Annotated in this window: 210 protein-coding genes, 4 pseudogenes and 1 riboswitch (1 of these 215 only partly in view); of the genes and pseudogenes, 109 read left to right on the forward strand and 105 right to left on the reverse strand. The window is 68.8% G+C overall.

Annotated elements, in window-relative coordinates; all coding sequences use genetic code 11:
- Window positions 1-344, reverse strand: partial view of a TetR/AcrR family transcriptional regulator gene (locus J4H86_RS08630; protein ID WP_236542981.1) — the 5' portion only. It extends 259 nt beyond the left edge of the window; only the first 344 of its 603 coding nucleotides appear in the window; it begins with the start codon at window positions 342-344; the stop codon falls past the left edge of the window.
- A gap of 52 nt (window positions 345-396) precedes the next feature.
- On the opposite strand from J4H86_RS08630, the gene J4H86_RS08635 reads away from it, so the two are divergent.
- Both J4H86_RS08635 and J4H86_RS08640 read left to right on the forward strand, forming a co-directional pair.
- Window positions 397-891, forward strand: coding sequence for an HXXEE domain-containing protein (locus J4H86_RS08635; RefSeq protein WP_236542982.1), 495 nt, complete (start codon window positions 397-399; stop codon window positions 889-891).
- Window positions 892-1,071: 180 nt separating this feature from the next.
- The gene (locus tag J4H86_RS08640) at window positions 1,072-1,881 is read left to right on the forward strand and encodes an MBL fold metallo-hydrolase (RefSeq protein WP_236542983.1); all 810 of its coding nucleotides are present in this window, start codon (window positions 1,072-1,074) and stop codon (window positions 1,879-1,881) included.
- Between the two features lie 58 nt (window positions 1,882-1,939).
- Here J4H86_RS08640 and J4H86_RS08645 read toward each other — a convergent pair whose 3' ends face one another.
- The 3 genes from J4H86_RS08645 to J4H86_RS08655 all read right to left on the reverse strand — a co-directional run bounded on the left by J4H86_RS08645 (window position 1,940) and on the right by J4H86_RS08655 (window position 5,408).
- Window positions 1,940-3,604: a SulP family inorganic anion transporter gene (locus J4H86_RS08645; RefSeq protein ID WP_236542984.1), complete on the reverse strand. Its 1,665-nt coding sequence runs from the start codon at window positions 3,602-3,604 to the stop codon at window positions 1,940-1,942.
- Complete coding sequence (locus J4H86_RS08650) at window positions 3,604-3,963, reverse strand: ArsR/SmtB family transcription factor (RefSeq protein ID WP_236542985.1); 360 nt, start codon at window positions 3,961-3,963, stop codon at window positions 3,604-3,606. The genes J4H86_RS08645 and J4H86_RS08650 overlap by 1 nt, the downstream gene beginning before the upstream one ends.
- A 200-nt stretch (window positions 3,964-4,163) precedes the next feature.
- Window positions 4,164-5,408 (reverse strand): MFS transporter, encoded by a 1,245-nt coding sequence (locus tag J4H86_RS08655; protein ID WP_236542986.1) that lies wholly within the window; start codon window positions 5,406-5,408, stop codon window positions 4,164-4,166.
- Window positions 5,409-5,510: 102 nt separating this feature from the next.
- Here J4H86_RS08655 and J4H86_RS08660 point away from each other — a divergent pair, with 102 nt between their 5' ends.
- The 15 genes from J4H86_RS08660 (at window position 5,511) to J4H86_RS08735 (ending at window position 19,720) form a co-directional block, all read left to right on the forward strand.
- Window positions 5,511-6,110 carry a TetR/AcrR family transcriptional regulator gene (locus J4H86_RS08660; protein ID WP_236542987.1) on the forward strand — a complete coding sequence of 200 codons (600 nt, stop codon included), beginning with the start codon at window positions 5,511-5,513 and terminating at the stop codon, window positions 6,108-6,110.
- Window positions 6,111-7,055: 945 nt separating this feature from the next.
- Window positions 7,056-8,222 carry a hypothetical protein gene (locus J4H86_RS08665; protein WP_236542988.1) on the forward strand — a complete coding sequence of 389 codons (1,167 nt, stop codon included), beginning with the start codon at window positions 7,056-7,058 and terminating at the stop codon, window positions 8,220-8,222.
- Window positions 8,219-9,061, forward strand: a complete 843-nt coding sequence (cpaB, locus tag J4H86_RS08670; protein ID WP_236542989.1) for a Flp pilus assembly protein CpaB — start codon at window positions 8,219-8,221, stop codon at window positions 9,059-9,061. Before J4H86_RS08665 ends, cpaB begins: the two co-directional genes overlap by 4 nt.
- The gene (locus tag J4H86_RS08675; protein WP_236542990.1) at window positions 9,058-9,240 is read left to right on the forward strand and encodes a hypothetical protein; all 183 of its coding nucleotides are present in this window, start codon (window positions 9,058-9,060) and stop codon (window positions 9,238-9,240) included. The genes cpaB and J4H86_RS08675 overlap by 4 nt, the downstream gene beginning before the upstream one ends.
- Entirely contained in the window at window positions 9,237-10,889 is a 1,653-nt protein-coding gene (locus J4H86_RS08680; protein ID WP_236542991.1) for an AAA family ATPase, read from the forward strand. Before J4H86_RS08675 ends, J4H86_RS08680 begins: the two co-directional genes overlap by 4 nt.
- Window positions 10,886-11,491 (forward strand): hypothetical protein, encoded by a 606-nt coding sequence (locus J4H86_RS08685; protein WP_236542992.1) that lies wholly within the window; start codon window positions 10,886-10,888, stop codon window positions 11,489-11,491. Before J4H86_RS08680 ends, J4H86_RS08685 begins: the two co-directional genes overlap by 4 nt.
- Before the next feature lie 13 nt (window positions 11,492-11,504).
- Window positions 11,505-12,836 (forward strand): CpaF family protein, encoded by a 1,332-nt coding sequence (locus tag J4H86_RS08690; protein ID WP_236542993.1) that lies wholly within the window; start codon window positions 11,505-11,507, stop codon window positions 12,834-12,836.
- A 2-nt stretch (window positions 12,837-12,838) separates the two neighbouring features.
- Window positions 12,839-13,786, forward strand: a complete 948-nt coding sequence (locus tag J4H86_RS08695) for a type II secretion system F family protein (RefSeq protein ID WP_236543956.1) — start codon at window positions 12,839-12,841, stop codon at window positions 13,784-13,786.
- 8 nt (window positions 13,787-13,794) lie between these two features.
- A complete protein-coding gene (locus J4H86_RS08700; protein WP_394356465.1) occupies window positions 13,795-14,697 on the forward strand; it encodes a type II secretion system F family protein in 903 nt (300 codons plus the stop codon).
- Window positions 14,698-14,820: 123 nt separating this feature from the next.
- Window positions 14,821-15,978, forward strand: coding sequence for a sensor histidine kinase (locus J4H86_RS08705; protein WP_236542994.1), 1,158 nt, complete (start codon window positions 14,821-14,823; stop codon window positions 15,976-15,978).
- Between the two features lie 74 nt (window positions 15,979-16,052).
- Window positions 16,053-16,688: a response regulator gene (locus J4H86_RS08710; RefSeq protein WP_236542995.1), complete on the forward strand. Its 636-nt coding sequence runs from the start codon at window positions 16,053-16,055 to the stop codon at window positions 16,686-16,688.
- A gap of 144 nt (window positions 16,689-16,832) precedes the next feature.
- A complete protein-coding gene (locus J4H86_RS08715) occupies window positions 16,833-17,084 on the forward strand; it encodes a hypothetical protein (protein WP_236542996.1) in 252 nt (83 codons plus the stop codon).
- Between the two features lie 32 nt (window positions 17,085-17,116).
- The gene (locus J4H86_RS27600; RefSeq protein WP_394356466.1) at window positions 17,117-18,106 is read left to right on the forward strand and encodes an aggregation-promoting factor C-terminal-like domain-containing protein; all 990 of its coding nucleotides are present in this window, start codon (window positions 17,117-17,119) and stop codon (window positions 18,104-18,106) included.
- A 46-nt stretch (window positions 18,107-18,152) separates the two neighbouring features.
- Window positions 18,153-19,178, forward strand: coding sequence for an OmpA family protein (locus tag J4H86_RS08730; protein WP_236542997.1), 1,026 nt, complete (start codon window positions 18,153-18,155; stop codon window positions 19,176-19,178).
- Window positions 19,179-19,186: 8 nt separating this feature from the next.
- A complete protein-coding gene (locus J4H86_RS08735) occupies window positions 19,187-19,720 on the forward strand; it encodes a hypothetical protein (protein ID WP_236542998.1) in 534 nt (177 codons plus the stop codon).
- On the opposite strand, the gene J4H86_RS08740 is transcribed toward J4H86_RS08735, so the two are convergent.
- Complete coding sequence (locus J4H86_RS08740) at window positions 19,717-20,103, reverse strand: hypothetical protein (RefSeq protein ID WP_236542999.1); 387 nt, start codon at window positions 20,101-20,103, stop codon at window positions 19,717-19,719. The genes J4H86_RS08735 and J4H86_RS08740 overlap by 4 nt on opposite strands.
- 186 nt (window positions 20,104-20,289) lie before the next feature.
- Between J4H86_RS08740 and J4H86_RS08745 the strand changes: the two genes are divergently transcribed.
- Both J4H86_RS08745 and J4H86_RS08750 read left to right on the forward strand, forming a co-directional pair.
- On the forward strand, window positions 20,290-20,544 hold the full coding sequence (locus J4H86_RS08745; protein WP_330932533.1) for a winged helix-turn-helix domain-containing protein: 255 nt from the start codon (window positions 20,290-20,292) through the stop codon (window positions 20,542-20,544).
- A 63-nt stretch (window positions 20,545-20,607) separates the two neighbouring features.
- On the forward strand, window positions 20,608-21,216 hold the full coding sequence (locus tag J4H86_RS08750) for a methyltransferase family protein (protein ID WP_236543001.1): 609 nt from the start codon (window positions 20,608-20,610) through the stop codon (window positions 21,214-21,216).
- Window positions 21,217-21,227: 11 nt separating this feature from the next.
- Here the strand turns inward: J4H86_RS08750 and J4H86_RS08755 are convergent, their stop codons facing one another.
- The 5 genes from J4H86_RS08755 to J4H86_RS08775 all read right to left on the reverse strand — a co-directional run bounded on the left by J4H86_RS08755 (window position 21,228) and on the right by J4H86_RS08775 (window position 25,221).
- The gene (locus tag J4H86_RS08755; protein WP_236543002.1) at window positions 21,228-21,995 is read right to left on the reverse strand and encodes an SDR family oxidoreductase; all 768 of its coding nucleotides are present in this window, start codon (window positions 21,993-21,995) and stop codon (window positions 21,228-21,230) included.
- A complete protein-coding gene (locus J4H86_RS08760) occupies window positions 21,995-22,699 on the reverse strand; it encodes a VC0807 family protein (protein ID WP_236543003.1) in 705 nt (234 codons plus the stop codon). The genes J4H86_RS08755 and J4H86_RS08760 overlap by 1 nt, the downstream gene beginning before the upstream one ends.
- Window positions 22,700-22,832: 133 nt before the next feature.
- On the reverse strand, window positions 22,833-23,456 hold the full coding sequence (locus tag J4H86_RS08765) for a TetR/AcrR family transcriptional regulator (protein ID WP_236543004.1): 624 nt from the start codon (window positions 23,454-23,456) through the stop codon (window positions 22,833-22,835).
- A gap of 122 nt (window positions 23,457-23,578) precedes the next feature.
- Window positions 23,579-24,001, reverse strand: coding sequence for a ferredoxin (locus J4H86_RS27405; protein ID WP_330932506.1), 423 nt, complete (start codon window positions 23,999-24,001; stop codon window positions 23,579-23,581).
- 5 nt (window positions 24,002-24,006) lie between these two features.
- Window positions 24,007-25,221, reverse strand: a complete 1,215-nt coding sequence (locus tag J4H86_RS08775) for a cytochrome P450 (RefSeq protein WP_236543005.1) — start codon at window positions 25,219-25,221, stop codon at window positions 24,007-24,009.
- 99 nt (window positions 25,222-25,320) lie between these two features.
- On the opposite strand from J4H86_RS08775, the gene J4H86_RS08780 reads away from it, so the two are divergent.
- A complete protein-coding gene (locus J4H86_RS08780) occupies window positions 25,321-25,980 on the forward strand; it encodes a TetR/AcrR family transcriptional regulator (protein WP_236543006.1) in 660 nt (219 codons plus the stop codon).
- A gap of 132 nt (window positions 25,981-26,112) precedes the next feature.
- Here J4H86_RS08780 and J4H86_RS08785 read toward each other — a convergent pair whose 3' ends face one another.
- On the reverse strand, window positions 26,113-26,829 hold the full coding sequence (locus J4H86_RS08785) for a hypothetical protein (protein WP_236543007.1): 717 nt from the start codon (window positions 26,827-26,829) through the stop codon (window positions 26,113-26,115).
- A gap of 127 nt (window positions 26,830-26,956) precedes the next feature.
- Window positions 26,957-27,232 carry a GntR family transcriptional regulator gene (locus J4H86_RS08790; protein WP_236543008.1) on the reverse strand — a complete coding sequence of 92 codons (276 nt, stop codon included), beginning with the start codon at window positions 27,230-27,232 and terminating at the stop codon, window positions 26,957-26,959.
- Between the two features lie 520 nt (window positions 27,233-27,752).
- On the opposite strand from J4H86_RS08790, the gene J4H86_RS08795 reads away from it, so the two are divergent.
- Window positions 27,753-28,454, forward strand: coding sequence for a hypothetical protein (locus J4H86_RS08795; RefSeq protein ID WP_236543009.1), 702 nt, complete (start codon window positions 27,753-27,755; stop codon window positions 28,452-28,454).
- Between the two features lie 51 nt (window positions 28,455-28,505).
- Here the strand turns inward: J4H86_RS08795 and J4H86_RS08800 are convergent, their stop codons facing one another.
- From J4H86_RS08800 to J4H86_RS08820, 5 genes are all read right to left on the reverse strand, one after another.
- Complete coding sequence (locus J4H86_RS08800) at window positions 28,506-29,648, reverse strand: PrsW family intramembrane metalloprotease (protein ID WP_236543010.1); 1,143 nt, start codon at window positions 29,646-29,648, stop codon at window positions 28,506-28,508.
- Window positions 29,645-30,199: a hypothetical protein gene (locus J4H86_RS08805; RefSeq protein WP_236543011.1), complete on the reverse strand. Its 555-nt coding sequence runs from the start codon at window positions 30,197-30,199 to the stop codon at window positions 29,645-29,647. The genes J4H86_RS08800 and J4H86_RS08805 overlap by 4 nt, the downstream gene beginning before the upstream one ends.
- Before the next feature lie 317 nt (window positions 30,200-30,516).
- On the reverse strand, window positions 30,517-31,155 hold the full coding sequence (locus tag J4H86_RS08810) for a GOLPH3/VPS74 family protein (protein ID WP_236543012.1): 639 nt from the start codon (window positions 31,153-31,155) through the stop codon (window positions 30,517-30,519).
- A gap of 109 nt (window positions 31,156-31,264) precedes the next feature.
- Entirely contained in the window at window positions 31,265-31,981 is a 717-nt protein-coding gene (locus J4H86_RS08815) for an ABC transporter permease (RefSeq protein WP_236543013.1), read from the reverse strand.
- Window positions 31,982-32,018: 37 nt separating this feature from the next.
- Window positions 32,019-32,903 carry an ABC transporter ATP-binding protein gene (locus tag J4H86_RS08820; protein ID WP_236543014.1) on the reverse strand — a complete coding sequence of 295 codons (885 nt, stop codon included), beginning with the start codon at window positions 32,901-32,903 and terminating at the stop codon, window positions 32,019-32,021.
- A gap of 197 nt (window positions 32,904-33,100) precedes the next feature.
- Between J4H86_RS08820 and J4H86_RS08825 the strand changes: the two genes are divergently transcribed.
- The 3 genes from J4H86_RS08825 to J4H86_RS08835 all read left to right on the forward strand — a co-directional run bounded on the left by J4H86_RS08825 (window position 33,101) and on the right by J4H86_RS08835 (window position 35,425).
- A complete protein-coding gene (locus J4H86_RS08825; RefSeq protein WP_236543015.1) occupies window positions 33,101-34,258 on the forward strand; it encodes a sensor histidine kinase in 1,158 nt (385 codons plus the stop codon).
- Window positions 34,255-34,857: a response regulator transcription factor gene (locus tag J4H86_RS08830; protein ID WP_236543016.1), complete on the forward strand. Its 603-nt coding sequence runs from the start codon at window positions 34,255-34,257 to the stop codon at window positions 34,855-34,857. Before J4H86_RS08825 ends, J4H86_RS08830 begins: the two co-directional genes overlap by 4 nt.
- Window positions 34,858-34,924: 67 nt before the next feature.
- Window positions 34,925-35,425, forward strand: a complete 501-nt coding sequence (locus J4H86_RS08835; RefSeq protein ID WP_236543017.1) for a DUF1990 family protein — start codon at window positions 34,925-34,927, stop codon at window positions 35,423-35,425.
- A gap of 127 nt (window positions 35,426-35,552) precedes the next feature.
- On the opposite strand, the gene J4H86_RS08840 is transcribed toward J4H86_RS08835, so the two are convergent.
- Window positions 35,553-37,085, reverse strand: a complete 1,533-nt coding sequence (locus J4H86_RS08840) for an MFS transporter (RefSeq protein ID WP_236543018.1) — start codon at window positions 37,083-37,085, stop codon at window positions 35,553-35,555.
- 64 nt (window positions 37,086-37,149) lie between these two features.
- Window positions 37,150-37,704 (reverse strand): NAD(P)H-dependent oxidoreductase, encoded by a 555-nt coding sequence (locus tag J4H86_RS08845; RefSeq protein WP_236543019.1) that lies wholly within the window; start codon window positions 37,702-37,704, stop codon window positions 37,150-37,152.
- Window positions 37,705-37,856: 152 nt separating this feature from the next.
- Here J4H86_RS08845 and J4H86_RS08850 point away from each other — a divergent pair, with 152 nt between their 5' ends.
- Complete coding sequence (locus J4H86_RS08850; RefSeq protein ID WP_236543020.1) at window positions 37,857-41,132, forward strand: BTAD domain-containing putative transcriptional regulator; 3,276 nt, start codon at window positions 37,857-37,859, stop codon at window positions 41,130-41,132.
- 84 nt (window positions 41,133-41,216) lie between these two features.
- On the opposite strand, the gene J4H86_RS08855 is transcribed toward J4H86_RS08850, so the two are convergent.
- Entirely contained in the window at window positions 41,217-41,966 is a 750-nt protein-coding gene (locus J4H86_RS08855) for an IclR family transcriptional regulator (protein ID WP_236543021.1), read from the reverse strand.
- 123 nt (window positions 41,967-42,089) lie between these two features.
- Here J4H86_RS08855 and J4H86_RS08860 point away from each other — a divergent pair, with 123 nt between their 5' ends.
- The 4 genes from J4H86_RS08860 (at window position 42,090) to J4H86_RS08875 (ending at window position 46,108) form a co-directional block, all read left to right on the forward strand.
- The gene (locus J4H86_RS08860; RefSeq protein ID WP_236543022.1) at window positions 42,090-43,022 is read left to right on the forward strand and encodes a dihydrodipicolinate synthase family protein; all 933 of its coding nucleotides are present in this window, start codon (window positions 42,090-42,092) and stop codon (window positions 43,020-43,022) included.
- A gap of 103 nt (window positions 43,023-43,125) precedes the next feature.
- Window positions 43,126-44,172, forward strand: a complete 1,047-nt coding sequence (dctP, locus tag J4H86_RS08865) for a TRAP transporter substrate-binding protein DctP (RefSeq protein WP_236543023.1) — start codon at window positions 43,126-43,128, stop codon at window positions 44,170-44,172.
- A gap of 48 nt (window positions 44,173-44,220) precedes the next feature.
- Window positions 44,221-44,826 (forward strand): TRAP transporter small permease, encoded by a 606-nt coding sequence (locus J4H86_RS08870; protein ID WP_236543024.1) that lies wholly within the window; start codon window positions 44,221-44,223, stop codon window positions 44,824-44,826.
- Window positions 44,827-44,836: 10 nt separating this feature from the next.
- Window positions 44,837-46,108: a TRAP transporter large permease gene (locus J4H86_RS08875; RefSeq protein WP_236543025.1), complete on the forward strand. Its 1,272-nt coding sequence runs from the start codon at window positions 44,837-44,839 to the stop codon at window positions 46,106-46,108.
- A 9-nt stretch (window positions 46,109-46,117) separates the two neighbouring features.
- Here the strand turns inward: J4H86_RS08875 and J4H86_RS08880 are convergent, their stop codons facing one another.
- On the reverse strand, window positions 46,118-46,621 hold the full coding sequence (locus J4H86_RS08880; protein ID WP_236543026.1) for a hypothetical protein: 504 nt from the start codon (window positions 46,619-46,621) through the stop codon (window positions 46,118-46,120).
- 197 nt (window positions 46,622-46,818) lie between these two features.
- Between J4H86_RS08880 and J4H86_RS08885 the strand changes: the two genes are divergently transcribed.
- Genes J4H86_RS08885 through J4H86_RS08900 form a run of 4 tightly spaced genes read left to right on the forward strand, consistent with a single transcriptional unit; the run spans window position 46,819 to window position 49,682 of the window.
- Window positions 46,819-47,322 (forward strand): GbsR/MarR family transcriptional regulator, encoded by a 504-nt coding sequence (locus J4H86_RS08885; protein ID WP_236543027.1) that lies wholly within the window; start codon window positions 46,819-46,821, stop codon window positions 47,320-47,322.
- Complete coding sequence (locus J4H86_RS08890; RefSeq protein WP_236543028.1) at window positions 47,297-48,211, forward strand: ABC transporter ATP-binding protein; 915 nt, start codon at window positions 47,297-47,299, stop codon at window positions 48,209-48,211. The genes J4H86_RS08885 and J4H86_RS08890 overlap by 26 nt, the downstream gene beginning before the upstream one ends.
- On the forward strand, window positions 48,208-48,918 hold the full coding sequence (locus tag J4H86_RS08895) for a fluoroquinolone export ABC transporter permease subunit (protein ID WP_236543029.1): 711 nt from the start codon (window positions 48,208-48,210) through the stop codon (window positions 48,916-48,918). The genes J4H86_RS08890 and J4H86_RS08895 overlap by 4 nt, the downstream gene beginning before the upstream one ends.
- Window positions 48,918-49,682: an ABC transporter permease gene (locus tag J4H86_RS08900; protein WP_236543030.1), complete on the forward strand. Its 765-nt coding sequence runs from the start codon at window positions 48,918-48,920 to the stop codon at window positions 49,680-49,682. The genes J4H86_RS08895 and J4H86_RS08900 overlap by 1 nt, the downstream gene beginning before the upstream one ends.
- Window positions 49,683-49,707: 25 nt before the next feature.
- On the opposite strand, the gene J4H86_RS08905 is transcribed toward J4H86_RS08900, so the two are convergent.
- Both J4H86_RS08905 and J4H86_RS08910 read right to left on the reverse strand, forming a co-directional pair.
- On the reverse strand, window positions 49,708-50,118 hold the full coding sequence (locus tag J4H86_RS08905; protein ID WP_236543031.1) for a VOC family protein: 411 nt from the start codon (window positions 50,116-50,118) through the stop codon (window positions 49,708-49,710).
- Between the two features lie 19 nt (window positions 50,119-50,137).
- Window positions 50,138-50,995, reverse strand: coding sequence for a phosphotransferase (locus tag J4H86_RS08910; protein WP_236543032.1), 858 nt, complete (start codon window positions 50,993-50,995; stop codon window positions 50,138-50,140).
- 147 nt (window positions 50,996-51,142) lie between these two features.
- On the opposite strand from J4H86_RS08910, the gene J4H86_RS08915 reads away from it, so the two are divergent.
- Together J4H86_RS08915 and J4H86_RS08920 are read left to right on the forward strand one after the other, a co-directional pair.
- A complete protein-coding gene (locus tag J4H86_RS08915) occupies window positions 51,143-51,670 on the forward strand; it encodes a hypothetical protein (protein WP_236543033.1) in 528 nt (175 codons plus the stop codon).
- A gap of 81 nt (window positions 51,671-51,751) precedes the next feature.
- A complete protein-coding gene (locus J4H86_RS08920) occupies window positions 51,752-52,510 on the forward strand; it encodes a hypothetical protein (protein ID WP_236543034.1) in 759 nt (252 codons plus the stop codon).
- Between the two features lie 178 nt (window positions 52,511-52,688).
- Here J4H86_RS08920 and J4H86_RS08925 read toward each other — a convergent pair whose 3' ends face one another.
- From J4H86_RS08925 to aztA, 4 genes are all read right to left on the reverse strand, one after another.
- Window positions 52,689-53,129 (reverse strand): YciI family protein, encoded by a 441-nt coding sequence (locus J4H86_RS08925; protein WP_236543958.1) that lies wholly within the window; start codon window positions 53,127-53,129, stop codon window positions 52,689-52,691.
- 156 nt (window positions 53,130-53,285) lie between these two features.
- Window positions 53,286-53,699 carry a RidA family protein gene (locus J4H86_RS08930; RefSeq protein ID WP_236543035.1) on the reverse strand — a complete coding sequence of 138 codons (414 nt, stop codon included), beginning with the start codon at window positions 53,697-53,699 and terminating at the stop codon, window positions 53,286-53,288.
- A 97-nt stretch (window positions 53,700-53,796) separates the two neighbouring features.
- Entirely contained in the window at window positions 53,797-54,267 is a 471-nt protein-coding gene (locus J4H86_RS08935) for an RrF2 family transcriptional regulator (RefSeq protein WP_236543036.1), read from the reverse strand.
- A gap of 116 nt (window positions 54,268-54,383) precedes the next feature.
- Entirely contained in the window at window positions 54,384-55,037 is a 654-nt protein-coding gene (gene aztA, locus J4H86_RS08940) for a zinc ABC transporter ATP-binding protein AztA (protein ID WP_236543037.1), read from the reverse strand.
- A 48-nt stretch (window positions 55,038-55,085) separates the two neighbouring features.
- Here aztA and aztB point away from each other — a divergent pair, with 48 nt between their 5' ends.
- The 5 genes from aztB to aztD all read left to right on the forward strand — a co-directional run bounded on the left by aztB (window position 55,086) and on the right by aztD (window position 59,364).
- Entirely contained in the window at window positions 55,086-55,964 is an 879-nt protein-coding gene (gene aztB, locus J4H86_RS08945; RefSeq protein ID WP_236543038.1) for a zinc ABC transporter permease AztB, read from the forward strand.
- Window positions 55,961-56,932 carry a hypothetical protein gene (locus tag J4H86_RS08950; RefSeq protein WP_236543039.1) on the forward strand — a complete coding sequence of 324 codons (972 nt, stop codon included), beginning with the start codon at window positions 55,961-55,963 and terminating at the stop codon, window positions 56,930-56,932. The genes aztB and J4H86_RS08950 overlap by 4 nt, the downstream gene beginning before the upstream one ends.
- Window positions 56,933-56,979: 47 nt before the next feature.
- The gene (locus tag J4H86_RS08955) at window positions 56,980-57,177 is read left to right on the forward strand and encodes a hypothetical protein (protein ID WP_236543040.1); all 198 of its coding nucleotides are present in this window, start codon (window positions 56,980-56,982) and stop codon (window positions 57,175-57,177) included.
- A 5-nt stretch (window positions 57,178-57,182) separates the two neighbouring features.
- The gene (gene aztC / locus J4H86_RS08960; RefSeq protein WP_236543041.1) at window positions 57,183-58,112 is read left to right on the forward strand and encodes a zinc ABC transporter substrate-binding protein AztC; all 930 of its coding nucleotides are present in this window, start codon (window positions 57,183-57,185) and stop codon (window positions 58,110-58,112) included.
- Window positions 58,113-58,182: 70 nt separating this feature from the next.
- Window positions 58,183-59,364 carry a zinc metallochaperone AztD gene (gene aztD, locus J4H86_RS08965; RefSeq protein WP_394356507.1) on the forward strand — a complete coding sequence of 394 codons (1,182 nt, stop codon included), beginning with the start codon at window positions 58,183-58,185 and terminating at the stop codon, window positions 59,362-59,364.
- 86 nt (window positions 59,365-59,450) lie between these two features.
- On the opposite strand, the gene J4H86_RS08970 is transcribed toward aztD, so the two are convergent.
- Window positions 59,451-59,819 (reverse strand): hypothetical protein, encoded by a 369-nt coding sequence (locus J4H86_RS08970; protein ID WP_236543043.1) that lies wholly within the window; start codon window positions 59,817-59,819, stop codon window positions 59,451-59,453.
- A gap of 287 nt (window positions 59,820-60,106) precedes the next feature.
- Between J4H86_RS08970 and J4H86_RS08975 the strand changes: the two genes are divergently transcribed.
- The 3 genes from J4H86_RS08975 to J4H86_RS08985 are packed head-to-tail and all read left to right on the forward strand — an operon-like array spanning window position 60,107 to window position 61,496.
- Complete coding sequence (locus J4H86_RS08975; RefSeq protein WP_236543044.1) at window positions 60,107-60,856, forward strand: IclR family transcriptional regulator; 750 nt, start codon at window positions 60,107-60,109, stop codon at window positions 60,854-60,856.
- 18 nt (window positions 60,857-60,874) lie between these two features.
- Window positions 60,875-61,333: an HD domain-containing protein gene (locus tag J4H86_RS08980; protein ID WP_236543045.1), complete on the forward strand. Its 459-nt coding sequence runs from the start codon at window positions 60,875-60,877 to the stop codon at window positions 61,331-61,333.
- Between the two features lie 25 nt (window positions 61,334-61,358).
- Window positions 61,359-61,496: a hypothetical protein gene (locus J4H86_RS08985; RefSeq protein ID WP_236543046.1), complete on the forward strand. Its 138-nt coding sequence runs from the start codon at window positions 61,359-61,361 to the stop codon at window positions 61,494-61,496.
- A gap of 71 nt (window positions 61,497-61,567) precedes the next feature.
- Here the strand turns inward: J4H86_RS08985 and J4H86_RS08990 are convergent, their stop codons facing one another.
- Window positions 61,568-62,218, reverse strand: coding sequence for a TetR/AcrR family transcriptional regulator (locus tag J4H86_RS08990; protein ID WP_236543047.1), 651 nt, complete (start codon window positions 62,216-62,218; stop codon window positions 61,568-61,570).
- Window positions 62,219-62,289: 71 nt separating this feature from the next.
- On the opposite strand from J4H86_RS08990, the gene J4H86_RS08995 reads away from it, so the two are divergent.
- Together J4H86_RS08995 and J4H86_RS09000 are read left to right on the forward strand one after the other, a co-directional pair.
- Window positions 62,290-63,132, forward strand: coding sequence for a class I SAM-dependent methyltransferase (locus J4H86_RS08995; RefSeq protein WP_236543048.1), 843 nt, complete (start codon window positions 62,290-62,292; stop codon window positions 63,130-63,132).
- A 25-nt stretch (window positions 63,133-63,157) separates the two neighbouring features.
- Window positions 63,158-63,994 (forward strand): class I SAM-dependent methyltransferase, encoded by an 837-nt coding sequence (locus J4H86_RS09000; protein ID WP_394356467.1) that lies wholly within the window; start codon window positions 63,158-63,160, stop codon window positions 63,992-63,994.
- Window positions 63,995-64,105: 111 nt separating this feature from the next.
- Here J4H86_RS09000 and J4H86_RS09005 read toward each other — a convergent pair whose 3' ends face one another.
- The gene (locus J4H86_RS09005; RefSeq protein WP_236543050.1) at window positions 64,106-65,470 is read right to left on the reverse strand and encodes an MFS transporter; all 1,365 of its coding nucleotides are present in this window, start codon (window positions 65,468-65,470) and stop codon (window positions 64,106-64,108) included.
- A gap of 94 nt (window positions 65,471-65,564) precedes the next feature.
- Window positions 65,565-66,539 (reverse strand): aminopeptidase, encoded by a 975-nt coding sequence (locus tag J4H86_RS09010; protein WP_236543051.1) that lies wholly within the window; start codon window positions 66,537-66,539, stop codon window positions 65,565-65,567.
- Between the two features lie 150 nt (window positions 66,540-66,689).
- Between J4H86_RS09010 and J4H86_RS09015 the strand changes: the two genes are divergently transcribed.
- The gene (locus tag J4H86_RS09015) at window positions 66,690-67,427 is read left to right on the forward strand and encodes a FadR/GntR family transcriptional regulator (protein ID WP_236543052.1); all 738 of its coding nucleotides are present in this window, start codon (window positions 66,690-66,692) and stop codon (window positions 67,425-67,427) included.
- Window positions 67,428-67,500: 73 nt separating this feature from the next.
- Here the strand turns inward: J4H86_RS09015 and J4H86_RS09020 are convergent, their stop codons facing one another.
- Window positions 67,501-68,814, reverse strand: coding sequence for an aspartate aminotransferase family protein (locus J4H86_RS09020; RefSeq protein ID WP_236543053.1), 1,314 nt, complete (start codon window positions 68,812-68,814; stop codon window positions 67,501-67,503).
- Between the two features lie 23 nt (window positions 68,815-68,837).
- Window positions 68,838-69,827 carry an aminopeptidase gene (locus tag J4H86_RS09025; protein ID WP_236543054.1) on the reverse strand — a complete coding sequence of 330 codons (990 nt, stop codon included), beginning with the start codon at window positions 69,825-69,827 and terminating at the stop codon, window positions 68,838-68,840.
- Between the two features lie 144 nt (window positions 69,828-69,971).
- Between J4H86_RS09025 and J4H86_RS09030 the strand changes: the two genes are divergently transcribed.
- Window positions 69,972-71,159: a CaiB/BaiF CoA transferase family protein gene (locus tag J4H86_RS09030; protein WP_236543055.1), complete on the forward strand. Its 1,188-nt coding sequence runs from the start codon at window positions 69,972-69,974 to the stop codon at window positions 71,157-71,159.
- Window positions 71,156-71,923, forward strand: a complete 768-nt coding sequence (locus J4H86_RS09035) for an enoyl-CoA hydratase/isomerase family protein (protein WP_236543056.1) — start codon at window positions 71,156-71,158, stop codon at window positions 71,921-71,923. Before J4H86_RS09030 ends, J4H86_RS09035 begins: the two co-directional genes overlap by 4 nt.
- Before the next feature lie 78 nt (window positions 71,924-72,001).
- Here J4H86_RS09035 and J4H86_RS09040 read toward each other — a convergent pair whose 3' ends face one another.
- The 3 genes and pseudogenes from J4H86_RS09040 to J4H86_RS09045 form a co-directional block, all read right to left on the reverse strand.
- Window positions 72,002-72,625: an alpha/beta hydrolase family protein gene (locus tag J4H86_RS09040; RefSeq protein ID WP_236543057.1), complete on the reverse strand. Its 624-nt coding sequence runs from the start codon at window positions 72,623-72,625 to the stop codon at window positions 72,002-72,004.
- 67 nt (window positions 72,626-72,692) lie between these two features.
- Window positions 72,693-72,899: pseudogene (locus J4H86_RS27605) on the reverse strand (hypothetical protein); the annotation flags it as partial.
- A gap of 156 nt (window positions 72,900-73,055) precedes the next feature.
- Window positions 73,056-73,913: an alpha/beta hydrolase family protein gene (locus J4H86_RS09045; protein ID WP_236543058.1), complete on the reverse strand. Its 858-nt coding sequence runs from the start codon at window positions 73,911-73,913 to the stop codon at window positions 73,056-73,058.
- Between the two features lie 114 nt (window positions 73,914-74,027).
- On the opposite strand from J4H86_RS09045, the gene J4H86_RS09050 reads away from it, so the two are divergent.
- Window positions 74,028-74,993: an aldo/keto reductase gene (locus J4H86_RS09050; RefSeq protein ID WP_236543059.1), complete on the forward strand. Its 966-nt coding sequence runs from the start codon at window positions 74,028-74,030 to the stop codon at window positions 74,991-74,993.
- A gap of 86 nt (window positions 74,994-75,079) precedes the next feature.
- Here J4H86_RS09050 and J4H86_RS09055 read toward each other — a convergent pair whose 3' ends face one another.
- Window positions 75,080-75,496: a VOC family protein gene (locus tag J4H86_RS09055; protein ID WP_236543060.1), complete on the reverse strand. Its 417-nt coding sequence runs from the start codon at window positions 75,494-75,496 to the stop codon at window positions 75,080-75,082.
- 252 nt (window positions 75,497-75,748) lie between these two features.
- Here J4H86_RS09055 and J4H86_RS09060 point away from each other — a divergent pair, with 252 nt between their 5' ends.
- On the forward strand, window positions 75,749-77,410 hold the full coding sequence (locus tag J4H86_RS09060; RefSeq protein ID WP_236543061.1) for a translation initiation factor IF-2: 1,662 nt from the start codon (window positions 75,749-75,751) through the stop codon (window positions 77,408-77,410).
- Between the two features lie 977 nt (window positions 77,411-78,387).
- On the opposite strand, the gene J4H86_RS09065 is transcribed toward J4H86_RS09060, so the two are convergent.
- From J4H86_RS09065 to J4H86_RS09095, 7 genes are all read right to left on the reverse strand, one after another.
- Window positions 78,388-80,538, reverse strand: a complete 2,151-nt coding sequence (locus tag J4H86_RS09065) for a tetratricopeptide repeat protein (protein WP_236543062.1) — start codon at window positions 80,536-80,538, stop codon at window positions 78,388-78,390.
- A 39-nt stretch (window positions 80,539-80,577) separates the two neighbouring features.
- Window positions 80,578-81,381 carry a hypothetical protein gene (locus J4H86_RS09070; protein WP_236543063.1) on the reverse strand — a complete coding sequence of 268 codons (804 nt, stop codon included), beginning with the start codon at window positions 81,379-81,381 and terminating at the stop codon, window positions 80,578-80,580.
- A gap of 242 nt (window positions 81,382-81,623) precedes the next feature.
- Window positions 81,624-82,076 (reverse strand): ATP-binding protein, encoded by a 453-nt coding sequence (locus J4H86_RS09075; RefSeq protein WP_236543064.1) that lies wholly within the window; start codon window positions 82,074-82,076, stop codon window positions 81,624-81,626.
- Between the two features lie 73 nt (window positions 82,077-82,149).
- On the reverse strand, window positions 82,150-82,923 hold the full coding sequence (locus J4H86_RS09080) for a sugar isomerase domain-containing protein (protein ID WP_236543065.1): 774 nt from the start codon (window positions 82,921-82,923) through the stop codon (window positions 82,150-82,152).
- 4 nt (window positions 82,924-82,927) lie between these two features.
- Complete coding sequence (locus J4H86_RS09085; RefSeq protein WP_236543066.1) at window positions 82,928-84,430, reverse strand: PTS ascorbate transporter subunit IIC; 1,503 nt, start codon at window positions 84,428-84,430, stop codon at window positions 82,928-82,930.
- Between the two features lie 6 nt (window positions 84,431-84,436).
- Window positions 84,437-84,715, reverse strand: coding sequence for a PTS sugar transporter subunit IIB (locus J4H86_RS09090; RefSeq protein ID WP_236543067.1), 279 nt, complete (start codon window positions 84,713-84,715; stop codon window positions 84,437-84,439).
- A 31-nt stretch (window positions 84,716-84,746) separates the two neighbouring features.
- The gene (locus tag J4H86_RS09095) at window positions 84,747-85,226 is read right to left on the reverse strand and encodes a PTS sugar transporter subunit IIA (RefSeq protein ID WP_236543068.1); all 480 of its coding nucleotides are present in this window, start codon (window positions 85,224-85,226) and stop codon (window positions 84,747-84,749) included.
- Window positions 85,227-85,335: 109 nt separating this feature from the next.
- Between J4H86_RS09095 and J4H86_RS09100 the strand changes: the two genes are divergently transcribed.
- A complete protein-coding gene (locus J4H86_RS09100; protein WP_236543069.1) occupies window positions 85,336-85,629 on the forward strand; it encodes an HPr family phosphocarrier protein in 294 nt (97 codons plus the stop codon).
- Window positions 85,630-85,684: 55 nt separating this feature from the next.
- Here the strand turns inward: J4H86_RS09100 and J4H86_RS09105 are convergent, their stop codons facing one another.
- Window positions 85,685-86,476, reverse strand: a complete 792-nt coding sequence (locus tag J4H86_RS09105; RefSeq protein ID WP_236543070.1) for a DeoR/GlpR family DNA-binding transcription regulator — start codon at window positions 86,474-86,476, stop codon at window positions 85,685-85,687.
- A 163-nt stretch (window positions 86,477-86,639) separates the two neighbouring features.
- On the opposite strand from J4H86_RS09105, the gene J4H86_RS09110 reads away from it, so the two are divergent.
- The 4 genes from J4H86_RS09110 (at window position 86,640) to ptsP (ending at window position 91,788) form a co-directional block, all read left to right on the forward strand.
- Window positions 86,640-87,527, forward strand: coding sequence for an SIS domain-containing protein (locus tag J4H86_RS09110; RefSeq protein WP_236543071.1), 888 nt, complete (start codon window positions 86,640-86,642; stop codon window positions 87,525-87,527).
- A 21-nt stretch (window positions 87,528-87,548) separates the two neighbouring features.
- Window positions 87,549-88,526, forward strand: coding sequence for a 1-phosphofructokinase family hexose kinase (locus J4H86_RS09115; protein ID WP_236543072.1), 978 nt, complete (start codon window positions 87,549-87,551; stop codon window positions 88,524-88,526).
- Window positions 88,504-89,358: a class II fructose-bisphosphate aldolase gene (locus J4H86_RS09120; protein WP_236543073.1), complete on the forward strand. Its 855-nt coding sequence runs from the start codon at window positions 88,504-88,506 to the stop codon at window positions 89,356-89,358. Before J4H86_RS09115 ends, J4H86_RS09120 begins: the two co-directional genes overlap by 23 nt.
- Window positions 89,359-90,108: 750 nt before the next feature.
- Window positions 90,109-91,788 (forward strand): phosphoenolpyruvate--protein phosphotransferase, encoded by a 1,680-nt coding sequence (ptsP, locus tag J4H86_RS09125; protein WP_236543074.1) that lies wholly within the window; start codon window positions 90,109-90,111, stop codon window positions 91,786-91,788.
- Window positions 91,789-92,157: 369 nt separating this feature from the next.
- On the opposite strand, the gene J4H86_RS09130 is transcribed toward ptsP, so the two are convergent.
- On the reverse strand, window positions 92,158-93,342 hold the full coding sequence (locus J4H86_RS09130; RefSeq protein WP_236543075.1) for an FAD-dependent monooxygenase: 1,185 nt from the start codon (window positions 93,340-93,342) through the stop codon (window positions 92,158-92,160).
- A gap of 186 nt (window positions 93,343-93,528) precedes the next feature.
- Here J4H86_RS09130 and J4H86_RS09135 point away from each other — a divergent pair, with 186 nt between their 5' ends.
- Together J4H86_RS09135 and J4H86_RS09140 are read left to right on the forward strand one after the other, a co-directional pair.
- Window positions 93,529-94,155 carry a TetR/AcrR family transcriptional regulator gene (locus tag J4H86_RS09135; RefSeq protein ID WP_236543076.1) on the forward strand — a complete coding sequence of 209 codons (627 nt, stop codon included), beginning with the start codon at window positions 93,529-93,531 and terminating at the stop codon, window positions 94,153-94,155.
- 104 nt (window positions 94,156-94,259) lie between these two features.
- Complete coding sequence (locus tag J4H86_RS09140; protein ID WP_236543077.1) at window positions 94,260-95,381, forward strand: acetamidase/formamidase family protein; 1,122 nt, start codon at window positions 94,260-94,262, stop codon at window positions 95,379-95,381.
- Window positions 95,382-95,473: 92 nt separating this feature from the next.
- On the opposite strand, the gene J4H86_RS09145 is transcribed toward J4H86_RS09140, so the two are convergent.
- The 7 genes from J4H86_RS09145 to J4H86_RS09175 form a co-directional block, all read right to left on the reverse strand.
- On the reverse strand, window positions 95,474-96,967 hold the full coding sequence (locus J4H86_RS09145) for an FGGY-family carbohydrate kinase (RefSeq protein ID WP_236543078.1): 1,494 nt from the start codon (window positions 96,965-96,967) through the stop codon (window positions 95,474-95,476).
- Between the two features lie 157 nt (window positions 96,968-97,124).
- Window positions 97,125-98,021 (reverse strand): NAD(P)-dependent oxidoreductase, encoded by an 897-nt coding sequence (locus tag J4H86_RS09150; RefSeq protein WP_236543079.1) that lies wholly within the window; start codon window positions 98,019-98,021, stop codon window positions 97,125-97,127.
- 137 nt (window positions 98,022-98,158) lie between these two features.
- Entirely contained in the window at window positions 98,159-99,295 is a 1,137-nt protein-coding gene (locus tag J4H86_RS09155) for an ABC transporter permease (protein WP_236543080.1), read from the reverse strand.
- Complete coding sequence (locus J4H86_RS09160; protein WP_236543081.1) at window positions 99,295-100,290, reverse strand: ABC transporter permease; 996 nt, start codon at window positions 100,288-100,290, stop codon at window positions 99,295-99,297. Before J4H86_RS09160 ends, J4H86_RS09155 begins: the two co-directional genes overlap by 1 nt.
- On the reverse strand, window positions 100,287-101,783 hold the full coding sequence (locus J4H86_RS09165; RefSeq protein ID WP_236543082.1) for a sugar ABC transporter ATP-binding protein: 1,497 nt from the start codon (window positions 101,781-101,783) through the stop codon (window positions 100,287-100,289). The genes J4H86_RS09160 and J4H86_RS09165 overlap by 4 nt, the downstream gene beginning before the upstream one ends.
- Window positions 101,773-102,813, reverse strand: coding sequence for an autoinducer 2 ABC transporter substrate-binding protein (locus tag J4H86_RS09170; RefSeq protein WP_236543083.1), 1,041 nt, complete (start codon window positions 102,811-102,813; stop codon window positions 101,773-101,775). Before J4H86_RS09170 ends, J4H86_RS09165 begins: the two co-directional genes overlap by 11 nt.
- 119 nt (window positions 102,814-102,932) lie before the next feature.
- Window positions 102,933-104,645 (reverse strand): dihydroxyacetone kinase family protein, encoded by a 1,713-nt coding sequence (locus J4H86_RS09175; protein WP_236543084.1) that lies wholly within the window; start codon window positions 104,643-104,645, stop codon window positions 102,933-102,935.
- Window positions 104,646-105,098: 453 nt separating this feature from the next.
- Between J4H86_RS09175 and J4H86_RS09180 the strand changes: the two genes are divergently transcribed.
- Both J4H86_RS09180 and J4H86_RS09185 read left to right on the forward strand, forming a co-directional pair.
- On the forward strand, window positions 105,099-105,317 hold the full coding sequence (locus J4H86_RS09180; protein ID WP_236543085.1) for a helix-turn-helix domain-containing protein: 219 nt from the start codon (window positions 105,099-105,101) through the stop codon (window positions 105,315-105,317).
- Between the two features lie 14 nt (window positions 105,318-105,331).
- Entirely contained in the window at window positions 105,332-105,862 is a 531-nt protein-coding gene (locus J4H86_RS09185; protein ID WP_236543086.1) for a Clp protease N-terminal domain-containing protein, read from the forward strand.
- Between the two features lie 85 nt (window positions 105,863-105,947).
- Here J4H86_RS09185 and J4H86_RS09190 read toward each other — a convergent pair whose 3' ends face one another.
- Window positions 105,948-107,993: an NHL repeat-containing protein gene (locus tag J4H86_RS09190; RefSeq protein ID WP_236543087.1), complete on the reverse strand. Its 2,046-nt coding sequence runs from the start codon at window positions 107,991-107,993 to the stop codon at window positions 105,948-105,950.
- A gap of 192 nt (window positions 107,994-108,185) precedes the next feature.
- On the reverse strand, window positions 108,186-108,596 hold the full coding sequence (locus J4H86_RS09195) for a DoxX family protein (protein ID WP_236543088.1): 411 nt from the start codon (window positions 108,594-108,596) through the stop codon (window positions 108,186-108,188).
- 629 nt (window positions 108,597-109,225) lie between these two features.
- Here J4H86_RS09195 and J4H86_RS09200 point away from each other — a divergent pair.
- The 5 genes and pseudogenes from J4H86_RS09200 to J4H86_RS27610 all read left to right on the forward strand — a co-directional run bounded on the left by J4H86_RS09200 (window position 109,226) and on the right by J4H86_RS27610 (window position 114,798).
- Window positions 109,226-110,062 carry a hypothetical protein gene (locus J4H86_RS09200; protein WP_236543089.1) on the forward strand — a complete coding sequence of 279 codons (837 nt, stop codon included), beginning with the start codon at window positions 109,226-109,228 and terminating at the stop codon, window positions 110,060-110,062.
- Window positions 110,063-110,450: 388 nt separating this feature from the next.
- Entirely contained in the window at window positions 110,451-112,052 is a 1,602-nt protein-coding gene (locus J4H86_RS09205; protein WP_236543090.1) for a DUF4303 domain-containing protein, read from the forward strand.
- 39 nt (window positions 112,053-112,091) lie between these two features.
- Complete coding sequence (locus J4H86_RS09210) at window positions 112,092-112,466, forward strand: hypothetical protein (protein WP_236543091.1); 375 nt, start codon at window positions 112,092-112,094, stop codon at window positions 112,464-112,466.
- Window positions 112,467-112,591: 125 nt separating this feature from the next.
- Window positions 112,592-113,425, forward strand: coding sequence for a M55 family metallopeptidase (locus J4H86_RS09215; RefSeq protein WP_236543092.1), 834 nt, complete (start codon window positions 112,592-112,594; stop codon window positions 113,423-113,425).
- A pseudogene (locus tag J4H86_RS27610) lies at window positions 113,418-114,798 on the forward strand (M20/M25/M40 family metallo-hydrolase). Before J4H86_RS09215 ends, J4H86_RS27610 begins: the two are co-directional and overlap by 8 nt.
- 94 nt (window positions 114,799-114,892) lie before the next feature.
- Here J4H86_RS27610 and J4H86_RS09225 read toward each other — a convergent pair.
- The 6 genes from J4H86_RS09225 to J4H86_RS09250 form a co-directional block, all read right to left on the reverse strand.
- The gene (locus J4H86_RS09225; protein WP_236543959.1) at window positions 114,893-115,351 is read right to left on the reverse strand and encodes a flavodoxin family protein; all 459 of its coding nucleotides are present in this window, start codon (window positions 115,349-115,351) and stop codon (window positions 114,893-114,895) included.
- Window positions 115,352-115,505: 154 nt separating this feature from the next.
- A complete protein-coding gene (locus J4H86_RS09230) occupies window positions 115,506-116,528 on the reverse strand; it encodes an ABC transporter ATP-binding protein (RefSeq protein WP_236543093.1) in 1,023 nt (340 codons plus the stop codon).
- Window positions 116,521-117,606, reverse strand: a complete 1,086-nt coding sequence (locus J4H86_RS09235) for an ABC transporter ATP-binding protein (protein WP_236543094.1) — start codon at window positions 117,604-117,606, stop codon at window positions 116,521-116,523. Before J4H86_RS09235 ends, J4H86_RS09230 begins: the two co-directional genes overlap by 8 nt.
- Window positions 117,603-118,523: an ABC transporter permease gene (locus J4H86_RS09240; protein WP_236543095.1), complete on the reverse strand. Its 921-nt coding sequence runs from the start codon at window positions 118,521-118,523 to the stop codon at window positions 117,603-117,605. The genes J4H86_RS09235 and J4H86_RS09240 overlap by 4 nt, the downstream gene beginning before the upstream one ends.
- On the reverse strand, window positions 118,520-119,572 hold the full coding sequence (locus J4H86_RS09245; RefSeq protein ID WP_236543096.1) for an ABC transporter permease: 1,053 nt from the start codon (window positions 119,570-119,572) through the stop codon (window positions 118,520-118,522). The genes J4H86_RS09240 and J4H86_RS09245 overlap by 4 nt, the downstream gene beginning before the upstream one ends.
- Window positions 119,569-121,437, reverse strand: coding sequence for an ABC transporter substrate-binding protein (locus J4H86_RS09250; protein WP_236543097.1), 1,869 nt, complete (start codon window positions 121,435-121,437; stop codon window positions 119,569-119,571). The genes J4H86_RS09245 and J4H86_RS09250 overlap by 4 nt, the downstream gene beginning before the upstream one ends.
- Before the next feature lie 517 nt (window positions 121,438-121,954).
- Here J4H86_RS09250 and J4H86_RS09255 point away from each other — a divergent pair.
- Together J4H86_RS09255 and J4H86_RS09260 are read left to right on the forward strand one after the other, a co-directional pair.
- Window positions 121,955-124,126, forward strand: coding sequence for a fibronectin type III domain-containing protein (locus tag J4H86_RS09255; RefSeq protein WP_236543098.1), 2,172 nt, complete (start codon window positions 121,955-121,957; stop codon window positions 124,124-124,126).
- Between the two features lie 118 nt (window positions 124,127-124,244).
- Window positions 124,245-124,652 carry a spore-associated protein gene (locus tag J4H86_RS09260; protein ID WP_236543099.1) on the forward strand — a complete coding sequence of 136 codons (408 nt, stop codon included), beginning with the start codon at window positions 124,245-124,247 and terminating at the stop codon, window positions 124,650-124,652.
- A 260-nt stretch (window positions 124,653-124,912) separates the two neighbouring features.
- On the opposite strand, the gene eccCa is transcribed toward J4H86_RS09260, so the two are convergent.
- On the reverse strand, window positions 124,913-128,797 hold the full coding sequence (gene eccCa / locus J4H86_RS09265) for a type VII secretion protein EccCa (protein WP_236543960.1): 3,885 nt from the start codon (window positions 128,795-128,797) through the stop codon (window positions 124,913-124,915).
- A 295-nt stretch (window positions 128,798-129,092) separates the two neighbouring features.
- On the opposite strand from eccCa, the gene J4H86_RS09270 reads away from it, so the two are divergent.
- Window positions 129,093-130,445, forward strand: coding sequence for an EsaB/YukD family protein (locus J4H86_RS09270; RefSeq protein WP_236543100.1), 1,353 nt, complete (start codon window positions 129,093-129,095; stop codon window positions 130,443-130,445).
- A 98-nt stretch (window positions 130,446-130,543) separates the two neighbouring features.
- On the opposite strand, the gene J4H86_RS09275 is transcribed toward J4H86_RS09270, so the two are convergent.
- The 7 genes from J4H86_RS09275 to J4H86_RS09305 all read right to left on the reverse strand — a co-directional run bounded on the left by J4H86_RS09275 (window position 130,544) and on the right by J4H86_RS09305 (window position 143,511).
- Entirely contained in the window at window positions 130,544-133,057 is a 2,514-nt protein-coding gene (locus J4H86_RS09275) for a TPR repeat region-containing protein (protein WP_236543101.1), read from the reverse strand.
- Window positions 133,054-133,464: a hypothetical protein gene (locus tag J4H86_RS09280; protein WP_236543102.1), complete on the reverse strand. Its 411-nt coding sequence runs from the start codon at window positions 133,462-133,464 to the stop codon at window positions 133,054-133,056. Before J4H86_RS09280 ends, J4H86_RS09275 begins: the two co-directional genes overlap by 4 nt.
- 104 nt (window positions 133,465-133,568) lie before the next feature.
- Window positions 133,569-135,629 (reverse strand): TPR repeat region-containing protein, encoded by a 2,061-nt coding sequence (locus J4H86_RS09285; protein ID WP_236543103.1) that lies wholly within the window; start codon window positions 135,627-135,629, stop codon window positions 133,569-133,571.
- Between the two features lie 533 nt (window positions 135,630-136,162).
- Window positions 136,163-138,820: a TPR repeat region-containing protein gene (locus J4H86_RS09290; protein ID WP_236543104.1), complete on the reverse strand. Its 2,658-nt coding sequence runs from the start codon at window positions 138,818-138,820 to the stop codon at window positions 136,163-136,165.
- A 153-nt stretch (window positions 138,821-138,973) separates the two neighbouring features.
- A complete protein-coding gene (locus J4H86_RS09295) occupies window positions 138,974-139,342 on the reverse strand; it encodes a hypothetical protein (RefSeq protein WP_236543105.1) in 369 nt (122 codons plus the stop codon).
- Between the two features lie 1,001 nt (window positions 139,343-140,343).
- The gene (locus J4H86_RS09300) at window positions 140,344-142,839 is read right to left on the reverse strand and encodes a TPR repeat region-containing protein (RefSeq protein WP_236543106.1); all 2,496 of its coding nucleotides are present in this window, start codon (window positions 142,837-142,839) and stop codon (window positions 140,344-140,346) included.
- Between the two features lie 309 nt (window positions 142,840-143,148).
- Window positions 143,149-143,511 (reverse strand): hypothetical protein, encoded by a 363-nt coding sequence (locus J4H86_RS09305; RefSeq protein ID WP_236543107.1) that lies wholly within the window; start codon window positions 143,509-143,511, stop codon window positions 143,149-143,151.
- Between the two features lie 317 nt (window positions 143,512-143,828).
- On the opposite strand from J4H86_RS09305, the gene J4H86_RS09310 reads away from it, so the two are divergent.
- From J4H86_RS09310 to J4H86_RS09350, 9 genes are all read left to right on the forward strand, one after another.
- Entirely contained in the window at window positions 143,829-144,173 is a 345-nt protein-coding gene (locus J4H86_RS09310; protein WP_236543108.1) for a hypothetical protein, read from the forward strand.
- A gap of 12 nt (window positions 144,174-144,185) precedes the next feature.
- A complete protein-coding gene (locus J4H86_RS09315) occupies window positions 144,186-144,485 on the forward strand; it encodes a WXG100 family type VII secretion target (RefSeq protein ID WP_236543109.1) in 300 nt (99 codons plus the stop codon).
- Window positions 144,486-144,494: 9 nt separating this feature from the next.
- Window positions 144,495-144,902 carry a hypothetical protein gene (locus J4H86_RS09320; protein WP_236543110.1) on the forward strand — a complete coding sequence of 136 codons (408 nt, stop codon included), beginning with the start codon at window positions 144,495-144,497 and terminating at the stop codon, window positions 144,900-144,902.
- A gap of 46 nt (window positions 144,903-144,948) precedes the next feature.
- Complete coding sequence (locus tag J4H86_RS09325; protein WP_236543111.1) at window positions 144,949-145,977, forward strand: AAA family ATPase; 1,029 nt, start codon at window positions 144,949-144,951, stop codon at window positions 145,975-145,977.
- Window positions 145,977-147,104: a DUF58 domain-containing protein gene (locus tag J4H86_RS09330; RefSeq protein ID WP_236543112.1), complete on the forward strand. Its 1,128-nt coding sequence runs from the start codon at window positions 145,977-145,979 to the stop codon at window positions 147,102-147,104. Before J4H86_RS09325 ends, J4H86_RS09330 begins: the two co-directional genes overlap by 1 nt.
- On the forward strand, window positions 147,092-149,404 hold the full coding sequence (locus J4H86_RS09335; protein ID WP_236543113.1) for a DUF3488 and transglutaminase-like domain-containing protein: 2,313 nt from the start codon (window positions 147,092-147,094) through the stop codon (window positions 149,402-149,404). The genes J4H86_RS09330 and J4H86_RS09335 overlap by 13 nt, the downstream gene beginning before the upstream one ends.
- Window positions 149,401-153,813, forward strand: coding sequence for a protein kinase domain-containing protein (locus J4H86_RS09340; protein ID WP_236543114.1), 4,413 nt, complete (start codon window positions 149,401-149,403; stop codon window positions 153,811-153,813). Before J4H86_RS09335 ends, J4H86_RS09340 begins: the two co-directional genes overlap by 4 nt.
- A 311-nt stretch (window positions 153,814-154,124) precedes the next feature.
- The gene (locus J4H86_RS09345) at window positions 154,125-154,778 is read left to right on the forward strand and encodes a PadR family transcriptional regulator (RefSeq protein WP_236543115.1); all 654 of its coding nucleotides are present in this window, start codon (window positions 154,125-154,127) and stop codon (window positions 154,776-154,778) included.
- A gap of 172 nt (window positions 154,779-154,950) precedes the next feature.
- Window positions 154,951-155,607 (forward strand): DUF998 domain-containing protein, encoded by a 657-nt coding sequence (locus tag J4H86_RS09350; protein WP_236543116.1) that lies wholly within the window; start codon window positions 154,951-154,953, stop codon window positions 155,605-155,607.
- A gap of 59 nt (window positions 155,608-155,666) precedes the next feature.
- Here J4H86_RS09350 and J4H86_RS09355 read toward each other — a convergent pair whose 3' ends face one another.
- On the reverse strand, window positions 155,667-156,494 hold the full coding sequence (locus tag J4H86_RS09355) for an NAD-dependent protein deacetylase (protein ID WP_236543961.1): 828 nt from the start codon (window positions 156,492-156,494) through the stop codon (window positions 155,667-155,669).
- 328 nt (window positions 156,495-156,822) lie between these two features.
- Window positions 156,823-156,888: riboswitch (guanidine-III (ykkC-III) riboswitch) on the forward strand.
- Window positions 156,889-156,908: 20 nt separating this feature from the next.
- Here J4H86_RS09355 and J4H86_RS09360 point away from each other — a divergent pair.
- Window positions 156,909-157,223: a DMT family transporter gene (locus J4H86_RS09360; protein ID WP_236543117.1), complete on the forward strand. Its 315-nt coding sequence runs from the start codon at window positions 156,909-156,911 to the stop codon at window positions 157,221-157,223.
- 19 nt (window positions 157,224-157,242) lie between these two features.
- On the opposite strand, the gene J4H86_RS09365 is transcribed toward J4H86_RS09360, so the two are convergent.
- The 3 genes from J4H86_RS09365 to J4H86_RS09375 form a co-directional block, all read right to left on the reverse strand.
- Window positions 157,243-157,827 carry a DUF4352 domain-containing protein gene (locus J4H86_RS09365; RefSeq protein WP_236543118.1) on the reverse strand — a complete coding sequence of 195 codons (585 nt, stop codon included), beginning with the start codon at window positions 157,825-157,827 and terminating at the stop codon, window positions 157,243-157,245.
- A 256-nt stretch (window positions 157,828-158,083) separates the two neighbouring features.
- A complete protein-coding gene (locus J4H86_RS09370) occupies window positions 158,084-158,407 on the reverse strand; it encodes a hypothetical protein (RefSeq protein WP_236543119.1) in 324 nt (107 codons plus the stop codon).
- Window positions 158,404-158,829 carry an ATP-binding protein gene (locus tag J4H86_RS09375; RefSeq protein ID WP_236543120.1) on the reverse strand — a complete coding sequence of 142 codons (426 nt, stop codon included), beginning with the start codon at window positions 158,827-158,829 and terminating at the stop codon, window positions 158,404-158,406. Before J4H86_RS09375 ends, J4H86_RS09370 begins: the two co-directional genes overlap by 4 nt.
- Before the next feature lie 421 nt (window positions 158,830-159,250).
- Here J4H86_RS09375 and J4H86_RS09380 point away from each other — a divergent pair, with 421 nt between their 5' ends.
- Window positions 159,251-160,075: a helix-turn-helix domain-containing protein gene (locus J4H86_RS09380; protein ID WP_236543121.1), complete on the forward strand. Its 825-nt coding sequence runs from the start codon at window positions 159,251-159,253 to the stop codon at window positions 160,073-160,075.
- Window positions 160,062-160,250 carry a DUF397 domain-containing protein gene (locus J4H86_RS09385; RefSeq protein WP_236543122.1) on the forward strand — a complete coding sequence of 63 codons (189 nt, stop codon included), beginning with the start codon at window positions 160,062-160,064 and terminating at the stop codon, window positions 160,248-160,250. Before J4H86_RS09380 ends, J4H86_RS09385 begins: the two co-directional genes overlap by 14 nt.
- Before the next feature lie 130 nt (window positions 160,251-160,380).
- Here J4H86_RS09385 and mftF read toward each other — a convergent pair whose 3' ends face one another.
- The 6 genes from mftF to mftA form a co-directional block, all read right to left on the reverse strand.
- On the reverse strand, window positions 160,381-161,835 hold the full coding sequence (gene mftF, locus J4H86_RS09390) for a mycofactocin biosynthesis glycosyltransferase MftF (RefSeq protein WP_236543123.1): 1,455 nt from the start codon (window positions 161,833-161,835) through the stop codon (window positions 160,381-160,383).
- A gap of 524 nt (window positions 161,836-162,359) precedes the next feature.
- Window positions 162,360-163,037: a mycofactocin biosynthesis peptidyl-dipeptidase MftE gene (gene mftE / locus J4H86_RS09395; protein WP_236543124.1), complete on the reverse strand. Its 678-nt coding sequence runs from the start codon at window positions 163,035-163,037 to the stop codon at window positions 162,360-162,362.
- The gene (mftD, locus tag J4H86_RS09400; RefSeq protein WP_236543125.1) at window positions 163,034-164,242 is read right to left on the reverse strand and encodes a pre-mycofactocin synthase MftD; all 1,209 of its coding nucleotides are present in this window, start codon (window positions 164,240-164,242) and stop codon (window positions 163,034-163,036) included. Before mftD ends, mftE begins: the two co-directional genes overlap by 4 nt.
- A 118-nt stretch (window positions 164,243-164,360) precedes the next feature.
- Window positions 164,361-165,617, reverse strand: a complete 1,257-nt coding sequence (mftC, locus tag J4H86_RS09405; protein ID WP_236543126.1) for a mycofactocin radical SAM maturase — start codon at window positions 165,615-165,617, stop codon at window positions 164,361-164,363.
- Window positions 165,614-165,907 carry a mycofactocin biosynthesis chaperone MftB gene (gene mftB / locus J4H86_RS09410; RefSeq protein ID WP_236543127.1) on the reverse strand — a complete coding sequence of 98 codons (294 nt, stop codon included), beginning with the start codon at window positions 165,905-165,907 and terminating at the stop codon, window positions 165,614-165,616. The genes mftC and mftB overlap by 4 nt, the downstream gene beginning before the upstream one ends.
- A gap of 9 nt (window positions 165,908-165,916) precedes the next feature.
- A complete protein-coding gene (mftA, locus tag J4H86_RS09415; protein WP_236543128.1) occupies window positions 165,917-166,033 on the reverse strand; it encodes a mycofactocin precursor MftA in 117 nt (38 codons plus the stop codon).
- Window positions 166,034-166,139: 106 nt separating this feature from the next.
- Here mftA and mftR point away from each other — a divergent pair, with 106 nt between their 5' ends.
- The 6 genes from mftR (at window position 166,140) to J4H86_RS09445 (ending at window position 172,523) form a co-directional block, all read left to right on the forward strand.
- Window positions 166,140-166,748: a mycofactocin system transcriptional regulator gene (mftR, locus tag J4H86_RS09420; RefSeq protein ID WP_236543129.1), complete on the forward strand. Its 609-nt coding sequence runs from the start codon at window positions 166,140-166,142 to the stop codon at window positions 166,746-166,748.
- Window positions 166,745-168,406: a GMC family oxidoreductase gene (locus J4H86_RS09425; protein WP_236543130.1), complete on the forward strand. Its 1,662-nt coding sequence runs from the start codon at window positions 166,745-166,747 to the stop codon at window positions 168,404-168,406. Before mftR ends, J4H86_RS09425 begins: the two co-directional genes overlap by 4 nt.
- 538 nt (window positions 168,407-168,944) lie before the next feature.
- Entirely contained in the window at window positions 168,945-169,745 is an 801-nt protein-coding gene (locus J4H86_RS09430) for an ABC transporter ATP-binding protein (RefSeq protein ID WP_236543131.1), read from the forward strand.
- Window positions 169,742-170,599, forward strand: coding sequence for an ABC transporter permease (locus J4H86_RS09435; protein WP_236543132.1), 858 nt, complete (start codon window positions 169,742-169,744; stop codon window positions 170,597-170,599). The genes J4H86_RS09430 and J4H86_RS09435 overlap by 4 nt, the downstream gene beginning before the upstream one ends.
- Window positions 170,596-171,402: an ABC transporter permease gene (locus J4H86_RS09440; RefSeq protein WP_236543133.1), complete on the forward strand. Its 807-nt coding sequence runs from the start codon at window positions 170,596-170,598 to the stop codon at window positions 171,400-171,402. Before J4H86_RS09435 ends, J4H86_RS09440 begins: the two co-directional genes overlap by 4 nt.
- A gap of 50 nt (window positions 171,403-171,452) precedes the next feature.
- Complete coding sequence (locus J4H86_RS09445; protein ID WP_236543134.1) at window positions 171,453-172,523, forward strand: ABC transporter substrate-binding protein; 1,071 nt, start codon at window positions 171,453-171,455, stop codon at window positions 172,521-172,523.
- A gap of 60 nt (window positions 172,524-172,583) precedes the next feature.
- On the opposite strand, the gene J4H86_RS09450 is transcribed toward J4H86_RS09445, so the two are convergent.
- Window positions 172,584-173,468: an SAM-dependent methyltransferase gene (locus tag J4H86_RS09450; RefSeq protein WP_236543135.1), complete on the reverse strand. Its 885-nt coding sequence runs from the start codon at window positions 173,466-173,468 to the stop codon at window positions 172,584-172,586.
- 174 nt (window positions 173,469-173,642) lie between these two features.
- Window positions 173,643-174,866, reverse strand: coding sequence for an amino acid deaminase/aldolase (locus J4H86_RS09455; RefSeq protein WP_236543136.1), 1,224 nt, complete (start codon window positions 174,864-174,866; stop codon window positions 173,643-173,645).
- A 107-nt stretch (window positions 174,867-174,973) separates the two neighbouring features.
- On the opposite strand from J4H86_RS09455, the gene J4H86_RS09460 reads away from it, so the two are divergent.
- On the forward strand, window positions 174,974-176,278 hold the full coding sequence (locus tag J4H86_RS09460; RefSeq protein ID WP_236543137.1) for a D-arabinono-1,4-lactone oxidase: 1,305 nt from the start codon (window positions 174,974-174,976) through the stop codon (window positions 176,276-176,278).
- A gap of 94 nt (window positions 176,279-176,372) precedes the next feature.
- On the opposite strand, the gene J4H86_RS09465 is transcribed toward J4H86_RS09460, so the two are convergent.
- From J4H86_RS09465 to dctP (J4H86_RS09475), 3 genes are all read right to left on the reverse strand, one after another.
- On the reverse strand, window positions 176,373-177,794 hold the full coding sequence (locus J4H86_RS09465; protein ID WP_236543138.1) for a TRAP transporter large permease: 1,422 nt from the start codon (window positions 177,792-177,794) through the stop codon (window positions 176,373-176,375).
- A complete protein-coding gene (locus tag J4H86_RS09470) occupies window positions 177,791-178,339 on the reverse strand; it encodes a TRAP transporter small permease subunit (protein WP_236543139.1) in 549 nt (182 codons plus the stop codon). Before J4H86_RS09470 ends, J4H86_RS09465 begins: the two co-directional genes overlap by 4 nt.
- Before the next feature lie 72 nt (window positions 178,340-178,411).
- Window positions 178,412-179,464 carry a TRAP transporter substrate-binding protein DctP gene (dctP, locus tag J4H86_RS09475; RefSeq protein WP_236543140.1) on the reverse strand — a complete coding sequence of 351 codons (1,053 nt, stop codon included), beginning with the start codon at window positions 179,462-179,464 and terminating at the stop codon, window positions 178,412-178,414.
- Between the two features lie 344 nt (window positions 179,465-179,808).
- On the opposite strand from dctP (J4H86_RS09475), the gene J4H86_RS09480 reads away from it, so the two are divergent.
- Window positions 179,809-180,450 carry a class II aldolase/adducin family protein gene (locus J4H86_RS09480; protein WP_236543962.1) on the forward strand — a complete coding sequence of 214 codons (642 nt, stop codon included), beginning with the start codon at window positions 179,809-179,811 and terminating at the stop codon, window positions 180,448-180,450.
- 177 nt (window positions 180,451-180,627) lie between these two features.
- Entirely contained in the window at window positions 180,628-180,975 is a 348-nt protein-coding gene (locus J4H86_RS09485; RefSeq protein WP_236543141.1) for a hypothetical protein, read from the forward strand.
- Window positions 180,976-181,082: 107 nt separating this feature from the next.
- Here the strand turns inward: J4H86_RS09485 and J4H86_RS09490 are convergent, their stop codons facing one another.
- From J4H86_RS09490 to J4H86_RS09510, 5 genes are all read right to left on the reverse strand, one after another.
- Complete coding sequence (locus J4H86_RS09490) at window positions 181,083-181,976, reverse strand: aldehyde dehydrogenase family protein (RefSeq protein WP_236543142.1); 894 nt, start codon at window positions 181,974-181,976, stop codon at window positions 181,083-181,085.
- Complete coding sequence (locus J4H86_RS09495) at window positions 181,969-183,405, reverse strand: aldehyde dehydrogenase family protein (RefSeq protein ID WP_236543143.1); 1,437 nt, start codon at window positions 183,403-183,405, stop codon at window positions 181,969-181,971. Before J4H86_RS09495 ends, J4H86_RS09490 begins: the two co-directional genes overlap by 8 nt.
- Window positions 183,406-183,422: 17 nt before the next feature.
- Window positions 183,423-184,373: a deoxyribose-phosphate aldolase gene (deoC, locus tag J4H86_RS09500; RefSeq protein ID WP_236543144.1), complete on the reverse strand. Its 951-nt coding sequence runs from the start codon at window positions 184,371-184,373 to the stop codon at window positions 183,423-183,425.
- 126 nt (window positions 184,374-184,499) lie between these two features.
- The gene (locus J4H86_RS09505) at window positions 184,500-185,072 is read right to left on the reverse strand and encodes a GNAT family N-acetyltransferase (protein ID WP_236543145.1); all 573 of its coding nucleotides are present in this window, start codon (window positions 185,070-185,072) and stop codon (window positions 184,500-184,502) included.
- Between the two features lie 133 nt (window positions 185,073-185,205).
- Window positions 185,206-185,940, reverse strand: a complete 735-nt coding sequence (locus J4H86_RS09510) for a hypothetical protein (RefSeq protein WP_236543146.1) — start codon at window positions 185,938-185,940, stop codon at window positions 185,206-185,208.
- Between the two features lie 384 nt (window positions 185,941-186,324).
- Here J4H86_RS09510 and J4H86_RS09515 point away from each other — a divergent pair, with 384 nt between their 5' ends.
- Window positions 186,325-186,477, forward strand: a complete 153-nt coding sequence (locus J4H86_RS09515; RefSeq protein WP_236543147.1) for a hypothetical protein — start codon at window positions 186,325-186,327, stop codon at window positions 186,475-186,477.
- Between the two features lie 281 nt (window positions 186,478-186,758).
- Here the strand turns inward: J4H86_RS09515 and J4H86_RS09520 are convergent, their stop codons facing one another.
- Together J4H86_RS09520 and J4H86_RS09525 are read right to left on the reverse strand one after the other, a co-directional pair.
- Window positions 186,759-187,340, reverse strand: a complete 582-nt coding sequence (locus J4H86_RS09520; RefSeq protein ID WP_236543148.1) for a TIGR03086 family metal-binding protein — start codon at window positions 187,338-187,340, stop codon at window positions 186,759-186,761.
- A 73-nt stretch (window positions 187,341-187,413) separates the two neighbouring features.
- A complete protein-coding gene (locus J4H86_RS09525; protein WP_236543149.1) occupies window positions 187,414-188,160 on the reverse strand; it encodes an SAM-dependent methyltransferase in 747 nt (248 codons plus the stop codon).
- Window positions 188,161-188,396: 236 nt separating this feature from the next.
- On the opposite strand from J4H86_RS09525, the gene J4H86_RS09530 reads away from it, so the two are divergent.
- Window positions 188,397-189,083: a class I SAM-dependent methyltransferase gene (locus J4H86_RS09530; protein ID WP_236543150.1), complete on the forward strand. Its 687-nt coding sequence runs from the start codon at window positions 188,397-188,399 to the stop codon at window positions 189,081-189,083.
- Window positions 189,084-189,210: 127 nt separating this feature from the next.
- Window positions 189,211-189,419 (forward strand): annotated as a pseudogene (locus J4H86_RS27725) (IS982 family transposase); the annotation flags it as partial.
- A gap of 250 nt (window positions 189,420-189,669) precedes the next feature.
- Here J4H86_RS27725 and J4H86_RS09535 read toward each other — a convergent pair.
- Both J4H86_RS09535 and J4H86_RS09540 read right to left on the reverse strand, forming a co-directional pair.
- Entirely contained in the window at window positions 189,670-191,265 is a 1,596-nt protein-coding gene (locus tag J4H86_RS09535; protein WP_236543151.1) for a serine/threonine-protein kinase, read from the reverse strand.
- Window positions 191,255-193,153, reverse strand: a complete 1,899-nt coding sequence (locus J4H86_RS09540) for an N-6 DNA methylase (protein WP_236543152.1) — start codon at window positions 193,151-193,153, stop codon at window positions 191,255-191,257. The genes J4H86_RS09535 and J4H86_RS09540 overlap by 11 nt, the downstream gene beginning before the upstream one ends.
- 201 nt (window positions 193,154-193,354) lie before the next feature.
- Between J4H86_RS09540 and J4H86_RS09545 the strand changes: the two genes are divergently transcribed.
- The 6 genes from J4H86_RS09545 to J4H86_RS09570 all read left to right on the forward strand — a co-directional run bounded on the left by J4H86_RS09545 (window position 193,355) and on the right by J4H86_RS09570 (window position 199,651).
- Window positions 193,355-193,807: a hypothetical protein gene (locus tag J4H86_RS09545; RefSeq protein WP_236543153.1), complete on the forward strand. Its 453-nt coding sequence runs from the start codon at window positions 193,355-193,357 to the stop codon at window positions 193,805-193,807.
- A 260-nt stretch (window positions 193,808-194,067) separates the two neighbouring features.
- The gene (locus J4H86_RS09550) at window positions 194,068-195,699 is read left to right on the forward strand and encodes an ABC transporter substrate-binding protein (protein ID WP_236543154.1); all 1,632 of its coding nucleotides are present in this window, start codon (window positions 194,068-194,070) and stop codon (window positions 195,697-195,699) included.
- Between the two features lie 67 nt (window positions 195,700-195,766).
- The gene (locus J4H86_RS09555) at window positions 195,767-196,693 is read left to right on the forward strand and encodes an ABC transporter permease (protein WP_236543155.1); all 927 of its coding nucleotides are present in this window, start codon (window positions 195,767-195,769) and stop codon (window positions 196,691-196,693) included.
- Window positions 196,686-197,591: an ABC transporter permease gene (locus tag J4H86_RS09560; RefSeq protein ID WP_236543156.1), complete on the forward strand. Its 906-nt coding sequence runs from the start codon at window positions 196,686-196,688 to the stop codon at window positions 197,589-197,591. Before J4H86_RS09555 ends, J4H86_RS09560 begins: the two co-directional genes overlap by 8 nt.
- A 13-nt stretch (window positions 197,592-197,604) precedes the next feature.
- Entirely contained in the window at window positions 197,605-198,627 is a 1,023-nt protein-coding gene (locus tag J4H86_RS09565) for an ABC transporter ATP-binding protein (protein WP_236543157.1), read from the forward strand.
- Complete coding sequence (locus tag J4H86_RS09570; protein WP_236543158.1) at window positions 198,611-199,651, forward strand: ABC transporter ATP-binding protein; 1,041 nt, start codon at window positions 198,611-198,613, stop codon at window positions 199,649-199,651. Before J4H86_RS09565 ends, J4H86_RS09570 begins: the two co-directional genes overlap by 17 nt.
- 47 nt (window positions 199,652-199,698) lie before the next feature.
- Here J4H86_RS09570 and J4H86_RS09575 read toward each other — a convergent pair whose 3' ends face one another.
- Window positions 199,699-200,295 (reverse strand): class I SAM-dependent methyltransferase, encoded by a 597-nt coding sequence (locus J4H86_RS09575; protein WP_236543159.1) that lies wholly within the window; start codon window positions 200,293-200,295, stop codon window positions 199,699-199,701.
- Between the two features lie 62 nt (window positions 200,296-200,357).
- On the opposite strand from J4H86_RS09575, the gene J4H86_RS09580 reads away from it, so the two are divergent.
- Window positions 200,358-200,819: a MerR family transcriptional regulator gene (locus J4H86_RS09580; protein WP_236543160.1), complete on the forward strand. Its 462-nt coding sequence runs from the start codon at window positions 200,358-200,360 to the stop codon at window positions 200,817-200,819.
- 206 nt (window positions 200,820-201,025) lie between these two features.
- Complete coding sequence (locus J4H86_RS09585) at window positions 201,026-201,880, forward strand: ComEA family DNA-binding protein (RefSeq protein WP_236543161.1); 855 nt, start codon at window positions 201,026-201,028, stop codon at window positions 201,878-201,880.
- A gap of 72 nt (window positions 201,881-201,952) precedes the next feature.
- On the opposite strand, the gene J4H86_RS09590 is transcribed toward J4H86_RS09585, so the two are convergent.
- Window positions 201,953-202,660: an MgtC/SapB family protein gene (locus tag J4H86_RS09590; RefSeq protein ID WP_236543162.1), complete on the reverse strand. Its 708-nt coding sequence runs from the start codon at window positions 202,658-202,660 to the stop codon at window positions 201,953-201,955.
- A 614-nt stretch (window positions 202,661-203,274) separates the two neighbouring features.
- On the opposite strand from J4H86_RS09590, the gene J4H86_RS09595 reads away from it, so the two are divergent.
- From J4H86_RS09595 to J4H86_RS09610, 4 genes are all read left to right on the forward strand, one after another.
- Window positions 203,275-205,236, forward strand: coding sequence for a heavy metal translocating P-type ATPase (locus J4H86_RS09595; RefSeq protein WP_330932509.1), 1,962 nt, complete (start codon window positions 203,275-203,277; stop codon window positions 205,234-205,236).
- Between the two features lie 68 nt (window positions 205,237-205,304).
- Window positions 205,305-205,670: a DUF4333 domain-containing protein gene (locus tag J4H86_RS09600; protein WP_236543163.1), complete on the forward strand. Its 366-nt coding sequence runs from the start codon at window positions 205,305-205,307 to the stop codon at window positions 205,668-205,670.
- A gap of 481 nt (window positions 205,671-206,151) precedes the next feature.
- Window positions 206,152-208,365, forward strand: a complete 2,214-nt coding sequence (locus J4H86_RS09605) for a tripartite tricarboxylate transporter permease (RefSeq protein ID WP_236543164.1) — start codon at window positions 206,152-206,154, stop codon at window positions 208,363-208,365.
- Between the two features lie 391 nt (window positions 208,366-208,756).
- On the forward strand, window positions 208,757-208,993 hold the full coding sequence (locus tag J4H86_RS09610) for a DUF397 domain-containing protein (RefSeq protein WP_236543165.1): 237 nt from the start codon (window positions 208,757-208,759) through the stop codon (window positions 208,991-208,993).
- 301 nt (window positions 208,994-209,294) lie between these two features.
- On the opposite strand, the gene J4H86_RS09615 is transcribed toward J4H86_RS09610, so the two are convergent.
- The 10 genes and pseudogenes from J4H86_RS09615 to J4H86_RS09655 form a co-directional block, all read right to left on the reverse strand.
- Window positions 209,295-210,161, reverse strand: a complete 867-nt coding sequence (locus tag J4H86_RS09615; protein ID WP_236543166.1) for a helix-turn-helix domain-containing protein — start codon at window positions 210,159-210,161, stop codon at window positions 209,295-209,297.
- A 231-nt stretch (window positions 210,162-210,392) separates the two neighbouring features.
- Complete coding sequence (locus tag J4H86_RS27615) at window positions 210,393-210,935, reverse strand: ATP-binding protein (RefSeq protein ID WP_394356468.1); 543 nt, start codon at window positions 210,933-210,935, stop codon at window positions 210,393-210,395.
- Between the two features lie 124 nt (window positions 210,936-211,059).
- Window positions 211,060-211,917, reverse strand: coding sequence for a glycerophosphodiester phosphodiesterase (locus tag J4H86_RS09620; RefSeq protein ID WP_236543167.1), 858 nt, complete (start codon window positions 211,915-211,917; stop codon window positions 211,060-211,062).
- A 550-nt stretch (window positions 211,918-212,467) separates the two neighbouring features.
- Window positions 212,468-213,202, reverse strand: a pseudogene (locus J4H86_RS09625) (threonine aldolase family protein); the annotation flags it as partial.
- 41 nt (window positions 213,203-213,243) lie between these two features.
- Entirely contained in the window at window positions 213,244-214,194 is a 951-nt protein-coding gene (locus J4H86_RS09630; RefSeq protein WP_236543168.1) for a serine hydrolase, read from the reverse strand.
- Entirely contained in the window at window positions 214,148-215,107 is a 960-nt protein-coding gene (locus J4H86_RS27420; protein ID WP_330932510.1) for an energy-coupling factor transporter transmembrane component T family protein, read from the reverse strand. Before J4H86_RS27420 ends, J4H86_RS09630 begins: the two co-directional genes overlap by 47 nt.
- Entirely contained in the window at window positions 215,104-215,787 is a 684-nt protein-coding gene (locus J4H86_RS09640) for an energy-coupling factor ABC transporter ATP-binding protein (RefSeq protein ID WP_236543963.1), read from the reverse strand. Before J4H86_RS09640 ends, J4H86_RS27420 begins: the two co-directional genes overlap by 4 nt.
- Before the next feature lie 17 nt (window positions 215,788-215,804).
- Window positions 215,805-216,326, reverse strand: a complete 522-nt coding sequence (locus tag J4H86_RS09645; RefSeq protein WP_236543964.1) for a biotin transporter BioY — start codon at window positions 216,324-216,326, stop codon at window positions 215,805-215,807.
- Window positions 216,327-217,542: 1,216 nt separating this feature from the next.
- Window positions 217,543-221,520: an ATP-dependent RNA helicase HrpA gene (gene hrpA, locus J4H86_RS09650; protein WP_236543169.1), complete on the reverse strand. Its 3,978-nt coding sequence runs from the start codon at window positions 221,518-221,520 to the stop codon at window positions 217,543-217,545.
- 106 nt (window positions 221,521-221,626) lie between these two features.
- Window positions 221,627-222,679 carry a LacI family DNA-binding transcriptional regulator gene (locus J4H86_RS09655; RefSeq protein WP_236543170.1) on the reverse strand — a complete coding sequence of 351 codons (1,053 nt, stop codon included), beginning with the start codon at window positions 222,677-222,679 and terminating at the stop codon, window positions 221,627-221,629.
- Window positions 222,680-223,112: 433 nt separating this feature from the next.
- Between J4H86_RS09655 and J4H86_RS09660 the strand changes: the two genes are divergently transcribed.
- The 6 genes from J4H86_RS09660 (at window position 223,113) to rhaI (ending at window position 229,455) form a co-directional block, all read left to right on the forward strand.
- On the forward strand, window positions 223,113-224,630 hold the full coding sequence (locus tag J4H86_RS09660) for a sugar ABC transporter ATP-binding protein (RefSeq protein WP_236543171.1): 1,518 nt from the start codon (window positions 223,113-223,115) through the stop codon (window positions 224,628-224,630).
- Window positions 224,627-225,688, forward strand: coding sequence for an ABC transporter permease (locus tag J4H86_RS09665; RefSeq protein ID WP_394356469.1), 1,062 nt, complete (start codon window positions 224,627-224,629; stop codon window positions 225,686-225,688). Before J4H86_RS09660 ends, J4H86_RS09665 begins: the two co-directional genes overlap by 4 nt.
- A complete protein-coding gene (locus J4H86_RS09670; RefSeq protein ID WP_236543172.1) occupies window positions 225,681-226,760 on the forward strand; it encodes an ABC transporter permease in 1,080 nt (359 codons plus the stop codon). The genes J4H86_RS09665 and J4H86_RS09670 overlap by 8 nt, the downstream gene beginning before the upstream one ends.
- A 2-nt stretch (window positions 226,761-226,762) precedes the next feature.
- Complete coding sequence (gene rhaS / locus J4H86_RS09675) at window positions 226,763-227,827, forward strand: rhamnose ABC transporter substrate-binding protein (RefSeq protein WP_236543173.1); 1,065 nt, start codon at window positions 226,763-226,765, stop codon at window positions 227,825-227,827.
- Window positions 227,828-227,883: 56 nt separating this feature from the next.
- Window positions 227,884-228,201, forward strand: coding sequence for an L-rhamnose mutarotase (locus tag J4H86_RS09680; protein ID WP_236543174.1), 318 nt, complete (start codon window positions 227,884-227,886; stop codon window positions 228,199-228,201).
- 87 nt (window positions 228,202-228,288) lie between these two features.
- Window positions 228,289-229,455, forward strand: a complete 1,167-nt coding sequence (gene rhaI, locus J4H86_RS09685; RefSeq protein WP_236543175.1) for an L-rhamnose isomerase — start codon at window positions 228,289-228,291, stop codon at window positions 229,453-229,455.
- The last annotated feature ends 39 nt before the right edge of the window (window positions 229,456-229,494 follow it).

The raw sequence follows: 229,494 nt of genomic DNA on the forward strand, positions 1-229,494 counted from the left end.
TTGGCCGCGCTCGCGGCGAGGACCGCGACCGTGGCCCCGCCCATGGCCGAGGTTCCGAGGTCGTCGATGGTGCGGCGAACCGTGCGGGTGATCTCGGTCAGCGTGGCGCCGTCCGTGTCCGGGACGATGATGGGCACCGAGGCGTCGAGCGCGTCCACCACGAGGGCCTCCTTGCTGGCGGCACGCCGATACACCGTGGGTCTGCTCACGCCGGCCCGGCCTGCCACACCCTCGATGGTGAGCCCCGCGAACCCGACCTCCACGAGGATCTCCAGAGTCGCGGCGACGATCGCGTCGTTGGTGCGTTCGAGCCGGGGTCTTCCACGCGGCCGTTCACCTGTCATCGCTTGACCTCCCGCTCCCCCAAAGGACCGACTTCGCGCCTATTATGTTTACATGACGACACGTAAATCAAATCTGCCGTGGACCGTGACCTGGGGCCTGTTGGCGGCGTGGGTGGTGCACGACGTGGAGGAACTCGCCACGATGGCGCGGTTCACCCAGCGGGACGACGTCCCTCTCCCCGAACTCGACCAGGCGCACGTAAACACGGCCATTGGCCTGATGGCAGGGGTGGTCACCGCGGCGTCGGCGGCCGGAGCCCGGACCGGCGGAAGATCGCCGTTCTTCCAGACCGTGCTCGTGGGTTTCGGCCTGCACTCCCTGACGCACGTCGCCCAAGCGGTGGCGCTGCGACGCTACACCCCGGGGCTGGTGACCGCTCCCCTCGTGGTCGCCCCCTACTCCTACTGGGCGTGGCGCCAGCTACGGAAACGGAACCTTCCCACCCGAACGAGCGCGGCGTCGTTCGCCTGGTTCCCCGTGGTGGCCGGCGGCGTCCACCTCGCCGCGGCCGCGATCACCAAGGCACGCGAGCGCCGGGACACGTGACCGCCTCACGGTTGGGTGACCCCGGCCGACACCCGCCCGGTTGGTTCGGGCGGGGCCGGGCGCGGCACGGCGGATCGGGGAACAAAACAGTGGACCGTCCACCGGGACACGGTGGATGCTGGCGAGACCCGTGTCGCCGGTTCCCGCCAGGATGGACCGGCCGGACGAGAGGAACACGGCATGGTGATCTGTCAGACCTGCGGCGTCGAGCACTCCACCCCTGTCGAGGTGTGCGCGATCTGCGCGGACGAACGGCAGTGGGTACCCGCGACCGGACAGCACTGGGCCACCCTGGAGACGCTCACGACGGCGGGGCACCGCGTCGAGGTGGCGGAGCTGGAGCCGAACCTGTTCGGCGTCACGGTCGCTCCGAAGATCGGCATCGGCCAACAGGGCCTGCTGGTCCGCACCCCCGACGGCAACCTGCTGTGGGACGTCGTGGGATACGTGGACGACCACGCGGTGGCACAGATCCGAGAACTCGGCGGGATCAGCGCGATCGCGGCGAGCCACCCACACATGTTCGGCACCCAGGTCGAGTGGAGCCGGGCGTTCGGTGGGGTACCGGTCTACGTCGCCGCAGCCGACATGGGGTGGGTGGCCCGCCCGGACCCCGTGATCCGGCCCTGGTCCGGGGCGTTCGAGGTGTTGCCTGGCGTCACGATGGTGCAGGTAGGAGGACACTTCCCTGGCAGCGGCGTGGTGCACTGGAGTGAGGGTGCCGACGGCGCGGGAGTGCTGCTGGCCTCGGACTCGATCCAGGCCAACCCGGACCGCTCCTCAGTGACGTTCATGCGCAGCTATCCCAACCGGATCCCGCTGTCCCCCGGTGTGGTGGATCGGATCCTGCGCACCATCGACGCCTACGCCTACGGTCGGCTCTACGACAACCTCGCCAAGACGATCGACGGCGACGCCAAGACCATCGTTGACCAATCAGGCCAGCGCTACATCAGGTGGACGCGCGGCGACTTCGACCACCTGACCTGAACCAACTCGGGGGCTCGGCCCCGGTCCCTCCGCGATCCCCGCTTCCGTGCGCTCCGAGTCACACCCCGACCGTCGCCGCCGCGTCCCGTTCGCGCGCCGTGTGCGAACGGGCGTGGGCGACCGCGGCCGGGAGGTCGGTGAACAGGTGGTTCTGGTGACGCAGGGCGTCCAGGGTTCCCACCCGGTGAAGCAACGCGGCGTGGCCGTCCCGCACTCCCTTGATCAGGACGGTCACACCGCGGGCCTCACAGCGTTGGACGATCTCGGCCAGGGCGCGTGCTCCGGTCGCGTCGAGAAGTTGGACCCGCGACATCCGCAGGATCACCACCGAGACACTGTCCACGTCGGTGACCACTTCCTGGATCCGGTCCGCCGGCGCGAAGAACAACGGGCCGTCCAGACGCAGCAACGCGATGCGGTCGTCGTCGGGTCGCGGCGCGCCCGGGAGTTCCTCGCGTTCGACCGTGCTCGACCGGGCCAGCCCGCGCAGCGCGAACACGCCGGCGACGAGCAGCCCGATCATCACGGCGATGATGAGGTCCACCGAGACGGTGATGATGGCGGTGACGACGAAGGCGGTCGCGTCGGCACGAGTGGAGCGCAGGATGGACCACGCCGTACGGAGATCGATCATGCGGATCGCGGTCACCATCAACACGCCGGAGAGGGCGGCGAGGGGGATATGGCCGACCGGGCCGGCGACGGCCATCACGATGACGAGAAGGATCACCGCGTGGCTCGCGGCGGCCAACCGTGTCCGGGCCCCCGACCGCACGCCCACCGCCGTGCGGGCGATCGCACCGGTCGCGGGCATTCCGCCGAACAGGCCCGCGGCGACGGACGCCATTCCCTGGCCCACGAGCTCCCGGTCAGGGTCGTAACGGCCGGTGTCAGCCATGGACGCGGCCACCCGTGCCGAGAGCAGTGACTCGATACCGGCGAGGGCCGCGACGGTGACCGCGGGCAAGAGCAGGCTGATCAGCACGGCCTGGTCGAAGAGCGGGAGATGGGGCGCGGGCAGTTCGCCGGGGAGCTCCCCGATCACGGCGAGCGGGGTGGGGAGAACAAGGGCCAGCCCACTGACGATGGCGATCCCGAGCAGGGAGCCGGGGATGGCACGGTGGAGCCGGGGCAGCAGCACCATGCAGGCCGCGACGATGACGACGGCTCCCAGGGCCCACACCAGGTAGCGGCGGTCCGCGTCGGCGAGTGACCGCGCGGCCGTGACGACGACGTTGGTGTGGCCGGCGCCGTTATCCTCCGCTCCGCTCAGGGCGGGCACCTGCTGCAGGAAGATGATCACGCCGATCCCGAGGGTGAAGCCCTCGATCACCGGCCACGGAATGAACGAAACCGAGCGTCCCAGCCGGAGCACCCCGGCCAGGAGCACGATCGCGCCCGCGAGGACGGACACGAGGGCGACCGCCGCGACGCCGTGGGTGGCCACGATCGGGGCCAACACCACGACCATTGCGCCGGTGGGGCCCGAGACCTGCACGTTGGAGCCACCGAACACGGCAGCGACGACACCGGCGACGATCGCCGTGATCAGGCCGGCCTCGGCGCCCGCGCCGGAGGAGATACCGAAGCCGAGCGCCAGTGGGAGCGCGACGATGGCGACGGTCAGGCCGGCGAGCAGGTCGGACCGCCAGGTGCGGCGCAATCCGTGGTAGTCGCGGCGCCGCGGGAGGAGATGGAGGAGCTGCGAGGGGATCCGCTTCATCAGTCGGCGAGCTCCGGCAGGCCGGACACGTCGGAGAGACGTTCGCCGTCGCTGGCCACCATGCGCACCAGCAGGTGGCGCGCCGCTACCAGGAAGTCGGCGACCTCCGGCCAGGCGAGCCGGTAGTAGACGTGACTTCCCCGGCGTTCGGAGACCACCAGGCGGTGACGCCGTAGCACGGAGAGGTGCTGCGACAGGTGGGACGCCTCGAGCCCGGTGTCGGCCAGTAGCTCGGACACGGTGTGATCCTCACCGTCGGCGAGGATCTCCAGCACCCGCACCCGGAACGGGTGGGACAGACCCTTGAACAGTCCCGCTTTCACCTCGTACAGCGGGCGCTCGCTGTGACTGAATGGCATGATGAAATCATCATATCGCCGAGGCCTCGGTGCCTCCTCCCCTGGGTTCACCACCAGCCGTCCCACGCCACAGCCCCTGACCTCCGAATCACCGACTACATCGAGACCCGCGTTTCCCTACCTCCACGAGACATGAGCTTCGACACCACACCCCCTGGCCGTTGGGGCGAACCCGTAGGCGGAGAACACTTGGGGCGACTTCACCGTGAGGTGGACGGCATCCTCATCGGCGTCTCCCCCGGCGGCCGCTCCCGTAGGGATGCCCCGGTGGTCAGGGCCATGGTCAAGAGGACCGCACCGGCGCCCACCGCGACCCAGAAACCGAAGCTGGCACCGTGAAGGTCGACGAGAGGACCGGCGATGGCCGGCCCGAGAGCGACCCCCAATCCGAGTCCGGCGGTGGACCAGGTGAGGGCTTCCGTGAGGGAACGTGAGGGCACGTTCTTCTCGATGAGTTGGGCGGCCATGATCATCGTCGGCGCGAAGAACAGTCCGGCTACAAAGACCGTGGCGGACAACACGGCGATGTCACCGACAATGAGCAGCGGAATCGTCGCCAACGCCGTTGCGGACATGCCCACGCGCAGCAGCCCACCGATGGGGCGGGTCAGCGTCCGGCTGCCGAAGACGAAGCCCGAGAGGCAGGAGCCCACTGCGTAGACGGAGAGGACAACACTGGCGAGCGCGACGTTGCCCTGATGCTCAGCGAAGGCAACCGAGACGACGTCGACCGTTCCGATGATGACTCCCAACGCGACCATGACTACGACGACGGTGCGCACGGTTCGGTCCGTCAAAGTACTGAGCACGCCGGTCGCACGCCGCGTGAGGAGTGACTCCGACTTCGACACGGCGACAGGAGGCTCCGTTCCGCGTTGTGTCACCAGCCACAGGGCACCAAGAAGTAGGAGGAGCCCCGCCAGGATCGGCCCAGCCTGGGGGAAGAGCATCACGCTGAGGCCGATCGAGACTGGCGGCCCCACGATGAAGCACACCTCGTCCACGACGGTCTCCCAGGAGTACGCCGTGTGAACGTCGTCGGACTCCTTGAGGAGATAGCTCCACCGCGACCGCACCAGCGCCGGCGCACTGGGGGTGACTCCCGCCAACGCGGCGAACGCCAAAAGCAGACTCTCGTGGCCGCCCAGCGCGGAGGATGTTAACAGCGCTAGCAGTCCCAGCGAGCTGACCACGGCGACCGGCAGGACGACGCGACGCTGACCATAGCGGTCGACCAACCGGGCTACCTGCGGCGTCACTAACGCAGTGACGAGCGCGTAGACCCCGGCGACCGTTCCAGCGAGGGCATAGCTCCCGTGTGTCGTCGCGATCATCGTGATCACGCCGACTCCCACCATCGAAAGGGGCATCCGCGCCAACACTCCGGCCGTTGTCATCGGCACTGTTCCCCGACGCGCGAAGAGTCGCGCGTACCGCCCCATCATGCTGTCTCCTCTGCTTGATTCATTGACATACGCGACGTATGTCAATGGGACGGTAATTCGCATACGCCGCGTATGTCAATTAGGTTTGGTGTGGGAGGTGTCATGCGACGACGCACACGGACACAGATGCTGGACGAGACACACACCCGACTGGTCGAGGCCGGTCGACGCTTCTTCGGCAGCGCTGGGTACGCCGCGACTTCCATGGATGACCTCACGGCATCCGTGGATCTGACACGGGGCGCCCTCTACCACCACTTCGGAGGCAAGAGCGGGCTTCTCTCCGCCGTCGTCACATCCGTGGACACCGAGATCGACGCCCGACTGGCGGCGATCTCGGCTGCCGAACCCGACCCCCTCACCGCCCTACGACTGCGCTGTGAGGCCTACATTCGCCTCACCCAGACGCCCGACGTCCAGCAGATCCTCTTCAACGACGCTCCCGCCGTGCTGCCCGCCGCCGTCCAAACCTCCACAGCGGCATGCGTTCATTCGATCGCCGTGTTCACCGAACAAGCCCAGGCCGCGGGCCTGGTGAACTCCGAGCCCTCAGCCCTGGCACTCGCCGTTCTCATCAACGGAGCGGCCGTGGACGCCTCTCGCTGGGTGGCCGACGCGGAGGAAGCCGACCGCACCACGCGTGAACACGACGCGATCAACGGCATACGGCTACTGATCGAATCACTGCGTCTGCCCCAGTGAGCCGACGCCGCAGCGAGCCGGACGAGGCGACCCCCGTCCCCACAGCGGTCGGCCCGTGTCAACGGGTCACGATTTTTTCGGGACTCACGAATTGCGCTCGGTGTGATACGTACCGAGCAATTCCGGCGACCGGGAGAAATGCTTTCAGCGGCCCCAGACAATACATCGACCGAACAGAATTCTCATCGTATTCAGACTCGAAGAATCCACGAATCACCCTGCCCACGCATTCCACGCTCCAGCCCTCGACGGGATAGATCACCCCCCTGTCGCCTCCGTGAACCCAATGAGCAACCATCGCTTTGACCTGGAACGAAGCGACCTCACCCCGGCGGCCACAGCGCCCACGACACCCTGGCGTGGATGTCGCGCCAACTCCCGGCCAGCAGGAAACCATCGCGGGAAATGAGCACCGCACACCGAGGAGGCCAGCGCTCACCAGCTTCATTGCTCCATGCTCGGATATCGCACCTGACACCACACCGCTCCCCTCAGAGTCCGGAGCAGGCGATATCGCGGGCCAGTCTCCGATTCGCCATCAGCCGCGATTGGTCACGCGGCTCAGAGTGTCCACGACAACACGCGCGGCGACTAGGCGCGCACTGGCTCAACTTCCTCGAGGGCCGCGACGAAGTTCTCCAGGCGACAGCGGGAGCCAGCCACTGCGTTGACCCGCCACCTGACGGCTAACCACCGAAGATCAAAACCCAGAAAACGGACATTAACACCATCAGCAACACCCGCCACTCACATCAAGATCAACTTTCTCGAACCGGAAAACGATCATTGTTGACCGATGGCTGTTTTTCCCCAGGCCCCGGGCACACCCTTACACCACTATGCCGGATTCGCTACGATGCGCCGTAGGCCCAATTACTGACCAGTCACTCAGCAATAACCGAAACAGATCAACCGCCTCACTCTGCCCCCAGGAGACCAAGCGCAGTGACCGCCGCCCGACCACGGTCCCAGTGCGCGGTCGCTCTGCTTGCCGACATACCTGGCACAGGACATCTCGGCGACGCACAGGCGCACCGCTTCACGTTGGCGGGTTCCGACCTCGCCATGCGATGCGCGGAATTCATCGATTTCGCCCGGTCCTCGGTCGAGGCCGGCCACAAGGTCCTCGCGCTCTATCCCGAGTGGCGGGCGACGACCGCGCTGCGCGCGGTCCGGTTCGCCCGTGGCGCGTTGGGATCGGACCACATCGCGGCCATCGGGCTCAACGCCTCCCCCCTCACCCTGTCCCTGCTCGCCGACCAGCTCGCCTATCTGGCCCCCTACCTGCCCGCCGGCATGATCGCCTCGGTCACACGGGAGCTGCCCAGGCACCTCGTCAGCGGTGGGTGGCTGCGGTCGGTCACCAAGCTCGCCACCTTGCCCACCTCGTTCGGGCAGCACCTCGGGTCCTACTCCCCCGGAGCGGCCTTCCTGGCGGTGTGCGCTCCGGAACCGCGCGTGGTACGGGTACGTAACGAGGACGCCACCGCGGGGATCCCGTTCCGCCCGGTGGAGCCCGTGCAGGTCCTGCTGTCCTCGCCGTCGAACGTGGACACCACGGCGTTCGACGACCGGATCCGACCGGCGCTGCGCCCCATCTCGGTGCGGACCCTGCCCGAGCAGCCCTTGGGCGCGGACTTCTTCGGCACCGCCAAGTACCTGGAGTTCGTGGCGCTCAGCGCCCATCCGTCAGCGCTCACCCAGGCCGTGCACAACGTGCGGGCGACGTTGTGCCGCTGGTGCAGGGAGCCCACGAGCGCACAGAGCTGTCCCTTCTGTGGCTCCGCCACCCCGCAACCGGCGCCTCGTCCGGCCACGTCCGGACCGCGCCGGACCGCGGTCCCCGCGGAGTCCGGCGTTCTTCCGCCAGCTCCAGCTCCCACCACCGCGGGCGTCGCGGCACACCCCGCACGGCGCCCCGAGCGCTCGGACCGCGTGGAGCGCTCCACCGACCCCGGGGGCCTGCCCCTCATGGCGCCGAGCGGCCAGTTCCGCTCCGAGCCGATGCGGCCCGCGGAGATCGCCGTCCGTGGCGCGCCACCCCCCACCGAGCCCACTGACGATCCCCTACCCGACCCCACGCCCCTACCGCCGGAGACCGGATCGCGATGAACCCACGCCAACGACGCGGTGTCGTACTGATGATCCTCGCGGCCATTTGCGCCGTCGCCGTGGCATCCCTGGTGGTCAGCTACACCAACAACCTGCGCCAGGAACTGGGCGGAACCGTGCCGGTGCTGCGGATGACCGCGGACGTGCCGCCGTTCGAGGAGATCACCGAGGAGATGATCGAGGTCGACGAGGTCCCGGCCGCGGGCTTCGGTGACCATGACGTCTTCCTGTCCTCCCCGGAGGACCTCGCGCCGCAGGCCGGGCAGCTCCCGGTCTCCACGGTCTTCCTCAACGAGGGGACCATGCTGCAGGAGAACATGCTGGACTTCGCGCCCGACCTCGGTGAGGGGGAGCGCGAGATCGCCATCATGGTGAACGCCGAGACCGGGGTCGCCGGCAAGATCGACCGCGGCGCGGTCGTGGACGTGTACGGACTGCAGCAGGGCTCGGAGGACGGTCCGCCGTGCGCGGTGCGCATCCTCACCCAACAGACCGTCCTGGAGATCGGCGAGCTCGTCAGTGAGACCGACGCCGACACCGGTCTCGCCCAGGGCGTCGTCCCGGTCACGTTCAAGCTGACCCCCCAGGACACCCTGCGGCTCACCTACGCCGAGGGCTTCATGGGCACACTGCGTCTGGGCCTGGTGAGTCCGCAGGGCAGCGGCGACCCCGGTGAGGACCGCTACTGCGCCGACACCGACGAGCAGGACTTCGACGCAGCCGGGGACCACGGACCGGGCACGGACCCGCTGCCCGAACTCGACGAGGACGAGCTGCCGGACGACGCGACCCCCACCGACGAGGAGACCGCGACGGACGAGGAGGACGAGGACGCATGAGTCCCTCCGCGCTGATCGCCGGCCGCGCCCTCGAGGTTGAGTCCTCCCCACAGCCCCGCCGCGACGCCGCCCCCATGCCCCATACCGCCCGCGCCACGAAGGCACCGGTCCCGTTCGACCCCGGCGAGGCCCCACCCACCCCCACCCCCGCCGACACCAACGAGGACGAGGACGCATGAGCTTTCGTGCGCTGGTCGCGACCCCCAACGCCGAGCTGGAGTCGTCGCTGCTGCTTCGCTTCGACGAGGTCTCGGAGTGCGAGGTCGTCAGCACCCTGCGCTCGTCCCGTGAGGTGTCCGACGCCGTAGCCGAACTCCCGGTCCTCGACGTCGTGCTCATTCACGCCGACCTCGGACCGCTGCCGGTGTTCGACCTCATCCGCGACCTCTCGGTCCACTACCCGCAGTTGGCGATCATCCTCATCGCCCCAGAGGTGCTGCCCGAGACCTACACCAGCGCGATGGAGGCCGGGGCGCGGGGCGTGCTCGCCGCCGACGCCACCCTGGAGGAACTACGGACCCGCGTCACGACCGCGGCCGAGTGGTCACGCAGCCTTCGCAGCCGGATCGAGTCGAGTTCGGCGGAGGAGTCCCCCACCAGCGGGCGCCGTGGCGCGATCCTCACCCTGAGCGGGGCCAAGGGCGGAGTCGGAGTAACGACGACCGCGGTGCACCTGGCGCTCAACGCAGCCCAGGCCGGCGGCACCGTCTGCCTCGTCGACCTGGACCTACAGACGGGCGACCTGCCGGCGTTCCTCGACCTCAAGCACCGGCGCGGGATCGTCGACCTGGTCGAGGCCGGCGACACCATCAGCGCCGCGATGCTCGCCGACACCCTGTACGTGCACCCCGCCGGACCCCACATCCTCCTGGCCCCCCCGGAGGGCGAGCGAGGCGAGGAGGTGGGGGAACGCGCCACCCGGCAGATCCTGGCGAGCCTGCGCTCCCGCTACGACCTCACCATCGTCGACTGCGGCGCACAGTCCACCGACGCCTCGACCGCGGCGGTGGAGCTGGCGGACCGGTCCGTCGTCATCCTCACGCCGGACCTACCCGCCCTGCGCGGCGCCCAACGCCTCACCACCCTGTGGGAACGGCTGCACGTGCGGCAGAAGAAGGACGTGTCCGCGCTCATGGTGCGCCAACACCGCCGCAACGAGATCCAACCCGACCTCGCCCGCAAACTCCTGGGCACCACCCTGCTGCGCACCGCCGTACCCGCCAACTTCCGCGCCTACGAGGAGGCCGCCAACACCGGCGACCCGAGCCGAATGACCGACGACTCCCAACGCAAGGCACACGCGCGTGTCCTGGGCGAGTTGGGGCTGGTCGGTGCCAGTGGCGCAGCCACTCAGAACGGGCAGCGGCCGACCCAGGTCGGCACCACGAACCACTTCGGCAGGGAGGCCGAGTCCTTCCTCAGCGGTGGCAACCGGCGGATCGACGACCGGGGCGGCACCCTGCTGGAGCTCGCCTCCCTCACCCCGCTGCTGCTCCTGATGCTCCTGCTGGTGTGGCAGGTGCTGCTGATCGGACTCACGGGAATGTACGCGGGGCACGCCGCCAACGAGGGCGCCCGCCAGGCCGCGCTCACCCCCGACGACCACGAACGCATCGTGGAGGAGGCGACCAAGCGGGTCATGTCGCCGTGGGACCAGGAGGACACCTTCACGGTCGAGGTCGAGGACCGGACCGACGGCCAGTACGTGGCGGTGAGCATCGCGATGCCGGTCGTGCTGCCAGGTACGACCGGGCCCTGGGACGTCACGGGTGAATCGCGCGTGGTGCCCCAGGGCGCGGGCGGTGACACCGCCGAGGGGGCACGATGAACCCACTCCACGCCATTCGCACCCACAGGAAGAGTGCCGCGTCCCCCCATCGCGGCCGGCCCCGTGTACCGGTACACGGGACGGGCGGCGTACCGGTATGTCGCGATCAGCATCCCGACGCCGACCGCACCACCAGGTCCGACCACACCCTGGAGCCCCACCAAGGGGGCGACACGATCCCACGCCACACCACCAACCACCACCAGCGGAGCCCCGCGCCCCAGCGACGGCTCCGGCTCAGGGCACGGCGCCACGCGCGTGACGACCGTGGATCGCAGTTCCTGGAGTTCGCCGCTTATCTGCCGATCCTGCTGCTGGTGGTGGTCGTCGCGCTCGAGACATTCCTGACGTTCGTGGCCATGGAGCGGATGCACAGCGCCGCGGGGCTGGGCGCTCGGCTCGCCAGCACGGACGGCGTGGAGACCGCGCGGGCCGCCGCGGAGAGGTCACTGCCCGAGTGGGTCGCCCCGGAGGAGGTCACGGTCGCGGTCGACGGGGAAGGCGGCTACTACGGCGAGGTCACCGCGAATGTCCCGTTCCTGTTCCCCGCCGCCGGCCTCGACTTCCCCGTCAGCCGACGCGTCGACATGCCCGCGACCTGAACTGGGGGGACCGATGAGTCTGAAGGACCGGCTGGCGATGGACGGCGACGCGCCGGATCCGCGCCACGACCGTGGCAGCGTGGAGCACTGGCGCCAGCGGCTGTTGGACGAGATCAACCTGGACGACCTCACCACCCTCACCATGCCGCAGCGACGGATCCGGCTGGAGAAGGTCGTCGGCCACATCCTGTCCCGCGAGGGCCCGGTGCTCTCGGACCGGGAGCGCGGCAACCTGATCCGTCGCGTGGTGGACGAAGCTCTGGGCCTGGGCGTACTGGAGCCCCTGCTCGCCGACGAGAGCATCACCGAGATCATGGTGAACGGCCCGGACAACATCTACGTCGAGCGCCGCGGGCAGGTGCAGCGGATGGAGGCCAAGTTCGCCTCCGAGCACCAGCTCTACCAAACCATCGACCGGATCGTGGCCCAGGTGAACCGCCGGGTGGACGAGTCCAGCCCGATGGTGGACGCCCGGCTGCCCAGCGGGGAACGCGTGAACGTCATCATCCCGCCGCTGTCACTGTCCGGTCCGATCCTCACCATCCGCCGCTTCCCCCGGCCCTACCGCATCGACGAACTCGTCGAGATGGGCTCGCTGGACTCCGAGACCGGCCTGTTGCTGGCGGCGATGGTACGCGCTCGCCTCAACATCGTGATCTCGGGCGGGACCGGCACCGGAAAGACCACCTTCCTCAACGCCCTGTCAGGCTTCCTCCCGGGGACGGACCGGATCGTCACCATCGAGGACTCCGCCGAACTGTCGCTGCTGCAGGAGCACGTGGTGCGGCTGGAGTCGCGGCCCGCCAACATCGAGGGGCGCGGGAAGATCGCCATCCGCGACCTCGTCCGTAACGCCCTGCGTATGCGGCCCGACCGGATCATCGTCGGTGAGGTCCGCGGCGAGGAAACCCTGGACATGTTGCAGGCCATGAACACCGGCCACGACGGTTCGCTGGTGACGGTGCACTCCAACTCCGCCGACGACGCGATCCACCGGTTGCAGACCCTCGCCACCTTCGGCACCACCCAGATGCCGTTCGAGGCAGTGCGAGACCAGATCAACAACGCGGTGGACGTCATCGTCCACCTCAACCGGTGGCCGGACGGGTCACGCCGGGTCGAGGCGGTCGCCGCGGTGGCGTCCCGCCGCCACGAGGAGTTCCTCCTCCAGCCACTGATGACCTTCCGCGCCCACCGGATGGCGGGCGACCGGCGGGTGACCGGCCAAGCCCAGTACCTCCCCCTTCCCGATCACCTCTCCGAGCGCATGCTGCACTTCGGGGAACAGGTCCCCAACGTGTTCCACACCGGAGGAACCACCCAACCAGGGGAGGTGCCACGGTGACCCTGTCCGATCTTTTCACCGTCACCGGCCCCTATCTCATCGCCGCCACCGTGGTGGTGGGTGTGGCCCTCGCGCTGTGGGCGGGACGGGAGTTCTACGCCGCGGCCCGACAGCGGCGCGTCATCGCGGCCCGCAGCGCCCTCGCCGAGGTCGAGCGCCGCGCCACGACCCCGTTGGCCCGTTTCGACAGCCTGGTGCGCAGCACGGAGGCCGGGCGATGGCTGGAGCGCCGGATCCAACGCTCCGGCGTCGACCTGCGGGCGGGCACGGCGGTCGCCGGGATCGTCGGCGGTTCGGTGCTGGCCGTGGTGGTGGTGTGGCAGGTCCTGGCACCGGTGCTGGGGATCCTGGCGATCGCCGCCGTCTCGGGCACGTTCTTCGCCTACCTGCGCCAGCAGGAGAGCCGCCGGCGGGAGGAGTTCACCGCGCAACTGCCGGACCTGGCACGGGTCCTGTCCAACGCCACCTCCGCCGGACTCGCTCTGCCCACCGCGATCGACATGGCTTCAGAGGAGCTCGCGGATCCGGCCGGCGCCGAGCTACGCCACATGGCCAACTCGCTGAAGCTGGGAATGCCCTTCGAGAAGGCGTTGGAGGACCTGCGCACACGCATGCCCTCCCGCGAGATCGGGGTACTGGCCAGCACCTTGTTCGTCGCGTCCCGCTCCGGTGGGTCCCTGGTCACCGCGCTGCGCAACATCTCCGAGACGTTGGAGAACCGCAAGGAGACCCGTCGTGAGGTCCGCACCATCCTGGGCGAGACCACGGTGACCTCCTGGGCGTTGGTCGTGTTCTTCGTGGCCGCGCTGTTCGGGGTGAACCTCGTGTTCCCCGGCGTGTTGGAGACCATGACCACCCAGATGCCGGGCCAGCTCCTCCTGGGAGGCTCCATGGCGCTCACCGTGGTCGGTATCGCCCTCATCCGCTCCGTGACACGGATCAAGTTCTAGGGGGCGCCGTGGACCTGGGATTCCTGATGGCGCTGGGGCTGGGCCTCGGCTCCGCGACGTCGGTGCTCCTCGCGGTGTACGGCTTCTACCTGGTCACCGGCGGGCCCACCCCGTCCGCTCCCAGCCTGCCGACACCGCAGCGGGAACGCCCCCCACGGGTGTTCTTCATGCACCACGTCACCGAGGGGCTGGGGCGTCCGTTCTCTGCGGCGCTCCTCAACCAGATGGGCGACAAACGGCGCGACGCGGTCCGCTTGCGGATCGAGGGCGCGGGCCGACCGTCCGGGCTCACGGTGGAACGCTACGTGGCCCGCAAGACCGGCGAGATCATCCTCTACGGCGGGCTCGCGCTGGTGCTACTGCTCACCGAACGCACCCTGCTGGGGCTGTTGTTCGTCGGATTCTGCTTCTTCACCGACCTCGACCTCTACGGGGCGGCGCGCAAACGGCGTGACGAGATCGAGACCCAGCTTCCCGACTTCCTCGACGTGCTGGCGGTCACGGTCACGGCGGGGTTGTCGTTTCGCACCGCGCTGGAACGGTCGTGCGTGTCCATGCCCGGAGTGCTGTCGGAGGAGTTCCGGCTGGCGCTGCGGCAGATGGAGCTGGGGACGAGTCGACGGGAGGCGTTCGAGGGCTTGCGGCGGCGCAACAAGGTGGAGCCGCTGTCGCAGTTCGTCACCGCGATCCAGCAGGCCGAGGAGCTCGGCGCCCCACTGGGGACGGCTCTGGTGGAGATCAGTCAGGACATGCGCCGATCCGACGCCCAGTTCATGCGCCGCAAGGCACAACAGCTCAACCCCCGCATCACCGCCATCACCGCGGCGACGCTGATTCCCGCCCTGTTCATTCTGGTGGCCGGGGCACTCTATGTCGGCTCGGAGGTGAACTTCAGTGCCCTCTTCGGCTGACCACTGTCCCGGATCCACACCCCACCGCCACACCAACGAACCAGAGATTGTGGAGGTGCTGGCCAGCTCACCACGTCTCCGACAACCGAACCCTCGCCCCTCGGACGAGAGCGGGTACGCGTGTTGACCTCCGCGCACAGCCTGCCGCGATCGACGGCGCTGGTGCGGCTCTTACTCCAGCTTCGGATCGCCCTGACAGCGATGGCGGTGCTGTTACTGCTGTCCAACGGGCGACTCGACCTCACCGTCCTCCTCCTCGCGATCGCCTACGCGCTGTTGACGGCCTTGGTCGCGTGGCAGTGGCAGGTCGTCGCGCCGCAGATCCAGCACCACCCCGTACTCGTCACCAGCGACATCGCCTGTGCCTTCTTCATCCTGACTGTCGCCGGGCCGGCGGGCCCGTTCTTCTTCGCCACCGTCCTCACCTCCGCGGTCGCGGGGATCATCTTCGCGGTGCGCGGCGTGCTGCTGGTGGCGGCCTTCCAGGTCTTCTGCTACCTGGGGGCGCTCACCGCCCCGGGGGCCGCGCTGGGGTTCCAGGAGGTGGTGATCCACCCGCTGATGTACGTCGGGGCCGGGTATGTGGGGTTGCGACTCAGTCGGATCTTCGCCCGGTTGGCGGCCGAACAGGCGGGGCGACGCGACGCGGAACGCGCCGCCGCCGCTGCGGAGGAGCGGGCCCGGCTGGCGCGGGACATGCACGACTCGGTGGCCAAGACCCTGCGTGGAACGGCGCTCGCCGCACAGGCCCTGCCGATCTGGCTCGCTCGGGACCCCCAGCGGGCGCGGGAGACGGCCCTCGAGGTCGCCCGGGCGGCGGACACCGCGGCGATGGAGGCGCGGCAGCTCTTGGAGGGCCTGCGCAGCGAGTCACCCGTACGGTTCGCGGACGCCGTCCGGGACACCGCACAACGGTGGTCGCGCGAGACGGGTATCCCGGTGGAGACAGCCATCGAGGCCGAGGACGCCGATCCCGGGGGCATCGCCCGCTACGAGGCCCTCGCCATCCTGCGTGAGGCTCTCACCAACGTGGAACGTCACGCGGCCGCGGCACAGGTCCGGATCGCCCTACGTGGCGACGACGGGCACGCGGAACTGTCCGTCACCGACGACGGCCGCGGCTTCGGGTTCACGCACCCACCGGCGGGCCACTACGGGATCCGCGGTATGCGCGAACGGGCCGAGCACGCCGGCGCGGCCCTCACCATCGACTCCTCGCCCAACTCGGGAACCGTCGTCCGGTTACGGATCCCCCTGATGCTGCTCGAGGCCCCGCCATGACCGGCCAACCCCGCCCCCCGCCGCGGCCCCGCCGCGCTACGTCCCCCAACCCCGACCTACTGGATAACTCCCACATGACCGAGATCCGCATCCTCATCGCCGATGACAACCCCATCGTCCGCACCGGCCTGGTCACACTGCTCGAGGCGGAGGACCTCACCGTCGCTGGCGAGGCCCGGAACGGGCGAGAGGCCCTCGACCTCACCCGCAGGCTTCGGCCAGACGTCGTGTTGCTCGACATCAGAATGCCCCTGCTGGACGGACTGGCCGCGGTCGAGACCCTCAGCGCCCAGGCGACGGTGATCATGTTGACGAACAGTGACAGTCCCGCGAACGTGCGGTCCTCGATCCGACGCGGCGCCGCTGGCTACCTGGTGCACGGCCAGTTCGACGCCGGCCAGCTCGCGAACGAGATCCGGTCGGCGGCCAACGGCAGCAGCACCCCCATGTCGGGCACGGCGGTCCGCGCCCTGATGGACACCACCCGTAGCGCCCCGACGGGCGTGGACCTGCTCCGGTTGACCCGTCGGGAGCGGGAGGTGATGGAGCTGATGGCGCGCGGGCTCACCAACGGCGCGATCGCCAAGGAGCTCACCCTGTCGGAGAAGACGGTGAAGAACCACGTGAACCACATGTACGCCAAACTCGGAGTCACCAAGCGGCCGGAGGCGATCGCACGGTGGAACGAGGCGCTCCAGGAGCAGGAGTGACCCGTGTGACCAGCACGCGGCGGAGCGGGAGGGGCCCACACAAAGTTGGGACTGGTCGGCCCTTCTCGCCTCGCCCCCCGCTGTCTAGATTGTGAAACAACTCCGGAGACCACCGATCACCTCTTCACCCCCAAGGGGGACGCCATGGTCCGTCTGATCAACCGAGTCCGCCACCGTCAGGCCGGTCTGAGCGATGACCGCGGCGGCCCCATGCTGGAGCTCGCGGTCGTATTCGGCATCGTCGCCATCATCGCGGTCGTGGTGATCTCGCTGGCGAGCGAGAGCCTGGCGCCGCAGGTGAGCCAGTACATCCAAGGCCAAGTCAATGAAGCTCTGGGGGGCGAGGGCGGCGGCGCGGAGAACGACGGCGGCGGCACCGAGACGGTGAACGACTAGCCGACCCACTTCCCTCTCACCCCTGGAGCAGTATGCGGCGAGCGCGCCCGATGCGGCGGGCCGAGGATCGGGGTCACGCCACGCTTTTCGTGATCCTCGGCCTGACGCTTGCGCTGCTCGCGCTCACGGTGTTGTTCATCCGGATCGGCGGCGCGCAGGACCAGCGGTCCCAGGCGCAGACCGCGGCCGACGCGGCGGCTCTGGCTGCCGTGAGCGACATCAAGGACCGTGCCGCGCAGCGCATCCTGGACTTCGGCTTCGCCAACGCCACCTACGACATGGCGGCCGGACGGGCCCAGGCGGAGGCGTACGCACGCAGCAACAACGCGATCCTGGACGACATCCGGGCCAGCGATAACAGCTTCGGCAGTACCGGCCATGTGGTGCGGGTGGAGGTGCGCGGGGCACTGTGTCAACGCGAGTTGGAGGAGGACCGGTCCCGGCACTGGTCCGACCTGGCATGCGACGGCACGGAGGAGGACGAGGACTTCAGCACCATCGAGGGCAACGCGGCGGCCATCGCCGAGGTGGACATGCCGCAGTGCTCGGGCAGCTTCTTCTCGGAGGGGGCCACCACCTGCGATGGCGTAACGATCTCCGATCTGGAGAGCGCGCGCGGCGTGATCGAGGTGCGCCTGGTGGAAGAGGAAGGACAGTATCTCTACACGGGCGTGAGCGGCGCTGGCGTGGGCGGTGACCTCGGTCCGGTGGATCCAGGATCGAACCGGGCGATCGCGCAGGACATGCTCGGGGACTACGGCTGGGGGCAGGACCAGTGGAGCTGCCTGGACAACCTGTGGGAGAACGAGAGCAACTGGGACCACACCGCGGAGAACCCAAGCTCGGGAGCGTATGGGATTCCCCAGTCGCTACCCGCGGACAAGATGGCGAGTGCTGGCGATGACTGGCGTACGAATCCCACCACCCAGATCACCTGGGGTCTCACCTACATCGAGGAGCGGTACGGGAGCCCGTGTGCGGCATGGGACTTCTGGCAGGCACAGTCTCCCCACTGGTACTAAACGGTTGCGGTTGTTCCGTTCTCCCACTCCAGAAATGGAGGCGTGAATGCGCCAGGAATCCGCCATTTCGAACCTTCGATGGCTCGTGTCGGCGTGCACCCTCCTCATGGTGCTCACCGGTTGCGTTGCCACCGACGATGCGGAGCAGGGTGGGGGCCAGACGGAAGAGGGCGGTTCCCAGGGAGATGACAGTTCGTCCGCTGACGAACCGCTGGGCTCCTCAAGCGGTACCTCGACCGACGGAGGTGCCGATCTCGTATTTGAGATCACGGGCCTCGGACCTACGTCAGACGAATCCCTGCTGCTTGAGTTCAGCATCCAGAACAACTCTGACGACACTCTTCCCTTTCAGACCGCCCTTTCGGGAACAGAGACATCGGCCACACCCAATGCGGTAACACTGATCGACCCAAGCAATGCCCAACGGTACTTTCCCCAGGAATTCACCGATGGATCCTGCTTCTGCGCGAACTGGGACGACCAACCCAATTTACGCCCTGGAGATTCGCTCGATATCTGGATCGTTTACCCAGAGCTCCAGGCGGATACGGACAACATGATCGTGGATATCCCCCAGTCGCCGCCAATCATTGATATCCCCATAGGTAGCGAGACGACACCCCCAGATCAACCTTCGGGAGATCTGGCCGAACCAAAGGTTCTTGATCTGTACAACTTCGCGGACAATCTTGACGATGGGACAAGTCGCAGTGAATCCGAGGAGGAGACCGCGATCATGCTTTCCACCGACGTTCTGTTCGAGACCGGGGAGTCAGCGCTGAGTGAGGATGCTGAGGGCGTCCTCGAAGAGGCGGGAATCGAGATCGACGACGCGAGTGGCGAACTGATCCAGATCGAAGGACATGCGGACGACACGGGCAGCGACGCCGTGAACGATCCGCTGTCCCTTGATCGGGCGGAGGCAGTGCGTGACCATCTCGAAGGAATCGTAACTCGCTCCGATGTCGTCTTCGAAGCGGAGGGCTTCGGGTCAACAGACCCCATTGCCGACAATGAGTCCGAAGACGGGCGAGAAAAGAACCGCCGCGTCACCGTCACTTTCGCAAAATAGGAGCCACCATGCACCTCCGCCTCTTTTCGAAGGTGATCGCAGTCGCTACCGGAATCCTCTTGCTCACATCCTCTCCCGCCGGAGCAGCACCGATCCCGACACAACCAAACTTGGACGAAAACACTCTTGCCGAGGGAGCAAGCGATTCCTCGACCACCCAAGGAGGAACAGCGAAGGTCAACGCCCTCGATCGAACCGACAACGGAGTCACCGCCCTCGCATGGACTCTGGTGAACGAGGGAAACGATACTATTTCAATCCAGGCCAACGTAGTCGGCAACACATACCTCTATCGAGGCTGGGCGTTCAGCGGCGTTACCCTTCTCGATCAAGAAGACCAAGTGCGCTATCACCCGTTGATGGACGATGATGGCGGTTGCCTATGCTCAGCGGGCGAAGGAGTTCCGCCTGAGTTCGTGACCATCGTCGGAGCGAACCGGCACGCTACCTACTCCTCGATGTTCCAGCTCCCCGAGGATGTGGACGCGGTGACCGTTGAGATCCCGGGCTTTGAGCCGATTGAGGACGTTCCGGTCAGCTAAGCGTCGAGCACGGGCCACAGGATGAGGAGTTCTCCGTCGATGAGGAGCTCCATCCGACCGCTTGCCCACCGTGAGGGCGCGCTGGCGTGGCTGAACAGGCGCACGAGGCCGGTGTGCGACACCACGATGATGCTGCTCCGGGGCAGTCGGAACACGCCGTCGACGTCTTCACACATCGCCAAGAGGCGTGGGCTCGCCACACCGTAGAGCAGCCGCCCTGGCGCCGGAAGACGCTCGCCTTCTCCCCACTCGTATCCCACGACGTTGCGGTGATAGCCCCTGTGCCCCTTCGGCAGCGCACAGCCGTGTCGATCATCGGAACCCTCCCACCCTGGCCGCGCCGCCCGACACTCCCGCTCCCCTGACGGTCCTACGATGGTCATCGTCATCAGCTCCCTTGGATAGCTGGTGGCCGCGCCGCGGGAGTCTTCACCGACTCGCCGCGGTCTCTTTGTTTCGACTATACGCAACCTGTATCGACCTGTCACGTGCCATGTCGTACTGACGAGCATAATTGCAGGTCAACTAGGGTCGTCACTATGAGAATCGATCTCGACGGCCCGGAACCCATGTACCGACAGATCGCCGTCCTGATCTCGATGGAAATCGAGAAGGGTGACTATCCACCAAATCGCCCAGTTCCCTCCGAAGCGGAACTTTGCGATCGATTCAGCGTCTCCCGTCGCACCGCACGCTCGGCCTACGACCTCCTCGCGGAACACGGCTGGATTGTCCGCGCCCCAGGAAAGGGAACTTACGCCGCCGCCACCCCAGGAACTCCCCTCGGGAACCAACCCCCCACCCCTCACGACAGCCAAGGCTGAACCTAATATCAATACATGCTACGGTGAATCCAGTTAGCAGTGTATTGATTGTGGAGGCTGTTCATGGCCGTCGTCGCGCTCGTGCTCTACCTCGTCGGCGTGTTCGTGGCCTTCGGGCTGAAGTCCTACTTCGCCTGGCGTCGAACTGGGGACACGGGGTTCCGCCGTCCACAGGCAGCCGCGTTCACCGGCGCGTGGTGGGGGTACCGGCTCTTCGTTCTCGCGCTGCTGATCTCGCTCATGGCCCCGGTCCTCGGCGTCGCGGGGCTCTGGCAGATTCCCGTCACGGTGGAAGTGGCAGGCGCGGGGATCGTCGTGATGGCCGTTGGTCTGGTGTTCACGCTGATGTCGCAGACGGCGATGGGGACCTCGTGGCGGATCGGGGTGGACTCGAGTGAGACCACGGACCTCGTCACCTCGGGTGTCTTCGGCGTCGTCCGCAATCCCGTGTTCACCGGGATGGGGGTCGTGCTCGTTGGCCTGGTGGCCGTGGTCCCCTCCCCCGTGGCGGCACTGGCGCTCGTCAGCTACGCTCTCGCGGTGCAGCTACAGGTCCGCGCGGTGGAGGAGCCCTACCTGCTCGCCACCCACCCCGAGGACTACGGGCGCTATGCCGCCCAGGTCGGACGCTTCGTTCCCGGACTGGGGCGCGTCACCCGCGTCGGCGGGTAGCCGCCACGGTGTCAGGCGCGCCACTGACGGTCCCCGAGCAGCGCGGCTTCGGAGCCACCGTCGGCGAAGATCACCTGACCGGTGACGAAGTGGTTCTCCGGGCCGGCCAGCCAGCGGATGAGGTGGGCCACCCATTCCGGACGCCCCGGGAATCCACCGAGGGGTTGGGGTGCGGCTGACTCGATGGCGGTGCGCACGGAGTCGTCGTCGAGGATCCAGGCGGCGGCGGGCGTGTCGACGACGCCGGGGGCGACCGCGTTCAGGGGAATGCCGACACCCGCCCATCGCGGAGTCGGGGCGGTCCTGCGGATCCAGCCGTTCAACGCGCGCTTGGCGATGCCGTAGACGGCCTCTTCCAGTGCCGCATCACCTGCGACCAGGGCGGTCGCGGCGTCCTCGTCGCCGGCGGCACAGGCCGTAAGGACCCTCTCGTCGGCCGGTGCCAGCGATGACGTCGAGGACACTGCCACGGCCCGTGGAGCGTCGGCGCGCGCCAGGAGGGGACGCAGTCCCTCGAGGGTCGCGACCGTGCCGAAGTAGTTCGTCTCCAGCAACCGGGTCTGGCCGCCGCCGGCGATCGCCAGCACGGCGTCGATGCGCCCCCACTTCGCCACCTGTTCGACCAGCGACTCGCGTCCGCTGGGCGAGGAGAGGTCGGCGATCACGTCGGCGTCGCGTAGGTCGCAGCCGATGACCTCCGCGCCGAGGTCGCGAAGGACCTGAGCCGTACAGGCCCCGATGCCCGAGGCCGAACCCGTGACGACGTACCTGCGCTCCATCAGCGCTCCTCCTTGTGAGCGTTCTCGACTTCGAGTTCGAGGGCTTCGAGATTCAGAAGCGGTTTGCCCTTCTGCCGGAAGTAGACCTGGCTACACACTTCGGCGAGGAGGATCAGCGCCACGAGCTTGATCGCCCCGATCAGCGGGACGGTGTCGATGGGCATCGTGTAGGCCAACACCACCGTGCTCACGGCGTCGATCAGCAGCGCGGAGCCCCAGATCGCCGTGCCCACGTACACCACGCGGCGGAAGGCGGGCGTGTCTCGCCAGGCGACGTCGATCCGCTCGCGCACCGTGCCACCGGTGAAGGTCCGCAACGCGAACAGGTAGTAGGGGGTGGTCCGGGCGAGGGTCAGCAGGATCGCGATGCCCACCACCGCGGTGACCCAACCGTCGCGCGCCAACAGCGTCCTCGGACTGCCCGTCAGGAAGGAGAGCGCGACGCTGAGCAGCAGGGCGGTCATGACGAGGCCGGCGAGCATGTCGATCCGGCGCTTGGTGACCACCGAGTACGCGGTGTTGGCGGCCGGGGGGATCAGCCCCAACAGCAGGGCCAGCCACTGGTCGACACCCGCGACGCGGAGTCCGTAGAACACGACGATCGGGATCACCGCGTTGACGACCAGGCTCATCACGATCTCGCGTTGTGGGCTGCCTTCGCGGCCGGGCGCCTCCGGAGCGGCGAGGTCTGGGGACCGGTTCATCGTCGTTCACCCAACTCCTGGAACTCGCTTCCATTGACCATACAGTCAATAGTATTGACCGAGGGGTCAATAGTCCAGTCCAGAAGTGAGGACGAAGAACGATGCTCCGGGCCTGACGTTGCCCCTCGCGCAGTCAGCGCTTAGCGCGCATCCCGCCGAGCAGGATCTCCGCGAGCTTGTCCGCGTAGTCGTAGGGATCGACCTCCGGGTGGTCCCGGAAGTACATGAGCATCATGTCGATCGACCCCTGGTAGGTGACCGCCATGACCGTGGGGTCGAAGTCGCCCAGACTTCCCTCCGCCTGACCGCGACGGAAGAGGTCCTCCTGTGCGCGGTACAACTCGCTGTAGAAGTCGACGGTCACCTGCTCCGTGCCGTCCGGGCTGTGCAGGTTGTGGATGATCCGGTTGAGGGCGATGAGCTCGTCGCGGTGCGTGCGGATCTGCCCGGCGGCGACGCGGACGGCGGCCCGGATGATGTCCGGCACGGGTTCGCCCAGGTCGAGCATGTCAACGACGTGTCGGTGCATGACCCGCATGGTGCGCTTCGCCGTGGACTCCATCAGGTCGTCCTTGTCGGTGAAGTAGTGCCAGATGAGTCCTTTGGCGACTCCGGCCCGCTTCGCGATGCGGGTCAACGAGGCCCCCTCGTAGCCGCGATCCGCGACCTCCAGGACGGCGGCCTCCATGATCTGCTTCCGCCGTTGGTCCTCACTCAGACGCTGCCGGGAGCGGGGCGCGCTGGACGTCGGAGTCATGAGGACATCAGCCGCCAGCCTGGTTTCGGGTATCCACGGCACGCATATTACGCGGCACTCACCAACACGAACCCGACCGCTGGCCTCGCTGACCGGGGGGTGGGCGCGGGGTCCCCCCTTCGTCACAGCGTAGGAAATTTCGGGAGGCGGTGCGGATCTCCGTCCACAGGGTCGGGGGCGTCTGTCTGGGCAGCGACTTGTGCGGTCCGTGTGCGCGGAAGCGCGGCGCGGGGTCGCTGTCCCGAACGCGTCGTCCGTCGGGTCGGGTCAGCGTCACTCCGATCCGCGCCCGTCGAGTTCAGGACGGATCGGGCCGTCCCGAGTCGGACCCCATTTCCGAGATGGGCGGGGCTCTGGTCGATGGCGAGGGCCCGGCTCGGGCACAGTCGCACGGCCTCGACCACCGCGTCGCGCACCCTCTCCCGTGGATCCGGAAGGAGCACCCTCACCAGTCCGTCCTCGTCGGACTGGTCGAAGACCTCCGGAACGGTGAGGACACACATTCCCGCACCGACGCAGACGCGGGTGTCGGCGGTGACGCGCATGGCGCCTACCACGTGACCGGAAGCGCGTGCAGGCCGTACAGGAGCGCGCCGTGCTTGTAGGCCAACTCGTCCGTCGGCGCGGCCACGCGCAGTGTGGGGATCCGCGAGAAGAGCGAGGAGAAGGCGACCTCCAGCTCCAACCGGGCGAGGTTCTGGCCGAGGCACTGGTGTACGCCGTAGCCGAACGCGACGTGGTGCCGAGTGGCACGGTGGACGTCGAACCTCCCCGGGTCGGGGAACGTCTCGGGATCCCAGTCGGCTGCGGCGAGTAGGGCGATGATTCCCTCCCCCGCTCGGATCACAGTGTCACCGAGCTGGGTGTCCTCTGCCGCGATCCGGGTGGTGATGCTGTCGGCGATGCTCAGGTAGCGCAGCAGCTCCTCGATGGCGCCGGGAAGCAGGTCGGGGTCGGCGTGGAGCGCGGCGAGCTGCTCGGGATGCTCCAGCAACGTCACGACACCCAACGAGATCATGTTCGACGTGGTCTCGTGCCCGGCACTGAGCAGCATCAGGCACATCATCACCAGATCCCCCCGGGCGAGGTCTCCCGCGGGCTCCAGCCGCTCGGTGACCAAGGTGCTCAGTAGATCATCGCCGGGTTGCCGCTGCTTGCGGGTGATCAGTTCGTCCATGTACGCGCGTAGCTCGCCCAGTGCGGAGCCGGACTGTTCCGGGGAGCTTCCTCCCGAGGCGACGGTCCTGCTCCGGCTCTGGAAGAACGCGTGATCCTCGTAGGGCACACCCAGCAACTGGCAGATCACCAGTGACGGAAGCGGCAGCGCGAAGGCCTCGACCAGGTCCACCGGAGGCGCGGCGGCGAGCATCTCGTCCACCAGCCGGTCCACGGTGGCCTGGATTCCGGGCCGCATCGTCTTGACCCGCTTGTGGGTGAACTCCTGGATGAGCATGCGGCGGTAGTAGCTGTGCCGCGGTGGATCCATCCGGATGAAGGGCGGTCGCCGCAGGAACTGTTCCTGCCCCGGGAAGAACGTGGGGAACCCCGGACGGGTGCCGTCGGCGCTGAACGAGGGGCTGCTCAGCACGGTGCGGACATCCTCGTAGCGCGTGACGATCCAGGCGACACCACCCGTGGGCAGCCGCACCTTGGCGACGGGTTCCTCGGAGCGCAGCCGGTCGTATTCGGGCGGCGGGGAGAACGGGCACCGCGGTTGCCGCTGGATGGGGAAGCTTCGACTCTCCGATGGCGTGGTCTGGGACATCGAACACTCCTCTGACAAGTGGAGGGAACCCCTCCAGTTACTCTTGAGGCTAAGCTAGCACAATCGAAGGGATTCCCTCCACATCGCTAGGAGCGCCGGTTGACCGAGAGCGTGCCGCTGCGGGCAGACGCCCGCCGCAACCGCGAGCAGATCATCAGCACCGCCCGCGACGTCTTCCTCGAGGACGGCACCCACGCCTCACTCGAGGAGATCGCCCGGCGCGCGGGCGTCGGCATCGCCACGCTCTACCGCAGGTTCCCCGACCGCCACGCCCTCGTCCGGGAGGTCGCCCTGGACAACATGCGGCGCGTGGATGAGGAGCTGGACCGCGCGACGGACGAGCACGACGACGCCTGGCACGCGTTGGCGCAGTTGATTCGGCGTATGGTCGACCTCAAGATCGGTGTCTTCATGCCTGTGCTGGCCGTCAACCTGGAAGAGGACATGCGTGAGGAGGGAGGCGTGCTGAAGGACCGGCGCGACCAGCTCCTCGAGCGCGTGGAACACCTCACCCGCACCGCCCAGGCCGACCGGCGGCTCCGGCGCGGCGTCACCCCGATCGACGTCTTCCTCGGAGTGATCAAACTGTCCCGGCCACTGCCGGTCGTCGGTGCCACGCTGAACAAGCTGTTGGTCGACCAACAGCTCGAGCTGTTCCTCAGCGGCCTGCGCGCCGTCGAGCTCGACGCCACCGCACCCCTGAACGAACGACGGCTGACCGTCACCGAGCTGGACCACTACCTCAGGGCAGCGGAGTAGTCGCGCGCCCCCATCGGGTTTCCTCCGCCCCCATCGGGAGTTCTCCACATCGAACCGGTGGGGGTGCACCCCGACCTGCGGCTGCGAGCACACCGACCCACGCGCGGCGAAGCGAACGGCCAGCGACCGACCTCAGGAAGCGTCCGCTGTGACGACTTCCTCGATCGCGGCGTCCAATGCGCCGTAGTCGGCGTGGGTGTATACCTCGCTGATGTCCTGGAACGTGGCGTCGCTGATGAGCGAACCAGGGCACTCCCCGGAACCCACCGGGATTTCCCCGGACTCGACGACGTCCCCACTTCGCAACGCGTAGACGGTGTACTCCAGGGTCTGTTCGTAGAGGGGGTACTCTTCGGTCTCCCCGGTCCCGACGTGGGTCACGAGAGAAAGACTCTCTTCGTACTCACACGTGTCGATGCTGTCGCTTCCGCGCGACCCCACCCCGACGCACACCAACAGCTCCGTGTCCTCGGGTGATTCGGGCAACCAATCCTCGTAGTCCGAGGAGTCCTCCAACCGGTGCCGCGCGGAGTGCGCGTCGTTCAGTGGGGTGCGCCGGAACACGGCCGTCGCGTGCGGACCCGTTCCCGTGTACTCGGCGGCATCCGGGTAACCGTCGGAGATGTCGTCCTCGGAGCCTGAACGGCAGTACGTCACCAGGTCCTCGACATCGTCGAACGTCGGGGCGGGAGACTCGGAGGGCGTGCCGGTGGCTTGGGGGGCGCTGGCCTCGCTCGCCCCGTCATCACTCGAACAACCTCCGGCGATCAGGAGAATCAGTCCGACCGCCCCCAGGAGTCGCCCTCGGCGGGACGACCACCGCGCGATACACCCCTCGGGGAATGTCATCGTGAGCCCCTCTCCAGTCCGCCGCCACTCAAGCTTCACCGAACCAATAGTCACACCGCGTCTAGGTGGAACTCACACCCGGGGCGTCCGCGACGAACGTTCCTCGCTGGGGCAGCGTGACCATCAGCTAGTCGCGGGGAAGAACGAATACTCCCTTGCCGTTCACGACGCGCACGATTCCCTGTTCGGCAAGCCACGTCGTGGACTTGCGCACTGTCCCACGCGCTAGTCCGAACTCCTGAACTAGCTGGGTGATGCTGGGGATCGGCCGATGTGGAACGTATTCACCGCGTTCAATTCTCGCTATCAAGATGGCCGAAAGTTGCAGCCATACCGGGTCAGGCCCATCCGGGTCCAGTTCACTTTCAGGGCCATAACCAGGGGGAACCCTTCCCTCATACATGCGCCCACGGTGCCATGCCAGCACCCAGGCCAGAATGTTGTGTCAGGCCATGGCCGACCATGACATGGTAAAGATAAGATTACGCCCGCCCGTGAAAGGGACCCCGGCGATGTGCGGCGAACACACCCCGGGGCCGTGGCCGACCTGCGAAGGACAGGACGACATGAGAACCCTACTTGCCGTGCTGAGGGCAATCGCACGACTATTCCGCCCCACACGGGGGATCCACGCCTCCCCCGCTGGCTACTTCCGAGAGCTCTCTTCCGAGCTCCGCAACCACACCGCACCGCGCCACTTCGACCCGCCTCCCGAGGCCCGCCGTGCCGCGATTCCGCGCCCCCGCCCGCCGGCCGACTCCCCCCGCCCCTCCGGCCCCTCGACCAACGCCGCCCGTCACCGATGAGGGGAACGGTCCGCGCCTCGTACGTCTCTACGTCCTGGCCCACGAGCAGCGGATCGCCGCGCAGCGCCGCCGCCCAGCGCAACACGCGCGGGGCTCCTGGTGGTTGGGGGCGATCGCGTGACGCACACGGTCACCCTCTTCCGCTGCCACGCGGCCGACGTGCTCCGAGTCGAGGTCTTCGCCAGGGGAGAGCGCCCCGGTCACGACGTCCGCCTGGGAGACCTCGTCATCTGCGGTGCGCACGCCGAGGACGCACACGCCTTCGGCTACTCCGCCTGGCTCGTCACCCGCACGACCCGCGATTCCAGTCGCCACGCCTGCGGGACACTGCACGTCTTCGACACCGAACGCATCCAGACGCTCACCCGTGCGTTCGCCGGTCCGTTCACCTGTGTGGAGTGGCCGTGTCTTCTGCCCCAGGGCCATCGCGCGCCGCACGGCGGCAGTCCACCTCCGTTGTCCGGTGTCAGCGGGTCCCATCCCCAGCACCTCGTCATGGAACTCGCCACCCGGTTGGGCACCCACGGCGATCCCCGCGACCAACTCGCCCACGCGGACGCCGCCTTCGCCGAGCTCGACAGTCACATGCGCGAAGGAACCCCGGTTCCACCCTGCTGGCGGGTCGCTGACGCCGACGAAGCCGCCCAGGACCAGATCACCCGGGCCTACGACGCCCTCTCCGAAGCCCTCCGGGAAACCGAGTTCACCGTGGACGCCTGCCGTGCCGCCCTCGACGCGGCGTCGAACGCCTGGGACATCCTGAACACCGCCCTGACGAAGGGGTCCCCGCTCCCCCAGCCCTGGCGACGGTCCGACTAGTCCACCAACCGACACATCCCGTGGGTGCGTACACCCACGGGATGTGGTCGCCTACGAGCCGTACGCCGCGGCACGGTCCTCGGCACGATTCACCAGGGCCTCCTGGCGTCGCCGCGCCTGGGCCCGGTCGGCCGCGGACGTCCGCCGCAGGGCCTTCCGGCGACCGCTTCTTCTGATGAGGGCACGCGCGGCGGCGGGTTCCACACCGAACCTCTCCCCCTCCTCGGTGAGAGCAGCCCGAACACGACGCCGATAGGCGTGGCGGATCACGAAGTAGACCACCAGCACCACGGTGAGGTTGAGCAACACCTTGACCAGGACCGCCGGGCCTTCTCCCAGCACGGGAGCGTTGAAGAACAAGTGCAGCACGATCGCCGTCAGCACGAGCAGGATCGCGGCCAGGACCCGGCGCGCGTTGGGACGCCACGCGCCCGCGGCCAGGAGACCGACGGCGGTGCCGGCCAGGGCCGACAGCGCCCAGTGCGTTCCCAGTCCCGTGACCGCGATCCGCACGAGCGATGACTGGGTCACCGCGGCGGCCCCGTCGACGCCGCCCGTCTGGATCACGGTCCCGAGGGCGTAGAGGAAGTTCTCGACGACCTGGAACCCGATCCCCACCAAGGAACCGATCACGAACCCGTCCACCGGTCCACGCACCACACGCGGAAACGCGACGGCGATCAGGACGATGCCAAGGAGCTTGAGTGGTTCCTCGTTGAACGGACCGGTCAGCGCCGCACCCCACGCAGAGGCGATCTCGGCGGGGAGGGTCTTGGTCCAGACACCGTCAAGCGCGTTGTTCGCCAGTAGCGCGAGGCCGGCGGCGGCAGTGAACCCCCAGGCGACAGCGACCCAGGACACCCCGGTGCTCGGTGCTCGTACCGGTCGGATACGGCGCAGGAGCCAGTACCCGAGGAGCAGGGTGAGGGCGGAGATCACGGCCGTCAGAGCCGCCACTCCGGGGAAGACACGGACCTCGCCCCAGAACTCCGGCGCCAGGACGCACACGCCGAACACGCACAGTGCGCCCAGAACGAAGATCGCACTGCGCTCCACCAACGGTCGCCCTGGTGGCTCTCCGTCCGTCGTGGATGGCGAGGCGGCCGTGGTCGACGACGCGTCGCCCTCCCGTGCGGCCGGCACCGCACCGGACACGTTCGAGGGCAGCAACGGTTCGCCTTGCGCTCTGCTCATGCGTCCTCCTCCTTGTCGGTGAAGGCCACTGACCGGGCGACGGTTCCCACGGCCTCCCCCAGGTCGACGGAGTCGTCGCGCGCGCTCAGCACCAACTGCGCGGCCGACCGTCCGTTCGGGGCGGGGTACAGAACCGCCACCCCCGCGTGCTCCCCGTTCTCGACGGCCCCGGTCAATCCATCGACTCCCTGACCCGAGGTGATGCGCGACGGATCGCCCAGCCGAACGTCGGCGTCCCTCGTTCGGAGGATGTCCTCGAATCCCTCCCACAGGCGGTTGGCGTCGGCCTCCATGGTCCCGGCGAGGTTCACCGGCACGGCCTGCAGTTCGAGCGAGTCGCGGACGAACAATTGGCCGTCTCCGGCGATCTTCCTCCCGTCGAGGTCACGCACCCAACCGTCCTCGGTCAGGGTCAGCGCCATCCGGTTCTCCGGAGTGTCGCTGAGAACGATCTCCGTGCCCGCGCGCACCGGCTGCTCTCCCGGAAGGAAGGAGTTGGCCACCAGTGACCCGCTGACCAATACGGCTGCCGTGGCCAGTGCTACGCCCATCGCCACCCAGGGGCGATTTCGCGCCCCTGGGACCGTCTCTCTCGACTCCACCACTCCGCGTACCCCCACATGACAATTGGGAATTTTCTTCGCAGATGAGACAGGTCGAGTGTTGTCCCCCACAAGGCACCGCGCACTCATTTGACGGTTAATTCACCCATTCATGGAGAAACGCGGCATCAGTTCGGTGCGAACTTTCCCTGAGCGACACCTCACCTGACCCCACGGTGACCGAGGTGATTCGGCGAGGCCCTACACGGCGACAGTCTCTCTGGGCACGGCCGCGAGGTCTCGGGCCCGGAGCGACCGCCCAGCCGCTAGGGATTCGACCGCACGGCGGTCACCGCGGTGCGGATCGCGTTCCTGAGCTCGGGGGCCGCCTCGTCGAAACGCCGCTGGAGGAGGGTGAGTGTCGCCCGATATCGGCTGCGCTCCTTCGGTCCCACGAGGCTCCATACGTCCGCCTCGGCCGCGATCACGATCATGGCGATGTCCTCGAAGGGTGCCGTCGCCGCGTCGCGTCCACCGAGCAGGACCTCGCGTGTCTCCTCCCGGAGCGCCGCGACCCGCTCCGGGTGATTGAGCGTCACGGTGCGCGTCGGGAAGAGGCCCAGGGCCCGGCCGCGGGTCACCGTGACGGCGCCGCGTGCGAGGAGCTCCCCCTGCACCAGTTTCTCCGCCTCCGCCATCCGAAGGTAGAGGGCCGTGATCATGTGACGGGGTCTGTCCGGGGGGATGTCGGACAGGATCGCCGCCAGGAACGGGTCGACCGGTGGCGGCGACGGTGTGCGCACGGCGGATCCGTCGGGCCCGTGGAGCCATCCGCCGACCGTCAGCTCCGCCAGGGCCGCCGCGCTGAGAAGTTGCCCCCGGTAGCCGGTGCTCACCGAGTCGAAGCGCTTGCGGTCGAGGTCGTAGCTAAGGAGATAGAGCCGTTGCGGCAGTGTCAGGTCCACGCGTGTTCCTTGGTGTCGTCTCCGTGCGGTGGTCAGTTCTTCGGCGCGCCGGCGTGGCCCCAGACGGGGATACCCGGCGGCGTCGCCACGGGCACCCGCGCCGGTTTGCCTAACGGCGCGGTTCCCAGCGGAAGATCCGCGCGGCCAGAGCCACGGCCACGACGACCCAGCCCAGGGTGGGCGCGAGGAGGACCAACGAGTCCGCGACCGCGACGCCGCCGTTCCAGGCGTTGACGACGAGTTCGCTCGCAGCACCGCCGGGGAGCAGCCGCTTGACCACGGTGAGCTCCTCAGTGCCGGTGAAGGCGACCCAGCCGGAAACGCCGAGGACACCGATCAGGATGGGCAGCGTCGTGACCTGGGCGTGATCGGGTGAGTTGGTGACACCCGCCGTGGCCAACCCGAGGCCCAGCATCATGACGACCGTCGCGGCCGTGGCCGCCGCGAGCAGGGGAACGTTCGCCGGAGCGCCCGCGATCACCGACAGGACCGTCAGCATGACGGCCACCTGTACCAGGGTGATGACGGATACCGGGAGCAGGAGTCCGGACAGGATGGTGGGATCGCCCGCCGCCGTGGAACGCAACCGCTTGAGGAAGAGGTTCTGGCGACGGGAGGCGAGCGTGGTCACGGTGGTGGTGTAGAGGCCCATCGTCACCACGAGGAACATCAGGACGGCGGCGACAGCCCCCAGGGGCAGTCCCGGGATCGTCTCGTGCAGGTAGATGTAGAGGGCGCTGAACGCCACGGGTAGTACGAGCATGGTGACCAGAACCAGGCGGTTCCTGAAGATCTGGATGAGTTCACCGTGTGCGATCGCGAGCATGGTGTCGGTCCTTCCGGTGTGGGACGAAGGGGGCTGGTCACTCGTTGCCGATGGAGCGGAAGACGTCGTCGAGTCGGGTGGGTCCGGCCTCGAGTCCTTGAAGCTCCACACCGTGGTCCTGCGCCCAGGCAAGGAGTGTGTACAGGTCCTTCTGCAGAGCGACGGTCTCGACGTGAAGCGTTCCGTCACCCGCGGCGGCGGCCTGGATCGGCGGGGCGGGCGCGGACGCCGAGAGCGAGAAGCTGATCGTTCCGGGCAGGGTGCGGGTCAGTTCGGCGACCGTGCCCTCCTGGCGCAACACGCCTCGGTGCATGAGACCGATGCGGTCGGCGCGCTGCTGGGCCTCCTCCAGGTAGTGCGTGGTGAGCACGACGGTGGACCCCGCATCGCGCAGCGTGTCGACGGCGTTCCACAGGTCGTCGCGGGACTGGATGTCCAGGCCGGTGGTCGGCTCGTCCAGGAACACCAGCTCCGGCGTTCCGTACACCGCGGTCGCGAAGTCCAGGCGCCGCTTCTCACCGCCCGAGAGCTGGGACACCGTCGTGTCGGCCTTGCGGGTGAGGTCGACGACGTCCAGGACGCGGCGCACGCTGTCGGTTCGCTCGGTGAGTGCGCCGATCAACCGGACGGACTCCCGAACGGTGAGGTCCGGGGAGAACCCGCTCTCCTGCAGCATGATCCCCATCCGGGGGCGCACGGCCCGCCGGTCGCGGGGGTTGTGTCCGAAGACCCGCACCGTCCCGGAGGTGGCGACGCGGTGGCCCTCGATGGTCTCCAGCGCGGAGGTCTTGCCCGCGCCGTTCGTGCCGAGCAGGGCGTAGAGCTCGCCGCGCCGCACCTGGAACGAGAGGTCGCGCACGGCGTGGAAGTCGCCGTAGGTGAGATTGAGCTGGTCGACGTCGATGACGGGCGTAGTGGTCATGTCATCGATTCCAGCCGCGACGGCCCCTCACGCACAGTGGCGCCACGTCACCAGTTCGGTGTGACAACACGCCCCGCGAAACCATGACGTGGTGTCACTGGTGGCGGACCGGAGCCAGGACGATACTGGATGTCGCCCCACGCCCTGACCGCCACCGGAAGGCCCGCCACCATGACCACCCCGCACCCACGCACCCCATGACGACGGAGCAGGCGCGGGACACGCAGGTGCGGCTCCGCAAACTCACGGCGTCGATGGTGACGGGCGCGATCTCCGCCATCGGTGCCCTCCAGGTGGCGAGCGACGCCGACAGCGTCGGGGACGGGCTCATCCTCGGCGCGGGCGTACTCGCGACCTTGGTGGTCCTGACCGGATGGGCCTCGGGATGGCTGTTCCGGGTCCTCCTCCCGGGGCTGGTCGCCACCGCCGCGGTGTGGCTGCTGGGCGTGCTGCTGGTGGACGCTCCGACCGCGTCCTACGGGTTCGCGATCGTGGCCACGATCGCGGTCGTCCAGTTGCCGACTCATCGACAGGCGGTGATCAGCGGCGTCGTCGCCTTCGTCCTCGCCGGGCTGGTGGCGAAACTCCTCGTGTCCGACGTGACGATTCTTGAGCTGGTGGTCCAGTACCTCCTCGTCTCCGCCGCCGTCTCCGTCGGCGGGGTGGTCCTCACCCTCCTTCTCTCCGTGGTCCAGGGCGTCATCGGGGAGTTGGAGAAGGCCCGGGAGCGGGAGGCGGAGCTGGCCGTGATGCGGGAGCGGGTGCGGTTCGCCGGGGACCTGCACGACATCCAGGGCCACACCCTCCACGTGGTGAAACTCAAGATCACACTGGCGCGGCGGCTTCTGCACAGCGACCTCGCACGCGTCGAGCGGGAACTGCGGGAAGTGCACGGGCTGGTCGGCGACACCATCACCGAGACGCGGGACCTCGCCTACGCCGAACGGCGGCTCAACCTGTCCGCGGAACTGGAGAACGCCAAGAACCTCTTCGAGGCGGCGGGGATCCGGGTGAGCGTTGACCGAAGCGCGACAGCCGACCCGCACCTGAGCGAGATGCTCGGCCAGGTACTCCGCGAGACGACCACCAACATCCTGCGGCACTCCGAGGCGACACGGGTGTGGATCACCCAGTCGCGGGCGGGGCTGGCCATCGTCAACGACGGCGCGCCGGCCGGTGACACGGTTCCGGAGCTTCGTGGGCTGTCGACGCTCACCGCGCGGGTGGCGGGCGACGGCGGCGAGCTGACAGTGGAGCGGCGGGACGGGCGGTTCCACACCTCGGTGACCTATCCTGCCCGCCCCACGCCAGGCATCGAGGCCGGCGATCGACCGACACGGGAGGATGACCGATGACCAGCGTGGTACTCGCCGACGACGAGGTCCTGCTCCGGAGCGCGATGGCCTCCCTCCTCCCCCTCGAGGGCGACGTCACCGTGCTCGGCGAGGCCCACGACGGCGAGTCCGCCATCCGGGAGACACTGCGGCATCGGCCCGACGTGCTCGTCATCGACCTGGAGATGCCGGGGGTCGACGGGCTGGGTGCCGTCGCGGCGATTCGTCGAGAACTACCGGACCAGGTGATCCTCATGCTCACCCGCCACGCTCGCCCCGGCGTCCTGCGCAAGGCCCTCAAGTTGGGCGTCCAGGGGTTCGTCAGCAAGTCGGCCGACCCCGGCCACATCACCACCGTGATCGCGACCCTGCACAGCGGCAAGCGATGGATCGACCCGGACGTGTCCGCCCTCGCCATCATCGACGACTGCCCACTGACCGACCGGGAGATCGACGTGCTGCGAGTCACGAGGGACGGATATTCCGTCGCCGACATCGCCGCCCAACTGCACCTTGCCGAGGGGACGGTGCGAAACTACCTCTCCAGCGCCATGACGAAGACGGGTTCCCGTACGCGTCATGAGGCGGCGCGCTACGCCCACGAGCACGACTGGCTGTGAGGCCTGGCCCCGCCGATGTGGCAATGTGACAGCGGACCCGGCCCCGAGCGTTGAACCCGGAGTTCTCGTGCCACACCGCCACCTGAACTACACCCGCCCCGGAGCGACCCGCCTCCCGCATCCTCCCCGTGGCTTCACCCCCACCCGCCGCGCCAACGTCCTTGGCCACGGCCGGGAGTTCTTCACCCAAGCCGCCACGGCCCTCATGGCGTGGGAACTCCACCACCGCGCCGGCCTCCGCGTCCACCCCACCACCCCCCACGCCGAGGAGGGCGCCGAAGTCCTCCTCACCCTCGGCATCGGCCCCCTCGCCATCCCCGCCCCCTGCCGCGTCGTCTACACCATCGACGAACCCCGCCGCCAGGGCTACGCCTACGGCACCCTCGACGGCCACCCCGAACAGGGCGAGGAACTCTTCTGCCTCCACCATCTCCCCGACGACCGCGTGGTCCTCACCATCACAGCCTTCTCCCGCCCCACCCTCTGGTGGAGCCGCCTAGGCGCGCCCGTGAGCCGGCTCGTCCAGAAGTCGATCACGGAGAGGTACCTCAGGGTGCTGGAGGGATAGGGACGCGAATATCCCCTACGTGGCCTTGGCACGTGGAGCATGTTCCGGCGGGTGGACTCGATGCGGCGGCGTACGTGAATGGGGCCCGCGGACTCTTGTCCATGGGCCCCTCCACATCTCCCGGTGCCTACACCAGCCGGGCGTGGCGTAGGCGCCACAGGACGACCGCGATGGCGAGGGCCGCGATCACGGAGCCGAAGATGAAGGCTCCCTGGGTGGCGAGGGTGATGGACTCCGCGGCCGCGTCGACGAGGGTGTCGCCCAAGCCTGCGGGGAGTCCCTCGGCGACGGAGACCGCGCCTCCGGCGCTTTCCTGGGCGGCGGACAGGTCGCCGCCGGTGACCTCGTTTGGCGCGGAGTCGCCCAGGGACCAGCGGTAGATCGCGTTGCCGATGCTTCCCACCAGGGCCAGACCGATGGCGTATCCGAAGCCGGAGCTCACGTCGTTCATGGCAGCGGCGGAACCGGCCCGCTCCTCGGGGGCGACGCTGACGACCAACTGCGCCGCCAGGGTGAGGGCGACCGCCGCGCCGGCGGAGAGCACGGCGAGTCCCACGAGGATTGGCCACACGACCCCTGTTCGCAGGGCGACGATCACCACCGCCGCGCCGGCGACCGCGACCGCGAGGCCCGCGGACAGGGCGACGGCGGGGCGGAGGAACCGGGTGATGACGGGGACGAGCATCGTGGTGACGATGGAGGCCACGGCGGGAACCACAAGCAGCAATCCGACCCGGGCGGGGCTCAGGCCCAGGGACACCTGCAGGTGCTGGGTCATGAAGAGGTCCGTCGCGCCGAAGGCAAGCAGCGACAGCAGACCGACCAGCAGCGCCGCGGGGACACTGGGGCTGGTGAAGAAGCGCAGGTCCAGCAGCGGGTCGGCGAGGCGGCGCTGACGACGGATGAACATGGCGCCGAGAACGAGGCCGACCACGACCGACGCGACGTAGAGCGGCTTGACGCCGTAGGCTGCGCTCTCCTGCAGTCCGAAGATCAAGGCCATGACTCCGCCGACGGACAACGCGATGCTCACGGCGTCCAGGCGGCCGACGAGTGGGTCACGGTAGGCGGGCAGCAGGAAGGGTGCCGCGACGAGGACCACGATCGCGACGGGAACGTTCGCGAGGAAAACCGAGCCCCACCAGAAGTACTCCAACAGGACTCCGCCCAGAGGTGGGCCGAGGGCGGCTCCGCCGGAGAAGGAGGTCATGACGGTGGCGAACGCGACGCCGAACTGCTTGGGGTCGGGGAACATCGTGCGCAGCAGGCCGATGGCCGACGGCATGGCGGTCGCCGCCGCGACCCCGAGCAGGGCCCGCATGGCGATCAACATCTCCGCGCTCGTGGAGAAGGCCGCGACCAGGGACGCGGTGCCGTAGGCGGCGACGCCGATCATGAGCAGCCGGCGACGTCCGATGAGGTCGGTGAGACGGCCCATGGTGAGGACCAGGCCGGCCGCGAGGAACTCTCCCACGTGCAGCGTCCACAGCAGTTGCGCACCAGTGGGGTTGAGGTCCGCCGTGATGGACGGAATGGCGATGAACAGCACCGACATGTCGGTGGCCAGCATGAAGACGGGGAGTGTCAGCACCGCCAGACCGAACCAGGCCCGCAGCGGCGCCTTGGGAGGTGCCTCGGTCTCGGTGTCGATGGTGGTCATCTCGATGGTCCTTTCCGGGAGGTGCCGTGCGACGCTGCTCCGCACGGAACGGTTGAGGTCATGGCTAGGGGTGGCGGGGGTAGCGGCGCCTGGCGTCGCGGAGCACTCGTGCCCACCAACAGAGCCGGTCGAGGAAGTCGTCGGTGTCCTTCTCGGACTGGGCGCTCGGGTTGCGCGGGTCCTCCGAGGGCGGGCCGCGCCGAATGATCAGGGGCGGCAGGGTGTGGCCGTTGGGGACGCCAGGCCACAGCCGCTGGAGCGAAAGGTGTTCCGCTGTGCCTTGGTTGTCGAGGACCAGCCCGACCGGCCGGTGAGTCCAGGCGTCGGCGAACCAGGACCAGGCGGTGTTTGGGGCGGAGACCTCCCAGCGGGGCGAGGTCACCACGATGAAGCCGTCGGCGGTGCTCATTCGGGGCAACAGCGCGGCGATCGCGCCCGGCATCGGGTCACGCTCGCTGTGGTGGTTCCCCACAGCGGCGAGGGACGTGAGGTCGATCTCATCGATGGTCAGGGCGCTGTTCTCCCGCGCCCTCCGCGCGAGGTCGCCGGCGGTGTGACAGGCGCGTATTTCGTCGTTCGCCCTCATCACGGCGATGCGTAGCCGGTCAAAGTCGGTCATGTCCGCCCCTCGGTGGTCCCGGTCTCTCGGCGACTTTCAGACTCCCCGGCGGGGGCTCCAGAAGGACTCCAGAAGGGCTCCAACGGGACTCCAGTCGCTGTTCGAGGGCACGGTGGCCAGCCCGCCTCGGGGCACTGCCATACGGTGGGGACATGCGTTTCGGGATCCTTGGGCCATTAGTTCTGTGGGACGAGTCCGGGGCCCCAGTGCCGATCCCCGAGGCCAAGGTGCGGAGCCTGCTCGCGGCGCTGCTGGCGCGGGAGGGCGGCGCCGTCTCCGCGGACCGGCTCGTCGAGGACCTGTGGGGGCGTTCGCTGCCGGCCAACCCGGCACGCGTGCTGCGCGCGAAGGTCTCCCGGCTCCGTGGCGTCCTGGCGGAGGTGGAGAGTGACGGCCGCGACCGGCTGCGTCACGGCTCCGCCGGCTATCAGCTCCGCGTCGCCATGGGAGACGTGGACGCGCTCCGCTTCGCGGCGATGGTGCGGTGGGCCCGCAAGGAGGGTGACCCACGCGCGCGCGCCACCCAACTGGACGAGGCCTTGGCGCTGTGGCGTGGGCCGGCGCTCGCCGGTCTGGCCGACGAAGAGTTCGCCGCGCCCCTCGCCGCCCGGCTGGAGGACGAGCGACTCTCCGCACAGGAAGACCGCGCCGAGGCACACCTCGCGTTGGGCGGGCACCCGGGACTCGCCGACGAGCTGGCCGCGGTCGTGGCCGAGCATCCCCTCCGGGACCGACTCCGCGCCGCCCACATGCGGGCGCTCTACCAGTCCGGCCGTCAGGCCGACGCGCTGGCCAGCTTCGACGACCTGCGGCACCGGTTGTCCGAGGAACTGGGCGTGGATCCGGGCCCCGAGGTCCTGCGCCTCCACCAGGAGATCCTGCGCCAGGACGAGAACCTGAACGCCCGGAACCACGAACCAGCGTCCCCCACGGCTCTGGCGGAAGCACCCACTGTCCGCGTGACGGCGTCCCCACGGTCAGCCCCGCCGCGCTCCGTCGACAGCACCATCGCCCGAGAACACGAGATCAGCGAGGTTCGCTCGGCGCTGCTTTCTGGCCGGTTCGTGACACTCACCGGGATCGGTGGCGTGGGCAAGACCCGCATCGCACTCGAGGTCGCCCACCAGCCCCCCGCCAACCATCCCGCCGACCAGTCCAGTCCTGCCAAGGCCGCCCCGCGGGCCTGGTGGATCGAACTCGGTGCCCTCTCCGCCGACGCCACGAAGGGCGACGTGCTGGACGCGATGGAGACAGGTGTAGGTGTCCGTGAGGCGACGTCGAGCACCGGGGTGGCGGCCCTGGCCTCCGCAGTCGGGTCAGGGTTGCTGGTGCTGGACAACTGTGAGCACGTCATCGACGCTACGGCCGATATCGTGCACGATCTCCTGCGCATCGCACCGGAACTCCGCGTCCTCGCCACCAGCCGGGAACCCTTGAACGTCGAGGGGGAGGTCGTGTACCCCGTCCCGCCCCTCACCGTGCCCGCCGAGGGCGAGACCCCCACCGTGGAGGACGCGCTCCCCGCGGCGATGCGGTTGTTCGTGCGGCGGGCCGCCGCCGCGGCCCCCGGGTTCCGGCTCGACGACGGGAACGTCGACGCCGTGGCGGCCATCTGTCGCCGGTTGGACGGGTTGCCCCTCGCGCTGGAATTGGCGGCGAACGCGGTTCGATCCCTTGGCGTGGCCGAGCTGGCCAAGCGGCTGGACGACCGGTTCTCCGTGCTGGCGTCACCCAAGCGCGGCGCTCCCCAACGGCAGCGGACCCTGCGCGCGATGATCGACTGGAGCTGGGAACTGCTGGACGAGGTCGAACGCACGGTCCTTCGTCGGATGTCGGTGCACGTGGGGGGATGCACGCTCGACGCCGCGGAGCGGATCACCGACGGCCCCACACTGGTGCCGGGCGGAGTGGTGGGGCCACTGTCCCGGCTAGTCGAACGCTCCCTGATCGCGGTGACGCACGCGGAAACCGGCACGCGCTACCGGCTGCTGGAGTCCATCCGCGCCTACGCCCACGACCGGCTGGTGGAGGCGGGCGAGGCGGCGGCGCTCGCCGAAGAACACCTGAACTACTACACCGACCTCGCCCAACACGCCGACGGTGCCCTCCGTGGGGGCGAACAGCGCTTCTGGCTCATCCGCCTGGACGAGGAGAACGCGAACCTGCGCGCCGCGCTCGACCACACGCTCCGCACTGGGGATTCCGACGGCGCGCTGCGTCTCGCCGCGGCGACCTACTGGTACCGGTGGCTGCGTGGCCGGTATGGGGAGGCCAAGCGGGTGTTGGAGGAGGCCCTCACGCTCGACGGAGGTGACGACGCCCGACGAGCCGTGGTGCGAACCTTGCACGCGGCGGCACAGACCACGGTCCGCGAGCCGGTCGACTGGGCCACGGTCACCGACGAGGCGATCGCGGCACTGGATCCGGAGGGAAACCCGACGCTGCACGGACGGATCCTCGCGCACGTGGCGACGGTGCTGGTGGAGGCCGGGGAGGTCGCCGCCGCCGACAGGCATCTCCGCACGGCTCTGGACCTCGTCGAGACTACTGGCGACGTCTGGGGGCGGGCCGCGGTGCTGTGTGGTCTGGTCTGGGTGCGGTCGTTCTCCGACATCCCCAGCTCCGAGCGCTCTGTCCTCGCCCAGGAGTCCCTCGCCTTGTTCACCCAGGTCGAGGACCAGTGGGGGCAGCTCCAGGCCATGGCGACGCTCTCCCACGCGACCGAGCCCGACGGCGTGATCGCGGACCTGCCCGCCATGAACCGTGAGGGCGTACGGATCGCCGACGGGCTGGGCATGTTGGCGGAGAAGTCCTTCTGGCTGTCCGTCGTCGCCTCGGACGAGGCCGACCGAGGCGACTACACCACCGCCCGGGAGACACTCGAGCGGTCCCAACGGCTCGCCATCGACATTGGCTACGTCTTCGGCGAGCGCTACGCGGAGCTCAGCCTGGGAATGCTGGCCCGCCGCGCCGGCCGCCACGCCGACGCCGCCGCCCACCTCGAGACCTACCTCGCCGACGAGCGCTTCGAGTGCCAGTCCGCCGACGTCGTCCTCGCCTACACCGAACGCGGCTACACCGCCGAACTCATGGGCGACCTCGACGAGGCCTTCCGCTACCAGTGGCTCGCCATCGACCACGCCACCGCCCACGGCCCCCTCCCCTCCCTGGCCCAAGCCCTCCAAGCCCTGGCCTCCACCCTCGCCGCGGCCGGCCACCCGATCCCAGCCGCCCGACTTCTCGGCGCCACCCACCCCTACCGCGGATCGCACCCCACCCCCCTCACCGACTCCGACGATGTCGCCCGGACCGAGAACACGGTGAAGGCGGCGCTCGGAGCGGAAGCACTCGCCCAAGAATTCATACACGGCCAGGCCATGGACCTCCACGAGACGGCGGAATGGGCGAGCAGCGTCGGGGGCGGGTAGGGGGTTCCCTCTCGTGCCCAACGAGCTCGTTGAGTCCGAAGCTTCGCGTTGGTTGAACGAGGTCCGGCGTCCGGAGGATGTCTCCTAACCCCACCCTCCCCCGCTCAGCTCCCTGCCGATGGCGTCCGCTGTGGCCAGCAACGCAGGGAGGTGCTGCTGCTGCAGCACAGTGAGGTCGGCTTGGGGGCGTAGGGCTGTGATGGAGATGGCGGCGTGGAGGGATTGGGTGGGGATGGGGGCGGCGAGGCAGTTGATGAAGTCTTCGAACTCGCCGTCGTCCACGGCCCAGCCGCGTTGGGCGGTGTGGTGGAGTTCCTCGCGGAATTGGGTCCGTGAGGTGATGGTGGTTGAGGTGAAGCGGGCGAAGTCGCAGTCGGTGAGGAGTTCGTTGGCGGTCGACTCGGGGAGACTGGCGAGAATGGCCTTGCTGACGCCCGCGGTGTTGAGCTGGACGGGTTTGCCGACCTGGGAGTAGAGGCGGATGGAACCCGTCGACGGCTCCACCTTGTCGACGTAGACGATGCGGCGGTCGACGACGGCCGCGAGGTGGACGGTGTGTCCACACTGTTCCCCGAGGGTGACCAGGTGGAAGTGGGCGAGGGTTCGTAGGTCGAACTGTTCGCTGGCCTGGTTGGCGAGGCCGATGAGGCGGTATCCGGCGCGGTACTGACCGTCGGCCTCGCGTCGCAGCAGCCCTCCGTTGGCGAGGGTCTGGATGAGCCGGAACGCGGTGGACTTGTGCACGCCGAGGAACTCGGCGATCTCACTCAGGCTCCGTGGTCGCTCACTGACGTGTTCCAGGATTCCGATGGCGCGCTCCACCGTCTGGGACATGTCGGACCCTTTCCCCATCTCGGATGATCACGACGCACATGATCACTCTTGACAGTCGACGCCATGAGTAGGATATTTGCAAAGATTACATCATGCGATGCAATATTTGCAACGGAGCTGGTTGTGACTGTCGACGCATCTCCCCAGGGTCTCCTGCGGGGCGTGTGCCCCGTGCTGGAGGTCCCCTTCACCTCCACCGGGGCCATCGATCCCGATGGGTTCGCCGCCGTGGTCCGTCACGTCGCGGGGACCGGGGTGTCGGCCGTCATGTGGCCGGGTTTCGCCTCGGAGTTCCTCAAGCTCAGCGAGAGCGAGTCCGCCACCCTTCGCGCCACGCTGCTCGCCGAGACCGCGAACCGTGATGACCTCGCCGCCGTCGTCAGCGTGGCCGACCATGCGACCTACCACGCCGTCCGGCGCGCGGTGGAGGCGGCCGAGCTCGGGGCGGACGCCCTCAACCTGCTCCCTCCCTACCTCATGAACCCGTCCTCCGCACAGGTGGTCGGGCACATCGCCGAGGTGCTGCGGGCGGTGGCACCGCTGCCGGTGGTGCTCCAGCACGCTCCCGCCCTGACGGGTTCTTCGTTGGGAACCAACGACATCCTCGGTCTCGCCGCCGAACACGACAACCTCGTGATGGTCAAGGTGGAGGCGGTCCCGCCAGGCCCCGTCATCAGCGCGCTCGCCGAGGCCGCGACCCCACTGCCGAGCATGGTGGGCTACGCCGGTGTGCTGCTCGCCGACGCCCTGCGCCGCGGCGTCACCGGCGTCCAGCCCGGCTGTAGCTTCGTGGAGATCTACCAGGCGATCTGGCGACTGTGGCATCAGGGCGACGAGGACGACGCCCTCGCCCTGTACCAGCGCCTCCTCCCCTACGTCAGTTACTGGATGACGAGCGCGGAGCTCATCGTGGCCGCCGAGAAGCGTGTCAGCAGGGAGCGCGGGTGGTTCGCCAGCGACCACTGCCGGTCCCCGCGCCGCGAGCTCGATTCCGAGGAGCGGGCGACGATCGACCGTTTCCTGGAGGAGTTCAGCGACCTCCTCACCCCCCGCTAACCCCCGTCCTCTTCCCGCGCAGGGCCTCACGCCCGCCGCCACAGTTGTTCCCGTGTTCCCGGCACCGTGTGTGACCGCCGCCCCCCAACCCCTGGAGAGTCCGATGCCGTTCCCTGGTCGGCCACGCGCCTCGTCCCCACGCCGATGGCTGGTCACGTCGCTGGCCGTCGGTCTGGGTGTGACGGTCACCGGCGCGTGTGGCCCCCCGGATGACTTCTCGGTGGATGGTGTGGTGACGATCGACGTCGGCCACAACCAGGCGTCCACGACGGCGCAGCACGAGGTCCTGGAGGAGGTCGCCGAGCGCATCAGTGAGGAGACCGACGGCACGGTGGAGCTCCGCCTGTTCGCCGACTCCCAGCTCGGTCAGCTCGGTGACGTGCCCGACCAGTTCACGGCGGGATCCCCCACGATCGGTGGGGTGAACGCCCCGATCACCGCGGAGTACGGGGTACCGGAACTCGCGGCGCTCAACATTCCCTACGTATTCGGAGAGCCGCGGGACATCGAGCGCTTCGCGGCGTCCGATCTGCACGACGACTGGCAGGACCGCCTCTACGAGCAGGGGTTCGTGCTCATCGCCTTCAACTGGTACCAGGGTGAACGGCACATCATCTCCGACAACCCCGAGGGCTACCCGACCCCGGAGACGATGGCGGGCGATTCCATCCGGATCCCGGCCGGGGACAACTGGGCCGCGTTCTTCGGCGACCTTCCCATCGACGCCCAGCAGATGGACGGCACCGAGGTCTACACGGCGATCCAGCAAGGGATTCTCAACGGCGCCGAGGGCCCCTACGAGCAGATCCTGGGCTGGTCACTGGATGAGCTCGGCACGACGGTCACGCTCACCAGCCACAACTTCGATATCGCCGGATTCGCGACGGGCACGACACTGTGGGAGTCCCTGACCGAGGAGGAGCGCGACGTGGTCGAGTCGGCGTTCCTGTGGGGTGGGGAGGAGTTCTCCGAACGCACGCTCGCGGCGGAGGACTCCCTGCGGGAGCGGCTGGAGGAGGCGGGTCTGGAGTTCGTCGAGGCGGACCAGGACGCCTATCGGGCTGTCGCGGAGGAGTCGATCACGGATGCCCGCTTCCCGGAGTACTCGGACGACGTCCTGGAGGAGATCCGTTCCCTCGGAGACTCCTGACCAGCGTCGCCTTCGACCAACCCCCGCTTCTCGCCCCTGGAGGACCTGATGCGATCCGATCATCCCCTGACGCGTGCCGTACGCGTCGGTGTCACCGCCGTCGAGGAGTGGGTGCCCTCCCTGTTACTCCTCGGGATCACCCTCCTGGTCGCCTACGGCGTGCTCGCGCGCTACGTCTTGGGCCAGCCGGTGGCGTTCATCAACGAGTTGGCCGTCCTGGTGGCGGCCTGGGTGGTGTTGCTGGGTGCCGCGGCGGCCACCCGGCGCCGGATGCACGTGGGGATCGACGCGTTGATCGCCAGGTTGACGGGACGCCCCCGGGCGGCGGCGGACGCCGTGATGAGTCTCGCCGTGTTCGTCGGGGTCGGCGTGCTGGCGTACCTGAGCGTCGAGTTCGTCCTACACGCCCGGGGTGACCTATTCGTGCTGGGGATCTCGAAGAAGTGGCTGTACGCGAGCCTCCCGGTGGGGTTGTGCCTGATGACCCTGCACCTGGGGACACAGGCGTTCGGCGCGGTGCGCGGCCTGTGGACGGGCGAGTACTCCGTCACCGCGTCGTTGCAGGCGCAGAGCGACATGTCAGCCGAGAGCCGGGGCGCCGGGGCGGACACCGCCGCCGGTCTCGACATCCGCTCCGAAACCACGAACCGCTAGGAGCAGGCTGATGGGTCCCGGTGTCGTTGCACTTCTGGTGTTCTTGGGCGCGCCGATCGCGTTCGTCCTGTTGCTGGCCGCGTTGGTGTACTACCTGTTGTCGCCACAGCCGGCGATGATCGTGGCCCAGCAGGTGATCACGGGGTTGGAATCGTTCCCCCTGTTGGCGGTCCCGTTCTTCGTGTTGGCGGGGTCGGCGATGGCGCGGGGCGGTCTGGCGCGGGAACTGCTGGACTTCGCGAACCTGCTGGTGGGGCGTCGGCGCGGCGGCCTGGCGCAGGTCAACGTGCTGAACAGCGTGATGATGGGCGGCATGTCGGGTTCGGCGATCGCCGACGGCGCGGTCGACGCCAAGGTCCTGGTCCCCGTGATGGTGCGGCACGGCTACACCCGGGTCTTCTCCTCGGCGTTGAGCGCCGCGACCGGGGTCATCGCGCCGATCATCCCGCCCGGCATCGGGATGATCATCTACGGTCTGGTGGCGCAGGTGTCGGTGGGACACCTGTTCGTCGGTGGGATCGTGCCCGGTCTGCTGCTGGCGGTGGCTCTGATGATCACTGTTTCGATCATCGCCCGCCGTCGCGGCTACGGGACGAGCCTGGATCATCGGCCCTCCGCGTCGGAGATCCTGAAGGCGGGCCGGAGGGCGCTTCCGGCATTGCTGATGCCGGTGTTGTTGATCGTCGGTCTGCGTGCTGGGGTGTTCACCCCGACCGAGCTCGGCGCGATCGCCGCGATCTACACCCTGCTCGTGGGAGCGTTCGTCTACCGGCAGATCACCGTGCGCAATATCGGTGAGGTGCTGCGGGACGCCGTCTTCGCGACGGCGGTCGTGATGTTCATGCTCGCCGCCGGCTCCGGCCTCGGCGCGGTGTTCACGTTGGAGCAGATCCCCCAGACTCTGGCCGGTTTGTTGCTGGGTGTCTCGGACAACCCGTGGGTCGTCCTGATTGTCATCAACGTGCTGCTGTTGGTGCTGGGAATGGTCATCGACGCGACCACCCTGACGATCATCCTGGCTCCGATCCTGGCCACGGCCGCCGTCGGCCTGGGGGTGGACCCCATCCACTTCGGAGTCGTCATGGTGGTCAACCTGACGATCGGCGGGATCACGCCTCCGCTCGGCGTCGTGATCTTCACGGTGGTCGGCATCACCAAGGCGGATCTCACCCAGACCTTTCGGGAGATCCTGCCCTTCGTGGCGGCGTGTGTGGTGGTCCTGTTCCTGATCACGTTCATCCCGGACCTGGTTCTCTGGCTCCCCAACTTTCTCCTGGGATAAGGCGAGGGCTCACTCCACGAGGCGCCGGGCGGCTGCGCTGACCTGTGCGTCGACGTCCTCGACGGTGAGGTCGGTGACGTCGAGGCTGGCGTAGACGTCGTCGAGCTCCCACAGCTCCTCGGCGGGACCGGCCTGGTGTCCGAACATCCAGTGCGCGACGTGGGTCAGTTCCCAGGGTTCCAGCTCGCCGCGCAGATGGCGGCGGCACAGCGCCCGGAGAGCCGCGTCGTTCGCGGTCGTGCTGTACCGGGGATGGTGGGAGATCCCGAGTTCGGCGAGAGCCGTTTCCAGGAGTTCCGCCACCTCGTACCCCGGGTCGGTGGCTCCGGGTTGGGTGGACACCGCAGCGAGCGTTCGCAGTGTCTCACCGTCCAGTCCCGCCACCAGGGACGCGCACGCGGCCTCGACCACGGCCTCCGCCGACCCGAGTCCAGCGCTCCACAGCGCCGCGGCGTCGGCGAGTTCCGTCGCCGCCCGCGATCCGCTGTCAGTGGTCGGGACCTCACGCTCCATACGCCGCCTCGCCTTCGTCGTCCCACCGGCCGGCACGACGCCGGGCGCCCCAGTATCGCCTCCCCCTCGAACCGGTGGGCCGAGCCACCGATCGGTTCACCCGCCACACATCATAACCACCCAACGTTTCAGAATATTTTGAAACTTCAGCGATTCAACTGTATTGTTTCGTGTGTGTCCTTGGAGAGGCGGTGTACATGTCGTCTGACCCGCTCCGTGAGGAGCGTCTACGACTCGCGGAGGAGTTCGGCCAGTTCTTCGACGAGAACGGTCTGCCCCGGGCGGAGGGGCGACTGCTGGGTTGGCTGGTGGTGTGTGATCCTCCGGAGCAGTCCGCGGAGGATCTCGGCGAGGCGCTGGGGCTCAGCCGCGGCGGAATCAGCATGGCCATGCGGATGCTGATGCGCGCCGAAGCGGTGGAACGTGCCGTCATCCCGGGATCCCGCAGGCACTACTACCGGCTGCGCCCGGGCCTGTGGCGCCGGGAGATCGAACGCCGCGTACAGGAGGCACGTCGCACCCGTGACCTGGCCCTGGACGGGCTGGAACGTCTGCGGACCGCACCATCGGAGCAGCTTCGCCGCCTCCAGGACATGCGGGACATGTACGACTACCTGGCCCGCGGCTACCAGGATCTCAACGACGAGTGGCAGGCACGAGAGAAAGGCGCCGAGGATGGCGACCGCCAGAACCACGAGTAACTCCGTCGTCGCCCCGAACGCGACCTCGCCTGCCGTGATCGAGGTGCGAGACCTGACCTTCACCTACCCGAAGTCCACCACACCGGCGGTGCGTGGGATGGGCTTCACGGTCGGCGCGGGTGAGATCTTCGGATTCCTCGGCCCGAGCGGTGCCGGCAAGTCCACCACCCAGAAGATCCTGACCGGGCTCCTGCGTGGGCACGGGGGCGACGTCTCCATCTGGGGGGAGAGTCCACAGACGTGGGGCAAGGACTACTACGAGAAGATCGGCGTGTCCTTCGAGCTTCCCAACCACTATCTGAAGCTCACGGCGCGCGAGAACCTGGAGTTCTTCGCCTCGCTGTACGGGACGCCCACCGAGGACCCCGGTGAACTGCTCGACATGGTGGGGTTGGGGGACGTCGCCAACACCCGGGTGTCGAAGTTCTCCAAGGGGATGCAGATGCGTCTGGTGTTCGTGCGTGCCCTCCTCAACCAGCCGCGGCTGTTGTTCCTCGACGAACCGACCTCCGGCCTCGACCCGCGAAACTCCCGCATCGTCAAGGACGTCATCCTCGACCTCAAACGGCAGGGGCGCACCGTGTTCGTCACCACCCACGACATGGCCACGGCCGAAGAGCTGTGCGACACGGTCGCCTTCGTCGTGGACGGCCAGATCGCCACCATGGGTCCGCCCACGGAACTGAAGGTCGCGCGCAGCCGGCGTTCGGTACGCGTCGACTACCGGGACGAGGACACCCTGACCAGCTCGGAGTTCGGTCTGGACGGTCTCGCCGACGACTCCGCCTTCCACGAGCTCCTGCGGAACCGACGAGTCGAGGCCGTACACAGTCAGGAGGCCGACCTCAATGACGTCTTCATCGAGGTCACCGGCAGGAGCCTCTCATGAGTCGCCTCGCCTCCACCATCAGGATGGAGGGCCGCCTCCAATTCCGCTACGGCTTCGTCTATGCCGCCCTGTTCACCGGTGTGATGTGGCTGTCGATCCTGCTGCCCATCCCCTCCTCGGGGCGGCCCGCGGCGGGGCCGCTCGTCCTGTTCGCCGACATCGCCATCGTCGGGTTCTTCTTCATCGCCGGATCGGTCTTCTTCGAGAAAGGGCAGCGCACGCTCTTCGCGCTGGTCATGACCCCGCTCCGCTTTGGTGAGTACCTAGGCGCGAAACTCGCCACCCTCACCGCGCTGTCCTTGGTGATCGCGTTCCTCGTGCTGATCCCGGCGCACGGCCTGGAGTTCAACGTGGGCGTCGCAGCGGTCGGGATCATCCTCACGACGCTGCTGTTCCTGCTCGTGAGCTTCGTGTCCACGGCCCCCTTCGCCTCGATCACCGACTGGCTCATGCCCGGGGGCCTGGTTCTGTTGTTCATGAGCCTCCCGCTCATTCACTACGCCGGACTGTGGACCAACCCGGTGTTCTACCTACACCCGACGCACGGTTCCCTCATCCTGTTCGGCGCCGCTTTCGGCACGCTGACGCCGTCGCCGTGGGAGTTCGTCTACAGCGTCGCGTATCCCGTCGCGTGGATCGTGGGGCTCGGCCTCGTCTCCCGCCGCGTGTTCGACACCTACATCGTCGCCGGTCGAGGAGGGTCCTGATGGCCACCCAGTCCACCGTGCGCCCCACATGGCCGAGGATCACCGCGGCCTTGGGCGGAAACGACCGCAGGAGCGTGTTCCGCGACCCGCTGTTGATCATGGTGTTGGCGAGCCCGCTGCTCTACATCATCATGGTGCGGATTCCGGTCCCGCCCCTCACCGATCACCTGGCGAGCGGCTACGGGTTCGACCTCGTCCCCTACTATCCCCTCATCGTGTCGAGTTTCCCGATGCTGGGAACGATGTTGCTGCTCGGCTGCGCCGGCGGGCTCATGCTGTTGGAGGAGAAGGACACGGGAACCCTGCACGCGCTACGGGTCACGCCGATGCCCCTCGCCGTGTTCGCCGCCTACCGGTGCGCCACCATCATCGTTGTCTCGACCGGTTACGTCGCCGCCGCCATGTGGCTCAGTGGTATCGCCCCCACGAGTCTTCTCCCGGCCGTGCTCGTACTCGGCCCCCTCACTGGACTGCTGGCCATCGTCATCGCCCTGGCGATGGCGGGTATCGCCAACAACAAGGTCGAGGGTCTGGCGATGATCCGCGCGCTCGGGTTCGTACTGTTCATGACACCGGTCGGCGCCTTCATCGTCGACGAGCGATGGGAGACGGCGTTCTGGCTCGTGCCGTCGTACTGGCCGTCCAAGGCACTGTGGGTGGCGTGGGACGGCGGAGACTACTGGCCCTACGCGCTCGTCGGTGTCCTGTACAGCGGCGCCGTCATCGCTGCCCTGGGCCGCGTGTTCGTGCGCAGGGCCGGGTGACCCGACGGTCGACGGTGCACGGCCCCTAGCCGGCGGCTCCGGTGTACGTCCCGAACGTCCACAGTCCGCCCTCGGGGTCGCGCACCGTGAACGCGTAGGCCTGGCCCCCCGAACCGAAAGTCGTCGTGTGTGGGGCCTGAACGACGTCCGCCCTGGCCGTGACGGCCCGTGTGTGGACCCCCGTCACGTCGTCGGTCACGACATACAGCGCGTTCCCTGGCCCCAGGCCACCGTGGACGCCGCCCGTGTGCTTGGTCCCGCCCACCACGACCCGTCCCCCGCCCGGCCATCCGAGCTCCGCGTGGACGACATCGCCGTCGTCGTCCCGCGCGGCGACCCACTGGTGGAATCCCAGCACGTCGACCAGGAACCGCACGGCGGACGCGGGGTCGTGGTAGTGCAGTATCGGCCAAATCGACGAGCGTTCCTCGGTCACGGCGTCAGGCTACTCGGGATCAACGGGTGTCGGGGCGCAGCGCGTGGAAAGCGGCGAGGCGTCGCCGCTGGTAGTCGACGTCCTCCGCGTCGGGGGTCGGATTCACCGCCCGGTCGTAGGCCGTCTCACGGCGGATTCGGGCACGGATGAGCTGGCGGATCGTCACCTCGTCGAGCTGGGTGGCAGGTCCTCCCGCGACGGTGTACCGGTGGACGAAGTCCATGGCCGCGGAGATGTCGAGGGTGTCCGGGGTGTCGCTCCACTCGAACGCGGCGCCGGAGACGTCCCACTCCGGTGCGTCGAGTGTCGCCTCGTCCCAGTCGAGCAGGGCCACGACTCGTCCGGTACGGGCGAGGACGTTGGCGTGGTAGACGTCCCCGTGCACCGGTCGGCGGGGCCGCCCCCGACGGAAGGCGGCCAGCCAGGCGTCGAGTTCGGCATCGGCCAGTTCCGGGACCGGCGCCGCGGGAACGTCGCGACGCGGCCTCGGCGGAGTCTTGGTCCGCGACAGCGTGCGGTGTACCCGCGCCAGGAGGTGAGCGACCCGCCTGCACTGGTCGTCGTCCTCGGGGTCACCCCACTCCCCGGCGACGAAGGGCCACACGGTGACCGGCCGGCCCGAGACGCGGATGACGGTTCGGCCGTCCGTCGTGGGCACCGGGGCGACCGCCTCGGGAACCTCCTCGGCCGCGGCGGACGCGACCTCACCGCACCAGGCGATGTCGGCCGTACTTCGCCAGGGTGCGCCGACTCGCACCACGTGGGCGCCGATCCGAAACGCGGACGACTCGTCCCCGCCGTACAGTGGTTCGGGGGTGTGGACGGCGACGGCCCAAGCGGTCGACACGGCCCGTGCCATGTCGGAGGTCAGTTCCACGTCGTTCCCTTCGCTCGGCTCCCCATGTGCCCGTCTCCTCTGTCATCGCCCCTTCACCCTGGCCGGCCCAGCCCGTAGTGTCGCGGTGACGGGTCGTTGGGGTTCGGGAGTGACGTGTCGGTAGCGATGAGGCGGGGCCTGGGGGCTGTGACGTTTCTGGTCGCGATCGTGGGGGTCTATCTCGCGCCGATGTTCCGTGTGACCTTCGACTTCTCACGACCAGGCGTTTCCGGGGAGGGCGGGAGCACCGTGATGCGGATGGCGGACCAGCTCCCGCTGATGTGGGCGGAGTTCGTCTCCCCACGTTGGAGTCCCGACTCCGAGGTCTACGAAACGCCGCAGTGGCTGGCCGTCATCATCCTGGGGCTGCTGATCGCGGGCGGAGTCAATGCCGTGCGCGGTGGGTGGCGCCCCGCGTTCATCCTGGCCGGGGTCGCCGCCCTGCTGGTCGGGTACAACCTATTCACGGTCCCCCTCATCCTGCATCGCGGCTTCGACTCCGGATTCAGCGCGATCAGCGGCCGGTCGACCCTCACGACGGACCCCCATCCGGTGGGGATGACGGTCATCGTGCTGAGCCTGCTCCTGCCACTCGCGGTGACCGCCGCCGGGTGGGCGGCGGGGCGTCGGTGTCCCATCCCGGACACGGGCACGGAGGTGGCCGAGCCACGCTAGCGACAACCAACCCCCGAATTGACGCGTCCACCTGGAGAGGACTAGCGCGGAGGGGGCGGAGGCATGCGCGGAATCGGGAATGTGCTTCTTTTTGTCGGGCTCACCGCGATGTCGGCGGTGGCTCTGTTCACGGGCTCTCCCGTGTGGGGCACGATCGGGATCCTGCTCTTCGGCGGCGGGGGCATCCTGTACTTCGTTCTGACGCGCAACAGCGGGGCAACAACCCGCCGAAGGCCCGCACGCACCACATACGGACACCTCCCTGGGATGCGCCGGTTCACCGACGAGCCCGCCGGCCTGGTGTTTCCTGGGTCCCGTCTGAGCACCGTGGCCACGTTGCTCGGGTCGCTGGTCTTCGTGGTGGCTGGCCTCGCCATGGTGGCCATGGCATTCGCTCCTTCGGCTTCCCACGGACCTGCGGGGCCCGTGCTCCTGTTCCTCGTCGGTTTGGCCGGGATCACCGTGTTCTCGGTCTTCGGTGTCCTCGCGCTCCTGGCGTTGGCGCGGGGCGGAAACGGAATCGCTCTGGTCGCCGACGGCGTGTACTTCCGCGCCCCCGCCGGACGTGCCTGGGTAGGGTGGGACGACCTCAAGAGCGTGCGTCTGGGTGACGGGATCCAGTTCCTCGTCCACTCCCCAGAACAGATCACCCTGACCGGACTCAACCGGTGGCTGCACCGCGTCAACCGAGACAGGTTCGGCATGGACGTCGGCTATCCCACGATGCTGCTGAAAGGCGACCCCGGCGACGCGTTGGAACGAATCACCTACTTCCACAGCGCCCCCGAGGCCCGCGTCTCCCTCCGCGACCCGGGAACCGCGAATCGGTCGATCCCGTGACGCGGCGACCGCGAAGAGATCGTTCGCGATGTGAAAGGTGTTGATCCGGGTCTTGGCCAGCGGTGGTGGATTCCGTGAGTGGATTCTGTGGAACGCGCTGGCTCACGTCTGGAGTCGTCCCCGCCTCGCGGATCAGAGTGTCCTGGTTCGTCACGGCCACGCTCGGCCGTGATCCGCGCTAGCCGTGCTGGTGTTCGCGTTCGCGCAACTCCCGTTCCCGGTCCTTGAGGTGCTCGGGCATCTCGTCCCCGAAGTCCTCCACCTCGGCGATGCGGCGTAGGTGCAGCGTCATCGGGGTGTCGTCCCCCTCCGGCGGGTGGGGGCAACGCTTCGCCCACCGCACCGCCTCCTCGAACGACTCCACCTGAAGGACCCAGTAGCCGGCGATGAACTCCTTGGCCTCGGTGAACGGGCCGTTCACCACGGTGGCCTTCCCGTCACGGAAGGTGACCTTCGCTCCTTCGGCGGTCGGCGCCAATCCCTCACCGGACAGCAGCACGCCCGCCGCGAGCATCTCCTCGTTGTAGGCGGCCATCGCCTCGAAGATCTCGGGGCCGGGTTGGAAACGGGGGTCGGTCTCGGACTGGGGATCCGACATGATCGACATCAGGTATCGCATGGTGTTCGCCTCTTCTCGTGCGCGGATGGGCTCCGCGCACTCCCCCACGTGTCGAACGGGGTGGCCGCGAAACGACTCGCCCCGGAGGTTGCCCTCTGTGGTCGCCCTACCCGCGACACCGATGTTCACCCAGGTCGGATCACCTGTTTCGTTCGTTCATTCCGTTGGTCGCGTCTCGTTGGGACCACGCACCGCGAGCGCGTCGACCTCGAACAGCATCCCGGGCATGGCCAACGACGCCACTCCCACCAACGTCTGCGCGGGAGGACGCCCGTGCCACAGGGTGTTGACGTGGCGGGCGACGACCGCCAGCCGGTCACTGTCGTGGTCGACGACGTGGGTGCCCAGTCGGACCACGTGCCGCAGGTCCAGGCCGACGGCACGCAGGGCGATCCGTAGATGGTCGAAGGCCAGTTCCACCTGGTCGGTGAATCCGGTGACGGCGACCTGCCCGTCCGGACCGGACGCGTACTGACCGGCGACGGCGACGAGCCCGGTTCCGGAGTCCACCACGTGGGAGTAGCCGAACGGAACGGGGTCGTGCAGGGTGGCGGGCTGGATGACGTTCATGTCGTTCCCTTCCTTGAGAGATCGGGCCCTGCTGCCGCCCCGCCCGCGCGGGGCGTACGTCGTCGTCGAGGGTGGGACGTTGGGGAGGAGGCACCGCCTAGGGACCCGCGAACCACCGCCGCGTGCGTACGGGCACCTCCGGGGAGCTGGCCTCCACAGCGGCCTTGATGTCAGCCAGCGTCCGCCGAGCCAGCTCCGCTCGCCACGCCAGCTCCGCCCGTCGCATGACCTGGTCGACCTGGCACGGATCCACGGGGGCGACGTCGTCGGCCCCCGGTCCCCGCTGTCGAATCTCCGCGCACCGAAAGGCCGGCTCTCGGCCCTCGATCGCCGCCACCACATCCATGACCGTGATCTCCGCCGGCGCGCGGGCCAGCCGGAACCCACCTCCCGGCCCCGGGGTGGAGTACACGATCCCCGCCCGCGCCAGGGCCTGGAGCTGCTTGTTCATGTAGCCCGGCGGCAATCCGTAGTACTCCGCGAGTCGAGCGCTGGACACGGCGGACTCCGCTCCGACCCAGGCCAGGTTGAGGCAGCTATGCACTCCCCATTCGACGCCCTCATTCATTCGCACAATCCTGGATATTAGGTATCCAGGTTAACTTCCGCAAGCCGTGCGCGCGCTGGACCAAGGGCGTCGGGCCGTCACGAGAACGCGGAGCTCGCCGGTTTCACCCGCTCGGGTCACACCGCGCTGACGACCGTGGCGTTCCCATGGGCGAGATGGATCTGCTGGTCCGCCGGGGTGGCGGGGTCGTGGGTGGCGTGGACGATAGTGATCCCACGCGCGCGCAGACCGGACACGACGTCGGCGAGGCGGTGGCGGGTGTCGGAGTCGAGCCCCGTTTCGGGTTCGTCGAGCAGGAGCAGGTCGGAGCGCTGGGCAAGCCCCTGGGCGAGGAGAACTCGTTGGCGCTGTCCCCCGGAAAGGCTGGCCAGGGGGCGACGGGACAGGTGAGCGATCCCCAGGGCCTCCATCGACTCGGCCACGATGGCGCGGTCGGGGGCGGTGATCCTGCGCCAGGAGCCTCGGTGGGCCCAGCGGCCCATGGTCACGACCTCGCGGACGGTCACCGGCAGCGCGTCGGGGACGGCGCTTCGCTGGACCACCAACGCGGGCCGGTGTCGGTGGTGACGACACACCTCCCCGGTGACGGTGGGCCCGACGCCGCCCAGCACCCCGAGCAGCGTTGACTTCCCCGACCCGTTCGCGCCCACCAGCGTGGTGATCCGCGCCCCGGGGATCTCCAGCGTGATGTCGCTCAGGACCACCCGGCGACCGTAGGCGGCGCCGACTCCCACCAGTTCGACGGCGCTCCGTGGTGCGTCGTGACTCACACAAACCTCCCATGGAAATGAAAACGGTTTTCATTGTAGCGTTCGACCATGGATTGGTTGTTGTCCCCCTTCGAAGCGCAGTTCGTCGCCCGGGCCCTGTGGGGAGGAGTACTGGTTTCCTGCGTGTGCGCCCTGGCGGGAACGTGGGTCGTCCTGCGCGGCATGGCGTTCCTCGGCGACGCGATGTCGCACGGGATGCTTCCGGGTGTCGCCCTCGCTGCTCTCCTCGGCGGGAACCTCGTGCTCGGGGCGGCGGTCAGCGCCGTCACCATGGCCGTCGGAGTCCACGCGCTCTCCCGCTCGCCCCGGTTGTCACAGGACACCGCCATCGGTCTGCTCTTCGTCGGGATGCTCGCCACCGGAGTGATCCTGGTGTCCCGCTCGCCGTCGTTCGCCGTCGACCTGACCGCGTTCCTCTTCGGTGACGTCCTCGCGGTCGGCACCAACGACCTGCTGGGCCTGGCGGTCGCCCTCGCCGTCGCCCTCGTCGTCACCCTGCTGGGCTACCGCGCGTTCGTCGCCCTCGCCTTCGACCCCCGCAAGGCGCACACCCTGGGTCTGGCACCCCGCGCCGCGCACCTGGTGATGCTCGGGCTGGTCACGTTGGCGATCGTCGCGTCGTTCCACGTCGTGGGAACTCTGTTGGTCTTCGGGTTGCTCGTCGCACCACCGGCCGCGATGGCGCTCTGGGGGCCACGAATCCCCGTGACCATGCTCGGCGCCGCCCTCATCGGATCGGCGTCCACCTTCGTGGGGCTGCTCCTCTCCTGGCACCTGGGGACAGCCGCGGGCGCGACGATCGCGGTCACCGCGGTCGTCGCCTTCTTCCTGTCCGCGCTGGCCGCCTCGGTCGTCCAACGCCGCCCCGCGCCCTCCCAGGCCGCGCCCATCCCGTCCCGCCCGTCCCGGACCGAGGTCGCCGCATGAGTCGCCCGCACCACTCCCCCGCCACCCGCCGCCCGACCACCGTTCGTGGAGTCGCGCTCGGCCTCGCCACGGCGGTGGCCGTCACCGCCTGCGGCACGGAGCCGCCTGCCCCGGCGCCCGAGGAGACACCGCACGGCTACGTTGAGGGACCCGAGGAGACGGACAGCCCCCAGGTCCGGTTATTGGCGGTCGACGCCGAATCCGGGGACGCCTCGCTGTTCGACCCGGAGACCGAAGACGCCGTCGAACTCGACCTCCCTGGCGGGCCCGTCGACGACGTCGCCACCGACGGGCGCTACGGCTACGTCAGTGGCAGCGACGAGGCGGCCGTCGTCGACACCGGTGTGTGGACCGTCGACCACGGCGACCACAACCACTACTACCGAACCGATCCCGACGTCCTCGGCACGGTGCCGACGGGGTCGGACCCGCGGGTCCTGGCGGACGTCGCCGTCACCGTCCTCTCCTCCTCCGACGGGGTCCAGGTGTTGGACCGCGATTCCCTGGACGACGGGGAGATCACCACGCTGCCGGCCCCGGACACGGAGGCGCTGCTGCCCCTCGGCGACCGACTTCTCGGCGTCGGCGGGTCCGAGGACGCGGCAACCCCGCACCTGTTCGACCTGGACGGCGCCCCGACCAATGACGAGTTCACCGATACTTGCGCCGAACCAGGCGGCTCCGCCGTCACCCGTCGCGGCGCTGTCCTCAGCTGCGCCGACGCCACTCTCATCGTTGACGAAGACGACGATGCCGCCACCGTCACCGCCGTGGAGAACCCCGACGCGTTCGACGGTGACGCCGCGCCCCGCCTGCACCACCGGGACAACTCTTCGGTGCTGGCAACGCTCGACGCGGATGCCAGGCCGTGGATCCTGGACGTGGCCGAGGAAGAGTGGCGGCCCCTCGACAGCGACCCCGTGGTGTCGGTACTGGCGACGGGGGAGAGACGCCCGTACTCACCCTGACGGATGACGGCCACCTGTCCGCCTACGACCCGCACAGCGGCGAGGAAGTGGCGAGCACGGACCTGATCGAGCCGTCGGCCGACGGCGCTCCGGCGCCGTCCCTCACCGCCGATTCCCAGCGCGCGTACGTGGCCGACCCCGAGACGCGTCAGATCCACGAGGTCGACTACGTCGACGACCTGCGGGTGGCACGCACCTTCGACCTCGACGTCCGCCCCGACCACGTCGTCCAGACCGGATGGTGACCTCCATGCGTTCCCACAGCCATGGCGGCGCGGTTCTCGCCGCCCTCTCCCTGGCCATGCTGCCCGGCGTGGCCGGCTGCGCCGCCCTCAGTTCCGACCGCACCGACATCGTGGTCACCACGAACATCCTCGGCGACATCACCAGCAACGTCCTCGGCGACGAAGCCGACGTCAGTGTGCTGATGCCGCCCAACGCCGACCCGCACTCCTTCGGAGTCTCCGCCCAGGAGGCCGCCGAGATGGCCGAGGCGGAGCTCCTCATCTACAACGGGCTCGGTCTGGAGGAAGGCGTCCTGCACAACGTCGAAGCCGCCGCCGAGGCCGGTGTCCCCACGCTGGAGGTCGGCGCGGCGATTGACCCCATCGACTACGCGGAGGGCGAGACCGCGGGCGAGGACGACCCGCACTTCTGGACCGACCCGCTGCGTGTCGCCACCGCCGTCGACGCCATCGCCGACGCCGTCATCGACACCGGCGGCGTCGATGAGGAGGTCGTTCGGGACAACGCCGAGGATTACCAGTCTCGGCTCGAGGACCTGCACGAGGACCTGACGGAACAGTTCGCCGCCATCCCCAGCGAACAGCGCGCGCTCATCACCAACCACCACGTGTTCGGCTATCTCGCCGAGCGCTACGACTTCGACGTCATCGGCGCCGTCTTCCCGAGTGGGACCACTCTCGCTTCACCCAGCAGCTCCGACCTCCAGTCCCTGACCGACGCGATCGAGGAAGCGGGCGTCGGGGCGGTATTCGCCGACTCCTCCCAGAACGATCGCCTCGCCCAGGTGTTGGCCGACGAGGCCGACGTCCACGTCGAGGTGATCTCCCTGTACTCAGAGTCGCTGACCGAGGCGGACGGCGGCGCGCCCACTTACCTCGCCATGGCGCGCGCCAACGCCGAGGCCATCACCGCCGGGCTGACGGCGACCCCATGACCTCGTTTCCCCGGCCCCGGCCGCCGGCGTGACGGACCGACGCAAGAACAAGGAAAGAGGAATGACAGCGATGAACATCCCCGTACCCCCACGACGTCCGCGTCCCCGCGCGGCGATCCTGCCGAGTGCCGTGATCGCCGCCCTGGCACTGAGCGCGTGTGGCGCTGACGCCGACACCCGTGCCGAGACGGATGACGGCGGCGAGGTGGAGGTGAACGCCCCCGTCGTCGCCACCTACGACGGCGGCATCCTCGTCCTGGACGGTGAGTCCCTGGAAGTGGAGGCGGACCTGCCGCTGGACGGGTTCAACCGCCTCAACGCGGCCGGGGACGGCCGGCACGTCCTGGTGTCGACGCAGGCGGGCTTCCAGGTGCTGGACGCCGTGGGCGCGGAGCTCACCGAGGACACGTTCGACGCCGCCGAACCGGGCCACGTCGTCCCGCACGCGGGCGCGACCGCGCTCTTCGCGGACGGCACTGGTGAGGTTACCCTGTTCGACCCGACCGAGCTCGGCGATGGTCTCCCCGACGCCGAGACGCTCACCACCGAGCACGCGCACCACGGCGTCGCGGTGCTGTTGGAGGACGACGAGCTGGCCCTCACCCTCGGAGACGACCAGGAGCGCACCGGCGTGCGGGTCCTGGACGCCGACCGCGAGGAGGTCGCGCGCACCGAGGAGTGCCCCGGGGTGCACGGTGAGGCGACCGCCGAGGGCGGCGTCGCGGCCTTCGGGTGCGAGGACGGCATGGTGATCTACCACGACGGCGACTTCACGAAGGTGGAGAGCCCCGACGACTACGGCCGGATCGGCAACCAGGCCGGACACGACGACTCCGGCTACCTGCTCGGCGACTACAAGGTGGACCCCGACGCCGAGCTGGAGCGCCCGGAGCGGGTCGCGGTGGTCGACGCCGGCTCCGGCGACCTGGAGCTGGTGGACCTCGGCACCAGTTACAGCTTCCGGTCCCTCGCCCGAGGACCGCACGGCGAGGGACTCGTCCTGGGCACCGACGGGGCGCTGCACGAGATCGACCTGGAGTCGGGTGAGATCACCGACAGTCTCCCCGTCGTCGACGCCTGGGAGGAACCCATGGAGTGGCAGGACCCGCGCCCCACGATCCACGTGCGCGACCACACCGCCTACATCACCGACCCCGACGCCCGTACGCTCACCGCCGTCAACACCGACACCGGTGCCGTCGAGGCCGAGACGGAGCTGCCCGAGACCCCGAACGAACTCACCAGTCCCTGACGCCCACAGTCACCCAGCGGTGCGCGTTCCCCCTCCGTCGCACCGCTGGGTCCCCTCCCCCACGCCAGTCACCGCTCCGCGCGGTCTCAGGTCTCCAGCAAAGGACGACCGAGCTGGCGCGGCCATTCTGGACGCATTCGAGCCAAGAACCGGTCGAAGTCATCCCGAACGAACCGCGCCTCCACCGGTTTCAGGCGCAGCTGCGGGCGATCGTCCGCCCACCACACCTCGAAGTCGGTGGCAGTGCCCTCGACCGGCCACCGGGCGGGGTCCAACGGCAGAAGGACCACGTCGACGAAGCCCCCCACGCATACGGGGACGTCCACGAAGATCCCGATCGCCCCGGGCCTCGGTACCCGAACGACCACGCCCGCCAGCCGCTGTCCGAACGTCAGGCGGCGCCGTTGCCGCTCCCATTCCTCCGCCGTCACCGTGGAGGCCCCGTACCCACGCACTCGCCCACCCCCGCCACTCGCGGATCGCCTTCGGATCGTCCCGCACGCCGTCGAGTGGTGAGTCCACCCCTGTACCTCTCGTTCGACCGCCCGAATTTCTCAGACGTAGCGCACGTGAATTCTGGGAACAACCTGGACTTCACACCAGACTTGTGGTGATCACCGGACCGCTGTGACCAGGACCCTCATGCGGATCTAACCGGGCAGAGAAGAACCGTGGAGACCTATTACCCACTACGGTATTTTCTTCTGTTATGCAGAATAAGCCCCTGTACCCTATCCAGTCAGTGGACAATGCCCTCACGATGTTGCTGCTTCTGCGGTCGAGGGAGAAGCTGCGCATCACCGAGTGCGCGGAGGAGGTCGGCGTCGCGCCGTCCACCGCGCACCGGCTGCTCGCCATGTTGGAATTCCACGGCCTGATCCAGCGGGAGCAGGACGCGCACAGTTTCCGGGCCGGCCCCGCGTTGCTCTCGCTCGGGTTGGCGTCGGTGCGGCGCCTCGACATCCGCCGGCGAGCGCGGCCGTACATGAAGCGGCTCGCCAGCGAACTGCGGGAGACGATCAGCCTTATCGTCTTGGAGGACGACCACGTCCGGTTCCTCGACGCGGTCGAGAGCCCACACGTGCTGCGGATCTCCGGACGGGTTGGCCTCTCCCTGCCCGCGCACCGCACGTCGGCGGGCAAGGCGATGCTGGCCACCCTCAGCACGGAACGTTTGCGCGAGCTCTACCCGGACGAGGAACTCTCCCACACCACCGAGTCCTCTCTCACCACCCGCTCCGAGCTGGAGGCGGAACTGGACCGAGTCCGGGCGGAGGGCTACGCGCTCAGCGAGGGCGAGAGCGACCCCGACACCGTCGCGATCGGCGTCGCCATCGGTGGCGGGCTGGACCACGTCCAAGCCGGGCTCGGCATCGCGGCACCCACCAGCCGGAGCAACCCGGAGCTGTTGAAGGAGCGCGCGGTCGCCGCCGTCGCCGTCGCCAACGAACTGCGTGACGTCCTCGTGGACGACTCCGGACTCCCGTCGTGACCAGCCGGGACGTCCCTCGTGCCATCCACTGATCACCCCATCCGCACCGTCGCCGACGCCGACGCCGTGGCCGCCGCCGCTCACGCCGGCCAGTCCGACAAGGCGGGACGACCCGCCATCGAGCACGTCCGCGCGGTCGCCGCCGCGCTGCGCGACCACGGCGAGCACGCCGAGATCGCCGGACTCCTGCACGACGTCGTGGAGGACACTCCCCTCACCACCGAGGAGCTCCGCCGCCGCCAGTGCCCCGAAGCCGTCGTGCGCGCGATCGACGCCGTGACCCGCCGCCCCGATGAGCCCTACCTCGACATGGTCGCCCGCGCGGCGGCCGATCCGCTGGGTCGCCTCGTCAAGCTCGCCGACAATGCCCACAACGCGGACGAGAGCCGACTTCGGCGGCTCGCCCCGGCCACGGCGGAACGGTTGCGCCGAAAGTACGCGGCCGCCCGCCAAATCCTCACCCGGGAACCCGCCTGAACAAGCACTCATCCACGGCGTCGGTGTGGTCCTCACGCTCCTCGACCTCGGGCGCCGATCGGGGGACATCCGTCTCGTCGCGTCGTCGCCGCGCTGGCCGCTCGCGTGGGCGTCGCTCGCCGCCCAGGTTCGGGCCCAGACCTTCCAGAAGCGCCGCCCCTGAGCGACACCCACGCACCCGTCGCCCGCCCCCACCTCCATCGAGCGTGACGCACCTCCAAAAGGTGGGTGTGCTCATTCACCTGCCTTAGCGTGGTCAACGCACACCTGACGAACGAGGGTGTCGTAGACCCACTCCTGCCAACGCGGCGCCGACCACTCCCGTTCACGCGTGAACATCAGGAACAGCTCCGGACTGAGTAGCCCGTAGAGCACGTCCGCCACATCGGCGGCGGACAGGTCCGGGCGGATTCCCGGCTTGCCCAGCAAGGCCTCCGCCGTCGCCCGCTGCACCTCATATCGGGGGTCGCCGGGAGTGTCCCACAGCCCTTCCACGTCGGGGTCAACGGCGGTGGCGACGCGCAGCATCTCCACGATGCGGGCCACCCTGCCGAGCACCGCCGTCGTGCCCTCAACGTGCAACCACAGGTGCTCGTGCGCGGTCGACGCCGCGATCGCACCGCGGAACCACTCCCGGTCCATCGTGGCGACCGGCTCGTCGTCTCCGGCGATCGCGGTGTCCACGACCTCCTTCAGTAGCGCCCGCTTGTTGCCGAAGGTGAAGTAGATCGTCTGCACCGCCACCTCAGCGCGCTGCGCGATCCCCTGCAGCGTGGTGACTCCGTAGCCGTCGGCCACGAACATCTCCTCGGCCGCCCGCACCACCCGCCGCCGCGTCTGACGCGCCTTCTCCGTCCGCTTCTGCCTGCCCTTGACCTCAGCCATTTTCTTAGTATAAGTCTAGAGTTCTTCACTAGAGTGTAACTCTAGTGGGTGACTCTAGATTGGAGGTTCCTATGGTCACGGTCGCGAATCCGTCGCAGGAGGAAGCCTGGAACGGCTGGGAGGGGCAGGCCTGGGCAGCGCACGCCGCACGGTTCGACGCCATGCTGGGCGGATTCAACGAACCACTCTTCGCCGCCGCTTCGATCGACCCAACGGACCGGGTGGTGGACCTGGGCTGTGGCACCGGGCAGACCACGCGGCTGGCCGCCTCCCGCGCCGTCCGGGGACGCGCGTTGGGGATCGACCTGTCAACCCCGATGCTCGACCACGGACGCGCGACAGCCGAACGCGAAGGACTGGACAACATCGCCTTCGAGAAGGGCGATATCCAGGTCTATCCCTTTCCCGAGCATTGCTTCGACGTCGCCATCAGCCGTGGCGGGGTCATGTTCTGCGATGACCTGACGGCTGCCTTCACCAATATCCGCGGCGCGCTACGTCCCGGAGGGCGACTGGCGATGATCACAGCAGTCCACGACCCCGACGGTGAGGAGAGTCGTGCGACCGCCGCGCTCGCTCCCCACATGACCTCTCCGTCACCGGCGGCGGTCGGCATGATGTCTCTCGCGGAGCCGAGACGAATTCACGACGTCCTCGCTGGCTCCGGATTCTCCGACGTGTCGGTGACCTCGTGCGAGGCCGAGATGCGTCTCGGCGCGGATGCGGCCGACGCGGCCGATTTCCGACTCTCCCTCCCGCCGGTGGCGCACAACCTCCGCACCATCGATCCCGCGCGACACGCACGACTGCGCGCGGAACTACGCGCCGGGTTCCTTCCGCACGAGACCCCGACCGGAGTCCTGGTGCGGGGGACCGTGCTCCTCACCACTGCCTCGGCACCAACCAACCTCTGACGACGCAGACGAAAGGCCATCCGCCATGGAGATCGTGAACACGCGGCAAGCCGCGGCCTGGAACGGTTACGAGGGAACGCACTGGGCGCGACACCAGAAGCAGTACGACGACGTCAACAGTGGCTACAACGAACCTCTCCTCGCCGCCGCCGCGATCCAGCCCTACGACCAGGTGCTGGATGTCGGCTGCGGGAACGGGGAGTCCACCCGCCTGGCCGCGCGGCGGGCGGTCCATGGGCACGTCACCGGGTTGGACCTGTCGGGCCCCATGCTGGAGCGCGCCCGGGTGACGGCGGTGCGCGAGGGGGTGGACAACGTCAGCTTCCTGCATGGAGACGCTCAGGTCTACCCGATCCCCGAGCGGAGCTTCGACGTGGCCATCAGCAGGTTCGGCATCATGTTCTTCGCGGCGGCCGTCGCCGGTTTCACCAACATCGCCCGCGGTCTACGTCCGGGCGGCCGGGTCGCCTTCCTCGCGATGGGCACCGACCCGTTGGACGGCCTTCAGGTGCTCTTCCGTCGCATCTCCGGCGACCTACCGGGGATCGGCCCGTCCGACGACAGGGGCGGCCCGCTGTCGTTGTCCGACCCGGCCTACGTCCGCGAGGTCCTGGGTGCCGCGGGGTTCCGCGGCATCACCAGCACCCGCGTCGACGCCGACCAGTACTGGGGGGACGACGCGGACGCCGCGACCGAGTTCCTGTGGGGCTGGGGCCCGGTCCGCCACCACTGGTCGTCGGCGGACTCGGCGAGGGCGACACGCGCCCACACCACCCTGCGCGCCGCCATGGAGGACTACGCGACGCCCGACGGCGTCCGCCTCCCCTCGCACGGCTGGCTCGTGACCGCCGAACGGGGGTGAGCACCCATCACACCGGACACGGCCTCCGGCCCCCTCCTCCGGAGGCCGTGTCCTCTCGCCATCGATCCGCCACGTCCGCGGACCGTCGTGAGGTGCGGGTGCTCCTCCGGTTCAACGAGCCTCGGACACCGGAGTCTCGGCCGCCGGGGACAGGTCAGTGCTTCCCGGGCGCGGCCCCTCGTCGGTGTAGACGAGCTTGTTCCGAAGTCCGTACAGGCACACCGTGGTGATCGTGGCGACGACGGCGATGTAGAGGCAGATCAGCCACGGGGACTCCCCGCCGCGAATGAGGAGGAAGGTGAGGATCATGGGGGTGAGTCCGCTGGAGACGATGCTGGCGAACTGGAAGACGACCGAGATCCCGCTGTAGCGGACCCGGGCGTCGAACAGTTCGGAGTAGAGCGCTCCCTGGGGGGCGAACATCAGTGGGTAGGCGATCCCGAAGACGACGATCAGGACCAGGGTGACGACCAGGAAGGAGCCGGTCTCGAACAGGAAGAAGGAGGGGAACGCGACCAGCGCGAGCACGACGGAACCGACGCCGTAGACGCGGGCTCGGCCGACGATGTCGGACGTCAGTCCCCACAGTGGGATGAAGAAGACGCCGAACACGGCCGCGATGGTGACGGCGATGAGGACGGAGTCCTCGGTCATCCCCTGCTGCGCCGTGAGGTAGCTGACGGAGAACACTGCCCAGGTGTTGAAGGCGACACCCTCGGCCCACTTGGTTCCCATGGCGAGCAGGATCGGGGTCTTGGGCGTCTTCATCAGTTCCTTGAGCGGGGCCTTGGCGACCTCGCCGCTGTCCTTCAGTTCACGGAAGGCCGGGCTGTCCATCAGTTTCAGCCGAATCGCGAGGCCCACGACGATGAGCACGACGGAGAACAGGAAGGGGATGCGCCATCCCCAGGCGAGCATCTGTTCGTGCGTGGTGGACAGGGTGAGTACGGCGAACACACCGGTGGAGAGAACGAGGCCGACGGGGACCCCGATCTGTGGCCAACTGCCGTAGAGGCCGCGGCGGTTGCGCGGAGCGTACTCGACCGCGAGGAGCACCGCGCCGCCCCACTCGCCCGCGATCGCGATTCCCTGGGCGATCCGCAGGATCATCAGCAGGAGCGGCGCCCACACGCCGATGGAGGCGTAGGAGGGCAGGAGGCCGATGAGCGCGGTACAGATCCCCATGATCATCATGGTGGTGACCAGTGCCGACTTCCGTCCGATGCGGTCACCGTAGTGGCCGAAGATGAGCGCGCCCACCGGTCGACCGATGTAGCCGACGGCGAAGGTCCCGAAGGCGAGCAGGATGCCGACGAGTGGGTCGCTCTCGGGGAAGAAGACCACGTTGAAGACGAGTCCGGCCGCGAGGCCGTAGATGAAGAAGTCGTACCACTCGATCGTCGTCCCGACCGCTGACGCTAACGCTGCCGTCCGTCGCTGCTTGGCGGACGGTTCCGTCCCAGATACCCCAGACACGGGTTCCCTCTTTCACTCGGGCGTCGTCCAAAGATTCCGTGCCCCCGAGGTGTACGGCGGGCACGATTCGTCACGGGTTCAGGGCCGCGGGCGCTCAGGAGTCGACCAGTTGGCCGTCGCGCATGAGGGTGACGCCGTCGATCTCGATCGACGGCTCCCGGAACACCATGTCCACGTGGATTCCGGCGTGCACGATGTCGATTCCCGGATCGGCCGGTGTCGTGCCGACCGCGATGTGGGCGGTCCCGTAGCAGGATTCCGCGCTGGTCACGTTGTCGATCATCATGGCCGCGTCGTTCATGCCGATGCCGAGTTCGGAGACCTCGAAGGCGTGTGGGCTGCCGGTGTCCCGCAGGATCCTGGTGAGTTCCTCGGCCCGCGGGGAGCCGCTGATGCGCTCGGCGCGCCCGTTCGCGACCTCCACGGTGAACGGTTCGTCGATGAGTCCGAGCTCGACACAGTAGGCGTCGACGACGATGGTCCCCTGGGTGGATCCCCGAACGGGGATGACGCCGGCTTCCAGGCAGGGTGGGGCGCCGAACTCCCCCGGATTCGTGGCGAGGCCGGTGAGGGCTCGTCCTGGTCGCCCCTCAGCGGACAGCGTGACGTCGGTGCCGGCCTTGGTGGTGAGCCGGATCGTGGTGGCGGAGGTAATGAGTTCGGCGATCCGCTCGATGCGGGGTGCGAGGGCGTTGAAGTCGGCGTACACCGCTCCGGGGCCGGCTAGCATTGCCTCGTCGATGTCCCCGACGAACAGGTACCGCAGTCCGTTTCGTTGTCCGCTCTGGCGCGCCTCGCTGTGCTGGACGAACTGGGTCGTCAGCTCGATGACCACGTCGGCGCCCGTGATCCCGGCGGCCGCGACCGGAGAGGGTTGGGATCGTGCCACCTCCTGACGCCGCATCTGGACGATGGTGACCTCGCCGCCTCGGCGTTCGACCGCGTCACGGAAGACGTCACACACTCCGGCCTGCAGCCCGTCGTCGGTCAGGATGAGCACCTGCTCACCAGCCCGGATGCCGGCGCACTCGACCAGCCGGTCGGCGCCCTGTCGTGCCTGTTCCCTCATCGGGCCACCCCTAAGATCATTTGGTCTTTGGTCAGGCCAAAGTAAAGTAGTAGCCTTGTATGGTCAAGACTTTGATTGTTAAATCCCGGGACATGTTGATCTTCGGCCACATCACGTCGTTCCAGCGCACACGGAAAGGATGGCCCTGCCATGGATCTGGAGTTGGAGCCGGTAGACCGCGCACCAACCTATGAGGTCGTCATATCGCGCTTGAAGAACGAGATCCTCTCCGGTCGACTCCGGGCCGGCGATCGACTGCCGGGCGAGCGTGCCCTCTCCGAGCAGCTCGGGGTGTCCCGAGCGTCGGTACGTGAGGCGGTTCGCGCCCTGCAGGCGTTCGAGATCGTCCAGGCCCGCCCGGGCAACAGCCCCACCTCCGGGCTCACGATGACGGCACGCCCCCGCATCGCCCTGTCGAACCTCTTCCGGTTGCACGTCGGGTTGGCCAGCTACTCCGTCGAGGAGGTGATGGCGGTGCGGGTCGGTCTGGAGACGCAGGCCATGCTGACCCTGGCGGAGAAGACCGACCTCGACCTCGCGGGCCTCCACGCGTTGCTCGACCGCATGTCCGACCCGGAGATCACACCCGAGACGGCGCAGGACCTCGACGCCGAGTTCCACCTCTCCTTGGCGTCGCAGACCAACAACCACCTCATCGCCGACATGATGCAGGCGCTGCGCGACGCCATCGCCGCCCCGATGCTCGCCTCGTTCAAGGCCCAACCCGACTGGCCCTCGTTCTGCGCCACGATCGTCGAGGAGCATCGATCCATCCTGCGCGCCCTGGAGGCCCGCGACGGCCGATTGGCGGCGCAGTTGACGCGTGACCACGTCGAGGGCTTCTACCCGGCGGTGACGGACTCGCAGGAGCCCGACTCCACGCGGTAGTGCCTCCGGAGACCCAGCGGGGGCCGGGTCGGGGGTGGTGATCATCGATCGCCACCCCCGGCTCCCCCTCATCTCAGGGTCGAACCGCGGCGTCGAGTGCCCGGCCGAGCATGGCGAGGGCGGCCGCCGCGTCGTCGGTGGAGAGCGTAGTGGGCGGCATGAGGCGCAACACGTTCTTGTGGACCCCACAGGGGATGATGAGCAGGCCTTCCTCCGCGGCCCGTCGGCACGTGGCGGCCAGGACGTCGCTCGCCGGGCTCCCGTCGGGATGGCGGAGCTCCACCCCGAGCATCAGCCCGAGGCCGCGGACGTCGCTGCGCAACGGAAGGTCGGTCACCAGGGCCTCGAGACCCGCCCGGAGCCGCGTCCCCTGGCGCCGGGCGTTGTCGAGACCGCCGTCCCGCAGGACGTCGAGCACGCCCAGCGCGGCGGCGCAGGCGACGGGGTTCCCGCCGAAGGTCCCACCATGTGCCCCGGCGGGCCACCGGTCCATCAGCTCGGGGGTGCCCACGATCGCGGACAGTGGGAGTCCGTTGGCGATGCCCTTGGCGAGGACGAGCACGTCAGGCCGCACGTCCATGTGTTCGTAGGCGAACATCGCTCCCGTACGCCCGAATCCGGTCTGGATCTCGTCGAAGATCAACGCGATGCCGTGCGCGGAACACCGTTCTCGCAGCCCGCGGAGGAACTCCACGGGTGCGGGCTGGTACCCGCCCTCGCCCTGGACCGGTTCGACCACCAGTGCCGCGACCTCGTTCGCGGGCACCACGAGCTCGAACAGCTCGTCCAGCTCGGCCAGACACCGCGCGCTCTCGGCGGCGGGGGTCGAGTGCTGGTTGAACGGGTCGGGGAAGGCCACGTGCTGGATCGTGGGGAGGGCGGCGAGGTAACCGGCCCTGTAGTTGGCGCTCGAGGCGGACAGTGCCGTGGTGGTGAGCGTGCGCCCGTGGAACCCGCCCTTGAAGGCGATGAGGCCGTTGCGTCCGGTCGCCCGCATGGCGAGCTTGACTGCGGACTCCAGCGCCTCGGCTCCACTGTTGCCGAAGAACACCTTGCGGTCGGGGTGCACGAGACCGACGAGCCGTTCCGCGAGCTCCACGTAGCTGGGGTAGACACCGATGTTGTGCCCGGCGTGTACGAGGGTCGCCATCTGTTCCTGGATCCTGCGCATCACCACGGGGTTGCCGTGTCCCACGTTGGTGACGGCGACCCCGCTGGCGAAGTCGAGTAGCTGTCGGCCGTCGTCGGTCTCGACGCGCGTGCCCTCGGCGCGCACGAAGGCGAGGTCGGTGTGGCGGGCCGCGGCAGGGGGGAACACCGCCCGGGCTCGTTCCGTGAGTCCACCGGACCGGAGTTCGCGGCCGTGTTCCAGCGCTGTGTCAGTCATTGGTCGCTCCGACTCCCGTGCCACTACTGGGCGAGGTCAACGTTGGGAAGGACGGGAACCCCGTCGGCGAGGATCGGCTGGCCGTCGACGCAGACGTAGGCGTCCCGGGTCACCAGGTCACAGTGGCCCGGTGCCCGAATACTGCTGCCGAAGGTGATCCCGTTACCGATGCCGACGTGCATCGTCCCCAGCTCGGCCTCGTCCTCCAGGCCCCCGCCGGATCCGATCCGCGCCTTGGGGTTCATCCCGAGGCCGAGCTCCACCGCGCTGTACATCGCGGGGTCCTCGTAGGACGCGAGCATCTCCCGGAAGCGGTCGGCCTGCGGGCCACCGTCGATGGAGACGATCTGGCCGGCCTCGAAGACCACCCGCACGGGAGAGTCGGCGGGGCCGCCGGGGACCAGTGCCCCGTCCACGACCATCGTGCCCTCGAGAGTGCCCTCGTCCGGCGCGACCGCGACCTCGATGCAGGGAGGCGGCGAGATCGTCCCCGGCTCGTGGCACACGCCGGACTGCGGAACGGCGGACTTCGTGCCGATCCGCGCGGAGAGGTTCGTGCCGCCCGGGGTGGTCACGGTGTAGGTCCTTCCGTGGTCCAGCACCCGGGCGAGCTGGTCGATGACCCGCTTCCTCTCGGCGAAGTCGATGTCCAGCGAACCGTCGAGGAAGACCTCGTCGCACACGTCCGGCATGAAGATCAGCCGTGCGCCCGCGGCCGACGCGGCGATCCTGGCCTGACTGTGGTTCACGGAGAAGGTGGTCGGTGCGACGATCGCGTCCGCGGCGGCCATCGCCGCGGCGACGGGCGGAGGTGGCTCCTCGCCGTGCCGGGACCGCGGCGTCATCGTCAGCCGAACCACCTCGGCCCCCACGATGTGACCCGCGGCGGCGAACGCCTCCCCGTATCGCTCGGTCGCCGTGTCGGTGAGCACCAACAGCGTCTCGTCGGCACGGAGCGCGAGGCACTGTTCGAGGATCCGGTGGGCGGGCCGAAGCAGGAAGTGGTCGATCACGATAGCTCCCTCCTTGGAGTAAAGTCAGACCATATATACATAGTCCATAGAGGGTCAACTGTCGTCGATCGTCCGGGGCCCACGCGAAATCGATTCATCAGACATATGTATGGTCTGACATTACAGCGCGAGAAGGGAGACCCCATGTCCGCTCTTTCGGGTATTCGTGTGCTCGACTTCAGCCAGGTGTTGGCAGGCCCGTTCGCCGCGATGCTGCTCGCGGATCTCGACGCCGAGGTGGTCAAGGTCGAACCACCGGCACACGGGGACCACAGCCGGCAGATGGCGCCACGGGTCCAGGACGGTCTCAGCGGGGCGTACCTCGCCGTGAACCGCAACAAGCGCGGCGTCGCGCTGGACCTGAAGGACGAACGGGGCCGTGCGCTCGCGCACCAACTCGCCGCGCAGGCCGACGTCGTCATCGAGAACTTCCGTCCCGGTGTCGCCGCCCGGCTGGGGATCGACTACGCGACCCTCGCGGCGTTGAACCCCCGCCTGGTCCACTGCTCGATCTCCGGGTTCGGTCAGACCGGGCCGTACTCCAGCCGCGGCGGCTTCGATCTCGTCGCGCAGGGGATGACGGGTCTGATGTCCGTCACCGGCGATCCCGACGGCGCGCCGGCCAAGTGCGGAATTCCGGTCACCGACCTGGCGACCGGCCTCTTCGCGGTGTACGGGATCCTCGCCGCCCTCAACGCCAGGGAGCGAACCGGGCGTGGGCAACAGGTCGACGCCTCACTGTTCGACACCGGAATCGGTCTCGCGGTGTGGGAGGCCGTGGAGTACTTCCACACCGGGAAGACTCCCGGACGCACGGGCTCCGCACACCGCCTCGGCGCGCCGTACCAGGCGTTCCGCACCTCGGATGGCTACTTCACGGTCGGCGCCGACGGGGATCGGCACTGGCCGCGCTTCTGCGAGGTCATCGGCCTGCCCCGACTCCCGGAGGATCCCCGCTTCACCACGAACGACGATCGCCTGGCGAACCGTGAGGCGTTGGTCGCCGCGATCGAGGAGCGGACGACCACGCGAACGCGGGACGAGTGGCTCACACTGCTGGAGGAGGTCGGGGTGCCGGCCGGGCCGATCAACTCGGTGCCCGAGGCGCTGTCCGACCCCCACACCCAGGCCCGAGACATGGTCGTCGACGTCGAGCACGAGACGTTGGGCACCGTCCGCACCCTCGGGCCTATCGTGAAACTGTCCGACACCCCCGCCACGATCCAGTCCCCCGCCCCCGGGCTCGGCGAGCACTCCACCGAGGTGCTCACGCGGTTGGGCGTGGACGAGTCCACCATCAGCGCCCTGCGCAACGAAGGGGTCATCGCATGACAGCGCTCACCCGCCTCGAGATCGACGGCCACGTCGCGACCCTGTTCCTCGACAGCCCACCGCTGAACATCATCACCACAGAGATGCGGCCGGAGATCCTCGCGGCCCTGGACACCGTGCGCTCCACCCCCGAGGTTCGGGCGTTGGTCGTCACCGGGGCGGGAGACCGCGCCTTCTGCGCCGGGGCGGACCTGAACGAGGAGGCCGAGCTGACCCCGGCCACGGTCCGGGAGTTCCTCGAGGCCGACCGCCAACTGTTCGACGGACTCACCTACCTGCCGATCCCGGTCATCGCCGCGATCAACGGGCACTGCATGGGGGGTGGTCTCGAGCTCGCGTTGTCCTGCGACCTGCGGGTCACCGCGGAGAACGCCAAGCACCGGGCGGCAGGCGTCCGGATGGGCCTCGTCGTCAGCACGACGCGTATGACGCACATCGCCGGTCCCGCGGTCGCCAAGGACCTGATCCTCACCGGACGCACCTTCACCGGCGAGGAGGCGCTTCGTCTGGGGCTCGCCAACCGCGCGGTCCCCGACGACGAGGTCCTCGCCCGCGCGACGGAGCTCGCCCGAGAGATCGCCTCCCGGGCGCCGCTGGCCGTCCGACGCGCCAAGACCGCCATCGCCGAGGCCGAGGAGATGGAGTTCGACGAGGCCATGGCGCGGGAGTTCGACCACTTCGCGGAGCTGTCGGCCTCGACCGACCACAAGGAGGCCATCCAGGCGTTCTTCGAGCGACGGCCGCCGGAGTTCGTCGGCGAGTAGCCCGGCCTCGTCGCCTGGCACGGGCGGGAACGGGCGGGAACGGGCGTCGTTCCCGCCGGTGACGTCGCAAGGACGGGACTACTCCGCGGGCAGGTGGGGCAGGAACATGGCGTCCCACAGCTCACGGTTACGGGACCGGAAGAGGCCGAAGTGCCCGAGTCGGGACACACCGAGCTCCTCGGGTGTGTAGTGCAGCCGGGTCACGTCGCTGTTGACGAACCAGCGGTGTACTGACTCGCATCCCTCGCGGGTGATCATCTCGTCGTCGCTGAAGGACACGGCGGTGATGGGGACGCGGACGGCCGCGGCGCGCTCTTGACCGCCCATACCGCCCACCATGTAGTCGGGGTCGAAGCACCAGCGGGACCACTGACGCATCGCCGGGGCCGGGATGTCGTTGCCCAGGCCGAGCCAGGCTCCGGGACAGTAGCCCAGGGCACGCATGGCGATCGGCGCGGCGACGGTGAGCACCGGCGGGGTCAGCCACCGGATCCGGGTGGGAAGCATCCGCCAGTAGGCACTGCCCGCCACGACGGTGATCGCCTTGGTGAGTCGGGTGTGGTCGGCGAAGGGCAGGAACTTGCCACCCAGGCTGTGGCCCAGCCAGGTCAGCGGCGCCCCTTCGGTCTCCGCCGCGAGGTGGGTCAGGGCATCGTCGGCGTCGGCCATCCACTGGCTCATGTCGACGCGTGCGTGGCGCATCGGACCGGTCAGTGAGTCCCCGAATCCCTGGTAATCGAAGGCGCATCGGACCGGTCAGTGAGTCCCCGAATCCCTGGTAATCGAAGGTGAGGGTGGTGAACCCGTTCTCGGCGAGCCAGGACGCCAGTGACGAGTAGAACCGCGAGGGCACGGCCATGGCCGGAACGATCAGCACCGCACCCCGCGGTTCTCCCCGTGCGGGAAACCAGCGTCCCGCCAGTGAGCCGCCGTCACGGGTGGGGATCGGTGCGACGGTTACGGATGTGGGCGGCACGGCACTCCCTACTGTCGAGCGTGCGGCAGTCCGTTGGTACTCGGCCTGCCGGGGACGCTGGGTTCGACGCGGCGGGGCCGCGGAACGCTCCCCCTCCAGGGGATGGGCCGTGTGGCCACGTTCGGCCCCCGTCTCGCCGACGGCGCGGGGAGGAGGTCAGGCCTCGGGGAGGTGGCGCAGGAACAGGTCTGGCCACAGCTCGCGGTTGCGCGAGCGGAACAGGCCGAAGTGCCCCAGGCGCGAAACACCGAGCTCGTCGGGCGCGTAGTTCACCCTGGTCACATCGCCGTTGACGAACCAACCGTGCAACGCGTCGACCCCACGCGGGGAGATCAGCTCGTCGTCGGTGAACGACAGCGCGGTGATGGGGAGCCTGACGCCACCGAAGCGGTCCTTGGCCCCCATGGCGCCCACGACATAGTCGGGATCCGCCAACCACTCGCACCACTGACGCATCGCCGGGGCCGGCAGGTCGTTGCCCAACCCGAGCCGGGACCCGGGGTAATAGCCCAGTACCCGTGTGGTGACCGGGGCCACCACGGCCAGCATCAGTGGGGTCCACCGGCGGATCCGTGGCGGGAGGAGTTTCCAGTATCCGCTGCCCACCGCGATGGTGATGGCCCGGGAGACCCGCGTGTGGTCGGCGAACGCCATGATCTGCCCGCCGAGGCTGTGCCCGATCCAGGTCAGCGGCAGCCCGTCGGTCTCGGCGGCGAGGTGGGACAGGGCGTCGTCGGCGTCGGTCATCCACTGGTTGAGGTCGGCGCTGACCTCCCGCAGGGGGCCGACGCGCGAGTCACCGAAGCCCTCGTAGTCGAAGGTGAGGGTGGTGTACCCGTTCTCGGCGAGCCAGGACGCGAGGGACGAGTAGAACCGTGCCGGCGTCGCCATCGCGGGCGCGATCAACACCGCGCCCCGAGGCGTCCCCGTGGGCCAAAACCAGCGCCCACTGAGCGTGGCGCCACCCCTGGTGGGGATGTGCGCGACCGTGTCGCGCCCGGGGACCGATGTCACGATGTTCTCCCGCCGAACGTCCGAACGACGCCAGTGACGCTACCGAGCGAACCCCCCACGTTCAAGGCGGCGGCGAAGCGGCCCCGACGTAGGCCCGGGTGATAGAACAACCGGATGGAACACGTGCGACTTGGATCCAGCGGCCTGAAGGTTTCCCGCCTGTGCCTGGGCATGATGAGCTTCGGAACGTCCGGGCGCGAGTGGAGGGTCAGCGAGGACGAGGGTAACGCCATCATTCGCGCCTACACCGACGCCGGCGGCACCTTCTTCGACACCGCCGACGGCTACAACAACGGCACGAGCGAGGAGGTCACCGGGCGGCTCCTCCGCGACCTGTTCCCCCGCCGGGACGACTACGTCCTCGCGACGAAGGTCTACTTTCCGACGGGCGAGGGTCCGAACGACCGCGGACTGTCCCGCAAGCACATCATGGACTCGATCGACTCCTCCCTGCGGCGCCTGGGCACGGACTTCGTGGACCTCTACCAGATCCACCGCTTCGACCACGAGACGCCCATCGAGGAGACGATGGAGGCGCTGAACGACGTGGTGCGAGCGGGGAAGGCACGCTACCTCGGCGCTTCGTCGATGTACGCGTGGGAGTTCGCGAAGGCCCAGTTCACGGCGGATCTCGGCGGGTGGACCCGCTTTGTCTCCATGCAGAACCACTACAACCTGCTCTACCGGGAGGAGGAGCGGGAGATGCAGCCGTTCTGCCTGGACCAGGGCGTCGGCACGCTGCCGTGGAGCCCCCTGGCCCGGGGACTGCTCGCCCGTCCCCGCGGCGGGGACGCGACCGCGCGGGCCACCACCGACCCGCTCATCAACACCATCTACCCCGACCCCAACCCGGGGGTGATCGACGCGGTGAACGAGGTCGCGGCCGATCGAGGCGTTCCGCCGGCGCGGGTCGCGCTGGCGTGGATCCTGCGCAATCCGGCGGTGACCGCGCCGATCGTGGGGGCGACCCGTCGGGGCCACGTCACCGACGCCGTGGCGGCCACGACACTCACCCTCACCGACACCGAGGTGGCGCGCTTGGAGGCCCCCTACGCTCCGGCACCCGTGCGTGGGCACTGAGTCCGACGCCGGTACCGTTCCACGGCGGCGGCCCCCGGCTCCGGCGTGGGGAGCCGCCGTGACGTCGAGGCGAGGTGGACCACCGGTCAGACCACGAGGTTCTCCCAGACCAGGCAGAAGGGGTGACCGCTCGGGTCGGCGTAGACCCGGAAGCCGGACGGGCCGGGGTCGCGAAGCCCCTGCTCCACCTCGCGGTCGGAGTCCCAGGGGAGCCGACTCGCGCCCATGCTGAGGACCGCCGCCTCCGCCGCGTCGATGTCGTCGACCTCGATGTCCAGGTGTATCTGCATGGGCGACGCGGAGTCGGGCCAGACGGGGGGCTCGTGGTCGGGCGCGAACTGGAAGCTGAGCCGTCGCCCCGCCGGTTCGCTGATGTCCACCCAGCAGTCCGGGGGATCGCCGTCCACGCGGGTGATGGGATACCCGAGGAGTTCGGAGTAGAACCGCGCCAGCGCGTAGGGGTCTCGTGCCTCGAACACGACGGAGTTCAAACGTCCGATCACCAGGATTCCTCCCTGCTCAGGATGCGTTCTGTGCCCCCGCGGCAGGACCGCGTGTCCCTTAGCCTCTCATTGCCACACGGCCACCGGACCGAACGGGGCCCGCTGTGTCTTGGCGCGGCCGCCCGGGTTACCCACCATCGCGGTGGCCGTGTCGAGTAGGTGGAAGGCGCGGGATCCCGCGACGGGGATGCGTCGGAGTTGCCGATGCCCTACTTTGGGCTGGTTGGGGCGTCCGTAGTCAGGGAGGTGACGGTGGGCACATCGGCACACCCGTTCCGGACGGGAACGATGGACCACCACGTGCTCGCGGTGGCGCGCAGCGTTCCGGCGGCGAGTCGCCTGCTGGATGTGATCCCGCTCCTGGACAGCGAGACGACCAAGGTCTCCTACACGATCCCTCCGGGGTCGGTGTCCGAGCGCGGAGTGGAGCGGGTCCTGCGAGAAGCGGGAGTCGATCACATCACGCCGTGGGCCGAAGCGCGGCGCGCGCGGTACGGACTCGCCATGGCCGCGAGCCCCAAGGGAGGACTGCACCGGCTCCGCGCCAGACGGCTGCTGCTCATGCCGCACGGCGCCGGGCACAACCGGCTCGTCAACAAGCGTCCCGGCGATCTCGTCGTGGCCTCGGGCCTGTCCCCGCGCCAATTGACCCGATGGGGGCTCTTCGGTCGCCGGATCATCCCCTCGGCGCTGGCCCTGCCGCACTCCGAGCAGTGGCGCCGGCTCCACGCGGAGGACCCCGACCTCGCGGCCCGCGTGACCATCGTCGGGGATCCGTGCTACGACCGGATCCAGGCACACCAGGGCCGACGCGAACGCTACCGTAGCCTCCTCGGAGTCGGCCCCGAGCAGCGACTCGTCGTGCTGTCCTCCACGTGGAACAAGGAGTCCCTGCTGGGCGACCAACGCGAGATCATACGCGAGCTCATCGCCACACTCCCCACCGACGACTACCAGTTCGCGCTGATCGCGCACCCCAACGTGTGGGCCACCGAGGGGGCCGACCAGGTGCACCGGTGGTTCACGGACGAGAAGGCATCGGGTATGCGTATCGTCCCGCCGGAGGAAGGCTGGCGTGCCGCCCTGATCGCCGCCGACCTGGTGGTCGGGGACCACGGCTCGGTCACCTACTACGCTTCAGCGATCGGTCGACCCGTCCTCCTCGCGGCGTTCGACGGCGACGAACTCGACAGTGCTTCACCCCTGCTCACCTACCGCGACATGGTGCCCTCACTCGACCCCGCGGAGCCGTTGCCGCCACAGGTACTCCAGGCCCTCAAACAAGCCCCGCCGGACGCTACGCGTCTGTTGATCGAGCACCCTGGATCGTCAGCGGAACGCCTGCGGGACGTCATCTACACCCTGCTCGAGACCTCCCCACCCGACGATTCGTACTTCGCGGAGCTCCCCGACCCGCCTGCGTTCGCCCCGAGACCCACCGGCTGGCGTGTCGACGCCGACATCGACGTCACGGTCCCCCAGATGGACCTACGCCGATACCCACCGCAGTCCAGTACTCCCGACCACACACACCGCCGGAGCTTGGTCCTTGACCGCGAGGACGCCTCACACCGGTGGCAGGCCGCCGAGGGCTGGTCCAACCGCACCCCGACCGAAGAGCACCCCGCGGCGGAGTGGCTCGTCCACATCCTCCGGGAAAACCGCCGCGCCACCGTCGCCGTCGCGGACACGACCCTCGGCCACTCTCTCGTCCTGGACCGTGAGGGGCGGTACCAACGCGTCCACTCTGAGGGGTTGGACGCGGCGCAGATCGCCGCCGCCGCGGCCGCATGGCGCAAGGAACGCCACCCCTGGACCTCCTGGGAACACGGCCTCGCCGTCACCATCGGCCCCCAGAAATCGCGGCTGAGGAGCACCCCCCCCCCGCCCAATTTGCCGATTTTCCGCGGATGAGGTGACGGGGCGTCCCCGGCCAACGTCGGTCTCCCCCAACGGCAGCGGCCCCGCCTGCTCGATGAACTCGGCGGTGCCAGCGCCTTCGTCTACCACTGGGCGTGCCTCGCAGAGCAGCGTGCCCGGGGCGACCGGAGCGCGAGGTAGCCGAGCGGTCGATGTTGGTCGGCCGCATCGTCGGTCGCGCCACCAATGTCTTCGGGCCGGACGGCCCAACGCCGACCTGGGTCGTGTTCTTTCCGCGCCGTGCCTGTTGGAGGCGCTGTGGGGAGCGCTGGGGGCTCGCGACCGACAGAACGACGTTCGCCGCGTCGATCCTTTCGAACAGCCAACCAGGACGTCCAGCACGGATCGTCCCGGGAGCCGAAGCCCGGACCCCCGCTCGGGCGTCATCGGGAAGCCACCCCAGTAGCTGCGACGCCCACTCCCCCATTCGAAAACCCGCGAGAAACACTCCCGTGGGGGCAGGTGAACGTGTGGCTCCAGCGGTGAACAGCGACGGACGCGGGGCGGAACACTCGGGCCCGGCCCACGGCGAATCAGAGGTCAGGCCTACCGGGAACGACCGCCGCCTCGTGTTCTTCCCGCCACCACCACCCCTGCGGTTGGGCCCTTCGGTCGCGCCCCCATCCCACCGGCACGCCGCCGAGACCGCTGTGCGCGGGTGTAGCCCCCACTGTGCGAGTGACGTGCGGCCTGAAGTGCGACCGGGAGTGCGGTGGTAGCCGCGCGGTCGAGGTCGGTCGGCCGCGTCGTCGGTCGCTCCGCTTCGGTCCCGGGCTCCGGATGACCCACCGCCTGAGAACGACCGCCCCGCGTGTCCGTCCCGGCACCACTTTCCTGAGACTGGACCTGAGGCAGCGTGCCCCGTCCGACGGGAACGCCGTAGAACGCTGCTTCGCGCGGCGGGGCTTGAGGACGCGCTGTCGCCAGCGCCTCCCACATCGGGGTGCGGTGTGCGAGGACGTGCGCCGCCGCTATCGCGTCCGGTCGTCGAGCTCGCGGGTGTGGGCATCCATGTGGTAATGCTCGAAGATGCGTCGTTGGCGTTCCTGATAGACGCGGACGTTCTCGGTTTCGCCGCGTTGGCGGGCGACCTCCTCGAGCGCGCGCAAGGCGCGGACCTCGCGGACGGGTTCCCCCCTTCGCCGTTGGCACAAGAGCCGGGCCCGCTCGGCGTGTGGCTCGGCCGCGTCGGCGTCGCCGACGGCGAGGTGGGACTCGGCACGGGTCACCTCGATCCGGGCCAGGCGCAAGGTCCAGTCGTGGGGGTCCGTGTCCTTGTGGGCTCGCGCGAGGGCCTCGGCCTGGTCCAGTTCCGCTCGGGCCTCCTCGTGCTGACCCAGACGGATCCGGATGTCGGCGAGCTGGCAGGTCTGCAGCACGAACCCCCGGGCCCGGCCCAGTTCTCGGTGCAGATCCAGGACGCGACGCATCGACTCGACCGCGGCCCGCGATTCGCCACACTGGTCCAAGAGCAGGCCGTGGGTCTCCAGGACCACCGCGCTGAGTTCGGGGAGAGCGATGATCCCCTCGAGCTCCCGCGCCGTCTCGACCTGCGCGGACGCCTGGTCCAGCCTCCCGAGACGCATATTGACGCGTGCCTGGTAGCAGCGGGCCTGGGCCAACTGGATATCCCGGTTGGCATGTGCCGCGATCTCGCCCATGAGGTCGAAGATGACGCTCGCGTGGGTCCACCGGCCGCGCGAGTAGGCGATCGGCCACACCGCCTCCGCGAGTTGGAGGGCGACGTCGGATTGGCGGAGTTCCTCCTCCGCCATACGCATCACCGTGGGCACCTGCGCGAGGTGCTGGTCCTGCCACGCGGCGGCCTCGGTGGCGGTGCCGAACGGTAACCGGTGGTTCGCGGTGGGGATGGTCAGCTTCGTCGCGTCCAGAAGGTGGCCGAAGCGCAGCCGGTCGCCGCCGATCCGTCGATCGGCTTCGCGGTGGGTGACGTTGGCGAACTGGACGACGGCCTTATTGGCCCGTTCGATTCGGTCGTGCGACGATTTCTTGAGCAACAGCCGGGCGTGGGCTTGAACGAGCTCCACCATCTCCACGTCGTTCCCCTCACCCGTGGGACGGACGAGGTCGGCGCGGACCAGTGCGTCCACCGCGGCAGAGCTCCCCTCCCCGACCAGGGCGGCGATTTCCGGCGGCTTGAAGCGCCCCGGGTAGGCGGCCAGTTGGCTCAGTACCTCGACCTGATCGGGATCGAGCCCGCCCACGCCCAGCCGCACCACCGCCTCCGCCGGGACGAGGGCGGGGTCCCGGAACATCTCCGCGTCCGCGGCCGCGACGAACTCCTCTACCCCCAGCGTTGGCTGCGTGGCCAGGTGTGCCGCCACCATCCGAAGGACCGAGGGCAGCCCCTGGCACAGCGCGATCAGATCGGCGGCGTGCCCGGCGTCGGCGCGGTCGAGTTTGGCGCTCACATCCGGGAAGGAACGCAGGAGTTCCATGGAGTCGGGTTCGGCGAACTCCTCGAGAAGGACGATGTCCGCTCCAGCGGCGTGGGCCTCCTCTGTACCGGAGAACTCGGCGGCACAGGCGGCAATCACCACCAGTCGCACGGTGGCGTCGGGGGTGCGGGTGAGGAGCCGCAGCTCGCCGTAGTCGACGACGTCGTCGACGGTCAGCAGGATGGTGCGGGCCTGCCCGGCGCGGGACAGTGCGGCGAGTGGACGCGGGGCGGACCGCGTCCGGGATCGAGAGCGCTCCTCACTCGGGACTCCGAGGCCACGCAGCACACTGTCCAACGCCGCGTCGTAGTCGGTGTCGCCCGCGTCGTCGCGGAACCTGGAGAGCGCGAGATGCACGACATCGCTGAAGTCGTCGGCGTGACGATGCGCGGCCTCACGGAGGAACGCGGATTTTCCGATGTCGGCCGCGCCCTGGACGAGGACCAGGCCGCCACCGTGACTCGCCCGGAACGCATCGACGTACGCGGCGCACGCGGCGAGCTCCCGGGTCCGGTTGGCGTACTTGGGGTCTGGCTGTGGCAGTATCCGAACCGACTCGGGCCGCGGCACCTCATTCAGGTTGACCGTGAGGTTCTTGACCGGCCCCGTCTGCACCACGTCCCGCGCCGCGCCCGAGAGCTCGTTGCGATTCTCCTCCGCCACGCGGGACCTCCTGGGGGTGAAGTCAGGTCGTCACCGATCCTAGGATTCCCGGTCGGTGGGCGCTACCGGTTCCTCGTCCTCCGTCCTCGCCGTCCCGCCGGTCGCCGGGGCGGAGGGAGTGGCGCGGGACCGCTTCAGGATGTCGGTGAACACTTCCTTGTTCTGCTTGCTCGCGCCGTCGAGCTGTGCGATCGCGAGTTCGTGCAGGCGGTCACGCTCGACCGACCCCATGTCGTCGAGGCTGGCGTGGAGCACGACCAAGGCTTGGTGCTGCTCGACCGGGCTGTGGGGGGTTTCCATCGCGGCGAAGACCGGCTCCAGGTCGCGGAGATCCGGACGAACCTCCATCACCGCGAGTGCCGATATCCGCTGCGTGTCATCGGCCGAACGTAGCCAGCCGACGATCTCGGTTCGGTCCAGGGTCTCTTTGAACGCGGCCCGGCGCATCCGACTGATCGTCGCTTCCAAGGTGACCTTCTGCTCCACCTCGGGGATCCCACGGCGGGGACGCCTACTCTTGGCCGGCAAGGTGGCCAACATGGTGGCTTCGGCCTCGGCGTGGAGTTGCTCGGCCAGATCCGGGTCACCCTCGGCCTGGGCACGTTCCGCCTGACCGAACTGCTTGGCGGCCCTGTGGTGGGACCGCGTCACCTCTCTCTCCCAGTTGGAGACGACGTTCCACACGGGAATGATGACCATGGCGCCGCCGATGGCGGTGAGCGCGGCGCTCCCGCCTCCGTTCTCGGTGGTGAAGGTGGCGACCGCGCCCAACGTGAGCAGGAAGCCCCCAAGGATCCCAAGGAAGAGCCATCCCCACCGGCCCACACGTTCCATCGCGGCCACACACCCCTCCTCGGGGGGGTCAGGGACAAACCGCGCTAATGGTAGCGACCGCCGGTGGTCGGGAGCCAGACGATGACCGGCTCACCGACCGGCCGGCACTGGACATGCGGCGTGCCGCTCATCGGTGGTGGGCGTTGGCGACCCGGTAGAGCGGGTCGATGTGCGCCCCCACCTGATGGATGTGGCGTAATCCCGGTGGAGGAGAAACCCTGATAGGGGCGCGGACGGACGCGAACGGACGGTCACACCGCTCCGGCGTGTACCGAGGCGGAGAAGCCTGGTGGCGGCGTGTCGGGCGTGTGTGGCACCTCGGCGAAGACGGTGCGTCCGTCGTCGTGGCTCTTGGTCCACCACTGGCTGCTCAACGCGTTGACGATCTCCAGCCCGTGGCCGGATGTGGCGAAGGGGCCGGCCCGGCGGGCGACCGGGGCGGTCTCGTCGCTGCCTTGGTCGGTGACCTCGAGGCGTAGTTTGGTGTTGCCGACCCTCAGTCGGACGTGGAACGTTCCCCCGGGCAGCCCGCTGCGGGTGTGCTCGGCGGCGTTGGCGGCGAGTTCGGCCAGGACCTGGACGGCGTTGGAGCAGAGTTCGGGTTCGACACCGCCCTCGTCCAACTGGTCGGTGAGCCATCGCCGCGCGAGGCGCACCCCGAACGCGACTCCTGGGAATCGACGTTGCTGTTCGTCTGGGCTCATGACCGGTCCCTCCCCGCCGGTGGAGTGAAGGTGGGAGTGACCGGTCCCCGCCCGGCCACTCCCACCTCGGTTCTCACAAGTAGAAAATGCGGTCCGCGTACTCGTCGAGGAGCTTCGCGTTCCATTCGGCCCCGCCGTCGACGTTGGCCGCGAGGAACACGGGAGGGGTGATGTCCCGAGCGAGGAGTTCCTCGATGACCGACGCCATCAGCGCGTGCAGCAGAGCCGCCGTGGTGACGCCGGATGCGGGAGCGAACTTCTGGGGCACGCCCTCGGTCTCCAGTACGGCGTCCCCCACGCCGACCTTGTTGTCGAGCACGTAGTCGGCGAAGTCCTTCATCTTCTTACCGGATTCGTGCCGCGAGGTCACGGCATCGGTGTACTCGTGTGAGGTGACACCGATCACGGTGACGCCGCGTTCCCGCGCCAGCTGGGCCATCTCGATCGGCACGGCGTTCCGGCCTGAGACGGACACCACAATCAGGACGTCCCCGGCACGAATCGGACCGTTGTCCAGAATGGCCTTGGCGTAGCCCGACAGCTTCTCGATGTCGGAGCCCAACGTGGTCGGACGGGTGTCCACCGCGGCGATGCCCGGCCCGTACACCGGGTTGGCGAGGATGAGGCCGCCCGCCCGGTAGACGATGTCCTGCACCGGCAAGGACGAGTGGGAGCATCCGAAGGCGAACAGGCGCCCGCCGTCCGCGATGGCGCGTGCGATGACGGCACCCGCTTCCCCCACCGCGGGGATCTCCTCGTCGCGCAGCCTTTCCAGCAGCGCGATCGTCTTGTCCAGATAGGTCGATGGCAACGTCGACACTGGTGTGTTTCCCTTCGTTTCGACCATGGGACTAGTCGTCCTTACTGATCGACTTCTCGGCCGACTCCTCTGTCGAGGCTCCGGCGTCTGACTCCGCTGACTCCACGGCCGGTTCCGCCGTCTCGGCCGTTTCGGTGGACTTCGGCTTCCACACGATGGCCGTCACGGTAGCGGCCGCGACCGCGGCGACGGTCAGCGCGGCTGCCGCGATTCCCCCGCCGGCGCCGAAGATGCGCGCCACACCGTCCAGGACGATGGCGGGGACGATGGCGTCGGGCACGGTGAATCCGAGGCCCAGGGCGCCCATCGCGGTGAGGTCCCCGAAGATCTCGAACTTGTAGGCGTAACTGATGAGGATCCATCCGAGGAAGCCCCACAGGAACCCGCCCGCCCAGGCGCCGACGCGTCCACCGGTGGCGTTACCGAAGATGGCCGCCGCGCCGCAGGCGAAGAACGCCGCGATCATGCTCGGGATGGGAACGGGCCAGCCGATCCCGGCGAGGAGCGCCATACCCGCCAACTGGCCGAGGACACCGGCGATCAGACCGATGATGAGCGCGTTGGGTGCGAAGGCGAAGATGACCGGGACGTCCAGGGCGGGCTTGGCGTTCGGGATGAGCTTGCGGGCGATCCCCTCGAAGGCGGGGACGATCTCCGCGATGAGCATGCGCACCCCGTAGAGCAGGATGAGCATGCCGGCCGTGAACCCGAGCGCGGCGAGGAGCGTGAAGACGGCCCAGTTCTCCCCGTCGGAGATCTCCTCGGCGAACCCGGTGGTGCCGAGCTGGATGAGGGCCGCGATCGCCGCGGCGAAGGCCACGATGGTCATCACGATGCTGGTCGAGACCGCGATGTCCCGGAAGAAGTTGAGCTTCTCGGGGACCTTGATGTCCTCGGTCGACTTCTTCGGGTTGCCGATCGCGCGCCCCACCAGGGCTCCCAGGACGTTCAGCAGGGTCTGGCCGTGGCCGAACGCGATGTCGTCCCGCCCGGTGATCTTGCGCATGAACGGTTGGGCGATGGCCGGGGCGAACGTCATGTACGCGCCGTCCAGCAGGGACGCGAGGACCACTGTGGCGACGGGTCCGAACCCGAGGCTGTGGAACAGGATGGCGAAGGCGCCGGCGTGCACCCAGATCATGTGCCCGGTCAGGTACACGAAACGGGCCTTGGTGACACGGGCGAGGAACAGGTGGAAGGCGTAGCCGAAGAGCAGGGTGAGGCCGATGAGCATGCCGATGTTGGCGACGTTCTCGGTCTGGACCGCGCTGACCACGCCCTCGTCGAAGGTGACGAAGGTCTGGATCCCGCCGGTGGGCAGGGAGTTCTCGAACATGAGCTGGATGGGGCCCAGCGCCGTGGTGAGGACGGTGATACCACCGGCGATGATGAGCATGCTCAGCACCGTCTTGATGGTGCCCGCCACCGTGTCACCGAGCGGCTTGCGTTGGACGACCAGGCCGACGAGCGCGATGAGGCCAACGATGATCGCTGGGACCTGGATCAGCGCGACGAAGAAGTGCAGGGCTTCCATAGTTCACTACCCCTGGAGTGAGCGCACGGTCTGTAGGGTCTTGGACTTGATCTCGTCCTTGTCCACCAGGTTGTCGATGAGGACGACTGCCGCGCTGGTTCCGGTGACCTGCCGCTCCATCTCCCGAGGAGCGATCACGACGTCGGCGGGCATGGTCTTGAACGAGCCGAGGTCGACGGGTTCGACGTTGGCGCTGATGCCTTCGTCGGCGAGGACCCCGCGGACGTTCATCGCGAGCATCATGCTGGTGCCGAGTCCCATGCCGCACACGGTCACAATCCGCATCTTCTGGCTCCTATCTGGTGGAAACCGCTGGTCAGTTGGTCTGGGTGTCCTGGGCCTCGAGTCCCAGGGCGGTGCACAGCTCTTCGTCGGTGGTCGCCTCGCGCACCCGGTCGAGCGCGGTCTGGTCCTGGAGCAGCGCCACGAGTCGCTGCAGGGTCGCCAAGTGGGCGTCCTTGTCGACCGCCGCGAACGGGATCACCAGATCCACGGGGTCGTTGGCCGCGTGTCCGAAGGGGACGGGGGTGTCGAGTGTGACGACGGCGATCCCTGGGCGAACCACCCCGGCTTCGGGACGCGCGTGGGGCATGGCCACACCGGGAGCGAGCACGATGTAGGGGCCGAGATCGCGCACGGCCTGTTCCATCGCCTCGACATAGGGGGGTTCACAGGCGCCGGCTCGTACGAGGAGTTCACCGGACGCCCGGACGGCCTCCTCCCAGGACGTGACCGCGATCCGCGCGCGGATCGTGTCTGCGGTGACGACGCCCGCGAGCCCTGCCGTGCTTCCCATGCGCACCCCCATGCAAGCAACTGTGATCAGATTAGCCTAATATTGCGCAAAAGCACGCAACGCTGTCAAGGTTTTACCTGGCAAGTTCCAAGTTTCCTGAGGACAACGCATGACCGAGACGCACAGCTCCGAGCACCACAGCCTCGAGATTCCGGTGGAAGCGGCCGAAGGCCTCCACGCGCGGCCCGCCGCGGAACTGGCCCAACGCGCCTCCGCGTTCCAGGCGGACATCACCGTCCACGCGGGTGAGCGACAGGCGGACGCCAAGAGCGTGCTCGCCCTGCTCAGCCTGGGTGTGGACAGTGGAACACGGATCCGGCTGGAGGCCCGGGGGGCGGACGCGTCCCACGCCGTCCGTGACCTCGCGGGTGTGATCGCACCGGCGTACCGCGCCGCCGAATAGCGCGGCCGCTCCGCGCGTCGCGGGCGCCCGTGCCGAGGGCACACCCCCCGCTGGGTCAGACGCGCACGACCTCCACGCCGGCCTCCTCGAAGCGCTCCAACTGCGCGGGGTCGGCGCTCGCGTCGGTGACGAAGGTGTTGACCTCGGAGATCCCGCATATCCGGGCGAACGCTCGGTGGCCCACCTTTGATCCATCGGCGACAACGATCACCTGCTGGGCCCGTGTCGCCATGAGGCGGTTGATGCTCGCCTCGCCCTCGTTGTGGCAGGTCGCGCCGGCGACCGCCTCAATCCCGTTGATCCCCAGGATGGCGACGTCCAACGTGACGTCGTCGAACAGCCCGGTGGACAGCGGGCCCACCAACTCGTAGGACTGTGAGCGCACGACTCCGCCGGTGACGACGAGTTTGACGTTGGGGCGGACCGTCAACTCGTTGGCGATGTTGATGGCGTTGGTGACCAACGTGAGCGCGGTCGAGGTGCCGTCCTGCTCGGCGTTGATGTCCGGCCGGGTCGCCAACGCTCGCGCGACCTCCGTCGTGGTGGTCCCGCCGTTCATGCCGACGATGCTGCCGCGACGTACCAACTGGGCCACCCGGGCGGCGATGCGCTGCTTCTCCGTGGTGTGACGCGCGCTCTTGTAGCGCAGCGGCAGGTCATAGGCGATCGTGTTCGCGATCGCGCCGCCGTGCGTGCGCGTGAGCATCTGTTGTTGCGCGAGCTCCTCGAAGTCGCGGCGGACCGTCGCCGCCGACACCCGTAGCTCCTGCGCGGCCTCCTCGACGCTCAGTCGCTCCCGGGCGGACAACAGCTCCAGGAGGAGGTTCCAGCGCTCGTGCTTCCCCACCGTGCACCTTCCAACTGCCGCTCGTCGGCCCTCTGATCAGGTTCCAGCTTGCCACATGTGCGCGATCACCTAGTTGCCGTGATTGTTTATGATTGTTTTTAGCGTATATGTTGCATAGATAGACCGTCATGCTCACAATTGGATGCAAGGGGGGATGGGACGGATGACCGAGGCCCACATCGAACGGGAGATCCAGAGCCAGCCGGAGTGCTGGCGTCGTGCGGCGGACGTCGCGCCGCGACACGCATCGGTCCTGCCGCAGGCGGGCGAGCGTGTGGCTGTCGTCGGTTGCGGGACTTCCTGGTTCATCGCGCAGGCTTACGCACGGCTGCGCGAAGATGGTGGTCACGGCGAGACGGACGCGTTCGCCGCCTCAGAGATGCCGGAGGGCCGTTCCTACGACCGGATCCTCGCGATCACCCGGTCCGGCACCACCACTGAGGTTCTCGACCTCCTCAAGCAGGTACGGGGCACCACCCCGACCGTCGCGATCACCGCGGTTCCCGAGTCGCCGATCGCCGACGTGGCCGACACGATCGTCTCCCTGGACTTCGCCGACGAGGAGTCCGTGGTCCAGACACGCTTCGCCACCACCGCGCTGATGCTCCTGCGCGCCTCCCTCGGCGACGACGTCGACACAGCGCTGAGCGACCTGAGCACCGCCCTCACCTCCGACCTCCACCCCCAACTCCTGACCGCGGAACAGATCACGTTCCTCGGTCAGGGCTGGTCCGTGGGGCTCGCCAACGAGGCGGCCCTGAAGATGCGGGAGGCCGCCCAGGCCTGGACCGAGTCCTACCCCGCGATGGACTACCGCCACGGTCCCATCAGCGTCACGACCACCGGTCGTGTGGTGTGGATCCTCGGTGCCGCCCCCGACGGCCTCGTCGCTGACGTCGAGCGCACCGGCGGCCACGCCGAGACCAGTTCCCTCGACCCTCTCGCCGAACTCGTTCGAGTCCAGCGGCTGGCGCTCGCGACCGCGCGCGCCAAGGGTCTCGACCCGGACCAACCGCGCAACCTGACTCGTTCCGTGATCCTTGACCACTGATATGGGAGGAGGGTCGGGATCGTGATCCTCACGGTCACTCTGAACGCGGCGCTCGATGTCACCTACGAGATCGAGCGCCTCGTTCCCAACAGCGCGCACCGCGTCACACAACAGCACGCCCAGGCGGGGGGCAAGGGAGTCAACGTGTCCCGCGTCCTGGCGGCACTCGAACAGGACACCTGCGCGACCGGCCTCGTCGGCGGCGCCACGGGACAGGCGATCCGCGAGGAGGTGGTCTCAGGCTTCCCAGAGGCGTTCCTGTCCATCGGCGCCGAGTCCCGACGCACACACACCATGGTCTCCGGGGCCGACGGCGACGCCACCCTGTTCAACGAGACCGGCCCACGGGTGTCGACGGCGGAGTGGTCGGCGTTCCGCGACCACTTCACCCGCATGATCGCGACCGTGGACGTGGCGGTCTGCTCCGGCAGCCTACCGCCCGGGGTGCCCGACTCCGCCTACGCGGAACTGGTCGAGCTCGCCCGGAGCCGCGGCGTGCCCACGGTGATCGACGCCACCGGCGCGGCGCTCACCGCCGCCGCGGCGGCCGGGCCCACCGTGGTCAAACCCAACGCCCAGGAACTCGTGGAGACCACGGGGCACCGCGACCCGCTGCTCGGCGCCCGCGCCCTGCGGGACATGGGCGCGCAGTGTGTCGCGGTCTCTCTCGGCGCCGAGGGGCTCCTCGTGGTGAACGAGGACACGGCCGTGCGGGTCACCCCGCCGGAACGCGTCCGCGGCAACCCCACCGGAGCCGGGGACGCGACCGTGGCCGCGATCGCCACCGGGCTGGCCGCCGGCCACACCTGGGGCCAGATCGCCAAGGACGCGGTCGCGTTGTCCGCCGCGGCGGTGCACTTTCCGGTCGCCGGCGGGTTCTCCACGCCCGACTACATCCGATACCAGTCCGCCGTCCGGGTGGAGGACGTCTCCGTCGACTCTCCCTGGCCGACGACAGCGAGTTTGGAGCATGAGGATGCCGCTGACGTCCACTCTTGACCTGGTCGCTCCCGCCGCAGCGGCGGGCCATGGTGTCGGGGCCTTCAACGTCGTGCAGTTGGAGCACGCCGAGGCCCTCGTCGCGGGCGCCGAGCGGGCCGAAACCCCGGTCATCCTGCAGATCAGCGAGAACACCGTGCGCTACCACGGCGCGCTCGCGCCCATAGGCCTCGCCACCTTGGCCGTGGCCCGGGCCGCGACCGTACCGGTCGCGGTTCACCTGGACCATGCCACCCGCCCTGACCTGGTGGGCGAGGCCGTCGAGCTGGGGTTCCCGTCCGTGATGTTCGACGCCTCCGCGCTGGAGTACGCGGAGAACGAGGCGGCGACGGCCGACGTGGTGCGGCACTGCCACGCCAACGGGGTCGTCGTCGAGGCCGAGCTGGGCGAGGTCGGCGGCAAGGACGGTGTTCACGCCCCAGGTGCCCGCACCGACCCCGACGACGCGCGACGGTTCGTCGAACGCACGGGTGTGGACATGCTGGCGGTCGCGGTGGGAACGTCCCACGCGATGGTGGAACAGACCGCCACACTGGACTTCGCGCTCATCGAACGCCTGCGTGCCGCGGTGAGCGTGCCGCTGGTGCTCCACGGCTCGTCCGGTGTCTCCGACGACGACCTGGGGCGCGCGGTGCGGGCCGGCATCACCAAGGTCAACATCGCCACCCGTCTGAACGCGACCTTCACCACGGCCGCCCGGACATGGCTGAGCGACAACCCCAACGGTGTGGACCCACGTCGGTATCTGGGGGCGGCCCGCGACGCGGTCGCCGGCGAACTGCCGGAGATCCTGCGGACGTTGACCACTCCGGCCGTCGAAGCACCGGCGTAGTCGCCGAGACGCGAGCGTGGGGCGTGTGGTGGTTCGCGCGCCGCCAAGCAGCCCACCGGCAGGGACCTGGAGAGCACGGCCCCGGCGCCACACCAGGAAAGCAGGGAGGGGTGCGGGACCACCCAACCAGTGGGACGCGGCGACCGGAGATGCCTGCGAGCTCCCGGGCCACCGGCGGTCGGGCGACATCGTCCACACCCCGAACGGGGACACCAGCACCTTCCAGCCTCGAACGCACGGGAGGCGAGCACTCCGCACCAGGGTGCGCGCGACAGGAACGACGAAGCGACGAATCGCACCGAGTGGGAGCCACTCGCAGCGGGCACTTCAGGACACGGTCTCGGCGCCACGCCAGAAAGGGAACCGGTCCGCCCGCGGTCGAACCGACGGTCCGCGCTCCGCCACCGGGGCACCAGCATCGCTCAGCCTCCGACACTAGGGACGCGAACACTCCGCACAGCAGCGGGCATACGACACGATCGGAGCGGACGCCGTGTACGCACCTCGGCCGTCAGGGAACCAACGCTCTCGCCTGAGCGGCGGTTGCGCGCACACCGGGCGGACGGGCGACCCTGACGTCCGTCGGAACGCTCGCCCCCGGCCGAGGAACGCCGTGCGGGCACTGTAGCTTTCAGCGGGGTGCGGAGACGGCCGTACCCTCGGCGGGGGCCGCGAGATCGTGGTCACGGGGCGCACACGTCCCGACCCGTACAACCTGGACACGCCACTGCGGACCTGGGGGAACACACAATGGCAGACCTGATCGGCAAGGGCGTCAGCCCTGGAGTAGCCGTCGGACCGGCACGGCGCATGGCGCGTGACGTGCCCGAACCCGACTCCTCCGCGACGCACGCCGGGGATGCCGCGGCCGAGACCGCACGCGCCCGCGCCGGGCTGGAGCACGTCGCCACCGATCTCACCCGGCGCGGCGAGAAGGCCGGTGGCGAGGCCGCGGCCGTGCTCAGCGCCCAGGCCCTGATGGCGCGCGATCCCGCGATCGCCAAGGACGTCGAGAAGCGCGTCAACGCGGGCGCCACCGCGCAGCGGGCCACCTACGACGCCTTCCTCGCCTACCGCGAGCCGCTGCTGGCGGCCGGCGGCTATCTCGCCGAACGTGTCGTTGACCTGGACGACGTGCGGGACCGCGTCGTGGCACACCTGCTCGGGGTGCCAATGCCCGGCATCCCTGAGTCCGGGGAACCTTTCATCCTCGTCGCGGCGGACCTCGCCCCCGCCGACACCGCCACCCTGGACCCCGATCGGGTACTCGCCATCGTGACCCGCGAGGGAAGCCCGACCAGCCACACGGCGATCCTCGCACGCACCCTCGGCCTCCCCGCCGTCGTGGCCTGCCCAGGCACCGACGACATCGTTGACGGAACGCTCGTACTCATCGACGGGACCACCGGCGGCGTCACGCTGGATCCCACCACAGAGCGCGTGGGGTCCGTGCTCGACGCCGACCGCGTCCGCACCCAAGCTGCGGCCCGAGCGGAGGGCCCCGGAAGGACGGGCGACGGGCACTCGGTCGCGCTGCTCGCCAACATCGGCGGGCCCGCCGACGCCGAGGCGGCACGGACCGCCGGCGCGGAGGGGGTCGGACTCTTCCGGACCGAGTTCCTGTTCCTCGACCGCTCCGACGCCCCGGGGCACGACGAACAGGTGTCGACCTACCGCCAGGTGTTCGCGAGCTTCCCGGGCGCCAAGGTCGTTGTGCGCACCCTCGACGTGGGGGCGGACAAGCCCCTTCCGTTCCTCCCGCCGCCCGGAGCGGAGCCCAACCCGGCGCTCGGCGTCCGCGGGCTGCGCATGATGCGCGACGTACCGGAGGTGCTGCGTGGGCAGCTCGCCGCCCTGGTCGAGGCCACGCGGGGAACCACGGTGGAACTCGCGGTCATGGCTCCCATGGTCACCGACCGCGCGGACGCCGAGTGGTTCGTCGCCCAGTGCCGCGACGTGGGCGTCGAGCAGATCGGCGTCATGGTGGAGGTGCCCGCGCTCGCGCTCAGCGCACGACACGTCGCCCCCACCGTGGACTTCTTCAGCATCGGCACGAACGACCTCGCCCAGTACACCTGCGCGGCCGACCGGGAGAGCGGACCGCTGCACCACTTCCAGGACGCGTGGCAACCGGCCGTCCTGGAGCTCATCACCCTGACCGGTACCGCGGCGGCTGCCGCCTCCATCGGCTGCGGTGTGTGCGGCGAGGCCGCCGCCGACCCGGTCCTGGCCTGCGTGCTGGTGGGCCTCGGCGCGACGTCGCTGTCCATGGCCGCCTCCGCTCTGCCGTTGGTCCGGGCCGCTCTGGCGTCGCACTCCCTGGAGCAGTGCCGCGCCGCGGCCGAGTCCGCACGCCGTACCGCGAGCCCGGAAGCGGCGCGCGTCGCGGCCCGGGTCCAACTGCCCAACCTGCAGGACCTCGGCCTGTGAACCCGGGGGTCGGCCCCCTCCCGGCCGTCCCCCGTTGGATGACGGAAGCCCGACCCGCCTCCGAGCTTCCGCCATCCAACCCCCCATTGAATACCACGGTGAGGACGCCCGGCAGGACCTGGTGAAGGAGGTCGTCCGTGGCCGGAGTCGGAGCCGGCTCGGCCAGGAGCTCCGCCAGTCCGGGGTGTCGTTGTGTGTCCAGGTGTCGGAACGTCGCGGGGCCGGGCGTTGGTCCGACGGTCGCGAGCAGCGCCGCGACACCGTTGGTCACGGCGATGGCCTCCATCGCGCGGTGGGGAGCGTCCACGGGAATCGCGGTCGCCCGACAGTCCTCGTGACTGAAGGAACCGGCCGCGCGGTCACTCCCGCTCAGTTAGGTGGCGTCCACCGCACGAGTGGGGCCGAGCCCTTGATCAAGGCGCCGGTAGGGATCAGGCGCATGGCCGTGTTGCGGAGGGACTGACGCGGACCGCCCCCGACGTCTGCCCCCAGCCATTGGTTGATGCGAGCCTGGCGGGCGAGGGCGCGGCAACGAGGGCGGCGGACGCGGTCGAACTTCGCGAGTGCGTTGCCCAGGCTGTTTCCTCGGACGACCCGCTGCGCGACGAGTGTCCCCAGGCTCGCTCCGTCCTCCAGGGACGTCGAGGCGCCGGCACCCATGGTGGGAAGGGCGGCGTGGGCCGCATCGCCGACCATGAGGACGCGGCCTTTGACGTAGTTGGGAAGTCCACCGGGCAGGTGGTAGACGTCGTGGCGCATCAGCTGCTCCGGCTTGGTGTCCTCGATCTGCTCTACGACCTCTGGTGCCCAACCGAAGAACCGTGCCCGGGCCGCGGCGACTTCGTCGTCGAAGGTGGCCTTTTCCGGGTGTCGGAAGTATCCGTACCAGTACTGTTCGGATTCGCTGATGGGCATGGTCCCGAAGTCCGCGTTGGGCCCCAGGTATGCCGAGAGTGCGTCCTCGTAGCCGTTCCGCGGGATGATCGCGCGCCAACTGGTGTGACCGCTGTACCGTGGCTTCGCCGCCGGGAAGAGTTCACGCCGTACGACGCTCCACATGCCGTCCGCCGCGATCACGAGGTGGGACTCCACCTGGTGGGCGGTCCCCTCCTTCTCCCATGTCACCGTGGCCAGGTCACCATCGGGAGCGCCGGGCCGAACTCCGGTGACGGGCGCGCCCGCGATGACCTCAGCGCCGAGTTCAACGGCCTTCGCGAGCAGCGCGGCGTGGATCCGCTGGCGGTGGACCCCCCACACGTAGAGAGACGGCGGAATGTCATCGCCGGTCGGGCCGCGCAGGAGGCTATGTCCCTTCAGGTCGCGGTAGCCGACATGGAAGGTCCGGTAGCAGAAGTCATCGATCTCCGCGTCGGAAAACCCGATGGACCGCAGCGCGGTGATGCCGTTTCGGGGCAGACCGACTCCCGCCCCCTCCTCTCCCGTCTGCTGACGACTCTCCAACACCGTGGTCCGCCAGCCCGCTCGCGTGAGCGTGATCGCCGAGGCGAGTCCCGCCAGTCCTCCTCCGACGACGGTGGCGTTGAGTTCCCGCATGTCCGATCCCCCATCTCCGGACCTCGCCGTCGAGGACCGGCTATTCACTACTGACGTAGTAAATAGTATGCGAGGACACGAGAGGGGCCACAGGAGGGTGCGGAAACGCACACACCACTGCTGACCAGCGGTAGAGCGACACGCTACGGGCGGGTGGGCCGCTCCTCACGGCCTAGACTCAGGGGCATGCCCGCCGCCAATCCGCGTCGCCGGCGTGTCCTCGCGGACGCCGCCATCGCCCTCCTCGCCGAACACGGCGCCCACGGACTGACCCACCGTTCCGTGGAGAGGCGCGCTGACCAACCGGCGGGAACCGCCTCGAACTACTTCCGGAACCGCGAAGCCCTCCTGGTCGCGGCGGCGGAACGCGTCCTCGAGCTGCACATGGCCGACGTGGCCGCCGCCACCTCGGCCGGAGGCGCGGGCGCGGCCGGGCCCCGGCCCGAGGACAGGCACGAGTGGTCGGCCGACGAGCTGGCCGACCTCCTCGCCCACTCGCTGTGGGAGGCCGCGACCACCTACCGCGAGCGCTATCTCGCCGCCGTGGAGCTCCAGCTCGCGGCCCGCGGCTATCCCGCCCTCGCCGACAGTCTGTCCGCGCTCCTGGGCGATGCGGTGGCCAGCAGCAGACAGCTCCACGTGACGATGGGGACACCGGTGTCGCCGGAGGCTGTCCGCACGTTGAGCGACATGTACATCGGCGCGTTGTTCACCCTGGTCGCGCAGCCCGTCGAGCAGCTTGACCGCACGGCGGTCCACAACCTCGCCACGTCCATGGTGCGTGGAGCCATCCAGCTCGACACCAGCACCTGAGTTCCCGATCCGGTTACGGTCCACAGCCACCGCATTGCCATATGTCTGGCTTGCGGGGAATCTGGTAGTCCTCCCGATCCACACTCCTACCCCCCGAGGATCGCATGGCTGAGCACGAGATCCGCGTTGACTACGAGAAGTCCGTCACCGCGCAGGAGACTGTCGCACACAACCGCTGGCACCCCGACGTGGAGCCCGTGATCACCTGCCAGTCGGGCGACGAGGTGGTCATGGAGACACTCGACGCGTTGGACGGTCAGCTCGGGCCCGATGTCGACCTGGAGGACCTTCACTCACTGGACCTGGGGCGGGTCCATCCCCTCACCGGCCCGATCCACGTCGAGGGCGCGGAACCGGGCGACCTGTTGGACGTCGAGGTGCTGGAGATCCAGCCCGACACCTACGGGGCGACCGGAGAGGTGCCCGGCTTCGGTTTCCTGCGGGACCACTTCCCCGAACCGTTCCTCGCGCGCTGGGACCTCGCCGACGGCTGGGCGACCTGGGCGGAGATCCCGGGGGTGCGCGTTCCGGGAGCCCCCTTCCTGGGCCTTATGGGGGTCGCGCCGAGCCACGAGCTGTTGCGACGCGCCACGGAGCGCGAGACAGCGGCGGCGCGGCGTGGGGAGGAGGTTCTGTTGCCGGACCCGGCGGGAGCCGTGCCCGGGGGCGTGGTGGGTGAGGAAGGACTGCGCACCGTGCCACCCCGGGAGAACGGCGGAAACCTCGACATCAAGCAACTCAGCGCGAGCGCCCGGCTCCAACTGCCGGTGTTCGTGCCCGGCGCCTTGTTCAGTTGCGGCGACGCTCACTTCGCGCAGGGTGACTGCGAAAGCTGCGGCATGGCGATCGAGATGAGGTCCACCGCGCGGCTGCGCTTCACCCTCCGCAAGGGAGAGGCCGCACGGCGCGGAATCACGACGCCCCACTTCCAGCGGGACGACTACTGGGTGGCGCCCCACTTCGCCGCCCCGCGCCGGTTCCTCGCCACGACCGGAATGCCGATCACGAATACCGGCGAGAACCGGTCCGAGGACCTCACCGAAGCGACACGTCAGGCCCTGCTCGCCATGATCGACCTGTTGGGAGAGCGCGGCTACACCCGCGAGCAGGCGTACGCGATCTGCAGCGTGGCGGTCGACCTCAAGATCAGCCAGGTCGTGGACGTGCCCAACGTTCTCGTGTCGGCGTTCCTGCCCCTGGACATCTTCGAGGATGAGCTGAGTTGACCCCGCAATAGCGGCTCGGGGCCCACCCCCACACGTTCGATGTGGCGAAATCCCGGTGGGTGTGGAAGAACCCTGGTGGGGGTGGAGGGGGGTCAGAGGTGGGCGAGCTCGTGCTGGATGTCGCGGGTGTTCTCGTGCAGCCGACGGTAGAGCCGGTAGAGCTTCTCGTAGGTGGGCGCGTCGGTTCCGGGTTCGATGACGGATCGTGGTGGGTTCCAGCGGGTGGCGCGGTCGGCGAGACCGACGCCGACCGCGGCGAACTTGGCGTCACCGTAGGCGGCTCCGATGGTGCGGGTGGGGATCTCCTGCCGGTGGCCGGTCGTGTCACTGACGATGGCCGGCCACAGGTCGGAGGTCGCTCCGCCTCCGACGGCGACGATCCGCCGCAGTGGCACCCCGACGTCGGCGAAGGCGTCGAGGTTGTGACGGGCTCCGAACGCGGTCGCCTCCAGTAGCGACCGGTACACGTGGCCGGCACCGTGCCGCAGGGTGAGTCCGGCGATGACGCCACGCGCGTCGGGGTCGGCGAAGGGGGTGCGCTCTCCGTCGAAGTACGGCAGGGCCAGCAGGCCGCCGGACCCGGCGGGCACCGCCTCGGCCTCCGCGACGAGTTCGGCGAAAGGCCTCTCCCCCGCGATGTCCCGGAACCAGGCGGTGATCGCCCCGGAGCTCGCCATGCCTCCGGCGAGCGTGTGCATCCCGGCGTGCTGCCCGATGGTTCCCCAGAGGTTCTCGTGGATGACGGGCTGGTCGGTGACCGCGATGAAGAACATCGTGGACCCGTACATGATCATGACGTCGCCGGACTCACGCACATCGGCGCTCTCCGCCTCGGCCCACGCGTCGATGGTGCCGACCGCTACCGGGGTTCCCTCCGGGATTCCGGTCTCGGCCGCGGCGGCGGCCGAGACCGTTCCGGCGACGTCACTCGGCCACCGCAGCTCGGGCAGGGTCAGACCGGGCGCGACGACCTCGGCCCACTCCGGGATCCACGTGTTGCGCTCCCGGTCGTAGAGGGGTTGGCTCTGGCTCGCTGAGTGGTGGTCCAGGACGTAGGCGCCGGTCAGCCGGAACACGGCGTACGAGCTGGCCATGAACAGGCGTTGGGTGCGGCCCCAGATGTCCGGCTCGTTGCGCGCCAACCAGGTGACCTTCGGTCCCGCCGACTGTGACGACAGCCTGGATCCCGTGCGGCGCAGCACCTCCTCGGCCCCCAGCGTGCTCTCCAGCTCCGCCGCGATATCGACAGCGCGGGTGTCGACGCCGTAGAGGATCGCCGGGCGCAGCGGGCGGCCCGCCGCGTCGGCGGGGAGGACGACCGGCCCGATACCGCTCACGCAGACGCCCTGCACGGCGCTCGGCTCGACCTCGGCGAGCAGGGTCCGGCTGAGGTGGACGACGTCGTGCCACCACACGCCGTCCGCGTCCTGCTCCACCCACCCCGGGTGAGGGCGGGACACTCCGTGGGCCACCGTGGCCTGCGCGACCACGTCTCCCTCCGGAGTCGCCAGCACGCCCTTACTACTCGCGGTACCGATGTCGATTCCGAGAAGCAGAGGTGTCGCACCGGGGGCGATACCGGACATGGCACGGTCTCCGTTTCAAGTCTCGCCCCTCACGGTGTCGTTCGGAGGGGTGGCGGGCGGGGTGGCCGCCCGACGGTCTCCCACAAGGTGGGGCGGCGTGACGCCCCGGGGTCAGTGTCCTCGTGGCGGGCGTCGAGCCCGCCTGGAGGCGCGGATGTCAGGGGGCCGGGTCCGCCAGGTTCACGCCCGCCCGCCGCGCGAGTACCTTCACCAACGCGGAGGCGTTCTCCTCCCCGAGACCGTCCTGGACGCCGGCTCTCGCGGCCTCCTCGACGACCGCCAGGGCGGGAAGGTCCACGCCGGCCGAGGCCGCGAGGTCACTGACGAGTCCCAGGTCCTTGAGCAGCAGCCGTAGCGAGAAGTCGGGGCGGTAGTCGTCCCGCAGGACCTTGCGCCCGACCCCCGAGTAGAGCGGTGTACGGAAGTCGGTACGGTCGAGGACGTCGAGCACGGCGGAAAGGTCCAGGTTGTTGCGTCTGGCCAGCGTCAGTGCGTCGCCCAGCGACTGGAGCTGGGCGGCGACCAGCATGTTGCCCACCAGTTTCATCCGGTTCCCGCTTCCGGGCCCGCCCATGTGGTGGACGCTGTCGGCGATGGGATCCAGCACGGGCGCGGCGGCGGCCACGTCGGCGGCGGCCCCGCCGACGACGACCCACAGACCACCCGCGGCCGCCTCTCCCCGCGACCCGAAGACGGGCGCGTCGAGGAAGCGCGCGCCGCGCTCACCGTAGGCGGCGTGCTGGCGTTCCCCCAGTTCGGGCGAGACGGTGGAGAGGTCGATGACGAGTGCGCCGGACGGCACCAGCCCCGCCAGACCCCCTTCCGACAGCACGACGGCCTCCACGGCCGCGTCGTCGGAGAAGCAGTAGAGCACGTACTCGGCGTCGGCCACCGCCTCGGCCGGCGTGGCCGCGGCGCGGGCCCCGGCCGCGACGGCCGGACGGGCACGCTCCGGGGTGCGGTTGTGGACCGTGACCTGGTGCCCGGCGGTGAGCAGGTTCTCCACCATGCCCTGTCCCATGGTGCCCAGTCCCAGGAATGCCACGCGTGCCATATCGTCCCCGTTCGTCGCCGCCGCCCTGTCGCGGCGGTTGTGCTCAAAGTGCCGAGTGCGAGTGCTGTCGAGTGTCCTACCCGGAAGGAAGCGAGGGTCCGCCCGTGGCGGGGTGCCGTCGAGGGACCCTCGTCGTCCTACGTTCGCGGGTCCTGGTCAGTGGTCCGCAGCGCCCCGGTCGTGTCACCGTCGGGGTCGACGGCCCCGCCGGCCGGGCCGGCCAGCTCGGGTTCCGTCGCCGCGGGCGGCGCGGCGTCCGGCCGTTGGTCCTTCCCCTTCAGCCAGAACCGCCAGCCCGGGGCACGGGAGCCGTCCCCCATTCGCTGGCTGATGCCGAGGACCGCGATCAGCAGCACGCCCCAGCCGAACTCGGCTGCGAAGTTGGCGCCGCCCCACGTGCCCAGGGCCATGTTGATGCCGGTCTGGATCTGCTGCATGGCCGCGACCGAGAGCACCACCAGGGCGATGCGCCCCCGACCTCCGAAGGTGTCGATCCCGGTGACCACGGCGACGAGGATCGCCTGGATCAGGAACGAGGACCCGAAGGACACGTTCGCCGAGTTGGTGCCGCCGAACATGAGGATCCCGGCCAGTGAGGCCAGGATCCCACTGAGGACGTAGGTTCCCACCTGGACGCGGGCGACGTTCATCCGCGCGAACCGGGCCACCTTCTCCGAGGCGCCGACCGAGTAGACGCGGAAGCCGAACCGGGTGCGGGTCGTGACAACGCTCAGGATGACGACGATCGCGGCGAAGAAGAGGAAGGAGATCGGGATCCCCGCCACCGTGCCACGACCCAGGGCGTTCAGGGTCCCGGTCCCGTAGACGGTGCTTCCGCCCGTGATGCCGGTGGCGATCCCCGTGAAGATGCCCATCGTGCCCAGGGTGATCGGGATCGGGTGCACCTTGAGGTAGGAGACCAACAACCCGTTGACCGTCCCGGCGATGGCGCCGACCGTGACGGCGACGAGCAGGCCGACGACGGTCGCGGGGCCGGCCCCGAGACTGGGCTCCAGCGCGGTGACGGTCAGGGCGAGCCCGATCGCGGCGCCGTTGGCGACAGCCACGATCGACAGGTCGATTCCGCCGACCAGGAACGTGAGTCCCACACACAGCGCCAGGATGCCGATCGGCGCCATCTGGTTCGCCATCGAGGCGATGTTGCGGAACGTCGGATAGGTGTTGGGCGCCAGAACGCTCAGCACGATGAACAACCCGACGATGAGCGCGACGAGGGCGATGATGTGCTGCCCGCCGCCAAGACGTTGCCGCATCAGGCCACGACTCCTCTCGCACGATCCACCCGGCGCTGTCGCAGCGCGGGAATTCCAACACCGAGGAGCAGGAATCCGCCCACGAAGGCCGGCTGCCACGCCGAGGGGATCCCGACGAGGACCAGGCTCGCCCCAACCATGGTCACCAGGATGACGCCGAGCATGGTGCCCAGGACCGTCCCACGGCCGCCGAGCACCGACGCCCCGCCCAGCACGACGGCCGCGAGGACGTCGAGTTCCATGCCGACGAGCGTGAACGGGTCCGCGGCCTGGTTCAGCGAGGCGCTGATGATGCCGGCCAGACCGGCCAACGCGCCCGCGAGCACGTAGGCGCTGAACCGCACCCGCCGCACCGGCACGCCCAGACGGATGGCGGCCTGTTCGTTGTCACCGGCGGCGTAGAGGCTGCGCCCCCAGTTGGTGTAGCGCAGCGCCCAGGCGATGACGAGCGCGAGGACCACGAGTACCAGCACCGCCACGTGCAGCGACGCCTGCCGTCCCCCGGAGGAGAGGGTGAGGAGCTGGGTCCCGGCGAAGTCGCTCATCTGCGCCGGCAGGACCCGGATCCGGTCGGTGCCGACGAAGGCCAGCAGTCCCCCGCGGAACAGGGTGAGCGTCCCCAGGGTGACGATGAGCGACGGGAGCTTGAGCCAACTGACGAGAGTCGCGTTGACCGCGCCGAAACACGCGCCGATCGCGCTCGCCAGCAGCGCGGCGACGATGAAGCTGCCTTGGAAGTCGAGCTCGGTGAGGGCGACCGTGGCGATGTACATCGAGGCCACCGCCGTGGCCGACACCGAGACGTCGATCCCCGCGCTGATGAGGACGACGAGCAGGCCCAACGCCATGATTCCGATGACCACCGAGCCACGGGCGATCCCGAAGAGGTGGGCCAGTGACAGGAACTGCGGCGAGATGAGCGCGAAGACCGCGGCGAGGCCGATGATGACCGCCGCGAGCATCGCCTCACGGGTGGCGAACACGCGCCGGATCACTGCTCGCCTCCTTTGCTGACGATCTCCAGGTACTGATCCTCCGTGAGTTCGTCCGCCGGGTGTGCGGCCACGACTCGTCCCTCATGGACGAACAGGATGTCGTCGCATACGCTCAGCAGCTCAGCGGGCTCGTCGGAGATCACGAGCAGGGCGGTGCCGTCGTCGGCGACCTGCCGGATCAGGTTGTGGATGTAGGCGCGCGAACCGATGTCGACGCCGACGGTCGGGTTGTTGAGGATCACGACCTCCGGTCCCGGCGCCAGTGCCCTGGCCAGCAGGACACGCTGTTGGTTCCCACCGGACAGCGAGGACACGGGCTGCTCGACCGTGGGCGCCTTGATCTTGAGGTCGTCGCGCCAGTAGGTCGCGATCTCCCGGATCTTGGCGTTGGAGAGCATGCGGCGGGAGTCCACCGCGGCGTCCAGGTGGTTGATGACCGTGTTGTCGGCGATCGACCAGTCGAGGAACAGGCCCTCGGTGAGACGGTCGTCGGGCACGTACTGCAGCCGCGGGTTGGTCCGCAGGTCGGTGGCGGGCTTGCCGTGGAAGAGGACGTCGCCCTTCTCGTGGTCGACGAGACCGGCCATGGCGAGGCCGATCTCCGTGCGGCCGGACCCGACGACACCGGCGAGTCCCAGGACCCGGCCCTTGTGCAGTGCCAGGTCCACGTTGTGGAAGCTGGAGCTGAGGCTGAGGTCCCGCAGCTCCATCACCGGTGTGGCGGTGCGGCTGGCGACGTTGGTGCGGCGGTCGTTCTCGACCACGCCGCCCGTCATCAGTTCCGTGATGCGTTCCTGGTCGTACTCCTGGGACGGGCCCGAGGAGACGATGTCCCCGTCGCGGATCACGGTCACGTCGTCGGCCACGTCGACGATCTCCCGCAGCTTGTGCGAGATGAAGACGAACGACAGCCCCTGCTGGCTCAGCGAACGGATCGCCGACAGAAGCTGCTCGATCTCGTCGTGTGTCAGCGCGGCGGTCGGCTCGTCCATGAGGATGATCCGGCCGTCCGAGGACACTGTGCGCGCGATCTCGACGAGCTGGCGTTCGGCGGTGGAGAGGTCCCCCAGCCGGGCGTTGAGGTCGATGTCCAGCTCCAGGGCCCGTAGGGCCTCCCGCGCCTTCGCCTTCATGGCCCGTCGGCTGAGGCCCCGCAGCAGCGGGACGTCACCCGAGAACGTCAGGTTCTCGGCGACGGTCATGTTGGGGAAGAGCGCGAGGTCCTGGAAGATCACGCGCACACCGCGTGCGATGCTCTCGCGCGGCCCCACGCGGTCGATCGGTTCCCCGTCGACCGCGATGGTGCCGCTGTCCGGCTCGACCACCCCGGCGATGATCTTCGTCAGGGTGGACTTGCCCGACCCGTTCTCACCCACGAGTCCGTGGACGGTGCCCTTGCGGAGCGTCAGGTCAACGTCCCGGAGGGCCGTGACCTTGCCGTAGGTCTTGGTGACCCCACGAACGGTCACGGCCGGAGGGACGTTAGAAGTCATACTCGTCGACGTTCTCTTCGGTCACGTTGATCCACGCCTCGTCGCCGTAGATCACCTTGCCGTCGATCGTGATGTTCTCGTAGCCGTCGACGCCCAGGTCCATACCGTCGGTGATCTCCTCACCGTCGAGGATGGCCTTGGACAGGACGTTCATCGCGTACGCGGCGTCGGCCGGGTCCCAGAAGGTGATCAGGTCGATGGCGCCGGACTCGATGCCCGCGCGGGCGTCCTCGGCGGTGCTGGTGCCCACGACGGTGATGTCGTCCTGCAGCCCGGCCTCCTCGACGGCCTGACCCGCGCCCACCACGTCGGTGGAGGCCGAACCCTGGACGCCCTTGAGGTCGGGGTAGGCGGAGAGCAGTTCCTGCATGCGCTCGTAGGCCTGCTGAGAGTCGTCGGAGGTCTCGACGATGTCCCCGACGTGCTCCATCTCGGGGTAGTTCTCCTCCTGGTACTCGATCGCCGCGTTCACCCAGTCCATGTGGGTGGCGGAGCTGAGCGAGCCCACCATGAGCGCGTACTCGCCCTCACCGTCCATGCGGGTGGCGAGCTGCTCCATCAGGTTCTGGCCGTAGTCGGCGTTGCGGAACGCTTCGAGGTCGTAGTCGGCGTTCTCGATCTCGGGCGCCTCGTGGGTGATGACCACGACGTCGTCGTCCATGGCCTCACCGAGGACCTGCTCCACCGCGTCAGGCTGGAAGGGCACCACGTTCAGCGCTTCCACGTTCTGGGCGAGGAGGTCGTCGATGACGCGGACCTGGGCGTTGGCGTCGGCCTGCCCGGACCCCTGCATGTAGGCGTTCTCGCCGGTGTCCTCGGCGTAGCGGTCGGTGCCCTCGCCGAGGCGGGTGAACCAGGAGATGCCCGTCAGCTTGGGCACCGTCACCATGGTGGGGCCGTCGCCGTCGGCGGCGGGGGCACCCTCACCACCCTCCTCATCCAGGCTTCCGCATGCGGTGAGGGCCATCGGAACAGCAACGGCCGCCGCCGCGATGGCGGTGATGCGGCCCTTGAACGAGGTCTTTCTCATTGCTCTCCCCTGAGATACGCGGCACCTGATGGTGCCTCCGGTACTGCAGAGTGGTCCCGTGACGGTGGCCGTGCCGGAGCCAGTGGTGGCTGTGCGCTGGCCGTGCCGCCGCCCGTGGATCACAGATCCTGGGCGACGTCCTCGACGAACCTGAGGAACGCGACGGAGCCCGGGTCCGGGCGTCCGACACTGCGCTCCCCGACCCAGCTGGCACGGCCTCGCTTGGAGGTCCGGCTGGTGCCCTCGTCCACCGCGGCACGGGCCGCGGTGAGCGCCGCGTCGGCGACCGCGCCGGCCGGCTGGTCGACCTGGGACTCCAGGACGTCCACCACCGGTGCGATCACGTCGACGACGGTCTTGTCCCCGACCGCCGCGCCCCCGCGCGCCATGATGTGGTCGAGCAGGGCGCGGGCGGCGGTGGCGAGCTCGCGTGAGGTGAACCGCGTCGCGTCGGTGACCGACCGCGACGCCGTGATGAGCCCACCTCCGACGAGGGCCGCGTATGTGGAGGGGTTGGCGCTGGCGAACGCGGCGCCGGCGGCACGGAGGATCTCGCTGGGGTGAGCGGTCTCCGGGAGCGCCGACACCGCGTCCCGCACGGCCTCGGCGCCGGAACTGATGGTGATGCCCAGGTCCCCGTCACCCAGCGCGGCGTCGGATTCCCGGAGTTCCTCCGCGTGGTGGGGCAGCCGGTCCACGACCGCCAGGACCGCGGAACGGAGCGGACCAGGGTCGGCGACGGTACGTACCTCGGTGGGGGTGTCGGCCGCCGCGCCGGTTGCCACCGCGCCCACCGTGCGCTTCGCCCCGGCCTCGGGAGCGGGTTCGGTCACGATCTGGGTGAAGAACGGGGACCGCGCGGGGGCGTCGATGAGTTCGGTGAGTTCGTCGTCGAGATTGAGGATGGACAGCGACGCCCCGGCCATCTCCAGGCTGGTGGCGTACTCCCCGACGTACTTGCGGTGGACGGTGACGCCGCGCTCGGCGAGTACCTGGTGGGTGCGCCGGTACAGGAGGTAGAGCTCCTCCAGCGGTGTGGCGCCCAGACCGTTGACGAGGACGGCGACGCGGCTGCCCTCGGTCAGGTCGAGTTCCTCGAGGAGTTCGGTGAGGAACCGGTCCGCGATGGAGTCGGCGGGCTCCAGGGGCCCGCGGTGGTTGCCTGGTTCACCATGGATCCCGATCCCGACCTCCATCTCGCCGTCGGCGAGGGTGAAGGTGGGCTTGCCGGCGGCGGGGAGGAAGGTCGGCGAGAGGCCCACTCCCATGGTGCGGCTGCGTGCCACGGTGCGCCGCGCGATCTCGGTGACGGAGTCGAGGTCGTCGCCACGTTCCGCGGCGGCGCCGGCGGTCTTGTAGGCGAAGATGAGCCCGGCCACGCCGCGCCGGGTGTCCATGGACTCCTCGGGCGCGGACAGGATGTCGTCGGTGCCGATGACCGTCGTGGTGCGCACGCCATCGGCCAGGGCGAGGTCTCCGGCGATGTCGAAGTTGTACACGTCACCGCCGTAGTTGCCGTACAGGTACAGAACTCCGGCGCCATCGTCGCTGGCCAGGGTCGCGGCGTGGATCTGCTCGGCCGACGGGGAGGAAAAGACGTTGCCCACGGCCACGCCGGAGGCGAGGCCACGGCCCACGTAGCCGAGGAAGAAGGGGAGGTGGCCCGATCCGCCGCCGGTGACGATGCCGACCCGGCCCGCGGTGCCCGCGTCCGCCCGTACGAGGGCACGACAGTCGGCCGAGGCCGGGCGCAGCTCATCGCTGTGGGCGAGGAGGATTCCCTCCACCACCTCGTCAACGAAGTCCGCGGGGTCGTTGATGATCTTCTTCATGGGGCGCCGTTCCTAGTGCCTGAGTGCCATGAGTGGCCGCGACGTCATCGGGGGCGCCACGTGGTGTGGCGACGTCGGTGACGAGGCAGTGAATACCGCAACGAGCTCGATCTGAGCGGGTGAGTCGAGACCAGAAATGATCTTGATCACCGCTTGAAGTTACGAGCGTGTTTACTCCGTGTCAAATCAGTGTATAGACGACATCACGCAAAATACACGACACCGCACGCAAACATGCAGGTTAAACCCCAGAACCCCTCGGAAGTCCGAAAACCGGCCAATCACCACTCTCCGTGATACTCGCTGGTGAGACACACTTCACTCGAACGGCCTCGCGTGTGATACCCCACGCCACCCCCTGACCAACTACCCCGACCGACCATCTCGGCCGGCCGTCCCGGCCGACCGTCAACTCTGGTTGACACGGACGGCGCGTCAACCTACATTGACACTATGAGCACAGACCAGCAGATCGCGGTCGACGCGTCGAGCCGGGACCCGTCCGTCGGCCTCCGCGCCGTGCGCTCCCTGCGGGCCCTGGTGGAACGCCTGGAGCTCCTGCAGGTGGACAACGCACGGTCGCAGGGGTGGTCCTGGCAGGAAATCGCCGACCACCTGGATGTCAGTCGCCAAGCGGTGCACAAGAAGCACGCCCGCCGCCGTCAAGAGTGAGGGGAAGACCTCCAATGTTCGAACGTTTCACCCGCGTCGCGCGCTCCGTGGTCATCGACGCCCAGGAGGAGGCCAACGGGCTCAACGCCAAGACGATCCGACCCGAACACCTCCTGCTGGGCCTCCTGGCCGGTGGCGGCCCCGCCGCCCGGACACTGCACAACCAGGGCTGCGCGGAGTCCGCCGTCCGGGCCCACGCCTCAGGCCTGGACCCCAAGGCGTTGCAAAGCATCGGTATCAACCTGGACCAGGTCCGCTCCACCACCGAGGCCGCCTTCGGCGAAGGGTCACTCGACCGCCCCGGCGGCTCCCGCCCGCGCCACATACCGTTCGCCAAACAGAGCAAGAAGGCCCTGGAACTCGCGCTCCGCGAGGCGATCCGACTCCAACAACGCGATATCTCCGACGGCCACATCCTCCTTGGGCTCCTCCGTTCCGAGGACCCTTCCACCCAACGTCTCCTCCGCAGTATCTCGGTCGACCCGGCCTCCCTGCGCGAGGAGATGGAGGAGTCCCTGACCGCCGAGACCAGACCGCAGGAGTGAGCCCCACCAACGCTGGACGGAACCAAGCCCACAACCTGGTGCCACCACGTCGGTACGACGGCGGGAGGGACCCCGCCTCTCGTGACTAGGCGTTGGTGGCGCGCTGACGCAGACCTCGGCGCACATAGCGCAGGACTCCCACCGCGACGACGACGGCGACGACGCTCAGCACGGAAACCCACGTCGTCGCCTGACGCGCCGACTCGCCCTCGGCTGGGGCCGCCGCGGCGTCTTCGAGCAGATACAGCTCCCCATCGTCGATGAAGTGCAGGTCACCCGCTCCATCGACGGTCAGGCCGTGAGGGGCGTCCAGCGCCGTTCTGAGAGCGGGGGCGGGGACGGAACCGGTGCGGATGTCCTGACTGGCGCCGGCGATGACGCCGACACGGGCGCTGCCCTCGTCGTTGGTGACGCGCAGGATCCCGCCGCTGAACTCCCCCGGGGCGACGTTCTCGGTCTGGCGTAGTTGCCCGGAGACGTAGATCTCGTCTCCGTCGTCCGGCCCGACCGCCATGTCCGTGGCGGAGAAACCACCGTCCACGGCCCCGTACAGGGACACGGTGGAGAGCGTCTCCCCCTCATCGCTGAGCCTGATGAGGGTGTTGCGGTCGGTGTCCAGTACCACCACGGAGCCGTCGGCGTCCACGGCGAGCGCCCCGATGTCGGGCGCCCAGTCGACCACGGTCGTGAGATCGGCGAACTCGTAGAGTTCGCCGTCGTCCACGGTGTAGATGAGGTCGCGGGAGGCGGCGTAGAGACGGTCCGGCCCGACCGCGAACGACTCGATCCCCGCGTCCCGCTCGGTGAGGAAGGTGGTCGAACCGTCGAGGAACTGGCGCACCAGCCCGCCGTCACTCAGGTAGACGGTCGACCCGTCGTCCGCCGCCTCCACCGCGTCCACTCGGGCGCCCGGGGCGGCGAGGTACTCCTCCTCCGCCTGGCGGGACTCCGCCGTCACGTCGCCCACCAGGAACTCGTCCCGGGTGGCGACGACGAGGGACTCGTCGGGGCCGGCCGCGAGGTCCTTCGCTGTTTCGGAGAAGGACGAGATGGTGACCGGGCCCCCGCTCAGGGTTCCCTCATCGCGCCGCACCCGCCCGGTCGTCGTGCCCTGGCTCTCTTCGTCGCGGCGCCAGTTCGCGAGCACCGGGGCGTTAACGCGGGGCACGACCGACGCCCCCGCCTGCGCCGACGCGGGGATCCGCCACACCGTCGCGGATTCACGGGAGGGCGCCCGGTCGGTCAGGTAGAGGTCGTCCCCGTGGAGGACCACGTCACGGGTCGGCAGGGGCGTGTGTACCCGGACGGCGTCGCCGTCGTCCACGAGCAGGCCCTGCTCGCCCGCGACGAAGATGACGTCGTCGCCCACCGCGACGTCGACGGCGTCGCCGGTGTCGAGGGGTGTGGCGCTGGTGCTCAAGACGGGCTCCAGGACTCCGTCCTGTACCTCATACACACTCGATCCGGTGGCCATGTAGAGGGCGCCGTCCTCTGCGAGGTCGAACCCTCGCGCCAGTTCGCCGTCGGGGAAGTCCTCCGGCTCGAGGACCGTCTCGGACTCATCCTCCTCGTCGAGGTACACCACTTCGCCGTCCGGGGCACCGACGTATACCCCATCGTCGTCGGCGCCGAGGACGAGATGGCGCGACCCGACCGGGTCGGCATCGGAGGTGTAGGCGGTACGGATGGTGCCGTCGGTGTCGATGGCGCGCACACTCATGTCGCTCCCATCGCCGACATACACGGTGCCGTTGCCGGCCACCGCGACAGCGCTCGGGCTCTCCAGCGAGGCGTCGACGGCGGGACCGTCGTCCCCTCTGTCGCCCGCCTGTCCGAGCTGTCCCGCGACGACGTCCGCACTGCCGCCGGGGCTCATCGAGAAGACCAGCCCGGATTCGGTGTCGGCGACGTAGACCGTGCCGTCGTCAGCGACGTCGAGGCCGTCCGCGCCCGAGAACCCGTCGACGGTGGTCGCGACCTCCGCCTCCCCGATCAGTGGGACCAGGGTCCCCTCCGCCGATCCGAAGGAATCCGCCGCCGCGGAGGGTGCGGCGGCGACGGTGATCCCCAGCCCAAGTGTGGTGGCGAACGTCGCGGCGAGGACCAATCGAGGGGTCGGGTTCCGGCGCATCGGCCCGGGCACCTTTCGTCGAGGCGTGTCGAGGGGGTCACGGGGCGGTGGGGGACGGTCCGCCGCGGTCCGCGGTCGGGGGACAACGGACCACACGCCTCCGATTCTAGGGACCGTCCGGGCGCTCACCGTGACGGGGGCGAGATCCGTGTTCGGACCCACCGCCGGGGGAGGCCAGGCACACGCGAAGGCTCAACGCCCGACGAGGGCGCCGATCTCGGAGCGGCGCGCCCAGGCTATGAGCGCGAATATGACACCGAGGGCGACGGTCTGGACCGCGAACGCCTCGTAGCCCGCGGCGAGGAAGAGGTTGGCGACGGTCGCGCCCACCATTACCCCGAGCAGACCGAGGGCCGCGAGGCCCGCCAGGCGCGGGATCAGCAGCCCCACCGCTCCGGCGACCTCCAACACACCCGTGACGTAGCGAAGCCACTGGCCGAGCCCGATGTCGGCGAAGAGCCGCACCGCGTCGGCGCTCCCCATCAGCTTGGGGATCCCCTGCACGACGAGAAAGAACGCGGCGAGGAGTATCTGGACGGCCCACAGGACGGCCGTCAACCACGTGGGTCGCAACCGCCCGCTCGACACCGGCTCTCCGCTCATCCCAGGTCTCCTTTCTCGCGTTATCCTCGTCGCGTCCACACTGCCGTGGAGTGGCAGGCCGTGACCACTTCCGGCCGGAGCCCCTGGGCCCGTCGTCGTCGAGAATCACTCGGGCGAGGACCGATGGAAAGGCACCCGAGATCCGCAGGACGTCCGCTTCCTCCGCTGGGGCCCCGGAGCCGCGAGCCGTGGGGGCCTTGTCCCTCCTCGTACCCCTGACGCACGCCCCGGACCCACGTCCTGTCTCCCTGTTGGTGCCTTCGAAACCGGTACCGCCGACCCGGTCGAATCCCGCGCGTGGGTCGGGTGCGAATCCCTGGTCGACCACCGGGCACTCCCTGTTGGTCGGACCCCGCCGAGCCGAACGCCGATACGGTGCGGCCACCGGGGCCGAGGCGTCGACCGAAAACCAGGAACGGGTGTCCCGGTGACGAACCGCTCTCGGCCACCGGGACCGCTCGAAGCACTGTCCACTCGAGGGCGAGCCGCGACGAACGAGCGGGCTTCCGTTGTCCTCGGCCCCGGACGCTGCGAGGATCGACCCACATCCCCGCGATCGTGACCTCCTGATCACTGACCACCTGGTAGTGCCCGGCTCGTCACCCGATCCGACCGCGCAGGAGTCCGCCATGGCAGAGCTCCCTCACGGAACACCCGACCCGCGCCGCGTCCCCCAGTGGGCGCCGACCACCCCGGGCCCGGCCGGAGGAGCCGCTCCACCGCCTAGGGGCGGAGCGGCGGGCCGGCCCAAGTCTTCCACGGGGCGCACCGTTGGGGTCACCTGCCTGACCCTGGTCCTGGCGGCGGCCCTCGGTCTCCTCACGTTCGGGGGCCTGCTCTACTGGCACTTCACCTCCCCTGAGTACCAGCGCAGGATCTTCGACCAGTGGGGAGGCCACGACCTGGCCGACGACGCATGTGAGCGTCTCGCCGCCGCCCTCCCGGCCGGCCTCCGGGCGGGCCCGATCTCCCCTGAGTGGACCGACGACGAGAACGCGCCCTTGACCTGCCACTTCACCATCCCTGACGCCAGCGGCGCCGGCACCGAATGGAGCGTCGAGGTCACCTACTCGGTGCGCCATCAACCCCTGCTTTTCGGTGTGGATCGGTCCACCATCCTCGACGGCCGCTACGGCGGCGACAGCGAGTCCGAGGAGCTGCTGGCCGATTGGCAGGAGGTGTCGGACTGGCGTGGCGTCGACGGCGTGGGTGAGCGGGCCAAACACTTCCTGCTCTGGGACGACGGTTCTGATTCCGCGACTGGGGAGTGGCGCCAGGAGAGCGGCGTCCTCTCCAGCGTGGCGCGAACCCAGGACGACAACGCCGTGATCGACGTCAGCGTGTTCGCGAACCTTCCCCTTGCCGAGGACGACGACTTCGGCGACCCGGACACCTCCGCGATCGCCGCCAACTTCGGCGCACCCGCCGAGGCGATCCTGCCCCACACCCTGGTCGCGCTCGACTGAGACCCACCGTCATGGCCACCGCTCGGCCGCCCCGCGACAGCGCCCTTTCGAGCCGGTGCCCGCTTGGTACCATTCGTGCGATGCGACCCCCGGTCCCCGCCAATCCGTGCGGCGTCATCACCCCCTCTCCGCCCCGGGAGCCGGGGGCGGCGAGCTCGTACGTGGGGTCCGCATTCGCCACCGTCCGACCCAGGTCAAGAATGGGACCGGTAGCTGGCCCTCGAGTGTGGGGTGGGACTCGGCGCCCACGACCACTGCCCCTCGACCCACGAAGCGGTCCGCGCCCCTCCTGACCCCCACGCGGAGCGCACAACACGCCCCGGCCGCACGCCCCAGCCCCCGTCGAGCGCGCCGTTCCTGACCGGCCACAACGGAAAGGCCCCCTCCCATGTCGGACGAGTTGCTGGTTCAACGCCTCGTGTCGGCGGCCCGGGCCGCGTTCACCCACGCACGCGACGCCGACCCGGACGAGCTGTTCTACTGCCACGCCTTCTACGCGTCCAGCGGCCTGTTCACCTCGATCCAGCCGGTGTGCACCACCGAACGCGACCACCGGGCCACGATCGCCGGCACCGAGCACTCCGCCGAGCAGGAGGAGTTCCTCCGCTGGAACCCGCCCGACTGGCCGGGGTTCGACGCCGCCGAGGAGTCGGCGGCCGAGGAGATGACCGCCCTCCAGGACACCCTGTCCGACCGGCTCCCGGACCCGTTCGCCGAGGGGCTCGACGCCGCGGTGGCCGAGGCGGAGGCGGCCACCCGGTACGAGGCCTGCGTCCAGGCTCTGGAGATCCTCGACGCCGAAGGCTGCTTCGGCGCGGGTGAGGAACGGGAGCGCACCATCCTCGCGGTGCTGTGTCCGGAGGTGGCCGGGGACGAGGAGGCGGACGCGGTCCGGCACCTCAATCCGCGGGGCGCCATCGACCGGTACTTCCCCGACGGTGTGTGGGAGGGCCCTCCGCCCCTCGGGGACCCCCTCGCGCTCGACTGCCCACCCACCCCGCACATCGCCGCCCTCGCCCACGGTCGCGACGGCGACGCGCTTCTGGCCTGCGGCCCGGGCGGCGACCTCTTCTCCTGGGACCTCAACTCCGGAAACCCCCCACGCGTGGCACGTGAGGAGCGACGGCACCTGTGGCGCGCGGCCATGTCCAGCGACGGTTCCGTCGCCGTCGTCGGCTGCTCCCTGGCGGAGACGCCCCGAGCCGCCCGCACCTACCGCGTCGACCTGACCAGCCTCGCACTCAGCGACCTTTGCGCCGGTGGCGACGCGGCCCTCGCCGTCTCCCCCGACGGGCGCCTGGTCGCCACCAGTGACTACGAGGGCACCCTGCGCTGCGTCGACGTGGCGAGCGGCTCCGACGTGTGGACCGAAACCCGCCCCGTGGAGAACATCGCGTTCGACCTCCAGTTCTCCCCGGACTCCGCGACGCTGACCGTCGGTGGCCGCGACACGACCCTGGTCGACGCCGCCACGGGCAAGACGCGTGCGCCGCTGCTCACCACCGAGGGAGTGACCCGCTCCACCAGCGCCTGGTCCCCCGACGGCTCCCGCGTCGCCGTGGGCGACGCCCGGAGCGGCACCATCGCCATCCACACCATCGCGGACCCCAGCGGCCCTCCCATCGTGCTCCCGTCCCCGCCACCGGACGGCGGCCACGCCGCCGGCGACGACGGAGTCAACGCGCTCGGCTTCTCGCCGGACGGGACCCGACTCGCCTCCGCGCACGACAGCGGCGACCTCCACCTCTGGAGCGTGGCGGGGGAACACCTCCTCCGTCTCCGCGCCTGGCAGGACAGTCTCAACGCCGTCGTCTTCCTCCACCCGGACGAAGTGATCGCCGCCGGAGACGACACCGAGAACTCCACCCCCATCGCGGTCTGGACCCTGGGGTCCGACGACTCCGGCGACGGATTCGAGCACTCCGGTTCTGACGCCGGGGATCCGCCGGACACGGCTGAGGCACCGGAGAGGGCTGGCGGATCGAGTTGACCCACCGTCCCCACCCGTCCCACCGGCCGGACGTGTCCGATGCCTGAACTCTCCCCGCGCGCCAACGTCGTCACCGGCCTCCACGAGCGGTTGTCGGAGATGACGACGGACATCTACCGCGAGCAACTGGAGCCCGGCGCCGGCACGATCTCCGCCCGGGAGAGTGTGGCCGCCGAGGGAGTCAGCCGCAGCAGCACCGCCGAGGTGACGGGGATTCACGCGATCACCGACGGGCAGATCATGATCCTGGTCCAGGGCGAATCCGGGGAATCCGGCGGAGAAAACGACGGTGAGGAAGAAGAGCACGAGTTCATCGCCACTGTCGTCCCCCACCAGTCAGGGCGAGTGGGAGATCCATTCACTCGAACTGTCCCACGTAGGGGACGCTGGCGCCCCCCAGGACCAGTGAGCTGACCCATGAGCCACGCCCCCTGCGGACTTGGCGGTAGCGGAACGGGGAGACGAGCGCCGGACCTCGAACGCACGAGCCCACCCCTGTCCCTGGCGATCTACGGTCGGCTCGCCGTAGGATGCGCCGGGTGAAGATCCTCATCTCCGCCGACATGGAGGGCGCCACCGGCGTCACCTGGTCGGCCGACTGCGAGCCTGGCAACCCCCGCTGGGAACGATGCCGGCCCATGTTCACCAGCGACGTCAACGCGGCCATCGCCGGCCTGTTCGAGGGCGGCGCGACGGACGTCGTGGTGAACGAGGCGCACGCGACGATGCGGAACCTCCTGTTGGAGCGGTTGGACGAACGCGCCAGCATGATCACGGGTCGGCACAAGGATCTGACCATGGTGGAGGGGCTCCAGAGCGGCGACTGGGACGGGGTGGTGTTCCTCGGCTACCACTGCGGCGCCGGTGAGGAGGGGGTCCTCGCCCACACCTACTTGCCGAACTCGATCACCGGAGTGTGGCTGAACGGTCAGCCCGCGAGCGAGGGGCGGCTCAACGCGTCGGTCGCCGCGGAATTCGGAACCCCCGTCATCCTCGTCACCGGTGACGACTTGGCCTGCGCCGACGCGGACCGCTACGCGCCCCACGCCCGGCGCGCCGCCGTCAAGGACCACGTTTCCCGCTACACCGCACGGTGCCGACCACCGGCCCAGACCGCCCGCGACATCCACGCCGAGGCCGTGGCCGCCGCCCAGCTCGCCCAGCGGCACGAACCGGTCGCCGCGGGCCCTCTCACTGTGGTCGTCGAGGTCGACGCGGCACATCTCGCGGGCGCGGCGACCATGGTCCCCGGAGTCGAACGCGTCGACGCGCGCACCGTCCGATACACCTCCGACACGGCCTACGACATGATTCGCGGATTCAAAGCGGTGACAACCCTGATCTCGGGAGCGGTGGAACAGACCTATGGCTGAGACGCGCGAGCCGATGTCCATGGCTGCGGCCTGGGACCTGCTGGACGAGGAGGTCGTGCGGCTGACCTCCGAACTCATCCAGATCGACACGACCAACTCCGGGGGTGGCCAGGGGGCGGAGAGGCCCGCCGCCGAGTACGTCGCCGAACAGCTCTCGGACGTGGGCATCGAGCCCACCGTGTTGGAGTCCGCGCCCCACCGGGCGAACGTGGTGGCGCGCATCCCCGGTGAACGTTCCGATCTGCCCGCCATCCTGGTCCACGGCCACTTGGACGTGGTCCCCGCCGACCCCACCGACTGGTCGGTGCACCCGTTCTCCGGCGAGGTCCGCGACGGTGTGGTCTGGGGCCGAGGCGCGATCGACATGAAGGACGGCAACGCCAAGATCACCGCCCTGGCGCGGATGTGGGCTCGCACCGGTACCCGACCCAGCCGCGACGTCGTCCTGGCCTTCACCGCCGACGAGGAGGACACCGGTACGTAGCGCCGGGTGGCTGGTGAAGGAGCACGCGGACCTGTTCGAGGGCTGCGCGACCGGCATCAGCGAGTCCGGGGGCTACACGGTGCACGCCCGACGCGCGGACGGCACCACGGTGCGGATCTACCCGGTAGGCGTGGCGGAACGAGGGTCGGCCTGGCTGCGGTTGACCGCGCGGGGCCGCGCGGGCCACGGCTCACGCCCCAACCCCGAGAACGCCGTGTCGATGGTGGCCCGCGCCGTCGCGCGGATCAGCGAACATCGCTGGCCCCTCGCGCTGACCCCGGCCGCCCGCGCGTCACTGACCGAGATCTGTGCCGCGCTGGGTGTCGATCCGGGCTTCGCCGCCGACGGATCCCTCAGCGAGGCCGAGGCGGAGCGGGTCCTCAACGAGATCGGGCCGGCGGAGCGGATGCTGCGTCCGGTACTGCGCAACAGCAGCAACCCCACGATGCTGGACGCCGGGTACAAGCTCAACGTGATCCCGGAGCTCGCCACCGCCGGAATCGACGGTCGAGTCGTGCCCGGTGGCAGGCAGGCCTTCGAGGAACGGATCGACGAACTCACCGGACCCGGGGTGGACTGGGAGTACGCGAGCGACTCCCCGGCCATCGAGGCACCGATCGACGCCCCCGAGCTGGCGGCCATCCGCGCGGCGATCCAGGCGCACGACCCTGACGGTATCGTCGTACCGGTCTGCCTGAGCGGCGGAACCGACGCCAAGGACTTCAGCGTCCTCGACATCGCGGGGTTCGGCTTCAACCCGCTGCGCCTGCCGGACGGTTTCCCCTACGGAACCCTCGCCCACGGCGTCGACGAGAGAGTCCCCGTGGACGCCCTCCGCTTCGGAGCCCGCGCCGTCGACTCCTTCCTCCGCAGCCCGAGCCTCACCTGACCGTCCGTTCTTCCCCCCATCGGCATTTCTCCACTTCCAACCGACGGGGGCGCACTTTCACGTGCCTTGGCGGGGTCGGACACTCCCATCGGGCTTACACCATCCCGCCGGCGGCGAGGGCGGTGACCGCACCGAGCTCCCAGAGGCTCTCCCGGTCGCCGGCGCTGAGGGGTCCCACCACTTCCACCGGGGGGCGAAGGCGGCTCCACCCCATTCCCGTGGCGATCGACTCGACCGCACGCACCGCCCCCGTGGTGTCGTTGTTGCCGTGGACGTACAGCGCGTAGGGCAGGCCTGCGGTCTCGTCGCCACAGGGGTAGTACACAGTGTCGAAGAAGTGCTTGAGGGCGCCGGACATGTACCCGATGTTGGCGGGGGTGCCCAGGACCACGGCATCGGCGCCGAACACGTCAACGGCCGTGGCCGCGAGCGCCGCCCGGGACACCACCTCCACGTTCTCGATCTCGTCGTTGCCCGCCCCGGAGCGCACCTCCGCCAACATCTCCTGGGTCGCGGGCGAGGTCGTGTGATGCACGATCAACAGACGCGCCATACCCTCAAGTGTCACACTCGCCATCCTCCATCGGCAGCCGCCGCCTGGGCGTAGCTCACCCGGCCATGACAGGTGGAAGCGCACCCCCACCCGTTGGACGCGGAGAAGCCTTGGTGGGGGTGGGGAGTTCCTGATGGGGGGATCGGCGGGCGGGTTAGGGGGTGGGGGCGGCGTGGGCCAGGTGGCACGCGACGTCGGTGATCTGACCTCCGCCGAGGATCGCCGGGTCTTCCTCACGGCACCGGTCGTCGACCCCCGCCCGCTGTGCCTCTCCCCCGGACAGGGCGGGGCAACGGGGGTGGAACCGGCACCCGGGTGGGATTCGGGCGGCGTCGGGGGGTTCGCCCGTGAGGACCACCGGTGTGGTGGCCCCGCTCTCGGGGAGGACGGACACCAGGGACTGGGTGTAGGGGTGCCGAGGCGCGCGCAGGACCTCCTCCACCGTGCCGATCTCCACGATGCGGCCCAGGTACATGACCGCGACCCGGTCGGCGATGTTCCACGCCAGACCCAGATCGTGGGTCACGACCAGGGCGGACAGGCCCAGTTCGTCGCGGAGTCGAAGCAGCAGGGCCAGGATCTCGCCGCGCACCGAAGCGTCGAGGGAGGCGACGGGTTCGTCCGCCACGATCACCTCCGGGTCCAGCACCAGGGCTCCGGCGATGACCACGCGTTGGCGCTGTCCCCCGGAGAGTTCGTGGGGGTAGCGGGTGAAGAACCGTTCCGGTGGGCGCAGGCCCGCTCGGGACAGGGCCCCACGCACTTGGTCGATCTCGTCGGCCTGGAGGCCGTGGTGGATCCGGAGTCCCTCGGCGACGGCCTCGTACACGGTGTGCCGCGGGTTCAGGGAGCCCGTGGGGTCCTGCAGCACCAGTTGGACGCGCTTCCGGAACGCCCGCAGGTCCCGACCTCGGTAGCCCAGTTCCTCGCCCTGGAAGGTGACCCGACCGCCGGTGGGCTTCTCCAACCCGAGGAGTGTGCGGGCGAGCGTAGTCTTCCCGCACCCCGACTCGCCGACCAGCGCGACGATCTCCCCGGGCGCCACATCCAGGTTCACGCCGTCCACGGCACGGGAGGTGGGACGGTTGCCCCGGCCACGGAACTCCTTCACCACACCGTCCGCGGCGAGCGCCGTACGGGTCTCCTCCCGCTCGGGCTGAGTCACGGCGTCAGTCATCGCTGGCCTCCTTCTCTCCCCGCACTGCCTCACCCGGAGCCGACGATCTTCCCCTGTCGTGCGGGTCGGAGTTCGGAGGCGCGGCGCGACTCCCGTCCGGGACGAGGCTCTCCCCCTGGTCGGCGAGGACCCGAACGCACGCCGCCTCCCACTCCTCTCCAGCGGTCCACAGTCGGGGGTCCAGTTCACGGCAGTGGTCCAGTGCGACGGGGCAGCGGGGGTGGAAGGTGCACCCGGTGGGCAGGTCCGCGGGGTCGGGTGGGTCACCCGGCAGCCCGCGCGGGCTGAGCCGCGACGAGGCGTCGCCGATGAGCGGGAACGCCCCGCTGAGCGCTGAGGAGTAGGGGTGCCTGCCGCCACGGAAGACGGCGTCCGCCGGTCCCTCCTCCACGATGCGCCCGGCGTACATGACGGCGAGCCTGTCGCAGGTCGCGGCCAGAACGGACAGGTCGTGGCTGATCATCACCATGGCGATTCCTTGTTCGGCCACCAACTGTTCGATCAACCGCAGGATCTGCGCCTGGATCATGACGTCGAGGGCGGTGGTCGGCTCGTCCGCGATGATCAGGTCGGGTCGGCAGGCCAAGGCCATCGCGATCATGACGCGCTGCCGTTGCCCGCCCGAGAGCTCGTGCGGGTAGGCCCGGGCTCGCGACGCCGGCAGACCCACGTCACTCAGCAGCTCCCGGGCCCGTTTCTCCGCCTGACCGCGGGTCGCCTGTTCGTGCAGCAGGATGGGTTCGACGATCTGGTCCCCGACGCGTTGCACCGGGTTGAGTGAGTGCATCGCGCCCTGGAACACCACCGACGCCTGGACCCACCGCACCGCGCGCAGTTGCCCCCATCGCATGGCGAGCACGTCCTCGCCGCCCAGACGGATCTCCCCGCTGATGTCGACCCCGGCCGGCAATAGGCGCAGCAGCGACAGTGCCACGGTGCTCTTCCCACAGCCGGACTCGCCGGCCAGGCCGAGCTTCTCGCCACGGTCGACCGAGAGGGACACACCGCGCACGGCCGGCACCCCACCCCCGGCCCCGGGGTAGGTGACGTGCAGGTCGCGAACGTCCAGGAAGCTCATCGCGACCTCCTCAGTCGGGGATTCAGCACACCCTCCAGCGCGCGGCCGCACAGGGTGAAGCACACCGCGACCACCGCGATCGCGAGCCCGGGCGGCACGATGTACCACCACAGTCCGGAGCTGACCGCCCCGGCCCGGCGCGCCTCCTCCAGGATCCGTCCCCAGGACACCACGTTGGGGTCACCGAGCCCGAGGAAGGCGAGCGTCGCCTCGGCGATGATCGCCGAGGCGACCATCAGCGTGGTCTGTGCCAGCACGATCGGCATGACGTTGGGCAGAACATGCCGGGTCATGATGTGGTAGTGGCCGCCACCGAGGGCCTTGGCGCGTTCGATGTAGGGACGCGCCTCCACGGCGAGGGTCTGCGCGCGCACGACCCGGGCCGTGGGGGGCCAGGCCGCCATCCCGATCGCGATGATGATGGTCGTGGTGTCCCGACTGAGCACGGCCGCCAGCGCGATGGCGATCACCAACATGGGAAGCACGATGAACCAGTCGGTGATGCGCATGAGGATGGTCTCGGTCCACCCCCGGAAGTGCCCCGCGAGGATCCCCATCACCGACCCCAGGCCCACCGAGATGAGCGTGGCGAGGAGCCCGACGAGCAGCGAGATCCGGGCCCCCCACAACAGTAGGTGCCACAGGGACCGGCCGTCGGCGTCGGTGCCCAGTGGGTAGTCCCAACTGGGCGGTTGGCGCGGTACCCCGGCGGCGTCCGTGACGCGTAGGGCTGTCTCCGGGACGAACAGCGGCGTCGTCAGCGCGGTCAACACGATCACGACGAGCAGGAACATCCCGATCATCCCGGCCCGGTTCGTCCGGTAGTTCCGCCAGAAGGCGGCCAGGGCCTCCCGGCGACGCCGCCACGCCAGGGCACGGGGGGAGAGCGGAGCGGACGCCACCTCCTCCGCGCTCATGACCGCACTCGCGGGTCGAGGAACGGGTAGATCAGGTCAGCGATCAGGTTCATGAAGATCACGGCCGCGGAGAGGAACAGGAACAGTCCTTGCACGAGCGGGAGGTCCGGAACGTGCAACGCCGTGTAGAAGGCGCGGCCCAGTCCCGGCCAGGAGAACACCGTCTCCACGAGGATCGACCCGGCGACCACCTGCCCCAGGTTGAGGAAGATGAGGGTGACCGTGGGCAGCAGGGCGTTGGGGATGGCGTGCCGGCGGAGCACCAGCGCGTCCCGAAGCCCCTTGGCCCGGGCACTCACGAGGTAGTCCGAGCTGCGTTCGTCGAGCATGGACGACCGCATGATCATCAGGTACTGGGCGTAGATGACGGCGACCATGGTCGCCACGGGCAGCACCATGTGGTGTGCGGTGTCCAGGGCCGTGGCGAGTGGACCGCCCCCACCACCACTGCTCATCCCTCCGGTGGGGAACAGGCTGGGCAGCGGTCCGATGCCCGCCGCCAGCAGGCTCAACAGGATCAGGCCGAGCCAGAAGGTGGGGACCGACCAGAAGGCGATCGCGGTCCCCGTCTGCAACCGGTCGAACCGGGAGCCGTACCGCCACGCGGCGCGGCTGCCCAGCCACAGGCCCAGCATCGCCGCGATGACGGTACCGGTGCCGGCGAGGAGGAGCGTCGCCCCGAGGTGGTCGGCGATGATCTCGGTGACCGGGCGGTTGCGCTGGTAGCTCACCCCCAGGTCGCCCTGGGCGAGGTTCACGCAGTAGTCGACGAACTGCTGCCACAGCGGCTTGTCCAACCCGAACTGCTGGCGCAGCGCCTCCTGTTGTTCCGCGCCGATCGGGGTCTCCGCGGCCATCGCCCGAACCGGGTCGCCGGGGAGGATGCGGAAAAGGAAGAAGGACAGCGAGGTCAACGCGAACAGGGACACGATCGCGCCAGCGATCCTGCGCAGGACGTAGCGGACGACTCCGCCCCACCCGGGACGTCCGTCCCGGTCATCGACCGGGACGGACGCTGCTCCGCTCGAGGTGGTCGAGGCTCCGGTCACTCGCGGTCCCCAGCCGTCGCCGAACGACGCCACAGCACGAATCCGACACCGGCCACGACCACCACGACGGCCCCGCCGATGGCGACCAGAGCGGTCGTGGACAGCCCCGAGCCGGCGTCCGTCTCCGCCGGCTCCGCCGTCCACCAGGACCACATGTCGTCCTGGCCGTAGAAGATGCCGCCGGGGTCGGGGTGCGGGGTCATCGACCCCTCCTCGATGACGTCACTACGGTAGGCCTCGACCTGGCGCGGGTAGACGAGCGTGTTCATGACCGCCTCGTCGTAGAGGATGGCCTGCATCTCCTGGATGATCGCGGCGCGTTCGTCCGCGTCGACCTCCACCCCCTGCGCGGCGTACAGCTCGTCGTACTCCTCGTCGCAGAACCAGGAGTCGGAGGACATCCCGTCACCCGGCTCCGCGGGGCGGGCGTCACAGGTGTGCAGTTCGAGGATGCTGTCCGGGTCGGGGTTCACGGACCATCCGGTGAAGATCAGGTCGTACTCACCGGCGTCGAGGTACTCCCCGACCTCGCCGGAGTCGACGTTCTGCTGGTCGACCGCGATGCCGATGTCGCCCAGCCACTCCACCATCGACTCACCGGTGCGCACCCGGTCCGGATCGTCAAGGTGCACGATCATGCGGAACTCCAGCGGGTCACCGTCGGGCGACTCCCGGACCCCGTCATCGCCCATCTCGTACCCGGCGTCGTCCAGCATCCGCTCCGCCTCCTCCGGGTCGAAGTCGATGCGGTCGTCACCCTCGGGAACGTAGTAGAAGTTCTCGAACCGCGCGGGGATGTTGCCCTCGGCGGGTTCGGCGTATCCGCCGTAGACCCGATCGACGAGGTCCTCCTTGTCGATCGCGTGCATGATGGCCTGGCGGACGGTCTTGTCCTGGAGCGCGGGGTGGCCGTCCCCGATCTCGTCGCCGTTACGGGCCTCGGCGCCAGGGTTGATCGTGAACCCGAGGAACCGTCGTCCCAGCCCCTCGTTCACCACGATGTTGCCCTCGCCCTCGCCGGAGAGCTCCTCGGTCTGTGCCGCGGTCAGGCTCTGGATGAAGTCGACGTCGCCGCTGCGCAACGCCTCCACCTGCGCGTCCTGCTCGTCGTAGTACTCCATGACGACGCGGTCGAAGGCGGGCCGGCCGTCGTAGTAGTCGTCGTTCGCCTCGTAGACGAGTCGTTGCCCGGGCACGTACTCGGTCAACACGAAGGGACCGGTGCCCACCACGGGGAAGTCGTCCTCCTCGGCCGGCGTGAACTCGGCGAGGTCGTCGATCTCCGACCACACGTGCTCCGGGAGGATGGGGACACGCATGTGCTCACCGAGCGCCACCGGCTCGTCGAACGTCAACTGGACCTCGTGGTCGCCCAGCGCGGTGGCTTCCTCCAGATTCTTGACATAGTTGGCGAGCGCGGTATTGGCGCCGTCCTCTTCCTCCTTCATGGTGTTGAAAGTCCACACCACGTCATCGGCGTCGAAGGCCTCACCGTCACTGAAAGTCACGTCGTCGCGGAGCTGGTAGGTCCAGACCGAGGGGTCGACTTCGCCGTCCTCGTCTTCTCCCGGCGCCCATTCCTCGGCGAGGCCCGGAATCACTTCGTCGGATTCCGGGTCGTACATCGTCAGGTAGTTGTACTGCAACCGCATCGCGGAGGTACTGATGAGCCGGATCGCGGTGAACGGGTTGAGGGTGTCCACCTCCTGACTGACCGCCATGGTCAGGGTGTGCTCGCTAGTGGATTCCTCGTCGGCGACCGCGGGCGCGGCGGGGAGTCCAGCGAGGAGAAGGGCGGCGCCTGCGGCGGCGAGCCCCCGAAACGGGGCGCCCCCCGCGGGGGATACGCGTCGTCGAACCATCATTCTCCCGTCCCTCTGTGTCCACACCGTGGACACCCTTTTCCGGGCTGTTTATCATTGATCAGAAGGGAGCGTCAACGATTACCAGAAACCGGGGCAGTGGCGCATATAAACTGACAATCCAACGTAAGTCGGTCTGCCGCACGGCAACTCTCCGTCGCCATTCACCCGATTGGTTTGTGACATTCTCGCAACCCGGCCCACACAATCCCGAAACACATAACGATCGCGGATTGCGTCCCAACGGTTCGTCGAATGCCCCCGAAGCACGCCCCAGAAACCTGACGGGCCGAGACCCCATGGCGCGCTTCGTCCCGATAAGGTAAGAAACGCTCGAGCATCAACGCCGCGGCTGCCGCCGGTCACCTGCACGGCGGGCCTGGCACGACGGGGTTCGCTCCCCACGGACGAGACGGGGTGAGTTCGGCGGATGGTGCCCCCCGGTACCCCCCAACGGCACACGACGCGACCAAATGGTGCTGGTCCCACGCGCGCCACGGGACGACAGTGGTTCGCCGGAATGGGACGCGCGCTCCGGTCCAGTGCCGCCGGAATCACGGTGGGCGTCCTCGGCTTGGCCGTGGTCAGCACCGCGCTCGGAATTGGCGCGACCGGCAGTGCCGACGAGATGTCCGACGGCTCCGCGTGGCTGTGGAACGCCTCCGGTGAGGCCACACGCGTCAACGCGCACAACGCTCGTGTTGACCTGGCCGCCGCGCTGCCGGAGAGCGAGGGCGGACAGGTCGAGGTCACCCAGAACGACCAGTACCTCCTGCTCCGCGACCAATCCAGCGGCAAGGTAACCTCCGTGGACCTCACCGACATGGGCTACTCCGGCGTGCTGGAGATGGGCGCGGGCACCGACTTCCACGTGGCGCTCGGCCAGGAGACCGCCGTCGTCATCGACCGCACCCGTGGCGAGGTCAAGGCGGTCGACCCCGCCACACTGCAGTCGACCGGCCCCACCATCACCCTTCCCGCGCCGCTCACGGGCGGCGCCTTCGACCGGGAGGAGACGCTCTGGCTGGGCGTTCCCGCCCAGGGGGCACTGGCCGGGATCACCGTCACCGACGACGAGGCGACGCTGGGCGAGACGCCGACCGTGGCCGACCCCGACAGTGACCTCGACGTCACCGTCCTGGACGGTGGCGCGCTCGCCTACGACCGCGGCGGTAACCGACTCGTGCTCACCGGCGCCGACCGCGACCCCGAACCGCTCGGGTCCCCGGTGGCCCTGGACGGCGCGGAGGCCCCCGACCGCACCACCGGCGCGATCGCCGCCGTGACCGTGCCCAGCAACGGCGACATCGTCACCGTGGACGTCACCGCTGAGGAGCCCGAGGTCGACTCCTTCTCCGTTGACCACCCCGGGGTGGGGACCGCGGTGCCGTTCGAGGGGCGGATCTACGCCCCGTTCGAGCAGGAGGGCACCGTTCGCGTCTACCAACCCAACGGGCGGGAACTGGCTCCCATCTCCCTACCGGACGCCGAGGGCCCGTTGGAGCTGGAGGCGCGGGAGGACCATCTCTTCATCAACGCGCCGGAGAGCAGCGTCGCGGCCGTGGTCAACGGCGACGGACAGACGAACATCATCGACAAGTCCGCGCCGCCTCCGGGCGAGGAGGAGGCCGGCGGCTCCCGGGCGTCGGAGTCCGAGGAGTCGGACGGCACGGACGGTGCTGTGGGCACGGGCTACGACGGGGGCGACACCGTCGTCCCCTCCTCCCCCGGGACCAGTACCGGCTCGCCCGAGCCCGGCGACGGGGGAGGCTCCGGATCCGACGAGGACCCGGGCAACGGTTCCGAGGGGGGCGACGGAGGGGAGTCGCCCAGTCCGTCTCCCTCACCGGAGGCGAACGACGACGAGGGATCACCGCCCAGCGCGCCCGCACCGGTCTCACACACCACCGGAGACTCCTCGGTGGAACTCTCCTGGTCGGCCGCCCACTCCCCCGACGCGCCGGTCGACGAGTACACCATCACCTGGGACGAGGGCAGCACCACCGTTCCGGGGGACGAGGTGAGCACGGAGATCGACGACCTGGAGAACGGCGTGGGCTACGTCTTCCGGGTTCAGGGCAGCAACCGGTACGGCACCGGTCCGGCGGCCCAGTCGTCCCAGGCGATACCGGAATCCGACGCACCCGGGGCCGCCTCCGGTGTCAGTGCGGAGGAGTCGGGAGTCGGACGGGCGACGGTGTCCTGGGACGAGTCCGACAACGCCTCCGACTATCTGGTCACCACCGTCTCCGACGGCGGGAGCAACGTCGCCGACCGCACCAGCGGCGGGACCTCCGTGGACGTGAACGGGCTGGAACCGGGCGAGACCTACCGGTTCACCGTGACCCCCCGCTCGGCGGGAGGCGCCGCGGGAGAGTCCGCGATCTCCGACCCCCTGACCATGAGCGAGGCCGAAGTGGGCGCGCCGGACAGCGTCGACTTCTCGGTGGAGGGCGGCTCGGTGACCGTCACCTGGTCCGAGGTGGAACACGCGACCCAGTACACGGTGACCCCCCACGGCGACGGCGCGGCGGCCCTGGACGAGGTCACGGTGAACGGCGGCGACACCTCACACACCTACCAACGCGGGGCCGGCCGCTGTTACGCGTTCACGGTCACCGCCGTCGGAGCGGGCGGCCCGGCGGAGACGAACACCAAGAGTTCCACGTCCTGCGTGCGCGACTTTAACTAGCGGCGCGGCAACTAGCGGCACGGCGATCAGCGGCACAGTATCGAGTGGAACGGAACGAGGAGAACGGCTGATGGTGGCTACGGGAGTCCGACGCTGGCTGACGTGGGGTGCCACCGCTGTGGTCACTGCCGGCCTGGTCCTGAGCGCGAACACCGCCGCCTACGGTGACGAAGCACAGGCGGTGCAGGTGTGCAACAGCGAGAGCTCCGGGGAAACCAACTATGAATGGTTGGAGTCGCTGACGATCCCCGACGGCCTTGGCACCGTCCATCTCCTGTGGGACGACACGACCGGCACCAACTGCGCGATGACGTTTGGTTCAGTGTCTGGCCGGACCTACATGGACGTTGGTCTCCAGCACACCGGTGGCGACAACGCTGTGTGGGATCACGGAGACTTCACGCAGTATGCCGGGCCGGTGTACCTCGAGGCGAACTTCGTCTGTGTCGACTACACCGGCGCGGTTGGTGATCGTTCGGCGATCGACGAAAATCGCCGCTGTGGTGGTAACCCCGGGTTGGAATAACCGCGTCGGGGATTCGGCTCTCCACACCGGCGATCGTGCAGGGAACCTGCCCGCGTCCGCGCACCTCTCATGCCCAGAACTACGGAGGGCGTCGCCGGGGAGCGCTGAAGGTTGATGACCCCCTCCTGCATCTGGCCAGGAATTGGTCTCGGCATCGCCCGGCACTCGACGCCCAGGACACACCGGGCTGGAGCCCCCGCGACACGAGCACAAGTGCCCGCGGGGGATCCCGACGCGATGGAGCCCCCGCACACGCCCCCCTACTCCGGCGGGTCGCTCCAGGCCACCTGGACCTGCTCCGGGGGTCGGCCACGGCGCGCCAGGAGGGCGCGGCCTGGGGGGAGGCGGCGGGAGGCGACGCCGTTGGCGATCCGGCCTTCCATCCGGTCGCCGGAGAACAGGATTCCGGGGGTGGCCATGTCGGCGAGGGTCTGGGCCACGGGTTCGAACATGGACCGGGCCGCCCCACCCGTACGGCGCGCGGTGATGAAGTGGAGACCCAGGTCGTTGCCCTGGGTGAGGAACTCGGCGAGGGGCGCGAGGGGGTTGTTGCGGCCGCCAACGAGGTCCATGTCGTCGACGACGACGAACAGCTCGAGGCCCTTCCACCAGCTACGCTCGCGGAGCTGTTTGGGGGTGACGTCGGGGCCGGGCAGGCGTTCCTTGACCGATCCGGCCAGTTCCTTGGCCACGGCGTTGGTGTGGCCGGGACTGGTGCTGTAGGCGAGAACGTAGTCCTCGTCGAGCAGGCCCAGGTGGGCCCGCCGGTAGTCGACGAGGACGATGCCCACCTCCGCGGCGGGGCGCCGCGCGATCTGACGGAGCAACCCGCGGAGCATGGTGCTCTTGCCGGTCTGCGGATCCCCGTAGATGACCAGGTGTGGCTCTTCCTCCGGGATCCACAGGGTCGGCGCGAGGTCGCGTTCCCCGAGCCCGAGCACCATCCCGGGACCCCGGTGGGCGGCGACCAGTTGGTCCAGCTCGACCTGCCCGGGCAGGACCCGTACCGGCGGGACGGGGCGCTGTGGCCACCGGTCGGCGATGCGGCGGATCGTGTCGCGCACCCCGTCGGCGAGGTCGTCGTCGCCGGCGGACCCATCCAGGCGGGGCAGCGCCACCTGAACTTGACTCTCGTCGGCGAGCAGGGCGCGGCCCGGGGTGTCCTTGGGGACCTTCTCGGCGGCCTTCCGGTTGACCTGGGAGTCCATCGGGTCGGAGAGCCGGAGTTCGAGCCGGCCGCCGAACTGGGCCTGCAGTCGGCTACGCACCTGCGTGCTCGCGGAGCCACTCACCACCGTGTGCACCCCGAGCGACGGGCCACGGGAGACGATGTCGCCGAGGAACTCGTCGGCGTCGTCCATGTTCTCCCGCACCGCGGCCCAGCCGTCGACGAGCAGGAAGACGTCCCCGAACACGGTGGCGGGCACCGTGCCGGCGGCGCGCGCGTGGCGGAGGGCCGCCGGGGAGTCCAGGCGGTACCGACGGAAGGTCGCCTCCCGCCGGTCGAGCAGAACGATCAGGTCGGACAGGACGCGTCGCATCCGCTCCGGGTTGGACCGGTCCCCCACGGCCGCCACATGGGGGAGCTCCTCGAAGGGGTTGAGTGTCCCACCACCGAAGTCGAGGGCGTAGATCGCGACCCGGCCGGGCGGATAGCGATACGCGAGGCTCGCGATCATGGTGCGCAGCACGGTGGACTTCCCCGACTGGGGTCCGCCCAGCAGGATGATGTTGCTTTCCCCGCCGGTGAAGTCGAGGGCGGCGGCGTCCTGGCTCTGTTCCCGTGGACGGTCGGTCAGCCCGATGATGGCGCGCACCTCACCGGGATCCGGCTCCACCGGTGTGCCGTCGGCGTCGGTGTGGTCCTCTCCGAGCTGGTCCAGCAGGGAGTCCAGTGACTGGGCGCGCGGCAGCGGTGGCAGCCAGACGGGGCGCACCGGTGCGGCCCCCACACCGGCCAGCCGTCGCACCGCGACCTGGAGCGTGGTCGGCGTCTCGTCGCTCACCTCGGGTTCTGAGTGTTCCTCCTCTTGCTCTTCGTCCGGTTCCTCGCTGCGAAGCAGGCCGCCGAGCCCGTTGTAGGAGATCAACGGCAGGACGGGCGGTGACTCCTCGACGGGTCCGTCGTCCGGTGGAACGTAGGGCTGGGACACCATCGCGGCCTTGAACCGCTCGAAGACCGAGGTGTCGACCTTCAGGTATCCGGAGCCGGGTTCGGGCGGAAGGTGGTAGGCGTCGGCGACACCGATCGCCTCCCGACTCTCCGCCTCCGAGAACGTGCGGAGGCCGATCCGGTAGGAGAGGTGGGACTCCAGGCCCTTGATCTTTCCCGACTCCAGGCGTTGTGTGGCCAGCAGCAGGTGCACGCCGATGGAGCGGCCGATCCGTCCGATCGCGACGAACAGCTCCGCGAAGTCGGGGTGGGCGGTGAGCAGCTCGGAGAACTCGTCGATGATGACGAGCAGGTGCGGCAGCGGATCCAGCTCGGGACGGCGGGCACGCAGCGAGTCGTAGGCGTGCACGTTGGGCAGGTTGCCCATGTCCTTCAGGAACTGCTGTCGTCGGGTCAGTTCCCCGAACATCGCCTCCCGGAAGCGGAACACCAGCCCGTCGTCGTCGGCGAGGTTGGTGATCAGTCCGGCGCTGTGCGGCAGGTGGTCGGTGTCGGCGAAGGTCGCGCCGCCCTTGAAGTCCACCAGCAGCAGTGCCAGGTGCTCCGGCGAGTGACCGATGACGAGCGAGGCGACCAGGGTGCGCAGCATCTCGGACTTGCCGGCGCCGGTCGCGCCGACGACGAGTCCGTGTGGCCCCATCCCGCCGAACGCTGACTCCTTGAGGTCCAGCAACACCGCACCGCCCGTGGGGCCGATGCCGATCGGCACCCGAAGGAAGTCGCCCGTCGCGCGTTCCTTCCAGGTCTCGTGGGGGTCCAACCGCGCCACGTCGGGAACGCCGAGGATGCCGCCGAGGTCGACCGTGGAATGCAGGCTGTCACCCCCGTCGACCGCCGCGAGCCGCAGCGGGGACAGGGTGCGGGCCAGGCTCGCGATCTGGGCGACGCTGGCTTGGTCGGCGGTGCCCTTCAACGCGACCGGCGCGGCCTCGGACGCGGGACGCCCCTCCCTGTCCTCGGTGAGGGTGCCGTCGGCGTCGACGAGCAGTCTGAGGTCGACCTCGCTGGGCTCCTCCCGGCGGTCGCCGGCGAGCACGATCACGTGGATGCCGATGTCGGCGAGGGAGCTCACCGGGGGTTCGGCGGAGAGCCCGGAGAGGGTCGGCTGGTGTTCCCCGTCCACGATGATCACGAGCCGCTGCGTGCCCGGGCCCGGGGGCTTGTTGCGGCGGCGCTGCATGTCGATGGTGCGCTGCTCGATCTCCGCGGACAGAAGCTCCGTCATCTCCACCGTGGTGCGTGCCACCAGCCGCGCCGGGATCGGGCCGTCGTCCAATCCGTCCAGCGCGCCGTGGGGGACCCACTTCATCCAGTCCCACTCGTCGAGGAGCCGTGGGTGTCGCACCACGCCCAGACGTACGTCCTCGGGCGCGGAGAAGGTCATGAGCTGGGCCGCCATTGACCGTGCGGTCGCCCGTGCGACGGCACGGTCGCCGACGATGGACACCACGCCGAGGTCGCGCAGTCCCACGACGAGGGGCTGTTCGGGGACCGTGGCGTAGAGCTCGACCACCTGTTCGGCGATGCCCTGACACACAGGGTCGTAGACGATGAGCGGACTGGAGGTGTCGATGTTGAGGCTCAGCGTCCGCGCCAGCGGGCGCGTCCCCTCCCCGACCCTGAGATGGAGATAGTCCGGGTCGGAGGCGCGGCGTTCCCAGCGGCGTGCCGGGAGCCGGGCCGGCTCGTCCAGCAGGTGCGGGGGCGGGTGCCGGAAGGCGGCGGCCCTGCGCTGGATCGAGGCCACGTCACGCACGGTCTCCCGCAGGTGGTCCAGGTAGTCCAGATAGCGTTCGCGCTGCTCGCGGATCCGTTTACGCGGGCCGTTGTGCTGGGTGAGGAACATGACGATGCCCACCGCCACGCTCGCCAGCATGATCAGGACACCGGCGACCGCGTACAGGGGACGGTTGCCGAAGGTGATCGTCATCAGCAGGGATCCGGAGCCGGTGATGATCGGCATCACGATCATCGCCGAGGAGCTCGTCGCCGGCGGGTTCTCGGGCAGCTGGGGCGGGGTGGCGATGACGAGCGGGCTCTCCCCCGGGTCCTCCACGGCGTGGCGCGCCGGTCGATGCACCAGGGTCGTGGTCATCCCCTGTTCCCCCGTTCGTCCCGGAACCGTGCGGATGCCCCGGTCCATCGCTGTTACTGTGATGTTCCCAGGGATCCCCACGCGCCACAATCGGCGTCAGATTGCCGAATGAGGTCGGCACGTTGAACACAGACGTGGACCGTGCGACAGCCAGTGGCCGCGAGGTGGGCCGTTGACCGGATACTGCCGAGTCACCGTGACCGGGGACCAGAAGTGGGCCGACCTCATCCTCCCGGACGGCGTCCCGTTGTCGACGCTCATGCCGCAGGTGATCCGGGTGTGCGCCACGGACTCCGCGGGGACCGACCCGGGCGGGTGGAACCTCGCGACCGTGCGCGGCGACGTCTTGGCCGCGGACACGTCCCTCGCCGACTCCGGAGTCCTCGACGGCGACGTGTTGATGCTGCGGAACCTGACCGCCCCGGAGCGGCCGTCCTTCGTGGACGACGTGCGGGGAGCCGTCGAGGACCGGATCGACGACAACGCGTGGATCTGGCGCCCCGACACCACCTTCGGCTTCGGCCTGGTGCTGGCGGTCCTGGCTCCGTTGGCTCTCACGTTCGGCGCGTCCCTCGTTCGGCACAGTGTGCTCGACCTGATCGTCGGTTCGCTCGGCCTCGTCGTGGCACTCGTGGCGATGTGGACGGCGGTCCGGCGCTCCATGGACGGGGTCGCCCATGTGTGTGTGATCGCGGCCTGCGGGTGGGGGGCGCTCACCTCGGCACTCACCGTGATCCAACTGAGCGTGGGACTGGCGATCGCCCCCATCGTGCCGGTGGCGTTCGGTGCGGCGGGCGCGCTGGCGGCCGCGGCGGCCGGGTGGTGGATCAACGAGGTCGCGCTGCCCTACCTGGCGGCGCTGAGCGTGATGACGGTGTGTGTCGGCGTCCTGGTGGTCGTTGGCCTGTTCGCCGACGGGCCCCTGGCGTTGCGGGCGCTGGCGCTGTTGCTCGTGTTGGGCGTCGGTGGTCTCCCGCGGATGGCGCTGGTGCTGGGCGGGCTCTCCGGACTGGACTACGAGGTTCGCCACCAGGGTCACGCCGACACCGAACGGTTCGACGAGACCCTCCTCTCCAGCGACCGCATCCTGATGGGGAGCGTCGTCGGCGTGTCCGCCACCCTGCTGGCGGCGGTCGGCACCCTCACCTTCACCGGTGTCGGAAGAGCCGACCTGCTCCTCGCCGGCTTCGTGTCCCTCCTGCTCGTGATGCGATCCCGCCTCTTCGACCGGGTCCCCCACGTACTGGTGACCCGCATGGCCGGGGTGCTCGGCCTCACCTTGGTCGTGGTCTCGGCCAGCGGCGCCTCACCCCTCGCGCTCGCGCTGCTGCCCGCCGCGTCGTTGGCGTTCGGCGTCCTCCTCGCCTCCCTCAGCGGGGTGCGGCTCACCGACGTCCCTCGGGCCTCGCTGCGCCGGCTGCTCAACGGGGTCGAGGTGGCGGTCGTCGTCGCCCTGTGCGTCACCTCAGTGTGGGCGCTGGGGCTCTATGACCTCGTGACCACGATCTCCATTGGTGGGGACTGACTCCCGCTCCCACCTCACAATGCACGTCAGCGCCGAGCGAGGCCGGGGCGTGCTGTGTCCACGCGAGCGATGCCTCGCTCCTTCGGAGCCACTTCCTACTACGGAAGATACGAACCACTAGCGGGCTCGTTACGCTTGAGTTTCCCGCTGAGAATGGTCTCCGCGAAGCGTTGGGCGTCGTGCCCCTCGGGATCTCCGACGATCCGGTACCACTCGTTGTGCTGGTTGGTGATCAAATCTTCGTCCAGGATGTCGAGTCCGCCATCGCCAAGGGCTGCGTTTAGTTCGTCGCGGAGTTCGCGTTCCAGGTCGTCGATCCGGTCCTCTGCCGCTTGGACGGCGTCCGCGTCGCCCTCACCGGCGAGCTGGTCGTACTCGGCGGCCAGCTCGGCGGTCTCGGTGTAGACGGGGAGGTCATCGGGATCGAGTTGACCGTCGGCGACGGCGGCGTCGGCGAGAGCCAGCAGCGTTCCGAGCTCGATATCGGTCTCCGTCGTGGTAACGGGCGCGCGAATGGAGAAGTCGTTGACCTCCCCGTCGGGGGAACCGGACCAGACCCAGTCCCTGCTGAAGCGCGCGACCTCGTTGCCGATGCCGACCAACGTCTTGACCCGGGGATCCTTGACGATCATGTTGTTCAGGATCTCCTTGACGGAACCGCTCACCAGGGGCACGGCGCGCCGCCCGTCGCTCTGTGCCGTCGCGGCGTCCTCCGCGGCGTAGTTCTCCCTCGCCGCGGCCTCACTGAGAGCCGCGCGGTCGTAGATGCCGCGCAGCATCCCGGTCTCACCGCCCACCACGGCGGGACCGTCCTCTCCCTCCACCAGGTCGGCGAGGCGCTGGGACTGGTAGGTCTCGATCGCCGTGTTGAGCTCGTGCACGGCCAGGGTGTCCCCCGCGGCGAGCGTCCAGAACCGTACGCGGTCCACGGTGTTGATGTGGAGCTCGTCCCCCTCAGCGGTCGTCTCTCCGCCACGGATCGCGTCGGCGAAGCTGTCCATGTAGATCTCGGAGAGCTCCACCAAGTGACGGGAGACCTCTGGGTTGAGCATGCCGAGGTTGGTCTGTCTCCCCCCGATCTCTCGGTTACCCGCGAGGTCGTCAAAGGTGCCGGACTCGCCGTCGGTCAGGGTGGTGATGAGGCCGGCCATGGCCTCGGCCGCCAACTCGCGCTGGTGGTCCAGTGTCTGGCTCTCCTCGAACCTGAGCCAATTGGTGAGGCCGTTGAGCGCCTCCCCGTCGTCGGACCAGTCGAAGGAGTAGAGATTGCGGAGCGCCGTCTGGGTGTCGACCTGGTGCGGGGACTCGTGGGCTCCGGTGAGCACGGCGTGGTCGGCTTCGAAGTTGCGGGTCGCCACGTTCAGGAGGGTTTGGGCTCCCGCGCCGCCGTCACCGAGGAGCGTGGAGTCCGGTATCGGGGCGTTGCTGGGCGCCGTGGCAGCGCCCAAGACAGTGATCATGTTCCCGGAGAACTCGGTCCCGCCCTTGACGCCGGGGTGGGTGTGTTCGAACACGTCCACGAGCGGTTCGGCGAGGTTCTCCCACGCGGGAACGAAGGTGTACTCCTCGCCGTCGAACTCCATCGTGTTCTGACCGCTCAGCACGGCCTGAACGCTGGTCGGGAGGTCGTCCCACCCACCGCCCAGGTCCTCGTCGGAGAGGATGAGCAACCCGTCGCCCAGGGCCCCGAGGAGCTGTCTGGAGTCCTGGTCCGACCCAACGAAGGCGAAGTCTCCGTGATCCTCGCCGTTGGCGATGCGATCCACGTATGTCAGGAACGGGGGAAGGCCGAGGTGATTGACCGGACCGCTGTCGAGCGTCGCGTAGAACGAACGCAGGAAGTCCATCTCCTCGGGCGGTAGTTCGCCGGTGCCGAAGGTCTGGTGCCGCCACCCCTTGTGGGTCACCGCGTTCAGCGCGGCCACCATCGCCGCGTATTCCGCGTCGAGTGGTTTCTCCCCGGTCAGGTAGGGAACGAGGCCCTCGGCCATCGACGCCCCGTCCGCCTCGGTCAGGGGGAGCGGAGGATCGGTCCAGCCCAAGTTCTTGGGCGCCCACTCCAAAACGCCGTCCACGCGTACCAGGTCACGGACCGACTCCTCGGTGGGACCTTCGCTGAGCTGGGACGCGCGTTCACGCGCGCGACGCTCGAACTCCTCACGGGCCTCCTCGGCCCGCTGGTCCAACCCGTTCAGGACACGCTGGCGAGCGTGGCCTCGTGCCTGCTCGAAGTGGTGCCACGCCCCCTGGTCCGATTGGTCCGCGTCCGGCGGCGCGACACCGTAGTGGTCGTCCCGGGCCTCCTCCCACTCCGTTCGCAACCCGTCCAACTGCCCGGTGAACCACTCGACGTCGTTCGCCCACGCCTCAGTGACGCCGCCGGCGTAGGCGGCGAGGAAGCTGGCGTTCTGCCACGCCGTGCGGTTGTAAGACGCCTCGCCGCTGATGGAGTCGGCGACCAGGTCGCTGAACTCCGCCGCCGAGGAGTCGAAGGCGGCCTTCACGTCGCCGGCCCGGCCGAGGATGCGCCCGACGAAGGCGTAGAGGTCCTGGGCGCACTCACGGATCGTCTCGGAGTCGGCGCTGGTCGTCTCCGGGCTGAATCGGCTCACGGTGTCTCGGGTGTTTCGGCGTACCCCGCACGCTGCGCCGCGTCGCCCACCGTGGTGTAGGCGTAGGTGCTTCCCTCGATCCGCGCAGCGATCTCGGCCCGAACGCCGGCGAAGTCCTCCGCGGAGTCGCTGTCGGTTTCGCCGGAGATGCTCGCGGCTCCCCGCACATTGCCACCGAGCGCGGATCCGTGCTCCTGGACCTCACACATCCGAGAACGGGCGATGTCGAGAAAGTCGGGATAGCCGGCCTGACACAGCGGTTCGGCGGCTGCGTCCTCCGTCTGGCAGACGAGGGTCGCGAAGTCGCACGCGAGGTCGGTGAACGTGTCGGAGAGGCGCTCCGCCTCCGCCCCTCTCTGGTCAGCGCTCTGTGGATTGACCCCCAGCAGCACAGCGTCCCCCTTCACCCCGGTGCCGTTACTCCGAGCTGACGACGCTAGGGCGAGGCGATGAACGGAGGGGGAACGACGGTCGAAGCCCGGACGAGCGGAAGCCGACGGAACCCCTGTCGCTATTGGGTTGGGGACGTGGGGGCCGGTGCGGCGCTGGTGGCCTCGTCCACGCTCGCGCGGAGGCGTTCGGCCGACGCCGGATCGGCCGCCAGGAGATCGATCAACCGCTCGACACGTCCGGGATCAGGGTGGCTGACGGACTGTCCGGCGTCGGACACGGTGGTTGGGTCGGCGGCGCGGAGCGTGTCGAGGTAGGGCAACACGGAGCTGGTGAGGCTGGAGGCGAGCGCGGGGTTGACCTCCGCGAAGCCAGCGCGCGGTGGGGAGTCACCGTTCGGGTGGGGTTGCCCTCCGTCGCCCAGGGCCGCGAGTCGTTCGTCGCTCCCGGTGAGCATGTGTACGAGGCCGAGCGCGCTCTCCTGGGCGCGCGCCTGCGCCACGGGATCGTCGCTGCTGGCGGCCGCGGGGATCCAGTTCGTCAGGCCCGCCACGGCGCGCCCGTCGTCGGGCCAGTCGTGGGCGTAGAGGCTCGTGAGGGCGTCGGCGTTGCCTCCGGGAGTGGGGGTGCTCGGCTGAGAGTGCTGGTCGGTGAGCAGCGAGTAGCTCGCCTCCGTGTTCCGGGTCGCCACCTCGACCACTGACGCGAGAGTGGGATCCGCTGTCCGCGCTGTGTCCGCTTCGCTGAGGTGGTGGCCCGCACTGGCGAGGAGGTTGCCCGAGAACTCACGCCCGCCGCGAAGCTGTGCGTCGGCCTGACTGAGGAAGGCGTTGAGCAGCCCCGCGCTCTGCAGCCAACCGGCCGGGTTTCCCGCACCTTCCCCGGCGTCTATCGGAGTCGGGGCCGCACTCCCCTCTGCCACGGCGCGGACGCTGTCGGGGAGGCGATCGTAGCCGCCGCCCAGGTTCTCGTTGGAGACCATGAGCATGCTGTCGCCCAGGGCGCCCACGATGTCGTTCGCCTGACCTGGGTCGAGTCCAGCCTGGCCGTCCTCACCCATCGAGGTGTCGGTGTCGACCGACACCATCTCCGGGAGGTCGAGAATGGTGCCGGCTTCCTGCCCGTCCGCGTCCGGCTCCGCCGCGAACCCGTCCAGGTCGCCCAGGAGGTTGCTGAGGAAGTCGATCTCGCTGCGGTGCAGCGCCGTGTCCCCGGACGGGGCCAGGTTCTCCGCCGCGGCCGGGTCCCAACTCTGGCCCGTGGTGGCCGGTTGGAGGGCCTTGGCCTCGGCCCCGATGGCGGAGACGGCGGTGAGGATCTCACCGAGTCGCGCGTCGGGAGGACGGATCCCCTTGAGGTAGGCCTCCAGCTCCCCCGCCCACGCCCGTCCGTCCGCTCCGTTCAACGGCAGTGGCGGATTGGACTCGGCGCCGAGCATGTTGAACGCGGACCAGCCGAGATAGCCCGCCTCGATCAACTGCCGCACGGCGAGTTCGTCGTCGGGCCCGGCCTCCAGTGTCCGAGCCCGGTCCTCGCCCGTCTCCACCAACTGTTCCTGGAACGTCTCCGCCTCGGAGTGGTACTCCGCGACGATCTGGCGCACACGTTCCTGTCGCCAGGCCAGGTACGCCTCGGTCGGGGTGCCGAAGGACCGCGGGTTGTAGAACCCTTCGTCGTGCTCGGTGTCGGAGACGGTGCCGATGGCCGGTGCGGCGGTCGCCGCCAGCACGGGTCCTCCCACCGGCAGCGAGGGGATGGGGCTCATCCCCTCTACATAGGGGGACTGGCCCGTCTCCATCTGGTACAGCCGCGGGGCGTTCGCCCGGAACATGGTCAACCTGCGCTGGACCGACTCGAAGAGCGCGAGTCTCTCTTGGTCGTAGGTCTCGACGTCGTCGGCCCACTGGTGCGCGATCTCCGCGGCGAACGCCAAGGTGAACGCGGCCCGCCCCCAGGTCGCCTCGTCGTAGTCGGCCTCCCGGGTAATGTCCGCGCTCACGACCTCGCTGAAGGTGGTGGCCATCGAGGAGAACGCGGCCCGCATATCCCCCGCGTTGCCGGTGACCACGCCCACGAGGTCCCACAACGCGTCGGCCTTCTCCCGGATGGCCTCCGCCCCAGGCTCCGCCGGCTCCGGTGCAGCGATGTCCCCGGCCTCACCCTCCGCACCCACAGCGCGCATCCAGTCCGCTCCCTCGCTCCGCCCTGGTTCGCACACATCGTACGTTTCGGGGCTGTATGCCGGTTAGGCCCGATTGACCCATCGGTCCATCGTGTAGTAATCCTCGGTCGCGATGGGGTCCCTCACCTCCGGAAGGTCACCCGCACTCCGATAGAACGCAGCCGACTCCTGATCCGTCGCACACGCCTGCTCGGCACCGGCCCGCACATTCCCCGCCAGCCGACGCCCGTGCTCCTGGATTTGCCACATCTGGCCAACATGCTTCTCAGCGAAGGATCGATACGCCCCCTGCAGCGCACTCCTCCGCCCCCCAAACGGCCCATGCAGAGACGACGCCAGATCCTCAGTCGCCATGTCGAACCTGCTCACGACATCGGAGAGAGACTCGGCGAGGGTTTCACCAGCATTGCTGGTAGAGCGGGCGAGGTCCGCTTTGACGCCAATTAGCCCAGGATCGGACACTAACACTCCTTCTGTTTCGACCAAATGACCTTCGACTTCAAATTACGAAAAAACTTACCTACCGTCAGCGCCTAGGATCTCCCATGATCCTTAGATTGCCAGTATTCTTCAGCTTCATCGAGGGTGATATCAGGGGTAGTTCGACTGAACACCTCCTCATAATTACGAACATAGGCATCCGTGAAGGAATCGGCTTCATTCCCAGCCGTATTAGAAAGACTAACTACCGGATGAGCGGAATCAACATCATCCAACAGCAAACCAAGGCTACGGTTCACCGAGGGAGCATCAGCGCGGGCGTCCAAATCTCGATCAGTGCGGTCAAACTCGGAGTAGCCGATCACAGATTCGCCATCCTCAGCAACAAGCCGTTCATCCACCGCACGCACATCGTCGATACTCAAGCAGTTGGATCGAACCTGCCAGTCCAACATGTCCAACCTCGTCTTATATTCTAAATCCGCCGGATGCATAGTCCGACCGTATTCATTTGGCGCAAATGGACTATTCGGATCATTAACACCAATGCCGGAGATAGACTGATAGTCTGGGCTAAGGTCGTCTTGCTGATACCGCAGATCGTACTCGTGGAACCCGACACCCGTCAGGAAGAATGTTCCTGCTACCGCCGCCGGATGCTTCGCAAATCCTGTTGCGGCGAAGGCTGCGGTACGCAAATCCCCGAATATTCTGTCACGCATTTCCGTGTCACCCTGATTGTACAAATCCTGCTCTGTACGGTTCAGTGATTCGAGGCGCAACGCCGAATCGAACAACCCGCGAAGTGTGCCTCGTTGCTGGCCAGCAGACTCCAGCGCTCCGTCGTCCGCCATGAGCGGATGGACTCCAGCCGCATCAAGATGATTAAGAGTCGTGTACAGGTGCGCCGCAGAGGCATCATCGGCCATGAGCATACTGAAGAACTGTTGTCGACTCTCTAGATCCACGAGCAGCAATTCCCGATCAGCCACGTCAGGGTTTGAAAGGATCTCGTATACTGACGATCCATCCATCTGGCCGTCAGTTGGACCGGGAAGACTCAGATCGAACAGATAAGTGGTGGCAATATCTGTGATGCTCGCCGAGAGCGCCGGGTTGAGGAGTGTAAACGCAGCACTGTCGACTGTCTCACCATTCGCGAGCGGGACCGAGACCCCGGTGTCGCGAAGTGCAGCCATTCGATCATCGTTCTCGGTGAGCATCTGAATAAGTCCGAGTGATGCAGTTTGCGCGCGACTCCGCGCGTCGGGGTCTTCGCTTTCGGCCGCTTCCGGAATCCAGTCCAGCAACGCGGAAACAGATTCACCATTGTCCGCCCAGTCGTACGCAAAGAGTCCTTTCAGAGCATTCGCGTTCTCAGCAAAGACGGGGTGATCATGCTCGCCACTCAAAATTTCAAAATTAGCATCATCATTGCGGGTAGAAACCTCCAACAGCATTGAAAGCGTTTCCCCCCACACCGGATCATCATTATCAAATGAATTCAAGTTATGACCGATGCTCGTGGTCAGATTCGCGGAGAAGGTCTTTCCCCCTCTCAGCTCTGAGTCAGCACGATGCAAGAACCCGTTCAATGATGCGGCGTCCTGGACCCAGCGAATGTGGCTACGGTCATTCGCTCCAGGTGACACTTCCTGGCTTTCGACGACGTCGCGCACCGATTCAGGAAGATCCAAGTACCGACCCCCGACCTCCTCATTCGACAGCACGAGCATCCCGGTCCCCATAACACCGAGAAATTCGTCGATCTCGTCGTGGTCCCAATTTTCAGTCATTCCTCCTTCATAGAAAGAACCCGGTAACCCAATGACTCCACCGGGCATCGTGTCATCTATCGTGGCATAGAACGCTCGAAGATATTTGAGTTCCTCCGCGCGTAGATAATCCCCCGCTCCGTCGCTTTCGGACTGTAGATGTTTGGCTTTGGCAGAGATGGCGATCACCGTGGCGAGAATCTCGTGATAACGAGCGTCCAAGGGCCGATCTCCATTGATGTACGCCTGCAAGTCTGCCGCGTCGTGCCTGCCGTATTCTTCGTTGACCGGCAATGGGGAATTACCTTCTGGGCCGTGAATGTTATAGGCTGCCCAACCCAAGTGCCCTGAATCCACCAGTTGACGCACCACGAGATCGTGCTCGGGCCCTTGATTGAGTTTATGAACACTTAACTCGCCACTCTCAAGCAGATCACTCCGTGGAGATTTCAGCGCTTCCGTGTACTCAGCGACGATTTGTTGAATTCGCTGCATTCTCCACTCTTGAAACTCACCAAGCATCACACTCGGGAGCTCGTAATTCATGATCGAACCATCGGGGCCAGTGCCTTCACTATCGCGATGTTGTGAGTATTCTAAGTACTGCCCCTCGCGAAACTCCTCCAATTGACGTTTATACGCATCGTATATTTGCTCCACTCTGTTCTCATAATCCCGGACTTCATCTGCCCATTCATCGGCGATCGCGGCTCCGAACGCAAGAACCAATGCGGCTTCCTGCCACTTTGATTCATCATAATCTGCCTCGTTCGCAATGTCGTCTCGCACAACATCGCTAAACTGAATCGCCATCGACGTGAAAACAGTACGTAGATCTCCAGAATTTCCGGTTATGACGCCGGCGATATTCCACAGGCCTTCGGCTTTCTCCCGAATCCCTTCTGAGCCCGGCCGTGGCTTTTCCGGCGGAACGAGCGCTGCCCCCGCAGCAAATCCCGCCTGCGCATCTTCCATGAGCTCAACCTCTCGACAGTGCACCTAAAGACAAATAGAACAATGGATCTTCACTACGACAAGCAGGCGGCGCGGTTTACGACATGCGCGACCTTCCCTCACCCGCCTTCCAACACCCATGGGACGCGCGATCGAATGAAAAACATCAGTTCCTCATTGGCCGTCTGGAACATAACGCTCGTCTATGCTTTCATTGATCTGCCGTTGCACATAGTCGTAATGCTCTTCGCTCGGCCGCCATTCAGTTTCGGGTACCGGTCTTCCCTGTTCTGGATTCCAATAGTCTTGCGCAGAGTCACTGTCTGTTCGCGACACCTCAATTGCACCGGCCTGGACATTCCCCGACAGACGACTCCCGTGCTCCTGGACATCGCGCATCTTGTCCACGTACGTTGCGCCGAATTCCTCGTAAGCTTGCTTGAACGCCACCCTGTCCTCAATGAACGGACCGTCCAGCGCATCCGCCAGTTCTTCGGTCACTGTCCGGAACCGGCTCACCACATCGGTGAACGTCTCCGCCACCGTAACCCCCTCAGCCCCCCGCTCATACGCTTTCCCTGCGTTCGCACCAACCACTGACATGACAACCCCTGTTCGCCAATATGGACTTCCGCTCGGTGACTCACGGAATGGAAGTCCCTGCCATACTCACTGCTCTCGCCGAAGTACCGAATACCATTTGGATGCGATAGACGCAACCACGCGAAGTACGATGCTTTCAGCAGTAGGATTCCCCGCACCTCAGGCAGATCTCGTATCCCATCCAATAGAGCACTGCGGACGGCTCATCGGCGGCACACGGACCGACGCCGGCCATCACATTCTCCGTCAGGCGCTCGCGGGCACCGATCGTCGTTGCCGGATCCGGCCAACATGTTCATAGTGCGCACAACGGCCGCATGTCGTGAGGATAGGTACTCGTGCCACTGAATAATCACTACGTGATTGAACGGTGACCCTGGGTGCCGAGGGTGTTCCTACACGCGACGCGGCCTCTGAGCATGCGCGGGGTTCGTGTTTACGTTTGATCCGTTGGGGGATTGGAATGCACATCCATGGCCCTGGCTGGACGACAGGATTGTCGCCCAGCGGTCACATCCATAGGTGTCCAGGCTCAAGATCCCGGCAGTTCACTCTAGTTCATGGAATGACGGTATTTGGCGGCCTCGTCGAGGGTGATTTTTCAAGGAAGGTTCTCTTGAAGACTTCCTCGTATGACCCAACGTAGGCGTTGTTGAACGAGTCGGCTTCGTTTGGTAAAGCGTTGGGCCTTCCCGACAGTGGATGAGCGGAGTCAACGTCGTCCAGAATCAGGCCGAGACTATGGCTGACCGTTGAGCTTTCACTCCGGCCGTCAAGGTTGCGCGCGATCCCACTGAGCTCCACACACGCGATAGCTGAAGACGTGAGCGAAGGAATAAATGCTTCACCCGTGGCAGATCAAAACCTGCGCTCCATTACAGTTAAACGGACTGTCAAATAAGAACGATCAACAGGTTCAGTAATCTCCTTATTACACCGAATCACAGTTCATGCCGCGAACGGATCAACCCATCCAGGCTTCTGTGGATGGACTCGTACCGGTTGTTATAGGCAGAGGAATAGTCGCCCGTGAACTCGATCGCCTCGAGCCCACTCTGCCCTGGTAGTTCGCCCGCCCCGCGGACGAGGTCCCGGACGGGGGTCAGCAGCTCGCGGCGTGCACCCATCTCGACTTCTTGGAAGGAGACGACCATCTCCTCGCCCTCGTCATTCCGGACGACGAGATCCTCGTTGGCGTCACGGACCGTCTCAATGTCCATGTCTCCCGTACGCACCAGGTAGTCCAGAACCTCAAGCTCCACGCGGACGTCGACACGGGACGCGTCGTAGCTGCGGCCCGTGTTGCCGTCGATATGAAACGGGTGTCGCTCGTCGTCGGGTCCCGCGTCGAACACGTCCTCATACTCCGGGTTCTGAACACCAGCCAGAATCCGCTGCTCGATCTCCTGCAGGGTCGCGCCCGCCCCGAGGAAGCCACCCGCGACCCTGGCGGTGGCGAAGCCCCACGATGCCGGGTTCGGACCCGTGAGGTAGCCGGTCGACGCGTAGATAGCGGTTCTGATGTTGTTGAACATCACCTGCCGCGCCTTCTCCTCACGCTGCGCCTCGTCGTACAGGGCCTCCGTCCGGTCCAGAGCCTCCTCGAACAGGGCGGAGTCGAGATGTGCGCGCAGGGTGGCGTTCGCGTCGGCCACACCGAGCGCGTCGTTCTCCGTCAGGCCGTGGTGGACACCGTACGCGTCAAGGACGTTCACACCGTGGTAAAGGCGCACGGCGGTGTCCCCGTCCGCCATGACGTACCGGAGGAACTGGTGTCTCTCGTTGGTCGGAATGTTCAGCGTGCCGTCGGAATTGATCTCGAAGTTCGACGTGCCTTCCAGACCGAAGTCGTAGAGATACGCGAGGGCGACATCACCGAGATGGGAAGCGATCTCCGGATTCACTCGGGCGAACGACGCGTCCGGCTGGAGTACACCGTCGTCGTCCGGTACCGCGATCCCCGTGTGGAGGAGGGCGTCGTTGCGGTCGTCGTTCACCGTGATCATGCGGATCAGTTCGAGCGCGGCCTCACCCGCGCGGTCACGAGCGGACTCGTCGTCGCTCGCCGCCGCATCCGGGATCCAGTCCAACAGACCGGACACGGCCTCCCCATCGTCTTTCCAATCGAAGGTGAATAGGCCCTTCAACGCGTTGGCGTTCTGGTCGAAGACCGGATGGTCGTGCTGGTCGCTCAGGATGCGGTAGTTGGCGTCGTCGTTCCGGGTCGAGACGTCCAGCAGGGAGGCCATGGTCTCCCCGTTCAATGGCACGTCGTTGTCAATCCGGTTCAGATTGTGGCCGATGCTAGTTGTCAGGTTGGCAGAGAACTCCTGTCCACCCCGTAGATCTGTGTCGGCCCGGCCCAAAAGACCGTTGAGCATAGTGGCGTCGTGCACCCAATCTCGATAGTCACTAGGCCCGGATCCTCCCGGTGCTCCTTGACTCTCGACAGTGTTGCGCACCGATTCGGGAAGATAGACGTAACTCCCGCCGAGTTCCTCGTTAGACAGGACGAGAAGCCCGTTGCCCATAACCCCGAAGAGTCCCTCGAGCTGGTCGTGCTCCCAACCGTGTTTCAGGCCGGTGACATCCCAAACCTCAGAGTGCATGCCCAGGACGCCACCGTCGACCGAGTCTTCGATACCCGCGTAGAACGACTCCAGGAATAGGATCTCCGCCGAGCGGAGATTGTTGTCCAAATACCGCGACACATTTGGATCGGCGTCGTGACGACTCATTTGGTCGTCCTCGGACTGGAGGTACTTCGCCTTGGCCGAAACGGCCAGTACCGCAGCTAGGATCTCGTGGTAGCGGTCATCCAACGGACGCTCCCCGCTGAGGTACTCGTGGAGGTCGGCCGCAGCTCGGGTACCGTAGTCCGCGTTGACCGGCAACGGAGGATCAGCCGCGGGGCCCTGAATGTTGAACGCCGCCCACCCGAGGTGCCCAGAGTCCACGAGCTGTCGCACAGTAAGGTCGTGGTCCGGGCCACGCTGAAGCTTTCGAACGCACTCCTCGCCGACTTCGACCAGGGCGTCCTTGGCCTCCTTCACCTTCCCTTGGTACTGGCTGATGATCTGCCGCGCTCGATCGTCCCGCCACGAGTTGAACTGCTCCAGGTCGTCTAGCAGTGAGGTGGTGAACCGCTCATACCCGGTGGGGGGATCCACGAGGCACTGCTGGCCTACCTGGGCGTATTCGAGGTAGCCATTCTGTCGGAGGTCATTCAGTTGAGCGGTGTATTCAGCCAGGATCTCCGCGGCTTTGTCCTCGTACTCCTCGACCTCGTCAGCCCATGAATCCGCGATCGCTGCTCCGAAGGAGAGCACCCACGACGCTTCCTGCCATTTGGATTCGTCATAGTCGGCTTCCGCGCTGATGTCGTCACGAACGACGTCACTGAACTGAATCGCCATCGTGGTGAAGACTGAACGCATGTCGCCAGCATTCCCAGTGATTACCCCCATAAGATTCCAAAGCGCTTCGGCTTTCTCTCGAATCCCCGCAGATCCCGGACGGGGGCTCTCCGGTGGAACGAGCGCGGCGCTGAATCCTCCCTGCGCTTCATGCATTATTTGCTCACCTCGTGGTAACACAACAGAAGTTTGTTGATGGATGAGTAGAATGCCTCAGGCAAGTTCGCCCGTTCCGTCTGGCGCGGGCACCGATTCATTGCGGCACGGAATCAACCGACTGGGGCTTGAACGAACTCAAATTCTAGTACCAGCACACGACAAAGCCAATCCTCATTCCACTTCAGGAACGTATCGGCTGTCGATGTGCTCATTGAGCTGCTGGGATATGTACGTCTGGTGCCCTTCGACCGACGGCTCCGACGGTTCAGGAACCGGTTCGCCGAACCTTCGGTAGTCCTCAGCAGCACGGTCATCCGTCCGAGCCACCTCCACCGCACCGAGCTGCACGTTCCCTGAGAGTCGACTCCCGTGCTCTTGGACGTCGCGCATCCTATCCACGTACGTCGCGGCGAACTGCCGGTACTCGCTTGGGAACGACACCGTCTCGTTTGCGAACGGGCCGTTCAGAGCGGTGGCAAGCTCCTCGACCGCGACGTCGAAGCGGTTCACGACGTCGGTGAACGTCTCCGCCACGGTGACTCCGTCGGCACCGCGTTGGTACGCTTCCGCAGCGTTAGCACCTATCAATGACATGACAGCCCCCTTTTTTTGTCGACTGACCGTCTTCCAACCAGCAGTTACACCTGAAGTGATAGAAAACACGCGCCGTGGCCTTGACTGAGATTCGCCACGACCCCACCAAGATGATCTTGCGCTGGAACCCATCCGGGTTCATTGACAGGACGCATCCATCTACTATTCTCGAAGTCTGTCCATGATGGGTGGACAGAACCCCTCCAGCCCGCCAAACACTGATCTTAGCGGTAGACACACCCGAAAGGTTTACGAGCATGGCCGGATTCGAAGGCGTTCAGCACGCCGATACGCTGTCACGAGGCGCAGACGAGGCCGGACAAGCTGGCGCCAGCATCAGTGAACGCGTGAATTCCCTTCTCTCCGACATTCAGAGCGAACTACCAAATGCACTCCAGGGCGAAGCTCGCACTACTTTCGAAACCGGACAACTAATGCTCGCGAACGCCATGGACGATCTCATTAAATGGTGCAGAAACAGCGAAGTCGACCTCAACCTCGGAAATGATGCGATTATCATGACGGACGACCGATCAAGCGAGGAAGTCCGCCAGGCCTTCACTGAGTCGCTGATGAATCCCACCAAGAGCGTCAACCATTAAGGAAACACCACCATGAGACCTGGCGATTTTGATATTGGCGCCGACATCAGCGTCCTTTCTGACCTCAATGAACGCCAACGCAGCTACATACCGCGTTTTCATGCGATCATGGACGAGATCCTTCAAGCAGTTGGCAGCCTAAACTCCAACTGGTCAGGCGATGCGAGTGAAGTCTTCGCCGCAGCCGGGAATGATTTTGCGGAGAACTTCCGGAACGCCAACCTGGGATTCTCGAAAATGGTGGATGCCAGCGATGGCGTGGTCGAGAATTACAATAAACTACATAGAGATCTGGGGAACATCTTCGGCTAACCCCTCCCCATGTCCCAACCCACCGTCACCCCCGGCGGCGCGCAGGATTCGGCGGCACCTTCTTCTTCGTCTGTGGAGCAGGTGCCGCAGGCGTTTCACGCGACGCCGAACGCTGAGCGGTACGTCCTCCAGGCCGACGCGCTGCGGCGGCGGCAGCTTCGGGCTGCGCTCCTGTACGGGTCGAGTCGGTACTGGCGTCGGCGGCAGCGGGTGTGGCCGGCGGCGATCGCGGGGTTGATTCTGGCCGCGTTGATCGCCGGCGGTATTGTCGTCGCGAACGCGTTCCAGAACCAGCAGGTGATCAACCAGGACCGCTTTCCTGGCATGGGTCCGTCCGACGGTGACGGGGAGGAAGAGACCCCCGAGGACTCCGAGCAGGCACCCATGCCGGCGCTGCCGCCCCCCGATGGGGGGTGACTCCGACCCCCCGACGCGCGTACATCTCCGGAGACGCACACCCCCGATGACCACCCTCACCTCGTCCGACGACGAATCCCAGACCGACGAGTCCGAAGTACTGACCACCGACGAGTCCGCGCTGCACGCCGACTCCTTTGACGGGATCGCGGACGCGGTCGAGTCCGCCGTGGTCGGCAAGCGATCCGTGGTGCGGCTCGCCCTCGTCGCCATGCTGGCCGGCGGGCATCTCCTGCTGGAGGACGTGCCCGGCGTCGGGAAGACGACCCTCGCCCGGGCCATCGCGAGCTGTGTCCGCGGTGACGTGGGACGCATCCAGTTCACGCCGGATCTGCTGCCCTCCGACGTCACCGGTGTGACGGTGTTCAACCAGGGCACCCGGGAGTTCGACTTCCACCCGGGCCCGGTGTTCTCCAACATCGTGATCGCCGACGAGATCAACCGTGCCTCCCCCAAGACGCAGTCCGCGCTGCTGGAGGTCATGGAGGAGCAGGCGGTGACGGTGGACGGGGTTCGCCACGCCGTCGCGTCGCCGTTCCTCGTCGTCGCCACCCAGAACCCGGTCGAGATGGACGGCACCTACCGGCTGCCCGAGGCCCAGCTCGACCGCTTCCTGATGCGGCTGTCCCTGGGGCACGCCGATCCGACGTCCGAGCTCGCCATCATCCGCGGGAACCGTCTGACCACGCCCGAGGACGTGCCGGCCCGCACCGACCCCGAGGGTATGGACGAGATCGCCGCCGCCTCGCGACGGGTCCACGTTGAGGACTCGCTGTACGAGTACGTGGTCCGGATCGCGACCGCGACCCGGAGCCACCCTGAACTCACCGTCGGCCTGTCGACGCGGGCGACGGTGGCGATGGCGAACGTGATGCGGGTCCAGGCCCTGTCGGTGGGGCGCAGCTTCGTGACCCCTGACGACGTGAAGGATCTGGTGCTCCCGGTGTGGGCCCACCGGCTGATCCTCTCGCCGGAGGCCTCGGTGGGCGGACGCAGCGGGGCGGACATTCTGCAGGAGCTGCTGCGCACCGTGCCCGCTCCCCAGCCTCGGCTCTCCCAGGCGGCGGGTGGCTGATGCCCACGCCACGTGGGTGGCTCGTCGCCGGCGTCGGGTCCACGCTGCTCGTGGTCGGTGTCGTCGCCGGCTACCAGGAGCTGGTCGCCCTGGGTGGATGCGCGCTTCTCGCCGTGGCGCTGGCGGCGTTGTGGGTGGGGCGCCCGGCCAGGGTGCGGGCCCACCGCTCCCCCAGTACCACTCGAACGTCCCCCGACTCGCCGGTCATCGTCCGGCTGCGGACCCGGAATCCCGGCATCCGGGCGGTGCAACTGTGGGAGCGGATCACGGCGCCGTCGGGTGAACAGTGGGTACGACTTCCCCGGCTGGGGAGGGACTCCGCCGAGACGGTGGAGTATCGCCTCAGCGCCGAACGCCGAGGGGTGATCACGCTGGGGCCGGTCCGGGCGGGCCGACGGGACGCCCTGGGGTTGGCCGAGTCCGTCCGTTCCTCCGTGCTGAAGGACCGGGTGTGGGTGCATCCGCCCTATCGCCGACTGCGAGCTATCCCGGCGGGCCGCGTCACCGACCTGGACAGTCTCACCGACGGTGTCCGCGCCGGGAGTCAGGCGTTCCACACCCTGCGGGACTACGTTCCCGGGGACGATCTGCGGCAGGTGCACTGGCGCAGTTCGGCCCGCCTGGACAAGCTCGTGGTGCGGGAACACGTGGACACCGCGCACACTCGCCTGCGGGTGGTCCTGGACGACCGGCGGACGGTCCGGGGGGTCGAGGATCTGGACGAGGCGGCGAGCGTCGCGGCCTCCGTCATCGCCACCGGGCTGCACGCCTCCCTGCACTGTGAGCTGCATCTGGTCAGTGGGCGTGGCCGGGACAGCACCGCCGGTCTGCCGGCCCTGCTGGATCTCCTCGCCGAGGCCGAGCCGCGGGCCGACGCCTCCCTGAACCGGGCGCTTCGGCTGTTGCGCGCGCGGCCCTCCGGGGACACGGCGATGCTGGTGAGCCCGTCCCTCACCGACGCGGAGCTGCGCAGTTTCGGTCAGTTACGCAACGTCTACCACGGGCTGATCGCGGTCGTCGTCGGTTCGGAGGCCCCGGCCGCCACGCCGGCGGGGATCACGTGCATCGCGACCGCCGACGCACGTTCCTTCGCGGAACGATGGGATACCGCGCCATGGCCACGCTGACCGAGGGGTGGACGCGTCTGTTCCCGGGCCGCGACCCGTTCGACGCGCCACGCGGACGGAATCTGCCCTGGCGCACCGTCGCCTTGGTGGTTGGCCTCGTCGGGGTGTCGGCGGCGGGGGGAATCGCTCTCGCCGGAAGCTACGCCCGCCCCATCGCCGTCTACGGCGTGACCGGCAGCGCCGCGGCGGTCAGCGTGCTGGTCACGCTCGCGCTGCGGAGCTGGTGGGGTGCGATGTCGTCGCTCCTGATCGGCCTGCCGCTGCCGGTGCTGTGGGTGATGGTCCTCGCGAACGCGCTGCCCGGGGAGGGGGGCGGGGTTCTCCGGGGGACTCTCCAGGCGCTGGTCGGTTCCGGGGCAAGCATTCTGACGAGCGCCGCACCCACTCCCGCCACGGTCGACACCCTCACCCTGCCGCTGTTGGCGACCTGGCTGACCGGGGCCGCAGCCGCGCTGGCGTGGCGGGCCGGGCGTGGAGCCCTCGCTCCCCTCCCCGGCGTGGTGTTGTTGGCGGGCGCGGCGGTGCTCAACGGTCCGGTGGCGCCGCCGAGTTTCGTGGCCGTCGGGCTCCTCGTCGCCTCCACGGGGTTCCTGCTCGTCGGGAGCCCGCGGGAGCCGGACTCCGAGGACGGGGAACTGCCCGGCTTCTCCGTGCGGGTGCGGGTTCTGCGTCGCGGAGGCAGCTCTGTGGGCAGGCTGGTCGCCACCGCGGTGGTCGTGGTGAGCATGGCCCTCGCGACGGTCGTGGTCGCGCCGATCCTCCTCTCGGCGTGGGACTCGCAGCCCACAGACCCCCGGGAGGCACTGGCACCGCAGATGGACCCCCAGGAGACGCTGAACCCGCTGAGCTACCTGTCCGCGTGGGCGGCGGAACCCAATCAACACCTGATGTCGGTTCAGGCCAGCGAGGACGTAACCCTGCGCTGGGTCACGCTCGGGGAGTTCACCACGACGTGGTTGACGGACGAGGGGTACCGCGTCGCGGACCAGACCCTGCCGGAACCCGTACCACCTCCGCCGCACGCCGAGACGACCAGCGTCGAGATCGCGGTCGGCGACGCCCTGCCCGGACCGTGGGCCCCCGTGGTCGGAGCTCCGCGCACGGTGGGAGTCCCTTCCCCCGGCTACGACCCGATGTCGGGCACCGTGGTGACCCGTGCGGGAGGGATCGCGGGGACGGAGTACGCCGTGACCGGCGACGTGCCGGAGTGGCGCCCCGACGAACTGGAGGGCGCGACGACCCCCGTCGAGGAGGTGTACGACCGGTATCGCCATCTTCCGGCGGGCACCCCCTCCGTCGTCAACGACGTGGTGGCCGACCTGGCATCGGGTGACACCTCGCCCTACCAGCGGGCGAACGCGTTGGCGGAGTACCTGCGGGAGTCGCACACCTTCAACCCGGAGACCGCCGGCGGTCACGGGTACGCGAGTTTGGCCGCCGTCCTCGCCCCGCCTGGTGAAGAGGGCGGCGGGGGCACGTCGGAGCAGTTCGCGAGTGCGTTCGCGGTTCTCGCCCGGGCCGCGGGCCTCCCCAGCCGGGTCGCGGTCGGCTTCGACGGTGCGGCCGACGCCGACGCGGCGGCGGCCGACGAACGCCGCGTCGTCACCGGCGACGCCGTCGCGTGGGGCGAGGTGTACTTCGACGGGGTGGGGTGGGTGCCGTTCTCCGTCACCCCGGGCGCGTACGACACGGAGACCGCCGAGGACCCGGCGAGCGCGTCGGCGCCCGACGAGCCGGACGCCGCCGAGGACGACCCCGCCGAGGAGGAGACCCACGACCTGTCGGCCCCGGTCTCGGAGACCGATTCGCGGTCAGTGCCGCGTTCCTGGCTGATCCTTGGCGGGTTGGCGGGCCTGTTGCTGGCCGGACTGCTGGCGATTCCCCTGTCGCGCCGGATCCGACAGGAGCGTCGACTCCGCTCCGGCCCGGTCACGTCCCGGGTTCTGGGGGCGTGGCATGAGCTGCACGACACACTGCGCCAGTGCGGGGTCCAACCCACCCGTGGGGACACGGTGTTGGACGTCGTGGGCGCGGCGCGTCGCGTCGCGGGCGGACCCGACGCCGACCCGACCACCGCCACGGACCTGCTCTCGCTGGAGCGCGCGGTGAACGTGGTGTCGTTCGGTCCGGAGGCGGGGTCCGTCGAAGCGGAGATCGGGGCGGTCGTCGACGGGACGCGGCGGCAGCTACGCGTCCTGCGACGCACCCGGGGGCGCGTCCGGCGCCTTCTCTGGTGGTTCGACCCGCGTCCGTTGCTGTGGCGGCACGTGAGAACGCGACCGAGGGGATCATCGACATGAGCGACGGCGCCCGTCTCGTTGCCGGGTATCACCGCCTGGAGGTGGTGTACCGGGGGGAGACGTCGACGATCTACCGCGGTCTCCCCGACGGTGGCTCGGACCCGGTGGCGATCAAGGTCCTGCGGGATCCGGCTGGGGTGGACGAGGTCGACCAGCTCACCACCCTGTCCGGAGCACCGGGGATCGTGGCCGCACTCGACAACGGGCAGACGTCGTCGGGGCGCACCTACGTGGTGATGCCGTTCTACGACGGTGACTACGCCGCGCGGCTGGCCCACCATCCCATCCCGCTGACCGAGGTCGTCCTCGCGGCCTGGTCGGTCGCCAACGCCTTGACGGCCATGCACGAGCGGGGGCTACTGCACCACGGTGTGCAACCCAGCAACGTGCTGTACTCGCGGGACACCACCGTCCTCGCCGACTTCGGCTCGACCGCGCCGGTGACGGACACCCCCGAGCCGCCCGGCCCCGACGCCTACGAGGTTCCCCACGCCCCGCCCGAGGCCCTGCGCGGCGATCCCCCGTCCCCCGCCTCGGACGTGTACCGTCTCGCGTCCACCGTGTGGACTCTCCTGGGCGGCCATCTCCCGTACGTCGACGCGGCCGGCACCCGCGTGGACCCCTTCGACTACCGTGACCGGGCGCTCGCCACTCCGCCCCCACGAATCCCGCGCGCCGACGTCCCCCAGACGCTGCGCGACGTCGTACAGCGAGCGATGTCGGTGGAGCCGAGCGACCGGTTCGCCACCGCCACGGACTTCGCGACAGCCCTGATCACCGCCCACCCCGCCGCCTCGGCGTTCCTCGCCCCCATCCCTCGTGCGCCAGAGGCCGGACCGGCAGGCGCGGTCGCGGACCCTCGCCACACCACCCCCATCGCTCCCGGCGGGACCTCGCCGGACGGTGAAGCCAACGGCGGCGACGAAGGCCGCGCCGACTCGCCGTCTTCGGCGCGCGGGGACACCGAGCGGCTCGGCGCTGCCACGGGGGATGACGTCGGCGCCGCGGATCCTCCGGAAGTTGCCCAGGCCGAAGGTGGGGGTGTGCCCGGCTCGGCCGTGTCGTCCGGCGGCGGCTCCCTCCCAGCGAGCCCCGCCCGCGACGACGTTGGCGACTCTGCGGAATCGGCAGCACCCGCCTCCGACCTCACCGACACCGACGATGTCGGAGCCGGTGAGGGGACCGCGAGCCCGCCCCGCGCGTCCGCCACCCCCTTGTCGGACGACGCGCGCGGCGCAAGGGACACGATGGAGGCCACAACCGACCGGCCCGACGCCGGTCCAGCGACGACGCGGAGCACTCCACCGTCGTCACCAGGGGACGACGAGCACACCGGCGACTCCCCACCTGACGTGTCCTCAGTAGCCGAAGGCACTGCCGCGTCTGGGCCATCGACAGGCGGGGCCACCGAACGGCGAGATCCCGACACGACGGACGGAGTGGGCGCCGACGGGGTGGTTTCCCCCGACACCTCCGCCACCTCATCGCCGAACAGTGCCGATGCCCCGGCCACGACCACGCCTCCCGCCGGCGACTCGCCGGACGCGATACCCCCCACGCCTTCCCACGAAGACGCACAGGACGCTGGCGCGGCCCCCACCCACTCGACCGAGGCGGACGCCGACAGCGACCGAGCCGGCGAGGGGACCTCTAACCCGGGCCACGCGTCTATGGACCCCTTGCCGGACGACATACGCGACACAAAGGACAGAGCGGAGGCCACAAGCCACCGGCCCGGCGCCGGTCCGGCGACGGAGAGCACTCCACCGTCCTCACCAGGGGACGACGTGCACACCGGCGAACCCGCAGCCGACACCTCCGCCACCTCGTCACCGACCAATGCCGACGCCCCGGCCACGTCCACGCCTGCCGATGCCGATGACTCGCCGGACGCGGCACCCACCGCCCCTTCCCGGAATGGCTCGACCGAGGAGGATGCCGGCGACGTCGGGGCTCGCGCGGGGGACGCGGTGCAGACCACAGCCGTTCCGCCCGACGCGTCCGCCATAGAGAAAGGCGCCGTCTCCCCAGTGCCGTCGGCGCGCGGCGCCGCCGAACGGAGAGGTCCCGGCACGACGGACGGGGCGGACACCGGCGAGGCGGTTTCCCCCGACGCCGCCGACGCGTCCGCCAGCTCAACGCCGGACGACGCCGACGACTCGTCGGTCGCGAAACCCCTCACCCCTGCCCGGGAAGGCACACAGGACGCCCGACCGAACGAGGCGGACGCCGACCCCCATGGGGACAAGGAGACGAGTTCCCCCTCACCATCCTCTGCTGACGAGGAAGGCACGGGTGGATCCACCCCCGACACGACTCCGGAGCACGCGGCAGCGCAGGAGGCCGAAGGGCCGTCCACTGGCCAACGAGAGACGAGCACCGTGCCGGCCGACGCGTCCGCCAACTCATCGCCGAACGACGTCCACGGTCCGGACACGACCACGCCTCCCGACGGCGGCACCGCACCAACGCACGCCACGCCTGCCGACGTGGGCGACTCCTCGGACGCGACCCCCCTTACCCCTACTCGGGGAGACGCACAGGACACCCGGTCGAGCGAGGCGGCCGCCGGCGACGTCGGAGCTGATGCGGGGGCCAGGTTGGACACCACATCCCCGCCGCCCGACGCGTCGGCCGAAGAAGGCATCACCGTCCCGAGGTCTTCGCCGCGCGAGGAAGCCGAACGGCAAGGTGCGGACACGATGGACGGGGTATCCACCCCGTCCTCACCGGAGGGCGCACAGACCGGGAAGGGGAACACCCCCCAACCACCACCCCCTGCGGACTCCGGCGGGGCGGTATCCCCCGACGCCGCCGACGCGTCCGCCGGCTCCTCGCCGGACGATGTCGGCGGTCCGGCTACGCCCACGCCTACCGACGTGGAGGGCTCGTCAGACACGGAGGAATCCGCCTCCACGTCTTCCGACGCCGACTCCCACCGCGACACGTCTGGGGAGGACACCGGTGAATCCTCCCCAGACGTGTCATCGGGGCTCGCCGCCGATGGCCGGAACGACGGTCCCGCCGTCAGTCGCCCAGGAGCGCACACCGCCCGAGCCAGCTCCGGAGCTCCGGGTGACGCGGGCGCCGTGACGGGCGCTGGCGCCACATCCACCGGCCCATCGTCGAACGGCGGGGACGAATCCTCGACCACGTCGTCCGGCGATGGCTCCGCGTCCGCCGGCTCCACCCCGGGCGATGTGAGTGACGGGAAGAACGCTTCGGGATCCGCCTCCGAACGCCCCGGCTCGGGATCACGGCGCGCGGCCATCCGACGGCGGGGCACCCGTAGGACCGCCAGAGCACGGACCGCGAGCTCCCCCGAAGGGGAGCGAGACGACGACGGGAATTCGCCGAGTGCCAGTCACTCGCCCTCCAACGCCTCGACGGCATCCGGGGACTCGACCTCAGCGGACCCCGAAGCGGACGGCGATCCCGTGAAGGGCCGGTCGAAGGGCGCGAGCACCTCGGCTCATGGCTCCTCCTCGGCTGACACCGAGGAGGAAGACAACGCCCAACGGTCGGACTCGGACTCCGGCGACGCCGACGGTCGCACGCCTCCGTCGAAGGAGGCGATCACCGCGCTGGTCGAACAGTTGCGGCAGGCGACGGACAACGCACGGACGGGGGCTGGCGGGAGCTCGCGGCCGGAAGACGCATGGGCGGCGTTGCCGGGGTGGAGTGGGTCGAGTGCCGCACCGCCCCCCGCGCCGGCCGGCCCGCCGCAACAGGCGCAACCAGGGCCCCCTGAGTCGGCCCCGACGGTTCCGGCGGAGCCCTCAGCGCCACCGCGGATGGAGGCGGGGCCGCCAGTGGGTCATCAACCTGGCCCGTCGGCCCCGGCGCCCGCTCCGCCGCCTCCCCCGGACTACTCCGGGATCGCCGCTCCGGCTCGGCAGCGGCCCGCGTTGATCGCGGTCGCCGTGATCGCGATCGGGTTCCTCGCGGTGACCGCCGCGGCGATCGCCTTCCTGCGGCCCGGTCTCGGCGGTGACCTCATCGCCTCCATTCGGGGCTCGGACGGGGCCGGCGGCGACACTCAGGCCGAGGACGACATGTCCACGCCGTTGGAGCAGGCCCCGGACGCTCCTCCGGCGCCCCCCGCGGAGGGGAACCCCGAGGCGGCTCCCACCGATGTGGAGATCGTGGAGGATCTCGGCCACGAGGTGGTGCTGTCCTGGACGGACAACACCGACGGCTCGGGCTCGCACCACGTCGTTGGTGGTCAGAGCGGGGCGGTCCCGGGGAACCTCGTGGACGCTGATCCCGGTGAGACCGAGGTCCGGGTGAGTGGTCTGAACACCGGCGTGGACTACTGCTTCACCGTCATCTCCGTGCTCAGTGTGGACGACGTGGGCAGCGCGGAGCAGGTCTGCACCACCCGTGAGACCGACGGAGAGCAGGCATAGGCACCACTTGTCGGATTGGTGTGATCGTGGAGCCAGATCCGGGGTGACGCGGCCCGCGTGGCGCCGTCGAGGTTCCCGGCCAGCTTGTCGTGGAGGGCTCCGGCCGCCCGGTTTCGTTTTGAGCTGGTAGTTCGCCCGCTCCACCGTCCACCGTGTTCGCGGCCCAGCGAGACGCCGGTCGACTCGCACCGAACGAGCTCCACCCACCCACCCTCACATCCATAAGCGGCACCCAGCCCCGAGGTCCCAAGTGGCGAACTAGCTAGCCGTCGGCGTATAGTTGTCTACGAATAGTTGCTGCGAGGTGTGTGATGGCCAAACGTCGGGCGATGTCGAACCTGTTGGGGTTGGCACTGCTGTCTTTGCTGATGCCGGGACATCCGATGCACCCCTACCAGATGGCCGCCGCCCTACGCCGGACCGGCAAGTGGGACGACATGGGGGCGAAGACGGGTTCGCTCTACACCGTGGTTCGCAACCTGGAACGACATGGGTTCATCGCGGCGAGCGACAGCTACCGGGAAGGGCGCCGGCCGGAGCGCACGGAGTACACCATCACGCCGGCCGGACTGCGCGAGCTCGAGGACTGGCTGCGTGATCTTGTGGCACACCCGGACCACCCGTACTCCGGTTTCGAGGCCGCGCTGTCGGTGCTCGGCGCGCTCCCCCCGGACCAGGCGGTCGAGCTTCTTCGCGAGCGGTTGCGCGCGTTGGAGGCGGACGTGGAGCGTCGCCGGGAGGCCCTGCGGGAACACCGTGCCGCGGTACAGCGGATCTTCTTGATCGATGCCGAGCTCACGCTGGCGATGCGGGAGGCCGAGTCCGCGTGGGTGCGGGCACTCGTCCACGATCTCGACTCGGGCTCGCTCGAGGGTCTGGACGGCTGGCGCGCGCTGCACGCCAGCGGAACCACCTCGTCCCAGTTCACCGAGCTGCTGTCGGAGGAGGGACCCACCACGACCTGAAAGCCACGCTCTGAACCCCTCGGCGCCGTGGGGCAACACGGCGCCGAGGGCGAGACCTCGCACCCGACCCCGCCGAGGGCGGCATCGACGCACGAAGCGACACGCGCGATTCTATGCCAGTTCCATCCTCGGTGGGCTCGGGTGCAACCCACTCCCACCTGGAGGAACATCCATGACCAAGGATTCTCGTTCTCGCGCGCCCGCGTGGCTCGCGCTCGGAGCCATCGCGGGTCCGCTCCTGTTCACTCTCGGCTGGTTCGTCATCGGCCTCGTCAGTCCCGGATACCCGGTGGGCGGCGACTACATCGCCCCCTACTCCGTCGTCAGCCAACCCATCAGCGGGCTGGGGATGGGGGTCACCGCCCTCGCCATGAATCTGGTGTTCGTGCTGAGCGGACTTCTCCTGGCCGTCGGGATCATCGGTGCGTTCCGGTCGATGACGCCGGTGCACCACCCCGCCCGGCACTGGATCGTCGCTGCCCTGCTCTGTCTCTCCCCCGCTGGCAGTGTCCTGGCGGGGCTGTTCGACCTGGAGCATCCGGTTCCGCACCTCGCGGGGTTCCTGCTGATCACCGCGACCCCGATCGTCAGCTTCGTCGTCGCGGGTCTCTACTTCCGCACTCTTCCGGGCTGGCACCGGTTCGGCGTCCTCCTCCCGATCGGAAGCGTGGCCGCTCTCATCCTGCTGGTGTCGTTCTTCGTGAGCTTTGACCAGGCGACCACCGCCGCCAACGAGGGCGTGGCCGGTCTCACCAGTCGCGCCCTGGGAATCGCCGTCCACACGTGGTTCGTGGTCCTGGGCTGGAAGGCCTGGCGACAGCGCGGCTAGCCACCGTGTCCCGAAAACCAGCGCCCCCGAGCCGGGACGGACGGCCCGGGGGCGCACCCTCATCCCGCGGCGAGTGCGGTGAGTACCGGTGAGCAGCCGGCGTCGATCCTCAGCGTGGCCCAGGGATCCCCTCGGGTCGGTCCCCGGTTGAGCAGCACCACGGGCTTCCCCTGCCGCGCGGCGTACTTCACGAATCGCAGACCCGACCACACCGTGAGCGACGATCCGGCGACCAGGAGCGCGTCGGCGGCGTCGATGGTCGCGTAACACCGCGCCACCCGCGCCTTGGGGACGTTCTCCCCGAAGTAGACGATGTCCGGTTTGAGTATCCCAGCGCAGTCGACGCAGTCAGCGACGCGGAACCCCTCCGTGGACCCCACTGCCGCGTCCGCGTCGGGGGCGATCTCGATCTCGGGCACCGCGGTGGAGAAGTCGGGGTTGAGGGTCCGGAGTCGGTCGGCGAGTTCGGCCCGCCGCGTCACCTGGCGGCAGCTCAGGCAGATGACGCGGTCGTAGCGGCCGTGGAGGTCGATGGTGCGGTGGCTTCCCGCGACCTCGTGCAGCGTGTCGACGTTCTGGGTGATGACTCCGGTGAGCTGGCCCCGTCGTTCCAGCGCGACCAGAGCCCGGTGTCCGGGATTGGGCCGCGCGGCGCGCATGTGGTGCCAGCCGACGTGGTTGCGGGCCCAGTAGTGGCGGCGGAAGCTCGCGTCGCCGACGAACTGCTGATAGGTCATGGGCTGGCGTGGTGGCGAGTCGGGTCCTCGGTAGTCGGGGATCCCGGAGTCGGTGGAGAGTCCGGCACCCGTGAGGACCGCTGTCGGCCCGTCGCCGAGCACGGCGCGGACCTGTGCCGCGAGCTCTCCCACCTCGGTGGATTCCGTCAGGCGCACAGAACCAGGGTACGGTCCATCCCGGGCGCTGTGGTCGCCGTCCCCCACCCCAGGTTTCACCCCCTCCCACCTCAGCCCACACCGTGTCCGATACCCCGGCAGCGGTCCGTAACCATGGCGGCATGCCCACTGAGAGTGATAAGACAATTACGCGACGGCGGCCATCCATGACGCCGCCGTCGCGCCACCCCTTCGCTCCGCGGGTGGCGGGCCCGCATCCGCTTCCCCCGGTACGCCCCCACCCCCATCCCTGGAGGGGCTTCTCACATGAGCACGCCCTGGCGGAGGAATACCGGGGGCGTGGGTTAAGGTTCCTAGTGTGAAGGTCAGGCGAATTGCCTGCCCCGGACGAGGTGCGTCGTACCCGGTCACGACAAGACGACGCGAAGCCCTTCGTCGGAGGTAGCAATGGCTTGGCTTTTTCTTGTCGTGTCCGGACTTTTGGAAACCGTGTGGGCGACCGCGCTGTCGTTCACCAAGGGATTCACCCGGCTCTGGCCCTCTGTGGTCTTCTTCGTATCGCTGGCGCTCAGTATGGGTGGCCTGGCGATGGCGCTGCGCACGATCCCCGTCGGTACCGGATACGCGATCTGGGTGGGGATCGGTGCGATCGGCACCGCAATTGTCGGAATGGTGTGGCTCGGTGAGGGCGTGAGCGTCGCCAAGATCGTGTGTCTCGGGTTGCTCGTGTCCGGCATCGTCGGACTGAAGCTCCTGCACTAGTCGCGGCGTCCGCGGGTGGTCACTCGCGCCCGACTTCCTCAACGACCGGGATCCCGGAATTGTCCGGATAGTAGCTGAGTGTTCCCGGCTGGAAGTCGCCCAGCGCGGTGACCACCCCCACCATCTCGTCCCCCGGCGCCAGACTCACCGTCCCCCCGTCCGCGATCTCGCGCACGTCGACGCCAAGCGCCGGATCATGGGCGGTACCGTCCGCACCGGCCAGGAAGAACGCGGAGGCCTCCACCGACAGCGGTATGTCACTGTCGTTGGCCACCCGTACCCAGACGCTGGTGTACCGGCGGTCGAGCGACGCCTCGGCGGACGGGGTGAACTGCGTCGTTCGCGCCGACAGGTGGATTCCCTCGTGCGCCTCGGAGACAACCGTGGTGTCCGCGGCCGTCGGCTGGCGTGAGAGTGGCTGAGGAGCGGGGCTCACGGTCGGCACGCCCTTCGCGGATCGGTCGGGGTCGGAGCCGTCCCCGGTGAGGAGCAGCACGACGGCGACGACGACGCAGAGCATGGCGACACACGCCGTGCCGACCAGGACCCCCAATCGGTGTCGCCGGCCGGACCACGCGGCGTCTCGCTCCCCCGGTCGGTCCATGGCCCCCCTGAGGGACCGTACGACGGACAAACCGTCACCACACGCCCACCACGTGCGTCTTTGCCGTGACCTCGCCGCACCTTTACGTTATGCCCCCAATCGCGGAGCCGCACGACAGCGTGTACGACCCCAACAGTTTGGCTCCGGCCCGCCGCGCCGTCGAGTGGGACCGCACGGAAATGACGAACCCGCGGGGTGTCCCGGCGGGGGTGGGGAGGGGGCTTGGGGTGCCCGTTGGTTCCCCCGCCGGGGGTCTTTAGTGGGTGGTGGTGAGGAGGGCGTGGAGGCGGCGTTGCAGGGGGACGGTGGCGTCGAGTGGGAGGTGGAGGGTGGGGTGGTTGGGTGTGGGTTTCCAGCCGTGGGGTGTGGCGGTGAGGAGGACGGTGGTGTCGCCTCGGGTCACGAGGACGCTCCCGGCGTCCTCACGGAGTTCGGTGGTGATGCCGTCGCGGTGCAGGAGTGGTGAGTGGAGGGCGAGGTTGCGGCAGGCGCGCACGGTGGCGCTGACGGGTGGCGGTGTGGGGCGGAGGTAGCGTTCGCGTTCTTCCGGGGTCAGGGGTGGTACTGGTCGGAAGTTCATGGTGTGGCCTCGGCGAGGGTGCGGGCGGTGGGGATGTCGGCGGTGACGGTGCATTCGTCGCGGGTGAGGGTGGCCCACCAGTCGCTAGCGTGGTGTTCGACGAGGAGCAGACCACGCCCGTTCTCGGCGAGAGACGTATCGCTGGGTTCCTGTGCGCGGGATGACGGGGTGGTGCGGCGGCTGCCGTCGTCGGTGACGGCGATGCGCACCCGGCAGGACTCACAGTGCACGGTGACGGTGAACGTGCCGCCGGGCAGGCCGCTGCGAGAGTGAGTGACGGCGTTGGACGCGAGTTCGCTCAACACGAGGGCGGCGTCGGCGATCGTTTCGCGGTCCACGCCCCGGAAGGCCAGGACTGAGCGTAGCCAGGCACGGGCCTCGCCCACACTCTCCGGGGTGCCGGCCAGAGTAGTGGACGTCATCGCCCACCACCGCCAACCACGACACGGAGGGGTTCAGTGGTCGCACCCAGCGGGCACGGATGCCCGACCGAACGCACCGCCACGAACGAACACGCACGCTGCGGGCACTCCCAGAACCGCCGCACCACATACGGCCGAACCCGCGCCGCACCACCACGACGACACCACGCCACACCACGCGCGTTAAGGTCAAACCTGTCCATCTGGCTACCTTCCAGTTGGGCCACGCCCCCGGACCGCATTCGTCGGTCGCGGGGGTCTTTGCTGTCTATGAGACGGATTCCTGCGTTCTGTCCACAGGTTGAACCCGTGGGATTAGAGTCACAGCTCCCGACTGATACAGCTATGACAACAACCAGTCAGCCGAATCGATCGAAGATCTGTGATTCCTAGTAATTGTCCAGTGGTGAGGAGCGATCCTGTGGCTGTTCCACTTGACTCCGCACGCCGTCGCTTCGGCAACGAAATGCGGAAATACCGAGGTCGCGCCAGCCTGACCCAGGGTCAGCTCGCACGATCAGCTCTGCTTTCACAAGCCATGATCAGTGATATCGAGAAGGGGCGAAAAACGACCAAGAGGGAACATGTCGTACGAATCGACGCCGCGCTAACCACCGATGCTGCCTTGCTCCACTTCTGGGACTCGCTGTTCTCTCCATCGGGCCTCTCGTCCTACTTCAAGGACGTCGCCGAGTATGAGCAGGAAGCCCATGGGATCTCGGAATACCAAATCGCACTCATTCCCGGCCTGTTTCAGACGCGAGAGTACGCGCGCACGATCATCCGCATGGGACAGCCCAACTTCACATCCGAGGAGGTGGAAACACAGGTCGAAGCCCGAATGCTTCGGCAGAGACTGCTGGAGGTCGAGCGTCCACCTCTGTATCGGGTCGTGCTCGACGAGAGCGTCCTCCTGCGCCCGATAGGGGGTCACGCTGTGATGGGTCGACAACTTCAACAGCTCATCGACCTTTCGCATCGCCCCCGAATCATCCTGCAGGTCATCCCTTTGCTCTCCGAGGTACACCCAGGTCTCGACGGTGCATTTCAGTTGATCACTCTCGCTGACAAGGGCACCATGCTGTACACCGAGAACAGAGTGGCTGGATACCCTACGAGTGACGAGACAGCGGTTTCGGACTACCAGGGCATGTTCGGAGAAATCCGCGGGGCCAGCCTTCCCGTCAACGCATCACGTGCTCTTATTGAGAAGATCCAAGGAGACCTGCAGGATGCTAGACCCTAGTTGGGCCAAGTCGAGCTACAGCACAGGTGGTAGCGCGAACTGTGTGGAGTGCCGTTCCGACCTTGGCCAGGTCAACATCCGTGACACCCAGCATCGCCACCTCGGCCACCTCACGGTCCCAGCGACGGAGTGGCGGGCGTTCCTCCACGCCGTGCGCGAGAACGAGCTGGACTGAAAAGACCCACCTCGGACGCGGGGTCCCCCCTTCAGCACAGCCTAGCTTTCGCGAGCCGATCCGGCCCGCAGCCGTCCACAGGCGAGCGCACGGGTTTCCCGGGCGCTCGCGGGGGATTCCGCGTACGATCTCACCTCCCCGCAGCCGCGTCCGCACGGCGCCCCGCCCCCGCGTCGCGGACGAAGCGCGGCAGCAGGGGCGCAAGGCTGCGGGACCGCAGGGCGCCCCACCAGACACCGGCGCCGTAGGACATGTCGTCGACGACGCTCGCCAGGGTCCACCGCACGGGGTCCAGGCGGGTGCGGGTCACCGCCCAGTCGCGCAGGGCGGGCGCGGCGACCAGCCCACCGAGGACCAGAAGTCGGCGGGCCCGGCGGCCGGGGAGCGCAACGGTCGTGGCGACGGCGACGGGGAGGCCCAACTGGGTGAGGGCGCGGCCCATGCCGACCAGTGTCCCCCCGACTGGGCGAAGGGTGAGGCGGGCCGCGACGCTCGTGGGCATCCCGGTTTCCCGCAGTGCGCGGGTGAACCACGCGGCGGACGCCGCCGTTACCGTGGCGGCCAAACCCGGGCGTCCGGCGAGCAGGAGCCCGGCGACAGCCGAGGACCAGGGTCGCAGCACGACGGGAGCCAACCGGTCGCCGTGCCGGCGTCCGAGCGGTCCTCCGGACGTCCCGTAGCGGAACCTGCGGCGGAGGTAGGTCGCCCAGGTGGCGGGTTCGTCGTGCGCGACCCGCACCGACGGGTCGTACCGCACCGTCCAGCCCGCGTCGATCATGCGCCAGACGGCGTCGACGTCCTCCCCGAATCGGAGTGACTCGTCGAAGGCCACGGGATCCAGCGCGGCCCGCCGCACCAGCAGCGTGGCGGTCGGCACGTAGGCGACGCGGCTCCCGGGACGAACCCTCGCCGCCCGGTGGTCGAGGTCGAGCGGCGAACGCGCCGCCGCGTACGCGGCGAGCGTGGACCTCCCCGTCGCCCGCGGGCGGATCCGCGGTGCGACGGCCCCCACCTCCGGGTCGGCGAAGTGTGCGGCGAGGGCGGACAACCAGCCCGGTGGCGGAACACAGTCACTGTCCAGGAAGGCCACGAGTTCGGCGTCCGACGCCGCGGCGAGCCCCGTGTTCCGCGCCGCCGCGGGTCCACCGCACGCCGACCGTCGCACGAGGCGCGCTCCGTACCGCGCCACCACGGCGGCTACGGTGTCGGGAGCGGTGGACCCGTCGTCGACGACGATGGTCTCGGCCGGCGCGTCGTCGCACGACTCGGCGCACAGCGCCGCCAGGAGCCGCCCCAGCTCCGCAGGCCGGTCCCGAACGGGGATGACGACGGTGACCGGCCCAGTGACCGGACCGCGCGGTGACCGTGGGTGCGCGACTCCGGCGTCGAGGAGGCGACGGGCCAACGCGCCCTCCCTCGCGTCCCGAACGGGATGCGCCAAGAGTTCCGTGAGCACGGTGCCTCCGGCGGAGGTCAACCGCATCAGCCGCAGGGGGTCACCGCCCAGCAGTGCCCGGCCGTCGTTGAACACGACGGTCTCGGGATCGAGCACGATCTGGAACCCGTGGGGAACCGGGCCCGTCACCGGGACTCTCCCCTGGTGTCCCGGGCGTCTGTTGGACGGGTGGCGCCGGAGACCGAGCCGATCACGTGTCGCCTCGCCACCGACGCCACCCTCGACCAGGTGTCCGTCACCATCGCGCTCCGTCTCACGTGGCGTGCCATACCGCTCGTCCTCCTGTCACACCCACCGCCCTGGTGCACCCAGAGTCGTGCCAGTGCCGGACGGGGCCCGCGCCGCGCCACACCCTCCCAGGCGGAGCCGGCGGCTCCCACCCGCCCGACGGTGACCTCGGTCGCCGCGCTTCCCGCGTGTCCGTCACGCCCTCCACCCGCACGGCGCTTCGTCACGACGGTCGAGGCCAGGTCCGATCGATCCGGGGCCCCGGAACGACCGTCGCCAACGGTCCCTCCGGTGCGGGCAGATCCACAGCCCCGCAGGCGAACGGATGTCCGTTCTCCACCGTCCCGGTGCCCCTCGGGGGCCGATTCCCCGGCCGTGGGTCTCGTGTCGAGCGTGGTCCGCCGATCGCTCATCCCGCCCGTTCATCATCGGGGCCATTGGGCGACGAACGACGTGAGGTCCTCGGCGAGGCGGGCGAGGACGCGCTCTCCCTCGGCGGCGGAGGCCTCTGTGGGGTCCCCGAGCACTCCGTTGGGGCTGACGGCACGCACCCCGTGGGCGCGCAGGGTGGGCATCAGGTCGGCGATGGGGTCGAGAGCGCCGGGGTGCGCGTGGTCGGTGGCGACGCGCTCGGGGGCCAGGGCGAGCTGCAGGGAGGTCTCGACCCGGCCGGCGTGGGCGTCACCCCGCCAGCGGGGGGACCAGGAGAGGACGTCGCGGGACTCCGATCTCAGGGTTTCCGTCGCCCGTGCGACGGCGGCGGCGTTGCCGCCGTGGGCGGAGACCAGGAGCAGACGGCGGAACGTCTCCGTGGCGGAACGGCCGAGTTCCACGAGCAGCACGGTCAGTGCCTCTGTGCCGATGGAGAGCGTGCCCGGGAACCCGGCGTGTTCGCCGCTGGCTCCGTAGGCCACCGGCGGGGCGACGAGGACGTCCGTGGCCGTCGCCGCCAACCGCTGGCACAGGGCCTCCGCGATGTCGGTGTCGGTGGAGAGCGGGAGGTGGGGGCCGTGTTGTTCGGTGGATCCCACCGGGACCACCAGGACGGTGTCGCTCGGCCGTTGGTCGACGTCGGGCCAGCTCAGGTTCGCGAGTTCGGTCATCGCGGGGTGTAGGTCTCGTTCCCGTTCTCGGCGCCGAGGCGACGCCCGAAACCGTCGGGGATGACCAGATCTTGGCGTCGCAGCTCCCGCACGGAGCCCAGGGCGAGTCCCTGGAGCGTGGAGTCGATGCCGTTGCGCAGCACGTCGAGGACGTTCTCCACGCCGGCCTGCCCGTTGGCCGCCATACCCCACAGGTAGGCGCGGCCGATGAGCACCGCCCGCGCGCCCAGGGCGAGGGCCTTCACGACGTCCCCGCCACGGCGGACACCGCCGTCCATGAGGACCTCCACCTGGTCGCCCACGGCGTCGACGACGGCCGGCAGGGCCCGGATCGCCGCCGGGGTGCCGTCGAGGTTGTTGCCTCCGTGGGTGGAGACGGAGATGCCGGTGGCGCCGATGTCCACGGCACGACGTGCCTCGTCCACCCGGCAGATCCCCTTGATCACGAAGGGACCGTCCCACTGTTCCCGCAGCCAGCGCAGATCCTCCCAGGTGGGGCGCGGTGTCTGCATCCATTCGCCGTAGGCGTCGAAGAATCCGGGGGCCCGCTCACCGGGCAGGGTCATGTTGGGGACGGAGAGCTGCGGTGGACGGAGCGTGCGGGCGTAGTCCATGAGGTAGCGCCACTTGCCGTGCAGCAGGATCTCGGGGGCGTGTCGGGCCATCGTCCGCAGGTCCATCGCGGTGGGGATCTTCGGGCTGCCCCAGTCGCGCGAGTGGGAGAACGACCAGTCGAGGGTGACGATCAGACCGACCGCTCCGGCGCGTTTGGCACGGTCCAGGCGGTGGGTCATGGCGTCGCGACTGCCCGACCAGTAGATCTGGAAGAAGGTCTGCGGGTTGGCGTCGACGACCTCTTCGACGGGTTTGCTGCCGAAGCTGCTCAATCCCATCGCGGTCCCACGGCTCGCCGCGGCCCGGGCGACGGCCACCTCCCCGTCCGGGTGCACCGCCTGCACTCCGGTCGGCGAGATCATCACCGGCAGGGCGAGGTCCTGACCCAGCACCGTGGTGGACAGGGCACGTTCCTGGGGCGCTCCCGCGACGCGCGGGGCGAAGCCCAGCTCACCGAACGCGTTGATGTTCTGGTTGAGGGTCTGGCCGCGTTCCGAGCCGGCGACGAGAGCCTTGTACACCGACAGGGGAAGCCGCTTCCTGGCGCGCCGCTCCGCTTCCTTGACGCTCTCGAACCACGCGTCGGCCATCGTTGTCCTTCCGGATCGCACCGCCTGGGGAACGGCGGCTCGGTTGTCGCGCCGACACGGGGCCCACCGACGCGGTCGGGGTGCGAACGCGTGGCCCCCGTGCCGGGGGGTGTTGTGGTCAGCTGTTCGCCCGGCCCACCGTGAAGCCGGCCAGGGGGCTCTCGTCGCAGGCCGGGGCGGGAGGCGCCTCGGGCGGGCGGGTGCTCAGGGTGAGGGGCACCGGTCCGGAGCGTCGGCCGGGGGCCGGGCGCGGTGGGCTGGTGCGGTGGGAGCGGTCGACGGAGGGTTTGGGTGGGGCGTCGTCCCCACGGGCGAGGAGCGCGTCCACCCCGTATCCCTGGACGCACTCGGGGTCGGGGCCGTCCAACGGGAGTCCGGTGAAGAACTTCGCCGCCATGCAGCCGCCGCGGCAGGAGTCGTAGTGGGCACACGCGGTGCACGCTCCGCCGGTTTGGGGTGCGCGAAGGTCCTGGAAGAGCTCCGACTCCCGCCACACGCGGGTGAAGCCCCCCTCGTCGCGGATGTTGCCGGCGAGAAAGGAGTCGTGGATGGCGAAGGGGCAGGCGTAGACGTCGCCCACCGGGTCGATGAGGCACACGACGCGTCCCGCTCCGCACAGGTTGAGGCCCGGGAGCTGCTCTCCATAGGCCGAGAGGTGGAAGAAGGAGTCCCCGGTGAGCACGTTCTCGCCGTGGGCGAGCAGCCAGTCGTACAACTGGCGCTGCTGCGCCTGGGTCGGGTGGAGCTCGTCCCACACGTCGGCGCCGCGCCCGGAGGGTCGTAGGCGGGTCAGCCGGAGTTGGGCCTGGTACTTGTCGGCGAGGGCCTTGAACTCGTCCAGTTGGTCGATGTTGTCCCGCGTGGCCACGACCGAGAGCTTGAATCCGGTGAAGCCCGCGTCGGCGAGGTTGTCCATCGCGCGGATGGCGGTGGCGTAGGAGCCCGGCCCACGCACCGCGTCGTTCACCTCGGGGGTCGCTCCGTCCAGGGAGATCTGCACGTCCACGTAGTCGCTGCCGGCCAGTCTCCGCGCCACCTCCGGGGTGAGCTTGACCCCGTTGGTGGAGAACTTGACACCGACGTTGTGTGCGGTCGCGTAGTCCACCAGTTCCCAGAAGTCGGGACGCACGGTGGGCTCGCCTCCCCCGATGTTGACGTAGAAGACCTGCATCCGCTCCAGCTCATCGATGATCGACTTGCACTCCTCGGTGCTGAGCTCTCGGGGGTCGCGTCGTCCCGAGCTCGACAGGCAGTGCACGCAGGAGAGGTTGCAGGCGTAGGTGAGTTCCCAGGTCAGGCAGATCGGAGCGTCCAGTCCGCGCTCGAACAGGTCGATGAGGCGGTTCGTCCCGCCTGCCGGTCGCGTCTGCGTCATGGGGTGCTGGTCCTTTCCACGACCATCTGGGATCGCACCAGCGCGCCCAACGCGCGCTGGAAACGGGGGACGTCCGCCGCCTCGACGCCGGCGGCATGGCAGGCCGCCCGCGCGGTGGGTGCTTCGCCCAAGCCGCGGACCACGGCGAGCAGGGTCCGATCCTTGATGAACGACAGCTTGCGCGTACCGAAGTGGTAGAGGAGCGCCCCGAAGGGTTCCGGCCGGACCGACACCTGGTCGTGTAGGCGCCATCCGCGGTCCAGATCGGGTTCGGCGCGTGGTTCGGTCACGACGGACTCCTAGTACACGCCACACATACCGTCGATGGAGACCTCTTCGACCAGCGAGTCGTCGGCGATGAGGACGTCGTCGCCTTCGGGCTGCGGTGCGGCGGCTGTGTCGTCGGGGTGGCTCATGGTGGCATCCTCCTTGTGTCGGTGACCGTGTCGTGCGGACGTCGATCGTGTCCAGACCATTCGATACTAATGGCACCCGATGCCAAAAAGGAAGTGGGGTGGCGGCGTGTCGCTTGACCAGTCCCAGGTGGACGCCCCTCGGCCCGGTCGCCGGCCCGCGACCACCAAGGCCGAACTCACCCGGATCGGCATCGAGCTGTTCACCGAACGGGGCTTCGACGCGACCACCGTGGACGACATCGCCGCGGCGGCCGGCATCGGACGTCGCACTTTCTTCCGGTACTTCGACTCCAAGAACGACCTCCCCTGGGGCGACTTCGAGGCGCACCTGGACCGGATGCGGCGGGATCTCCACCGTCTGGGTGGCGACCTCCCCCTCATGGACGCGCTGCGGGTGGCCGTGGTGGAGTTCAACCGGATCTCCCCCGAGGAGACGCCCAACCACCGGCGCCGGATGCGTCTGCTGCTCACCGTTCCCGCCCTCTACGCCCACTCGACCCTGCGCTACAAGGGCTGGCGGGACGTGGTGGCGGAGTACGTCGCCGAACGCCTCGGAGTGGAGCGCGACGACCACGTCCCCAACGCCGTCGCGTGGGCGATGCTGGGCATCGCTCTCTCGGCCTATGAGCAGTGGCTGCGCGACGACCGGGAGAACCTCACCGAGGTTCTGGACAGCTCCCTGCGCATGCTCGCCTCCGGGTTCGCCGACCTGTGACGGCCCGTCGCCGGAGCGGCCCGGAGTTCGACGCCGACTTCATCGTGGTCGGCGCGGGCTCGGCCGGATGCGTGCTGGCCGAACGCCTCTCGGCCGATCCGGACATCTCCGTCCTGCTCGTCGAGGCCGGAGGGCCGAACACCGCACCCCTGCTCCGGGTGCCCATGGCCTTCGCCCGAACCACGACCGACCCCCGCTTCGCCACGCACCACGCCGCCCACCTCACCGAACCCACGGACCGTATCGAGCCCTGGATCCGCGGCCGGGGACTCGGTGGGTCCAGCGCGATCAACGGCATGATGTACCTGCGGGGAGACGCGGCGGACTACGACGCGCTCGCGGGCCGCGGCTTCCCCGGGTTCACCTGGCCCGCGGCGCTCAGCGCCTTCCGCGCCATGGAGGACCACACCCTCGGTGGGTCCGCACTACGGGGTTCGGGCGGACCACTCCGGGTCCAGGCCGCTCCCCCGGTCGGTACGGTGTCCGAGGCCGTTCTCGAGGTGTCCAGCGCCATGGGTTGGCCACGTGTCGACGACGTCAACGCCGCCGAGGGCGCCAGGATCGGCCCCGTCCCCTCCACGATCGACCGCGGAACGCGGGTGAGCGCCGCCACCGCGTTCCTGCGACCCGCGCTGCGACGCCGCAACCTCACCGTCCTCACCGACGCGCGGGTGGGACACCTCCTTCTCGACGCCGACCGTGGGCGGCGCGACCCCACGGAACGGGACTCCCACCCGGTTGGTGTCCGTGGTGTGGTCGTCCGGCGGCGAGGATCCACACGGGAACTGCGCTGCCGGCGCGAGGTCATCGTGGCCGCCGGCACCGTCGAGTCACCGTTGCTGCTGGAACGCTCCGGGATCGGCGACCCGGAGGTACTGCGGAACGCCGGCGTGGCACCGCGGGTCGCGAGTCCGCGCGTGGGCGAAGGCGTGGTCGAGCACCGCGCGGTGCCGGTGCGCGTTCGGTTGCGTCCGGGGCTCGGACGCAACGCGGCGCTGTCGTCCCGTATCGGACTCCTGCGCGGCGCGCTGCGCTACGCGGTGTCGGGTTCCGGCCCCCTGACGACCGGCCCCTACGATCTCGCCGCCTTCGTGTGTTCGGCGCCGGACGTGCCCCGCCCGGACGTCCTCTCCCTGTGGACCGCCATGTCGGCGGACCCCGGGGCCGAGCACCTGCGGGCCGCGCCCTACCCCGCGTTGACGGTCACGTCCTACCCGCTGCGTCCCACCACCGAGAGCTCGGTACATCTCAGCGGACCGGACCCCGCGGACCCGCCCGTGATCGAGGCGCGGTATCTGCGCACCCAGGAGGATCGCGACGTCAGCGAGGGTGTCCTGCACACGGTCCGCACGGCTCTGGCCACCGGCCCGTTGTCCCACCTCGTCGCCGAGGAGGAGGCCCCCGGGCCGAACGTCGGTGCGGACGGAACGGCGTGGAGCTACGCGCTCGACGCCGGTGGGGGCCTGTACCACGCTGTCGGGTCCTGCTCCGTCGCGTCCGGCGGGCAGGGGGTGGTCGACGACGAGCTGCGCGTCCGTGGCGTCGCGGGTCTGCGCGTCGTTGACGCCTCGGTCTTCCCGCGCCACGTCTCGGGTGGCACGGCGGCACCCGTCATGGCCTTGGCGTGGCACATGTCAGCCAGGATCCAGGAGTCCTGACCCCAGCCCTCCCTTCGGCCGCTTCTTCGTGCCGCGTCACGACGCACAGTGGTCCATTATCGGAACGTTTCTACTACAACCCATAGTCGGCCGAAAAACATGGATGCCCTTCGCACAAACGTGCGGCCAGCGGGCTTTGGCGCCACATCCGGCAGATTTTCCCCGGAAAGACGCCGGGCGTACACAGAACACTCGTACAGCACCACCACACTGTGTGAGCGAATTCCGAACAACGCCACATCGGCCGACGATCGCACAGCGAACGGACTGGCCTTTATTTTCCCAGTTCATGCAATACTGACCCTGGGTCACGACAGCAGATACCACGATCCGCACACACCACACGCCACTCCGACCATCCAACTGATTACCGTCTGATCCTGTTTCCCGCTTCGGATACGCCATACGAACAGTTTTCTTTCGAAAAAACGCGATGCGCCCACCGTGGTGGCGATCTTGGGGGTAGGCAACCCAGATGCAATCTGTTTTCATGAATTGCCCTTGTCCGATTGCCACTGGGAACACGGAAAGCGGGACAATGAACGCCGACCCCACAGACGTCAAGGTGGCCATCACGAACGTCACGCGGACGTTCCCGGCACGCCACGGCGAACTGGTCGCGCTCCAGGACGTGTCACTGTCGATCGCCGACGGCGAGTTCGTCGCGATCGTCGGTCCCTCTGGATGCGGCAAGTCCACACTGCTGCGCATGGTCGCCGGCCTCGCCACCCCCACCGGGGGCACGGTGGAGGTGGTCCGCCGCGACAGCGAGCGGGAACCGAGCGCGATGGTGTTCCAGGAACACGCGCTCTTCCCGTGGCTGACGGTCGGCGACAACGTGTCGTTCGGGCCGAGGAACCGAGGGGTCAGCAAGGAGAACTGCCGCGCCATCGCCGAGGAGCAGCTCAGCCGGCTCGGCCTCGCCCAGTTCGCCGGCTACTACCCTCACCAACTGTCCGGTGGCATGAAACAGCGGGTCGGCATCGCGCGCGCCATGGCCCAGGACGCCGAGATCCTCCTGATGGACGAACCGCTCGGGGCGTTGGACGCCCAGACTCGGACCCTCCTGCAGGACCAGATCCTCCAACTGCGCCAGGAGTCCCGGCCGACCGCGATGTACGTGACCCACGCGATCGACGAAGCGATCTTCCTCGCCGACCGGGTCATCCTGATGAGCGCGCGGCCGGGTCGGGTGACCGAGGAGATCACCGTCCCCTTCCCCTCGGAGCGCGGCCCCGAGGTCCGGGGCACCGCGGAGTTCGCCCGACTCACCCAGGAGATCTGGGACCACCTGCACCACGAGGTGGAGACCGCGATGGCCGAGGAGGCCAGACGATGAGCGTGGCGACCTCCCCCAGGGGGTCCGCGCCGCCCACCGGAGCACGCGGCACCCGGCGAGGCCGGGACACCTCCGCACGCGCCCTCCAGCGATGGCCGGTGGTCGTGGGCCCGCTGGTGCTGCTCCTCGCCTGGGAGATCGCCAGTCGCACCGAGGTGATCCCGTCGATCTTCTATCCCGCGCCCACCACGATCGCCACCGAGTTGCCGATCCTCTTCGACGCCTCCGAGGACGGCCTGCGGGCCGACCTGATCACCACGGTGCGGCGACTACTGCTGACCGCGGGCCTCTCCGCGGTGTTCGGGATCGGCGCGGGCCTGGTGATCTCGGTGTCGCGCTGGTTGAAGGACGGTGTCGAGCCCGTCCTGGCCTTCCTCTACCCGATCCCGACCCTGCTCTTCCTCCCGCTGCTCTCCTTCGTCCTGGGCCGCGGCGAGTTCGTGATCATCCTGACCGCGGTCGTCACCCCGATGATCATCCTGACCCTCTACACGGCCGCCGGGGTGCGTGGCATCGCGCCGGTGCTGCTCGAGGTCGCCCACAACTACGGCGCCCGCGGGCCCCGACTGTTCCTTCGCGTCCTGCTCCCCGGGGCTCTCACCTCGGTCATCGCCGGATTCCGCATCGCGTTGGGCTACGCGTTGATCACCGTGGTCGCGGTGGAGATGGTGGGGGCGAACGACGGCCTGGGCCAGGTGTTGTGGGCCAGTTGGCAGGTGCTGGCGGTCACCGACATGTACGTGGCGCTCGTCGCCGTCGCCGTCCTCGGCCTACTGAGTTCGGTCGGGTTCGGCCTGCTCGCGAACCGCCTCGTCCCGTGGAGCCAGGACCGACCGTCCGGAGGGAAGCGATGAGCGCGCGTGTGAACGAGTCGAGGCTCCGCGCCCGACTCCCCAGGATCGTCGGACCGTTGGTCATCGCCCTGGCCTGGGAGGCCCTCACCCGCACCGAGGTCCTCGATCCGCGGTTCTTCGTCCCGGTGACCACCATTCTGCGGACGATGGGTGAGATGGCGGCCAGCGGAGTTCTGGCCAGCGAGGTCGCGGTCACGCTGCAACGCCTGGGGCTCGGTTTCGCCGGCGCCGCCATCGGCGGTGTGGTCCTCGGGGTCGCGACCGGTGTGTCCCGAACGATCAACCTGCTGTTCCGGCCGATCATCGACACGATCTATCCGATCCCGAAGGTCGCCCTCCTCCCCCTGCTCATCATCATGGTCGGCATCGGTGAACCCGCCTTCGTCCTGACGGCGTTCATGACGGCGATCTTCCAGATCGTGATCAGCGTCGCCGCGGGGGTTCGCGACGTCGACCCCCTGCTCATCGAGGCCGGACGAACCTACGGAGCGACCGGCTGGCGCTTCTACTGGCGCGTCCTCATCCCGGGGATGTTGCCCTCACTGCTGCACGGACTGCGCATCGGCATGGGCATGTGCCTCATCACCGTGATCGCCGTGGAGTTCGTGGCCGCCAACTCCGGCGTCGGCAACATCGTGCACCTGTCCTGGCAACAGATGCAGGTGCCGGAGATGTACGTGGGACTCGTCGTGGCGGGGTTGCTGGGACATCTCATCAGCCTCCTGTTCTCCCTGATCGAACGCGTGGCGCTGCCCTGGCGCCAGTCGCGGAGCGCGGTCATGAGCGCCCAGACCGGCGGCTGACGCGTGGATCACCAAAAGGGCACGCCGTACTAAGACCGAAGGGAAGTCCAATGAGACCAGCGCGCACGAACACCACGGGGACGGCAGGGTCGAGGACCGGGGCCGGCGTCGCCGGCGCGGTGCGCGGGCGACGGGCGGCGGTGTGCGCGTCGGCGGCCGTCGTCCTGGTCGCGGCCTCCGCGTGTTCCTCGGGTGGCGACGGTGACGAACCAGTCCGGGTCGGCTACATCGGCACGTCGTCCTTCGCCCCCCTGTGGGTGACGGCGGAGCTCTTCGCCGAGGAGCACGGGCTCGAGGTCGAGCTGGAGGAGTTCCCCAGCGGCTCGGAGATCCTCACCAACATCACCACCGGAAACCTGGACGCCGGCGGGGTCGGCATCGGGGCCGCGTCCTACAACGCCTTCGACGAGGACCTGCCCTTCGTGAACGTGGCGCCACAGCACGGCGGCTACACCGAGGACTACTTCGCGTTCTCCGCCACGGTCACCGACGCCGACGGTGCCGCGGAGCTCGGCGACGACATGTCGGACCTCGCCGGGGAGACGTTCGCGGTGAACTCTCCCGGCGTCGTCACCGACTGGATGCTCGGCGACGCGTTGGAGCGGGCCGGTCTGGACTACGACGACGTCGAAGTGGAGACCATGCCGTTCCCCGACATGGTCCCCGCGCTCGCCAGCGGTGCGGTGGCCGGCGCGGTGCTGTCGGAGCCCTTCACCACCCGCGCTGAGGAGGACGGGTCCGCCTACCGTCCGTGGGAGACCCCCGAGGAGGAGGGCGTTCCCCTGACCTCGCTGACGTACAACAGCATGTGGGCCGAGAGCGACCCGGAGACCGCGGAGGCCTTCATGGCCGCCTACCACGACGCGGCCCTGCACATCGACGAGGTGGGGTGGGAGGACGACGAGATCCTCGAGATCATCGGTGAGTACACCGGTCAGGATCCCGAGAGCGTCCGCGGTACACGGCACCACGTCTTCCCCACCGACCTGAGCGTCGACATGGACAAGGTGAACGAACTGCAGGCCTTCTACTCCGAGATCGGGGAGCTGCAGTACGACGGTCTGATCGACGACGAGGAGATGTGGGACTTCAGCTACCGCGACGCGGTTCTGGGGGACTGACTCAGTCCCGGCCCGTGGGGGACGCTTCGCTCCCCCACGGGCCGGCATCGGAACCGGGGGTCAGGGCTTGCGCAGTACACCGCCGTACTCGTAGATGGACTTCCGCTGCTGGGAGGCCCCCAGGAAGGGGCGTAGCGACGCGTCCACCTCGATCGGCCCCTGGGTCGGATCGGGGCGCCACTGACCGATGTCGCACAACCCGGGGTCCGCCGCGTCCAGGTCGCCCACCCACGCGTCGAGCGCGGCCGGGGTACGGGTCCGCATCGCGAGCCCGAACTCGTAGGCGTGGTCCGTGGCGGCCCGCGCGGTCTCCTCCTCGTCCGCGACGACCAGCGTGATCGCGAGGTGGCTTCCGGGCACGACCAGGTCGAGGGGCGTTCGGATCGCCCGCAGCGCGTCGGCGTCCTCCGGGATGTGGTGCGGGATGCTGAACATCAGCACGCCGACGGGTTCGGAGAAGTCGATGAGACGCCGCACCTCGTCGCCGTGCAGCAGGGACTCCGGGTCGGTCATGTCCGCCTGGATGACGGTGGTGTTCTCGTCCTTGTCCAGGATCGCGCGGCCGTGCGCCAACACGATCGGGTCGTGGTCCACGTAGACGACGCGGGCGTCCGGCTGGAACTCCTGGGCGACGTCGTGCACGTTGTTCTGGGTGGGCAGTCCGCTGCCAAGGTCGAGGAACTGCTTGAGTCCCACGTCGCGCGCGAGGTAACGCACCGCGCGGTAGAGGAACCGACGGTTCTCGTGTGCGATGTCCAGGCTCTCCGGAAACGCCTTGAAGCCCTCGACGCAGAACTCCCGGTCCACGGCGAAGTTGTCCTTGCCGCCGAGGGTGAAGTCGTAACACCGTGCCGCGGTGGGCCGGTCGGACTGGATCTCGGGCGGGTACTCGGACGGGTCGTGCGTGCGCGCCGCGTCCTTCATGAAGTCGTTCGGTTTGGTCATCGGACTCCTTCACCGTGGGGGGTTGGTCGCCCAGGTTAGTCCGAATCGCGACACGGAATCGCCCGCGAGTGCGGGGATCCGCGCCCCCAACGGCTCTCGCCGCCGGCCCACCAGGAGGCGGACGCCCCGACCGGCACGGACGCCGGCGGCGGGACGTTCCGATCGGGAGGTTCCTCAGAGGAAGGCTCGCCCCTCCCCCCGGTAGGTGGGGGCCTCCCCGACGATCCTGCCTCCCCGGACGAGATACAGGACGTTCACGCGCTCGGCCAACTCCCCCGCCTTGGCGTGGCGGAACCACACGCGATCCGCCAGTCCCAGCCGGTCGGCCGCGGGGCCGCGCAACGGGGTCTGAACCTCGCCCGCTCCCTCCGCGCCGGTGTAGCGCAACCGGCCCGGGTGGGCGATGGTCGGGAGCCGGTCCCAGCCCGGTACGCCGGAGGCGACCCATCCCCCGCCGAGGGTCGTGACGACGCCCGGCGCGGGTCGTCGTACCACCGGCAGGGCGAAGAAGGCCGCCGGGCGTGGCCGAAACGACCGGTAGGTGTCGAACAGGCCGGGGCCGTAGAGCCCCGATCCCGCCGCCACCTCGGTGACGCGGGGTTCCGGCGCGGTGCGATCCACGCTGCCCGTCCCACCGCCGTTGACGAACTCCAGTGGCGACACGGCTCGCACCGCGGCGACGGTCTCGGCACGACGCCGCGCCAGTTCCTTGCCCGACGCCCACTGCATCGCGCGTACGGCCAGGCCCTGAAGTGGAGCGCCCGGTGGGGCGTCGCCCACGCCGGCGATCTGCGCCTCGTAGGCCATCAGACCGACGAGGCGCATCCCCGGTCGACGGTCGATCTCCTGAGCGAGGGCGACGGCGTCGGCGGGTGTGCGCAGCGGTGAGCGGCGCGCACCGAGGTGCACCCGGCCGCCGGCCAGTCGCAGGGAGGCGTCGAGGTCCAGGCAGAGTCTCACGGGGTGGTCGGGGCTGGGCCGTGCCCGCTCGGCGATGAGGTCGAGGTGGTCAACGGAGTCGACCATCAGGGTGACGCGAGCGGCCAGGTCGGGATCCGCGGCGAGGGTCCGCAGGGACTCCCCGGCGACGGAGGGGTAGGCGACCAGGACGTCGTCGTGGTCCTGGGCCAGCCACAGTGCCTCGGGCAGTGTGAACGCCATGACGCCGCTGAAGCCGGGACGGTCGAGGGCCGACCCGAGGAGCTCGCGGCACCGCACCGACTTGCTGGCGACCCGGATGGGTTTGCCCAGGGCCCGCGACCGCAGGGACGCCGCGTTCGCGTCGTAGGCGTCCAGGTCGACGACGGCGAACGGGGGTTCCACATCGGCGGTGGCCGCGAGGAGTTGGTGGAAGTAGGACTCTCGCGCCTGCCGGTGGGGGCCGCTGGATGGGCTCATGACATCCCCAAGTCTCGACGGTTCGGTGGCCAACAGTGTAGGAACAGTAGGGACTGTGCCCCGGAGCGCTGGATCTCCAACGCGTCCCCGGCGGAGAGGGAGCGGCGATGACGGTCCTGTGGCGGAACTGGTCGGGGACGCAACGCGCCTGGCCCACGCGCGTCGAACGACCCACCAGCGTGGAGGAACTGCGCGGCGCCGTCGCCGCTGCGGCTGACGCCGGTCTGCGGGTGAAGGCGGTGGGCAGCGGTCACTCGTTCACGGGGATCGCCGCCACCGACGGTGTGCTGCTCCGGCTTAACGCCCTCGCCGACGTGGTGCGGGTCGAGCGGGACAGTGGGCGGGTCACCGTCGAGGGCGGGATGCCCCTGCACCGGCTGAACCAGGTTCTCGCCGCGCACGGGCTGGCCCTGCCCAATCTGGGCGACATCGATCGGCAGACGGTCGCCGGTGCCATCTCCACCGGCACGCACGGGACGGGAGCGCGGTTTCCGGGGCTGGCCGCGCAGGTCGTGGGGCTCGAGCTCGTGGTGGCGGACGGGGAACTCGTCACCTGCTCGGCCGAGCACCACCGCGATCTGTTCGCCGCCGCCCGGGTGGGGCTCGGCGCGCTGGGAGTCATCGCTCGGGTGACGCTGCGGTGCGTCCCGGCGTTCGCGCTGCACGCGGTGGAGGGCCCGATGCCGTTGGCGGACGTCCTCTCGGACCTGGACACGCTGGTCTCGGCCAATGACCACTTCGAGTTCTACTGGTTCCCCCACACGGGGTTGACACTCACCAAGCGCAACAACCGGTGGAACGGGGATCGGATCCGTCCGGTCGGTCCAGTGGCGGGTTGGTGGGAGGACGAGTTCCTCTCCAACACGGTCTTCCGGTGGGCGAACCGTCTGGGGCGCGCCGTTCCCGCCTCGGCACCGCTGGTGAACGCGGTTTCCGCCCGCGCCCTGTCCGCCCGGGACTACAGCGACGTGTCACACCGGGTCTTCACCTCCCCGCGTCGCGTCGTGTTCGCCGAGACGGAGTGGGCCCTGCCGTGTTCGGCGCTTCGTGACGTACTGGGCGACCTGCGGCGGTTCGTGCGCCGGGAACGGGTGGCGACGACGTTCCCGGTCGAGGTTCGGTTCGCCGCCGCCGACGACGCGTGGCTCTCCACCGCCCATGGGCGCGACACCGCCTATGTGGCGGTGCACCAGTTCGAGGGCATGCCCTACCGGCACTACTTCGACGCCTTCGGTCAGATCGCCGCGGCGGCGGGAGGGCGCCCGCACTGGGGCAAGCTCCACCGTCTCGACGCGGAGGCCCTCGCCTCCCGGTACCCGCGTTTCGACGACTTCCTCGCGCGACGCCGCGCCACGGACCCGACCGGGGTGTTCACCAACCCCTACCTCGACCGGGTGTTGGGCCCGGCGTGATCCGTCCGACTCGGTACCGCGGATCAGGCCCGACATGGGTGGGGCCCCTCCGGTTCCGGAGGGGCCCCACCGAAGCGGTCAGCGCGCGAACGCGCTAACCGGTGCCTAACATCTGGCTGGGCAGCCAGGTGACCAGGTCGGGGAAGACGCAGAGGACCAAGATCCCCACGGCCAGGACACCCACGTAGGGCAGCGCGCCCAACAGGATGTCCCGCAACGGCACCTCCGGCGCGATGCCCTGGACCACGAAGAGGTTCAGCCCCACGGGCGGAGTGATCAGGCCCATCTCCATATTCAGGGTCATGACGATCCCGAACCAGATCGGGTCGAACCCCAGCGCGACCACCACCGGGAAGAGGACCGGCATGGTGATGAGGATGATCGCCACGGGTGGGACGAAGAAGCCGAGGATCAGGAACACCACGTTCATGGCGATGAAGATGATCCAACGGTTCACCTCCATGCCCGCGATGGCGGCCGCCAGTTCCTGCGGAACCCCCAGGAACGCGAGGATCTGGCCGAGTACCGCCGAGAACGCGATGATCATCATGATCATGGTCCCGGTGCGGGTGGTCTCCAGCCCCACGTCGAGGATCTTGCGCAGGTTCAGCGAACGGTAGAAGACCGCGACGAGGACGAACGCGCCGAGCGCGCCCACCGCCGCCGCCTCACTGGGGGTCGCGATCCCCAGGTAAAGCGTCGCGAGAACCCCGACGATGAGGGTGAGGAACGGAATGACCTTCACCAGGATCTTGATCCGGTGGGCCCAGGAGTACAGCTCCGCCCTTTCGATCGCGGACAGTTCACCGTCGCCGGACGTTGCCGTCCCGGAGTCTCCGCTCGCGGCGCCCCCTCCCGCGGAGGTCCCGGCCGGAACTTTCTCGGGGATGATCGGGGCACCGGCGCGGAGCCGCTTCAGCGTCAGGGAGATGAAGATCCAGACGCAGAACATGACCGTGATCATGATCCCGGGTACGACGCCACCGAGGAAGAGCTGCCCGATGGACTGCTCGGTCGAGATGCCGTAGAGGATCAGGGTGACACTGGGCGGGATGAGGATGCCCAGGGTGCCGCCCGCCACGATCGCGCCGGTGGCGACGTCCTTCGGGTATCCGCGCCGGATCATCTCCGGAATCGCGATCTTGCCGATGGCGGCGGATGTGGCGGGACTGGAGCCGGTGAGGGCGGAGAACATGGCGCACGCCAAGACGGAACTCATGGCCAGTCCGCCCCGGACGCGCCCGAACCAGACGTGTGCCGCCTCCAGCAGGTCGTCACTCGCCTTGGAACGTCCGAAGACCGCGCCCATGAGGATGAACAGTGGCACCGCGAGGAGGCTGAAGCTGTTCAGCGAGTCGAAGGTCGTATTGGCGAAGTACCAGAACTCCGACGGGGACAGGAAGACGATGATGGCCAGGAGCGCGGTGAGTCCCAAGGCGTAGGCGACGGGGACCCCCAACGCCATCATCACCAACAGTAGGGCCCCGACGATGGCGCCGATAACGAGACCGCTCAATGTCCCGCACCTCCTCCCGTGGCGGGGACGAACTCCTGGACGTCCTTTTCGCCGGTGAACAGGCCGTGGGCCAGGCGTCCGGTGATCATCAGGTACTGGAGGCTGACCAGGGCCATCCCCAGCGGCAGGATCAGGTGGGGGTAGACCAGAGGCGGATTCCACGCGGTACCCGAATGGGCACCCACCTCGAGAGTGTGCAGCCACATGTTCGTGGCGATCACGGTCACGATGATGGTGAACAAGGTCGCCAACACGGCGGCCACCAGGCGCATGACCAACCGGCCGCGTGGGGGCATCACGTTGACGACGAGGTCGATCCGAACGTGGTCGCCATGGCGCAGGCCGTAGGCGCCGCCGACGAACGAGGCGAACATGAGCAGGTAGATGGTGAGCTCGGTCTGCCAGACGGTGGAGGCGCCGAAGATGTAGCGCAGGACGACCCCGTAGCAGACGACGAGCATCGCCACCAGGATCAGGACCGCGCTGACATAACCGGAGACGGCACACATCCGGTCGATGACGCGGGCTAAGGAAGTTCTAGGCATGGGATCTGGGAACTCCGGGGGGTCGCGCGGGGGAAGGCCCGCTCGCGGGCCGCTGTGGGCGGGGAATCGGTGCTACTCCGCGGGGACCGATCGGGCGGCCTCAATCATGTCGGCACCACCTTCGACGTCATCGGCGAAGGAGTCCCACACGGGCTCGGAGACCTCGAGCCACTCCTCGAAGGCGTCGTCGTCCATCGGTTCGACGGTGACTCCCGCCTCCTCGAAGGCCTCGTCGACGCGCTCGTCATCGGCCTGGGACTCCTCGTAGGCGAAGTCCTGCAGGTCCTGGCCCACCTCGAGCAGGATCTCCTGTTGCTCCTCGGTCAGTTCCTCGAACTGGTCCTTACCGATCACCAGAGGCTCGAACATGAACCAGAAGGTGTTCCCACCCACCGGGGACGTGTAGGAGTCGACCTGCTCATACAACCGGTAGGAGCCGAACGACGAGGTGGAGGTGATCGCGGAGTCCAGTGTCCCGGTCTGGATTCCGTTGTAGATGTCGGAGGACGGCATGCTGGACAGGCCGAACCCGACCGACTCCAGCATCTCCTCGATCCGCGGACCGGCGGCGCGGGTCACACTGCCCGAGGGGACGTCGTCGGGCGTGAGGATCGGGTCCTCGGTGGTGGAGGCGATGGCGCCCGCGTTCCACACCCAGGTGAGGATGACCAGTCCCGCTTCATCGGCCATGTCCTCCACCATCTGGCCGACCTCGTGCTCCTGCCAGTTCTGGGCCTGGGTGTGGTTACGCACCATGGCGGGCATCAGGGTGAGGCTGAACTCGGGGTGGTCGCCCGCGGCGTAGTCCAGCGGGTACACCGACATGTCGACGGTGCCCTGGCGGATCGCGTTGTATTGCTCGGTGGGATCCTCGATCAGGGAGTTCGCCGGGTTGACGTTGATGGACACGGCGCCGTCGGTTCGCTCTTCCACGTCCTCGGCGAACCGCTCGGCGAGGACGCTGCGGAAGTCACCGTCGCCCTCGTCGGCGGCCGGCCACTGGTGGGACAGTCGAAGGGTCGTCGACTCGCCGTCGCCCCCGCCTCCGTCAGCGAGTCCACAACCAACCAACGCGCCCGTTGCGAGGACGGCGACGGTTGACAGTCTCCACTGGGGTCGGAGCATGGTTGTCTCCCCCTTCATAGGCAGAGCAGGAATGGCTGGGCCAGTAAAACATCCTATGTCTTTGGGAGGATCGGCGTGTGATACACCTCTCCCCCCTCAATGACGGTGATTACAATACAGGTGGCACATATCGCCCGGTCAAGGTGTTAGCGGATAGAAGATCATGATGTGGACATCGGCGCGTTTGTCCTGCGTATCGCGGAGCTGCCAGGGACCCCGCACCCGTGCTCGACGAATCACCACCGAGCCACAGGCGCGACGGTGCCCCCTGCGCCCCCACACCTCGGACGCGGAACTAACCTGACCACGACCGATCCGCGACGAGGAGGACTCTGGCCGTGCGAATGCAACGGGAACGTGAACAGTTGGCGGACGCCGGTCGGGAGCTCGTCGACCACGGACTCGTCGTCGGCACGAGTGGCAACCTCTCCGCCCGCTCCGGCGACCTGGTCGCCGTCACTCCCACCGGCGCGGACCTCGGCGAGCTGACTCCGGACATGATGTCGGTGATCGACCTGGACGGCGCGCTCGTCGACGGGGAGCTCGCTCCCACCTCGGAGGTGCCGATGCACCTCGCCGTGTACCGGGCCACCGACACCGCGGCGATCGCGCACGCACACGCCCTCGCGTCGACGGCGGTCGCCTGCACCACCGACGAGCTCCCCATGATCCACTACGCGATGCTCGGATTGGGTGGGACGGTTCGGGTCGCGCCCTACGCCACCTACGGATCCGATGAGCTCGCGGCCAACGTCCTGGCCGCGCTGGAGGACCGCAAGGCGGCCCTGATGCAGAACCACGGGTCGATCGCGCTCGGGTCCTCAGTCGCCGACTCCGTCGCGAACCTGCGGATACTGGAGTGGCTGTCGGACCTCTACGCCCGAACCCGCTCCCTGGGGACGCCACGCGTTCTCTCCGTCGAAGAACAGTCCGCCGTGGTGGAAAAGGTGCGCGCCACCGACTACGGGCGGCCTCGACCCGCCTGATCGGCGCGCGGCGCGAGAGGGGTTGGCACGACGGTGACTTCCGGTGTGTCCGGAACCGGCCACAGACGGTATTCTGCGCTGGCGTGCTGATCTTGGCGCGTTTTACTCCCTTTTCTCCCGCGGTCTCGTCCCCCTCCTATTGACGAGGCCGCCGTTTCCGCTGAGAGGACCCCCTGAATGATCATCTGGAAGGGCTGGGGAATCCTGGTCGTTCTGATCGCCGTCCCCCTCGCGGCGCTTTCGTCGGTGATCGCCGGCAGCATCGGCGAATCGGTCGTCGGACCGCAGAACGCCGATCTCATCGCACCGCTCGGCGGCGCCGTGGGTCTGGCCATCGCCGCCATCATCGTGTTCGTGCTCGGGCGGTGGATGAACGCGCCCGTTCCCGGGTACGACCCCCAGACCGGTCAGCCCGTCTACTTCAAGAACCGGCACTCGTTGTTCTTCATCCCGATGCAGTGGTGGAGCTTCCTCCTGCTCGGAGTCGCGTTGATCTTCGTGTTCGGACCTCTCACCGAACTCTGACGGCTCGGGGGGTGGGGTGAGAGAGTCGCCCTCACCCCACCCCGTTCCACGCGAACCGCGATCCCCCGTGCATCGGGGCCGCGGCGGCGGGCGCCCCTCGACGGGGGTCACACGCCGATCGGATGCCAGACGGTCTTGGTCTCGACGAAGCGACGCAACCGCGCGACTCCCGGCGCGGCATGCCAGTCAGTCGGCGTGGCGCCGGGCCGCAGGACCCGGGTGAGCGTGCTCGCCGCCGCCCGTTCCAGTTCGACGGCCTCCTCACGCCCGCCCGTCGTCGCCCCGGTCAGGTCCAGGGCGTCGACGTCGGCGTGGCTGGCCAACGGCGCCAGGAGCTCGCCCGCACGCCCGGTCAGGACGTTCACGACTCCCCCCGGCAGGTCGGAGGTGGCCAGTACCTCGGCCAACGTGACCGCGGGCAGGGGAGCCCGCTCACTCGCCACCACGACGCAGGTGTTTCCCGCGGTGATGACCGGTGCGAGCACCGACACCAGGCCGAGCAGCGGATCCTCCGGCGGCGCCACGACGCCGACCACGCCCACTGGCTCGGGCGCGGACTGGTTGTAATACGGCCCGGCCACCTCGTTCGGGTTGCCCAGCACCTGGGTGAGCTTGTCCGCCCATCCCGCGTAGTGGACCCACCGGTCGATGGCGGCCGAGACCGTGTCCCCGGCCTCCTGTGGCGACTCCCCGGCCGACGCGGCGACCTCGGACACGAACTGGTCCCGTCGTCCCTCCATCATCTCCGCCACCCGATAGAGGATCTGGCCCCGGTTGTACCCGGTCCGCGCCGACCAACCGGCGACGGCCGAGCGTGCGGACACCACGGCGTCGCGGACGTCCTTTCGGGAGGCCTGGGCGGCGTTGGCGAGGTGGGCGCCTGACACGTCGGACACGGGGTAACTCCTGGCCGACTCGGAGCGGGGGAACGCCCCGCCCACATAGAGCTTGTAGGTCTTGCGGACACTGAGCCGCCGCGGGGCGGTCTCGGGCTCACGCATCGAGGTAGGCCTCCAGTCCGTGTCGTCCGCCCTCGCGCCCGTAGCCGGACTCCTTGTAGCCGCCGAACGGGCTGGCGGCGTCGAACTTGTTGAACGTGTTCGACCACACGACGCCCGCGCGCAGCCGTTGCGCGGTCCACAGCATCCTCGAGCCCTTCTCCGTCCAGACCCCCGCCGAGAGGCCGTAGGGCGTGTTGTTCGCCTTGGTGATCGCCTCGTCCGGGGTACGGAAGGTCAGGACGCTCAGGACCGGGCCGAAAACCTCCTCGCGGGCGACGCGGTGCGCCTGGGTGACGCCGGTGAACACGGTGGGTGGGAACCAGTAGCCCCGCTCGGGGAGGACGCAGCTCGCCGTCCAACGCTCGGCGCCCTCCTCACCACCCACGTCCACGAGCTCCTGGATTCGTCGGAGCTGCTCGGCGGAGTTGATCGCGCCCACGTCGGTGTTCTTGTCCAGCGGATCACCGACCCGCAGCCGCTCGATCCGCCCGCGCAGCTTGTCCAACACCTCCTCCGCGACGGACTCCTGTACGAGAAGGCGGGAGCCGGCGCAGCACACGTGGCCCTGGTTGAAGAAGATGCCCGACACGATTCCCTCGACCGCCTGGTCGATGGCCGCGTCGTCGTACACCAGGTTGGCGCCCTTGCCGCCGAGTTCCAGGGTGAGGCGTTTGCGGGTACCGGCGACGGTGCGCGCGATCTCCCGCCCCACCTCGGTGGACCCGGTGAACGCGACCTTGTCGGCGTCGGGATGGTCCGCCAGGAGTCGCCCGGTCTCGCCCGCGCCGGTCACGATGTTGACCACGCCCGGAGGGAGGTCGGCCTCCTGACAGATGGCGGCGAACGCCAACGCGGTGAGTGGCGTGGTCTCGGCTGGTTTGAGGACCACGGTGTTCCCCGTGGCCAGCGCGGGGGCGACCTTCCAGGCCAGCATGAGCAGCGGGAAGTTCCACGGGATGATCTGCGCGGCGACCCCCAGGGGCCGGGGGGCCGGCCCCACACCGGCCCACTCCAGTTTGTCCGCCCAGCCCGCGTGGTAGAAGAAGTGCTGGGCGACCAACGGAATGTCGACGTCGCGTGTCTCCCGGATCGGCTTTCCGTTGTCCAGGGACTCGAGGACCGCGAGCTCGCGGGATCGTTCCTGCAGGAGCCGGCTGATTCGGAACAGGTACTTCCCGCGCTCCGCGGGCGGCATCGGGCCCCAGACGGTGTCGTAGGCACGGCGCGCGGCGGCCATCGCGCGGTCCACCGCCTCGGCGTCCGCCACCGGGACGCGGGAGAGCGGCTCCTCCGTGGCCGGGTTCACGGTGACGATTCCGTCCTCGGCCGAGGCGGTGAAGGCGCCGTCGACGAACATCCCGTACTCGGGTTTGACCTCAACCACTGAGCGGGACTCCGGCGCCGGAGCGTAGTCGAACAAGTCACTCATCAGGCTCCCTCGCCGATCTAGTCGATGGTGAAGTAGTCCGGACCGGCGTAGGTGCCGGTGGACAGCCGGGTGCGCTGCATCAGCAGGTCGTTGAGCAGGCTGGAGGCGCCGATCCGGAAGTACGCCGGGTCGAGCCAGTCGGGGCCGGCGATCTCGTTGACCAGCACGAGGTTGCGCAGCGCGTCCTTGGTCGTCCGGATGCCGCCGGCCGGTTTCACACCGACCTGGAGTCCCGTCTCGGCGCGGAAGTCCCGCACCGCCTCCAGCATCACCAGCACCACCGGTGGTGTGGAGGCGGGCGAGACCTTGCCGGTGGAGGTCTTGATGAAGTCGGCGCCGGCCTCCATGGCCAGCCAGGAGGCGCGGCGCACGTTGTCGAGGGTCGCGAGCTCGCCGGTCTCCAGAATGACCTTCAGGTGCGCGGACCCGGCGCAGGCCTCCCGGACGGCGACGATCTCGTCGTGGACCTTGACGTAGTCCCCGGCGAGGAACGCCCCCCGGTCGATCACCATGTCGATCTCGGTGGCGCCCGCCGCCACCGCGGCGCGGGTGTCGGCGATCTTCGCGTCCAGGGGCGCCCGTCCGGAGGGGAAGGCCGTGGCGACGGACGCCAAGCCGACCCCGGTTCCGGCGAGTCGGGGCACCGCCGTCGCCACCATGTCGGAGTAGACACAGACCGCGGCGACGCTGGGCGCGCTGATGTCCGCGGGGTCCGGCCGGAGGGCCTTCGCGCAGAGCGCGCGCACCTTTCCCGGCGTGTCCGCCCCCTCCAACGTGGTCAGGTCCACCATGGCGATGGCGAGATCGATGCCGTAGGCCTTGCTCGAGGTCTTGATCGACCGGGTGGCGAGCTCACCCGCGCGTTGCGCGGCACCCACCTCGTCGACTCCGGGGAGGGAGTACAGGCGGCGTCTCAGGCCCGCGTTGGTGGGCGACTCCGTAGCACGGGGCTGGGTCCGCTGCGGCACGTGCACCTCGCTTCTCATGAGCCGCCGGAACGCGGCTGGGACGGGTCACGCCCCTGAGCCTAGAAGACCGGCGATCACGCGTCCGTCACGCTTTCACCACGGCCCGCCGCACACCTGCGCGACCACTCAGCGGGTGTCGGGAACGAGTTCCTTGCGAAGCTCCACGAACTCCAGGTCGTCGCGTCGAGGGATCCCGAATCGTTCGTCGCCGTAGGGGAAGGGCGCCGTGTCGCCCGTCAACGCGTAGCCGCGTCGTTCGTACCAGGCGATCAACGACGAGCGCTGCCGCAGGACGAGCATCCGCACCCGTCGGGCCGCCCAGTGGCGCGCCGCGTAGTCCTCGGCTTCGGCGAGAACCCTGCGCCCCACGCCCCCTGCCTGCGCGTCGGGGTTCACCGTCAGCATCCCGAGGTAGGCGGTACCCCCCGCACCGTCCTTGGGTGCGTTCAGTTCACAGCACGCCAGTGGCGTGCCCGCGGACTCCAGCACCAGGAAGACGGTGCCCTCGGTGTCGTAGAACCCCTCGAGAGTGACGTGGTCGATGCGCTGCCCATCGAGGAACTCCGTCTCGGTGGTCCAGCCTCGCTGGGCGGCGGCGCCACGGTAGGCCGAGTTGACGAGGGCCACGAGCGCGGGAATGTCGCTCCTGCTAGCCGTCCGGATCACCGACTCCGGAGCCTCGGATTCCCCTGTGCGCATGGACTCCTCCCTCCAGCCGGGCCGCCTGTGCGACCGCGACTCAGAATAGTCAGCGTTGTTCCCTGTCCGGGGCACCACGGCGATCACTTCCCATCGGGCGATGGACGGAAAGCGCGCGGGCAGCGGGCGTGCGCTATCCCGTGGCGGCCCAGAGCACGATCCCCGCCACCAGGATCACCGAGACCTGGAGGATCAGACGCTGGTGACTGGCGCGTGGTTGGACGACCCGAAAGCGCGGGGGGAAAGCGGTGTCATACCGGACTCGTACGGTCCCGCCGGGAGTCACCGGGGCCGTGAACCGCAGATCGGGATTGCGCGTGTGGACGATCCGTCCGTCGTACGCGACGAAGCGGATCGCGGTGGGGAACTCGATCGTGGAGGCTCCCCTCGCCTTCCTGTGGACCTCCCGCCACATGCCGGTCACCTCCGCGTCCGTCTCGGCGAAGCGCCCGGGCACGGGTACGGCCCGCGCGAGCGCGTCGACCCACGACGGCCAGACCCGGTGGGTGCCGGCCTCCGGCCAGTGCACGTGGTCGATCCGGGCCGTGGAGGGGTTACCCGCGGAGATCATGACCTCCACTTCCGTCCCCGGGGGAGGTTCGTAGCCCGCCGAACCGTCGACGGCACGGACCTCGGTCTGGTTTCCGTGCTCGTCCTGGACCATGAGACGCAACGGCGGCCCCGCCGCGCCGTTGAGCCCGTTGTCCAGGCGTTCCGCGGCGGTGACCCGGCCGCGAACCGCCATCGGATCGCGCAGGGCCCGGTGGCGCCGCCACGCCGCGAACGCGCCCGGCCCGGCGGCACGAAGCGCGCACGAGACGACGAGAGCCGCGGCGAAGAACACAAGTGGCACAAAGAGGAAGGCCATCGGCGTCTTCCTCCCTGTCGCACGCCCAACGGATCACCCACAAGGTACAGGGACCGAACGGTCGTCGGACCGAGGACCAGACAGAGCGCCGCCAGGGCGACGAAGAGCGGCCGCGGGGTCATATGTCTCGATAGCCGTCCGTTCCCACTCGTCGTCGGACGTGCCTACCGGGCGACCGGGGCCCCGATCAGAACACCATCGCGAAGAGAACGACGGCCACGACGACGACCACGGGCCAGAAGACTTCGGAAACGCGAACTCCCCCCGTTCCCCGTGGTCCGTCCCCGCGGCGAGCGCGGCACAGGCCACGGACACCGCGAGGGACACGGTGAGACCACTGGGACGTCCGTTGGGGAGTAGCCGTGGCGCGGGAGGTTGTCTCCCGTGACGATCAGCACGGGAATCCCGTACCAGAGCACCACCGGCCAGAGGAACAGCAGCAAGGCCTTGGCTCCCCAGGTCCGCTCGCCCTTGGTGAAGGCGATGACGGCACAGACGGTGGGGATCCCCAGCGAGGCCGAGATGCCGATGGCGTAGAACACGCGATGGGTGAAATCGGTCGAGAACTGGTTGGATACTTGGGCTTCGAGTCCCGCCACGCAGCCGGCGGGCCCCACGGTCACGCATATCGCTGAGAGGAACAGCAACAGGCCGCGCAGTCGGCGGCGCGGCCCGGGCGCGGTGGCGTCCCCCGGGTTCGGGGGTTGGCCGGGGGACGTGCGTCCTGTTCGCTCATGCGACTTCCGACGCCCGAAGCACCCGATCCGGCTCCCGGATTCGGCGGGCACGAGAACCACTGGCGTGGACCGCGCGGTCACTCAGGCGGAGCGTCCCGTCTTGGCCAACAGCAGGGTCTGCCCGTCGGCGTCGTCGGCCACGCGGGGCTGTGGTGCGAACATCGGGTTCAGACCGTCGCTCTGGCCAGGCGCGATGTCGCCCCGGAGGTCCTCGGAGTCCAGCAGGAAGGCGACGAGTTCGGAGTTGAGCGTGGGGTCGGCGCCGATTCCCTTGGCGAGGTCCCACGCGTGCACCGCGAGGTCGAACGTCATCTGCCACAGGTACAACGAGCCCTCCGCGTCGCCGAAGGAGAGGTGGACCGTCTCCTCCGTGGCTCCGGGACGGAGCCACGCACGTCGCGCCTCCCGCGCCGCGACCTCCCATGTACGGACGGGTTCGTCGCCCAGCGGATTCCCGTCGAACCGGTCCCCGGCGTCCTCGATGCGTCCACCGTCGAGGAGGTAGGGCACCCACAGTTGCTCGGTGACCAGGTGATCCACCAGGTCGTGCACGTCCCACTCGGTGCAGGGCGTGCGGTCGGCCCACTGTGTGGGCCCGATCTCGTGCATTCGCCGATCGAACTCGGCCATCGCCGTTCCGTGCATATCCAACAGGTCCGTCATCGTTGATCTCGCTTCGTCGCTCGTGGGTTTCGCGCTCTTGGCCCGGGGCCGCCGCCGTCAGAACACCCGCCGGCTAGTGGCGTAGGACGAAGACCCCCCAACCCAACTGCCGACGCTCGTAGCGCAGGTAGCCGTCCCGCATCCGCCGCATGGTCGCCAGCATCTCCTCCGCGTCAGAGTGCCCTGGGTTGTCGCGTACCCACGAGTGGGCCGCGCGCCACTGGGAAGCGTTGTAGTTGTCCCAGTCGTCGGGTGAGGCGAGAACCATGTCGACGAGTTCGAAGCCAGCGTCCGCACATCGACGCGCCGTTCCGGCGAGATCGCTGAAGGTGTCCTCCGTGAACCCGTGCAGCTCCAGCAGTTCGGAACTGGGCGGCTCGGTCCAGAAGGGTTCGCCGACGAGCACGGTGCCCCCCGGTTCGAGCATCGAGCCCATCAGGTCCAGCGTGCCCTCGAGTCCGTCACCGATCCAGGTCGCGCCGAGGCAGGCCACGACGTCGAACCGTGTGGTGCTCGGGTACTGGCGGACGAACTCCGCCGCGTCCTGTTCGGTGAAGGTCACCCGATCGGTGAGACCGAGTTCGATCGCCCGCTCCTCCGCCTCCATCAGGAACACCGGACTCACGTCCACCCCGATGCCGGCCGCGGTGTAGCGGTCGGCCCAACGGCAGAGCATCTCCCCCTTGCCACACCCCAGGTCCAGGATGTGGCTGGCGTGATCGATCTCCGCGATCTCGCCGAGCCGGTCCAACTTCTGGCTGCTCAACGGGTTGATGATGCGGTTGACCTCGGAGCGCTCGTGGAATCGAAGGGTGTTCATCACGCGATGATGCCCGATCTCCCACGGCGCGCACCACGCAATTGCGCGAGTCGACGGCCCGGCCTCGCCATCTCCCGGGTGGTTCCCGGCGCGCCTCGTCGCCAGCGGCCTGACGGGGAAACACATCCCGGGTTCAGCCAGACGCGCGACCGGCCAATGATCATTTTCGGTGACCAATTGATCACGATGCGCCGATGCACCGGCGCGGTCGAGGGCGGGGGTTCCACAATGGGCGGATGAGCGACGCACAGTACGGGCCTGACTTCTGGGACGAGTTCTACCGCGGCGACAGCACAGTGTGGAGTGGCGCCCCCAACCAGGTTCTGGTGGAGGAGGTGGCCGGTCTCCCGCCCGGTCGAGCCCTGGACGTCGGTGCCGGAGAGGGCGCGGACGCCGTATGGCTGGCGCGCAACGGGTGGCGGGTCACCGCCGTGGACATCTCCCGTGTCGCGCTGGACCGGGCCGCGGCGCACGCGCGGGAGTACGGCGAGGAGCTCGGTTCCCGGATCGACTGGTGGTGCGCCGACGTGACGACGACCGCGCCGGAACGCGCCGCGTACGACTTGGTCACGGCGTTCTACTTCCATCTCCCCCTGCACCCACGCGCCAACGCGCTACGCGGCCTCGCCGCGTCCGTCGCCCCCGGTGGCACCCTCCTCGTCGTGGGGCACGACCCGCGGGAACTGGAGCTGCTGGACGACCCGGACCAGGGGCCCAGCCCAGACAGTTGGTTCATGCCCGAGGAGATCGCCGCACTGCTGGATGCCCGGGTCTTCGACCTCCAGACAGCGACGATCCGGTCCCGCACTGCCCCCACCGAACCGGCGAACCGGCGGGACGAGGAGCACGACCACGGACACGGGCACGACCACGGCGGAGGCCACAGTGCCGATGTCGTCGTGCGCGCCAGACGCCGCACCTGACCTGCTCCAGGTGTCGCCAACGGCACGACCGAGATCGCCCATCCCAATCGTGTCGGGGTCAGGAGCTGAAGGTGGCCCCCTCCTCGACGTGTCCGACGCGCGCCCGGGGTCGGCGAGACGCGGACACGGCCCGCGGAGTTTTCCCGGTTGGCTACGCCAGCGCGTCCACGCCATCGTCTGGACCTGGAAGAACCAACGCGGGCTGGAACGCCACGACGCCCGCACCACCGAAGGACCGTGGGCCCGCGTCTACCTACGCATGGCGCGCTTCACGCCGCCGTCCGGCGCCGCTGGCTCATCGACGCCCCACCAAAACCATCACTCATCGCCAGCGACCGCCAATCAGCACACTTGGGAGTGTTCTCTGAGGGTTCTCGGGTGCGGGAGGGGGCGTCGCCCCTACTGGGGCGGCCACGCGGATGGTGCCCCGGCGGGGGCCCGGGCTTCGGCTCGCAGGACGGTCCGTGCTGGGCGTCCTGGTTGGTTGTCCGGAAGGATCGACACAGGCGAACGTCGTCCTCGCGGTCGCGAGTCTCCAGCACCCTCAACAGCGCCCCCACGGGGCACAGCGGGGCAAAGCCACGACCTAGCCCGGCGGGCGGGTGGTTCGGCTGAGGAGTGCGTACACCTGTCGAGCGGCGGCGTCGTCGGGGCCACGCAGGCGGACGAGGTCGGCGTGAAGCTGTCGTAGGTGGTCGGAGGCGTGTGGGTCCCCGACCCGCAGCATGAGAGTGCCCAACTGGCGGCGGAGGGAGAGAGTGCGGTCGTCGGCGGGGCCGAGGGTCTGCGCGGCGTCGGCGACGAGGCGACGCATCAGGTCCTGCGCACCGGCGTTGTCACCCGAGAACGCGAGACACGTGGCGTACTGGCGTCGGCACCGGAAGACGAGGTCGAGGTCGGCATCGGGTCGCCCGGCGAGCGCGTCGGCGAGGGACGCGAAGGCGGGGGCGGCGGCCTGGTACTCCCCGGTCTCGAAGAGGGCGTTGGCCCAGTCCCACCACACGTCCACCACCGCGGGGTCGGTGGCGTCGTGGGTGTGCCGGGCGTCCCGCACCGCCCGACCCAACAGTTCCGCGGCCTGGGGGTAGCGGGACCGCGCCTTGAGTCGTTCGGCCTCGGCGCGAACGGCGGCGAGGTCGGGCCGTGCCCCGGTGGGACCGGCCGCGGGCCGCGCCGTCGAGCCCGTGCTGGGCGGCTCGGGGGCGGGGCCTCTCGCTGACGCCGATTCCGCGCCGCTCATCAGCCGGCTCGCCGCGGCGACGTACATCCGCGCGGGCTCGACCTCCTCCGACAGTGGAACCAGGCCGGGAAGGGGGTCGAGGTCGTCGACGAAGGGCAGCAGTCCGCGGTAGACCTCGTCCGCCGCCCCCGGGCGGTCACGGGGATCCTTCTCCAGCAGCGCGCCGACCAGTTCGGCCAGGGGCGCTGGAACCGTGGAGCGTAGTTGGCGCACACGCGGGGGCCGCTCGGACACGTGCTTGATCATCAGGGCGTAGGAGGTCGCGCCGGCGAAGGGCCGGCGCGCCGTCAACATCTCGAACAGCGAGCAGCCCAGGGCGTACAGGTCACTGCTGGCCGTGGTCTGCCCGGACTGAATCTGTTCCGGCGCCATGTAGGCCGGTGTCCCCAGGGCCTGACCGGTCTGGGTGATGCGGGAGAGCTCCGGCAGCCCCTCCCCCATGGCGAGACCGAAGTCGAGGACCTTTACGGTGCCCTCCGGTTGGAGGATCAGGTTCTCCGGCTTCAGGTCACGATGGACCAGCGAGGCGTTGTGAGCGGCCGTGAGGACCGCGCAGGTCTGGGCGCCGACACACGCCGTCCACCCGGCGGAGAGCGCTCCCCGCTCCGCGAGCAGGTCGGAGATACTGATCCCCTCGACCCGCTCCATGACGAGGTAGGGCCGCCCGGCGTGGGTTCCGGAGTCGTAGACGATGGGAACCCCGGGGTGGTGCAGCGCCGCGGTGACGCGGGCCTCCCGTCGGAACCGCCGGACGAGTTCGAGATCCGGCTCGGGGGTGGGGAAGCGCACGAACTTCACCGCGACCGTGCGGCCGAGGCGGTTGTCGACGGCCTCCCACACCTCCCCCATGCCGCCCCGCCCCAGGGGGAAGTGGTGGAGCTGGTACCGGCTGTCGAATCCCTCGTCCTCGTGGGTCGCACGCACCCGTGGATCAGTGGTCACGACCGTTCCTCCCGGCATCGATCCCGCCGCTACGGACGGCCTGCCGGGCGAGGTGTACCCACTCCTCCCCCAGGTGGCTCAACTGACGCAGGCGGAGTTCGGTCTCGGCGATCCCACGCAGCAGGCTGCCGTACTCCCTCTGTTCGTCGAGGGACAAGACGGGTATCCGCGCGTTGCGCACCCCGGAACGACCGGAGGTGGACCGTCCGCTGTCGCCCCGCTCGCCAAGAAACCCGGCCAGGAAGTCAGGGTCGAGGTGGCTCGCCGCGACGCGCAGCAGGGTCAGTGTCGGTCCGAGTCCCACCCGCTGGTCCTCGCGAACCACGTGGGGAACCCCTTCTCCTCTCGGGGGGACGATCACGTCGCCTTGCCGGGTGATCACACTGTCGGGGGTCTCGTGCGTGCGCTCACTCGCCGCGCGTCCCAGGCGCAGGTCCTGGGCGGTCAGGACCGGAAGGGTTCCCTCGCCCAGCGCGAGGTCGTTGGGCGAGCGCAGGAGCCGCACCTGCCCCTGGGTGACCAGCGCCCCGAGGGTCGTCGTCCGAGCGGAGGCGGTCGGCGAGGGCGCGTCCTCGGGAACCGCGGGTGGTTCGAGCCCGGGCATCTCCCGCTCCGTCCGCCGCAGCAGGGCGAGCAGTTCCTCCTGCAGTCTCGGAAGCCGTTCCACCGCCTGTCGGTCGACTCTGCCGGTGAAGTGAGTCGCGGGCGTCAGGTCGACGTCGCCGTCCATGAGGTCGGCGACGGGAATCGCCCGGGCGCAGTCGCCGAGTTCCTCCCCGGCGAGGTGGCGAGCCCACTGCGCGCCGACCGTCCGCGCGTCGGCGGCGCCGGACACGGTCAGCACCGACGGCGTCACGTCGCCGGGCCCCTCGGGCCGACGCAGCACCCACAGGTGTGTGGTCTGGTCAAGCGGCTTGGGGAGCTCCACCACCGCCCGGACACAGCCGGCCCGCAGCAGGTTGGCGCGGATCCGACGTCCCGAGCGTCGGCTCGCGGTCGCGGCGGGCATGCGCATCACGACGCTTCCACCGGGGCGCACGTGGGCGAGGCAGTGCTGCAGCCACGCGAGGTCCGGTTCGCCCTTCGGAGGCAGGCCATAGGCCCACCGTGGGTCCATGGCCAGCGCCTCCTGGTCCCACTGCGTCTCCCGCAGCGGTGGGTCGCACAGGACCACGCCGTTTGTCGCCTGGTCGGAGAAGGCGTCGGTGGTGAGGGCGTCACCGATCGCGAGCTCGCACCGGTGTCCGCCCAGGAGCAGCCTGGCCTGGGCGATGATCCCCCGGGCCGCGTCTCCGGCCTGCAGGAGGAAGTCGTCGGCACCGGCGCGCTCCGCCGCCAGCGGCAGAACCCCGGTCCGGCACGCCGGGTCGAGGACGTTCTGTCCGTGGTGTACCCCGGCGAGGGACACCATCAGGTCGGCGATCGCGGGCGAGGTCTCGTCGTCCTCCTGCCGGGCCCAGGTCTCCTGGAAACGATCACACAGCCCGTCGTACAGCTCCCGCGGACTGTCCGCCTCACCCGTGACGGAATCACGGTCCAGCAGCACGCCCCACTCGGGAGCAGGAGGTGGCAGGAGCCCGGTGACGTCGATGCCGGCCAGTTCCGCTCCCAGATGAGCGAGGAACTCCGTCATGTGCGCGCCGCCGACGGACTCCGAACGCAACCACAGCCGATCGGCCGAGGTGGGAGCGAAGGTCCTGTCGTGCCGCTCGCACCAGTCCTCAACCTCCGACCAGGAGAACAGGGGGTTGGTGGAGGTCCCCGACACAGGGCGTGGGAAGTCCGGGTAGCGACGACGCCAGTTACTCACCGCGGGGCGGCGGACCTCCGCGAGACGCGCGATGTCGGTCGCGCTCAGGAAGACGTCGGCCGGTGGGTCAACGCTCACTGTCCCCCCTCATCAGGTGGCGGTAGCAAACGCCGCGTGCGTGGTCCGGCGCGGACCGCAGCAGTCACTCTAGCGCGCTGTCGGCCCACTCGACCGACAGTCATGTTCATTCATTTCACATAAGTTGGTATGTTAAATTGATTCACAGAGCGCCGTCTGATCGAGCCCCCACTCGACCCACACACCACAAGGAGCACCACCATGAACCACGGCCCCGCCCCCCGTCGCGGCATGTCCACCGGAGCGAAGCTGGGGATCGGCTGCCTGGGCATCACCGCCGTCCTCGCCATCGGCGGCGTCGGCTGCATGGCCGTCGTGGCCAGCACCGCCTCCGATCCCGACGAAACCGTCGACGCGGCAGACGCGGACACGGGAGACGAGGCGGAGGAGACCGAGGAGGACACCGGGACAACGGTCGGCAACGGGATCCACCTGGTCGACGACGACATCCCGGCGGGCACGTACCAGACGGACGGCCCGGACGAGGACGACATCCTCCCGATGTGCTACTGGGCACGACTCTCCGGAACCAGCGGCGAACTGGAGGAAATCATCGCCAACGACAACCTGGAGGGCCCCGGAGTGGTGACGATCGAGGAATCCGACGTCGCGCTGGAACTTTCCGGCGGCTGCGACTGGACCCTGGACGAGTAGCCCTCCCCGTCGAAATCACAATGGCGTCGAGAATTTCGCCCTTAGCGATCACTAACTACAGGTGGGACGCCAACCACAACAACATCGCAATTCGAACTTCAGTTCGAAACTCCGGGGAGTGTCAGGAGTCACTTCAGTATCTGCGTGTTACTCAACTGTAACCGCACAGGTATTGCGCGTCTTCGCAGGTCAGGGAATAGTGCGGCTGATAGTCTCAACCGCTGCTGATTTCCCCCGTGCCTATAAGGAGGCGCTCGACAATGGCAGTCCATAGGTCCCGTCCACTCATCGCCGCGACAGCCGCGGCGACGCTCCTGCTCACAGCGTGTGGCTCAGGAGGAGGAGAAGACTCCGACGCCGGTGCGACGGTGACCATCGATGGAGGTCAGCCGGAGAACCCGCTCGTGCCCGGAAACACGAACGAGGTCTTCGGTGGCGACATTCTCGACGCCCTCTTCTCCAAGCTCGTCAAGTACGACCCGGAAACCGCTGAGCCGGAGAACCTCATCGCGGAGTCCATTGAGACCGAGGACGACCAGACGTTCACCATCACCATCCGGGATGACTGGTCGTTCCACGACGGCACCGAGCTCGAGGCGCGCCACTTCGTGGACGCCTGGAACTACAACGCCTACGGCCCGAACGGTTTCGTCAACAACTACTGGTTCGAGCACATCGAGGGGTATGAGGACCTCAACCCCGAGGACGAGGACGCCGAGCCCGAAGCCGAGGAGATGTCCGGTCTCGAGGTGATCGACGAGACCACCTTCGAGGTCACCCTGAACCAGGAGTTCTCGCTGTGGCCGTTCCAGCTCGGCTACACCGTCTACGCGCCCTACCCCGACTCCTTCTACGACGACCCCGAGGAGTTCGGCCGCAACCCCGTGGGCAACGGCCCGTTCCAGTTCTCCTCCTGGAGCGACAACGAGGAGATCAGCGTCGAGGCCTGGGACGACTACCCCGGTGACGAGGGTGCCCAGATCGACGGCATCACCTGGAAGATGTACGAGGACCGTGAGGCCGCCTACGCCGACCTCACCTCCGGCAACCTCGACATCATGACCCGCCTGACGCCGGCGGCCCTTGCCGACGACGTCTACCAGGACGACCTCGGCGACCGGTACGTGGCCCAGGAGTCCGGTCTGGTCTTCTCCGCGACCATCACGGTCAACGAGGACGGCTACGACCACCCGCAGTTCCGCCAGGCGCTGTCCATGGCCACCAACCGTGAAGAGATGTCCGACCAGATCTTCAACGGATCGAACGGTCCCGCCGACGGCTGGGGAACCAGCGTCGTGCAGGCCTACCAGGACGACGCCTGCGGCGAGTTCTGCACCTTCGACCCGGACCGGGCGAACGAGCTGATGGAGGAGGCCCTGGACGACGGCTACGAGCTGCCCGACCAGGTCGAGTTCTTCTTCAACGACGACGCCGACCACCGCGAGTGGGTCGAGGCGACCGTGACGAGCTGGAACCAGGTGTTCGAGGACGTCGACGGCTTCGAGGCCGTGGCCGTTCCCGTCGCCACCTTCGGCGAGTTCCGCGAGAACATCAACGACCGGCAGTACGCGGGTCTGCTGCGCACCGGGTGGCAGATGGACTACCCGCACCTGGAGAACTTCCTCACCCCGCTGTTCGAGACCGACGCGTCCTCCAACGACGGTGACTACAGCAACGAGGACTTCGACGACCTGATGTCCGAGGCGCGAGGCACCCACGACGAGGACGACGCCGGCGAGCTGTACCAGGAGGCCGAGCGGATCCTCGCCGAGGACATGCCGACCCTCCCGATCTTCGCGGGCCAGACGGTCACGGGTTACTCCGAGAACATGGACAATGTTGAGGTCACCCCGTTCAGCGTTCCCGCCTACGAACGCCTGACGGTGCAGTAGCCAGACGCGGTGATTCGCGGCGGAGCGCCCAGGTCCGGGCGCTCCGCCAGCCTGTGAGAGGACACACATGGGCCGCTATCTGCTCCGGCGACTGCTCCAGGTCATCCCGGTCCTGTTCGGCACCACGTTCCTGGTCTACGTGGTCGTCTGGCGGATTCCCGGTGACCCCTTCGCCGGACGTTGCGGGGACCGGGCGTGCCCGGAGGCGTACATCAACGCCATGCACGAACAGTTCCGACTGAACGAGCCACTGCTCGTGCAGTACGGCCACTACATCGCCAACATGCTCCAGGGCGATCTCGGGTTGACCTACAACATGGTCCCCGTCTCCGACCTGATCGCGCAGGCGACCCCGATCACCATCCGGTTGGCCCTGGTCGCCCTCGCCTTCGAGATCGTGATCGGCGTCGTCGCCGGCGTCATCGCCGGCCTGCGCCGCAACAGCTTCTTCGACAACCTCGTCTTCGTGAGCACGCTGCTCGCCCTCTCCGTGCCGGTCTTCGTGCTCGGTCGGTTCCTGCAGTGGCTGCTCGGCGTCCAGTGGGGCATCATCACGCCCACAGTGTCGGGGGACGCCACCTGGGGCGAGCTCATAGTCCCGGGCATCGTCATCGCGACCACCACGACAGCGGTCCTGGCGCGGCTGGCACGAACGACGATCGCGGAGAACCTGCGCGCCGACTACGTCCGTACCGCGATCGCCAAGGGGCTGCCGCGGCGACGAGTGATCGGCGTCCACCTACTCCGCAACTCACTGATCCCCATCGTCACCCTCATCGGGCTGGACCTGGGGACCTTGATGGTCGGGGCCGTGGTCACCGAGGGCATCTTCAACATCAACGGACTCGGCGGACTGGTCTACCGCCACGTGCTGCGGTTGGACGCCACGGTGGTGGTGCCCGTCGCCACCCTGTTCGTCCTGATCTACATCATCGCCAACCTCGTCGTCGACCTGCTGTACGGCGTTCTCGACCCCAGGATCCGATATGAGTGAACAGCTAGCTCAGGCCGGCCCGAGCGAACGCCCACGCGGACTGTGGGACGACGCGTGGGACGAGCTGAAACGCCGGCCGATCTTCTGGATCTCGCTCGGTCTCATCATCCTGTTCATCCTGATGGCCGCGTTTCCCGGTCTCTTCACCCGGGTCAGTCCGCACTACGCGGACCTGAGCCGCAACATGGAGGGCCCCAGCGCGGAACACTGGTTCGGACTGGACCGCCAGGGTCGCGACGTCTACGCGCGCACCATCTACGGCGCGCGCGCCTCGATCATCGTGGGACTCGCGGCGACGTTGGTCACCACCGTTCTCGGTGGCCTGTTGGGCATGCTCGCCGCCTATCTCGGCGGGTGGGCGGACTCCCTCATCTCACGCTTCGGCGAGATCCTGCTCGGCCTGCCGTTCGTGCTCGGCGCCATCATCATCCTCACCACCTTCGCCGGCTCCCAGAGCGGTGCGGGACCCGTGATGATCATGTCGCTCGTGGTGGGCACGCTCACGCTCCTGTCCTGGCCGCTGGTGGCACGAATCGCCCGATCGGCCGTCTACGCCGTGAAACAGGCCGACTACGTGCAGGCCGCCCGGGCCCTGGGCGCGAGTCCGTTCCGGATCATGTTCCGGCACCTGCTGCCCAACGCGCTGGCTCCGGTGATCGTGTACGGATCGCTGCTGATCGCCACGTTCATCAGCGCGGAGGCGACGCTGTCGTTCCTTGGCGTGGGCCTTCGGCCGCCGGTCGTCTCCTGGGGAATCCAGATCTCCGAAGCGGGGGACTTCATCCGGCAGGCGTTCTTCCTGACGGCGTTCCCCACGGCGTTCCTGTGCGTCACGGTGCTGGCCTTCGTCATGTTGGGTGACGCCGTCCGCGACGCTCTCGACCCGAAGCTGCGATAGGAGTTGTGAAGCAGTGACCCTGCAGACCAGGGACTCAGACAGCCGCTCCGGGGCGCTACTGGAGGTCGAGGACCTCGAGGTCGAGTTCCACACCCGCGCGGGCATCGTCAAGGCCGTCAACGGCGTGAGCTTCAGCGTGGACCCCGGCGAGACACTGGCCGTACTGGGCGAGTCCGGATCCGGCAAGAGCGTCACGGCCCAGACCATCATGGGCATCCTGGATATGCCGCCCGCGGTGGTCAAGGGTGGATCCATCCGGTTCCGTGACTCCGACCTGCTCACCATGTCCGACGCCGAACGGCGGAAGATCCGCGGTGACGGCATAGCCATGATCTTCCAGGACGCGCTCTCCGCGTTGAACCCGGTGTTCACCGTCGGCTGGCAGATCGCGGAGATGTTCCGGGTCCACCGCGGCATGTCCCGCTCGGACGCCAAGAAGAGGGCGATCGAGCTGATGGAGCGGGTCCACATCCCCGCCGCCGCCAAACGGGTCAACGACTACCCGCACCAGTTCTCCGGCGGTATGCGCCAGCGCATCATGATCGCGATGTCGATCGCCTTGGACCCCGAGATCCTCATCGCCGACGAGCCCACCACCGCCCTCGACGTGACGGTGCAGGCCCAGATCATGGAACTGCTCGGGGAACTGCAGCAGGAGAGCGGGATGGGGCTCATCCTCATCACGCATGACCTCGGCGTCGTCGCCGACATCGCCGACCGGACCTCGGTCATGTACGCGGGTCGCGTCGTGGAGCAGGCCGGCGTCTTCGAGGCCTACGAGGCTCCCGCCCACCCCTACACCCGTGGCCTGCTCGACTCCATCCCACGGCTGGACCAGAAGGGCGGTGACCTGCACGCGATCAGCGGGGCGCCGCCGGACCTGCTGAACATGCCCTCGGGGTGCGCGTTCAACCCACGGTGCCGCTTCCGCAAGGAGGACTGCCTCACCGCGGCACCGCCGCTGTACGAGATCGGTGCCGGACGCCGCGCGGCTTGCCACTACCACCAGGAGGTTCTCGATGACGCAGAGCGGTGACCTCGCGACACCGTCGGCGGAGCCCGTCCTGGAGGTCCGCGACCTGGTCAAGCACTATCCGCTGACGCAGGGGGTCCTGTTCAAGCGGAAGATCGGGGCGGTGCAGGCCGTCGACGGGGTGAGTTTCTCCCTGCGGCCGGGCGAGACACTCGGTGTCGTGGGCGAGAGCGGGTCCGGTAAGTCGACGCTGGCCAAGATGCTGGTGGGTCTGGAGCGTCCCACCTCGGGCTCGATCGAGGTCCATGGCTTGGACGTCGCGAGCCTTCGGGGCGCGGAGCTGAAGCGGATGCGCCGCGACATCCAGATGATCTTCCAGGATCCCTACACGTCGCTGAACCCTCGGATGACGGTCGGCGACATCGTGTGTGAGCCCTTCGCGATCCACCCCGACGTCGTGCCGGTGGCGGAGCGACGGGGCCGCGCCCAGGAACTCCTGGAGGTCGTGGGCCTCAACCCGAACCACATCAACCGCTATCCCCACCAGTTCTCCGGTGGACAGCGCCAGCGCATCGGTATCGCGCGGGCACTGGCACTGCGGCCCAGCATCATCGTGTGCGACGAACCGGTGTCCGCGCTGGACGTCTCCATCCAGGCGCAGGTCATCAACCTGTTGGAGAAGCTGCAGGACGAGTTCGGGCTCGCCTACATCTTCATCGCGCACGACCTGTCCGTGGTGCGCCACATCTCCGACCGGGTCGCTGTGATGTACCTGGGGCGGTTCGTGGAGTCGGGCTCGGACACGGCGATCTACGAGAACACCAGTCACCCCTACACCCAGGCCCTGCTCTCCGCGGTTCCCAACCCGACGCCGGTGGGGCGGGACTCGCGGGAACGCATCCTGCTGTCCGGGGACGTTCCCAGCCCCGCGAACCCGCCCTCGGGGTGCCGGTTCCGCACCCGGTGCTGGAAGGCCGAGGACATCTGCACGGTGGAGGATCCCGAGCTCACCGTCCGCCCGGGGACGGACCACCCCAGCGCCTGCCACTTCGCCGAGGGGCACGACGTGGTGCGCACCGACGCCTGACACACATGGGCCGGCGGACCGTAGGTTCGCCGGCCCATGTCGTCTGGTCAGTCCGGCCGGTGGGCCGCCACCCGCTCCACCAGTCCCCACCGCAGTCGCTGGTCCCGGTCGATGACGAACCCCCGTTCCCGCACCAGCGTCAGGGGGCGTGACCGAGGCCGGGGACGTCGTCGCTCCCACCAGAGCCACGGCGCCCGCGTGTACTCGACGTGGTCCACGAGCAGAAGCCGACCCCCGGGACGCAGCACGCGCCACATCTCCGCGATGGCGGCGCGCTGGTCGGGGATCGTGCACAGCGCGAGCGCGCACACCACGGTGTCGAAGGAGCCGTCGGGGAACGGCAGCCGTTGCGCGTCGGCCACCCGGAGGTCCACGTTCCGCCCGAGCCGACGGGCGTGGGCGCGTGCGCGCGCCAACATCCCGCGGCTGATGTCGACCGCCGTGAGTTCGACACCCGCGGCGTAGTGCTCGAGATCGCGTCCCGTCCCCACCGCGATCTCGAGCGTCACTCCTCGCGCCCGACCACAGAGCCACGCGCGACTGTCGGAGATGACGATCCCCTCCAGGGAAGCGCCTCTGTCGTACCGTGGGGCGGCCTCGTCCCAGCGCTGCCGCACCTGTGCCGTCGCGTCGTCGTCGACCATCCCGCCGCACCTCACTCTCCGTGGTGTTGACTCGTACCCCCACTGTGGAAGTTAATGTCGGCATGAAGTCAAACCCGGATGACATGTCCATCGGTGAGCTGGCGGAGCGGTTCGACCTCGCCACCCATGTCCTGCGCCACTGGGAGTCCGTGGGCGTGATCCAGCCCTATCGACGACCCAACGGCCACCGGCGCTACGGCAGGGAGCACATCGCGCGCGTCGCCGTGATCCTCGCCGGGCAGGAGGTGGGGGTCAGCCTTGAGCGGCTGCGGGAGCTCGTCCACGCGGAGACTGGTGCGGCCCGCCGCGACCTGCTGCGACGTCAGGCCGACGAACTCGACGAGCGGATCGCGCGGCTCCGCACCGCCCGCGAGGTCATCGAACATCCGCTGCACTGCCCGTCCGGCGACTTCTACTCCTGCCCCGATTTCCACGCGCGTCTCGTCGCCCTCACCGAGGGTGAGTGCGCGCCGCCGTCCAGGGATCGCCAACTGTTGCCCGCTCCCACTCCCTTTCCCCGGTAGCGGTTCACCCCGCTATGGCATATCGGGGTGCACACCCACATGCTCGGGGTGTGGGAATTCTGATGGGGGTGGAGAAATCCTGAAGAGGCAGGGGGAGGGTGGGGGGTGAGGTGGGAGAATGGGGGCCAATCCCCCCGTTTGTTCTCCGGGAGTGAAGACACGCCGCCGTCGCGGACGCTTCCGGCCCACGCGCAAAGGAACACACCGTGGCCAACAACCCCGTGTGGAGTGCACCGCCGAACGCCCCTTCCGGCGCCGACCGCGCGCTCGTCCGTCGACGACGCCTCCTGCTGTGGGGCGGGATCGTCTGGGTCGCGCTCGCTCCACTGAGTCTGGGCCTCCTGGCCGCCTTCACCTTCAGCTTCGCCGCCGCCAAGCGACGCTCGGTCGCGACCGTCATCGCGGCGGTGGTCTTCTCGGCCGCCCTGGTGGGACTCCTCCTCACGGTCGACATCGAGGAGACCATCGTGTTCGACGCGCTGTTCATCGGGAACCTCGTGGTGTCGACCTCCGCCGCGCTGATCCTGCGTCCCCACGTGTTCCCTCTCCCCGCGGCACCCCCTCCCCCGGCGGCGCCAGCTCCTCCAACCGTTCCGGCACCGCCGTCCGCGGTGTCCACGCCAGCGACCCCCCACGCGTGGACCGGGCACGTCCCGGTCGCCGCCCGGCACGCGCCGAACCCGACGCCCTCGTGGCCACGGGCCGACCATGTCGCCCCAGCGGCGACGAACGCCCCGTCGCGCGAGGCGACCGAACAGCGCCGTACCCGCCGCGAGGAGGCTCGCGCCCTGGCCCACCAGGATCCGACGACCGCGATCGAACTCGGGATTGGTCGCCCGGACCGGGCGACCAGTTACGACGACGGCGGCCTGGTCGACCTCAATCGGGCCCCACAGGAGGCGCTGGCCCAACTGCCCGGCGTGGGCGCTCACGGGGCGCGGGCGATCGTGCTGACGCGTACGGAGCTCGGCCCGTTCGTGTCGGTCGCGGACGCGATGATCCGAGCCGACATCCCGCCGGGTCTGGAGGCCGAGGTGGCCGAGTACGCGGTGGTGTTCTGAAGGGCCCGCCGCCCAGACGTAGGGCCGGCGGGCCCCGCCGGCCCTACGTGGGGCTCGTGACCTCGGCGCCCGCTAGGCTTCGGCCTCGTCGAGGGCCTGCCAGCGCACCGAGCTCACGCCGGGTTCCAGGCTCAGCCGGCTGACGGCCTGCTCCAGGAGGGCGTGTTGCTGTCCGGTCGTCGTCAGGTCCGCCTGGACCGCGACGTGTTCGCCGTCGCCATTGATGTGTTCGCTGTGCAACGAGCGCAACGTGAAGTTGCCTCCGGAGAGGGTTTGGATCAGCAGGGCGCGCACGTGTGCCTCCTGTTCGTCGCGGCAGACGACCCGCAGGAGGTACGAGGTGAGGAACTCGCTGCTCGCGGAGGCGACCCCGCGTTCGACACGACGCGAGATGGGGCGCAGCACGAGGTTCGCGGCCATGACCGTCGCCGCGCCGACGGCGGCGCCGGCGTACTGCCCTCCCCCGGCCAGCACGCCGATCGCGCCGACGCACCAGATGGTCGCCGCGGTGGTCAGACCGCGTACGTTGACGCCGTCGCGCAGGATGACACCCGCACCAAGGAATCCGATGCCCGAGACCACCTGTGCGGCGATTCGGGTGGGGCTCACGTCGTCCAGGTCAGCCGACAGGAGAACGAAGAGGGCCGCCCCCGTGGCGACCAGCGCATTGGTGCGAAGGCCCGCCATCCGGGACCGCCACTGTCGCTCGAAGCCGACCATGGCTCCCAAGAAGAACGCACACCCGACGCGCAGGAAGATCTCCCACCAGTCCAGCTCCATAGACAATTACCCCCAGGGACGAATGATCCGGCCATTATCCCTCGGGGGCGGAGCACTCAAGCGCCCAGCCTGGCCTTCAGTCGTGAAGCCGCAGCTCAGAGCACACCAGGAATCGGGGCCCGGCTGCTGACGTGGGCGGCGGTGTACCCCGGCCCAGAGGTGGGACTCCGGGACGTTCTCACGGCGTCACGCAGCCGAATCCGCACCGTCTCCCGGTTCGACGCGAGGTGTGGCCCCGCCGGGCTCCCGCACGCCGCCGTGCGGACGCGTTCCCAGAGGTGTGCTGGTCAGGCCGTGATCCGCGATTCCACCCGCCGTCACGTGGCGTCACGGCGCGGCGTCTTGATGTATACCCGTACGGGGTATAACGTCCTCGGGACACGTGCGAGATGCCAGGAGGAGTGATGGACACCCACGACTCCCACCATTCCCCCTTTGGTCGTGACGGACACGCGCGCAACGCCGACGACGACGGGAGCGGGTCCGGAGGTCCCAGGGGTGACGGCCGGCCGCACCGCCCCGAACCGCGCCCCGGAAGGCGTACGAGCACGGGGACCCACGGCTCCAACGGGGGTCATGGGAGTGGCCACGGAGGGCATGGCGACCATGCCTCCATGTTCCGGGACCGGTTCTGGCTGTCCCTCGTCTTCACCGTGCCGATCGTCTGGCTGAGTCCACACATCCAGATGTGGTTCGGGTACTCCGTCCCGGACATCCCCGGCCTGCCCTGGGTCTCGCCGTTCCTCGGCACCCTGGTCTTCCTCTACGGCGGCTGGCCCTTCATCACCGGTGCGCTCTCCGAGATCCGTGCTCGCCAGCCCGGCATGATGCTCCTGATCGGCATGGCGATCACGGTCGCGTGGGTGGCCAGCCTGAGTGCGAGTCTCGGGTTCTTCGACGTGGAGGTCTGGTGGGAGCTCGCGCTCCTGATCGACATCATGCTGCTCGGGCACTGGATGGAGATGCGCGCCATCGGGCAGGCGCGTGGGGCGCTGGACGCGCTGGCGGATCTCCTGCCGGACACCGCTGAGCGAATCGGGGACGACGGCGCGCCCCACCCCGTCCCACTCTCCGGGCTGCGGGTCGGTGACCACGTTCTCGTTCGTCCGGGAGGGCGGATCCCCGCCGACGGACGCGTCGTCGACGGTGAGGCGGCGGTCGACGAGTCGATGATCACCGGCGAGTCCGTCCCGGTGACCCGCGGCGTCGACGATCACGTGGTGGCCGCGAGCGTCGCGACCGACAACGCGATCCAGGTCGAGGTCGACGCCGTCGGCGAGGAGACGGCGCTGGCGGGCATACACCGACTCGTCGCCGAGGCGGAGGCGTCCTCGTCGCGCAGTCAGGTACTCGCCGACCGGGCCGCGGCATTGCTCTTCTACCTCGCCCTGCTCGCCGCGATCCTCACCGCCGTGGTGTGGACGCTCCTCGGGGAGCCGGGAAACGCCGTAGTTCGCTCGGTCACCGTGCTCATCATCGCCTGCCCCCACGCGCTGGGGCTCGCGATCCCCCTGGTCACGGCGATCGCCACCGCCAAGTCCGCGCGCAACGGCATCCTGGTCAAGGACCGGCTGGCGATGGAACGCATGCGGCTGGTGGACACCGTCCTCTTCGACAAGACCGGCACTCTCACGACCGGCACGCACCAGGTCATCGGGATCACGGCAGCGTTGGGCGACGACGACCGGGTCCTGGCGACCGCGGCCGCCGTCGAGGCGCAGAGCGAACATCCTCTGGCGCGCGCGGTCGTGGCGGCCGCCCAGAGCCGTTCGCTCTCCGTACCCACGGCGCGGGACTTCACGTCGATGGCCGGCCGTGGGGTGCGTGCCACCATCGACGGCACCACCACGATGGTCGGCGGCCCGGCGCTTCTGCGCGCGCGGGGGCTGGACGCACCGCACGCCCTGTTGGGCGCCACCGGATCCTGGACGGATCGCGGAGCCACCGTGCTCTACGTCGTCCGCGGCACGGAGGTGATCGGCGCGGTCGCGCTGGCCGACCAGCCTCGACCGGAGTCCAGGGACGCCGCCCGGGCGCTGCACGACACGGGACTGTCGGTCGTGATGGTGACCGGCGACGCCCAACCGGTCGCCGAGTCCGTGGCCGCGGACCTGGGCATCGACGAGGTCTTCGCGGAGGTCCTCCCCGAGGACAAGGCGTCGACCGTCTCCGACCTGCAACGCCGCAGTCGCACTGTCGCGATGGTGGGTGACGGGGTCAACGACGCTCCGGCACTCGCCCGAGCGGACGTGGGGATCGCCATCGGAGCCGGCACTGATGTGGCCATGGAGTCCGCCGGAATCGTCCTGGCGTCCGACGACCCGCGTGCGGTCGTGTCCGTACGGCGGTTGAGTGTCGCCAGCTACCGCAAGATGGTGCAGAACCTCTGGTGGGCGGCCGGATACAACATCGTCGCCATCCCCTTGGCCGCCGGTGTCCTGGCATGGGCGGGGTTCGTGCTTCCCATGGCCGTGGGCGCCGTCCTGATGAGCCTCTCCACGATCATCGTGGCGGTCAACGCCCAGTTCCTGCGCCGTGTGGACCTCTCCCCGACTCCCGTTCCCCGTCGGCGCTGACAGGGACCACACTCCCGACACACCGAAGAGTGCTCGCGTCACCAAGGAATTACCGAGAGCATCGGACCATGACGAGCACCCGATCGCGCCAGGCCCGAATTCCGCGGATCCCTCTGGGCGCGGCGGTCTTCGCCGCGTTCCTCGCCGCATCCGGTTGCCAGTCTGAGCTGAACGAGGCCGAGCTCACCTCCGAAGTGGTGGACTCAGGGGAGCTCGCGAGCCAGATCAGCGCGCGGCTGGCGGAGCAGTTCGACCGGGAGCCGGACTCGCTGCACTGCCCGGACGACCTTCCGGCGCTGGAGGGAGCCTCGGTGACCTGTGCGCTGACCGACACCGACCACGTCTTCGACATCACGGTGACAACCACGAGCGTGGAGGGGGAGACCGTGAACTTCGACTTCGCGGTGGCCGAAGAGCCCCGGGACGCCAACTGACGCACGGCACCCGACCCGCGACGATCCCGGCGAGGTTCGTGCGCGGGCGCCACGGTCAAGGGGACGCGTCGCCCAGGACGCGAACGCGGGTCACCGGGCTCGCGGCAGTTGGGTAACAAGTCCGTGGCCGTTGCCTATCCATGTCCTCGAACACCCCGGGCACGTATTGACGGTCGGGAGGCCGTCTTCTAACGTCTCCCAACGTTCGTGCTGTGCATACGTGTTTGGCATCTGAACTCCTGCCATTCCTCCTTCGCCGCGTCTTTGACCGTCACTTCGGCCGCGCGTCGCGCCCGCGACACCCATGGCCAGGGAAGCCGTCGATTTCCGGACATGGTTGGATAAGACCCAGACGCCCTGAGGTGTCCACTCACCCCTGACGCGGGACGCCGGCGTTCCCCTGATCCGACCGCGCATTCGTCGACGCGGCGGCTCACTGGGATGTTCCAGGGCGAAACAGTCCTCGCACCAGGAGTAACCCGTGTTAGACGCCCTCCTTCAGGCTCTCACCCTGATGTTCACCCCCATGGGAATCCTGTGCCTACTGGCTGGCGCGGCCGTCGGGCTGACATTCGGGATCCTGCCTGGACTCGGGGCGAGCCAGGCGATGATCCTGCTGTTGCCCTTCACCTACGGGATGGACGCGGACTACGCCATCCTGATGTTCGTCGCCATCATGTCCAGCGCGTCCTTCGGTGGCTCCCTGCCCGCGATCCTGATCAACACTCCCGGGACGCCGGCGAACGTCTGCACCACCTTCGACGGCCATCCCATGGCGCTGAAGGGGCAGGCGACCCGCGCCATATTCCTCTCGGCGGCGTCCTGTGTCGCCGGAACCATCGTGGGAGCGGCGGCCCTCTACGCGTTGATCCCCGCGATCTCCTCGATCATCACCGAGTTCACCACGCGCGAGACCTTCTGGCTCATCATCTTCGGCATCACGATGATCTCCCTGGCGTCGAAGGGCAACACCATCAAGGGGCTCGTGGCCGGCGGGCTCGGTCTCCTGCTGGCGTTCGTGGGCCGGAACTACGTGTTCCCCGGTGAGCGCTTCACGCTCGGTATGGACTTCCTCTACGACGGGATCCCGGAGATCGCGTTGCTGGTGGGGCTGTTCGCGGTCACTCCGATGATCTTCATCGGCACCAGGCGGTACGTCGTCGATCCAAGCGTCACGAAGTCGGCCGCGGGCGCCACCGCGCGCGGCACCTACGTCCAGCAGGCCAGACAGGGCATCGGCGACGTCCTCCGCCGCCCCGGGCGCACTCTGGGCAGCTCCCTGTTCGGCGTGCTGATGGGAATCGTGCCCGCGGTCGGTGGAGCGACCGCCGCGTTCCTCAGCTACCTGCTGAACAAGCAGACCTCCAAGCACGCGAACGAGTACGGCAAGGGTCACCCTGAGGGGGTCATCGCCTCGGAGGCCGCCAACGACTCGAAGGACGGCGGAGGGCTCATGCCCACCCTGGCCTTCGGCATCCCCGGCGACATCAACACCGCGATCCTGCTCGGCGCCCTGCTGATGCACGGGGTCTCGATCGGCAGCACCCTGTTCAACCAGAACCTGCGGCTGGTCATGGTGATCATCCTGGCACTGGTCCTCGGCCAGATCGCCGTGGCACTGATGGGCGCCGCGGCCACCCCGTTGGTGTCGCGCGTGACGACCGTGCACACCTCCTACCTGGTGCCGATCGTGGTGAGCTTCTCGTTCGTTGGCGCCTATGTGTCCAAGGGCAGCGTCTGGGACATCTCCATCGTGGTCGCGCTCGCCGTCCTCGGCTACTTCCTCCACCTGTTCAACTACCCGGCCGTGGTCCTCATCCTCGGCTTCCTCCTGGGCGTCGACGCGGAGCGTTCCTTCGTACAGACGATGACCATCTCGCAGGGCTCGATCGCCGGGTTCTTCGAGGGTTACATCGTCTGGATCATCATCGGGACGATGATCGCGACCTTCGCCGTCACCGGCTTCATCGGGCGCCGCCGCGTCGACACCGGCGACGGGAGTGGTGAGCCCGCCGACGGGTCAGACGGCCCCGGGCCCCGGAACCGCTCCGACTCCACTGACGAGCCGGGCGAGCTGGCCGTCACTCCGGCCGCGGGGACAGGCACGGCGGCGACCGCGACGGCCATCGCGACCGAGCCCACCGTGCCGGTCTCCGGGCCACGCAAGGAGGAACGCGTGATCGGCATCGCCTTCGCGGTCTTCCTACTGCTGGCCATCGGCGGGTTCATGCTCGCGGCACGCTCCTACGACGACGGATCGGGAACCTTCCCACTGGCGATCGGCGCCATCACCGGAGCCCTGATGCTCGTCGTGCTGGCATCGGAGATCTCCCCCCGAGTCAAACGAGGCATCGCGAAGATCGACGCCGGGACTCCCGACATGGCGGAGGCGGAGGAACGCCCAGAGGTGTCCTACACCGCGCTGGCCCGCAACCTCCAGGTACTGGGCTGGGTGGTGGTGTTCGCCGCTGTCGTCATCTACCTCGGGTTCATGGCCTTCGCCCCGTTGGTCTTCGCCTACATCGTGCGCCGCGGCGGTATGGGGATGTGGCGCAGTGCCCTGGCGCTCTCGCTCACCGTCGGCGTGATCATGTACCTCACCGCGGTGTACGCACCACAGATGTACTGGGTGGGCGGCGCCCTGAAGCTCATTCCCGGTGTGGTCGGCGGAGGCGTGGTTCCCACCCTGTTCTGACCCTGTGCACCGAGTCCACCGAGGTGGCGTGATCCGGCGCGGCGCGGATCACGCCACCTCGGCGTATCGGGAGACGCCCGCGCGGCGGCGTTCGTTCCCGCGCGAGGCGGCCGGATGCGGCACCAGAAAAGCTTCCGGAAGATCGCGATCTCTCATGCTATTCCAATGCACGTGCGCTATCGTATTCAAAGTACGATGCAAACGCACGTGCATTTGGCCATGCAGCGGGATGGGAGGTGCGATGTGGGTATTCAAGGAGAAACCGGACAACGCCACCCCGCTACCCCCTCTACCCAGCGGGCCCTTCCGAGGTGTGGCTGCTCAGGCGTGTCGTGGACGCCCCAATCACCGCGACACGCATTCCGTATACGTAGAGTTAGGAGCTTCTTGGATGAACAGCGCGCCGAATGGCATCGCCAGCACTGCGCTCCAGGGAGTCACGTGGGTCAAGAGCCGCAGGAGCAACTCGCGCGGTAACTGCGTGGAACTCGCCCGACTGGACGACGGATCGATTGCTGTGCGCAATTCCCGCTTCCCCAGTGGCCCCGCCCTGGTCTACACCCAGGCCGAGATCGACGCTCTCATCCTGGGCGCGAAGGACGGAGACTTCGACAACTTTCTGAGCTAACGAGGCGCTCGTTGGCGGGGGGATACAGCGCAGCGTCAACGTCACATCGCTCATCCACCGCGCGCGGCAAGCGCCGCCTCAGACGGCGGGGAGTTCCTCAACGGTCGGGACGGGACTCCCCGCTCCTCAATTCCACGGCCCCCACGGCGGGGACCGCCCCACGGTGCCACCGTGGAACCACACACGTGTTCTCGGGGTTCCACTGGATGGCGTCCCAGTCACGCCGAAGGAAGCGGGGACGTCTCCCGGTTCCCGCGAGACCCCGGGTCGGACGACGGCCCCCGGGCACGGGACGCGCTCGCTAGAGGTCCTTGATGATGGCGGTCAGGACGTCCGGTGTCTTCCCCGGGGTCTGACTGGCCACACTCAGCCGCTCCATCACCATCGTGTAGACGTCCACGTCCTCGCGCTTGTCCAGATAGAGAGCGCCGGTGAGCTGCTCCAGGTAGACGACGTCGGGAAGGTCGAACTCCGGGAACCGCAGAATCGTGAACGGCCCACCCTCCGCGGCGTGTGCCCCGATCCGGAACGGCACGACCTGGATGGTGATGTTGGGGTGGTCGCAGAGCTCCCGGATGTGTTCGAGCTGCTCCCGCATGATCTGAGCGCTACCCATGGGCCGGCGCAACGCGGCCTCGTCCATGATCGCCCACAGCCGCGCCTGGTGCAGCTCGGTGACGCGGCGCTGGCGTGTCATGCGCACGGTGACCCGACTATCGATCTCCGACTCGCCCGCCTCGGGGTCCCCGCTGGCGATCACACTACGCGCGTACGCCTCGGTCTGCAGGAGACCCGGGATGAACTGCACCTCGTAGGTACGGATCCGGGTCGCGGCCTCTTCGAGGCCGACATAGGAGGGGAACCAACTGGGCAGTGCTTCGCTGTGTTGCTGCCACCAACCCGGCTTGTTGGATTCCTCCGCCATGGTGAGCAGGTCGTCGCGTTCCTGGGGGTCGTTGACCCCGTACAGGGTGAGGAGGTCTTCGACGTCGCGCTTCTTGAACCCGACGCGCCCGAGCTCCAATCGACTGATCTTCGATTCGGAACCCCGGATGCGGTAGCCCGCATCCTCCCGGCTGATCTGCCTCGACTCGCGCAGCTTGCGAAGCTGGTGCCCCAGCAGGATACGGCGGACCGTCGGCCCGCTTCCCGGCTGAGCAGCATTCACCGCAGATACCTCCCCAGACCTCGCCACGCGACGGAACCTCTCCCGTCAGGAACCGCTCCCATGAACCGTCAAGCGCGACTGTCACACGATACTGGCCCGAGGAGCCGCACGCCCCGCCGTGCGCGCTCCCAACCGAATCGCAGTCCAAAGTGTGCCTGATCTCGCCGCCGTTGTGAATCCTGGGACCATTACGGATCGGACCAAGATCACATCGGTGGAGCTCAGGTCACCTCATGAAAGCAGAGCCCAAACGAACTTCCCATGGGGGTAAACCGGAGTTACTCCCCATTGCCGACTGAAGCAGGCGACGAGTTGCAGGCCGCGTCCCGTCTCCGCCATGAAATCAGGCTCACGCGGCGACGGCAAAAGATCACTGTGGTCCCGCACCGCACAAACGAATTCATCTCCTCGGTGAAGCGCCACGACCTGCACCGCGGCTGCCTCCCCACGCGCTGGCGCCGGCGTGTGGCGCAATGCGTTAGTCAGCAACTCCGAAACGATCAACTCGACGTCGCTGACAACGTGGCCCATTCCCCAATCACAGGCGGTAGCGCGAAATAGACCCCGTGCTACCTTGACCGATTCTGAGTCGGGTTCAAGGTGCCACGCCGCGCGATTGTCACCACGATTGGCGAAGTCCAGAACCCCGTCGTGACCGCGGAGTGCCGCGACCCACCACGAGTTCTCCGACAGGACCGCACCGCTGAGGCCTGGCGGATCCCATGCCCACTCAGCCGTGCCGTGTCCCGACTTCTGGGTGGAGTGTCCGGTCACCGCAATCCCCTTGCAGTCGTCTCGGTGGGCTCCCGATTGGCGTGCGACAGCAAGTATCCCCTCTAGACCATGCAGATGCAAGAGCCGAATGCACGTGCATGCGCCTCTTGCAGACAATGAGGGGTCAACCGTTGGATGTACGCCGATTCGACCGAGGAACCGTGCGCATCCTTCCCGCTGTCCGGTCGTGCCGCACCGTTAGGAAGGCCGTTCCCCGGATGCGTCTTTCCCAACCCGTCCGGACCGCCATCGCCACGCGGTCCGGGAAGTCGGTGATGATGCCATCCACTCCGCTGCGCACGAGGCGCCGGGTGGCCTTGGGACCGTTGACGGTCCAACCGAAGATCTCCAAGCCCAGGGAATGGGCGTAGCGAACCAGGGAGGGACGCACGCGGAGGAAGTGGGGGTTGATGAACTTCGCGTACTCGGCGACCTGGGCCAACGCGAACGCCCCGTACGTGGGAGCGAGCACCGCGAAGTGCGCCTCGGGCACCAGCCGGGCGAGCTGGCGGACGGCCCCGCGATGGAAGCTCTGCACCACCAGACGCCCCGATTCCTCACCCCAGTAGGGATCGGACCGCAGACAGCGCGCGAGCCGCGTCGGCAGCGTGGGATCGGGACGTTCCGCCTTGAGTTCGACCAATGCCCGGAGGCGGTTGTGGCGCAGCACCCCGAGCGCCTCCTGGACGGTGGGTACCCGCTCCCCCTGGAAGCGCGTTCCGAACCACGAGCCGGCGTCCAGACGACGGATCTCGGCGAGGGTGAAGTCTCCGACCCGCCAGGGCCGACGGTCCGGGAAAACACGACACACGTCCGTGGTGCGACGTAGGGAGGCGTCGTGCATGGCCACGAACGCTCCGTCGGCCGTCTGGCGGACATCCAGCTCGACCATCGTCGCGCCGCACTCGCGCGCCGCCACGAACGCGGGAATCGTGTTCTCCGGCGCGTAACAGGACGCCCCCCGGTGCGCGATCACGATCATCGCGCCCACCGGGCCCCACCGACAGCTCCACCACCCACGACCCCGACCGCCTCTACGCTCACACCCTCACCGACGTCCACTGAAGCGCCTGGTCACCGCACCGTGAAGATACCCCGCACAGGAACCGGAACACCGTCGACGCTCCGCGACGGCCAGACGTACGGTGGCTCGTCCGTTCGTGGGCCGCACTCATCGGCCACGGTGGACAACCGCCATCGCCGCCCCACGGTCCCCGCGGCGACGGACAAGGCTGGAGGTGAGCGCGACGGGCGGGGGTGTGACCCGTCGGTCCGGGCCCACCGCGGTGGGTGGAGTCGTTCAGGTGAGCTCGGCGAGGGCCTTCTCCACCGCGGAGAGGGTCGCGGTGATGTCGTCGTCGGTCACGTCCAGGTGCACCACGAGACGGATCAGGTCGGAGCCCATGGACACACATCCCACACCACGGGCCGCGAGGGCGTCGCGCAGCGGAGCGGCCAGGTCCGGGGCGGTGGACGCGGACGATGTTCGTGTTCGCGGTCGCGTCGAGCCCGTCCATGGCGTTCAGGGCGTCGGCCAGGGTGCGGGCACGGTCGTGGTCCTCGCGGACGCGTTCCCTGTGGTGCCGCAGAGCGTACAGCGCGCCGGCGGCGATGATACCGACCTGGCGCATACCGCCGCCCAGGAGCTTGCGGGCGCGGCGGGCCCGGGCGACGGTCTCGACGTCGCCAGCGACGACCGAACCGATCGGGGCGCCGAGCCCCTTGGAGAAGCAGACACTGACGGTGTCCGCGGACGAGGCCACCTCGGCCGGGGTGGCCTCGAGGGCGACGGCGGCGTTCCACAGCCGTGCCCCGTCGAGATGCACCCCCAGTCCGTGGTCCGCGGCGAAGGTGGCGACGCGCCGCTGTTCCGACAGGGGGGTCGCCATGCCGAAGAGGGTGTTCTCCAGGCAGATGAGTCGTGGGCGGGCGCGGTGGATGTCGTCCGCGCCGTGGACCCACCGGTCGAGGGTCTCGTCGCTGGGCGCCCCGTCAGGCGCGTCGAACGGACGTGGGAGTGCCCGGGTCAGTACCGAGACTCCGCCCTGTTCGTGGGTCATGATGTGACTGCGGGCGTGGAGGAGCACCTCGTCGCCGCTGTCGAGACTGGCGAGGAGCGCCGACGCGTTGGCCATGGTTCCCGACGCGACGAACACGGCGGCCGACTTCCCGAGGACCTCCGCGGTCTCCCTCTCCAACGCGTGCACGGTCGGGTCGTCACCGAAGACGTCGTCGCCGACCTCCGCGTCGGCCATCGCACGCCGCATCGCGGGCGTGGGGCGCGTCACCGTGTCTGAACGTAGGTCGATCACTCTTGCCCCTCAGCGTCCATCTCAGGATGTTCCTCTCCGTCCGTCGACGGATCCGTTCCACCGTCGGGGGCCGGCGCCCATCCCGGGTAGAGCCCCGTCATCACCTCGGTCACCACGTCCTCGACGCATTCGACGCCTGCCTCCTGTGAGGCGTGCTGGTCGGAGAAGACGGCGATCAAGAGGTCACGATCGGCCCCGAACACGTGCGCGATGCTGTTCACCGACCAACGGCCCCCGTCGCTGTCGCGGGGGACCCAGCCGTTCTTGATCTCCACCTCGTCCTGCGCTCCGGCGGCGACGGACGCCCCCCACACCTGTTCCGGGGTCACGTCGGCCATGAGCTGTCGGACGTACTCCCGGCTCGCGTCGGAGAGCGGACTCTCCTCGGTCACGATCCCTTCCAACAGGCGCAACGAATCCGTGGTGGTGGTTTGAGTGGACCCCCAGACGCCGCCGGCACCGGGTTCGGTGTCGGCGAAACCGAACTCCGACATCGCGCTCTCGAAGCCCGCGCTGGATCCGATCCGCGCGTGCAGGGTGTTGGCGGGGTCATTACCACTGACGGTGATCATTTCGTCGGCGAGCTGACGTTCCTCGTCGGTCAGGGTCCGGTCCTCGTCCTGCGCCTGCAGCAGGAGGGCGACGAGGATGTTGACCTTCACGGTGCTCGCCGTGGTGAAGAGCTCGTCGTTGGCGTAGTCGAAACTGACGCCGCTGTTGAGGTCGTAGAGGGAGATCCCGAGGCGCACTCCACGGTCGTCGAGGTAGGAGTCGATGGTGTCGGCGATCTCCGCGGAACGGTCCTCCGCCATCTCCTCCGCCGCCTCACCAATCCGCTCCGACTTGGCCACCGGGTCCGGCGCGAGCGACTCGGCGTCCGCGCGAGGGGCGACCTCCGAGCTACCGAACGCCTCCCGTCCCGCCAGGGCGAGAACGAGAATACCCACGAGGGCGCCACAGGAGAAGAGGATCCACGCCGATCGGCGTCGCGCACGGCGGCGCCGGGCACGTCGACTTCGTTGCGGAGGGGACGACACAAACCACCCTTGAAAGGAGACAGGGGAGTAACGATCCGCAAGCGTACCGTCCATGCGTCCGAAAAGACCAGGTGGTGCGTACCGTATTGTCCTGAATTCGCGGCACACGGAACGTTAACCCCGTACACGCAGTGTCAGGATCCTTCGCACCACTTCCCGGTAGGCGAGGGCTGACCCCGTGACCTCGCCGTCGTCGGCCCGACCTGTGTGGGACAGGACGAACTAGTCCACGCCCCGGGCCGCCATCGCCTCTCCCATGGCCTCGGCCGAACGAATCAACGCCACGATCACCGGGACCACGAGCCGGTGCGGCCGCCGGCGCAGCCCCGCGGGCCAGATAGGCCTCCCGGGACCGTCGCCACGCCTGCGCCGCCATGGGAATCGCCCGGATCGCGAGCGCGAGGACCAACGCGGCTCGGTCGGAGGCGACGCCGAGACCGCGCAACGGCCGCAGGACACGTTCGAACATGGCGAGCATCGCGCTGACCGGCGTCGTCAGGCTCAGTAGCGCACCCAGCAACACCATTACGGTGAGCCGCGTACCGACCAAGGCGGCGACGTCCCAACCGGCGAAGAACCCCTGGAACAACACCAGGACCGCGAGGAAGAGCGCCAGAGGCCGCACCACGCGCAGGACCAACGCCAATCCCAGGCGAGCCACCAGGTACAGCGCCAACGCGCCCACCACGCACGCCCCGAGGAACCACGGGTTCTCGACGAGCACGACGGCGGTCACTACGACGATCAACGTCAGGGTCTTCGCCCCCGCGGGCGCGCGGTGGACCCACGTGTCACGGGGCACGTACACCCCCACGACGCTCACTCGTCCGACCCCATGAGCTCCTGGTAGAACGCGACCGCCGGCTCGGGGCGCCCGTCGAAGACCACACGGCCCTCGTCCATCACCAGGACCCGATCGAACTCGGTGAGCATGTCCAGATGGTGTGTGAGGAGCAGGACCCGCTGTGGGAGCGCCCGCAGCGCGCGACGCAGCCGGTGCAGGTTGCGCAGGTCCAGCAGAGTGGTCGGCTCGTCGCAGACCAGCACGCTGGGCTCGGTCGCCAGCACGGAGGCGAGGGCGAGGAGCTGTTTCTGTCCGCTGGAAAGCAGGTGCGCCGGATGGTCCCGGTGTGCCCACAGTCCCCACCGGCGCAGGGTCTCCTCCACCATGGTCGCGGTCTCGGCCGCGGTCCGTCCTCGGTCGCGAAGCCCGATCGCGACGTCCTCCGCGACCGTGGGCATGAGGATCTGCGCGTCGGCGTCGGCGAAGATGAAGCCCACCCTGCGGCGGATCGACCGGGGATCGCGACGGGTGTCGAGCCCGTCCACGCTCACCCGTCCCGAGTCCGGTACGACGAGCCCGTTCAGCGTCCGGGCCAGGGTCGACTTGCCGGAGCCGTTCGCGCCGATGATGCCCACACGACGTTCCGTCAACCGCAGGCTGACGTCACGCAGGACGGGACGGTCGTCATAGCTGTGCGAGACGTTGGAGAGCTCGATCACCGCGTCGCTCTCGTCGCTCACCGCGCGGCTTCCGCTTCCCCGGTGCCACGGCCGGCTGGCGGAACCGGATAGGAGCGATGAACTCCGGCGGCCACGGCGGACGCGATGAGGACCTTGACGATGTCTCCCGGTAGGAACACGGCGAAGCCGGTGATGGCCGCGAACGTCCAGTCCCCGGTGACCACCGCCGTCCACGGGACACCGAACGCGTAGACGACGAGGATCCCGCCCGCCGCGTTGGCGGCGACTCCCCACCAGAACGAGTAGCGGCGACGGCCCGCGCGCAGGAGCCGGTCGGTCAGGAGCCCGATCACCAGCGCGCCCGCGACCCACCCCACGAGGTAGCCTCCCGTCGGCCCGAGCAACGCAGCGATCCCGCTGCGCCCGCCGGGGAGGAGTGGAAGACCGGCGAAGGTCAACGCGAGGAAGGTGACGACCGCGAGGGTGCCCCGCCGCGCGCCGAGGATGCTCGGAGCCAACATCACGCCGAGTGTTTGCAGGGTGATGGGCACAGGCCCCATCGGGATGGCGAACGGCATGCTCAGTACCGCCAGCAACCCCGCGAAGAGCGCGATGAGCGCGAGGTCCCGACCGGTGAGCAGTCGCCGGGCCGGGCGGGGCACGTCACGAGTTTCGTCGTCCACATTGCCTTCTTTGTCGGATTACTACGGCCACGACCATCCTCCTCCGCCGCCCTGCCAGGGGAAGTGCGCGCACGGGCCAGGATCCGTCGGACGAAGGTTGTGGGATCCCACAGTTCTGTGTCCGGGGTCACGGCCGGGCGCGGCACCGGTCACCCCCCGCCGGAGAAGGCGCCCCCAGGAACAGAGCGGGTGGCGGGCGGGAGGACCGTGCGCCGCGCGTCCAGTGGTCGGGGACACGCCTCCGCCCGACACACGAGCCCACTCACACCGAGGGGCGGATCCTGGCCGTTCGGTGCCGAGTGCCTCGGTGGGTTCCCTCGTGGAGTTGGAACGGCGCGACGAACGTCGTCCTGGCGGTCGCGAGCCCCCAACGCTCCGGGAAAACGCGGTGCGTCGAACGACACCACCTCGCCCCACGGTGGGGCGCCACTCGTCGCCGCTGTTCCCGTGACGTGGAGGGCTCGTTCCCCCTCCCCCGCCCAACGCGCTAGGGACTGGTGGCCGGAACGCCAGCTTGTCAGGGCCGTGGAACTCGCCTCGCCCGACCCGCGTGATGACGCCGGGCCCCCCACAGTGGCGCCTCGGACACACCTCGCCCGCGACGTGCGCGTCGGGGGTGTGGGGGCGCGGCCCCACGGTGCGGCGTGGGGAGTGTTCTTGAGGGCTCTCGAATGATTCGGATGAGGGAGCGGCCCTCACGACGATCCGGGACGGGCACCCGGTTGGCTGTGCGAACGGACCGACGCGACGAACGCCGTCCCGACGGTAACGAGCCCCCAACATCCCCAGCAGCGCCTCCATCAGCGCCTCCAAATGGCGCACGCACAGCGGCGCAAGAAACACGATCTTGGTCGTGACTTGTGGGTGCCGTGCCCGCCCGTCGCCCGCCCCCCACCTTTATGGGTCGCGCTTCGCACGACTGCCCCCTTCTGGAGCGAGCGGTCATCCAGTTGAACGTCTCGCCAGGCGGAGGAGGGCGGCATAGTGGGTCTCTGTCGACTGACGAGAACACAGCGAGCCGCCAACTGGGGCCGCGCAGGAGGATGTGAGATTGCCGCGCGCAGCGTGTCCGTTGTGGTGGCGGTGGGCGACGGGGGGCCGCGAATCGCACCTAGCCCCGTGCTTCGGCCATTGCGGCCCGAACGCGTTTCTCCGAGACGGTGTAGGCGGTGCCCAGGGACTGGGCGAAGAAGCTCACGCGCAGTTCCTGTACCATCCAGCGGATCTCGCGGCGCTGGTCGGCTGTCTCTGGTGGCGCGGTCTCATCCAGGCGTTGGTACTCCCGTTCGAGTTCCACGATGCGGGCGAGGTGTGTCTGGTCCCGGCGCGGGTTGTCGGCGAGCTTGTCCAGGCGGTAGCCGATGCCGTGCAGGTATCGGACGATGTCGCTGAGGCGGGCGGCTCCGGCGTTGGTCGCGAATCCGGGGGCGACCAAGTCGGCGAGTTGGCCCCGCATGTCGGTCAGTGACTGCAGGACCGTGAGGCTAGTCGAGCCGCGAAGGCGCTTGTCGAGCTTCTGCGCCGTGGCCAGGACCTTCTCCATGTCCAGGGCCACTGTGGTCAGGGTTTCCGCGAGGCCCGCCTGCACGGCGTCACGCAGGGCGGCGAAGTCGGTCGCGTTCCACACCGGTCCGCCATTGGTGGCCATGAGCTGGTCGGTCGCGGCGGACAGCGCGTCGGACAGCGCGGCGCCCGCGCCCCCCGGGTAGCCGGCCAGCGCCAGTTTGGTGCTGTTGTTCATGTGCCGTTGGACTAGGGGCACGGGTGACACGATCGACCGCAGGAGGAGGCGTCGTACCCCGGCACGGTGCGCTACGCGCTGTTCGGGTTCGGTGTCCAGCACGCGGACGGCGACGGTCCCCTGCTCCGCGGGCCCCGAGTCCTCCACCGTCAGGGCGGGGTACCCCTCGACCGGCTGACCGGCCCGCACCTGGCGCACCGTCCGAGGCAGAGTGTCGAAGTCCCACGTCTGGAGGCCGGTGCGCTCGATCCCGGGGGCGGCGGCACGTGAGACCGCTTCCCGGGTCGCCGGCTTGAGCTGGCGACGCAACACCTCCAGGTCCTTGTCCTCCCCCAGGTTCTCGCCGTCGTCGCCCTCGACCCGGAAGGTGATCCTCAGATGGTCGGGCACACGGTCCCACTGCCAGGCGTCGGCGGGGATCCGGTCGCCGGAGACACCCGAGAGCTCCCGACCGAGGACCTCGGTCAGCGGAACGTCGCCGGGGGTGAGTCCGCGCAGTACGGCGCGGGCGTGATCCGGTACCGGCACGAAGTTCCGACGGATCGGCTTGGGGAGGGACCGGATCAGCGCGGTGACCAGTTCCTCGCGCAGGCCGGGTACCTGCCAGTCGAACCCGACCGCGGTGACCTGGTTGAGCACGCGCAGCGGCACGTGGGCGGTGACGCCGTCGGCGTCGGCCCCGGGCTCGAAGGAGTAGGTGAGCGGAATCGAGAGGTCCCCCTGGTGCCAGGTGTCGGGGAAGTCCGCCTCGGTGATCTCCTCCACCGCTTCGCTGACGAGCATGTCCGTGGTGAAGGTGAGCAGCGTGGGGTTGGAGCGGCGCGCTGTCTTCCACCAGGAGTCGAAGTGGCGGGCGGAGACGACGTCGGCCGGGACGCGGCGGTCGTAGAACTCGAACAGGACCTCGTCGTCGACCCGGATGTCCCGGCGTCGCGCTCGGTGCTCGAGTTCCTCGACGTCCTCCAGCAGGCGCCGGTTGGCGGCGAAGAATTCGTGACGGGTCTCCCAGTCACCCTCCACGAGGGCGTGCCGGATGAACAGCTCCCGACAGAGGTCCGGGTCGATGGCGGAGTATGTGACCTTGCGACCGGAGACGAGGGGGATGCCGAACAGCGTGACCTTCTCGTAGGCCATGACCGCGCCCCGGCGCTTCTCCCAGTGGGGTTCGGAGTAGTTGCGCTTGACCAGGTGCGCCCCGGCCGACTCCGCCCACTCGGGTTCGATCCGGGCGACTCCCCGTCCCCACAGGCGGGTGGTTTCCACCAACTCGGCGGTCATCACCCAGCGAGGTTGTCGCTTGAACTGCGAGGACCCCGGGAAGATCGCGAACTTCGTGCCGCGCGCCCCGAGGTAGTCCTGCTTCTCCCCCTCCTTCAGCCCGACGTGCGACAGCAACCCGGTGAGGAGCGCGCGATGCACCGCGTCGCTGACGCCCTCGACGTCCTCGGTGTCCTCTCCGACGTCGACGCCCAGCGTGCGGGTGATCTCCCCGAGCTGGGCCACGAGGTCCTGCCACTCCCGAACCCGCAGGTAGTTGAGGAACTCGGTGCGGCACATCTTGCGGAACTGGTTGCCCGACAGCTCACGCTGCCGCTCCCGAAGGTAGTTCCACAGGTTGAGGTAGGCGAGGAAGTCCGACCCCCGCACCGCGAACCGTCCGTGGTACCCGTCGGCCCGCTGGCGTTGCTCCTCCGGGCGTTCCCGAGGGTCCTGGATGGTGAGTGCCGCGGCGATGACGATGACCTGTCGGGTGACCCCCGCGGCGTCACCAGCGAGGATCATGCGGGCCATCCGCGGGTCCAGGGGAAGCCGGGCGAGACTGCGCCCGACCTCGGTCAGGTGGTGCGCGATGTCGCCCCGACCGGACTCCAACGCGCCGAGTTCGTGCAGCAGCCGCATCCCGTCGGTGATGTTGCGCCGGTCCGGCGGGTCGATGAAGGGGAACTCCGCGATCTCACCCAGCCGCGCGGCCGCCATCTGCAGAATGACGGAGGCGAGGTTGGTCCGCAGGATCTCCGGGTCGGTGAACTCTGGGCGTTGGAGGAAGTCCTCCTCCGAGTACAGGCGGACGCAGATCCCGTCCGCGATCCGGCCGCTGCGACCCTTGCGTTGGTTGGCCGAGGCCTGGGAGACCGGCTCGATGGGCAGACGCTGCACCTTGGTGCGGTGGCTGTAGCGCGAGATCCGCGCCGTCCCGGGGTCGATCACGTAGTGGATCCCGGGCACGGTGAGTGAGGTCTCGGCGACGTTGGTCGCGAGCACGACACGACGCGTACCGCCCGGATGGAACACCCGCTGTTGCTGTTCCGTGGGCAGGCGCGCGTACAGCGGCAGGATCTCCACCGGCGCGCGCCACTGCGCGGTACGCCGGGTGAGCGCGTCCGCGGTGTCGCGGATCTCGCGTTCGCCGCTGAGGAACACCAGGATGTCGCCGGGCCCCTCTCGGCACAGTTCCTCGACCGCGTCCCCGATGGCCTGGGTCTGGTCCCGTTCCTCGACGGGTTCCTCTGTGTCGGTGTCGGCGTCCGCTGTCTCCGGTGTCAGCGGGCGGTACCGGACCTCGACGGGGTAGGTGCGTCCCGACACCTCCACGATGGGGGCGCCGCCGAAGTGGTCGGCGAAGCGCTCGGGGTCGATCGTCGCGGAGGTGATGATGACCTTGAGGTCCGGGCGGCGCGGCAGTAGGCGCTTCAGGTAGCCGAGGATGAAGTCGACGTTGAGGCTGCGCTCGTGCGCCTCGTCGATGATGAGGGTGTCGTAGCGCTCCAGCAGGCGATCCCGCTGGATCTCCGCCAGCAGGATGCCGTCGGTCATCAACTTGACGTTGGTGTCGCCGCCGGCGCGTTCGGTGAAGCGAACCTGGTATCCGACGGCGCCGCCGAGCCCCACGCCCAGTTCCTCGGCGACCCGTTCCGCCACGGTGCGGGCGGCCAGCCGCCGGGGTTGGGTGTGACCGATCTGCCCCAGGACCCCGCGCCCCAGCTCGAGGCACATCTTCGGGAGCTGTGTCGTCTTGCCGGAACCGGTCTCCCCGGCCACGATCACGACCTGGTTGTCACGGATGGCGGCCAGGATGTCGTCACGCTTGGCGCTGACGGGCAGCTCTTCGGGATAGGTCACCTCGGGTACGCCGGCGCGCCGTCGTTCCACCCGGTCCTGCGCCTTGTCGATCTCGGCGGCGAGAGTCTTGGTGACACCGGCCAGTTTCCGCTGGTCACGGATCTTACGGACTCCGTCGATCCGCCTCCCGAACCGGCGGCGATCGGCTAGCCCAAGCCCCTCCAAGCGCTCACGCAGCGCTCGGAGCTCCGACGTGTCAGCCCCAGCGGAGCGTGCGGATCCAGACATACCTGTACCAAGGATAGAGGTGAAGGCGACCGATCCCCGCATCATTTTTCACCCGCGAACCGCCTCTTCGGCTGCCGGCACCGGGTGGCCTGCCCGCTCCCCCGGTTCAGGAACGGCGCGCCGCGGTGGAACCACGGACGACGAGCTCGGGGGCGAAGGTGAGGCTCTGGTGCTGGTGGGCGTCGTCGCCGAACTCCGAGTGCAGCAGGCGCATGGCCGCACGGCCGAGCTCGTAGGTGGGTTGGGCGACCGTGGTGAGTCCGGGATGCACGAGGCCGGCGACGGAGATGTCGTCGTAGCCGATGAGTGAGAGGTCACGAGGGATGGACAGGCCGCGTTCGTTGAGGGCCTTGAGCAGGCCGAGCGCGAGCTGGTCGTTGGCACAGAACACGGCGCCGGGACGCCGGCTCGGTCCCCCGGCGAGCACCGCCTCCGCCGCCGCCTCCCCCGTGGCCGGGTTGAGTTGGTGCATCTCGACGACACGGATCGCGGACTCGGGGTCGACGCCGTTGCTCAGGTAGGCGTCGCGCAGGCCCTCGTAGCGACGCCGGACCTGCTGCAACCGTAGTGGTCCGCACACGAAAGTGACCTGCTCGTGTCCCAGAGCGATCAGGTGGTGTCCCGCGGCCTCGCCTCCCGCGCGATTGTCGACGCTGACGCTGCATCCCAGGACGTCGTCGACGTCGCCACGGTCGAGGACGACCCACGGGATTCCGCGGCCGCGGAGCCAGAGGAGATCGCTGAGGTCGTCGTCGATGGGCATGACCACCGCTCCGGCGGCCCTGTTCTCGGCGAGGAGTCGCAATGACCCGCGCTGTCGCTCGGCGTCCTCCGCGGAGTCGAGGAGGATGACGGTGCGCCTGTCCGTCGCCGCCTCGTCCTCCACGCCCCGGGCGACCTCGGTGAAGAAGGGATTGGTGATGTCCAGGACGACCAGGCCCACGTAGTCGCTGCGCCCCGACCGGAGGCTGCTTCCCGAGGAGTTGCGCACATAGTCGAGCTCCACGATCGCGGCCTCGACCCGTTCGCGGGTCGCGTCGGCCACGCGCTCGGGACGGTTGAGCACGTTGGACACGGTCCCCGGCGAGACCCCGGCGCGCGCGGCGACCTCGTTGATGCCCACTGGACGCCCCGACCGGGCTCCGACAGAGGACGACACGGCCACCCCCTCCACTCCCCGTGTCGCGCACCCGCGACGTCGCTCCACAACCAACACGGTCCCGGCCCGCACTCCGAATCGACGAACGTTCGCGGCGTGCGCGGCACCGAGCGAACGGCGCCACGCTGCGAACCGACACCAGTCTCCGACAGCCTGGCCCCTCCCCGCCGGATAGCGGCGCCGAGCCCGAATTAAAACGTATTAAGGCGTAGGACGAAAAGACGCCTTCCCCCGCGTCGCGCTTCACTCACACGCGTCCGGTGAGTGGTACATACCGCACCTCCACAGTCAGACATTTCGCATGATATCGGTCGTGCTATTGACCGTGCCGTGTGACCCGTCTAACGTTCCGAGGTAATTAAATCGTTTCATTCCGCTCATTGCCCACCGTGTCAGCTCGACGCGGACGGCCCGACCGGAAGAGGAGTGCGTCGTGGTCGACGAATCACCGCCGCCGCTCGCGCTGGTCGACGTGACAAAGTCCTTCGGTTCGGTTCGAGCCCTGTGCGGACTGTCCCTGGAGTTGGCTCCCGGCGAGATCCACGCGCTGGTCGGTGAGAACGGCGCGGGCAAGTCCACGCTCGTCAAGACCATCGCGGGTGTACACGAGCCCGACACCGGCACGGTCGTAGTGGATGGACGTCCCACACGTTTCGGTGGCCCCGCGGACGCCCAACGGGCCGGTGTGGCCGTCATCTACCAGGAACCAACCCTCTTCCCGGACCTGTCGGTCGCCGAGAACATCTTCATGGGGCGCCAGCCGCTGCGCGCCGCCCGCCTCATCGACAAGCGCCGCATGCGCCGAGAGGCGGCGGAGCTCTTCACCCGACTCGGCGTCTCCCTCGACCCCAACCGTCCCGCGCGGGGTCTGTCGATCGCCGACCAGCAACTCGTCGAGATCGCGAAGGCACTCTCCCTCAACGCCCGTGTTCTCGTCATGGACGAACCCACCGCGGCGCTCTCGGGCGTGGAGGTGCGGCGTCTGTTCTCGGTCGCCCGGGCACTGCGCGACAACGGTGCCGCCGTCCTCTTCATCTCGCACCGCTTCGACGAGGTGTTCGCGTTGAGCGACCGCATCACGGTGGTGCGGGACGGCGCCCACATCTCCACCCACCTCACCCCCGAGGTCGACGTGGACACGCTCATCCGCCACATGGTGGGCCGCGACGTCACCACGCTGTTCCCGCGGCGCGACTCCCTCGACGCGGAGGCGGAGGTGTTACTGGACGTCGCGGGGCTGACCCGTCACGGGTCGTTCGCCGACGTCACCTTCCGAGTGCGCAGCGGGGAGATCGTGGCTCTCGCCGGACTGGTCGGAGCTGGGCGCAGCGAGGTCGTCCGCGCGGTGTTCGGAGTGGACGGCTACGACAGCGGGACCGTGCACGTCCGCGGCGAGGCGCTGCCCCGAGGGCGTCCCTCCACGGCGATGCGCTCGGGCATGGCTCTCGTTCCCGAGGACCGGCGGCAGCAGGGCCTCGTGATGGACCTCTCCGTGCAGCGGAACGCGACGATGACCAGACGGCGTGCCCTCAGTCGCCTGGGCGTGCTGTGGTCGTCGGTCGAGCGGGACGCCGCGCGGGAGTGGGCCGTTCGCCTCCAGGTGAAGGCCGCCCGGCTGACTGACGCGGTGTCCACGCTCTCCGGTGGCAACCAGCAGAAGGTCGTCCTCGCCAAGTGGCTCGCGACCGAACCTTGGGTCCTCCTCATCGACGAGCCGACACGCGGTATCGACGTCGGCACCAAGGCGGAGGTCCACCGGCTGCTGTCGGAGCTCGCCGCGGACGGACTCGCCGTGGTGATGGTGTCCAGTGAGCTCCCGGAGGTGCTCGGGATGGCCGATCGTGTGCTGGTGATGCACGAAGGACGCGTCACCGCCGAACTCGACCGCGACGAGGCCACCGAGTCCGCGATCATGTACGCGGCGACCGGGAGCGAGGAGGCCCCCGCGTGACGCTCTCCGTCCCTCCGACCGAACCGGCGGGAAATCCCGCCGACGACGAAGTCGTCGTTCGGGACACCGGACGCGGCTGGCCGCGGCTGCCGCGGTTCCGCGAGCTCGGGGTCCTCATCGCGGTCGTGGTGCTCGTTCTCGGCACCTGGCTGTACAACCCGCTCTTCCTCTCCACCCAGGGCACGCGGGACCTCCTCCTCGGTGCCACCCTGCTGGCGATCCTCGCGGTGGGGCAGTCCATGGTGCTGATCACCAGAAACGTGGACCTGTCCGTGGGGTCGGTCCTGGGGCTGTCCGCCTACACGACGAGCGTGGTCTTCGTCGCGGCTCCCGGCCTCCCCGTGGCCGTCGTGATGCTGGTCGGTGTCCTCGTCGGCATCGTGTGTGGAGTCGTCAACGGCGCGCTGGTCACGGCCGTCCGGGTTCCGGCGCTCGTCGTCACTCTGGGAACTCTGTACGTGTTCCGGGGATTCACGCACTGGTGGGCCGACGGTGGGCAGGTGAACGCGCACGACATGCCGTCGGGGTTCCTACGGCTCGGCCAGGTCAGCGTCCTCGGCGTGCCCGCGCCAACGGTGATCGCGATGTTGGTGGTGGTGGCCGCGGGGGTGTACCTGAGTAACTTCCGCGGCGGGCGGGACCTCTACGCCATCGGCTCCGAGCCGGCCGCCGCGCGTCTCTCCGGTATCCCGGTGGGGCGCCGTGTTCTCGCCGCGTTCGCCGTCAACGGCGCGCTCGCGGGACTCGCGGGCGTTCTCTTCGCCGCACGGTTCGGCACGGTCGACTCGACCGTCGGGATGGGCCTCGAACTGGAGGTCGTCGCCGCGGCGGTGGTCGGCGGCGTGGCGATCTTCGGCGGTGTGGGCTCGGTCTACGGCGCCGCCCTGGGGGCGGTGCTGCTCACGACCGTGACCTCGGCGCTGCCCGTTCTGCGGATCGACCAGTTCTGGCAACAGGCCGTGGTGGGCCTGCTGATACTCGCGGCGATCGGCCTGGACCGCCTCCTCGCCGCACGGGCCGAACGCCAAACGCGAGGGGGGCGATCACGTGGTGCGTGACCGTGGAGCGAGGTACGGAACGACGACACGTGGCAGCCGGTTGCGGTCCGGCCTGTCGCTGCGGGAGACACCCCTGCTCGCGGCGTTGGCGCTGGCCGTCCTCGCCGCGTCGTTCCTCGTGGAGAACTTCGCGACGGGACGCAACGTCAGTTTCCTGGTCCTGAGTGTCGCGGCGATCGCGCTGATGGCACTTCCGCTGACCCTGATCGTGATCACCGCGGAGATCGACCTGTCCGTCGCCAGCACGCTGGCGTTGAGCAGCGCGGTCATGGGCACCCTGTGGACGTCGGGGATGCCCATGGAGACGATCATCGTGATCTGCCTCGGCGTGGGCGTGGCCGCCGGATCCCTCAACGCGGTTCTGGTGACCGTGGCCGGACTTCCGTCACTCGCCGTCACGATCGGCACGATGGCTCTGTACCGCGGTCTGTCCTACGTCCTCCTCGGTGACGAGGCGGTGGCGAGCTACCCCCGTTCCTGGGTCGCGGGTGCCCGCGCCCCCGTGCCAGGAACCGACGTCCCCTGGATCGCGTTCGCGATCGCGGTCCTGGCCGTCGGCTTCGCCGTGGTGTTGCACGCGACGGCGTTCGGACGGTCCCTGTACGCGATCGGCGCCAACCCCGAGGCGGCCCGCTTCTCCGGCATCGACGTGACGCGGACCAAGTTCGGACTGTTCGTTCTGAGTGGCCTCGTGTCCTCGGCCGCCGGAGTCTTCTGGACACTGCAGTACGGGACGTCGCGCGCCGACACGGCGTTCGGCCTCGAACTCCAGGTCGTGGCCGCCGTACTCCTGGGTGGGGTGTCCATCTTCGGGGGCGTGGGGACCGTCGTGGGCGTCGCGAGCGGGGTTCTCCTGCTCGGGGTCATCCGCAACGCGCTCTCCCTGTACGGCGTCTCCAGCGATGTCCTCATGATCGTCACCGGTTTCCTTCTGGTGGCGTCCGTCGTCGCCCCCAATCTCGTCGCCACGCTTCGGCGCCACGTCCACCGGTCTCCGCCCGATCTGGGTCCCGCCCACACTCCCGGCGACCCGGTGGTCCCGACGCGATCCACCCCAACCGAGAGGTACTAGTCATGTCCGAGCTCCTCCGACGGACCAGTCTGGTGGCTGGCTCCCTGACGTTCCTGACTCTCACGGCCGCCTGTGGCGGAACCACCATCGACGACGCGCCTGAGGACGACGCCGCGGGCCCCGCGGGTGACGCGGACCCCGACGCCGAGATCCCCGAGGGTCTCGCGATCGACTTCCTCCCCAAGCAGCTCAACAACCCCTACTTCGACGTCGTGCTGGAGGGCGGCGCGGCCGCCGTGGAGGACGTGGGAGGTGAGTTCACCGAACGCGGGGGTACCGAGGCGACCGCGGACTCCCAGATCGAGTACATCAACGCGGCCAGCCAGGCCCAGTCCGACGTGATCGTGATCGCGGCCAACGATCCGGACGCCGTCTGTCCCTCCTTGGACGAGGCCCGGGACGCGGGCGCGGTGGTCGTCGGCTTCGACTCCGACGCGAACTGCACCGACGTCTTCATCAACCAGTCGTCCGCGCAGATGATCGGCGAGGCGCAGGTGGAGATGGTCGCGGACCAGATCGGGGGCTCCGGACAGATCGCCGTCCTCTCGGCGACGCCCAACGCGACGAACCAGAACACCTGGATCGAGGTGATGGAGGAGGAACTGGAGAAGGACGAGTACTCGGATGTCGAACTGGTCGAGGTCGTCTACGGCAACGACGACGACCAGGAGTCCTTCTCCGAGATGCAGGGACTGATGTCCACCCATCCCGACCTGGACGGAGTGGTCTCACCGACCACCGTGGGCCTCGCGGCGGCCGCGCGCTACCTCAGCGACTCCGAGTACCAGGGGGAGGTCGCGCTCACCGGCTTGGGCAACCCGAACCAGATGCGCGAGTTCGTCCACGACGGCACCGTGACCGAGTTCGCTCTCTGGGACCCGCAGAACCTCGGCTACCTGGCCGGCTACGCCGGCGCCGCGCTGGCGGCCGGCCAGATCACCGGGGCCGAGGGCGAGACCTTCGAGGCCGGCGAACTCGGTGAGTACGAGGTCGGCGCGGACGGGGAGATCGTGCTCGGACCACCGACCGTCTTCGGCGAGAGCAACGTCGACGACTTCGACTTCTAGAACGCCGGGGGGCGGGCCACCGTCCCCACCTCTCGATCGCACGGAGCGACGCCACCATGCAACGTGTCTGTTTCCTTCTCACGGTCCATCCCGACCGGCTCGACGACTACGAGCGTCGTCACGCGGAGGTCTGGCCGGAGATGCGCGCCGCGCTACGGGAGGCCGGCTGGCACAACTATTCGCTGTTTTCCCGCGGTGACGGCACGATCATCGGCTATCTGGAGACCGACGACTTCGACGCCGCCCGGGAGGCGATGGCGCGCGTCGAGGTCAACACGCGCTGGCAGGCGGAAATGGCGCCCTTCTTCCAGGGAATCGACGGAAACCCGGACGAGGCGATGTCCCCCCTCCGGGAGATCTTCCACCTGGATTGATCCGCGGGGATCGCAGCACCGCCCCACCCGCACTCTCCCTGATTCGCCCGCCGCACGCGCACAGCTTTGACCGAAAGGACCACGACAATGCCCGACCAGGAAACCGTGACCGACGCCCTCCGCCGCCAGGAGATCGAACTGCCATCCTGGGCGTTCGGCAACAGTGGAACTCGGTTCAAGGTTTTCAACCAGGCAGGTGTCCCCCGCACCCCCGAGGAGAAGATCGCCGACGCTGCCCAGGTGCACGTATTCACCGGCCTCGCCCCCCGTGTGTCCCTGCATATTCCCTGGGATCGGGTTCAGGACTACGGGGCGCTGGCAGAGCACGCACGGGACCTCGGAGTGGGCCTGGGGACGATCAACGCCAACGTCTTCCAGGATGACGACTATCGGCTGGGCAGCGTGACCAACGCCGACCGCGCGGTGCGGCGCAAGGCCGTCGACCACCTGCTCGAGTGCGTCGACATCATGGACGCCACCGGCTCCCGCGACCTCAAGCTGTGGTTCTCCGACGGCACGAACTATCCCGGCCAGGATGACCTGCGGGCGCGGCAGGACCGTCTGGCCGACGCCCTCGCGGAGGTCTATGCCCGGCTCGGTCCGCACCAGCGCATCCAACTCGAGTACAAGCTGTTCGAGCCCGCCTTCTACGCGACCGACGTGCCCGACTGGGGTGCCTCGTTCGCGCACTGCCTGAAGCTTGGCGACCGGGCCAAAGTGTGCGTGGACACCGGCCACCACGCCGCGCACACCAACATCGAGTTCATCGTCATGTTCCTGCTGCGGGAGGGCAGGCTGGGCAGCTTCGACTTCAACTCGCGCTTCTACGCCGACGACGACCTCATGGTCGGAGCGGCGGACCCGTTCCAGCTCTTCCGCGTTCTGCACGAGGTCGTACGCGGCGGCGGGTACGACGCTGACTCCGAGGTCGTCTTCATGCTCGACCAGTGCCACAACATCGAGCCGAAGATCCCCGCGCAGATCCGGTCGGTACTCAACGTGCAGGAGGCCACCGCCAAGGCGCTCCTGGTGGACGCCGAAGCGCTGGACACCGCACAACGGTCCGGCGACGTACTGGGCGCCAACGCCGTCCTGATGGACGCCTACAACACCGACGTACGTCCCCTCCTCGCGGAGCTCCGCGAGGAACAGGGGCTCGACCCCGACCCCATGGCGGCGTTCGCGCGGTCAGGGTATCTCGACGCCATCGCCGCGGAACGCGTCGGCGGCCAGCCAGCAGGATGGGGTGCCTGATGCCCGGCGGTAACCATGCCCACGAACATGAATCGACCT

The organism is Spiractinospora alimapuensis, from assembly GCF_018437505.1.
GTDB classification, from domain to species: Bacteria; Actinomycetota; Actinomycetes; order Streptosporangiales; family Streptosporangiaceae; genus Spiractinospora; species Spiractinospora alimapuensis.

Excerpts from the sequence above, each read along its gene's own strand:
- J4H86_RS08635 (WP_236542982.1), top strand. The coding sequence starts at position 397 with ATGACGACACGTAAATCAAATCTGCCGTGGACCGTGACCTGGGGCCTG.
- J4H86_RS08640 (WP_236542983.1), top strand. The coding sequence starts at position 1,072 with ATGGTGATCTGTCAGACCTGCGGCGTCGAGCACTCCACCCCTGTCGAG.
- J4H86_RS08645 (WP_236542984.1), bottom strand. The coding sequence starts at position 3,604 with ATGAAGCGGATCCCCTCGCAGCTCCTCCATCTCCTCCCGCGGCGCCGC.
- J4H86_RS08650 (WP_236542985.1), bottom strand. The coding sequence starts at position 3,963 with ATGCCATTCAGTCACAGCGAGCGCCCGCTGTACGAGGTGAAAGCGGGA.
- J4H86_RS08655 (WP_236542986.1), bottom strand. The coding sequence starts at position 5,408 with ATGATGGGGCGGTACGCGCGACTCTTCGCGCGTCGGGGAACAGTGCCG.
- J4H86_RS08660 (WP_236542987.1), top strand. The coding sequence starts at position 5,511 with ATGCGACGACGCACACGGACACAGATGCTGGACGAGACACACACCCGA.
- cpaB (WP_236542989.1), top strand. The coding sequence starts at position 8,219 with ATGAACCCACGCCAACGACGCGGTGTCGTACTGATGATCCTCGCGGCC.
- J4H86_RS08675 (WP_236542990.1), top strand. The coding sequence starts at position 9,058 with ATGAGTCCCTCCGCGCTGATCGCCGGCCGCGCCCTCGAGGTTGAGTCC.
- J4H86_RS08680 (WP_236542991.1), top strand. The coding sequence starts at position 9,237 with ATGAGCTTTCGTGCGCTGGTCGCGACCCCCAACGCCGAGCTGGAGTCG.
- J4H86_RS08685 (WP_236542992.1), top strand. The coding sequence starts at position 10,886 with ATGAACCCACTCCACGCCATTCGCACCCACAGGAAGAGTGCCGCGTCC.
- J4H86_RS08690 (WP_236542993.1), top strand. The coding sequence starts at position 11,505 with ATGAGTCTGAAGGACCGGCTGGCGATGGACGGCGACGCGCCGGATCCG.
- J4H86_RS08710 (WP_236542995.1), top strand. The coding sequence starts at position 16,053 with ATGACCGAGATCCGCATCCTCATCGCCGATGACAACCCCATCGTCCGC.
- J4H86_RS08715 (WP_236542996.1), top strand. The coding sequence starts at position 16,833 with ATGGTCCGTCTGATCAACCGAGTCCGCCACCGTCAGGCCGGTCTGAGC.
- J4H86_RS27600 (WP_394356466.1), top strand. The coding sequence starts at position 17,117 with ATGCGGCGAGCGCGCCCGATGCGGCGGGCCGAGGATCGGGGTCACGCC.
- J4H86_RS08730 (WP_236542997.1), top strand. The coding sequence starts at position 18,153 with ATGCGCCAGGAATCCGCCATTTCGAACCTTCGATGGCTCGTGTCGGCG.
- J4H86_RS08735 (WP_236542998.1), top strand. The coding sequence starts at position 19,187 with ATGCACCTCCGCCTCTTTTCGAAGGTGATCGCAGTCGCTACCGGAATC.
- J4H86_RS08740 (WP_236542999.1), bottom strand. The coding sequence starts at position 20,103 with ATGACCATCGTAGGACCGTCAGGGGAGCGGGAGTGTCGGGCGGCGCGG.
- J4H86_RS08745 (WP_330932533.1), top strand. The coding sequence starts at position 20,290 with ATGTACCGACAGATCGCCGTCCTGATCTCGATGGAAATCGAGAAGGGT.
- J4H86_RS08750 (WP_236543001.1), top strand. The coding sequence starts at position 20,608 with ATGGCCGTCGTCGCGCTCGTGCTCTACCTCGTCGGCGTGTTCGTGGCC.
- J4H86_RS08755 (WP_236543002.1), bottom strand. The coding sequence starts at position 21,995 with ATGGAGCGCAGGTACGTCGTCACGGGTTCGGCCTCGGGCATCGGGGCC.
- J4H86_RS08760 (WP_236543003.1), bottom strand. The coding sequence starts at position 22,699 with ATGAACCGGTCCCCAGACCTCGCCGCTCCGGAGGCGCCCGGCCGCGAA.
- J4H86_RS08765 (WP_236543004.1), bottom strand. The coding sequence starts at position 23,456 with ATGACTCCGACGTCCAGCGCGCCCCGCTCCCGGCAGCGTCTGAGTGAG.
- J4H86_RS27405 (WP_330932506.1), bottom strand. The coding sequence starts at position 24,001 with ATGCGCGTCACCGCCGACACCCGCGTCTGCGTCGGTGCGGGAATGTGT.
- J4H86_RS08775 (WP_236543005.1), bottom strand. The coding sequence starts at position 25,221 with ATGTCCCAGACCACGCCATCGGAGAGTCGAAGCTTCCCCATCCAGCGG.
- J4H86_RS08785 (WP_236543007.1), bottom strand. The coding sequence starts at position 26,829 with ATGACATTCCCCGAGGGGTGTATCGCGCGGTGGTCGTCCCGCCGAGGG.
- J4H86_RS08790 (WP_236543008.1), bottom strand. The coding sequence starts at position 27,232 with ATGTATGAGGGAAGGGTTCCCCCTGGTTATGGCCCTGAAAGTGAACTG.
- J4H86_RS08800 (WP_236543010.1), bottom strand. The coding sequence starts at position 29,648 with ATGAGCAGAGCGCAAGGCGAACCGTTGCTGCCCTCGAACGTGTCCGGT.
- J4H86_RS08805 (WP_236543011.1), bottom strand. The coding sequence starts at position 30,199 with ATGGGCGTAGCACTGGCCACGGCAGCCGTATTGGTCAGCGGGTCACTG.
- J4H86_RS08815 (WP_236543013.1), bottom strand. The coding sequence starts at position 31,981 with ATGCTCGCGATCGCACACGGTGAACTCATCCAGATCTTCAGGAACCGC.
- J4H86_RS08820 (WP_236543014.1), bottom strand. The coding sequence starts at position 32,903 with ATGACCACTACGCCCGTCATCGACGTCGACCAGCTCAATCTCACCTAC.
- J4H86_RS08825 (WP_236543015.1), top strand. The coding sequence starts at position 33,101 with ATGACGACGGAGCAGGCGCGGGACACGCAGGTGCGGCTCCGCAAACTC.
- J4H86_RS08830 (WP_236543016.1), top strand. The coding sequence starts at position 34,255 with ATGACCAGCGTGGTACTCGCCGACGACGAGGTCCTGCTCCGGAGCGCG.
- J4H86_RS08840 (WP_236543018.1), bottom strand. The coding sequence starts at position 37,085 with ATGACCACCATCGACACCGAGACCGAGGCACCTCCCAAGGCGCCGCTG.
- J4H86_RS08845 (WP_236543019.1), bottom strand. The coding sequence starts at position 37,704 with ATGACCGACTTTGACCGGCTACGCATCGCCGTGATGAGGGCGAACGAC.
- J4H86_RS08850 (WP_236543020.1), top strand. The coding sequence starts at position 37,857 with ATGCGTTTCGGGATCCTTGGGCCATTAGTTCTGTGGGACGAGTCCGGG.
- J4H86_RS08855 (WP_236543021.1), bottom strand. The coding sequence starts at position 41,966 with ATGTCCCAGACGGTGGAGCGCGCCATCGGAATCCTGGAACACGTCAGT.
- dctP (WP_236543023.1), top strand. The coding sequence starts at position 43,126 with ATGCCGTTCCCTGGTCGGCCACGCGCCTCGTCCCCACGCCGATGGCTG.
- J4H86_RS08870 (WP_236543024.1), top strand. The coding sequence starts at position 44,221 with ATGCGATCCGATCATCCCCTGACGCGTGCCGTACGCGTCGGTGTCACC.
- J4H86_RS08875 (WP_236543025.1), top strand. The coding sequence starts at position 44,837 with ATGGGTCCCGGTGTCGTTGCACTTCTGGTGTTCTTGGGCGCGCCGATC.
- J4H86_RS08880 (WP_236543026.1), bottom strand. The coding sequence starts at position 46,621 with ATGGAGCGTGAGGTCCCGACCACTGACAGCGGATCGCGGGCGGCGACG.
- J4H86_RS08885 (WP_236543027.1), top strand. The coding sequence starts at position 46,819 with ATGTCGTCTGACCCGCTCCGTGAGGAGCGTCTACGACTCGCGGAGGAG.
- J4H86_RS08890 (WP_236543028.1), top strand. The coding sequence starts at position 47,297 with ATGGCGACCGCCAGAACCACGAGTAACTCCGTCGTCGCCCCGAACGCG.
- J4H86_RS08895 (WP_236543029.1), top strand. The coding sequence starts at position 48,208 with ATGAGTCGCCTCGCCTCCACCATCAGGATGGAGGGCCGCCTCCAATTC.
- J4H86_RS08900 (WP_236543030.1), top strand. The coding sequence starts at position 48,918 with ATGGCCACCCAGTCCACCGTGCGCCCCACATGGCCGAGGATCACCGCG.
- J4H86_RS08925 (WP_236543958.1), bottom strand. The coding sequence starts at position 53,129 with ATGCGATACCTGATGTCGATCATGTCGGATCCCCAGTCCGAGACCGAC.
- J4H86_RS08930 (WP_236543035.1), bottom strand. The coding sequence starts at position 53,699 with ATGAACGTCATCCAGCCCGCCACCCTGCACGACCCCGTTCCGTTCGGC.
- J4H86_RS08935 (WP_236543036.1), bottom strand. The coding sequence starts at position 54,267 with ATGAATGAGGGCGTCGAATGGGGAGTGCATAGCTGCCTCAACCTGGCC.
- aztB (WP_236543038.1), top strand. The coding sequence starts at position 55,086 with ATGGATTGGTTGTTGTCCCCCTTCGAAGCGCAGTTCGTCGCCCGGGCC.
- J4H86_RS08950 (WP_236543039.1), top strand. The coding sequence starts at position 55,961 with ATGAGTCGCCCGCACCACTCCCCCGCCACCCGCCGCCCGACCACCGTT.
- aztC (WP_236543041.1), top strand. The coding sequence starts at position 57,183 with ATGCGTTCCCACAGCCATGGCGGCGCGGTTCTCGCCGCCCTCTCCCTG.
- aztD (WP_394356507.1), top strand. The coding sequence starts at position 58,183 with ATGAACATCCCCGTACCCCCACGACGTCCGCGTCCCCGCGCGGCGATC.
- J4H86_RS08990 (WP_236543047.1), bottom strand. The coding sequence starts at position 62,218 with ATGGCTGAGGTCAAGGGCAGGCAGAAGCGGACGGAGAAGGCGCGTCAG.
- J4H86_RS08995 (WP_236543048.1), top strand. The coding sequence starts at position 62,290 with ATGGTCACGGTCGCGAATCCGTCGCAGGAGGAAGCCTGGAACGGCTGG.
- J4H86_RS09000 (WP_394356467.1), top strand. The coding sequence starts at position 63,158 with ATGGAGATCGTGAACACGCGGCAAGCCGCGGCCTGGAACGGTTACGAG.
- J4H86_RS09010 (WP_236543051.1), bottom strand. The coding sequence starts at position 66,539 with ATGAGGGAACAGGCACGACAGGGCGCCGACCGGCTGGTCGAGTGCGCC.
- J4H86_RS09015 (WP_236543052.1), top strand. The coding sequence starts at position 66,690 with ATGGATCTGGAGTTGGAGCCGGTAGACCGCGCACCAACCTATGAGGTC.
- J4H86_RS09020 (WP_236543053.1), bottom strand. The coding sequence starts at position 68,814 with ATGACTGACACAGCGCTGGAACACGGCCGCGAACTCCGGTCCGGTGGA.
- J4H86_RS09030 (WP_236543055.1), top strand. The coding sequence starts at position 69,972 with ATGTCCGCTCTTTCGGGTATTCGTGTGCTCGACTTCAGCCAGGTGTTG.
- J4H86_RS09035 (WP_236543056.1), top strand. The coding sequence starts at position 71,156 with ATGACAGCGCTCACCCGCCTCGAGATCGACGGCCACGTCGCGACCCTG.
- J4H86_RS09040 (WP_236543057.1), bottom strand. The coding sequence starts at position 72,625 with ATGCGCCACGCACGCGTCGACATGAGCCAGTGGATGGCCGACGCCGAC.
- J4H86_RS09050 (WP_236543059.1), top strand. The coding sequence starts at position 74,028 with ATGGAACACGTGCGACTTGGATCCAGCGGCCTGAAGGTTTCCCGCCTG.
- J4H86_RS09075 (WP_236543064.1), bottom strand. The coding sequence starts at position 82,076 with ATGAGCCCAGACGAACAGCAACGTCGATTCCCAGGAGTCGCGTTCGGG.
- J4H86_RS09080 (WP_236543065.1), bottom strand. The coding sequence starts at position 82,923 with ATGGTCGAAACGAAGGGAAACACACCAGTGTCGACGTTGCCATCGACC.
- J4H86_RS09085 (WP_236543066.1), bottom strand. The coding sequence starts at position 84,430 with ATGGAAGCCCTGCACTTCTTCGTCGCGCTGATCCAGGTCCCAGCGATC.
- J4H86_RS09090 (WP_236543067.1), bottom strand. The coding sequence starts at position 84,715 with ATGCGGATTGTGACCGTGTGCGGCATGGGACTCGGCACCAGCATGATG.
- J4H86_RS09095 (WP_236543068.1), bottom strand. The coding sequence starts at position 85,226 with ATGGGAAGCACGGCAGGGCTCGCGGGCGTCGTCACCGCAGACACGATC.
- J4H86_RS09100 (WP_236543069.1), top strand. The coding sequence starts at position 85,336 with ATGACCGAGACGCACAGCTCCGAGCACCACAGCCTCGAGATTCCGGTG.
- J4H86_RS09110 (WP_236543071.1), top strand. The coding sequence starts at position 86,640 with ATGACCGAGGCCCACATCGAACGGGAGATCCAGAGCCAGCCGGAGTGC.
- J4H86_RS09120 (WP_236543073.1), top strand. The coding sequence starts at position 88,504 with ATGCCGCTGACGTCCACTCTTGACCTGGTCGCTCCCGCCGCAGCGGCG.
- ptsP (WP_236543074.1), top strand. The coding sequence starts at position 90,109 with ATGGCAGACCTGATCGGCAAGGGCGTCAGCCCTGGAGTAGCCGTCGGA.
- J4H86_RS09130 (WP_236543075.1), bottom strand. The coding sequence starts at position 93,342 with ATGCGGGAACTCAACGCCACCGTCGTCGGAGGAGGACTGGCGGGACTC.
- J4H86_RS09135 (WP_236543076.1), top strand. The coding sequence starts at position 93,529 with ATGCCCGCCGCCAATCCGCGTCGCCGGCGTGTCCTCGCGGACGCCGCC.
- J4H86_RS09140 (WP_236543077.1), top strand. The coding sequence starts at position 94,260 with ATGGCTGAGCACGAGATCCGCGTTGACTACGAGAAGTCCGTCACCGCG.
- J4H86_RS09145 (WP_236543078.1), bottom strand. The coding sequence starts at position 96,967 with ATGTCCGGTATCGCCCCCGGTGCGACACCTCTGCTTCTCGGAATCGAC.
- J4H86_RS09150 (WP_236543079.1), bottom strand. The coding sequence starts at position 98,021 with ATGGCACGCGTGGCATTCCTGGGACTGGGCACCATGGGACAGGGCATG.
- J4H86_RS09155 (WP_236543080.1), bottom strand. The coding sequence starts at position 99,295 with ATGCGGCAACGTCTTGGCGGCGGGCAGCACATCATCGCCCTCGTCGCG.
- J4H86_RS09165 (WP_236543082.1), bottom strand. The coding sequence starts at position 101,783 with ATGACTTCTAACGTCCCTCCGGCCGTGACCGTTCGTGGGGTCACCAAG.
- J4H86_RS09170 (WP_236543083.1), bottom strand. The coding sequence starts at position 102,813 with ATGAGAAAGACCTCGTTCAAGGGCCGCATCACCGCCATCGCGGCGGCG.
- J4H86_RS09175 (WP_236543084.1), bottom strand. The coding sequence starts at position 104,645 with ATGAAGAAGATCATCAACGACCCCGCGGACTTCGTTGACGAGGTGGTG.
- J4H86_RS09180 (WP_236543085.1), top strand. The coding sequence starts at position 105,099 with ATGAGCACAGACCAGCAGATCGCGGTCGACGCGTCGAGCCGGGACCCG.
- J4H86_RS09185 (WP_236543086.1), top strand. The coding sequence starts at position 105,332 with ATGTTCGAACGTTTCACCCGCGTCGCGCGCTCCGTGGTCATCGACGCC.
- J4H86_RS09190 (WP_236543087.1), bottom strand. The coding sequence starts at position 107,993 with ATGCGCCGGAACCCGACCCCTCGATTGGTCCTCGCCGCGACGTTCGCC.
- J4H86_RS09195 (WP_236543088.1), bottom strand. The coding sequence starts at position 108,596 with ATGAGCGGAGAGCCGGTGTCGAGCGGGCGGTTGCGACCCACGTGGTTG.
- J4H86_RS09200 (WP_236543089.1), top strand. The coding sequence starts at position 109,226 with ATGGCAGAGCTCCCTCACGGAACACCCGACCCGCGCCGCGTCCCCCAG.
- J4H86_RS09205 (WP_236543090.1), top strand. The coding sequence starts at position 110,451 with ATGTCGGACGAGTTGCTGGTTCAACGCCTCGTGTCGGCGGCCCGGGCC.
- J4H86_RS09210 (WP_236543091.1), top strand. The coding sequence starts at position 112,092 with ATGCCTGAACTCTCCCCGCGCGCCAACGTCGTCACCGGCCTCCACGAG.
- J4H86_RS09225 (WP_236543959.1), bottom strand. The coding sequence starts at position 115,351 with ATGGCGCGTCTGTTGATCGTGCATCACACGACCTCGCCCGCGACCCAG.
- J4H86_RS09230 (WP_236543093.1), bottom strand. The coding sequence starts at position 116,528 with ATGACTGACGCCGTGACTCAGCCCGAGCGGGAGGAGACCCGTACGGCG.
- J4H86_RS09235 (WP_236543094.1), bottom strand. The coding sequence starts at position 117,606 with ATGAGCTTCCTGGACGTTCGCGACCTGCACGTCACCTACCCCGGGGCC.
- J4H86_RS09240 (WP_236543095.1), bottom strand. The coding sequence starts at position 118,523 with ATGAGCGCGGAGGAGGTGGCGTCCGCTCCGCTCTCCCCCCGTGCCCTG.
- J4H86_RS09250 (WP_236543097.1), bottom strand. The coding sequence starts at position 121,437 with ATGATGGTTCGACGACGCGTATCCCCCGCGGGGGGCGCCCCGTTTCGG.
- J4H86_RS09255 (WP_236543098.1), top strand. The coding sequence starts at position 121,955 with ATGGGACGCGCGCTCCGGTCCAGTGCCGCCGGAATCACGGTGGGCGTC.
- eccCa (WP_236543960.1), bottom strand. The coding sequence starts at position 128,797 with ATGATCGTGATGCCGATCATCACCGGCTCCGGATCCCTGCTGATGACG.
- J4H86_RS09285 (WP_236543103.1), bottom strand. The coding sequence starts at position 135,629 with ATGCGCGCTGTGGGTGCGGAGGGTGAGGCCGGGGACATCGCTGCACCG.
- J4H86_RS09290 (WP_236543104.1), bottom strand. The coding sequence starts at position 138,820 with ATGGAAGATGCGCAGGCGGGATTTGCTGCGGGGGCAGCGCTCGTTCCG.
- J4H86_RS09300 (WP_236543106.1), bottom strand. The coding sequence starts at position 142,839 with ATGCGTTCAGTCTTCACCACGATGGCGATTCAGTTCAGTGACGTCGTT.
- J4H86_RS09310 (WP_236543108.1), top strand. The coding sequence starts at position 143,829 with ATGGCCGGATTCGAAGGCGTTCAGCACGCCGATACGCTGTCACGAGGC.
- J4H86_RS09315 (WP_236543109.1), top strand. The coding sequence starts at position 144,186 with ATGAGACCTGGCGATTTTGATATTGGCGCCGACATCAGCGTCCTTTCT.
- J4H86_RS09320 (WP_236543110.1), top strand. The coding sequence starts at position 144,495 with ATGTCCCAACCCACCGTCACCCCCGGCGGCGCGCAGGATTCGGCGGCA.
- J4H86_RS09325 (WP_236543111.1), top strand. The coding sequence starts at position 144,949 with ATGACCACCCTCACCTCGTCCGACGACGAATCCCAGACCGACGAGTCC.
- J4H86_RS09330 (WP_236543112.1), top strand. The coding sequence starts at position 145,977 with ATGCCCACGCCACGTGGGTGGCTCGTCGCCGGCGTCGGGTCCACGCTG.
- J4H86_RS09335 (WP_236543113.1), top strand. The coding sequence starts at position 147,092 with ATGGCCACGCTGACCGAGGGGTGGACGCGTCTGTTCCCGGGCCGCGAC.
- J4H86_RS09340 (WP_236543114.1), top strand. The coding sequence starts at position 149,401 with ATGAGCGACGGCGCCCGTCTCGTTGCCGGGTATCACCGCCTGGAGGTG.
- J4H86_RS09345 (WP_236543115.1), top strand. The coding sequence starts at position 154,125 with ATGGCCAAACGTCGGGCGATGTCGAACCTGTTGGGGTTGGCACTGCTG.
- J4H86_RS09350 (WP_236543116.1), top strand. The coding sequence starts at position 154,951 with ATGACCAAGGATTCTCGTTCTCGCGCGCCCGCGTGGCTCGCGCTCGGA.
- J4H86_RS09360 (WP_236543117.1), top strand. The coding sequence starts at position 156,909 with ATGGCTTGGCTTTTTCTTGTCGTGTCCGGACTTTTGGAAACCGTGTGG.
- J4H86_RS09365 (WP_236543118.1), bottom strand. The coding sequence starts at position 157,827 with ATGGACCGACCGGGGGAGCGAGACGCCGCGTGGTCCGGCCGGCGACAC.
- J4H86_RS09370 (WP_236543119.1), bottom strand. The coding sequence starts at position 158,407 with ATGAACTTCCGACCAGTACCACCCCTGACCCCGGAAGAACGCGAACGC.
- J4H86_RS09375 (WP_236543120.1), bottom strand. The coding sequence starts at position 158,829 with ATGACGTCCACTACTCTGGCCGGCACCCCGGAGAGTGTGGGCGAGGCC.
- J4H86_RS09385 (WP_236543122.1), top strand. The coding sequence starts at position 160,062 with ATGCTAGACCCTAGTTGGGCCAAGTCGAGCTACAGCACAGGTGGTAGC.
- mftE (WP_236543124.1), bottom strand. The coding sequence starts at position 163,037 with ATGACCGAACTCGCGAACCTGAGCTGGCCCGACGTCGACCAACGGCCG.
- mftD (WP_236543125.1), bottom strand. The coding sequence starts at position 164,242 with ATGGCCGACGCGTGGTTCGAGAGCGTCAAGGAAGCGGAGCGGCGCGCC.
- mftC (WP_236543126.1), bottom strand. The coding sequence starts at position 165,617 with ATGACGCAGACGCGACCGGCAGGCGGGACGAACCGCCTCATCGACCTG.
- mftA (WP_236543128.1), bottom strand. The coding sequence starts at position 166,033 with ATGAGCCACCCCGACGACACAGCCGCCGCACCGCAGCCCGAAGGCGAC.
- J4H86_RS09430 (WP_236543131.1), top strand. The coding sequence starts at position 168,945 with ATGAACGCCGACCCCACAGACGTCAAGGTGGCCATCACGAACGTCACG.
- J4H86_RS09435 (WP_236543132.1), top strand. The coding sequence starts at position 169,742 with ATGAGCGTGGCGACCTCCCCCAGGGGGTCCGCGCCGCCCACCGGAGCA.
- J4H86_RS09440 (WP_236543133.1), top strand. The coding sequence starts at position 170,596 with ATGAGCGCGCGTGTGAACGAGTCGAGGCTCCGCGCCCGACTCCCCAGG.
- J4H86_RS09445 (WP_236543134.1), top strand. The coding sequence starts at position 171,453 with ATGAGACCAGCGCGCACGAACACCACGGGGACGGCAGGGTCGAGGACC.
- J4H86_RS09450 (WP_236543135.1), bottom strand. The coding sequence starts at position 173,468 with ATGACCAAACCGAACGACTTCATGAAGGACGCGGCGCGCACGCACGAC.
- J4H86_RS09455 (WP_236543136.1), bottom strand. The coding sequence starts at position 174,866 with ATGAGCCCATCCAGCGGCCCCCACCGGCAGGCGCGAGAGTCCTACTTC.
- J4H86_RS09460 (WP_236543137.1), top strand. The coding sequence starts at position 174,974 with ATGACGGTCCTGTGGCGGAACTGGTCGGGGACGCAACGCGCCTGGCCC.
- J4H86_RS09470 (WP_236543139.1), bottom strand. The coding sequence starts at position 178,339 with ATGCCTAGAACTTCCTTAGCCCGCGTCATCGACCGGATGTGTGCCGTC.
- dctP (WP_236543140.1), bottom strand. The coding sequence starts at position 179,464 with ATGCTCCGACCCCAGTGGAGACTGTCAACCGTCGCCGTCCTCGCAACG.
- J4H86_RS09480 (WP_236543962.1), top strand. The coding sequence starts at position 179,809 with ATGCAACGGGAACGTGAACAGTTGGCGGACGCCGGTCGGGAGCTCGTC.
- J4H86_RS09485 (WP_236543141.1), top strand. The coding sequence starts at position 180,628 with ATGATCATCTGGAAGGGCTGGGGAATCCTGGTCGTTCTGATCGCCGTC.
- J4H86_RS09490 (WP_236543142.1), bottom strand. The coding sequence starts at position 181,976 with ATGCGTGAGCCCGAGACCGCCCCGCGGCGGCTCAGTGTCCGCAAGACC.
- J4H86_RS09495 (WP_236543143.1), bottom strand. The coding sequence starts at position 183,405 with ATGAGTGACTTGTTCGACTACGCTCCGGCGCCGGAGTCCCGCTCAGTG.
- J4H86_RS09505 (WP_236543145.1), bottom strand. The coding sequence starts at position 185,072 with ATGCGCACAGGGGAATCCGAGGCTCCGGAGTCGGTGATCCGGACGGCT.
- J4H86_RS09510 (WP_236543146.1), bottom strand. The coding sequence starts at position 185,940 with ATGGCCTTCCTCTTTGTGCCACTTGTGTTCTTCGCCGCGGCTCTCGTC.
- J4H86_RS09520 (WP_236543148.1), bottom strand. The coding sequence starts at position 187,340 with ATGACGGACCTGTTGGATATGCACGGAACGGCGATGGCCGAGTTCGAT.
- J4H86_RS09525 (WP_236543149.1), bottom strand. The coding sequence starts at position 188,160 with ATGAACACCCTTCGATTCCACGAGCGCTCCGAGGTCAACCGCATCATC.
- J4H86_RS09530 (WP_236543150.1), top strand. The coding sequence starts at position 188,397 with ATGAGCGACGCACAGTACGGGCCTGACTTCTGGGACGAGTTCTACCGC.
- J4H86_RS09545 (WP_236543153.1), top strand. The coding sequence starts at position 193,355 with ATGAACCACGGCCCCGCCCCCCGTCGCGGCATGTCCACCGGAGCGAAG.
- J4H86_RS09550 (WP_236543154.1), top strand. The coding sequence starts at position 194,068 with ATGGCAGTCCATAGGTCCCGTCCACTCATCGCCGCGACAGCCGCGGCG.
- J4H86_RS09555 (WP_236543155.1), top strand. The coding sequence starts at position 195,767 with ATGGGCCGCTATCTGCTCCGGCGACTGCTCCAGGTCATCCCGGTCCTG.
- J4H86_RS09560 (WP_236543156.1), top strand. The coding sequence starts at position 196,686 with ATGAGTGAACAGCTAGCTCAGGCCGGCCCGAGCGAACGCCCACGCGGA.
- J4H86_RS09570 (WP_236543158.1), top strand. The coding sequence starts at position 198,611 with ATGACGCAGAGCGGTGACCTCGCGACACCGTCGGCGGAGCCCGTCCTG.
- J4H86_RS09575 (WP_236543159.1), bottom strand. The coding sequence starts at position 200,295 with ATGGTCGACGACGACGCGACGGCACAGGTGCGGCAGCGCTGGGACGAG.
- J4H86_RS09580 (WP_236543160.1), top strand. The coding sequence starts at position 200,358 with ATGAAGTCAAACCCGGATGACATGTCCATCGGTGAGCTGGCGGAGCGG.
- J4H86_RS09590 (WP_236543162.1), bottom strand. The coding sequence starts at position 202,660 with ATGGAGCTGGACTGGTGGGAGATCTTCCTGCGCGTCGGGTGTGCGTTC.
- J4H86_RS09595 (WP_330932509.1), top strand. The coding sequence starts at position 203,275 with ATGTTCCGGGACCGGTTCTGGCTGTCCCTCGTCTTCACCGTGCCGATC.
- J4H86_RS09600 (WP_236543163.1), top strand. The coding sequence starts at position 205,305 with ATGACGAGCACCCGATCGCGCCAGGCCCGAATTCCGCGGATCCCTCTG.
- J4H86_RS09610 (WP_236543165.1), top strand. The coding sequence starts at position 208,757 with ATGAACAGCGCGCCGAATGGCATCGCCAGCACTGCGCTCCAGGGAGTC.
- J4H86_RS09620 (WP_236543167.1), bottom strand. The coding sequence starts at position 211,917 with ATGATCGTGATCGCGCACCGGGGGGCGTCCTGTTACGCGCCGGAGAAC.
- J4H86_RS09645 (WP_236543964.1), bottom strand. The coding sequence starts at position 216,326 with ATGCCGTTCGCCATCCCGATGGGGCCTGTGCCCATCACCCTGCAAACA.
- hrpA (WP_236543169.1), bottom strand. The coding sequence starts at position 221,520 with ATGTCTGGATCCGCACGCTCCGCTGGGGCTGACACGTCGGAGCTCCGA.
- rhaS (WP_236543173.1), top strand. The coding sequence starts at position 226,763 with ATGTCCGAGCTCCTCCGACGGACCAGTCTGGTGGCTGGCTCCCTGACG.
- J4H86_RS09680 (WP_236543174.1), top strand. The coding sequence starts at position 227,884 with ATGCAACGTGTCTGTTTCCTTCTCACGGTCCATCCCGACCGGCTCGAC.
- rhaI (WP_236543175.1), top strand. The coding sequence starts at position 228,289 with ATGCCCGACCAGGAAACCGTGACCGACGCCCTCCGCCGCCAGGAGATC.